Below are 225,355 nucleotides of genomic sequence, written 5' to 3' on the forward strand. Positions count from 1 at the left end.
TCGTCGCGGACCCCCTCCAGGGCCGCCTCCCGGATCATCTCGGCGATCAGCACCTGCTCCGGATCCTCGGTGAGCATGTCGTCCGGGTAGAGCTGCGGCGACTCGGGCAGGTAGCCGGTCATCACGTCGACCAGGGTGTCGACCTGGTGACCGGAGACCGCGCTGACCGGTACCACCTCGGCGAACTCGCCCAGCTTGCTGACCGCGAGGAGCTGCTCGGCCAGTTGCCGCTTGTTCACCAGGTCGGTCTTGGTCACCACGGCCATCACGGTGGCCTTCAGCTCGGCCAGCTCGCCGGTGATGAACCGGTCCCCCCGGCCGACCGGCTCGTTCGCCGGGATGCACAGGCCGATCACGTCGACCTCGCTCCAGGTGGCGCGGACCAGGTCGTTCAGGCGCTCGCCGAGCAGGGTGCGGGGGCGGTGCAGGCCCGGGGTGTCGACCAGGACGAGCTGCGACTCCGGCCGGTGCAGCACGGCCCGGATGATGTGCCGGGTGGTCTGCGGCTTGTTCGAGGTGATCGCGATCTTCGTGCCGATGATGGCGTTGGTCAGCGTCGACTTGCCGGCGTTCGGCCGGCCCACGAAGCAGGCGAACCCGGCCCGGTACGGGCTGGCCCCCGGCTCGCCACCGGCAGGCGCGCGACCGGCGGCGGGACGGCCGGTTGCGGGACGGCCGGTCACTCGACCACCGTGCCGAGGACGGTGCCGTCCGGGGCGGCCACGTGGACCGGCGCGTCGGCGGTCAGGTCGCGGACGGCGGCGTGCCCAGCCCCGTCCAGGGTCGACGCCTCGGTCACCACCACGGCGGCCTCCAGTCGGGTGGCCCCGGCCGCCACGGCGGAGGCCACCGCGAGCTGGAGGGCGGTGAGGGTGAGCGAGGGCAGCGAGACGCTCGCCGCCGCGTACGTGCGGCCGTCCTGGTCGCGTACCGCCGCTCCCTCCACGGCGCCCACCCGGCCCCGCGCGCCGCGCGCCAGGACGACCAGCTTGCCGTCCTCGGCGGTCAGCTCGACCGGCGCGGTCGGGGTGGGCAGGGCTGCGGGTGCGGCGGGTGACTCAGGCATCGGCGGATTGCCTCTCCTCGGATCGGTTCTGGTTGCCCCGGTGCTCGGCGGGCTCGCCGCGCCCCGGGGTGGTGTCGGGATGGTCGGTCGGCTCGACCCGGCTGACCAGCACGGTGTCGATCCGGTTGCGCCGGCCCGTGGTGCCCTCGGCGTGCAGCCGGAGCGTGGCCACGTCGGCCTCCGCGCCGGGGATCGGCACCCGGCCCAGGGCCTGGGCGAGCAGGCCGCCGACCGTCTCGACCTCGTCGGCGGGCAACTCGACGTCGAACAGCTCGCCGAGGGTCTCGACCGGCAGCCGGGCGGTGACCCGCACCGAACCGTCCTCCAGCCGCTCGACCGGCGGGCGCTCGACATCGTACTCGTCGGTGATCTCCCCGACGATCTCCTCGAGGATGTCCTCGATGGTGACCAGGCCGCCGGTGCCGCCGTACTCGTCGACGACGATGACCAGGTGGTTGCGGGCCGCCTGCATCTCCGACAGCAGGTCGTCGACCGGCTTGGACTCCGGGACGAAGGTCGCCGGGCGCATCAGCTCGGCCACCGGCAGCCGGGCCGTGGCGAGATCGCCGCCCCGGGTACGCCGGATCAGGTCCTTCAGGTAGAGCACGCCCAGCACGTCGTCGACGCTCTCCCCGATCACCGGGATTCGGGAGAAGCCGGAACGCAGGAACAGCGTCAGCGCCTGGGAGAGGGTCTTGCTCTCCTCTATCCACAACATCTCGGTGCGCGGCACCATCACCTCGCGGGCGATGGTGTCGCCGAGCGCGAAGACCGAGTGGATCATCTGCCGCTCGCCGTGCTCCACGACGCCGCGCTGCTCGGCCAGGTCGACCAGCTCACGCAGCTCCACCTGGGTGGCGAACGGCCCCTCCCGGAAGCCGCGCCCCGGGGTGACCGCGTTGCCGATCAGGATCAGCAGCGAGGCGAGCGGGTTGAGCGCCCGCCCGAGCCAGCGCACCAGCGGGGCGACCCCCCGGCCGACCGCGTACGCGTGCTGCCGGCCGATGGTGCGCGGGCCGACGCCGACCACCACGAAGCTGATCACGGTCATCGCGCCGGCGGTGATCAGGGCCGCCCGCCAGCCCGCGCCGAACGTGTCGACCGCCACCAGCGCGACCAGCGTGGTGGCGGTCAGCTCGGCCAGCAGCCGGAGCAGCAGCAGCAGGTTGAGGTGGCGGACCACGTCGCCGGCGACCGCCTGGAGGGTGCGGGCGCCCCGGGCGCCGTCGCGGGCCAGCTCGGCCGCGCGGGCCGGGGACACCGCAGCGAGCGCCGCCTCGGTCATCGCGATCAGGCCGGCGAGCACCACCAGCCCGGCCGCGAAGACGAGCAGTTGCAGGTCGGGAAGGCCGGCGGTGGCACCGGCCGCCGATATCAGGGTGGGCATCACCGGGACCGGGTCGACCGCCAGCCGGCCAGCAGTCGGGCCTGGAGCTCGAACATCTCCCGCTCCTCCTCCGGCTCGGCGTGGTCGTACCCGAGCAGATGCAGGACCCCGTGCACGGTGAGCAGGTGCAGCTCGTCCGCCGCCGCGTGGCCGGCGGTCGCGGCCTGCTTGGCCGCCACCTCGGGGCAGAGCACGATGTCGCCGAGCAGGGCCGGCTCTCCGCCGGACGCGCTGGTCTCGCCCGGCCCGTGGTCGACGCTGCCCTCGTCCATGGGGAAGGCGAGCACGTCGGTCGGGCCGTCGCCACCCATCCAGCGGTGGTTCAGCTCGGTCATGTAGTCGATGTCGACCAGCAGCACGGACAGCTCGGCGAGGGGGTTGACCCCCATCTCGTCGAGGGCGTACCGGGCGACGGCGAGCACGGCGTCGGTGTCGACCTCGACACCGGACTCGTTGGCGATCTCGATGGACAACTGGGTTCCCTAGGTCTGGCGGCGCCGGCCGGCCCGACGGCCCTGGGCGGTCTGCCCCGGCACGGCGTGCGCGTCCTGCGCCTGCTGGTTCTCCCGCTCGGCGTCCCAGCGGGCGTACGCGTCGACGATCTTCCCGACCAGTTGGTGACGCACCACGTCGGAGCTGGAGAGCTGCGCGAAGTGCACGTCCTCCACGTTCACCAGGATCTCCCGGACGATCCGCAGGCCGCTGGTCGTCCCGCCGGGAAGGTCCACCTGGGTGACGTCGCCGGTGACCACGATCTTGGAACCGAAGCCGAGTCGGGTGAGGAACATCTTCATCTGCTCGGGCGTGGTGTTCTGGGCCTCGTCGAGGATGATGAACGCGTTGTTCAACGTACGTCCGCGCATGTATGCCAGCGGCGCGACCTCGATCGTCCCCGCCGCCATCAGCTTCGGGATGGTCTCCGGGTCGAGCATGTCGTGCAGCGCGTCGTAGAGCGGGCGCAGGTACGGATCGATCTTCTCGTTGAGCGTGCCGGGCAGGAAGCCGAGCCGCTCCCCCGCCTCGACCGCCGGCCGGGTCAGGATGATCCGGTCGACCTGCTTGGCCTGGAGCGCCTGGACCGCCTTGGCCATCGCCAGGTAGGTCTTGCCGGTGCCCGCCGGGCCGATGCCGAAGACGATGGTGTGCGCGTCGATGGCGTCGACGTAGGTCTTCTGCCCGAGGGTCTTGGGGCGGATGGTGCGACCGCGCCGGGAGAGGATGTTGTGCGTCAGGACCTCGGCGGGCCGCTCGGCGCCGCCCTGTTCGAGCATGCCGACGGTACGCCGGACGGCGTCAGTGGTCAGGGTCTCGCCTTTCTCGATCAGTTCGAGCAGCTCGCTGAAGAGGCGCTCGGCGAGGGCGTTGTCCGCAGGAGCACCGGTGATGGTGATCTCGTTGCCGCGGACGTGCACGTCGCTGGTGACCGAGCGTTCGACGAGTCGCAGGATCTCGTCGCCCGCGCCCAGCAGGTTGACCATGATCTTGGGATCCGGAACGGTGATCCTGGTCTGCACCCGGGGCGGGCCGGGAGGTGGGGTGCCGGTCATAGGTCGGGCCGAGGGGCCCTGCGCCACCTGCTCTCACTCTCGGCGCCGGGCCTGGCGGGCGCGGCGGTCGGACGTTGCCCCCATCCTATCGTTTCCCGCGCGGTGACACCTCTGCCATTACCCGGGCCGCCGACCGGCCCCACCTGCCGCCGAGCCGCCCCGCCCGGGGCCGGGCTCAGCGCCGGAAGTCGTACCCGTCGAAGGTCTCCTGGGCCCGGGTGAACCGGTAGGTGGCCCAGTGCAGCCGGACCACCGTCCCGTCCGCGTCCCGGGTCAGTCGGAGCAGCTCGCCGGCCTCCCGCCCGGACACGGTGCGGAACACGTCCGGCCGGTCCGGCACCGGGGCGAAGACCGCCGGGGGCTTCCCCGCCGGGTCGTCCGCGCCCCGGGCCCGCAGGGCCCCGTCGTGCCAACCGAAGACGTACTCGAAGCCCTCGCCCCACCAGCGGCCCAGCATCCCGCGCAGGTGCGCCGGGGCGGGCTCCCCCGGCAGCCACGGCTCGATGTCGGCCGGGTCGTGCTCGGCGGACGCCGCGAGCAGCTGGTGCGGCAGGTCCATCACCTGCACCCCGGTCCCGGACGAGCCGAGCACCGCCGCGCCCATCGCCCCGGCGGTGCCGTCGCCGCCGCGCCGGCCGTAGACGGCGGCCAGGAAGCCGGGCATCGCCCCGTCGTGCCCGACGTGCACCACCCGCTCGCCCTGCGGCACGAGGATGAGTCCCAGTCCGAAGCCCGCGCCCCAGGACGTCTCGTCGGTGACGGTCAGCGGCCAGCGCATCTCGTCCAGGGTGGCCGGGGCGAGCACCGTGCCGGCCGGGTCCAGCGCCGCCGGGTCGGCCAGGAAGGCCGCCCACCGGGCCATGTCCGAGGCGGTGCTCCAGAGCTGGGCGGCCGGGCCGACCGCGCCGAAGTCGGTCGGCGGCTCCGGGTGCGCCTCGTCGGAGTACGCGTCGACCAGGAACCCGGTGGCCGCCGCCGGGCCCGGCCGGTCGGTGGTGGCGGTCAGGCCGAGCGGGGCGAGCACCCGCTCGCCGAGCACCTCGGCCCAGGTGCCGCCGCGCAGCCGCGCGACGAGCTGCCCGAGCAGCGCCATGCCGAGGTTGGAGTAGTGGTAGCGGCGGGCCGGCGGCAACACCCGCTCGGCCCGGGCCAGGTCGGCCAGCAGCGCGTCCACATCGGGGGCGGCCAGGGTGTCCCAGACGTCGCCGTGCGGCTCCCGTTGCAGGCCCGAGGTGTGCGACAGCAGCCGGCGCACGGTCAGCTCGGCGTGCGCCGGTACGTCGAGGTGCCGGCCCACCGGGTCGTCCAGGTCGAGCAGGCCCGCGTCGCGGCACTGGAGGACCAGCACGGCGGTGAAGGTCTTGGTGACCGAGCCGATCCGGAACAGCGTCTCCGGGCCGAGGACGCCGTCGTTGCCGGTGCCGCCGACCGCGCACGTCCACGGCGGCCGGTCGGCCCGGTGCAGGGCGGCCGACACGGCCGGCACCCGCCCGTCGGCCTGGACCCGCCGCACCATCCGCTCCAGGCGGCCGTCGATCTTGCTCACCACCGCCCGCCTACCGGCAGATCATCGGGCCGAGCGGCGCGCCGCCGAGCACGTGCGCGTGGACGTGGAAGACCTCCTGGCCCCCGTACGCCCCGGTGTTGAACATCAGCCGGTAGCCGTCGCCGAGCAGCCCCTCGTCCTCGGCCACGACGGCCGCCGCGGCCAGCAGCTCCCCGGCCAGCGCCGGGTCGCCCTGTCCCAGGGTGGCCACGTCGGCGTAGTGCTCCTTGGGGATGACCAGCACGTGCACCGGGGCCTTCGGGGAGATGTCCCGGAACGCCAGGGTGGTGTCGGTCTCCCGGACGATGGTGGCCGGGATCTCCCCGGCGACGATTCGGCAGAACAAGCAGTCGGATCCCATCGGGGCATGGTAAGGCGTGCCGGCCTGCTCGGGCATGATGGCGGCGTGACTTCACGGGCGGTACTGGTGACGGGGTCCTCGCGCGGCATCGGGCGCGCGGTGGCGGCGAGGTTCGCGGCGGGCGGGGACCGGGTGGCGATCCACCACCGGGACTCGGCGGAGCTGGCCGAGCGGCTGCGCGCCGAACTGCCGGGCGACGGCCACGTCGTGGTCCGCGCGGACCTGACCGACCCCGACGCGGTACGGGCCATGGTCGACGACGCGGCGGCCCGCCTCGGCGGCCTGGACGTGCTGGTCAACAACGCCGGGGTGTACGGCGAGCGGGACGCCCCGCACCCGGTCTTCGGCACGTCCTACGCCGACTGGCAGCGGCGCTGGCGGCAGGTGCTGGAGACCAACCTGACCGGGGCGGCCAACGTGACCTGGTGCGCCGCCCAGCACATGCGCGAGCGGGGTGGGCGGATCGTCAACGTCTCCTCCCGGGGCGCGTTCCGGGGCGAGCCGGACCAGCCGGCGTACGGGGCGAGCAAGGCGGGGCTGAACGCGCTCGGCCAGTCCCTCGCGGTGGCCCTCGCCCCGTACGGCATCGCGGTGGCCACGGTGGCCCCCGGCTTCGTGGAGACGGACATGACCACGGAGCACCTGGCCGGCGAGCGGGGCGCGGCGATCCGCGCCCAGAGCCCGTTCAACCGGGTGGCCCGCCCCGACGAGATCGCCGCGGCGATCCACTGGCTGACCAGCCCGGAGGCGGAGTGGACCTCCGGCACCATCCTCGACCTCAACGGCGCCAGCCACCTCCGCACCTAACCCACCCCCCGGGCCCCTCTATCCCGCGATCTTGCACATGAGGCCCCAGCATATCGGGCATTTCGCCCATTCTCGGGGCCCCAACTGCAAGATCGACGGGAGGGGTGGGCGGGGGTGGGGTGGGGGTGGGGGTGGGTTGGGTTACCAGCGGGGGAGGCGGGTGGAGAGGACCGCGAGGGCGGCCACGCCGGCCGTGGAGGTGCGCAGGACCGACGGGCCCAGGCGGACCGGGCGGGCGCCGGCGGCGGCGAAGGTGGCCAGCTCGGGCTCGGCGATGCCGCCCTCCGGGCCGACGACCAGCACGATCTCGCCCGCATCGGGCAGCTCCACGGTGGTCAGCCGGTCGTCGGCCTCCTCGTGCAGGACGAACGCGGCGGTGGACCCGGCGATCCGCCGGGCCACGGCGGCGGTGGACTCGTCGGGGGACCCGGCCAACACCGGCAGCCACGCCCGGCGGGCCTGCTTCGCCGCCTCCCGGGCGGTGGCCGCCCACTTCTCCCGCGCCCGTACGCCCCGGTCGCCGCGCCACTGCACCACCGAGCGGGACGCCCCCCAGGGGACGATCTCGTCCACCCCGACCTCGGTCATCGCCTGCACGGCCAGCTCGCCCCGGTCGCCCTTGGCGATGCCCTGCACCACCACGAGCCGGGGCACGGACGCGTCGACGTACCCCCGGGAGGTGATGTCGAGCTCCAGGCTGCCCCGGCCGACGGCGGTGACCACGGCGGACGCGGTGCCGCCCCGGCCGTCGGCGAGCAGCAGTTCCTCGCCCACCCGCAGCCGCTGCACGGTGGCGGCGTGATGCCCCTCGGGGCCGTCCAGGGTGAGCTGGGCAGCGATGGGCAGCGACTCGACCAGGAACAGCGGCGCGGACACGACGATCAGGTTAGCCGCCCCGGCGGGAACCGGGGCGGCGAGGCCGGAGGACCGGGGTCAGGGGTGCCCGTTGAACGCGTCGCGCATCCGGGAGAAGAAGCCGCCCTGCTTGGACAGCTCGGCGACCTCCTCGCCCCGGGTCTTGGCGAAGTCGCGGAGCATCTTCTCCTGGTCGGCGTCGAGCTTGGTCGGGGTCCGCACGTCGAGGTGGACGTAGAGGTCGCCACGGCCGGTGCCGCGCAGGTGCGGCACGCCCCGGGCGCGCAGCCGCAGGGTGCTGCCCGGCTGGGTGCCGGCCTTGACGTCGACCGTCTCCTCGCTGTCCAGCGTCTTGATGGTCAGCCGGGTGCCGAGCGCGGCGGCGGTCATCGGGACGGTCACCCGGCAGTGCAGGTCGTCGCCCTTGCGGGAGTAGACGTCGTGCGTGCGCTCGTGGATCTCCACGTACAGGTCGCCGGCGGTGCCGCCGCCCGGGCCGACCTCGCCCTGCTGGGCCAGCCGGATCCGCATGCCGTCCTCGACCCCGGCCGGGATCTTCACGGTCAGCGAGCGGCGGGTACGCACCCGCCCGTCGCCGGCGCAGGTCGGGCAGGGGTGCGGGATCGTGGTGCCGTACCCCTGGCAGACCGTGCACGGCCGGGCGGAGACCACCTGGCCGAGGAACGTGCGCTGCACCGACTGGACCTCGCCCCGGCCGCCGCACGCCTCGCAGGTGGCCAGGTGGGTGCCGGCGGCGGTGCCCGCGCCGGAGCAGGTGGTGCAGAGCACGGCGGTGTCGACGGTGATCGGCGCCTCGACGCCGAACGCCGTCTCGTGCAGGTCCAGCTCCAGCCGCAGGATCGCGTCGGCCCCCGGCCGGGTACGCGGGCGGGGCCCGCGCGCGCCGCCGGCCGCACCGCCGAAGAAGGCGTCCATGATGTCCTGGAAGCCGACGAACGGGCCGGCCCCGCCGGGCCCGCCCGGGCCGGCGCCCCCGCCGCCCGGGGCCAGCGGGTCACCGCCCAGGTCGACGATCTGCCGTTTCCGGTCGTCCGAGAGGACCTCGTACGCGGCGTTGATGTCCTTGAACTTCTCCTGTGCCTCCGGGTCCGGATTCACGTCCGGGTGGAACTGCCGCGCCAGCTTGCGGTAGGCGCGCTTGATCTCGTCGTCGGAGGCTTCCCGGCTCACGCCGAGGATGCCGTAGTAGTCCCTGGCCACTAGCGTTCCCGTGTCCTCATGTTCGTCTCGCGTTGCGCCGGTCGGCGGCCGGAGCCGGCCGTCGGCCCTGACTGGTCAGTTCTGGGCCAGCAGCTCGCCCACGTAGCGTGCCACGGCTCGCACCGTGGCGATGGTGCCGGGGTAGTCCATCCGGGTGGGGCCGAGCACGCCCAGGCCGCCGAGCGCGGCCGCCCCCGGCCCGTACCCGGTGCTCACCACCGAGGCGGCGCGCAGGTTGTCGATCTCGTTCTCGTCGCCGATCAGCACCCGGGTGGTGGTCGACTCGGCCTCGCCGATGAGTTTGAGCATCACCACCTCCTCCTCCAGGGCCTCCAGGATCGGCCGCAGCGAACCCTGGAAGTCCAGCAGGCCACCCCGGGTGAGGTTGGCGGTGCCGGCCAGCGCGATGCGTTCCTCGTGCCGCTCGACCAGCGTCTCCAGCAGCACCGTGGACAGCGTGGTCATGGCCGGACGCAGGTGCGCCGCCGACTCCTCGACCAGGGCCTGCACCAGTGGCGGGGTCTCCGACAGCCGGCTGCCGACCAGCTTCTCGTTGACCAGCCGGCGCAGGTCGGTGACGACGTCGGCGGGGACCGGCGCGGGCAGCTCGACCAGCCGCTGCTCGACCCGCCCCGTGTCGGCGATCATCACCAGCATCAGCCGGGTGGTGGAGATCGGCACCAGCTCCAGGTGCCGCACCGAGGACCGGGCGAGCGACGGGTACTGCACCACGGCGACCTGCCGGGTGAGCTGGGCCAGCAGCCGGACCGTGCGGTGCACCACGTCGTCGAGGTCGACCGCGCCGACCAGGAAGCGCTCGATGGCCCGGCGCTCGGCCGGGCTGAGCGGCTTGACCCGGGAAAGCCGGTCGACGAACAGCCGGTAGCCCCGGTCGGTGGGAACCCGCCCGGCGCTGGTGTGCGGCTGCCGGATGTACCCCTCCTCCTCCAGCACCGCCATGTCGTTGCGGACGGTCGCCGGGGAGACGCCGAGCTGGTGGCGCTCGACCAGGGCCTTGCTGCCGACCGGCTCCTGAGTGGCGACGTAGTCCTCGACGATGGCGCGGAGCACGGCGAGCTTGCGGTCGTCGAGACCCACTCCCCTTACCTCCTGTCGCACGTCGGTGCCCGTCGTCGCGGCGACGCCCCGGACCTGCCCGCCGGCTGGCGGAGCCTGGCACTCGACTGTAATGAGTGCCAGTCTACGTCGGCTGCCCCACCGTCGGTAAGATCACAGACTGGACCGTCGGCCCGGCCGCGGCACCCGTGCGACAGGGCGGGACGCCGGCCCCGCTGCCGGTCATCCCCTCGTACCTGACCAGTGTCGCTCCGGTGCCCACTTGTCGGCAGCCCCTACCGTGACGTGCATGACTGAACCACCTCGCCCTCCCGGATCAGGCGATCCGGGCGACTACCCGCCGTCGGCACCGTACGGCTCGTCGGCGGACGAGCCGCCCACCGCACCACTTTCCGGGGCTCCCGGGGTGGGCGGCTATCCCCCGCCCGGTGGCTATCCCCCGCCCGGTGGCTATCCCCCGCCCGGTGACTATCCACCACCCACCGGCGACCAGCCACCGCCGGGCGGCTACCCGCCGCCCGGCAGCCAGCCCCCGCCGGGTGGCTTCAGCCCGGGCGGCTACCCCCCGGGTGGCGCATACCCCCCGGGTGGCGGATATCCGACCGGCGGGGCGTACCCGGGCCCGACCGGCGGCTACCCGACCAACGACGACAAGACCTGGGCGCTGATCGCGCACTTCGGCGGTCCGCTCGGCGTGGTGGTCGGCGGCAGCCTGCTCGGCTGGGTCGCCCCGCTGATCGCGCTCATGGCCAAGGGCCCGCAGTCGCCGACCGTGCGCGCGCACGCCGTCGCGGCGCTGAACTTCCAGCTCACCTGGGTGGCCGCCCTCCTGGTCAGCTTCGTGCTCGCCGTGGTCACCTGCGGGGTGCTGTTCTTCATCCCGATGCTGGTCGCCCTGGTGCCGATCATCTTCGGCATCATCGGCGGCATCAAGGCCAACGAGGGCACGCTCTACCGCTACCCGATGACCTACAACTTCGTGAAGTGACCCGCATCGGCCGGCCCCCGTCGGGCCGGCCGATGCCGGGCAGCCGGCCCGGCGGACGGGGGCGCGGGCCAGGGCGTCCGATCAGGGCAGCAGGTCGCGCACGACCGCGTCGGCCAACAGCCGGCCACGCAGGGTGAGCACGGCCCGGCCGGCCGCGTACCCGGCCGGGTCGAGCAGCCCACCGGCCACGGCCCGCTCCGCGCCGGCCCGGCCGGGCGCGTCCAGCACGTCCAGCGGCAGGCCGGAGGCGAGCCGCAGGCGCAGCATCACGTCCTCCATGTGCGCCTCGCCGGGCGTGAGCACCTCCCGGGCCAGGCCGGGGGACTCCCCCGCCGCGAGCCGCTTCGCGTACGCGCTCGGGTGCTTGACGTTCCACCAGCGCACCCCGCCGACGTGGCTGTGCGCCCCCGGGCCCAGGCCCCACCAGTCCGCGCCGGCCCAGTAGAGCAGGTTGTGCCGGCACCGCCCGGCCGGCGTGCGGGCCCAGTTGGACACCTCATACCAGGAGAAGCCGGCCGCGCCGAGGGCGGCCTCCGCGGCCAGGTAGCGGTCCGCCGCCACGTCGTCGGAGGGGTACGGCAGCTCGCCGCGCCGCATCCGCGCGGCCAGCCGGGTGCCGTCCTCCACGATCAGGGCGTACGCGCTGACGTGGTCCACCCCGGCGGCGACCACCTGGTCGAGGGACGCCGCGAAGTCCTCGGCGCTCTCCCCCGGCGTGCCGTAGATCAGATCCAGGTTGACGTGGTCGAACCCGGCGTCGCGGGCCTCGGCCGCGGCGGCGGTGGCTCGGCCGGCGCTGTGCCGACGGTCGAGTACCGCCAGCACCCCCGGGGCAGCGGACTGCATGCCCAGCGAGATGCGGGTGTACCCGGCCGCCCGCAGAGTCTTCAGCGACTCCGGCGTGACCGACTCCGGGTTGGCCTCGGTGGTCACCTCGGCGTCGGCGGCCAGCCCCCAGGTGCGGTCGATGCCGTCGAGGATGCGGGCCAGGTGGTCGGCGGGGAGCAGGGTGGGCGTGCCGCCGCCGACGAACACGGTGTCGACCCTCGGCGGCGGGGTGTCGCCGAGCACCCGGCCCGCGAGGGCCAGCTCGGCCAGCACCGTGTCGGCGTACGACTCACGGCCGACCCCGCCGCCCAACTCGTCGGCCGTGTACGTGTTGAAGTCGCAGTAGCCGCACCGGCTGACGCAGAACGGCACGTGCACGTACACGCCGAAGCCGCGTGCGCCGACGGCGCGGGTGGCGGTGGCGGGCAGCGAGCCGTCGACGGGGACGGCTTCGCCTTCTGGAAGGACGCCGGGCATGGCCACTAGTGTGCCCGCATGACCTCCTCCGACGCGCTCGTGCGGGTCACCACGGCCCGCGGGGTGACCACCCTCACCCTGAACAGCCCGCACAATCGCAACGCGCTCTCGACGCCGCTGATGACCGAGCTGCTGGCCGGGCTGTCCGCCGCGGTGGCCGACGACGCGGTCCGGGTGGTCGTGCTCGACCACACCGGCCCGGTGTTCTGCTCCGGCGCCGACTTGAAGGAGACCGCCGCCGCGTACGCCAGCGGCAGCGTCCCGGCGGGGATGCTCGGCGACGTGCTCGCGGCGGTCTGGGAGTGCCCGAAGCCGGTGGTGGCCCGGGTGGCCGGGCCGGCGCGGGCCGGCGGGCTTGGCCTGATCGCGGCGGCCGACCTGGCGGTCTGCGCCCAGGAGGCGACGTTCGCCTTCACCGAGGTGCGGATCGGGGTGGTCCCGGCGGTGATCTCGGCGACCGTGCTTCCCCGGCTGGCCCCCCGGGCCGCCGCCGAGCTGTACCTGACCGGCGACACCTTCGACGGCCGGCGGGCCGCCGAGATCGGCCTGGTCACCACCGCCGTGCCGGCCGACGGGCTGGACGCGGCGGTTCAGCGGGTGTGCGCGTCGCTGGTGCGGGGCGCGCCGCAGGCGCTGGCCGGGGCGAAGGCGCTGCTGCGCCGGCCGCCGGCCGCCGACCTGGCCGCCGAGATCACCGAGCTGGCCGCCGTGTCGACCGGGTACTTCCTCTCCGAGGAGGGGCGCGAGGGGGTGCTGGCGTTCCGGGAGAAGCGGGACGCGAGCTGGGTGCCGACCGCCTGAGGCGTTTCCCGCCCCGGCCGGCGGGAAAGCCGGCCGGCACCGCGCCCGTCGCGCCCGGGCACCGGGCGGGTGGAACACACCACCCCGGGCGGGAAATGTGGTCGACTCGCTACGGAACGGAGCGAACCGGTCGGACTAGCCGGTCAGCGGCGACGGGGACGTACTCTTGGCGGACGCCGTCGAACAGGGGGTGCGGGTGCGAAGTCGGGCAGTCATCGCGGCCGGTGTCGTCGTCGCCGTCATAGCCGCCATCGGGATCTGGCTCGTGGCCCGCCAGGTGGGTGAGCGCCTACGGCTCCCCCTGGCCAGCCGCACCTGTCTCGTGCAGGCGGACGGCCAGGTGCGGCTCGACGCCGACCAGATGGCCAACGCCGCCACCATCGCGGCGATCGGCACCCAGCGGAAGATGCCGGAGCGTGCCGTGGTGGTGGCCCTCGCCACGGCGTACCAGGAGTCCGGGCTGCGCAACCTCGACGGCGGCGACCGCGACTCCGTGGGGCTGTTCCAGCAGCGGCCGAGCCAGGGCTGGGGCACCGGGGAGCAGATCGGCGACCCACGGTACGCGACCAACAAGTTCTACGCCGCGCTCAAGCGGGTGCGCGGCTGGGAGAAGATGCGGGTCACCGATGCGGCGCAGCGGGTGCAGCGCTCGGCCTACCCGGAGGCGTACGAGAAGTGGGCCGACGAGTCGCAGGTGCTGACCCGGGCGCTGCTCGGTCAGGCGACCGGGGCCGTCGCCTGCACCGTGGGGTCGACGCCGGTGATGCGCGGCGAGGCCGCGGCGGCGGCCCTGACCCAGGGCCTGAGCCTCGACTGGGGGCTGCCGAGGACGGTGTCGCTGGCCGAGCTGACCGGGCTCGCCGTGCCGGCCACCGACCAGCGCGACGGCTGGCGGTACGCGCACTGGCTCGTCTCGCACGCCTCCGACCACGGGGTGAAGCGGGTGCGCTTCGGCGGGTTGGAGTGGACCGCCGAGGCCGGCACCTGGGGTCGGGTGGCCGACGCCCCGACTGCCGACCAGCGGGTCGTCGCGGAGGTCTTCGCCGACTCCTGATCGTCCCCGGATCTCCCCACCGACGGTGACCGCGCAATCCGGCATAGAGGGCAACTCCCCCGGGTTGACACCCAATTGTCACCCTCCGCGCCCGGCCGGCTGCCGATCGTCGGGTGACCGCCCGGCCCCAGCCGGGCGCGACGCCACCCCCGATACCGGCGCAGTACCATCGGCTGCCTGGGCCAGAAATGGTTTCCTCATGGGGAGGGGTACTACGCGGTGTTCGATTACGACGGCCGGACCGGCTACGAACCGATCAGCGACACCGATCGCAAGGAGTTCCACGAGCAGGGCTTCCTCCTGCTGCGGAACGTGCTGACGGAGGACCACCGGGCCGCCCTGGAGGAGGCCGTCGACCGCGTCTACGCGGAGGAGAAGGCCAAGGGCAAGACCACCAAGGACGGCACCCTGCACCTGCTGGGCTTCCTTGATCGGGACGAGCTCTTCGGCAACCTGCTCACCCACCCGATCGCCTTCCCGTACATGTGGGGCCTGGCCGGGTGGAACATCTACACCCACCACAACCACCTGGACGTCACCCCGCCGGCGGCGGAGCCGGAGAAGCCGTACTGGGGTTGGCACCAGGACGGGTACCGGCAGAACTCCGACCCGGAGACGATGGACCCGAACCTGCCCCGGCCGATGTTCTCGCTGAAGGTGGCGTACGTGCTCTCCGACCTGTCGGAGACCGGGCGCGGCGCGACCAAGGTCATCCCGGGCAGCCACCTGTGGAACTCGCTGCCCCGGCCGGACGACCTGACGGTGCACAACCCCGACCCGGAGGGCACGGTGGAGATCACCGCCAAGCCGGGCGACGCGTTCATCTTCGACCGCCGCCAGTGGCACTCCCGGTCGACGAACCTCTCCACGATCACCCGCAAGATGCTCTTCGTCGGCTACACCTACCGGTGGATCCGCCCCCTCGACGAGCTGCACATCGACCCCGAGAGCGAGTGGTGGGCCAACCGCACGCCGGTGCAGCGCCAGCTCTGCGGCGAGGGCACCCACACCGCGAACTACTGGGGCATCAACTGGAACGGGTACGTCGACGACGAGATCCCGCTGCGCAAGGAGCTCAAGGAGCGCGGCCAGCTCGACCGCAGCATCCCCTGGCTCCGCTGACGCGATAGGCGAAGGGCCCTCTGTCGGCGCGCGTCGCGCACGGCAGGGGGCCCTTCCGCACGCCCGGCGCGGTCAGGCCCGCCCCGCGTCGAGCCGGCGGCGGGCCTTCTCCCGGACCGACTCCGGCAGCTCGGGAACGTCGAGCAGCCGGGGCAGCAGCTCCGGCTGCAGGGAGCCGGCCCGGAACACCTCGCCGACGGTGACCCCGTGCGCCGGCCGGTCCACCACCTCGACCGGGTCGCCCGCGCTGACCTCACCCTCCCGCAGCACCCGCAGGTACGCCCCGGGCGCGGCCCGCACGGTGAACCGCTTGATCAGGTCGGGCATGCCCCAGAACCCGGCGAACGTGGTGCACGGCGTGCGCGGCTTCGTCACCTGGAGCAGGGCCGAGCCGATCAGCCACCGCTCCCCGATCACCGCCCCGGTCACGTCCACTGCGTACGTGGTCAGGTTCTCGCCGAAGCCACCCTCCCGGACGGCCCGGCCCAGCTCGGCCGCCCACCAGGCGGCGTCCTCCTCGGCGTACGCGTAGACCGCCTGGTCGGGGCCGCCGTGGTGGGCCCGCTCGGCGATGAAGTCCCCATCGACGCCGTCGGCCCGCAGCAGCACCGGCCCGTCGACCGGCCGCTTGTCGATCCCGCTGCGGCCGCTCGCGTCGCCAGCCCACTCCGCCTCGGTCACCACGCCAACGTTAACCGCCACCAGCCTGCCCGTCATGGCGTCAGCCTACGGCCGGGCACCGGCGACCGCCGTCCCCGGGGCGGTGGAGGCCTCGCCGTCGGGCGACGGGCAGGGTCCCCTCCGGACGTTCACGCGCCCGGCCGGCCCCTGCCCGCACCTCAGCCCTTGACGGCGCCCGCCACCAGGCCGGAGACCATCCGGCGCTGCACCAGCAGGAAGAAGATGATCACCGGAAGGGTGAACAGCGTCGAGGCGGCCATCACCGGCCCCCACGCGGTGTCGTCCCGGCCGAAGAAGAACGTCATCGCCACCGGCAGGGTGTACCGGTCCTGATCGTTGATGAACGTCAGCGCGAAGATCAGCTCGTTCCAGGCGGTGATGAAGGAGAAGATGCTGGTCGCCACCAGGCCGGGCGCGACCAGTGGGAACAGGATGCGGCGGAAGATCTGCACCCGGCTCGCCCCGTCGATCGCCGCGGCCTCCTCGAGTTCCTTGGGCACCGCGGCCACGAAGCCGCGCAGCATCCAGACCGCGAACGGCAGCGAGAAGCCGAGGTAGGTGAGGATCAGGCTGGGCAGGGTGTTGTAGAGGCCCAGCCGCTGGATCATCAGGAACAGCGGGATGACCAGCGCCTCCAGCGGGATCATCTGCACCACCAGCAGCATGATCAGGAAGCTGGTCCGCAGCTTGAACCGGAACCGGGCCACCGCGGTCGCCGCGAGCAGCGCGACCAGGCTGCTGAGCACCACGGTCGAGACCGCCACCAGGACGCTGTTGAGGAAGAAGTCCCCGAACGTCACGCCGGGAATCAGGTTCCCGGTCAGGATCTCCCGGTAGTGCTCCAGCGTCGGGTTGGCCGGCACCGGCCGGGGCGTGGCCGAGAAGATCTCCCGGTTCGGCTTGAGCGACGTCGCGATCATCCAGTAGACGGGGAACGCCGCGAAGAGCGCCACCAGCAGGCCCGCGCCGTTGAGGGCGACCCGCTTCATCACCGCGCCGCGCCTCACGACTCCTCCTCCTGCTTGAGCACCATCCGCACGTACACCCCGGTCACCAGGAGCAAAATCAGCGTGAGGATGACCGCGATCGCCGCGCCCAGGCCGTACTTCGGGGGCGGGGAGAACGCCTCGGCGTACGAGTAGATCGACAACATGAACGTCGGCCGGTCCTGGGTGCCGCCGGCCAGCACGAACTGCTGGGTGAAGACCTTGAAGTCCCAGATGGTGGAGAGCACCACCAAAATTCCGAAGACCGGGCGCAGCAGCGGGAAGGTGATCCTCCAGAACACCTTCCACGGCCCGGCCCCGTCGACCCGGGCCGCCTCGTGCAGCTCGCCCGGCACGCTCTTGAGCCCGGCCAGCACGCTGACCGCGATGAACGGGAAGGAGTGCCAGACCACCACGAGGGTGAGGATCGAGAAGAACATCAGCGGCGAGTTGAACCAGCCGTAGCCGGTCCAGTCGGCACGCCCGAACAACGCGTTCGACAGCCCGTCCGGCAGGGCGTTGAACAGCCAGGTCACCAGGCCGGAGGTGTCGTCGAACATCCACTTCCACACGATGGTGCCGGTCAGCGCCGGGGTGGCCCAGGCCAGCATCACGCAGCTCGCGACGAAGGTGGCCATCCGCTTGCCCAGCCCGTTGAGCAGCAGCCCGACCAGGGTGCCGAGGACCATCGTCAGCGCCACGTTGGCCACGGCGAAGAGGACCGTGTTGCGCAGCACCGTCAGGAAGAACGGGTCCCCGAGGATCTCGGCGTAGTTGCCGAACCCGACCCAGGGCCATTCCCGGTCGCCGCGCAGCTGCCGGACGTTGTTCAGCCGGAAGAAGGACATCGCCACCACCTGGCCGAGCGGCCACAGCAGCAGCACGCCGATGATCACCAGGCAGGGCAGGAGCAGCAGGTAGGGCAGGCGGTCCACCCGGCGACGCCGCCGCGCGGGGTTCTCCCGCGCGGCGGACGCCTCCGGCGCCTGGATCAGCGTGCTCACTTCGCGTTGAGGATGCTTTCCATCTCGGCAGCCGCCTCGGCGGTGGCCTTCTCGACCGTCTTCTGACCCTTGATGACCGAGCTGTTCATGGCCTGAGTCACCGTCTTGGTACGGCTGACCTCGACCCACTTCGGGGTGAGCGGGGTCAGCTTCGTGTTCTGCAGCGTCGTGGCGAACGCCGCCATGATCTTGTCGTTGGCGTACTCGCCGCCGCTGACCAGGTCGGAGTAGACCGGGAAGAAGTTGAGGCTGCTGGCGAACTCCTTGTCCTTCTGCTTGCTCAGCAGCACGGTCAGGTAGTCCCAGGCGAGGTCCTGCCTCTTGCTGTCCTTCCACAGGGCGATGTCCGAGCCGCCCGCGAAGGCCGGGGCCGGCTTGCCGTCCGGGCCGGGGATGGGGAAGGTGCCCCAGACCTTCTCGATCTCGGGGTTGTCCTTCTTGATGGCGCCGGCCTGCCAGCTACCGCCGAAGGCCATCGCCGCCTTGCCGGTGGCGAACTGGGTCCGGGCGTCGACCTCGTTCCAGCCGGCGGCGGCGGGCGGGGCGACCTTGTGCACGGTGACCATGTCGGTCCAGAACTTGACCGCCTTCTGGGCCTCCGGGGTGTTGTAGCCGGACTTCCAGGTGTCGCCCTGCTTGGTGGCGATCTCGCCGCCCGCGCCCCAGAGGAAGGAGTAGAACGGCAGCTCCGAGTTGCCCGGCAGCGCAATGCCGTAGGTGCCCGGCTTCTTCGCCTGGACGGCCTTCGCGGCGGCGACCAGCTCGTCCCAGCTCGTCGGCGGCTTCACGCCGGCCTCGGCGAACCAGTCGGTGCGGTAGTACAGCGCGCGGACACCGGCGTACCACGGCACGCCGTACTGCTTGCCGTCGAGCTGGGCGTTCTTGACCAGGTCGGGGAGGATGTCCTTGCCCTCGGCCCAGCCGCCGAACTTGCCGCTGACGTCGGCCAGCGCCTCCTGGGCGGCCCAGCCCTGGGTCTCGGTGTTGCCGAGCTCGGTGACGTCGGGTCCCTCACCGCCGGCGAGCGCCGCCTGGAACTTCTTGGGCGCCTCGAGCCAGGGGATGTACTGCACGACCACGTCGGTGTCGGGGTGCTTCTTCTTGAACTCGGTCTCGACGCCGTCGAGGAACGTGGTCTGCGCCTCGCTGCCCTCGCCCATCATCCAGACCGTCAGCTTGCTGTTGTCGGCGGCCTTGTCGTCCCCCGAGCCACCGCAACCGGTGAGCACCATCGCGGCCGACGCCACCACGGCGGTGACCGGGGCCAGCCGTTTCCACCTGTTCACGCCACATCTCCCTCGCGCCGTCCTGGCACTAACCTTCTCCGCCGCACCTTAGTAGGAAAATTTCCTTTACGACAGGGGCGACTTGGAAGCGAGGCGACCGTACCGCAGCGGAGGCGCGGGGGCAGTCCGACGTGGACCGAACCGGGCGTGACACAGACGAACGGGCGCCCGACCGGAGAGGTCGGGCGCCCGTTGGCGAGACGGTGGCTGTTACCGGTGGGTGACGCTGCGACGACCACCCACGCCGGCCACGATCGCGACCGCGATGGCGGCGACGACGACCTGGACGAGCAGCTCGGCCCAGTCGACCCCGGAGGTGTTGGTGGAGATGCCGACGGCGTTGGCCAGCACGGTGCCGAGCAGGGCGGCGCCCACGCCGACGAGCATGTGCAGCCAGATCGGCATGTTCTGCCGGCCCGGGACGACCAGGCGGCCCAGGGCGCCCACGATCAGACCGACGATGAGCGCGGTGATGATTCCGGTAACGGTCATGGTCGTTCTCCTCAGAAAGCTTCACAAGTATTGTTCGCTGTGGCGACAACTAAGTTCCCGGCCCACCGGAAATCCAAACCCACCCTCCGGACATTGCGGTGGATGCGCCCCACTCGGGACGCCTGTGCAGCTCAGGCCGCATGCGACAGCCCTTCGGCGCACTCCCGGGTCCGGCCGGGCACACCGGACCACACATTCACGAGCGACGCTCGCGCCCACTTTCCCCACGCCTTCGGCGCGGGCGCGGAAAGGCCGGACGCACGCGAAGGGCGCCCGACCGCTGTGGTCGGGCGCCCTTCGGGAGAAATGGCGTGTCGTTACCGGTGGCTGACGCTCCGGCGACGGCCGACACCGGCGACCAGGGCCACGGCGACGGCGGCCAGCACGACCTGCACCAGCAGTTCGGTCCAGTCGATCCCGGCCGTCTCGGTGGCGATGCCCATGGCGCGGGCGAGCACGGTGCCGAGCAGCGCGGCGCCCACACCGATCAGCATGTGCAGCCAGATCGGCATGTTCTGCCGGCCCGGGACGACCAGGCGGCCCAGAGCGCCGATGATGAGACCAACAATGAGTGCGGTGATGATGCCCCAAACGGTGAGCTCCACGGTCGCCCTCCTCCTAAAGATGTGTCACAACGGTGTTGTTGCTGTCGTGACCGCTAAGTTCCCGAGGGCCCGAAAATCCAAACCGGGTTCGCCGCCGATCTGCTGCCGCACGTCGATGTCACCACCCCTTCCGCCCACCCGCGAGGCGGCAAAAGGCCAGGTGGAAGGGCTCCCACCGCCCCTGCGGCGCGCGCTGCCGGGCCCGGAAAATTCCTTCCGGTACGGCCGGACACCCGGTCCCGGGGCCAGCCTGGGTGGGCGTCCGTCGCGGTAACCCACGGCGGCCTGACTCCCCGGGGGACGGGGGCGGGGCTACTTCTTGCCGGCGGCCTTGCCGTCGCCGTCGTCGGAGGAGAGAGCGGCGATGAAGGCCTCCTGCGGGACCTCGACCCGGCCCACCATCTTCATCCGCTTCTTGCCCTCCTTCTGCTTCTCCAACAGCTTGCGCTTGCGGCTGATGTCACCGCCGTAGCACTTGGCGAGCACGTCCTTGCGGATCGCCCGGATGGTCTCCCGGGCGATCACCCGGCTGCCGATCGCAGCCTGGATGGGCACCTCGAACTGCTGCCGGGGAATCAGTTTGCGCAGCTTCGCGGCGATGGTGACGCCGTAGTTGTACGCCTTGTCCTTGTGCACGATGGCGCTGAACGCGTCCACCGGCTCGCCGTGCAGCAGGATGTCCACCTTGACCAGGTCGGACGCCTGCTCGCCCGAGGGCTCGTAGTCCAGCGAGGCGTAGCCCTTGGTGCGGCTCTTTAGCTGGTCGAAGAAGTCGAAGATGATCTCCGCCAGGGGCAGCGTGTAACGCAGCTCCACCCGGTCGGCCGAGAGGTAGTCCATCCCGAGCAGGTTGCCCCGGCGGCCCTGGCACAGCTCCATCACCGCGCCCACGTAGTCGTTCGGGGTGAGCACGGTGGCCCGCACGACCGGCTCGTACACCTCGGCGATCCTGCCGGCGGGGTACTCGCTCGGGTTGGTCACGACGATCTCCTGGCCGTCCTCCGTGATGGCCCGGTAGACCACGTTCGGCGCGGTGGAGATCAGGTCGAGGTTGTACTCCCGCTCCAGCCGCTCCCGGATGATCTCCAGGTGCAGCAGGCCGAGGAAGCCGCACCGGAAGCCGAAGCCGAGGGCTCCGGAGGTCTCCGGCTCGTAGTCGAGCGCGGCGTCGTTGAGCTTGAGCTTGTCCAGCGCCTCGCGCAGGTTGGGGTAGTCGGACCCGTCGATCGGGTAGAGGCCGGAGTAGACCATCGGCTTCGGGTCCTTGTAACCGCCGAGCGCCTGCGTCGCCGGCCTGGCGTTGATGGTGACCGTGTCGCCGACCCGGGACTGGCGGACGTCCTTCACGCCGGTGATCAGGTAACCCACCTCGCCGACGCCGAGCGCGTCGGCCTTCACCATCTCCGGCGAGATGACGCCGATCTCCAGCAACTCGTGGACGGCGCCCGTGGACATCATCTTGATCCGGTCCCGGGCACCGATCCGGCCGTCGATCACCCGAACGTAGGTGACCACGCCCCGGTAGACGTCGTACACCGAGTCGAAGATCATCGCCCGGGCGGGCGCGTCGGCGTCGCCGACCGGCGGGACGAGCTGCCGGACGATCTCGTCGAGCAGGTACGGCACGCCGACGCCGGTCTTGCCGGAGACCCTGATGCAGTCCGCCGGATCGCAGCCGATCAGGTGGGCCAACTCCTCGGCGTACTTCTCGGGCTGGGCGGCCGGCAGGTCGATCTTGTTGAGCACCGGGATGATCGGCATGTCGTTCTCGAGCGCCAGGTAGAGGTTCGCCAGGGTCTGCGCCTCGATGCCCTGGGCGGCGTCGACCAGCAGGACCGCGCCCTCGCAGGCGGCGAGCGAGCGGGACACCTCATAGGTGAAGTCGACGTGGCCAGGGGTGTCGATCATGTTGAGCACGGCCTGTTCGCCGACCCGGTCGCCCTCGCGGACCGTCCACGGCATCCGGACAGCCTGGCTCTTGATGGTGATGCCGCGCTCGCGCTCGATGTCCATCCGGTCGAGGTACTGCGCGCGCATCTGCCGGGGGTCGACCACGCCGGTGAGCTGCAACATCCGGTCGGCCAGGGTCGACTTCCCGTGGTCGATGTGGGCGATGATGCAGAAGTTCCGGATGCGCGCCGGGTCGGTGGCACCGGGAGCGTTCGCGCCGGAATCGAGCGTCGGTGACACAGCGGTCCGTTCTGGTCGGCTGACGTGAGCGGGCCGACGCGACGCCGGCCCCCTCTATGCTCCCACGTCGCCCCGAGCCCGGTCGGATCACTCCTCCCGCCGCCCGGGGGCGGGGCCGACGGCTCACTCCTCGGGCGGCTCGACGAAGAGCGCGGCGAGCTTCGGCAGTCGGCGGCGGGCCTCCTCCTCGTCGTCGAAGTCCCAGAACTCGCCCAGCTCCGGGTAGGGCGTCTCCGGCACCGCCGGCAGCTCGCTGGCGGTCGCCTTCCGGTACGCCTCCTCGGCGACTGTGAGCATCTGCTCGGCCTCGAACTCCTCGCCGGTCAGCGCCGCCTGACGGATCCGTGGCAGCGCCGCCAGCGAGTCCGGGTCGGCCACCGCGCGGGCGAAGACCTCCCGGCCCTGGGTGATCAGCCAGCCCCGGAAGTACTCGAATCCGTCGTCGGACGCGCCCCCGTTGATCAGGTAGGCCGCGCCCCAGAGGTCGGCCCGGTGGGACGCCGCCATCACTCGGCGCTGGTGCTGCGCGTACCCGACGATGTCGGCGGCGTCGCGCTCGGCCAGCAACGCCACGGCCCGGGCTGCGACCGGACCGGCCGCCCCGCCCCCGCCGGCCCGGGCCCGGTCGATCAACTGCCAGAAGTCGTCGGTCCTCATGGCTTGGCAGTCTGACAGAGCCGGCCGCCGCCACGGCGGTCGCGCGGGTCGCGGCGGTCCCGCGCCGCACTACGGACGCCGCGGGTCACAGGCGGGCGGGCACAGGCGGGAACATCGCCGCCAGGCGCGGGTACCGGCGGGCGAACTCGGCCGGATCGTCCGGCTCCTCCGGATCGTCCGGCTCCTCCGGATCGTCGCCGGGGTCCGGTGAGTCGTCGCCCGGCTCGCCGCTGCGGGCGAGCACCGCGCCCTCAAGGCCCTCGGCGATGCCGGTGATCCGCTCGTGCGCCTCGTCCGCCACGTAGTCGAGGGACTCCCAGTCCGGCCACTCGGCGTCGGACCACTCGCGGGTGGGGCGACCGGCCAGCCGGCGCACCTGGGGAACGTCGGCCAGGGTGTCCGGTGCCGCCACCACCCGCTCGAAGACCGACCGCCCCAGCCCGACCAGCCACCCCTGGAAGTAGCGGAACCCGTCGTCGGAGCAGAGCCCGCCGCAGATCCGCAGCGCGGCGGCCCAGAGCAGCGTGGTGTCGGCCCGGGCGTGGGCCTCGTCCAGCCGGAGCTGGAAGTCGACCACCTCCGTCGCGGGGAGGCCGGCGAGCCGTTCCGTGAGCCAGGTCAGCCGCTCGTCCGGGCCGCCACCGGCCCCGGCGGACGCCTCCACCAGCGCCCAGAATCCCTCGGTGTCCACGGCGGCATCATCGCGCGGCGGTACGACATCCTTGGCCTGCTCACGGCGCCCGGCGAACGGCGCACCGGGCGCGGGTGGGGCAGCATGGTCGGATGGTCCCGATCTCACTTCCCCCGGTGCCGTACGACGCGACCGCGCTGCGCCCCGGCTGGGCGGAACTGCCGGCCGGCCTGCGGGCGGCGGTGACCGCCCGGCTGGGCGGTCCGGTGGCGGTGGCCCGGGTGGCCGGCGCAGGGTTCACCCGGGGCTTCGCCGCCGTGCTGGAGACCGCCGACGGGCGACGGACCTTCGTCAAGGCGGCGTCGCTGACCGAGCAGCGGCACCTCGTCGACTGGTACGCCCGGGAGGCCGCCGTCCTGGACCGGCTCCCCGCCGGCCTGCCGGTCCCCCGCCCGCGCTGGGCGGTGACGGCGGCCGGCTGGTACGGGCTCGGCCTGGACGCGATCGACGGTCGCACGCCCACGCTGCCGTGGACCCCGGCGGACCTCGACGCGACCCTGGCCGGGTACGCCGAGGTGGCCGCCGCGCTGGCCGACCCTCCCCCCGATCTGGTGGGGCTCGGCCTACCCCGGCTCGCCGACCTGGCCCGGGAGGACATCCTCTGGTGGGGCGAGGTGGCCGCCGGCCGGGAGCCGGCCCCGGAGCTGCCGCCCTCGGCCCGGGACCGGCTGCCCGAGCTGGTCGCGCTGGAGTCACGCCTGCCCCGGTACGCCGAACGCGGCGGCCTGGCCCACGGCGACCTGCGGCTGGACAACGTACTCGTCGACCCGACCGGCCGGGCGTGGTTCTGCGACTGGACCTGGACCTGTCACGGGCCGGCCTGGTTCGACCTGGTCAGCCTGCTGATCACCGCCCACGCCAGCGGCCTGGACGCCGACGGGCTCTTCGCCGGGCACCCCGCAGCGGCCGGCGCACCCCCGGACGCCCTGGACGTGACCCTCGCCGCGCTCTCCGGTTACCTGCTCACCTCGGCCGCCGCCGGGCCGACAAGCGCGTCCCCGCACATCCGGGCGCACCAGCGCTGGAGCGGCGGGCAGGCGCTGGGCTGGCTCGCCGTCCGGCAGGGCTGGGCGCCGGCGCCGGAGGGCCGGGAGCCGACCACCCCCGGGCTGCGGAAGTGAGCCGTTTTGGCTCGTCCGGGCGGACCTGGTAACCTGGCTATTCGCGCAGCGATGACGCATGCTCGTCGCAGCGGAATGCAGACCATACCGAGCTATCAAGACGAGGCTGTCGCGTGGCGAACATCAAGTCCCAGATCAAGCGCAACCGGCAGAACGAGAAGCGCCGGCTGCGTAACAAGTCGGTCAAGTCCTCGCTGAAGACCGCCATCCGCAAGTTCCACGAGGCTGCGGCGGCCGGTGACTCCGAGAAGGCCACCGTGCTCATGCAGGATGCCTCGCGCAAGCTGGACAAGGCTGTCAGCAAGGGCGTCATCCACTCGAACCAGGCGGCGAACCGCAAGTCGGCGATCGCCAAGCGCGTGACCTCGCTCGCTGCCTGACCGGCGTCCACAGACCTGACCGGAAGCCCCGGGTCAACCGGGGCTTCCGGCTTTCTGTGTGTCCGCACCGGCCTCCCGCTCGCCGGCTCCGGTTCCCGCGTACGGGGAACACGGATGGCTGTCACCTCACGGTTACGCCTGCTTCGGCAGGGTGAGGACTTCGGCTCCATCGTTGGTGATGGCGATCGTGTGCTCACTGTGCGCTGTCCGGCAGCCTGTCGCGCTTCGGAGCGTCCAGCCATCGGCATCGGTGACGAGCTCGGCGGTGTCCGCCATGACCCACGGCTCCAATGCCAACAGCAGCCCAGGGCGCAGCCGGTATCCGCGACCGGGCCGCCCCGTGTTCGAGACGTGCGGGTCCTGGTGCATCGTCGATCCGACGCCATGACCGCCGAACTCGGTGTTGATCGAATATCCCGCCTCGCTGAGGACCGAGCCGATGGCATGGGAGAGGTCACCGATGCGAGCTCCGGGGCCGGCTGCGGCTATCCCTGCGCTCAATGCGCGCTCGGTCGCGTTGATCAACGCAATGCTCTCCGGGGGCTTGACGTCGCCCACGATGAAGCTGATGGCGGAGTCAGCGACAACTCCGCCTTGGCAGACAGCGAGGTCGAGCGTCAGCAGATCCCCGTTGGCAAGCGGGTAGTCGTGCGGCAGTCCGTGGAGCACAGCGTCGTTGACTGACGTGCAGATGTAGTGGCCGAACGGCCCACGTCCGAAGGACGGCTCATAGTCGACATAGCAGGACTGCGCCCCGGCCTCGGTGATCATGCTGCGGGCCCACAGGTCGATGTCCAAGAGGTTTGTGCCGACCGTGCTGCGGCTCCTCAGTGTCTGCAGGATGCCGCCGACCAGGGCGCCGGCGTCCTTCGCTCGCAGCAGGTCGGTGGGACTCAGGATCTCGATCATGCAGCGCCTTCCTCGCGCGACCAATAAGTATCCCGGCCATATTATCCCGGTACTAGAATCGGAGCATGGTCAGGTTGCCGCTCACCCCCGCAGAGGTCGAGCGCGGACAGCGCCTCGGCGCCCTCCTGCGTCGAGCCAGGGGGGAACGTTCGATGCTCGTTACCGCCCTGGAAGCAGGTGTCTCGCCGGAGACTCTTCGGAAGATCGAGTCCGGTCGCGTAGCCACCCCCGCCTTCCCGACCATCGCCGCGATCGCCGACGTCCTCGGCCTCTCCCTCGATGCGGTGTGGTCAGAGATCAACCAGTCGGGCAGCGGGGCCGAACTCGCAATATCAGGCCGCTACGCAGGTGAACGGCTGGCCTCGTAAGTCTCGACCCCGCAGCTCCGGTGCAGTTGCCGACGACAGAGAACACCTGTGCGCAGTTCTCCCTCAACGTCCCCGGCCAGTACAGCTAGGACAGCGCGGCACGGGCTCGGTGCGAACAGCCGCCCCGCGCGGCGGACCGCGCCCGGATCAGGGGCGAGGGCCGGGGGCGTGGTCCGGGCGGGTGTGATCCGGGAGGCCGGGCTCCGCACGGCGGAGGCCGTGGCGGGGCCGTTCTGCGCGCCCCGCCGGCTCGGGATGGACGAGAACGCCCGGGATGGCCCGCGAGGCCGAACCCGGAGCTTCGCGCAGGCCGGCGCCGGGCGAGCCGGCGACACCGATCGCGCCCCGGCCACCAGCACCCCCGCCCGCGTGACCCGCGCCCGCCTGACCAGCCGCACCCCGGTCAGCGTGACCGGCCGCCCCGGGACGGCCACCGACGCCCTGGACCGTGGCACGCCCGACCACGGGCTCCATCTGCCGGCGGAACCGGTCCCGCTCCTGCTCCGGCACGAGCGCGGCCGTCCGGACCACCGCCTCCGCCACCATGTCGTTCAGCTTGACCATCGCCGCCACGGCGGCGGGCAGCACGAGCACCGCCCACCAGGTCACCAGCTCGGCCAGGGCGAGCAGGACGGCCAGCGCGACGGCCCCTTCGAAGAAGAGGAAGCAGAGCACCCCACCGGGGTTGACGAAGCGCAGGCCGAGGGCCCGGGCGTAGAGGGGGCGGTACCGCTCCTGGGCGGAGGGGACCGTCGCCCACGACACCCGGACCGGCCGGTTCACCGGGTGCCGCCCTGCCGGGCCGCTGCGACCGAGAACACCGCCCGCTCCAGCGCGTACGCGCGGTCGTCCGAGCCACCCTTGACCGCCGCGTTGCACTCGGCGGCGGCCCGCATCGCCTGTACGAGGCCCTCCGGCGTCCAGCCCCGGGCCCGCTGCTGAGCGCTCTTGACCTTCCAGGCCGGCATGCCGAGGGTGCCCGCCAGCTGGTACGGGTCGCCCCGCCCCGCTGCGGCGACCCGGGCGACGGTGCGGACGCCGTCGGCGAGGGCGTCGGCGATCGGAACCGGGTCGACGCCGACGTGCAGCGCCCAGCGAAGCGCCTCCAGCGCCGCCGGCACGTCGCCGATCAGGGTGGCGTCGGCGACGGTGAAGCCGCTCACCTCGACCCGTCCCTTGTAGTAGCGGGCCACGGTGTCGGCCCCGATCCGCCCGTCGGTGTCGGCGATCAGCTGGGAGCACGCGGCGGCCAGCTCGCGCATGTCGTTGCCGACCGCCGCGATGAGCGCCTCGGCCGCGTCGTCGGTGCACTTGCCGCCGGCCCGACGGATCTCCTCGCGGACGAAGGCCACCCGCTCGCGGTGCCCCTTGAGCTTCGCGGCCGGCACTACCGTCGCGCCCGCCGCCCGCAGCCCGTCCGCGAACGCCTTGCCCTTGGCTGCCCCGAGGTGCAGCACGACGAGCTGGACGTCCGGGTCCGGGTTCTTCGCGTACGCCAGCAGCGCCGCGGCCAGGTCCTTGCGGGCGTCCTGGCCGGAGTGCAGCACCAGCACCCGCCGACCGCCGAACAGCGACGGGCTGAGCATCTCGGCGATCTCACCGACGGCCAGCGCCCCGGCCTGGTACTCCCGAACGTCGACGTCGGGATCGACGCTGCGGGCCCTGGCCACGGTCTCGGCCACCGCGCGCGTGGCGAGCAGTTCCTCGTCGCCGAGGACGAGCAGAATGGGAGCGAGGTCGGCGGCGGTCACGCCGCCCATATTCGCACGCCGCCCCCGGGATCGTGCCTGCTCGTCGAGGCCGCAGAAGGCGGAGCCCGCACTCAGTGCAAATCCAGACATTTACGTTAATCCCCCCGCCAATGCCGCCAATGCCCCTCGGTCCTCAGCGCTGCTGTCGTCCCGGGGCGAGGCCCCGACTCACCACGGCCATCCCGTCCCGCCCCAGCACCACCGCCACGTCACCGTCGGTGTCCGTACGCAGCACCCGCGCCCCGCCCCGGGCGATCCGGGCGAGCACGGCGGCGTTCGGGTGCCCGTAGGAGTTGCCGACGCCCACCGGGACCAGCGCGACCCTCGGCCGGACCGCGTCCAGGAACGCCGGCTCCTGGTACGCCGACCCGTGGTGGGCGACCTTCAGCACGTCGGCGCGTACGCCGCCGGGCGGCGGCCGGTCGAGCAGCGCCCGCTGCTCCTCGGTCTCGGCGTCCCCGGCGAGCAGGATCCGCACCCCGGCCACCGTGGCGCGCAGCACGAGCGAGTTGTTGTTCGGGTCGGACCGGGTCCCCCGCAGCGGGTACGGCGGGCCGAGCACGACGAGTTCCAGCCCGCCGACCCGGTACGTCCACCCCGCCGTAACCGCCGCCGTCCCCGCCCCGCCCGTCGCGGCGGCGGTGCGCACCAGCTCCCGCCCGGCGGCGGGCTCGGGCCACTGCGGCGTGCGCACCGCCGCCACCCGCCGGCCCCGGAAGATCCCGGCCACCCCGCCGGTGTGGTCGACGTGGAGGTGACTGAACAGCAGCAGCGGGACCTCCCGTACGCCGAGCCGGCGCAGGCAGCCGTCCACGGCCGCCGGGTCCGGCCCGGCGTCCACCACCACCGCCCGGCCGGCGCCCGCCGGCAGCACCAGCGCGTCGCCCTGCCCCACCGCGCACGCCACCGCCACCCAGCCGGCTGGCGGCCAGCCGCCGGCCACCAACCGGACCGGCAGGGTGCCGGCGATCACGGCGACCGCGACCACCGCCACCAACCGGCGCACCAGCGGCCGGCGCGTGGCGACCAGCAGCGCCACGGTCAGCCCGGCCAGCAGCAGCGCCCCCGGGACCCCGCCCGGCCAGGGCAACGCGCCCGCCGGCAGCCGCGCCCCGTACCGGGCCACCGTGACCAGCCACCACGCCGGCCAGCTCGCCAGCCAGGCCGCGAACTCCGCGCCCGCCGGCCAGGCCGGGGAGAGCACCGCCGCCGCCACGCCGAGCACCGTGGCAGGCGCTATCGCCGGCACCACCAACAGGTTCGCCGGCACCGCGACCAGGCTCACCGTCCCGGAGATCCCGGCCACCACCGGCCCGCAGGCCACCTGCGCCGCAGCCGGCACGGCCAGCGCCTCGGCGAGCCCCGGTGGCACGCCCCGCCGCCGCAGCCCGTCCCGCCACCCGGGGGCGAGCAGCAGCAGGCCGGCGGTGGCCAGCACGGACAGCGCGAACCCGGGGTCGCCGGCCAGGTCCGGGTCGAGCAGCACCAGCCCGGCCACCGCCGCGGCGAGCGCCGGCAGGGCCGCCCGGGGCCGGCCGACGGCCAGCGCCGCGAGGCCGATCGCGCCCATGGTGGCGGCGCGCACCACGCTGGGCGAGGGGCGGACCAGGATGACGAAACCGACCAGGGCCAGCGCGCACAGCCCGGCGGCCACCCGGGGACCGGCCCGGGACCAGCGGGCCAGCAGCAGCACCGCGCCCACGACGATCGCGACGTTGGAACCGGACACCGCGTTCAGGTGCGTCATGCCGGTGTCCCGGAAGTCCTCCTCGACCGCCGACGGCAGCCGGCTGGTGTCGCCGACCACCAGGCCGGGCAGCAGCCCGCCCTGCTCGTCGGGCAGCGGCGCGCAGGCCCGTTGCAGGCCGGCGCGCAGCACGCCGGCGGCGCGCTGGGACCAGGGCGGCGGACCGTGCGGCACCGGCGGACCGGGCACGGTGAGCACGGCGGCGGTCAGGTCACCGCCGCGCGGTGCGCCCAACCGCCCCTCGGCCGTGAGCCGCTGCCCTGGTAACAGGCCCCGCCATGCCTGGTCGGTGGCGAGCACCAGCACCCGCACCGGGGCGGCGACCCGCGACCCGTCGGGGCCGGTCAGGGCCACGAGGTCGGCCCGCACCAGCAGGGTGGCGGGCCGACCGGGGACGCCCCGGACCGGGTGCGGATCCTCCCGGACGACCAGCTCGGCGTCGACCGTGGCCCGGTCGTCGACGAGGGACCGGACGGCGGGTGCGTCCCGGACGACGAGCCGGGCGGCGGTCGCCGCCGCGCCGCAGACCACACCGAGCAGCACGGCCACCGCGATCCACCCGTACCGGCGAACGAGGGGTGCCGGGCGGCCCAGCGCGCCGAGCAGGTGCGCCGAGGCGAGCGCCGCCAACCCGGCGGCACCGGCCGCGAGCAGCACCGTCGCACGGTGCCCCAGGTGCAGACCGGCCAGCGCGGCCAGCCAGGCGGCCACCGCCAGCCCGGCCAGCCGCAAGTCGGGGATGCCCCCGCCGTCGGCAGTGGGACCGGCGTCCGGCCCCGGCGGGCCGCTCACACCGTCACCAGTTCCTTGAGCTGCTCGTACCGGGCGTCGCCGATGCCCTCCACCTGACGCAGGTCGCCCACCGAGCGGAAGCCACCGTGCTGGTCACGGTGGGTCAGGATGCGCTGGGCGAGCACCGGCCCCACCCCAGGCAAGGCGTCCAGCTGCGCCAGGGTCGCCGTGTTCAGGTTGATCCGGCCTCCGGCGACCGCCGGGCCCCCGCCGGGCGCGACGGGCGCGGCACCGGGCTGGCCCGCCGGGGCAGGCACGCCGACCAGGATCAGCTCTCCGTCGGTCACCTTGCGGGCCGGATTCAGCAGCGCCACGTCCACCCCGGGGAGCGCACCGCCGGCCGCCTGCACCGCGTCGGCCACCCGGGAGCCCGCCGGCAGCCGGACGAGGCCCGGCCGACGCACCTTGCCGGCGACCGCCACCACCAGCTCACCGCCCGGCGTCGGCCCGCCGACCACCGGCTGGGCCTCTTCCGGCCCACCGGAACCCGGGGCGACGGACGGGGCGGCCCCGACCGGTTCGGCCTGCGGCCGGGACTGCCACGCCCAGAAGCCCGCGCCGAGCACCACCAGCACGGCGACCACCGCCAGCGCCCGCACTCCCCGCCGCCCGGGGTCGAACGCGCCGGGACCGGGCAGCCGGGACGGTCGCGGCGAGCGCGTCGGCTCGTCCTCGGGGCCGGGGTCGGCGCTGGGGGCGGGCTCGCCGGGATGCGCCGGAGCGTCGCCCCGGAACGGTCCGCCGACGGGGAATGACTCGGCGGCCCTTGCAGCACGCCGCCCCGAGCCGAGCCGCCCCTCGCCCGGCCAGGGAACTGGCCGCTCGTCCACCGGATCGCCGGCCGGGAGCCACCGGTCCTCCGGCGGCGCAACCGCAGGCCGCCCAGCCGCCGGCCCTTCCACCGAACCCCGCCCCAGCAGTGGCGCGGCCACCCCGGGCCGTTCGACCGCCGCCTCCGGTGGCGCGGCCGGCCCGACCGGCACGATCGGCGGCTCCGGGGCCTCGGCCGGCGCCGGGCCGGTCACCAACCACCGCAACCGCCGCACGACCGTCTCCTCGTCGTCTGACACGGCGCGAGATTAGGCTTGGACGCGGACGACCTGCCGCCCTCCGGCCGGTGCCTGTGGACGACAGAAGCCACTGTGGACAGGCACCCGATCATGTCCGCCGTGTGCTATGTCGACGGGGTCGGATGGAGGAGGCGACGATGGAGACGCTGATCGCGTATCCGCTGGTGGTGGGTGGCATCGGATGTACATCGCTGACCTGGGCACGGGACCGCCTCAGGGCCTACCGGGCAACTCCCCCGGCACACCCTGGGTGAACGACATCAGGCGAGGATCAGGCCGAGCCGGGGCGTCGGTGCACGACGACGCAGGCCAGCCCAGGGCCCGCGTGCGCGGCCACCACCGCGCCCGCCTCCGTCACGTACGACGAGCGCAGCCGGTCGCCGAGCCGCTCGGTGAGCGCGGCGAGGAGCTGCTCGGCGCGCTGCGGGGCGGCGAGGTGGTGCACGGCGAGGTCCACGTCGGCGTCGCCGGCCGCCCCGACCGCCAGGTCGACCAGGCGGGCCACCCCCCGGCTCGCGGTGCGTACCTTGTCCATCAGCACGATCGCCCCGTCCGGCATGTGCATGATCGGCTTCACCGACAGCGCGGTGCCGAACAGCGCCTCGGCGGCGCCGATCCGGCCGCCCCGGCGCAGGAACTCCAGCGTGTCGACGTAGAAGAAGATGCTGGTGCGGTCGATGGCGTCGACCGCCGCCCGGCGTACCCCGGCCAGGTCGGCACCCCCAGCGGCGGCCTCGGCCGCTGCGAGCGCCGGGAAGCCGAGGCCCATGCCGGTGGAGCGGCTGTCGACGACCACGATCCGGTCGCCGACCTCGGCGGCGGCCAGCCGGGCCGCCTCCACCGTCCCGGACAGCTCGGCCGACAGGTGCACCGACACCACGCCGTCCGCGCCCGCGTCGAGCAGCTCCCGGTACGTCCCGACGAACTGCTCCGGGGACGGCCGGGAGGTGCTGACGGAAACCCGGCGACCACCCAGCGCCCGGGTGGCGTCCTCGGGGAAGGTCTCGATGCCCTCCAGCCCCTCCGCGCCGTTGAGCACCACGGTCAGCGGGACGACGGTGAGCCGGTGTGACTGCGCCAGCTCGGGCGGAAGGTAGGCGGTGGAGTCGGTGACGACCGCGACGGGCATGCCGGCACGGTAGCCGATGTCGGCCCCGACCGCCCGGGACCGTGTGGTCAGACCGCCTCGGCGGGAGCCGGCAGGGTGACCGGGCCGACGTTGTGGGCCAGCAGCTGCCAACCCCGCGATTCGCTGTGCCGCAGCTCGGTCCAGTGACAGTTCTGCAGCGGGCCAATTGCCCGCAGCACCGTGTGGTCCCAGCCGAGCAGGTACCCGGAGCCCTGCCGGGCCCCAGCGCCATGGGTGGCGACCACGATCGTGCCGCCGGGCGCCACGTCGGCCGCGTCCTGCAGGGCGGTGCCGATCCGTTTGCCGAGGTCGTCGAGGCTCTCGATGCCCGCCCCCGGGTCCGGGTCGCCGGCCCGCCAACGGGAGTACTCGTCCGGGTACCGCTCGGCCGCCTCGGTGCGCGCGAGCCCCTGCCACTGGCCGAAGTGCCGCTCGCGCAGCCGGGCGTCGGCGCGAACCGCCAGCCCGGTGAGCGCGGCCAGGGCGGCGGCGGTGTCCGCGGCGCGGCTCAGGTCGCTGGCCACGATCGCGTCGGGACGCAGCGCCGCGAGCAGCTGTGCGGCGACGACGGCCTGCTCCCGGCCGAGGTCGTTGAGCGGTACGTCGGTCTGTCCCTGCACCCGGTCGGTGGCGTTCCAGTCGGTGTTGCCGTGCCGCCAGACGATCAGTCGGGTCATTCGCCGGCGGTGGGTCCAGCGGAGGCCTCGGCCTCGACCAGGTCCCGGTCGACGAACGGGATCTGCGGGCAGTCCTTCCACAGCCGGTCGAGGGCGTAGAACTCGCGCTCCTCGGTGTGCTGGACGTGCACCACGACGTCGACGTAGTCGAGCAGGACCCACCGGCCGCCCCGCTCGCCCTCGCGCCGGAGCGGCTTGGCCTTCTCCGGCAGCTCGAGCAGCCGCTCCTCGATGGCGTCGACGATGGCCATCACCTGACGCTCGTTGGGGGCGGCGGCGAGCAGGAACGCGTCGGTGATGGCGAGCTGCTCACCCACGTCGATGATGACGATGTCCTGCGCCTTCTTGTCGGCCGCAGCCTGGGCGGCGGCCATCGCCAGCTCGTGTGCGCGTTCGGAAACTGTCACCGTTCTCCTTCGATCAACCGTGCGACGCTCCAAGCGTCTCACACCCGCCGACGCGACGACCTGTCAGTTCTGGTCGATTTCCCGGACAATAACGCACGTATCCGGCGCGATCACCCGAGATAGAGCCGTCGTTTCGCGATGTACTGCACCACACCGTCGGGCACCAGGTACCACACCGGCTCCCCCCGGGCCACCCGGTCCCGGCAGTCGGTCGACGAGATCGCCATCGCGGGCACCTGCACCAGACTGACCGCGTCGGCGGGGAGGTGCTTGGCGGACAGCTCGAACCCGGGGCGGGTGACCCCGATGAAGTGGGCCAGTTCGAAGATCTCGCCCAGGTCCTTCCAGGACAGGATGCGATCCAGCGCGTCCGCCCCGGTGATGAAGTAGAGCTGCACCTTCGGGCCGTACTGGGCGTGCAGGTCGCGCAGCGTGTCGACGGTGTACGTCGGCCCACCCCGGTCGATGTCCACCCGGCTGACCTGGAACCGGGGGTTGGAGGCGGTGGCGATCACCGTCATCAGGTAGCGGTCCTCGGCCGGGGTGACCGACTGGTCCGCCTTCTGCCACGGCTGCCCGGTCGGCACGAAGACGACCTCGTCCAGCCCGAACCGGTCCGCCACCTCGCTGGCGGCCACCAGGTGACCGTGGTGGATCGGGTCGAAGGTGCCGCCCATGATCCCGACCCGGCGGGTGTCTTCCTCCATCCGGAGATCGTATGCCGGCCCCGCCCGGCCCGAACCGGGCCCTCGAACCGGGACGGGCGGAAGGGGTTCGGGTCAGGCAGCGGCGGCGGCCACGGCCGTGCGGGCCACCAGGGCCCGGCGCAGGTCGTCGTCCAGGTCGGTGACCACCCGCCGCAGGCCGGCGGGAAGGTCGTCGCGGGCCAGCAACGCCGCGGCCAGGTCCCGGGTGGGCAGCGCCACGGCGTACCGGGGGAAGGCCAGGTGCGCGACGGACTCGGCGGCCGAGGGGGTGCGCCGGGGCCACGCCGCCGGCATGTCGGCGAAGTACCGCGACACGTACGGCGCGGTCAGCTCGGCCTGCTCGGGCTGCCAGAAGCCCTCCGCGGCGGCCTCGACCAGCCGGACCGACAGCTCGGTGTTGCGCACCACGGCCTCCCACGCCGCCGCCTTGGCGGCCGGGTCGGGCAGCGCGGCCCGGCAGCCGGCGGCCCGCTCAGCGCCGGCGGCGCTCAGGTCGGCCGCCGCCTCGGCGGAGATCTCCGCCTCCCCGGCCGCGCCGAGCACCACCAGCCGGCCGAGCACCGACCAGCGCAGCTCGGTGTCCACGGCCAGCCCGTCGGGCACGCCCCGGCCGGCCAGCCAGCCGGTCAGCAGGTCGATGTCGGTGGTCGCGCCGATCAGGGCCCGCGCGGCGGCCAACTGCCGCGACCCGCCCGGGCCGGCGGCGGCGAGCATCCGCTCGCAGGCCCCGGCGAGCCGGAGCAGCGCCGCCTCCCGGGCCAGCGGGTCGAGGTAGCGGTCGACCAGCGGCCGGACCGCCAGCAGCACGTCCTCCACGACCCCCAGCTCGGTCTCGCCGGGCAGCGCGGCGTCGACCAGTCCCACCAGCCCGGCGACCGGCCGCTCGCCGTCGGTGGCGGCGTCCAGCGCCTCACCCCAGAGCAGGGCCCGGGCCAGCGGGTCGGTCAGGGTCGGCAGCACCAGCGGTACGGCGTCCGCCGAGGCGGGGTCGAGGCGGATCTTGGCGAAGGTGAGGTCCCCGGCGTTGGGCAGCAGCAGCCGGGCGGCCGGCTGCCCGACCAGCCCGGTGAGGACCGTCCGGCCCCCGTCGGCGTCCGGGTCGAGGTCGACCTCGTCCCGGGTGACCGTGCCGTCGGCGGCGTACCGGGCGACGCCGATCCGGTGCGGGCGCAGCACCGGATGGGTGGCCGGGGCCGTCTGCACGATCGCCGCCTGCGCGTACCGGCCGTCGGCGTCGACGGTGACCTCGGCCCGCAGGGTGTTCACCTGGGCCCGGCGCAGCCAGCGCGCGGCCCAGCCGGACAGGTCCCGGCCGCTGGCGGCGGAGAGGGCGCCGAGCAGGTCGGCGAGGGTGGCGTTGCCGAACCGGTGCGCCGCGAAGTGCGCGTTCAGCCCGGCCAGGAACGCCTCGTCGCCCACCCACGCCACGAGCTGACGCAGCACGCTCGCGCCCTTGGCGTACGAGATGCCGTCGAAGTTGAGCAGCGCCAGGGCCGAGTCGGCGACCTCCTCGGGAGCGACGGGATGGGTGGACGGGCGCTGGTCGGCCGCGTACCCCCAGCCCTTGCGGCGCAGCGCGAAGGTGGTCCACGCCTGGTCGAACCGGGTCGCCTCGGCGGTGACCCGGGTGCCCAGGTACTCGGCGAACGACTCGTTCAGCCACAGGTCGTCCCACCAGCGCATGGTGACCAGGTCACCGAACCACATGTGCGCCATCTCGTGGGCGATCGTGGTGGCCCGCTGCTCGCGCTGGCTGTCGGTGACCGCCGAGCGGAAGACGAGGTCGTCGCGGAAGGTCACCAGGCCGGGGTTCTCCATCGCGCCGACGTTGAACTCCGGCACGAACGCCTGGTCGTACTTGCCGAACGGGTAGCGCTCGGCGAACAACTCGTGGAACCGGTCCAGGCACTGCCTGGTGATGGTGAGGATCTCCTCGGCGTCGGCGTCCAGGTGCTCCGCCAGCGACCGCCGGCACCAGATGCCCAGCGGGACGCCATCGTGCTCGGTCCGGCGCACGTGCCACGGCCCGGCGATCAGCGTGACCAGGTACGGCGCCAGCGGGGCCGTCGGGGCGAACTCCCAACGCCCCGGCCGGGGGGTGGCGACCGGCTCGCCGTTGGCCGCGACCGTCCACTCCGCAGGGGCGGTGACGGCCAGGGTGACCGGGGCCTTCAGGTCGGGCTGGTCGAAGGCGGCGAAGATGCGCTGGGCGTTGTCCAGGAAGGACATGGCGTACAGGTACGTCTCGCCGTCGGCGGGGTCGACGAACCGGTGCAGCCCTTCGCCGGTGTTCGAGTACGCCATCTCGGCCTCGACGACGAGCGTGTTGGCCTCGGTCAGCCCGGCCAGCGGAAGCCGGTTGCCCGTGAGGACCCCGGGGTCGAGGTCCCGATCATTCAGGCGCACGGCCAGCAGCCTCGCGGGGTTGACCTCGACGAACGTGTCCGCCCCGGGGGTCGCCCGAAAGCGGATCGTGGTGTGCGAGCGGAACTGCCCGCCGCCACCGGTCAGGTCGAGGTCCACCTGGTAGGACTCGACGGTAATCAACGCGCCACGCGCGGTCGCCTCTACATGGCTCAGGCTCGGCATCCGCTTATCCTGCCCGATGGGAAACCACACTCGTTTCCCATCACGTTCTGCGATGGAGGAACCAACAATGGGTCAGCACCCCAAGGGCGACTTCGACCTGTCCCGGGCGATCTGGCAACGGGCCGAGGGCGACACCTCGGACAGCGCGGTCGAGGTGGCCTTCGTCGACGACCTGATCGGCATGCGCAACTCCGCCGAGCCGGAGGGCCCGGTGCTCGTCTTCACCCAGGCCGAGTGGGACGCCTTCGTCGCCGGCGCCCAGGACGGCGAGTTCGACCTGGACTGAGCCGGTCGACGCGACATCGGCCCTCGTCGGCGGCGGGGTGGCACACCCGATCGGGGTGCCGCACCTCCGCCGACGAGGGGCCCGCCCGCTCAGTCGCCGTCTCCCCAGCCAAGGCCGCCCGGGCCCGGCCCGTGGTGGAAGCCGGGATGGCCGGCCACGTCGACACACCGCTCGCTGTCCGGGCCGACCGCACCACAGAACAGCCGCTCGGCCCGGTGCCAGGCGTCGGCCGGGGACAACGCGGCGGCCCCGAGGGCCAGCTCGGGGCGGAGCAGGCTCAGCGCTTCGGCGTACGTGACGGCCAGCTCGCGGGCCAGGTCGGCGCCGTCGGCCGCGAACCCGAGGTGCACCGTGAAGTAGCGCGGCGGCGCCTGCCGCCGGGGCGGGGCGAGCAGCGGGCGATCGGGTCCACCGATCCTGCCACCCGCCGGGCCGGCACCCAGCCCTCTGACCGCCCGACGCTCCCGCCAGCGCCGCGACCCGTTCTCCCGCATGCGGTCCTCCCCGTCCTCGCCGACCGGCGGGCCGCCGGTCGGCCCGTGCGATCCAGCGAACCAGGTTTCCGCCGCCCGGGGAGGGGCCAGCCGGGCGCGGATCCGCCCGCCGACCCGGGCGAGCGTTTGACCAGGCGAAATGCGGGCATCCGCTGCGGCCCGGCCGATCGACACCACGGGAGGCACCGGTGCCCTTCGACGTCAATGCGGGTGCCCGGCCGGCCGCCGCCGTCCCCGACGCGGCGGGCCGGCCGGGGACGCTCGCGGACGCCGCCCCGGTCCGCCGCCGGCTCCCCGTCGAGTACGTCCTGCCGCTGCGCTGGTCCTGCGACGCCGGGCTGGCCGAGCTGACCGGCTACCTACGCGAACTGGGCCGCCTCGTCGACGTGACCGTGGTCGACGGCTCCGCCCCCGAGGTCTTCGCCCGGCACGCCGCCGCGTGGCGGGGCGTGGTACGCCACCTCGCCCCCGATCCGGCGGTGCGCGGCGGCAACGGCAAGGTCGTCGGGGTGCTGACCGGGGTGGCGGCGGCCCGACACGAGCACGTGGTGATCGCCGACGACGACGTCCGCTACGACGAGGCGGGGCTGCGCGCCACGCACCGGCTGCTCGGCGGCGTCGACCTGGTCCGCCCGCAGAACCACTTCGACCCGGTGCCCTGGCACGCCTGGTGGGACACCGGCCGGACCCTGCTCAACCGCGCCCTCGGCGCGGACTGGCCGGGCACCCTGGCCGTGCGCCGGAGCACCTTCGTCGCCATGGGCGGATACGACCCGGACGTGCTCTTCGAGAACCTGGAGCTGGTCCGCACCGTGCGGGCGTACGGGGGTACCGAGGCGACCCCGCCCGGGCTGTACGTCCGCCGGCTCCCACCGGACGGCGCGCACTTCCGCGGGCAGCGGGTCCGCCAGGCGTACGACGAGCTGGCCCAGCCGGCGCGGTTGGCGACCTCGCTGGCGGTGCTGCCCGCCGTGCTGGCCGCGTTGGCGGCCCGCCGCCCCGGCCTGGTGATCGGCGCGGCGGCGGCCGTGGTGGCGCTCGCGGAGGTGGGTCGCCGCCGGGCCGGTGGGGCACGGGTCTTCCCCCGCACGGCGGCGCTGGCCACCCCGCTGTGGCTGCTCGAGCGCGGCGTCTGCTCGTGGCTCGCCGTCGCCCATTGGGCGCTGGGCGGCGTGCCCTACGCCGGTGCCCGCATCGCCCGCGCCGCCAACTCACCCGGCGCCCTGCGGGCGAGGCGGAACGTCCGGTCGACACCCGAGGCGTAGCGGGCCCCCGACCGACGCAGCTCGCGGCCACCGCCCGGCCTGCGCCGGGAGTGACCGCGAGCTGCGAAGTACGGTGCCCTGATCAGTACCGGACCTGTTCGCGAGACTGCTGGGCCTGGTCCCGCACGTCGTGCGCGGCCGACTTGGTGTCGTCCCTGACCGCGTGCACGGCGTCCTGGGCGGTGGACCGCACGGACTCGGTGGCCTGCCGGGCCGGCTCGCGCAGCTCCTCCTTCAGCTCGTTGGCGACCTCGCCGAGCTTTTCCTTCACCGCACCGGCGTGCTCGCCGGCCCGGTCCTTGACCTGGGTCGCCACCTGCTGCTCGCGGCGGGTGGCCGGGATCAGGGAGGAGACCAGCATGCCGACGCCGAAGGCGATCAGGCCGGCGGCCAGCGGGTTGCCCTCCGACTTCTCCCGCAGCACCTGCGGTGCCCGCTGCGCGGCGTCGCCAACGGTCGAGGCCGCCGAGTGCGCCTTGTCGGAGACGGTGGAGGCCGCCGACGAGGCCCGGTCGGCCACCGAGTGCGCGGCGTTGCTGGAGCTGTGGCCGTAGTCGGAAGCGGTGCCCATGACCTTGTCCCTCACATTCTGCAGCGCGTTGCGCGCCCGCTGCTTACGGTCGTCGACGATGCGCCCCGGGCTGACCTTGTACGCCAGCGCGTCCACATCGGTGCTGAGGCTGTTGCGGGTGGCCTCGATCTCCCGGCGGATCTGGTCGGGATCGGTGCTCATCGGGTGACTCCCTCCGGGTTGGGCTTGAGCGCGTCGGGGATCCGCTGCACGCTGTCGCTGGTCTGCTTGAAGCCACGTACACGCTGGGCGTTCTTCTTGGCCATGGAGTAGAGGACGGCGGCGATCGCGCCCCAGATCACGGCGACGATCAGCGCCGCCCAGCCGGCGTCCATGACGTTGGACAGCCCGGCCCAGAGGGCGATCGACAGGAACAGCGCCACCATGTAGCCGCCGAAGCCGGCGCCGCCGAACAGGCCGGCGGCCTTGCCAGCTTTCTTGCCCTCCTGGCGGATCTCGGCCTTGGCCAGCTCGACCTCCTGGCGCATGAGCGTGGAGAGGTCGCTGGTCACCTGGCGCATCAGCTCGCCGATGGAGCTGCCCCTGACCTCGTCCGCGGTGTGCGGCGCACCTGCGGGGCGGTACCCGGAGTCCACTCCGGGGTCCTGCGTCGGCACGGTCATCCCGTCGTCTCCCTTCGGATGGCTCGCGCGGTCACGGACGGATGGTGCCGCTGGACGGCACACCCGGCAGCGGGTCGGTCTGGGTCACCGGGGGCAGCGGCTGGCCGGTGCTGCCGGCCGGGTCGGCGTACCCGGTGGTCGTGCCCGGGTCGGGGTAGGCCGCGCCCTGGCCGGAGTAGCCGGCGCCGGACCCGGCGTAGGTGCCCGGGGTCGGGTCGAGGTAGCCGCCCGGCGGGATCTGGTCCGGCACGGCGCGGGGGGCCGGCGGGGTCGGGATGACGGCGGTCCGCTCCGGGTCGTAGCCGTCGGTCGGGCCGTACGCCCCGCGGGTGCCACCGGTGCCGTCGGACGCGGCGGACAGGTTCCGGGTCAGCCGGCCGGCGAGCACGCCGAGCACCGCGGCGCCGACCAGGAAGGTGCCCGGGTTGCGGCGGGCGTAGCCCTTGACCTCGTTGACGATGTCGCCGGGCTGCCGCTCCTCCAGCCAGCCGGCCACGCCGTTGACCCGGTCGGCGGCCTGGTGGGCCAGCTCGGTCACCGGGCCGGCCTGGCCGCCCTGCTGCGCCATCGAGCGCATCTCGTCGGCCAGCGAGCGCAGCCCACCGGCGGCCCGGCGCTGCTGCTCACCGGTCTGGCCGGCGAGCTGGTCGCGTGCCTCGCCGTAGAGGTTGCGGGCCTGGCGCTTCGTCTCGCCGATTACCTCCCGGCCCTGCTCCTTGGCGGTCTGGGCGACCGCGTCGCCGGCGTGCGCGGCCTCGGAGCCCACCTGGCGGGCCTGCTCCCGGACGCCGTTGCTCGGCTCCGTCCCGTACGTGGAGGTCGTGGGTGACAGATCGTAGGTCATGATGCCCCTTCCGCTCGAAAAGTCGTCGCGGTATCACTTCGTTGGGATTCGCTGGCCTTCATACCGCCGGCGTCTTTTGACCTACCCTCGGTCCAGCCCGCCATACCTGATTCCTGATTTCTCTGCGGAATCTGTGAGCGCACACACAGAATGGAGGATCGTCGGGAGCTGCTGATCCACGGAGGTGACAGCGATGGCGCACGGAACCCCCAAGCCCCGGGTGCGGCAGGCCGCCGCCGTGGTGGCCGCGCTGTTCCTCCTGCTCGGCGTGCTCGGCTTCGTTCCCGGCATCACCACCGGGTACCACGACATGGCCTTCGCCGGGCACACCTCCGGCGCGAAGCTGTTCGGCCTGTTCCAGGTGTCGGTCCTGCACAACGCCCTGCACCTGCTCTTCGGCCTGGCGGGGCTGGTCCTCGCCCGCAGCGTCGGCGGCGCGCGGATCTTCCTGGCCGGCGGCGGCGCGATCTACCTCGGGCTCTGGCTCTACGGGTTCGCCATCGAGTTCTCCGCCGAGCACAGCGCGGTCAACTTCATCCCGCTCAACGGCGCGGACAACTGGCTGCACCTGGCGCTCGGCTTCGGCATGCTCGCCCTGGGTCTGCTGCTGTCCGAGCGGGCCGGCACGGGTGGCCGGCTCGACGACCCGATCGACCGCCCCTGACCCGTCGCCCCCGTCGTCACGCCCACCGGTGGCGCGGCGCCCCAGGCCCGGTGGCGGGCCGAACCAGCGGTGGGGGGCCGGGACCGCCGCAGCGTCGCCCCCGCACCGAGGGTGGCGGTGTCAGGCCGCGACCGGGAGGCGCTTGGCGAAGCAGCGGCTGTACGGGTTGGCGACGTACTCGCCGAACACCGGGATCGGGGCGTATCCGCAGGAGGTGTAGAGGCCGATGGCCGCCGGCAGGTAACTGCCCGTCTCCAGCCGGATCTCGGCGTACCCCTGTTGGAAGGCCAACTCCTCCAGCGCGGCCAACAGTTGCCGGGCGATCCCCCGCCCCCGGTACGCGGGCCGGACGTACATCCGCTTCAGCTCGCCGGTGCGCGGGTCGAGCTCCTGGATGCCGCCGCAGGCGACGGCCCGGCCGGTGGCCACGAAGGCGAGGTAGCGGATGTCGTCGTGGGTGACGGTCGCCTGCCCGTCCAGGCCGCCGTCGGCCTCCCGCAGCTCCCGCTGCTGTGCCGCGACCAGGGTGGCGATCTCCGGGTCGGTGGTGGGCCGCGATTCGATCAGCATCCCGAGAACGTAGGCCGCCCGGGTTTCCCCCAGGTTTCCGGCGGACGACCCGGCGGCGGCGCCCGGCGAGCGGTTCGTCGTAGGGCCGCCCGCCGGGCCGCCGGAGCTATTCGTCGAGGTCGGCGGCCGACTCGGCGTCCGTCCCGTCGGCACCCAGTTCGTCGTCCGAACGCACCCGGCGGGACTTGCGCGCGGCGAGCCGCTCGGCGGCCGAGGCCCGGGACGACTTCTCCTCCAACCGCACGTCGGTGCCCCGGTTGCCCGGGACGAAGTCGACGCCCGCGTAGAGGGTGGGCTGCCAGTCGAACTCACGCTCGCCGATCCGCACCAGGTCGCCGGGGTTCGCACCGGCCTTGGCCAGCTTGTCCTCGACGCCGAGGCGGGCCAGGCGGTCGGCCAGGTAGCCCACCGCCTCGTCGTTGTCGAAGGTCGTCTGCCGAACCCAGCGCTCCGGACGCACGCCCCGGACGGTGAACGACCCGTCCGACTCCGCCTCGACGGTGAAGCCGGTGTCGTCGACCGCCTTCGGGCGGATGATGATCCGGGTCTCCCCGGCCGGCGTGGCGGCGGTGCGGCCCTGCTCGACCAGCTCCGCCATGGCGAACATCAGCTCTTTGAGGCCCTCGCGGGTGGCCGCGGACACCTCGAAGACCCGCAGGCCACGGGCCTCCAGGTCGGGGCGGACGATCTCGGCGAGGTCCCGACCGTCCGGCACGTCGACCTTGTTCAGGGCGACGAGGCGGGGCCGGTCCACGAGCCCGCCGTACTCGGCGAGCTCGGCCTCGAGGGCGTCGATGTCGGCCAGCGGGTCCCGGTTGGGCTCCAGGGTGGTGGTGTCGATCACGTGCACCAGCACCGCGCAGCGCTCGATGTGCCGGAGGAACTGCAGCCCGAGGCCCTTGCCGGCGGCCGCACCCGGGATCAGGCCGGGCACGTCGGCGACCGTGAAGATGTGGTTGTCGGCCTGGACCACGCCCAGGTTGGGCACCAGCGTGGTGAACGGGTAGTCGGCGATCTTCGGCTTGGCCGCCGAGATGACCGAGATCAGCGACGACTTGCCGGCCGACGGGAAGCCGACCAGGCCGACGTCGGCGACGCTCTTGAGCTCCAGGACCACGTCGAGCTGGTCGCCGGGCTCACCCAACTCGGCGAAGCCGGGGGCCTTGCGCCGGGAGTTGGCCAAGGAGGCGTTGCCCCGGCCGCCCCGGCCGCCCCGGGCCACCTCGAACGTGGCGCCGGCACCGACCAGGTCGGCCAGCACCTCGCCGTCCGGGGTCTGCACGACGGTGCCGTTGGGCACCTTGAGCACCAGTTGGCGCCCGTTCGCGCCGTCCCGGTTCGAGCCCGCGCCGCCCTTGCCGTTCTCGGCCTTGACGTGCGGATGGTAGTGAAAGTCGAGCAGGGTGTGCACCTGCGGGTCGACGACCATGGTCACGCTGCCGCCGTGCCCGCCGTTGCCGCCGTCCGGGCCGCCGAAGGGCTTGAACTTCTCCCGGTGGATCGAGACACAGCCGTGCCCGCCGTCACCGGCCTGCAGGTGCAGGACGACCCGGTCCACGAACATCGTCACGTCGTCAATCCTTCCAGCGGGATGCGCCCCGCGCGTACGAGAAAAGGCGAAGCGGGCCGGGACCTACCGGTCCGCGGCCCGCAACGCCTTCGAACTACTGCTACGCCGGTACGATGCTGACGGTCTTGCGACCGCGCTTGGTACCGAACAGGACCGAGCCGGCGGCCAGCGCGAAGAGCGTGTCGTCGCCGCCACGGCCGACCAGGTCACCGGGGTGGAACTTGGTGCCACGCTGCCGGATGAGGATCTCACCCGCGCTGACGACCTGACCACCGAAGCGCTTCACGCCGAGCCGCTGGGCCGCAGAATCACGGCCGTTACGCGAGCTGGACGCACCCTTTTTGTGAGCCATTTGAGGACGACCTACTTCCCGCTGGAGATGCCGGTCACCTTGACCTGGGTCAGCGGCTGGCGGTGACCCTGGCGCTTGTGGTAGCCGGTCTTGTTCTTGAACTTGTGGATCTTGATCTTCGGGCCCTTGGTGTGTGCGGCGATCTCGCCGGACACTGCGACCTCGGCAAGCTTCGTCGCGTCGGTCACCAGGTCGTCACCGTCGACGAGGAGCACCGCGGTGAGCTTCACCGCGTCGCCGGGGGCACCGGCGAGCTTCTCGACCTCGATCACGTCGCCCTCGGCGACCTTGTACTGCTTGCCGCCGGTCTTGACGATCGCGTACATCGGAGGCGGACTCCCTGTCGTTGAGGCTGCTGGCGGTCGTTCCCTCGGCGGCTCACCGGGTAGCAGAGGCACGGCGGCGTGGGCACGCGGGAACACGGCACACCAAAGTGCGCCGCAAGATAGCCTACGCCATCGGTGGGCTGACGCCCAAACCGGGCTCCCCGCACCCGGCGTGGCCGCCGGGGCCGAGACGGGCTCGGCGGGTGCGGCCGGGGCCTCGCCCGTCAGCGGGCGCAGAGCTGGTCGAGGCGCTGCTGGAGCTCGTCCAGCTCCTCCTCGTCGATCGCGTCCACGTCGGTGCCCAGGGTGCCCACCTCGCTGGCCAGGTCGGCCAGCAGCGTCTTGAGCTGTGGGTCGGTGGCCCGGGCGGACTGCTGTCGCAGTTCGGTGCGCCAGCCGGCCAACGCGGCCTCGGCCCGCTTGCGGGCGACCTCCGCCGTCGTGCTGTCGTTGGCCCCGACCGCGCCGATCATGCGGCCCAGCTCCGCCACGTACGTGCGGACCGCCGCACCGCTGGCCTTCTGGGCTGCGGCGCAGACCTCCGGGCCGTTCCCCCCGGCCGGCGGCCCGAGCGACCCGCCGGCCGCGCCAGGGCCGGCTCCCCCCGCCCCCGAGGTGGCCCCGGCCGCCGCAGGCGGCGAACCGCTCGGTCCGGGCTCGGAACCGGAGCGCTCGGCGGAGCAGGCCGCCCCGGCGGACAGCACCGCCATGGCGGCGGCGAGGGCGAGCAGACGACGCATTCTTCTTCTCCTGACCGGGGTGGCCGATCCTAACCGGGGCCGGGATGGCCGACAGGGCCCCGCCCACCGGTGCTGTTGCCGGGGAAGGGGCCCTGCGGGAAGCGCGGAAGGTCAGCCGGTCACGGGCGGGTGCGCCGCCGGGTACCGCCCCGACGGGACCGGCGTCGGCCGGTGCCGCCCTCGGCGTCGCCGTCGGCCTCGTCGCCCAGGGCGTCCGGGTCGTCGGCCCCGGCAAGCCGGGCGGACTCGCCCTGCTGGCTGTCCGTCACGGCCGGTGCGGCAGCCGTGTCCGCCTCGTACCGGGACAGGTCGTAGCCCATGGTGTCGTGGTACTCGACGACCGCGCTCCCGGCCGGCGCCTCGGGTGCCTCGGCCACCTCGACCACCGCGCGCTCCGGCGCGGCGCTCTTGCGGGCCCGCCGCCGCGGCGATGCCCCACCGACCTGCTCGGCCGGGGCGGGGGCGGTGACGGCCGAGGCGACCGCCTTGACCTTCTCCCCCGCACCCGCGGCGCGCGGCTTCTCCGGCACCGGATCGGTGTGGATGACCACGCCGCGACCCTTGCAGCAGTCGCAGGTCTCGCTGAACGCCTCCAGCAGCCCCGCGCCGATCCGCTTGCGGGTCATCTGCACCAGGCCCAGCGAGGTGATCTCGGTGACCTGGTGCTTGGTGCGGTCCCGGCCCAGGCACTCGGTGAGCCGGCGCAGCACCAGCTCACGGTTCGACTCCAACACCATGTCGATGAAGTCGATCACCACGATGCCACCGATGTCACGCAGCCGGAGCTGGCGGACGATCTCCTCCGCCGCCTCCAGGTTGTTGCGGGTGACCGTCTCCTCCAGGTTGCCGCCCGCACCGGTGTACTTGCCGGTGTTGACGTCGACCACGGTCATCGCCTCGGTCCGGTCGATCACCAGATGACCGCCGGAGGGCAGGAAGACCTTCCGGTCGAGACCCTTGAGGATCTGCTCGTCGATCCGGTACTCGGCGAACACGTCGCTGGTGCCGACGTACCGGCGCACCCGGTCGACCAGGTCCGGCGAGACATGCGAGAGGTACGACTCGACCATCCCGTACGACTCGTCGCCCTCGATCACCAGTTCGCGGAAGTCCTCGTTGAACAGGTCCCGCACGACCCGGATGACCAGGTCCGGCTCCCCGTAGAGCAGCACCGGGGCACCGCCGGAGGCCACCTTGGCCTGAATGTCCTCCCACTGGGCCTGGAGCCGCTCGACGTCGCGGGCCAGGTCGTCCTCGCTCGCCCCCTCGGCGGCGGTCCGGACGATCACGCCCGCCCCGTCGGGGACCAGCTTCTTGAGCGCGTCACGCAGCCGCTTGCGCTCGGTGTCGGACAGCTTGCGGCTGATCCCGGAGGCGTTGCCGTTCGGCACGTACACCAGGTGCCGGCCGGACAGGGCGATGTGGCTGGTCAGCCGAGCGCCCTTGTGCCCGATCGGGTCCTTGGTGACCTGCACCAGCACCGAGTCGCCGGACTTGAGGGCGTGCTCGATCGAGCGGGCCCGGCCCTCCAGACCCGTGGTGTCCCAGTTCACCTCGCCGGCGTACAGCACGGCATTGCGACCCCGGCCCACGTCGACGAAGGCCGCCTCCATGCTCGGCAGGACGTTCTGCACCTTGCCGAGGTAGACGTTGCCGGCCATGGTGCCGGAGGAGTTGCGGGTCACGTAGTGCTCGACCAGCACACCGTCCTCCAGGACGGCGATCTGGGTGCGGTCGCCGCGCTGGCGTACCGCCATCACCCGGTCGACCGCCTCCCGGCGGGCCAGGAACTCCGACTCGCTGAGGATCGGCGGACGGGTCCGCCGCTGCTCCCGGCCGTCGCGGCGGCGCTGCCGCTTCGCCTCCAGTCGGGTCGACCCGGAGACGCCCTGCACCTCGTCGACGGCCTTGCGCGGCTCGCGGATCTTCACGACGGTGGGCACGCCGTCGTCGGCACCGCCGTCACTGTCCCCGGCGCCCCGACGACGACGACGACGGCGGCGGCGGGTCAGCCCGTCCCCGCTCTCCTCGCCCTCGTCCTCGTCACCCTCGGCCTCGGCAGTCTCCTCCTCGGCCTGGGCGGTCTCCTCGGCGTCCTCGTCGGCGTCGTCGTCCGCGCCGCCCTTGCCGCGCCCCCGACCCCGGCGGCCACGCCGACGCCGCCGGCGAGCCGCCGCGGTCTCGTCCTCGTCCTCGTCCTCATCCTCGTCGTCCTCGGCGGCCTCCTCGGCCTCCTCGATGACGGGCTCCTCGACGGGCTCCACCGCCTCGACGAGCTCGGCCTCGCGGCGACCGCGGCGACGTCGCCGGGTCGGCTCGGGCTGCTCCTCGGCCGGCTCCTCCTCGATCACGACGGGCACCACGACCCGGGCGACCGGCGCCTCCTCCGGCTGGGGTGCCATGAAGAGCACGGTGGGCGCGGAGAGCGCAGCCCGCCGCCGCCGGGTCTTCGGCTCGGCGGGCTCGGCCGCCTCGACGGGCACAGCCGGCGGCACGGCGGGCACGGCCGCGCCGGGCGGGACCTCCCCGGCGCGGTTCTCCGCGCCGCTGGGCCGGGTGCCGGCGGCAGCCTGCGCCTCGGCGGCCCGGGTGGCCTCCGCGGCCTGGTCGGTCTCCTCGTCCTCGGCCGCCGCGCCGTCGACCGGCTGGGCGGCGGCGGGCCCGGACGTGGTCTGGGTGGCGGCCGGCGCGGACGACGCCTCCGCCTGGGTGATGGTCGGTTCGGCGCCGGCCTCGGCCGGGGCCTCCACCGCGGGTGCGGTGGCCTTGCGGCGGCGGGTCCGGGTCACCTTCACCGGGGGTACGACCTCGGCGGACGCCTCCTCCACGCTGGCCGCGACGACCGGCTCCTCCGCCGCCTTCGCGGTGGTCGCCTTGCGGCGGCGGCGCGGCGTCTTCGGGGCTTCCTCCAGCTCACCGGCGATCGGGGCGAAGACCTCGGCCTGGGGGGACTCGCTGCTGGTCGAGCCGGCGGAGGTGGACGCCTCCGTCGGCGCGTCGGTCTGCTCCGGCTGGTTCAGCGGGGCAGCCCGCCGCCGGGTGGCCCGCTTGCGGGGCGGGGCGGGCGGCGCCTCGGCGGCCGGTTCCCCACCGGGCGCCTGCTGGGCGGCGGTGGACCCGCCGACCGGGGCGGTACCCCCGGCTGCTCCGGTGACGGTGCCGCCGGCGTCGGTGGTGCGGTCAGCGGTCTCGCCGGCCGGCTGTGAACCGGTCCGTTCGCCGCCCTCGGGCTCGTTCTCGAGCATGGAGGTTCTCCAGTTCTGGCTGCCCCGGGCGCGGTTGAGCGCTGCCACGCAGGGTTGCCGCAAAAGTGTTTCCGCCGGGCGCGCGAGGTGCGCGACCGCCGAAGTCTGCCTGCCAGAGCGTTGACCGACGGTCAACGCTCATACGATGGCTGCCCCGATGCGGTCCGCGTCCAACGGATCCACGATCGCGCCCTGCGCGGTCAACGTGCCCTGCGCCAGCCGGATCACCCTCGGGGCGACCGGCGGCTCCAGGTCGGCCACCGCGCGGAGGCCGGAAAGGACGTCATCGGGTCGTACGGACGGGGTGACCTGCCGGACGACCAGTTCGAGTATCGCACACGGTACGGCTGCGGCCCCGGAAGGCGTCTGCGGAGACGCAACCACATCGATGCTGATGACTGCCGCGCGAGCGTCGAAGGTGCGGCGACCCTGCTTGGTCATCCGCTCGACCTGAACCTCCTCGGCGGCGGTGAAGGCGGCCACCGCGCGATCCAGCACAGCCGGCTCGACCTCCGGCAACTCGATCCGCCAGTGTGACGCCTCGATCCGGTCGGCAAGACCACCACCGGAGGCGACGACAGCCTCCAGGATGTCGAGGCCGGGCGAGAGGGCGGCGTCCAGCGCGGCCCGCAACTGCTCCGGGTCGACCGGCTCGCGGAGCCCGATCTCGAGGTACTCCGCCTCGCTGGCCACCCCGGTCGGGGCGGCGCTGGCGTAGGAGATCTTGGGATGCGGGGTGAAGCCCTGCGAGAAGGCGATCGGCACACCCGCCCGACGCAACGCCCGCTCGAAGGCACGGGCGAAGTCTCGGTGCGAGGTGAACCGCAGCGGTCCCCGCTTGGCGTACCGGATCCGGACACGCTGGACGATCGGGGCCTGCCCGCCCTCCGGCTGTGGTTTCCTGCTGATCGTCGTGCTCCTCGGACTCAGAACCGGTTGGTCGTGCAGGTGCCGTCGCCGACATGCCGTGACCGTGACGACACCTACCTGATCAACGCAGCGGGCGGTGGTGGCCGGCCGTGGGTCAGGGGTGGGTGTGGGTGTGGGTGGGCACCTTCAGGCCGGCGCCGTTGAGCGGGGTGAGCGGGAGCAGCTTCTGGCCCGTCGGGCCGATCTGGATCTCGGTGTCCATGGACGGGCAGACCCCACAGTCGAAGCACGGGGTCCACCGGCAGTCGTCCTGCTCGTACTCGGACGTCGAGTCCTGCCAGTCCTTCCAGAGCCAGTCCTTGTCCAGGCCCGAGTCCAGGTGGTCCCAGGGCAGGACCTCCAGCTCGTCGCGCTCCCGGGTGGTGTACCAGTCCAGGTCCACGCCGAAGGCCGGCAGCGTCGCGGCGGCGGCGTCCACCCAGCGCTGGTACGAGAAGTGCTCGCTCCAGCCGTCGAACCGGCCGCCGTCCTCCCAGACCCGGCGGATCACCGCGCCGACCCGGCGGTCGCCGCGACTGAGCAGGCCCTCGATCAGCGACGGCTCGCCGTCGTGGTAGCGGAAGCCGATCGCGCGACCGAGCGACCGGTTCGAGTTGATCTCCTGCTTGAGCAGCCTGAGCCGGCCGTCGATGACCTCCGGCCGCTCCATCTTCGCCCACTGGAACGGGGTGTGCGGCTTCGGCACGAACCCGCCGATGGAGACCGTGCAGCGGATGTCCTTCGAGCCGGTGGCGGCCCGGCCCGCCTTGATGACCTCGTGGGCCATCCGGGCGATCTGGAGCACGTCGTCGTCGGTCTCGGTGGGCAGGCCGCACATGAAGTACAGCTTCACCTGCCGCCAGCCGTTGGTGTACGCGGTGACGACGGTGCGGATCAGGTCCTCCTCCGACACCATCTTGTTGATCACCTTGCGGATCCGCTCCGACCCGCCCTCGGGGGCGAAGGTCAGACCGGTGCGCCGGCCGTTGCGGGACAGCTCCTGGGCCAGGTCGATGTTGAACGCGTCCACCCGGGTCGACGGCAGCGACAGCGACACGTTGGTGCCCGCGTACTGCTCGGCCAGGCCGGAGCACATGTCGCCGATCTCGGAGTGGTCGGCCGACGACAGCGACAACAGGCCCACCTCGTGGAAGCCGGAGAACTCCAGCCCCTGCTGCACCATCTGTCCCACCGTGGTGATCGACCGCTCCCGGACCGGCCGGGTGATCATGCCGGCCTGGCAGAACCGGCAGCCCCGCGTGCAGCCCCGGAAGATCTCCACCGCGTACCGCTCGTGCACGGTCTCGGCGAGCGGGACCAGGGGCTTCTTCGGGTACGGCCAGGCGTCCAGGTCCATCGTCGTGCGCTTGTGCACCCGGAACGGCACGTCCGCCCGGTTCGGCACGACCCGCTGGATCCGCCCGTCGGGCAGGTAGTCCACGTCGTAGAAGCGCGGCACGTAGACGCTCTCGGTGCGGGCCAACCGCAGCAACAGCTCGTCCCGGCCGCCCGGGGAGCCCTCGGACTTCCACTCCCGGACGATCGTGGTGATCTCCAGGACCGCCTCTTCGCCGTCGCCGAGCACGGCGGCGTCGACGAAGTCGGCGATGGGCTCCGGGTTGAACGCGGCGTGCCCGCCGGCCACGATCACCGGGTCGGCGTCGGTGCGGTCCGCCGCGAGCATCGGGATGCCGGCCAGGTCGATCGCGGTGAGCAGGTTGGTGTAGCCCAGCTCGGTGGAGAACGAGATGCCGAACACGTCGAAGTCGCGCACCGCGCGGTGGGCGTCGACGGTGAACTGCGGCACGCCGTGCGTGCGCATGAGGCTCTCCAGGTCGGGCCAGACCGCGTACGTCCGCTCGGCGAGCACGTCAGGCAGCTCGTTGAGGACCTCGTACAGGATCTGCACGCCCTGGTTGGGCAGCCCGACCTCGTAGGCGTCCGGGTACATCAGCGCCCAGCGGACGGTCGCCGTGTCCCAGTCCTTGACCACCGCGCCCAGCTCGCCACCGACGTACTGGATGGGCTTGGTCACCTGGGGCAGCAGCGGCTCCAGCCGAGGCCAGACGGAGTTGGCCGCGGCGGGGCGCGGGGTGGTGGACGGGACGCTCATGATGCCCAAGGGTACGCGTCCGCCCGCCGGCCGCCGCGTCGCATCCGCCGCGCGTCCGGCCCCACCCCGGGGAGGACCGGTCGCGCCCACACTGATCAGCGCGGCGGTGCAACTGCGGGGTGGTGGCCATGTACCCGATGAACACGCCGCCGGGCAGGAGTTGCGCCGCTACGGTGATCCGGCGGCACTGCCGGGGAGGGCCGGCGGGAGGAGCGGGCCCGGTGGCCCGCGCCGGGGTCAGGTCTGCCCGACAACGAGAGGCACGGCCTCGCCGCCGTGTTCGACGCGGATCGGCAGGCCCGGGTAGCGGGCGGTGATCGTTGCCCAGTGGCGGGCCGGGTCGTCGATGGCGACGACGACGCAGAGGCCCGGTTCGGTGCTGATCCCGTTCAGGACGATGCCGCGGCGCTGCCAGTAGGGGCGGTCGGCGAAGATGCTGGCCTGCCAGGCGTAGAGCTGCCGCTCGGAGTGGACGGCGTCGACGAACCTGACGGTCACTGTCGGCACGAGGGCGCACATGGCCTGGTCGACGGCGGGACCAGAGGGGATGCGGCGCACCTGGAGCAGGTTCTGTTCGAGGTCGAGTTCGACCCCGGCGTACAGCTGCGGCCAGCGCTGCTCACCGGCTTCCTGCACGGTGGTGGCGGCGTCCATCAGGCTGTCCTGATGCGGCCAGTATGAGCGCCCCGGCGACGGTGCCACCGGCGACGGGACGGCGGTGCCGGCCTGGGCGCAGGAGGACCCGGCCGGTGGGGAAGCGGGCTGGTGCGGTGCGGCGGCGGAGCCTGGCTGGCCGCAGGCGGCGAGCCCGGCCAGGAGCGTGAGCAGGATGGGTACGCGCATGGTCGAACCTCCTCGGCGGCGAGCCGCCAAATTAGGACACTACCGATTTAACGGTCTGGTCAGGGATGAGGAACAAAAATTCCCGACCGGTTCCGCAGATCGACCCGGCCTCAGCCGATCCGGCTGCTGGCGCCGTCCACGCGCCACCCGGGACGTGGGCGAATCGCCGTCGGTGGCACGCCGGTACTAATCTCGGACCGGCGTGAGAGGAGATTGCCGCGATGCCGCACCCGCAGCCGGGAGCAGACCGACCGGCCGACGGAGGCACCCCGGCCAACGACCGGGACCAGGGTCCAGCCGTCGCCGGCGAGTCGACCCCCTCCCCCGAATCACCGCCCGCCGCACCCGGTTCGCGTGGCACCTCCGCGCCGCCCGCCGCCGCGGACGTGCCGGTCGCCGACCCGGAGGGCACGCCCGCCACCCCGGCGGATGACGCCCCCGACCCGGCCGGCTCCGCCGGCACCCCGGGTAGCGACGCTCCCGACGCGACCACCCCGGTCCGTGATCCCCGACCGGCGGCCGAGGCGTCGACTCCGCCGGAACCGACCCGGGTCGACCCCACGGCGTGGCCCGAGCCGGTCACCCCGGCCCCGGCGGCCGACACCGCACCGCAGCCGACCGCCCCGGACCCGACCGGCACGGACCCGACCGGCACGGACCCGACTGCGGCCGAGGCGACTCTCGAACAGAACGGCCCGGACCCCACCCGGGTCGAGGCCACCCCGGGACGAACCGGCCCGGACCCGGCTCGCGGCGGCGGTGGGCCGGTCCCGGTGGTTCCCGCCCCCGACCCGACGAAGGTCGACGCGCGGCCGGACCGGACCACCCTCGACCCCGCCGCTTCCGCGCCGCCGGCGCCCCGGTGGACCGGCTCCGCGCCGGTCCCACCGCCGCCGCAACGCAGGAGGAACTGGGGCGAGTCGGCGGAGCCCACCCCGCCGCCACCCGCCCCGATCGGGCACGGCCCGCTGCCGCCCCCCGAGAGCCAGGTGCCGGTGGACCCGTGGGCCGGCGTGGACACCGGCAGTTGGGACCTGCACTCCGCCGAGTTGCCCCCGCTGCCGCCGACGCTGTCGTACCCGACGCCGCCGGCAGCCCGGCGGCACCCGGGGCCGGGCGCCGGCTCGGCACCCGTCGTCGGGCCCCCGACCCCGCCGCCGCCGGTGGCCCATCCGGCCACCCCACCGCAGGGGGCCCGGCCGGTGTCGCCCGCGGCCCGGCCCGTCAGTTCGCCGCCGCCCACGGCCCGGCCACCGGCGCCGACCCGTCAGATGCCACCGCAGGCCCTGCCTCGTCAGGTGTCACCGCCCGCCCCGCCGCGCCACGTGCCGCCGCCGGCCCTGCCGGTCGCGCCGTCCCGGCCACCGCAGCAGCACCGGCCCGCCCCGCCGCCGGCGGCACCGACGCCGCCGCCCGCGCCGAGGGCCCCCCGCCGGCGCCGTCGGCGCTGGCCGTGGGTGCTGCTGCTCAGCATCGCCTGCTGCTGCGGCTGCCCGGCCTACTGGGTGAAGCCGATGTGGGAGCAGTACCCGGCGAGCGCCGCGCTGCCGCAGCAGATCTCCGACCTGTCGCTGCGCGAGGACGCCCGGAGCCAGGCCACCGCGAAGGAACTGGAGAAGGAGGTGCGCAAGGCGCACCTGCTGACCGAGGGCACCTTCGCCGGCGTGTACGCCTCGTCGGCGGGCAAGCCGGTGGCGGTGTTCGGCGGCACCGGTTTCCGGCTGACCCCGGAGAGCGACGCGGACGACGAGATGACCCGGCTGACGGAGTCGTACCGGCTCGGGGACAAGCAGGTGGTGGAGACCGGCGTCCGGGGCCGGTTCGAGCGCTGCGCCATCGGCGCCCTCGACGGCACCGACGTGGTGGTGTGCACCTCGGTCGACCATGGCAGCCTCACCACCGGCGTGTTCACCCAACTCTCCGTCGACGACAGCGCCCGGCTGCTGGAGACCATGCGCGAGCAGATCGTCACGCCCGACCAGGACCCGGGCACGACGGGCTGAGGCCCGGAGCGACGGGGGTGGGGTCGGCCGAGGCCGGCAGCCAGGGACCGGAGTGGGGAACCGGGGCGGGACGGCGGGCCGGTCAGGCCGGGGTCGGCGGCTCGCCCTCGGCCGCCGGACGCGCGCGGGGCGGGGCGTAACGCGGCACGTACTCCTGGCCGGTGAGCTTCTGGATCTCGCTCATCACCTCGTCGGTCATCTCCCGCAGCGAGGTCCGGTCGTCCGGGCGGCCGGTGAAGTCGAGCGGCTTGCCGAACCGTACGACGATGTCCGCCCGCCCGGGCCGGGGCACCCTGGTGCCGATCGGCTGCGCCTTGTCGGTGCCCGTCATACCGACCGGGATGATCGGGACGCCGGCCGCGACCGCCAGCCGGGCGGCCCCGGTGCGGCCCCGGTAGAGCCGCCCGTCGGGCGAGCGGGTCCCCTCCGGGTACACGGCAACGAAGTCACCGCCTCGCAGCGCCGGGATCGCCGCGTCGAACGCGGACAGCGCGGCCCGGCCGCCGGCCCGCTCGACCGGGATGGCCCCCAGCCCGGTGAGCACGAACTTCGACAACGCGCCCTTCGGGCCGGTCCCCTTGAAGTACTCCGACTTCGCCCAGAACGCCAGGTGCCGGGGCACGACCGTGCCGAGGAACAATTCGTCGGCGACGGAGAGGTGGTTGCCGGCGAAGATGGCGCCACCGGTCGCCGGGATGTGCTCCAAACCCTCCACGGTCGGTCGGAAGGCCAACCGGAGCGCGGGCGCCACGGTGAGCTTGCCGATGGTGTAGAGCAGCGGCACTGGTCCTCCGGCGGTCGTGCTGAACGGGGCGATGTCACGTTAGCCGACGCGGTCACGCCGGGCCGAACGGGTGGCCGGGCCGCCCGCTGCGTGGCGGAGGGCGGCCGGGTGGGGGCTCCTCCCGGAAGGGGCCCGTCGCTGGAGGCGGCCCGGGCTGCCTCCAGCGAGGCCTCGAAGGTCTGCCGGCGACGGCATGACCGGCGTCACACCCGCCGCCGTCACATCGACGCCCCCGCCACCCGTCGTCCTGTTGTACCGACGAGGACGGGAGAACACGATGAGTCGGATCGATCTGGAGGCGGTGGCGCCGGAGGCGTACCGGGCGGTGGCCGGGCTGGAGCGGTACACCCGCGCGAACCTCGACCACACGGTGCTGGAACTGGTGAAGCTGCGCGCGTCGATGCTGAACGGCTGCGCGTTCTGCGTGGACATGCACAGCCGGGACGCCCTCGCGGCGGGCGAGTCCAGCCGGCGGCTGTTCGCCGTGGCGGCCTGGCGGGAGGCGCCCTTCTTCGACGAACGGGAACGGGCCGCGCTCGCGCTCACCGACGCGCTCACCCGCCTCGGGGAGCACGGGGTGCCCGACGAGGTCTGGGACGCCGCCGCGAAGGTCTGGTCGGAGAAGGAGCTGGCGGACCTGACGGTCGCGATTGCCACAATCAACGTGTGGAATCGGATCGTGGCAGCCACCCGGCGCCGGCCGCCGACGGACGGGTGACGACGGCCGGGACGACGCAGGCGGCCGGTGCGCTCGACGTGCACCGGCCGATGCTGCTCGGCCTGGCGTACCGGATGCTCGGCAGCCTGCACGACGCCGAGGACGTGCTCCAGGACGCGTACCTGCGGTGGCTGGGCGTCGACCGGGCAGCGGTGGCCGAGCCGCGTCGCTACCTGTCCCGGGTGGTCACCCGGCTCGCCATCGACCGGCTCCGGGCCCGGCAGGCCACCCGGGAGACGTACGTCGGGCCCTGGCTGCCGGAGCCGGTGCCCACCGCGCCCTCGCCGTTCGGGCCGCCGGAACACGCGGAGCTGCGCGACTCGCTCTCCCTGGCGCTGCTGCACCTACTGGAGCGCCTGACTCCGCCGGAGCGCGCGGTCTACGTGCTGCGCACCGCCTTCGACCTGCCGTACGCGCAGGTCGGCGAGATCCTGGACCGGTCCGCAGCGGACTGCCGGCAGTTGCACCACCGGGCGGCAGCCCGGGTCGCCGACGAACGCCAACGCTTCGCGGCCGACCCGGGCGAGCAGCGGCGGCTGCTGGACGCGTTCCTCGCCGCGGCCCGCGACGGCGACCTGGCCCGGCTGACGGACCTGGTGGCGACCGACGTCACCTTGTGGGCCGACGGGGGCGGCCGGGCCAGGGCGGCCCGTAACCCGGTACGCGGGGCGGACCGGGTGGCCCGTTTCTTCGCCGGGGTCCTCGGGACCCGGCAGCCGACCCCGCGCACGGTCCAGGTGGAGTTCAACGGCCGGCCCGGGTACGTCGTGCACTGGCCCGGCGGCCGGCGGTACGCGCTGACCGTGGCCGCCGCCGGCGGCCGGATCACCGGCCTGTACGTGGTCGCCAACCCGGAGAAGCTCACCCGGCTTTCGGGGTGAGCCGGCGGCCGGGCCGGGGTGCCCGGCGTCGGAAAGCCGTCAGCCCAGCTCGGGGAACCAGAGCGCGATCTCGCGCTTGGCGCTGTCGGTCGAGTCGGAGGCGTGCACCAGGTTCTCCCGGTTGGACAGGGAGTAGTCGCCCCGGATGGTGCCGGCGGCTGCCCGGCGGCCGTCGGTGCTGCCGATCATGCCGCGCACCACCTCGATGACCTGGTCGCCGGAGAGCACCAGGGCCACCAGCGGGCCGCTGGTCATGAACCCCTTCAGCGGCGGGTAGAACGCCTTGTCGACGTGCTCGGCGTAGTGCTGGTCGGCGAAGTCGCCGTCCATCGTCCGGAGAGCCATGGCGTCGATCCGCAGACCCTTGCGCTCGAAGCGGGAGAGGATCTCACCGACCAGGCCACGGCCGACCGCGTCGGGCTTGATCAGAACGAGAGAACGCTCGTCCGGGCTGCTGCTGGACACGCTGGGTTCCTCCTGTGCGCGGAAGACGGCTCGGCTGGGTACGGTCAGCCTAGCGACCCGGTGCCGGCACCGGCGCGGCGGCTGCGCTATTCCCTGGGTCGCCGATCCGGCCTAGCCTGGCCCTTGACCCATGGGAGGTCCACAGTGGCGAATGGCGGGAACCGACCCATCGCGCCGGTACGCAAGCTCATCGCGGCGGTGCTGGGCACCGTGGCGACCTTCGTGGTCCTGTTCGGGCTGGGCATGACCAGCTGGGCGATCGTGGCGCTCGGGGTGGCCCTGCTGGTGCTGGCGATCGCGCTGGCCACCGTGCGCGGCGGCGGCCGCACCTGGGTGGTCGGCGTCGGCCACGTGCACAGCGCCTCCGAGCCGCCCAGCGCGTACGCGTTCGGCCGCTGCGAGTTGCAGCTCGTCATCGACGCGCCCGGCCTGCCGCCCCGGTCGAAGAAGATCATCGAGCCGCGGGTCCCGGTGGCGAAGTGGCCCTCGATCGGGCAGGCCCTGCCGATCCGGGTGGCCCTGGACGACCAGCGGCACGTCCGCGTCCTCTGGGACGAGGTGCCCACCCACGCGGAGACCGCCGCGGCGGCGATGGCTGACCTCCCGCCCGAGTACGCGGGTGCCGACCCCGTCGACGAGGTGCTGATCCAGCAGGAGGCGCCGCCGTGGGCCGACCGCATCCCGGACGACGACTTCCGCGACGACCTGCGCGACCTGCCCGGTTTCCGCGACGACCTGCGTGGCTCGTCCGGTTTCCACGACGACCTGCGCGACCCGCCCGGGCCCGACCCGCTGCGCGACGACGACCTCGGCCCGCTGTCGGAGGGCCGGGAGCCGGTCGTGATGCACCAGCGGCCGGGCGGCCCGGTCGTGCTGGAGGGGACGCTGGTGGACCCGGCCTCTGGCCCGCTGCCCCGGCGGGCCACCCCGGCCCCCCGCCCACCGGCCGAGGAACGCTTCGACCCGACCGTCCCCGTCGAGACCATCGACGCGGGTGCCCCGGCCGACCCCATCGACGTGCCGCTGGACGACCCGGCCCCGGGCACCGGGCCGGCCCCCGACCAGCACGAGCTGGACGAGGCGATCTTCGGTTACGACCCGGAGACCGAGCCCGCCGACGCGGCGGCCCCGATCAGCGGGGTCGGCATCACCCTGCTGGTCACCGGCCTGGACCGGTCGTTGGAGTTCTACCGGGACACCCTCGGCTTCGAGGAGGTCGACCGGGGCGCCGGCAACGCCGTGCTCGCCTCCGGGACGACCCGGCTGGTGCTGCGCGAGGTCACTGGCGCGGCCCCGATGAGCCGCCGCCTGGTCCACGTGAACCTGGAGGTCGACGACATCCAGGGCGCGTACGAGCGGCTGCGCGACTCCGGCGTCCGCTTCACGTACGCCCCGAGGGTGGTGAACCGGGGCACCAAGCTGGAGGTCTGGGCGGCGGCCTTCCGCGACCCGGACGGCCACGGCATCGCCCTCACCCAGTGGCGCACCCGCGCCGACGCCTGAACGTGTGGGGACGGCCCTCCGGCACCGGGCCCGCACCGCGGAGGGCCTTCCCGCGGAGGGCCCCGTCCCGCAGGCGGCGGCTCAGCGGCCGAGGATCACCCGACGCACGTGCAGGGCGTACCCCCAGACCAGGGCGAAGATGATCCCCACCACCAGCAGCGACCAGTGCAGCAGCCCGGCGAGCATCAGCGCCCCCTGGAGCACCGTGCCGGCGTACCAGGCCCACCGCCGGCGCATCATCCCGGCGAGCACCACCGCCGCCACGGCCAACGCCACGATCACCGCGACGGCCGCGCCGCTGAGCTCCCCACCGACCACCCGGATCGGCTGGATCGCGAGCAGCAGCACCAGGGCCTCCAGGCCGAGCGTCCCGGCACCCAGGCCACGCACCGCCCCCTCGGGGTTGCGCAGCCCGGAGCGCCGTTGACCCGACCCGTCGCCGACGCCCTCCGCCGGGCGGTCGGGGTCCGGGGCGGTCATCGCTTGAACAGCCTGCGGGCGTCGGCCACGGTCACCACCGACCCGGTGATCAGCACGCCGACCCCGGACAGCTCGCCGGGGACGTCGGCCTCGGCCTCGGCCACCGCCGCCTCGATCGCCTCGGGCATCTCCTCGGCCACCTCCACCCGGTCCGCCCCGAAGACGTCCCGGGCCAACTCGGCCAGCTCGTCGACCGGCATCGCCCGCGGCGAGCTGTTGCGGGTGACCACCAGCGAGTCGAGCACCGGCTCCAGCAGCTCCAGCAGGCTCACCGCGTCCTTGTCGCCGAGCACGCCGAGCACGCCGACCAGCTTGCTGAACGCGAACTCCTCCTGCAGGGCGGTCACCGTGGCCGCCATCCCGTGCGGGTTGTGCGCCCCGTCGAGCAGGACCGTCGGCGCGCTACGCACCTTCTCCAGCCGGCCGGGCGAGCTGACGTCGGCGAAGCCCTCCCGGACTGCCTCCACGTCGAGCTGCCGATTCGCCCCCGCCCCGAGGAACGCCTCCACGGCGGCGAGCGCCACCGCCGCGTTCTGCGCCTGGTGTGCGCCGTGCAGCGGAACGAACATCTCCTCGTACACCCCGCCGAGGCCCTGGATGCTGAGCACCTGGCCGCCGACCGCCACCGAACGGCGCAGCACGCCGAACTCCGACCCCTCGCGGGCGACCGTCGCGCCGACCTCGGCGCACCGCTCCAGGATCGGCCGGGCGGCCTCCTCCTCCTGAGCCGCGCAGACGACCGTGGCCCCCTTGTGGATGATCCCGGCCTTGTGCAGGGCGATGTCCTGGAGGGTGTCGCCCAGCCACTCGGTGTGGTCCAGCCCGATCGGGGTGAGCACCGCGACGCCGGCCTGGATCACGTTGGTGGAGTCCTCCGCCCCGCCGAGCCCCACCTCGACCACCGCGACGTCGACCGGAGCGTCCGCGAAGGTGGCGAACGCCAGCGCGGTGGTCAGGTCGAAGTAGGTCAACGGCTCGGCGGAGCGCTGGTCGACCAGCTCGGCCAGCGGCACCACCTCGCGGTACGTGGCCACGAAGCGTTCCTCGCTGACCGGCTCCCCGTCCAGGCTGATCCGCTCCCGGACGGTCTCCAGGTGCGGGCTGGTGTACCGGCCGGTGTGCAGCCCGAACGCCCGCAGCAGCGAGTCGATCATCCGGGCGGTCGAGGTCTTGCCGTTGGTCCCGGTCAGGTGGATCGACGGGTACGCCCGCTGCGGGCTGCCGAGCAGGTCGAGCAGCGTCTCGATCCGGTCCAGCTCGAAGTGCATGCGGGTGAACCCGCGCGCGGCCAGCTCGGCGTCGACGGCGGCGAATTCGCCGTCGACGCCGCGAGCGGTGCGGTGGGTGCGATCGTTACGGTCGGTCACGAGGACAGCGCCTCCAGAGCGGCATCGATGCGGATCAGGTCGGCCTCGGCGGTGGCGAGCCGGTCGCGGATCTTGGCGACCACCGGCTCCGGGGCCTTCCCCACGAACGCCGGGTTGTCCAGCTTCGCGCGGGCCTGCGCGACCTCCTTCCCGGCGGCGGCGCGGTCCTTGGTCAGCCGGGCCCGCTCGGCGGCCACGTCGATCGAGCCCCGGGTGTCCAGCGCGACGCTCACCTCGCCGGGCATGGCCAGGGTCGCGCTGGCCTGGAAGTCGTCGCCGGCCGGGTCGAGCCGGACCAGCGAGCGGATCAGCCGCTCGTGGGAGGCGATGCCCGCGCCGGCCAGGCCGTCGAGCCGGGCGACCACCCGCTGGGTGGGCCGCAGGCCCTGGTCCGAGCGGAACCGCCGGATCTCGGTCACCACCCGCTGGACGGTGCCGACCTCGCCCTCCGCGGCGTCATCGATCCCGGTACGGTCGGCTGCCGGCCACGCGGCCGTCACCACCGTCTCCCCGCCGGTCAGCGCGATCCACAGCTCCTCCGTGACGAACGGGATCACCGGGTGCAGCAGCCGCAGGAGCTGGTCCAGCACGTGCCCGAGCACCCGCCGGGTGGCGTCGGCCGCCGCCCCGCCCTCGGCGAGCACCGGCTTGCTCAGCTCCACGTACCAGTCGCAGACGTCGTCCCAGGCGAAGTGGTAGAGCAGGTCACAGACCTTGGCGAACTCGTACGCCTCGAACTGCTCGTCGACCTCGGCGGTGACGTGCGCCAGCCGGGACAGGATCCACCGGTCGACGGTGGAGAGTTGCTCGGCCGGCGGCAGCGGGCCGCCGGTGTGGGCGCCGTTCATCAGCGCGAACCGGGTGGCGTTCCACAGCTTGTTGCAGAAGTTGCGGGAACCCTGGCACCAGTCCTCGCTGACCGGGACGTCCTGGCCGGGGTTGGCGCCCCGGGCGAGGGTGAACCGGGTGGCGTCCGCGCCGAACCGGTCGATCCAGTCCAGCGGGTCGACCACGTTGCCGAACGACTTCGACATCTTCTTGCCGTGCTCGTCGCGCACCATGCCGTGCAGGGCCACCACGTCGAACGGCGGCCGGCCGTCCATGGCGTAGAGGCCGAACATCATCATCCGGGCGACCCAGAAGAACAGGATGTCGTAACCGGTGACCAGGACGCTGGTCGGGTAGAACTTCGCCAGGTCCGGGGTCTGCTCCGGCCAGCCGAGGGTGGAGAACGGCCACAGCCCGCTGGAGAACCAGGTGTCCAGCACGTCCTCGTCCCGGTGCCAGCCATCGCCGGTCGGCGGCTCCTCGTCCGGGCCGACGCAGACGATCTCCCCGTCCGGGCCGTACCAGACCGGGATGCGGTGGCCCCACCAGAGCTGGCGGGAGATGCACCAGTCGTGCATGTTGTCGACCCAGGCGAAGTAGCGCTTGGCCAGCTCGGCCGGCTCGACCTTCACCCGGCCGTCGCGCACCGCGTCCCCGGCCGCCTTGGCCAACGGGGCGGTGTTGACGAACCACTGCAACGACAGCCGCGGCTCGACCGTGGTCTTGCACCGCGAGCAGTGGCCCACCGCGTGCACGTACGGCCGCTTCTCGGCCACGATCAGGCCCTGCTCGCGCAGCGCGGCGACGATCGCCGGCCGGGCCTCGTACCGGTCCAGGCCCTCGAACGGGCCCGGCGCCGTGATGATGCCGCGCTCGTCCATGATCGTCCGGGCGGGCAGGTCGTGCCGCTGGCCGATCTCGAAGTCGTTCGGGTCGTGCGCCGGGGTCACCTTCACCATGCCGGTGCCGAAGCTCGGGTCGACGTGCTCGTCGGCGACGATCGGGATGCGCCGGTCGGTCAGCGGCAGGGCGACCTCGGTGCCGATCAGGTGCCGGTACCGCTCGTCGTCGGGGTGCACCGCCACCGCGGTGTCGCCGAGCATCGTCTCGGCGCGGGTGGTGGCCACCACGACTTCGTCGCCGTACCGGATCGAGATCAGCTCGCCGTCGTCGTCGGTGTGCTCCACCTCGATGTCGGACAGCGCGGTCAGGCAGCGCGGGCACCAGTTGATGATCCGGTTGGCCCGGTAGATCAGCCCGTCGTCGAAGAGCTTCTTGAACATGGTCTGCACGGCCCGGGACAGCCCTGCGTCCATGGTGAAGCGCTCGCGTTCCCAGTCGACCGCGTCGCCGAGGCGGCGCATCTGGCCCAGGATCGCGCCGCCGGACTCGGCCTTCCACTGCCACACCCGCTCGACGAACTTCTCCCGGCCCAGGTCGTGCCGCGACAGGCCCTCGCCGGCGAGCTGCCGCTCGACCAGGTTCTGGGTGGCGATGCCGGCGTGGTCCATGCCCGGCAGCCAGAGCGCCTCGAAGCCCTGCATCCGCTTGCGCCGGGTCAGAGCGTCCATCAGCGTGTGCTCGAACGCGTGGCCCATGTGCAGCGAGCCGGTCACGTTGGGCGGCGGGATGACGATGGCGAAGGGCGGCTTGTCGCTCTGGGCCGACGCCCGGAAGTGCCCGGCGGCTACCCACTGCTCGTACCGTCGCTGCTCAACCTCGCCCGGCTGGTACTGGGCGGGCAGGGTCGGGGCGTCGGGGCGTCGGGCATCCAGTCTGTCGGTCACCCTGAAAGTCTACGGAGCGCTTCCGCGGACCCGACGTGCGCCACCTGCCCTTCGCGTACGGTGTCGGCTATGTCCGACGCACATCTCACCGAGCGTCCGCTCGCCGACGAGCCCGAGCCGATCGACCTCACCGAGGAACCGATCCGGCTCAGCAACCGGGACCCGCAGGACGGGGCCCGACGGCGCGGTCCCCGATCCCGGCGCGGGCGGATCGCCCTCGCCGTGCTCCTGGCGGCCGGCCTCGCCGGCGTCGGGGCGCTGGGCGTCGCCGGCTGGCGGGTGGCGCAGCAGAAGGACGCCCGGCTGGCCGCTCCGGCCACCGCCGCCGGCCTGCAACGCGACGACAGCGAGCGGGCCCGCAGCACCGCCGACTACCTGCGCGACGGGCTGTCCGCCGACATCGACCTGGATCGCAGCCTCGGCGTCGTGTACCGCGATCCGGCGGACGACAAGCGCTCGGTGTTGCTCTTCGGGGGCACCACCCTGCTGTGGCAGCCCGAACGCGACCTGGACACCCTCTTCGGCCTGATGGCCGACGAGACCGGGAAGGTCACCGGGCTGCGCAAGGTGCCGGCCGGCCGGTTCGGCGGGGTGATGAAGTGTGGCACCACCAGCGGCGACGGCGGTGACTTCGCCGTCTGCGGCTGGGCGGACCACGGCAGCGTCGCGCTGGCGATGATGCCGGGGCGCCCATCGGCCGCCGCCGGTGACCTCATGCGGCAGATCCGCGAGGATGTCCAGACCCGTTCCTGAGCCACGGCGCCCCCGAAGACCGCGTTCGGGCGGTCCATGCCCGGAGCGATCACGCCGAAGCGGCCCGATCCGGGTTCGGTAAATGGTCACGGAAACGCGTCAGGGCCACCCCCGAAGGGGTGGCCCTGACCGAAAGATGTCCGGCGGTGTCCTACTCTCCCACACCCTCACGAGTGCAGTACCATCGGCGCTGGAGGGCTTAGCTTCCGGGTTCGGAATGTAACCGGGCGTTTCCCCTCCGCCATGACCGCCGTAACTCTATCGACATATCAAACAACACCACAACAACTGGTCTGTTGTTCATTTGTCGAGAGTTGCACAGTGGACGCGTAGCAGCTTAGTAGTCAAGTCCTCGGCCTATTAGTACCGGTCAACTCAACCCGTTACCGAGCTTACATTTCCGGCCTATCAACCCAGTAGTCTAGCTGGGGGCCTTACCCCACCAAGGTGGGTGGGATACCTCATCTTGAAGCAGGCTTCCCGCTTAGATGCTTTCAGCGGTTATCCCTTCCGAACGTAGCTAACCAGCCGTGCCCCTGGCGGGACAACTGGCACACCAGAGGTTCGTCCGTCCCGGTCCTCTCGTACTAGGGACAGCCCTTCTCAAGTATCCTACGCGCACGGCGGATAGGGACCGAACTGTCTCACGACGTTCTAAACCCAGCTCGCGTGCCGCTTTAATGGGCGAACAGCCCAACCCTTGGGACCTGCTACAGCCCCAGGATGCGACGAGCCGACATCGAGGTGCCAAACCATCCCGTCGATATGGACTCTTGGGGAAGATCAGCCTGTTATCCCCGGGGTACCTTTTATCCGTTGAGCGACACCGCTTCCACTCGCAAGTGCCGGATCACTAGTCCCGACTTTCGTCCCTGCTCGACCTGTCAGTCTCACAGTCAAGCTCCCTTGTGTACTTGCACTCAACACCTGATTGCCAACCAGGCTGAGGGAACCTTTGGGCGCCTCCGTTACCTTTTAGGAGGCAACCGCCCCAGTTAAACTACCCACCAGACACTGTCCCTGAACCGGATAACGGCCCGAAGTTAGAAACCCAAATCAACCAGAGTGGTATTTCAAGATTGCCTCCACCCATACTGGCGTATGGACTTCACCGGCTCCCACCTATCCTACACAAGCTAATTCGGATACCAATGTCAAGCTATAGTAAAGGTCCCGGGGTCTTTCCGTCCTGCCGCGCGTAACGAGCATCTTTACTCGTAATGCAATTTCGCCGGGCCTGTGGTTGAGACAGTGGGGAAGTCGTTACGCCATTCGTGCAGGTCGGAACTTACCCGACAAGGAATTTCGCTACCTTAGGATGGTTATAGTTACCACCGCCGTTTACTGGCGCTTAAGTTCTCCGCCTCGCCCCGAAGAGCTAACAGGTCCCCTTAACGTTCCAGCACCGGGCAGGCGTCAGTCCATATACATCGAATTACTTCTTCGCATGGACCTGTGTTTTTAGTAAACAGTCGCTTCCCCCTGCTCTCTGCGGCCATACAACGCTCCACCCGCAAGGGGCTTCACGTCTCCGGCCCCCCTTCTCCCTAAGTTACGGGGGCAATTTGCCGAGTTCCTTAACCACAGTTCGCCCGATCGCCTCGGTATTCTCTACCTGACCACCTGTGTCGGTTTGGGGTACGGGCCGCTAAGAACTCGCTAGAGGCTTTTCTCGGCAGCATAGGATCACTGACTTCACCTGAATCGGCTCGGCATCACGTCTCAGCCTTAATGTGTTGCGGATTTGCCTACAACACGGCCTACACGCTTACCCCGGCACAACCACCGGCCGGGCTCAGCTACCTTCCTGCGTCACCCCATCGCTTGACTACTACCCGCCAGGTTCCCACACTCCCCAACATCCATCCGAAGACATCAGCCAGTTCACGCGGTTAGCACAACAAGGTTCATCATGGGCGCTCTTTCGCGGGTACGGGAATATCAACCCGTTGTCCATCGACTACGCCTCTCGGCCTCGCCTTAGGTCCCGACTCACCCAGGGCGGATTAGCCTGGCCCTGGAACCCTTGGTCATCCGGCGGAAGGGTTTCTCACCCTTCTTTCGCTACTCATGCCTGCATTCTCACTCGTGCCGCGTCCACAACTGGGTCACCCCGCTGCTTCACCCCCGGCACGACGCTCCCCTACCCATCCACACACCTGCACAAGGAATCAAGTCCAAGCGAGGATAAAATGTGAATGCCACAGCTTCGGCGGTGTGCTTGAGCCCCGCTACATTGTCGGCGCGGAACCACTTGACCAGTGAGCTATTACGCACTCTTTAAAGGGTGGCTGCTTCTAAGCCAACCTCCTGGTTGTCTATGCGACCCCACATCCTTTTCCACTTAGCACACGCTTAGGGGCCTTAGCTGGTGATCTGGGCTGTTTCCCTCTCGACTACGAAGCTTATCCCCCGCAGTCTCACTGCCGCGCTCTCACTTACCGGCATTCGGAGTTTGGCTGATTTCGGTAAGCTTGTGGGCCCCCTAGATCATCCAGTGCTCTACCTCCGGCAAGAAACACGCGACGCTGCACCTAAATGCATTTCGGGGAGAACCAGCTATCACGGAGTTTGATTGGCCTTTCACCCCTAACCACAGGTCATCCCCCAACTTTTCAACGTTGGTGGGTTCGGCCCTCCACGCGGTCTTACCCGCGCTTCAGCCTGCCCATGGCTAGATCACTCCGCTTCGGGTCTAGGACACGCGACTGAATCGCCCTATTCAGACTCGCTTTCGCTACGGCTCCCCCACACGGGTTAACCTCGCCACATGCCACTAACTCGCAGGCTCATTCTTCAAAAGGCACGCCGTCACCCCGCAAGGCTCCGACGGATTGTAGGCGAACGGTTTCAGGTACTATTTCACTCCCCTCCCGGGGTACTTTTCACCATTCCCTCACGGTACTTGTCCGCTATCGGTCACCAGGAAGTATTTAGGCTTACCAGGTGGTCCTGGCAGATTCACGGCAGATTACAGGGGTCCGCCGCTACTCGGGAACACCCACAGAAGACCAGCCACTTTCACCTACCGGACTTTCACCGCCTACGGTCAGCCATTCCAGACTGTTCGGCTAGCAACTGGTTTTATAACTTCTCGAACAAGTGTCAGCTCATTCAGCAGAGTCCCACAACCCCAACCACGCAACCCCTGACAGGTATCACACGCAGCCGGTTTAGCCTAGATCCGCTTTCGCTCGCCACTACTCACGGAATCACTCTTGTTTTCTCTTCCTACGGGTACTGAGATGTTTCACTTCCCCGCGTTCCCTCCACACACCCTATGTATTCAGGTGCGGGTGACATCACATGACTGATGCCAGGTTTCCCCATTCGGACACCCTGGGATCACAGCTTGGTTGACAGCTCCCCCAGGCCTATCGCGGCCTCCCACGTCCTTCATCGGCTCCTGGTGCCAAGGCATCCACCGTTCGCCCTTGACAACTTGACCACAAAGATGCTCGCGTCCACTGTGCAATTCTCAACAAACGACCAACCCACAACCCCAACAGCGCAACACCAGACCCGACAACCGCCGGCGGTATGCCACACCAGGCCATGCCTGGACAACCAACCCCACCCCAAAAGGGCAAGGAATCGGCTCCGAAGAAAACAACCAATGGTTGTTCCTTCAGGACCCAACAGGGTGCTCTCCGCCCTCCCCCAGCCGCACCAGAATTAACCATTCCCACCACCAAAAGTGGCTGTACTAGGCAATCCCGGCCGTTGCCAGGGCAAAACTCACCAGTGTCTCCGCCATCTGAGCACCCCGACCCGACATCCGCAGGCCGCGGGCTCCATACCGCCTTTCGGCGAATGGTGCTCCTTAGAAAGGAGGTGATCCAGCCGCACCTTCCGGTACGGCTACCTTGTTACGACTTCGTCCCAATCGCCAGCCCCACCTTCGACGGCTCCCTCCCACAAGGGGTTGGGCCACCGGCTTCGGGTGTTGCCGACTTTCGTGACGTGACGGGCGGTGTGTACAAGGCCCGGGAACGTATTCACCGCAGCGTTGCTGATCTGCGATTACTAGCGACTCCGACTTCACGGGGTCGAGTTGCAGACCCCGATCCGAACTGAGACCGGCTTTTTGGGATTCGCTCCACCTCACGGTATCGCAGCCCATTGTACCGGCCATTGTAGCATGCGTGAAGCCCTGGACATAAGGGGCATGATGACTTGACGTCATCCCCACCTTCCTCCGAGTTGACCCCGGCAGTCTTCGATGAGTCCCCGCCATAACGCGCTGGCAACATCGAACGAGGGTTGCGCTCGTTGCGGGACTTAACCCAACATCTCACGACACGAGCTGACGACAGCCATGCACCACCTGTGACCGCCCCCGAAGGACCTCACATCTCTGCGAGTTTTGCGGCCATGTCAAACCCAGGTAAGGTTCTTCGCGTTGCATCGAATTAATCCGCATGCTCCGCCGCTTGTGCGGGCCCCCGTCAATTCCTTTGAGTTTTAGCCTTGCGGCCGTACTCCCCAGGCGGGGCGCTTAATGCGTTAGCTGCGGCACAGGAAACCGGAGAGGTCCCCCACACCTAGCGCCCAACGTTTACAGCGTGGACTACCAGGGTATCTAATCCTGTTCGCTCCCCACGCTTTCGCTCCTCAGCGTCAGTATCGGCCCAGAGACCTGCCTTCGCCATCGGTGTTCCTCCTGATATCTGCGCATTTCACCGCTACACCAGGAATTCCAGTCTCCCCTACCGAACTCTAGCCTGCCCGTATCGACTGCAGGCCCGCAGTTGAGCTGCGGGTTTTCACAGTCGACGCGACAAGCCGCCTACGAGCTCTTTACGCCCAATAAATCCGGACAACGCTCGCACCCTACGTCTTACCGCGGCTGCTGGCACGTAGTTGGCCGGTGCTTCTTCTGCAGGTACCGTCACTCTCGCTTCGTCCCTGCTGAAAGAGGTTTACAACCCGAAGGCCGTCATCCCTCACGCGGCGTCGCTGCATCAGGCTTCCGCCCATTGTGCAATATTCCCCACTGCTGCCTCCCGTAGGAGTCTGGGCCGTGTCTCAGTCCCAGTGTGGCCGGTCGCCCTCTCAGGCCGGCTACCCGTCGTCGCCTTGGTAGGCCATTACCCCACCAACAAGCTGATAGGCCGCGAGCCCATCCCAGGCCGAAAAACTTTACACCACCAGCCATGCGGCCAGCAGTCATATTCGGTATTAGCCCCCGTTTCCGAGGGTTATCCCAAAGCCTAGGGCAGGTTGCTCACGTGTTACTCACCCGTTCGCCGCTCGAGTACCCCGAAGGGCCTTTCCGCTCGACTTGCATGTGTTAAGCACGCCGCCAGCGTTCGTCCTGAGCCAGGATCAAACTCTCCAACAAAAACTTGTTGAAAAACTGTCCCGGCAACAAAAGTGTTGCCAAAGGAATCCAAACCAGCCGAAGCCCTAAAGCCCCAACCAGCCCGGGTATAAATCATAATTGGCACTGGCTTATCAAGCACCCTGTTGAGTTCTCAAAGAACAACCACACACCATCCGGCGAATCCTACTCAGTAGGACCCCCATCCGGGGCAACCTCTCTAACTTACCCGATCGACTCTTCGCGGTCAACCTCGTTTCCGAGGTTTTCTTTGCCGATTCGATCGAAACCACGTTGACGCACGCCATGACTGGCGGTCGCTGCTGTCGTGGGAAGCCGCAGACCGGCCGATCGCCGCTTCGCGGCCACCCGCCCGGCTCCTGCCGGCTTCAGCACTCTACCCGGCCGGCTCCGCGATCGCAACTCCGTTTCACCGGCGTTGCTCGCACCACCCAGTTTTCCAGCCTCGCTCGGCGTGTCCGCCACGAGCCTGGTGCCCGCTCTCGGCCGGTTTGTCCGGCCTCCCGCTTGCAGAGAGAAAGTTACGCGTACGGCCAACAGAAGGCAAATCAGCCTCCGTCAATGCCGTCGCCGGCTCGCGCCCCGGGGACCGTCCGCATGGCTCACCCGCACACCATGCGCCGGCGTGCCAGAGTGTCTGGCATGGATGACGCTCCCGCCCTACCGGCGGCCACACTCGCCGAGGAAGCTCTGCTCGGCCTGCTGATGCCCTTCTGGCAGCTGGTCATCGGCGCCGTCGTACTGGTCGTCATCCTGGTGTCGGTCGGCCGGCTGGCCCGTCGAGGAAGGTCCCGGATGACCACCGCCCTTTTGGTCACCGCCGGCGCCATCGCCGGCCTCACCGTGATCGGCGTCCTGCTCCAGGGTTGACGACCGGCCACACGCGACGCCCTACGGGCTCGCCCTGGGCACCGGCCGCAGGTTCCCGAACAGCCTCCCGGTAGCGGCGCTCAGAGGCGGCGGTTCGCCAGGCTCGGCAGTTCGGCGCGGATCACCCGGAGCCGCTCCAGGTCGAGGTCGACGACAGTCAGGCCGGGGCCGTCCGGCACCTGGCCGAGGACCGTCCCCCACGGGTCGACCACCATGCTGCGGCCGAAACAGGTACGCCCCGGCTCGTGGTCGCCGGTCTGACCGGCCGCCGCCACGAAGCACTGGTTCTCGATGGCGCGGGCCCGCAGCAGGACCTCCCAGTGATCCCGCCCGGTGTGCAGCATGAACGCCGCCGGCAGCACCAGCAGTTGCGCGTCCCCGTCCGTGACCAGCTGCCGGTAGAGCTCGGGGAACCGCAGGTCGTAGCAGATCGACAGGCCGACCCGGACGCCCTCGACGTCGACCACCACGGGCTTCTCCCCTGGTGCGACCGTCGCCGACTCCAGGTAGGACACCCGCCCCGGGATCTCCACGTCGTACAGGTGGATCTTGCGGTAGCTGGTGACCAGCGTGCCGGACCGGTCGAAGACCAGCGACGTGTTGAAGGTGTGTTCCGGATCCGGACCGACCTCGTGGAAGGATCCCGCGACCAGCCAGATGCCGAGCCGGCGGGCCACGTCGGCGAAGAACCGGCCCACCGTGCCGTCGACGGACTCCGGCGCGGGCAGTCCGGCTGCGGGGCCCAGGTAGTCGACGTACTCCGGGAGGACGGCCAGGTCCGCTCCGGCCGCCGCGGCGCGGGACAGCAGGGCCTCCGCGGCCGCGAGGTTGGCCGCCCGGTCATCGCGGGCGTTGAGCTGGCAGACGGCGACGCGCATGGCCCTCAGCGTACGGCCGGAGAAACGCCCGCGACAGCCTCGGACTTCTCCGGGGCCGCCGCGGGAACACCGCTCCCCCGATCCGGGGGAGAACGGGTCAGGCGGACTTCTCCTCGCGGTCCCCACGGTCGCGACGGGCCCGGCGGCCGGTGAACTCCCGTGGCACGATCGTCGGGTTGACGTTCTCCAGGACCACCTCGCGGGTGATCAGCACCCGGGCGGCGTCGGGGTTGCTCGGCACCTCGTACATCGCGGAGAGCAGAACCTCCTCGATGATGGCACGCAGGCCACGGGCCCCGGTGCCGCGCAGCATCGCCTGGTCGGCGATCGCCTCCAGGGCCGGCTCGTCGAACTCCAGCTCGACGCCGTCCAGCTCGAAGAGGCGTTGGTACTGCTTGACCAGGGCGTTGCGCGGCTCGGTGAGGATCCGCACGAGGGCCGTCCGGTCGAGGCTGCGGACGTTGGTGATCACCGGAAGCCGGCCGACGAACTCGGGGATCAGCCCGAACTTCAGCATGTCCTCCGGCATCACCTGGCTGAAGACGTCGTCGGACGAACGGTCGGAGATCGACCGGAGCCGGGAGCCGAAGCCGGTGCCGCCGTGGCCGGTGCGAGCCTCGATGATCTGGTCGAGACCGGCGAAGGCACCACCGCAGATGAACAGCACGTTGGTGGTGTCGATCTGGATGAACTCCTGGTGCGGGTGCTTCCGGCCGCCCTGTGGCGGCACGTTGGACACCGTGCCCTCCAGCATCTTGAGCAGGGCCTGCTGGACGCCCTCGCCGGACACGTCCCGGGTGATCGACGGGTTCTCCGACTTGCGGGCGATCTTGTCGACCTCGTCGATGTAGATGATGCCGGTCTCGGCGCGCTTGATGTCGTAGTCCGCGGCCTGGATCAGCTTGAGGAGGATGTTCTCCACGTCCTCACCGACATAGCCGGCCTCGGTCAGCGCGGTGGCGTCGGCGATGGCGAAGGGGACGTTCAGCATCCGTGCGAGGGTCTGCGCCAGGTGCGTCTTGCCACAGCCGGTCGGCCCGAGCAGCAGGATGTTCGACTTGGCCAGCTCGACGGCGTCGCCACCGGAGCCCGGCGCGCCGGCCGCCTCGGCCTGGATCCGCTTGTAGTGGTTGTAGACCGCGACCGCTAGCGCCTTCTTGGCCTGATCCTGGCCGACCACGTAGTTGTCGAGGAACTGGCAGATCTCCATCGGCTTGGGAAGCTCTTCCCACTTCACCTCGCCGGACTCGGCCAACTCCTCCTCGATGATCTCGTTGCAGAGATCGATGCACTCGTCGCAGATGTAGACCCCTGGGCCCGCGATGAGCTTCTTGACCTGCTTCTGCGACTTGCCGCAGAAGGAGCATTTCAGTAGGTCGCCGCCGTCACCGATCCGTGCCACCTACGTTCTCCCTGCACTCATCGGCCGTGCACCGGCCATGACTTGCGGACGCTGCGCTCCGTCCGGCTCTGCTCGCTCGCCGGACCGTCCCGACGCAGCGGTACGAACCCGACGTTACCCGCTGGCGGGGGTTTCTCCGACCCCCAATTCGGGCGTGTCAGAGGCCGACCGGGAACCCGCCCGGCCGGCCTCTGATTCGATGCTCGCCTCAGCCGGCCGCGTTGGCGGCCAGCAGGCCCTTCTTGCGGCTGCTGAGGATCGTGTCGACCAGCCCGTACTCGCGGGACTCCTCGGCCGTCATGATCTTGTCACGGTCGATGTCCTTGCGGACCAGGTCGACCGCCCGGTTGCAGTGCCGGGAGAGCATGTCCTCCAGCTGCGTCCGCATCCGCAGGATCTCCCGGGCCTGGATCTCGATGTCCGAGCCCTGCCCGTAGCCGCCTTCGGTAGCCGGCTGGTGGATGATGATCCGCGAGTTCGGCAGCGCCATCCGCTTGCCCGGCGTGCCGGCGGCCAGCAGCACGGCGGCCGCGCTGGCGGCCTGGCCGAGGCAGACCGTCTGGATGTCCGGCCGGACGTACTGCATGGTGTCGTAGATCGCCGTCATGGCGGTGAACGAGCCGCCGGGCGAGTTGATGTACATGATGATGTCGCGGTCCGGGTCGGTGCCCTCGAGCGTCAGCAGCTGCGCCATCACGTCGTTGGCGGACGCGTCGTCCACCTGGACACCGAGGAAGATGATCCGGTCCTCGAAGAGCTTGTTGTACGGGTTGGACTCCTTCACCCCGTACGACGTGCGCTCGACGAACGACGGCAGGACGTAGCGGTTGTGCACGGCCGCGAACTGGGGCGGCAGGCTCAGGTCGGTCATCGTCAGCTCCTCGCTCAGCTCAGGGTCCCGGCGCCTTCCGGAACCTGGGTGGCTCCGGTGATCACCTTGTCGATGAAGCCGTAATCCCTGGCCTCCTGGGCGGTGAACCAGCGGTCGCGGTCCGAGTCCGCCTCGATCTGCGCCTGGGTCTGGCCGGTGTGGTGCGCGACCCGCTCCTGGAACATCCGCTTCGTGTAGAGCATCTGCTCCGCCTGGATGGCGATGTCGGAGGCGGTGCCGCCCATGCCGCCGGACGGCTGGTGCATCATGATCCGCGCGTGGGGCAGGGCGTACCGCTTGCCCTTGGTGCCCGCGCAGAGCAGCAGCTGGCCCATCGAGGCCGCCATGCCCATCGCCACGGTCGACACGTCGTTGTCGATGAACTGCATGGTGTCGTAGATCGCCATGCCGGAGTAGACCGAGCCACCCGGCGAGTTGATCCAGAGGTTGATGTCGCGGTCCGGGTCCTCCGCGGCGAGCAGCAGCAGCTGCGCGCAGATGCGGTTGGCGACCTGGTCGGTCACCTCGCTGCCCAGGAAGATGATGCGCTCCTTGAGCAACCGGTTGTAGACCGAGTCGTCGAGGTTGCCAATGTTGTCGCCACCGCGGGCCTCGATCGCCCGGAGCGGCTTCGCTGGGATGTGCATGTCGGTCATGGCAGCCCTTCGCTCTCCGTACCGTCTTCCACGACACTAACCGCTCGCCCGGGTGGCACAGTCCCGGTCGGGGCGCTTTTCGCTCTCAGCGCAGCCCCTCGCAGACGTACCCGGAAAAGGGTTTCGGCCGCCGTCCACCGGTCCCGGTGGACGGCGGCCTCAGCCGACGATCAGTGCTCGTGGTCGTGGTCGTGGGTCTCGCCGCTCTCCGCGCGGATCGCGTCGAGGCTGACCTCGTTGCCCGCCGAATCCTTGATCTTGATGCGCTCCATCACCGAGGCGAGCGCCTTGCCCCGCCGCACGTCGCCGAAGACGGCGGCCGCCGCGCCGGAGCGGACGAGCTGGTCGTAGTACTGCTGCGGGGCCATCCCGGCGCGCTGGGCGCGGTGGACGATCTCGTGGCCGAACTCGTCGTCGGAGACCTGGACGTCCTCGGCGTCGGCCAGGATGTCCAGCAGCAGCTGGATCTTGACCCCGTCGGTCGCCGCCTCGTTCAGCTCGGCGTCGATCTGCTCCTCGGTCTTGTCCTCGGCGGCGAGGTACTCCTCCAGCGAGGCGCCGATCCGCTCCAGCTGGTCGACCATGGCCTGCTTGCGGCTCTCGACCTCCTCGCGGACCACGCCCTCCGGCGCCGGCACCTCGGCGGCCTCGACGAGCTGCTCGAGGGCCTTGTCCCGGGCGGCGTAGATCTGCTCGACGCGCTTGCCCTGGGTGACCTTCTCGCGCAGGTCGCCGCGCAGCTCCTCGATCGTGTCGAACTCGCTCGCCAGCTGCGCGAAGTCGTCGTCGAGCTCGGGCAGCTCCTTCTCCTTGACCGTACGCACGGTCACCGCCACCTCGGCGTCCCGGCCGGCGAAGTCGCCGCCGACGAGCTGGGTGGTGAAGGTGGTGCTCTCGCCGGCGGCGAGGCCGACGACCGCCTCGTCCAGCCCCGGCAGGAGCTGCTTGCTGCCGACCTCGTGGGAGATGTTGGTCGCCTGCCCGCCGGGGACGTCCTCGCCGTCGACCGTGGCGTTCAGGTCGATCTGGACGAAGTCGCCCTCGGCTGCGGCCCGCTCGACGGTCTTCAGCGTGGCGAACCGGTCGCGCAGGCTCTTCACCTGCTCGTCGATCTCGCTGTCGTCGATCTGGAGCTCGTCGACGGTGACCTCGATGCTGTCCAGGTCCGGCAGGGTGATTTCGGGCCGGACGTCGACCTCGGCGGTGAAGTTCAGCGAGTCACCGTCGTTGAACTCGGTGATCTCGACCTCGGGGCGGCCGAGAGTCTTCAGGTCGTGCTCGCGGACCGCGGCGAGGATGTTCTGCGGGATGGCCTCCTGCACCGCCTCGTTGAGGACGGTGCCCCGACCCACCCGCTGGTCGATCACGGCGGTTGGCACCTTGCCCCGGCGGAAGCCGGGCACCTGTACCTGCGAACCGATCTCCCGGTACGCCTTCTTGAGGCTCGGCTCGAGCTCGACGAACGGCACCTCGATGGCGAGCCGCACGCGCGTCGGGCTCAGAGTCTCGACGGTGCTCTTCACAGGCGTACTCCTTGACGGATCTCAGTTGAGTCTGGGCGTAATTCGGCCCATCGAGTGTAGGTGAGCCGGCGCGGCCCTCCGGCAGCGCCCGGGGACCGAGCGGAAACGGCGGCTCCCGGGACGCCCCGGCCGCGGACGACAGTCGGGGTGGCGGGATTTGAACCCACGGCCCCTCGCTCCCAAAGCGAGTGCGCTACCAAGCTGCGCCACACCCCGTGGCGACGAGAAGTGTATGCCTTGGCCGCCCGCCGGGAGTGCCGGGGCGTCACCCGACACCCCGGAACCACCCCGACGGGACACGGACCCCAATCGGCGCACGCCCCGCACCCGCCCAGCGGCGGCACCCCGACGGGCCGGCGGCAGTCCATTCGGCGTCCCGCGGGCCGCCCGTGGGCTGCGCCCAAGCCCGGCGCCGGCCGCGACGCCGCCAGGCGCTCGAGCCCGGACCCGCCCGCGCTCTGGCCCGACCTCGGCGTGGCCAACTGCAGGGAAAGTGTGGCCATGCGGCGGGCTGGGAGGCCACACATTCCACGAGACTGCGCGGATCTTGGTACGGGAGGGGCCGGCCGGGCGGGGGGGTGGGGAGATACGGATGCGCGGTCGGGCCCGGGCACCGGGTAAGCTGTCGGCGCGCCCCGTGCTGCGGGGCGCACGCGGGCGTAGCTCAATGGTAGAGCTTCAGTCTTCCAAACTGACGGTGCGGGTTCGATTCCCGTCGCCCGCTCCATCAATACATGCAGGTCAGCATCATGATCAGCGATCTACGCCATCACGCTTGATCTATCCTCGACGGCCAATTTGTCACAGGTGTGTCACACGAGGGTTGTTGATCATGCCGGACGGCGGTCCTGCGTGTCCCCCTGATCGCCGGTGAGAGCCACCCTCGGAGTAGCGGGTGCAACGCCTGTGAGGGCCTGCATCAACGTCGCCCCGGCACTGTGCAACGCCTCGTCCTGGGAATGCACGTAGGTCTTCATCGTGAAGGCCGCGCTGGCGTGGCCCAGCCAAGCGGAGATGACCGCCGTGGGCACTCCCCTCAAGTGCATCAAGGTTCCGCAGGTGTGCCGGGCGTCATGCAGGCGGATGACGGGTAGCCCAGCCTTCGCGGTCAACCACTGGAACCTGTCGCCGTACCACTCCGGGCGCGGTGGTTGACCCAGCTCGTTGACGACGACCAGACCCGACCTCTCGTACGCGGCGCCGGCTTCAAGACGCTCGGCTGCCTGTCGGGCCTTGAGCGCCTTCAGCGCAGCCCCGAGAGTCGCGTCCAGCGGCAGCGTCCGCCGACCGCGCTCGCTCTTGGGGTCTTCCTCGATCACCTCGCCGGCGACCGACACCCGTGCCTTATAAACGGTGATGGTCGGCGTCCCCTTGCTTGCGCCCAACTCCTCGGCACGCTCGCCGGTGACGTCGACCCAGTCCCAGCGGAGCCCAACAACCTCGCCTCGCCGCAGCCCGTACAGGCTCAGGCACCACGCCGCATACAGACGGTCCTCGGCCACGTAGGACAGGAAGGCCATCGCCTGCTCGGCGGTCCAGGTCTTCATCTCCCGTCTGCGGTGAGTCGGACGCTCGACCAGCCTCACTACGTTGCGGACGATCAGTCCCTGCTTCTCGGCACTGTCCAGGGCTCCGGACAGGACCGTGAGCATCACGCAGACGGATCGCGGCGACAGGTTCTGCTTCTTGACGTTGCCGACCCTGCGCCCACTGGACAGCATCCAGTCAACGAGGCCGTCCAGGTCGGCCTTGCTGAGCTTCTGTACCTCGACGGCCCCGAGCCGCTCGATCACAGGCTTGAGTGCATCGGTGTACGCCCTGAGCGCCCCCGCCCGAAGGTTGCGCTTACCGGCCAGCCAGGTGGGGAGGTACTCCCCCAGGGTCAGCGTCGAGGGCGCGACGTAGGTCCCCGTCGACCTGCCCGCGATGATCTTCGCCCGCTCGGCCTTGGCCTCCCTGAGCGTGTCGTACGTGTAGGTCCGCTGGTCACGTCTGCCGTCCGACCGCCTGCCGACATCGATGACGAACCTGTAGCGGGTCCGACCGTCCTTCAGGATGACTTTCTTGATCGGGTCTTGCTTGCGTGGCATGGAAACGCCCCTCAGATGGACGTACGAGCCCCAACGCGGGCCGGGGGTGGTCTCGTACTGGGTGCGGATAAAGATAATCAGTGTGAATGGAAGTCCCAGGCGACCAACTCGCTTAGTCGACGGCGCGTCCGTATATCACCGAATGCTTGCGTTACGAGACTCCGACTGCTTACGCTACTCACAGCAATACACTCATCACGCCTCACGGAAGGGTGGCTAACCCTGTGCATCAACTCGCTATAGGGAGGGTTCTGTCGGCTGGTTAAGCTGACCAAGACCCGCTATAGCGCCGTTCCATCGGGGAATGGTGGAACGGCACGCCCCAATACTATTCAATACCCGGCATGACCGAAACCAACGGGCCAACACCAAACCCGGACTACGCCACCCTTCTTTCTCGCCCGACCATGTCCGTAACCGAAGCAGGGTTGATACTCGGCATCAACCGAGGAGGGGCATACGAGGCAGCAAAGAGGGGTGATATTCCGACCATCCGCATCGGCGTCCGACTGATCGTTCCGACTGCAAAGCTCCGAGCGATGCTGGGACTCGACGAGCAAGCAGCGTAGAGCTTTCCATTCGCGCCCAAGAGGCGGCCTACACGAATGCCCCCGGCGCATGATTGCGCGTGGCCCCCAACCATTCATACGGTAACTCGGCCAATGACCGGGTAGGTCCTTTGCGCCTAATAACCAGGGGAAGCTGTGACTACTCAAAGACTGATGAACGCACGTGACCTAGCCGCATACCTCGGACTCAGAGTTCAGACCGTATACAACTGGAAGGTTCGGGGAATCGGCCCCGCGCGGACGATGGTTGGCAGGTCCGTGCGATTCAAGGAATCCGACGTCCAGCACTGGCTGGCTGGACAAAAGCGAAAGGACAAGAAGTGAGTCTGATGAGCAAGAACTTCAAGCTACTTCCCGCAACCGCTGGGCTAGTGGTGGAAGCGCCTTGGCATGGCAGCGGCAGCGATAAGCCATCCACTCGCACTGTCAATCTTCCCGTCGTTGCTTGGCAGTGCTGCTGGGCGGAAGACGGCTTGGAGCTTACGCCGGTTGTGATCGATGACCACAGGGCAGATGCGGTTACGTTGCCGAACTACGCCTGGCGCCATCAGGAAGTGGACCTCAACGAGTGTCGGGTCAGGTCTGTCACCGCTGTTGCAGCGGAGCGCTCCTGACCGTCAAGCCGAAGGGCCGGTTGAGCTGTCACCTCAACCGGCCCTGGGACTCAGCAATTGCCAAGTAGCGACCCCTTCGCAAGGTCAAGGAACGGTAGCGCATGACACATGCAAGCGTCAACGAAGCCCGCAACGACAGTGAACCAGCAGCTGAATCCGAGGAGATCGAAACGCAGACTCTCCTTTGGCAGACCGCCCTGGAACTAGAGCGCGTCTTGGCGCGCGTTCAACTACTCCTCGGACGATAAACAAATGCGGGGCCAGGTCTGACCACCTGGCCCCGCACATCAACAACAAAGTAGAAAGAACATACAACAATGAACACCGACGCGTCAAATGGCGATCGGCATAACCCTGATATTTGGGCAGCCTCGACTCTCGGCAAGCACCCGGAGGAGCTGAGGCTACCGCATGAGTACATCCAGCAAGGCGTACCAGTATTCGTTGCAGCCCCATCAAGGCACTCTGATCGAGAGTTCGACTATCCCCGGAAGTGGCCGGAAATCTCGGCCGACCTGTGCCGTCTCGACAGGTGGCGTCCCGGCCTTGGCTTGGCGGTCTGCGCAGTAACTGGTGTCCGGTTCGATGTGATCGATATCGACCCCCGGAACGGGGGTGACGAGTCCTTTGCCGGCCTTCGGAATGCTGGGCTAATTCCGCCTGTCTATGGTGAGGTTCAGACGCCGAGCGGCGGTGTGCATCTTTACGTTGCTCGATCAAACCTTGGAAATTGTAAGCCAGTCCCTGGAATCGAGGTGCAAGCTGGGGACAACAATGGAAGGGGGCGCGGGATGGTCTTCATTCCTCCAACCATCCGCGCCAGTAAGAGCGACAACACGAAGAAGCCTTACACCGCAAGCCGCAATATTGACTGGATTGGCCTTCAGGAAGGAAGTGAGCACCCCGACTTTCAACCTTGGCTGGAATTCCTGCAGAGGATAAAGCCAGTGAGACGCCCGGTCAATAGAGCCACCGGGATCATCAAGAAGGCCGACGAGCCGATAACCGGTTTAGAAGACTTGACGAACTGCAGCCTCACGGAGGAGGAACGCAAGCAACGATACTTCGAGGTGGTCGCAATCGCGCTGGTCAAGGAAATGCTCGAAGCTCGCGAGGGTAGCCGCAACAACACACTCAACGCGCTGGCCTTCCGCCTTGGCTCTGTGGCGGGGCTAGGGATGCCTGTGGAGCAGGTTGCCGCAGCGCTAGCCGCGGCTGCGCTGAAGACGGGCCTACCTGCAGTCGAGGTTGCCGGGACAACCGAAAGCGGCCTCAAGGCTGGATTGAAGCATCCGATGGTCTGGAACCACTCGTGACGATCGACGCTGCATCTCTCCTGGCCGAAGCGACAAAGGCTATCGAAGCTGAAGCCACACTCAGCTCCGCAGAGGAGAGGAGCGTTGCCGGCTGGACACCGGTCGACATCGCGAGCCTGCTGGCCGAAGGGCTAGAAGATCTAGAAACAACTGTCCTGGCCCGGACGGATGGCTTCAAGCTGTTTTATCCCGGCAAGCTCAACGGCGTCTTCGGCGAATCTGGCTCGATGAAGAGCTGGTTGGCGCTGCTCGCAGCGGTGCAGGAGATCCAAGGAGGACGTCGAGTTATCTATATCGACTACGAGGATAGCCCTAGAGCGATACTCAGGCGCCTGGCGTTGTTCGGCCTCACCCATGCACAACTGAAAAGGCACTTCGTTTATCTAGGGCCTGATGCGCCAATCACCGATGCTGCCAAGGCATCGCTTAAGAAATTGATCGAGGATACACCAAAGGAGGAGCCCTTCTCTCTGGTCGTCATCGACGCGGTAACCGAGATCATGGCTGCCCATGGGTGGAGGGTCAACGACGCCGAAGACGGAGCGAAATTTTACGACCAGATCGGGAAGTGGTTCGCTCGCCTCGGCCCTGCCGTAGTGACGATCGACCACGTATCAAAGTCGAAGGAAGAAGGTGGGAACAGCCCATTGGGCAACCAACACAAGAAGTCTGGCATCGACGGTGCGATGTACCGGATTGAACCGAAGGAGTGGGGCGGTAAGGGCAGGCACGGCAAGTCGAACATCGTGAATTATAAGGACCGGCAAGGAACAGTAGACGGCGACACTGCACGCCACAAGGTCATTGGGAGTTTCAACGTGAAGAGCGATCCGACCACCTTTGCGGTTGAAGCTTGGATCGATAAGCCGGGCGGAACGGTGATGGCAGACGAGCCGGCCACGGGGGGCACTAAGGACAAGACCAGTGTCTCCGAGAGCCTTGTGAAGGCGATGTTCAATCACGCCAAAAACTTGCAGATGAAACTTCCGAACGGCTTCAGCAAGACGATGCTGGTTAACAGTTCCAACGAAGAGGTTGTCCCGAAGCGAAAGGCCGTGACGGGCGGCAACTCGGCCAAGCACGCTGCAGTAGACATCCTGATTGCGGGCGGCTATCTGGCCTCCCAAGGGGGGAAGCTCAAGATAGCCAAGGAATACAAAACAAGTACAGATAGGTGGGCGTCTGAGAACGGCTTAGGCTAGCAATCGCAGCCCGGGGGGGGCATCGAAGCATCCCAATTGCCGTACTAGTACGCGCCCCGAACTAGTTCCGTACTACCATTTTCGCAGGTCAGAGGTAGTACGGAACTAGTTCAGAACTACCTCCCGTACTACTACGCCCCCCTTTAAGGGGGCGTAGTACGGGAACTACCGGGGGCGAGCCAATCGGGGGGACCTTAAGTACCCCCACTGGCCAGTGAAATGGCATGACGCCCGCCGAGTAAGGATGACAGGGAGGAGGAAATGAACGCGCAGGAACCCCCTCCTGGAGGGCACTGATTGCTGGGTCCGCTGCTAACACCAGCTCGGGCTGCTAGCTGGACACGCCGTCGTGGCTAAGATTGAGCCAGTCCCTCGGTGGGCAGACCTCGATACCCTGTTCGAGATGAACAGCAATAACACTGGCAAGTCGCACCTCGTCTACCTGCAGGAGCGGCAATCTGGAAACTCACACCATCGCCGCCGAGTCGTGCAAGCACTAGGCCCCGGCTGGCCGTTCGAGCACTACCCCACGCATCGTCCGGGCACGGGCACGACATCACCGGAACCCCCCACTGGCACGCCCCATCTACGCCCACGGCGAAGAGGAACCGTCGCCCGCCTATCCGGACGGGTGGCGATAAAGGGAACCATCCGTTGCCCTACGTCCTGACCTTGGAGCGACAAGGCCTACGGCCCGAAACCACGATTACCAGTCAGACGATGCCCAAGTTTCCCAAAATTTGATGTGTGCGAAACGGGCTCAGAGGCGTTTCCAGGGACGGGGGGCCGGGATTTTTTCACTCCCATCTGCCCAAAGTCCAACTCAGTGCCACGACCAGACGAGCCGGCCCAGTCGCCCTGAGCTGCATAGTCGGCAACTCCTGGGAGAACGGTGAATTCAACCCGCCTGGCGCTGTCAGTGTGTGTGCCGCTTGGCCTCACCACCGACATCACCAACCCCGCAGCATCTCGCCGATACCCACAAGTGCGCTGGGCATCCAACATTCGGTCCGTCAAGAAGAGCACTTCCGAAGATTGATGTTGTATATCTAGGGCAGAGAAGCGTGCCCCCCGTTTGCCGCAAGCCGCCGGCACCATAGGCACCTGCACGCCCGGCACCTCGAAGTCGTGGCTGTCTGGCCCGGTCGTCATGTCCGGAAGGCAGAGAGCGTCGGTCACCGGCGTCCCCTCCCAAGGAAACTCGGTGCCAGGACCTCGCCGAGCCCACGTTGCTCCGCCTCCAGCCGCATGCAGCCGCGCCAACACCACGAGCGCCTCTCGCCCCTCCGCCCAAACCACTCCGCTGATCCCGTCCGCCTCGGCGGCGACCAACTGAACGTGACTCCATCGACGAGGCAACTGCGCCTCCAAGGGGTGTCGCGCAGCCGGCGCGGCCAAGGGGCGGCCTAGCGCGCGAGGCTGTGACCTTCATCTCGCAAGCTCTGTCCTCACTCGCGTTACCTATTTCTCCGTCGCGTCGCACAAACGCGTCAGTCGCGTCGCACAAGCGCGTCAGTCGCGTCGCACAAGCGCGTCAGTCGAGTCAGCTTCTGCCGAAATTCAGGGGGGCAAATCGTCAAAGAGCAGGGCATAACTGCTGCGATATGCAACTTGCATCCAGCAAAGACGACGGACATCTTGTCCGTCTGGTTCACCTAAAACGTGGCAAAAGGGGCGCGAATAGTCGCACTGAGAAGCCTCAAATCGGATCAACGAGACGTGTTTCCTTCGGACCGCCTGGGTCGTTTGTGAGGGTGCGGGCAACCGCGCGCATGGGAAGGGGCGGCACCGATGGCTTCGCGGGCCCGGGGTGCCGCCCCCAACCTGCACTGACACCTATGTAGGAGCGCAGGTTCAATGAGGGTAACGAGGGTTATGGCTAAGAGGCTTCGGTCAAATCGGCGCAAGGACGAACGTAAGAGCAGTTCGCGCGCGGGATCGCTTGCCATGTGGGCTGCTCTGATGAGCACCCTCGCCGCTTGTCTGGCCTCAACAACAGACGCCGCGATCGAGGTCTTGCGCTTCGTCGCCGGCTGAAGCAGCCCGTGTGGTGGAGGGCGACCGGCCGGTTGCCCTCCACCACAGTATTTGGATTCGCCTTCACACTGACGCGCTCGTCGCGCCCGACATGCTCGCAGCGGTGGTCAGCGTCGGCGATCAGTCTCTGCGCCCTTCGTCCTCAGCGGCGGGCAGAGCACCATAGACCGTCAGGGCTGCCGTCGATCGACGTACCACTGGCGTCATGTTCCGTCTCCGTTGGTCGTTGACCGTGGCCGCCTGCTGGGCTGGACGCTTCTGCAAGGTGACCAGACCCGCCGGCTGAACGAAGATCTCGCGGTTGGCGACTGCGTGTCCCTTGTCGTCCAACTGGTAGCCCCGGAGCCAGACCCAGCCGTCGTAGGTGATGAACTCGGTCAGAACCTTGATCACCCTGAAGGTCATGGGCTTCACGAACTGGACCGATGCTTTGCTGGTCACCAGGATGACGTCCCCCGGGGAAGGGACCTGGCTCACGGCGACGTGAAGCCAGCTTGCGGCGTCCTTGGGGCGCAGGCATCCCGGTAGGTGGCGTACAGCTTCTCTGCCGACTGGCAGACCTCTTCGAGGCTGGCCGGGGACTTGATGAAGACCTTGAGGTCGGGAGTCTCGATCCGAACTTCAGTGGGCTGCTCTACCGAGAAAGAGACCGTACTGCTCTGGGCGACTGGCTCACTGGTCAGAACAGGGGGCGCTGCATCAACGGTCAGTATCCGCTCGGGCATCAGGCCGTAGTCCTGGGTATTCCTCATCTCCCTGCCTCCTGGTTGGCGCTCGTGCCGCCGTCGTCGACGGGCTTGATGTCCTGAACCACCCACATCTCCAGCGGCCTGCTGCACCACCCGACGAAGCGCTCGGTGATCTCAGCAGTGCTCATGCCCTCGATCTCCTGGTGGGCGTCCCGCAGGTACTCGCTCATGTAGTGCAGGAGCGTCCGGACGTTGCACTGACACAGTTCCTTGAGCTGGCGCTTGCGGGTCAGACACGGCCAGGGCTCGCCGCAGACGAGGCAGTCCCAGTCCGGCCTCGACGGGCCGTGGATCGCCGGATAGTCAGTCATCGCCGGAACTGCCTCCCTGCAACTGGTGGCCGCCCTCCTGGCGGCCTGAGTACGGCGGCCACATGGGCGAACGCCTGTACTCGCCGCGGCGCCGGGGTGCCCACTGCTCGCGTGGACGCCAGCACTCCGCTTGTAGCACCATCAAGGCGTCCCGGTAGTGGCAAGCCTCATCCCGAGCCGCGACGATCTCTCGATAGAGCGCGTCCAGGTCGGTCTCGACGCGATGGAGGAAGCTAGCGACTGCGTCCGGGGCAAGCCCTCGCCGGCCGAACCGAGTCATCGGGAAGCGCTGCCAGCGGACCTCGACTGGCGTCAGCAGGTGCTGCCTGGACCGATGAACCCCACCCCCCTCGGTGGTGCGGCTGTCGCTACCACCGAACCCCATAGAGAGGCCGTCACCGACCGGTTCGGCGGGCGTGTCCATGCTCCGCTCCATGTGCCTCCGTCCTGCGCTGTCGACAGCGATGCGCGGCCCGGCCGTCGGAACGGCCCGACTTGGCGTGACTGGTTGGCTGATCGGTCCGGTGCCTGCCGCAACTCGGCACGGGGGAACAAGTGAGCAGGCACCGGACTTGTGCCCCTCCTGGTGCGACCCGAGGACGAACACGACTCGGAGCTTAACGGACATAGTACGATAGGTATACACGACACGACATAGTTGATAGGGATATCTGGAAGTGATCTACTCGGGGATGCGACCCGAGGAGTACAGATGATCCCGAAGTACGAGCGAGTGGCAGAGTCCATCCGCGAACAGATCCGCAGCGGCAAGTTCGCCGTAGGCGACAAGTTGCCGTCGACGACCGAACTCAAGGCCGAACATGAGGTTTCTTACGCTTCTGTTCGCAGCGCCATGTTGATCCTTCGAACCGAAGGCCTCGTAGAGGGCCGCCAAGGCGAGGGCGTCTACGTCAAGGCCAAGCCGGCGGGCTGACTCTGCCCTGGATGCTGAACGTGAGGATCATGAACGCGCTCGGTGGCAGACGAGAGTACGGCGCGCATCCGCGTTATCTCGCTACCCCCGGCGAAGCTGTGCAGTCAAACTGACAGGATGACTGAAGAGGTGGCGACCACCCCCGAGCCTTGGTCGCCAGCGCATCACCCGGAGGCCATCGCCGTCTCCGAAGCTCAGTGGTGGGTCTGGACCCTCCGACTCTGCGCGCGCCGCCTCGACGAGCGGGAGCTTGGCATGTGGCTGCCAGACCCCCAGCAGATCGACGCCCGCCAGTTCGCGGTCGCCCTGCGGCAGGTTGAGTACGCCGCCAAAATGATGCTGGCAGGCACGCTGCTCGACTGCTGCCCAGCCGCTCGGGCGGACCTAAAGGCCGCCCGGCAGCGATTCCTGGACAAGGTCCCCGGAGCAATCGCAGCCCGCGACATCTTGATCCACTTCGATGACTACGCAGTTGGTGAAGGCGTCCGTCAGCGTAAACAGAAACGGCAGGAAGGTGCGGCAGCCGCAGCGCGCGACCACTGGGGAGGCGGGTACGACCCTGCCACCGGCGAGTTCACGCTCGGGCCGAACCGGATCAACATCAAGCTGGCGCTGGAGGAAGCCGAGGTTCTCTTTGACGCGATCTACAGCGCAGCCAAGGCCTTCGACGGTTACCAAGCCGCCCAGCAAGGATCGAGCGTTCAAGGGCCGAAAGTTCAGGGCAGGTCGGGTGACCATGGGAGCCGGAAGCCCTGACCTCGCACCTCGATGAACCAGCGCCGTCCTAGCCCGGAGCCAGCGACCAGTCTGCGTCACCGTCGGTCACCGTCGCGTCGTTGTAGATCGAGGAGTTGGCCGCCGGCCACTTCCCGCCCGGGAACGAGGTCGAGTCCACGGCCTCGCCGTGCAGGTTGACCATCGTCGTGGCCTGCGTCCCCAGGAAGACAGTCAGAGTGACAACGGCGGTGCCGATGGTCAGGGTGCTGATGCCGGCTTCGCCGAGAATGAGGGCCGCGCCCGCCGGCGAGAGGACCGCAGTGCTGAAAGCGTCTATGGCGAGCTTCGCTGCCGCGATCAGCCTGACCAGCACGACTGCCAGGGTTGCGTAGAAGGCGGCACCGGCCGCAGCGCAAGCCAGCAGGTGACCGGACGTACTCGAAGCGATAGAGGTGATCTGAGACGCCGCCTTCGCCTGGCCGTCCACATGGGCGACGTAGGCGTCACGGGCCTTGCCGGACCAGTCCGAGTCATCAACCACCAGGTGCTGGGTGGTCAACGCGCTGGCCACCCCTGAGGCCTCGCCGCGGATGTTCATCCACTCCCAGGCGTCCAGGAACATGAAGATTGGCGCTGTGGCGCCCTTCAGGAGGTCAAGGAACAGGTCGATCAGTTGCTTGCCGACCTTGACGCTCTCCCTGCCCAGCCGGACGACGGCCGCCGAGGCGCTATCCGTCATGTACCAGCGACTGGAGGCAGCCACCGAGGCCACCATGACCGCGTCCAGGTGCTTGGCGAAGTCATCCAGACCGGACCTGATGTCGGCGATCAACGACTCGTACTGCGCCTTACTGAAGGTCACTACCCTGCCCCCGGCTTAGTACAGCTTGTGGATCTTATGAGCGTTGTTCCGGTCTTCCTCGTCGTACGTGTCCGCGACCTTGCGCAAGGTCTGTGCCACCTCGGTCATAGCTTTCTTGCCTTCGTCGCATCGCTGGCTGACCTGCTGCACTACGTCGTTGTACGGAGACACGATGAGCTGGAACAGGCCAGCTTCGACGCGGCCCAGCTCCATCCCGGCGACCTTCGAGCCGAGCCCCCCGACGGTTGCGCTCTGGCCGTCCCACTCGGTTGCCTCGGAGCGCAGCGTGTTCGTGGCGACGGTGACCTGATTCCGGCTTGGGGGCTGCATCAGCGTTCCTCTCGCTGGTGGTTCGCAGTGGTCAGGCTCGCGAGTGTGGCCAGGGCCTCGCGGGCCAGGACGTCAAGGTTGACGGCCTCGCCCTCTCGCTGGGCTGCTTGATCGCGCAGTGCTGCGTGCGCCTGGGCGAGTGCCTCGCTCAAGCCGGAGTTGATACCGCCAACGCTCTCCCCTGCCGCCCAACGCGGCTCAATCTCGCACCCCTGCAGCCCGGTAGGGGCCAACGTGATAGAGAGGGACCGCTCTCGGTTCCGTCCTACGGCAGGCACCGACGGCTCGACCGCCCGCCCGCGTACGTTCTGCAGGGACTTGAGCACCTCCTCGGTCATCGCTAGGAGGTCGCGGGGCTGGCCGTACACGGGGACCTGAGGCATCGGGCTCGCAGAGTCGGCCTCGTTCTGCTGCTCGCCTCGCGTCTCGATGCGCTCAGCCTCGGCAAGCCACGAGTCACTGTCGAACCCCTCCGACCATGCACGCTGCCCGTCGGCTACGGCGTTCTCATGCGCCGCCAAGACGGCTTGCCCCAGTGCGTACGGCTGCAGCCGGCGCTGCCAGCCGAGCCCGACTCGGATGCGGGTGGGAAGTCCGTCTGCCCCGAGCGTGACCGTGATGGCACCGCTCGGGTCAGTTCCCGCCGCCTCCTCCGGGGGCGCCTGGGCCTGGACCGAGGCCGTCAGGGCAGTCAGGTCCGCCGTGCGTTGGTGCAGCCGGCGCAGCTTGTCGGTGATCTCGTCGCTCATGCTCACCGCCGCCCTGGGTGGCCGAGGGGCACGTTGCTGGCCGATCGGACGGCCAGCCAACCGAGGACACCAAGAGATGCGGCGGAGTGAGCGAGCAACACGCCAAAGACAACCCACTCCCCGCCAACGAGGAAGCCGAGCATGACCGCAGCCACGAGACCAGCCGCCGCCCAGGAGACAACCCCAGCCCCACACTGGACGGTCTTGGAAACCTGCTTCTCGGCCCACGACACACCGGCTGCCAGCAGAGCCATCACGAACGCAGCTGCGAGTACCACCTGTGTACCCGGAGAGCCGAACGCGGCATCAGCGGCGACCTCGGGGAAGGAAGATACAGCCATGACCGTTACAGGCAGCTCGAAGATCGGGCCGACTACCCAGAGGACGAGAAGTGTCGACAACGAACGTCTGCGACCAGCAGTTGAAGTTGGTTCCACCCGTGCTCCCCCGTCCGCACGACCACCAAGGCGAGCCGCCGTCCCTGCGCAACCGACCAGTAGCTGTCAGTGGCTAGCCAGCTTGCCGGAACACCTGGCTGCGACGCAACCCGGTCAGTCGCAACCCATCGCCCGATGGTGGATCTACCCCCGCCTCGTCGCGCTTCTCCGCCTCATCTGGTGTTGCCTCGTGACATACGGACGCCGCTGGCTCAACGGCCAGCCCTGCACAGGATGCCTCGAAGGACGGCACCCTCATCTCGGCGAACAGCGCCGCATCCGCTTCTGCCGAGTTGAGTGACCTAGGGTGGCTCTCGACGGGCAGCTGCGCTACCCGGTCGGTCGGTTGAGAGAGGCGGTTGGCGTTGGTGAGGGAGTCTGTGCAGTCCGAGGTGCAGGTCCTCGTGAGCCGCATCGCGGATCGGGATCGACTGCGTAGTGAGGCCACGCTTCAGGCGGATGTGCGGCAGTTGCTCCTTACAGGGGGACTGAACCTGTCCGAGCACGATATGACCGTCGATCTGGAGACGCAGGTTGGTGACGGCCGACGCATCGACGTCGAGGTCGGTTTTACCGTCATCGAGATCAAGAAGGACCTGAGCAGTACTGCGGCCTTACGGGACGCGATCCGCCAACTGACCGGGTACGTCAAGACTCGCACACAACAGACCGCGCAGCGCTATGTGGGTGTACTTACCGACGGCGCGGACTGGCGGGCCTACCACCTCAACGGCGACGTTCTGAAGGAAGTCAACTACTTCCGACTGACCAAGCGGACCCAGATAGCAGATCTACTGTTGTGGCTGGAGGAAGTTCTGGCCACAACCACCGACGTGAAGCCCACCCCAATGGAGATCCGACGACGGCTCGGCGCGGACAGCGTCTCGTACAGCATCGATATTGCGACGCTCACCGCTCTCTACGACGCCCACAAAGATCTGCCGACAGTGCAGATGAAGAGGCAGCTGTGGTCGGAACTGCTGCGAAGCGCGCTCGGGACGCAGTTCACCGACGACGACTCCTTGTTCGTCGAGCACACCCTGCTGGTGAACACCGCCGAGATCATCGCGCACCTGGTCCTCGGGCTGCCGGTACGCAACATGGAGCCTGCCAGTTTGCTAATCGGCGAGACTTTCAACCAGGCCCAACTTTACGGGGTAATCGAGGCCGACTTCTTCGATTGGGTCATTGAAGTTCCCGAGGGTGACGGCTTCGTCCGTGCTGTTGCGCGGCGTCTGGCTCGATTCGATTGGGCTGATGTCGATCATGACGTGCTCAAAGTGCTGTACGAGTCGATCATCAGTACCGCGACCCGCAAGGCTCAGGGCGAGTACTACACACCTGACTGGCTGGCCGAGAGTGTCGTCTCCGAAAGCGTCACTGACCCTCTCCAGCAGCGAGTGTTGGACCCTTCCTGCGGGTCGGGGACGTTCCTGTTTCACGCCGCTCGACGCTATCTGGCAGCTGCCGAGGCAGCTGGAACATCCCTCAAGGAGGCCCTCCATGGGCTTACTAACCACGTCGCTGGTATCGACCTGCACCCTGTCGCGGTAGCTCTCGCCCGCGTCACCTATCTTCTGGCAATCGGCCGCGACCGACTGAACGGCGAACGTGGCCCCATTCGGGTTCCGGTTTTCCTCGGCGATAGCGTCCAATGGGATCAACGCCTCGACCTAATCGATCACGGCCACCTTGTGGTCCGAACCGACTATGACGGCCGATTTTACAAGAGTGACTTGCGGTTCCCCGAGGACCTCCTTGCCGACGTTTACCGCTTCGACGACCTCGTCAACACGCTCGCCGACCTCGCCGCAGACCAGCGCCGTGTCAGGGGCACGGTGCCCTCGTTGGTCCACGTGTTCCGGCGTTTGGCGATCGAACCCGAACACCACGCCGCGATCACGCAGAACCTACAGCTGTTGTGTGAGTTGGTCGACCACGACCGCAACCACATCTGGTCCTACTATGTTCGCAACCTCGCACGCCCCATGTGGCTTTCCCGTCCAGAGAACCGCGTCGACGTTTTGGTTGGCAACCCACCCTGGCTGTCCTACCGGCATATGCCTGCGAAGATGCAGGAACGGTTCAAGGAAATGAGCCAAGAACGCGGGCTGTGGAAGGGCTTCGAGGTCGCCACCCACCAGGACCTGTCTGGGCTCTTCATCGCCCGCTCCGTGCAGCAGTACCTCACCGACAACGGTACATTCGGCTTCGTCGTCCCCAATCCCGTCCTCGACCGGCCTTACTGGACCGGGTTTCGCAGCGGCGCCTTCCACGACCCAAGCGAGATAATCGACGTCGCCTTCACCCACTCATGGGATCTTCGCCGGCTGCGCCCGCACTTCTTTCCCCGAGGCAGCGCCGTTATCTTCGGACACCGCACTACACACGGGAACAGCAAACCGCTCCCCAGAACCACCCAGCGGTGGACCGGGACCTTGCCCCGCGGAGCGGCCAGATGGGAGCACGTCGAGAGTGCGATCTCCCGCGCTGGCGCCGAGCTCGTCTACGCCAGCGAAGGGTTGAACGACTCCCCCTATCGTCCACGATTCGCTAACGGTGCCACGATCTATCCACGGCTGCTGTTCTTCGTCGAGCGCCAGGAGGCAGGCCCCCTCGGTCTCGGGGCAGGCCGGGTCAAGGTCCGGTCCGACCGGTCCACTAGCGAAAACCCACCGTGGAAAGCCCTGCCCGACCTTGACGGCGTGGTGGAGAGCGAGTTCGTCCGGCCCATCTACCTCAGCGAGTGCGTGCTGCCGTACCGGACCCTTCCGCCTCGCTACGCGATCCTTCCCCTTCAAGGAACCGAAATTCTGGACGGCCGGCACCGCGATCTCGATCGGTACCCTGACCTGGCCCGCTGGTGGCGGCATGCGGAGGAACTGTGGTTGCAGCACCGCAGCAGCGATCGTCTGACACTCACGGGACGCCTCAACTACCAGAACGACCTCATCGGACAGCTACCCGGCACCGCGCTCCGCGTCGTCTATGGCAAGTCCGGCATGCACGTGTCGGCCGCGCTTATCGACGCACCGAATGGGATCATCGAACACTCCCTGTATTGGGCCACCGTCACCAGCCGCAGCGAGGGCCTCTACCTCCTGGCCATCCTTAATGCTCCTGCGATCACGGAGCTCGTCCGCCCCCTGCTGCCTTACGCGAAAGACGAGCGCCACATCGACAGATACGTGTGGGAGCTTCCCATCCCCACCTACGACAACACCAACCCGCGGCACCTGCGCCTGGCAGAAATCGGCCAGTCCGAGATGAACCGGATCGCAGCACTCGACCTGGACACCAGCAAGCACTTCGTCGCCCTTCGCAAACTGGTCCGGCAACACCTACTCGACTCACCAGACGCCGACGAGCTTGATCTCCTTGTGCGGGAGCTCCTGGATTGACCGGTCTCCCCGGACCACCACGGGCCGCCGAGCCTCGCTGGGTGCCAGCACCCTCACACCCCTCGGTCTTGCACCATGACTTGCGGCGAGGCGCTACCTTTCGTACACGTGAACCTTGGGGACTGGGGCAACGTCGGCGACGTACGTTCACCGGATTGGTGACACGCCGAGTGTCGTTCCGTTCTGACGAGGCGGTAGGGGCTCACTGGCCACGGCGGTGATGGTGCTGCCGAGAGCGGTTCCGTGGGTACCTGGCTCGCTGCCAACCCGGCGTCGCTAGAAGGCGTCGCCACTCAGCCAGTTGCCTGGCAGGCCGAAGAGTTCGTTGATCGGCTGCGCTCGCGAAATGGTTGGCTCGGGCGTGTCAACTGAGACGGGTGCTAGCCATAGCGGCTGTAGGGGGATGTTGACTCCGGGCTCAAGGGTGGTCCACAAACTGGGTTGGACATTGGCGACGAGCCATGGCTTGAGGTTGCTTGTGGTGACCACTTGGGGGGCGTGTCCGCGTCTCCAACCTTTGCGGGTCAGCCAGTGCCCATCCTGGTGAAGATCGCTTGGGTCTTTGGACGCTTGTCGAGGGACTGCAGCAGATAGTCCGTATAGAGTTTCCTGAATTTGGTAGTCCCTCGTCGGGTACTCGGTGTTTGCCATGACTGCGATAACGAGGGGGGCGTCGAGTTTTCCGTATCGCTTGGCCTTTTCATCGACAGCCCGGGTGAGCCGGGTGACGTTGTCCACTCCCCCTGCTCGCCTGGGGCCGAACGTGACAACGAGCGGACCGCCCTTGCCGGATGCCTCGGACCGCAGCGGCAGAGCTGCGAATTCCAGGGACCAGCCTTCCTCCTCGAATTGGTACCGGGGGAGGGTACAGCGGCTTAGGTTCGCGGCATATGCGGCAGAGACTGCGCGGGGATTAAGGGACGCGAGCCATTCCGTCAGCTGACTACGCAGCATGGTGGTGGCCAGTGGCTGCGAGCCGATCGAGCTATAGAAAAAGCTGATCTTGAACGTGTCCGCAGGCAGTTTCTCCAGCACGGCATGCACCTCGTTTAACCGCCGTTTCTCTGCAAGCGTGCCCGCTGCGATATTCGCCTTTACTGCTTCCAGATAAAAACGGCTCTCACCGTTGTCCATAAAGAAGTCTGGGCGCTTTGAGGAGCCCGGCACTTCTGGGTGCACAGTGATAGAATAGCCGGAACGGCGGTACGCCTCGTGTAGGTAGAGTTCCCAGAACCCCGACTCAAACCCTTGATCGCCCCCAGCCTGCATGCTCTTGATCAGCGAGTTACGCTCCGAGGAGGGGTACTGGCCCACCCATTCGGTAAGCAGCCGGCGGACTTCGGCAAAAAACGGCCTGGCCGAACGGTTCAGGAAGTTATACTCGACCTCATTCGGCTTCCTCGGCATATGGTCTACACGAATAGAGTCATCAAATATCGGCATGAGGACCCCTATCAGCAACACACTCAATTGTCGAACACCTAAGTCCGTAAAACGAGCCAGTTACCGTCCCGGGGACACGCCTTCGTGCACCGGCGCGCTGGCCTGCTGCGAGCCTACGGCCCGAACGGAATCAACTCCGCTCTGCACGGGTGGCCGTACGTGCTACGAGTCGCCTGCACTTTCATGATCGACCTGCCCTCTGAGACGAAGCTGACCTGCGCACAGGCCGTCCGCACTAGCCTGCATTAGGTTTCTTCCGTCAAGCAGGCAACGGCCGTCAACAGTCGTCCGCGCACTCGTCGGGCATGTGACAGATCAGCGCCAGCCAGTCGGGCAAGCTCGCGGTGGTCAATGTCGCGCCCCTCCATGACGGCCTCAGCGAAGGCTGATTCCATGATCTGGACCTTCGTCAGGCGAGGCTCGCCCTCGGAGTCCGGGACCGCCGGACCCGACGCAACCGTCACTACCTGCGAGTCCTCTACGGGGTCCAGGACCCCAGGACCGTCGCTCTCTACGGGTCCTGGGTAGTCCGGGACCACGGGGGCCGGTTCGGTCACCACAGGACCGGAGGCCGGGACTACGGGCACGGTGTCCGGGATCGCCACCGTCCCGGAGTCCGGGACCACGGCGGCGGAGTCCAGGACCGGCGGGACGGGGTCCGGGACTACGGGGGTGGAGTCCAGGACTGCCTGACCGGAGTCCAGGACCGATATCAGCAAGTCCGGGACTCCGTCTGACTGGCCGGCAACCGCGGTGGCGAACAAAGCAGCCTCGGAGGCCGACTGGACGGCCAACGTGGCTGCTGGGCTCTCACTCATCCGGGCAAGGGCGATCTTCGCCATCATCAGGAACCCCGCAGCCGGCAGCGCAGCTGCCAGCCAACCGACCACTGACGGCTCTGCCTCGATCACCTGAGCACCGAGCGACAAGAACACCGCGACGACCAGGACGGTCACTGGGAACGCTTTCGACTTGCCGGTGCGCGTCCGGCGGCGCACCTCCAGACCGGCGGCGATCGACATCAGCTCCAGGGTCACTGCGTTGGCCCAGGCGAGCCACCCGCCCTGGCCGTGCGCTGCCGAGACGTCGTGAACGTGTCGGAAGCTGGCAGCGCCGGCTGCTCCTCCGATCGTGAGCATGATGACTACCTGGATGACCCCTTCGATCCGCTCGGATCGGCTCTGGGAACTCGCCTTGTGCTTCATTGGCCTCTTCTTCGTTGAGGCCCTCGAAGACAGATCAGCCGGGACGTGGTGGCCCCTCACGGGCTTCTCTACGCCGGGCGTTTCGTGTCACACGTCGTGTCACACACCGCCCGCTACCGACCCACACGAAGCGGCACGCTAGGCCGTTGATCATGCCATCTACCTGCATAAACCGATGCCCGACGATAGCCGGCGGCACCCGCTCCGGGTGTCTTCCAAACTGACGGTGCGGGTTCGATTCCCGTCGCCCGCTCCACACCCTCCGGCCCAGGTCAGCGGCACGATCACCGCACCTGCGCCGTTCTCGTCTCTGCCCGCTGCGCTCGGCCTGCTGGCGGCCGCCGACCGGCATCGGCCGGCGCAGCGGGCCACGTCCTGGCTCAGGTCGTCGCGCCCGAGGTTCGCTGATCGCGGCCTCGATGCGCAGCCCTGTCCCGGTCGCGACGAGGATGCCCGCCAAGATGTGCGGCTCGGTCGTCCCGGTGTCCGTCGACAGAGTGATGACCGAGACCAGGAAGCCGGCGACCAGGGCCACGTTTCGAGTGTGCGAAGGCTTGACGCGTGCCGCGACAGAGGGCTCACCTCGCGACGGTATCGGAGAGCTGGTGTCAGCGGTGTCGGGACCAAGACCCGATCAGGCCACGGTAGAGCCGTCCCCTTGTTTCTTAGGATCCGCAGTCACCCGCCCGCGAGACGCTTTGAAGCTGATGTCGTAAACGGATCAGCGGCCCGGCTGACGCCACCGCGGCCGACACGCCACCTGATGTCACAAACGACTCAGCTCCAAAGCATCGTCGTACGACCCCGCTCCCGCCTACTCGGCAGGCAGGTTGACAGCCGAGCGGACAGCCAGCAAGCCGAGAGCACCAAGGGCCGCGGCGCAGTGCGCGAGCAGTACGCCGAAGACGACCCACCCAGCACCGACGAAGAAGCCGAGCATGAGCGCCGCCAGGAGGCCCGCCGCCACCCAGCAGGTCACTGCGACCGCGCGACGGAGCGCCCTGGAAGTCTGCCGCGCGGGCCACGACACAACGGCTGCCAGCAGCGCCGTCACGAACGCGACCGCGAGCACCGCCTGCGTACCCGAAGAACCGAACGTTGCATCAGCGGCAACCTCCGGAAAAGTGGTGACGGCCATAGCCGTCACGGGCAGCTCGAAGACTGGCCCGAGCGCCCATAGCGTGATCAATGTCGATGTCTTGCTTCTGTGGCCAGCAGTCGGAGTCGAACCCACCCGTCTCCCCCGTATGCCCGACTGCAAGGGCACCCCCGCCACCCCTGTGCAATCGATCAGTAGCTGTCGGTTGCCAGCCACCTTGCCGCAACACCTGACCGCGATGCAACCCCGTCGGTCGGAGCCGAATGCCCGCACTATGCGGCCTATTCTTGCCCCGATTCAGGACCTCTTCGCCGACCGTCGGTTCGAAGTTGTCCACAATGCGTGTTTCGGCTAGCGTGCGCGTCTGTGAAGCGTTTTCGGGTTACTTCCACTCTGTTGATCTGTGCCTCCCTGATGGCTCTCACCGCGTGCGGTGGTGGGGAGGACACCACGACCACGGCCGGGTCCACGCCGTCCGCCTCCACGGCTCCCTCCTCGGCGGCCGCCTCTCCCTCCTCGGCCCCGCCGTCGACGGCTGCGACGGGCGCCACGGGTGGCACGAGCGACAAGAAGCTCTGCGAGTCGGCGAAGAAGGCCGGGGACGACATGAAGGCGCAGCTGGTCGCCGCCCTGCAGTCCGGCGAACCGTCGCCGGCCACGTTCAAGAAGATCCTCACCGATCTGGAGGGGAAGATGACCACGCTGGCGTCCACCGGGGGCGACAGCAAGGTGGCCACCGCTCTGAAGCAGTTCGGTGTGGAGGCAGCCAAGGCGGCAGCGGCCGCGGACCCGGCAAACTCCGCCGACAACCCCGCCTTCGAGAAGGCCGGCGCGGACATCACGGCGGCATGCAAGGCTGCCGGGGTCAGCGTCAACTTCTGACGACACCGCCCCTCAGCGGCCGATTCGCCACCATCGCGGCTGTGTCGCGGGCCATACAACTGGCCCGCGACACAGCCGCGGTCGGTTCTCACGGTCTCCAGCCCGAAACGGGCGGTCGGGGTACGACTCCTGTCTTCCGTTCCATACTCGACTCACCCGGTTGTCGGTCAGAGCGGGCACCGACGTGACGAGAGTCGTAGATCAGTCACTCGGCCCGGATCTCCCACGGCCTTCGGAACTGCCCCCGATGGTCGGCCTCGGCTAGCCTGGATCACACGCGGTCGAAGCCGGGAGGCGCAATGGAACTGTCGCTCAGAATCGACAACGATCCGGCGGGGACCGAGGCGACGACGCTCTACCGTTGGCTCGCCCGCGACCGGCAACTCACCCGGCACGCGCGGCTCTCGCCGGCCGCCGGAGGGCCGGTCGACGGGGAAATGAGCGGCGGCTCGCTGGAAACGATCAACGTCGTTCTCTCCAACAGCATCGCCCTGGCCAGCCTGATCACCTCGATCGTGGCGTTCCGGAAGGCGCAGAAGCAGCAGCGGGCCGGCTCCGGTGATCCGATCATCGTGCTGCTGGAACGGCCGGGCAGGTCCATCGCCATCGACGACGACTCCACGGCCGAGGGCGTGGTCGAACTGCTCGACGCGGCGGATCCCGCCCCCGCGGCTGGGGTGACCTCCGATGGCAACGCTCGCTGACCCGACCGCCTCCCGAGCGGTACTGGTGGGAGTGCCGGAGTACGACTCGCTGCCGCCCCTGCCGGCGGTGCGCGAGAACGTCGGCGCGCTGCGCCGGCTGCTCACCGACCCAGCGGTGTGGGGGTTGCCCACCGAGAACATCCTCGTGCCGGACCTGTCCGGCCCGGACCCGCTCGGCGCCGTGATGGGGGCGCTGCGCTCGGCCGCCCGGGAGGCCACCGACACCCTGCTCGTCTACTACGCCGGTCACGGTCTGACGAACATCCTGACCGGGGAGCTGACCCTCGCCCTGCCCGGCGTCGAGGATCTCGACCAGTGGTGGCGGGCGCTGTCCTTCGACCACATCCGTCGCGCACTCACGGACCCCACCCTGGCCGCCACCCGCCGGGTGGTCGTCCTGGACTGCTGCTACTCGGCACTGGCGCTGGCCGGTGACATGGGCCCGGCACCGGCCAGCATCGACGTGGCCGCGCTCACCGAGGTCAACGGGGCCTTCGTGCTGACCGCCTGCGCCGAGTCGGAGACGGCGAAGGCGCCGCCCGGCGCGCGGTACACCGCCTTCACCGGTGAGCTGATCACCGCGCTGGAGGAAGGTGTCGCCGACGGTCCGGAACTGCTCGACCTGCACACGCTCTACCGCCACCTGGCCGCGGTCCTGGCCGAGAAGCGCTGGCCGGTCCCTCAGCAGCGCAGCCGCAACTCGATCGGGGACCTGGCCCTGGCCCGCAACCGGGCCTGGTCGGCACCCGTCGCCGCCGCAGGCGGCGGCAACGACGCGGGGCGGGGCGGACCCGTCCTCCGGCGTGTCGCCGTGCCGGCGACCGAGCGCGCCCGACTGCTGCAGCGCGTGGGCAACTTCCCGGGTGCGACGGCGGCGCTTCGCGAGGCAGCGGTCGACCAGGAGCCCGAGGCGCTACGCCAACGCATCAGGCAACTGCGGCGCGCGAATCGGCACTCGGAGGCCGCCGCGCTGTGGCGGCTCACCGAAGGCGTGTAGGACGCCGAACGCACACAGGACGCCGAGGGCGACAGGACGCTGAGGGCACGCAGGGCACCGAGGATCCGACGTTCTCGCCGGCCGAAAGACCGGCCCGGTCAGGCCGGCGGTAGCCCGTCGAGGCTGTGTTCGGCCCGGCGGCGCAGGTCCGCGTCCAGCGGGCTGCCGCGATCGGCGGCCTGCCGGGCCTGCGTCACCGCTTCCGCACGTTCCTTCCAGGCGGCCGGGTCACCGCCGAGGTGGGGCTCGAACAGTTTCCAGTTCAGCAGCACGAGGTCGATGACTTCGGCGGTGTCCAGGCGGTCGAGCGGGTCGAGCCGCTCAGCCGGGACGAGCGGGACGCCCTCCGGCCCGCCGTACCAGCGCCCGGGGGCGGCCGCCGCGTCACCGACCCGCCGGCTCAGCTCCGCACCCCAGCCCTCACCCCACGAGCGGGTCAGCCGCTCGCGGACGCGGGCGCGCAGCGCCAGGTCCCGGTCGATCCACCAGCCGTGCAGCGCGTTGGTCAGCACCATGCGGCGTACCTGCTGGGCGAACTCCGGGGACAGCAGCGCCACCGTGGCCCCGTCGGGGCGGATGAGTCCCAGTCGGCGCAGCAGCGCGATGTCCTGCGAGTCGATCGTCAGGTAGGTCCGGGTGAGCACCTGGTACAGCAGGTCTCCCCCGCGCTCGCCGGTGTCCGCGTTGAGGTTCGCGATCGAACGGGTGAACTGGTCGCGGAACTGCGATTCCACCTGCTCCCAGGCCAGCTCCGCGTCGAGCCGGTCGGTCAGGTGCGTCTCCACGAGTTCGTGGCAGAACAACTCGATCAGGTACGGGTGGTTCCCGGCCCGCCGGACGATCTCGGGCCGCAGGTCGGTGAGGTCGACGTCGACGTCGACGGCCCGGGCCAGCATGGCGGCGACCTCGTCGTCCCGGAAGGGGCCCACCGGCCGTCTCATCCCCATGACCCCGTCGAGCGTCGAGTGGGCCACGGCGGCCAGCTCGATCGACTTGATCGACCGACGGGACAGGGTCACCAGCCCGGCGGAGTAGTTCTTCTCGCTGACCAGGTCCCGTAGGAGCTGGAACTCGACGCGCCGGAAGACCTCCGCCTGGTCGAACTCGTCGAGGATCACGCCGACGCCGACGCCGACGCGGTGCAGGGCGGTGAAGAACGCCTCGAAGCACTCCTTCAGGTCCAGCCACTCGATGCTGCTGTGCACCGACAGCTCGATGTCGTTGAGGCTGGCGAGCCAGTCGGGCGGCGCGCCGTCCCCCGGCTGGTTGAGCCGCTCGGCCTCCTGGCGCACCCGGGCGACGACGGCCCGGAACACGTCGGCGCCGCTCTCGTACCCGGCGACGCTGAGGTAGACCACGAGCAGGTCGGGACGGTCGACCGCGAACAGTTCCTGAGCCCGGCGTACGACGCTGGTCTTGCCCATCCGGTGGTTGCCCTGGAGACTCAGGTTGGCCGGGCGCGGGCCCCGCCAGGAGTTCCTCAGCAGGCGCAGCAGGCCCTGCCGGCCCACGAATCGTTCGGCGGTGGCCACCTGCCCGACGCCAAGGTACGGATTGACCGTCATGGCAGCCGACCCTAGCGCCCCAGTTCGATGGACGCCCCGACGTGGTGCATCAGCAGCCAGTCCTGGTAGAGGCGGACGACGATCCGGTACGCGCCCCCCTCCTTGCGGACGACGTCCCGGATCACCAGGTCGTTTAGCAGCTCGGTGAGGTCATCCCTGCCACGGTAGACGGCCTGCACCCGCTCGATGGTGGCCAGGCCCTGCCGGGAGGCGACCGCCACGGCCAGCAGGACGGGGCGGAAGTGCTCGGCGGTGGGGGCGTCCGGTTCGGTGTAGCCGGCGGTCTCCAGGTTGTCGAAGTCCTCCTCGCCGAGCGAGTCCAGCAGTTGTTCCCGGACGAGCTCCACGTCGGCCTCGGTGACCAGCGGGGCCCGGTTGAGGTTCATCTGCTCGACCAGGGAGAAGCAGAACTTCTGGATGTAGAAGGCGCTGCCGCCGGTCAGCTCGACGATCCGGTCCACCGCGTGCTGCCGGTACCGGCTGTGCCCGTCCCGGCCCCCGATGAGGATGGGTAGCTCGATCAGCTTCCGGGCGTTGATGTCGTCGAGGTAGGTGACCCGCTCCCGGGCGAACACCACGAAGACGTTGGCGTGCTCGCGGATCACCCGTTCCAGCGCGTCCTGGCCCACCACCACGAGGTGGAAGACGCGCCGCTCGATGATCGCCTTCAGCGCCTGCATGAACGACTGCGGCAGCAGGCGGTTGCGGATCCACTCGTCGAAGTACTGGAACTCGTCGATCAGGACGACGACGTGTGGTGGCCGGTCCAGCGTGGCGAAGTAGTCCTCGATGATGGAGATGAAGTCCACCACCGGCTGCGGGCTGGCGGCGAACTGTTCCCGGGTGACGTGCGCGGCCAGGCGGGGCCGGCCGGCGCCGGCCGGGTCCTCGAGCAGTTTGCGGCCCGTCCGGTTGAGGATCTCCCAGAGCAGCTCGCCGAGCAGGGCGTGCGGGCCGCGGCCGACGAGGCCGCCCTCGGGGCTGAAGCTGCCGATGTTGCCGAGGTCGACCACGATCAGGTTGTTGGACGCCCGCCGCTCGCTGAGCCGGTCGATCAGCCGGAACCGGATGGAGGACTTGCCGGCCCGCTTCTGGCCGAAGATCGCCACACCGGTGCCCGGCACCGGGGCGAGCCGGAGCCGGCGTTCGATGTTGTCGAGCAGTTCCTCCCGGCCGAAGAACATCTCCGGGTCCTGCACCGGGGCGCCCGTGGAGCCCTGGAAGAACGGGTTGTCGATCTCCTCGAACTTCGACGGGTCGGCGAGCTGGACGGCCAGGCTCGCCTCCACCTGGTCGTACTCGTCGTCGGAGCGGGACCGGTACAGCAGGGTCACCGGCAGCGAGAAGGCGCCGGCCCGGACCCCGCTGTCGCTGACCCGCAGCTTCACCACCAGCACCCGGTGCTGCCCGCCGCTCACCGCGCTGGTCAGCCGCAGCACCTCGTCCTGGGGGATGAACAGGTCCGGCTCGCTGCGGATCCGCAGTTCCCCGGACTCCAGCGGGGCCATGCCCTCCTTGTTGCGGATCTCGATCTGCACCGTCACCAGCCCGTGCTGGTCACGGTTGCTCTCGGCCAGCGCGAGCGCCAGGTCCGGCTTGGGGCGGCGCTCGGCCAGCAGGTGGTCCTGCGCCTGCTCCACCAGCGAGGCGATGCGGACGGCGATCGGATCGACGCCCTCGACCGCGAAGCTGGTGGGCGCCTTCGCCACCTCGCTGCGGACCCCCTTCATGGTGTCCGTCACCCGGCGCAGGGAGGCGTCGCGCTCCTCGAAGGACTCGGCGTAGATGAACTGGAGCAACTCGCGCAGGGCGTCATCGATCCGGCTGAGGCTCTCGCTGTCCGAGTCGACCTCCGGGCGCACCTCGGAGAGCCGGACCAGCGCGGTCTTGATGACGTCCTCGGTGATCGTCAGCTCGTGCAGGGGCGCCAGGGCGGCGACCTTTCGCCGCTGCTCCCGCCCCCAGGCCGCGCCGTACCGCTGCCACGCCTCGCGCATCACCTCGAAGGGCGGCCGACCCGACGGGTGCTCGTCGGGCCATTCGTCGAGCAGGTCGCCGTCGAGGTAGCCGCGGTCGGCGAGGTACCTGGCCGCGGCGGTACGCAGCTCCGGGTCCTCGTGGATGACCGCGGTGACCCGCTCGGCCGCCACGTCCGTCTGGGCGACGAGCTGCGCCACCAGCGGGAAGACGGCGAAGCCGTGCTGGTCGAGCTGTTTGCGCAGGATCGGCGCGACGACCTCGTCGATGGGCGCGCCGTCGGGGGTGGAGTCGCGCCGCCAGCTCAGTGCCGGCCGCCCGTCGAGGGAGAGGAAGAACCGGCCGATGGCCAGCCGGGCGTCGCCGCCCCGGGCCGGGTTGCGCAGCCGCTCGGAGGCGGCCAGCGCCTCACAGTACAGGTCCCGGGCGGCCTCGCTGGCCTGCCGGTCCAGCACCAGGTCGGCCAGCGCCGTCAGGCCGCTGCACAGCCAGCCGTGCAGCTGGTCCTCGTCGTCGTCGCGCCCGTTGGCGCCGTACTCCCGCAGGATGGCCGCGGCGGAGATGTAGCCGTCGGCGCTGTTCTCCCGCTGGTACCCCCGCGAGTGCCCGGCGTTGTCGGCGAGCCGCAACGCGTCGCGGAAGATGGGCTGCTTGTTCTCCCGCTTGCGCTGGTCCTTGATCCCGGCCGCCTGCTCGGAGTACCGGTCCATCACGTAGGCCACCAGGGCCGAGGTGAACAGGCGGTCGATGAACTTGGGCGTGCTGAGGGACAGCTCGTTGCCCTGACGGATCGCGACGACCTGGCGGCGGATGTCGTCCGCCCGGTCGGTGCTGTCGTCGCGGATCAGGTTCTCGGCCTCGTCCAGGCTCGCCGACGTCCGCTGCTGCACGTACGCCATGGCCAGGCCACGCCGGACGGCGGGGTTCGCCGGGGTGGCGTCGAGCAACGTCTTCCACTCGGGGATCGAGTCCTGCCCGGCGGAGAACTTCACGAACGCGATCTGGTGGAGCAGGTGCCGTCCCTTGGAGCTGGACGGGTCCCGGGAGGCGAGCTGGCGGTGCAACGCCTCCAGCGCGTCGCGGTACCTTCCGGCGGCGATGTAGAAGTCGATCAGGATGTTGTCCAGGGAGTCGCCGGGCGGCACCACCCCGGGGAACTCGACCTCCAGGACCCGCAGCGCGGCCTCCGCGCCGTCGAACCGTTTGATCAGCCAGGCGAGGTCCTTCACCGCGCTCTCGCGCTTCGGCCCGCCCGAACGGATCTCCTCCCGGTACGCGGCCTTCGCCCCCTCGTAGTCGCGCTTCTTCTTGTTCAGGTGGTCGGCGCGGGCGAAGTGGTCGCTGGCCGCCCGCGCGGGTGCGGCGGGCGGCCGGGGCGCGGGATCGGGCGGCTTCTCCACGGTGCGACGCGGGGTGGGCAGGAGCCGGCCGGGTGTGCCGGGGCGGCCCGGCGTGCCCGGCCGGACGGCCGGCGGGAAGCCCGCGGCCCGGAACCGGATCGGACGCGGCTGCGCCCCCTCGGGGCGGGCGCGGGGCTCCAGCGTCACGCCGCCGGGGCAGGCCTCCTCCACCGCCCGCCGGGTGATGGACGGCAGGTTGGGGGCGAGGATCAGGTCGCCCAGGGGCGCCCGGGAACCGGCCGCGTCCAGCACGCCCAGCAACGCGTGCCAGGCCGCCGAGTCGATCATGGGGGTGATGTTGCGGAAGTACCGGAGCAGGGCGTACACCACGGCGTCGCTGTCCGCGTTCTTCGCCGCGGCGACGGCCAGCATCCGCCAACTCTCCGGGTCGGCGGTGAGGTCCGCCGCGGTGGCGAAGTACTGCTGGGCGCTCGCCGGGGCGGCGTTGAGCAGCTCGATGACCCCGATCAGGTGGTAGAGGTCGCCGTTGACCGGGTCCGCGGTGAGGATCCGGCGCAGGCCCGTCGCGATCTGACCCAGCCGGCCGAACTTGGGTGCCAGCTCGTTGATGTTCGCGGCGTTGCGGTACCGCTGGTACTCGGAGTGCAGGCCGCTGTACTGGTCCTGCGGGACGTCGATGTCGAAGGACACCTCCACCGGCATCGAGGCCACGGCGCGCAGGGCCAGGTCCGAGGTGACCGCGGTGGAGGCGGCGGCCACCTCGACCGGCGCGAACGGCGGGCGGCCCTCGGCCACGGGCGTCGCCTGCCGCAGGGGTTGCTCGACGGCGGCCGGCGGAACGGGGTCGTCCGCCGCCGGTGCCGGTCGCGGGGCGGGCGCCGACGGGTCGGGCGTCGGCACCGCTGTCGGGGTGGGCTCGGCCGTCGGGGCGGGCACCGCCACCGGCACCGCCGCCGACGCGGGCTCGGCCGTCGGGGCGGGCTCGGCCGTCGGCACCGCCGCCGGGACGGACCCAGCCGGCTGAGTCGGCGGGACGGGACCGGCCGGCGGTGCCACCGGGGACGGCTCGGCCGGGGGCATCCCCACCAGGGTCCGCAGCCCGAGGATGCCCGCGAGGGCCAGGACGCTCCGCCCGCCGTCCGGCTGCTGGAGCACGAGCCGGTTGAGCGTCAGCTCCACGAGCTGGCCGACGAACAGGTCGCCGGTGATGAGACGGACCTCGACGTGGTCGCCGACCCGCGCGACCGACTGGACAAAGTCAGCGTCCATCACACTCCACAGTCGAACGTTGGTCGGACAGATGATCCGCCTACCAGCTAGCCCGGCGCACGGCAGCAGTGTCAAGCACAAAGCCGACAGTAACCGCCGCCGCCCGGGTCCTCGGCCGACGCGGGAGGCCGCCTCCCCGGGCTCGTCGAGCCGGCCCCGGCTCCCGTCGTGCCTGGTCGTCCCGCAGGCCCTGGCCGGGCGGGTGTTCCGCCTGCGTACGATGCGGGGCCGGACATCCCCTCGTCCCCGGCGGAGGTAGCGGCACATGGCAGGCCAGCACGAGGGCTTCGCCCTCGGCGTCGACCTCGGCACGTCCAACACCGTGGCCGTGCTCCGCTGGCCGGACGGGCGGACCCGGCCGCTGCTCGTCGACGGGCAGCCGGTCGTCCCCTCCGGGGTGTACGCCGACGCCGACGGACGCCTGCACGTCGGCCGGGACGCGCAGCGGCTGGCGCAGGCCGACCCGGGCCGCTACGAGCCGAACCCGAAGCGCCTGATCGACTCCCCCACCGTGCCGCTCGGCGACCGCGAGTACGCCCCAGCCGACCTGCTGGCCGCGATCCTGCACGCGGTGGGCCAGACCGCGGTCGCCACGGTCGGTTTCCTCCCCCCGGCGGTGCTGACCTGCCCCGCGTCCTGGAACGACGCCCGGCGTCAGGTCCTCGCCGACGCGCTGCTGCGGGCGGGCTGGCCGCAGGCTGCCGAACACACCCTCTCCGGCCCCACCCCGCTCGGCACCCGGCTGCTGCGTGAGCCCGTGGCCGCCGCCCGCTACTACGCCCAGGTGCTGCGCCGGCCGGTGCCGGTCGGCGGCTCCATCGCAGTGTTCGACCTGGGCGGTGGCACCCTGGACGTGGCGGTGCTGCGCAACGAGGGCGCCGACCCGTGGGGCGACTCCGGCTTCGCCGTGACCGCCACCGGGGGCGTGCCCGACCTCGGCGGGCTCGACCTGGACGCCGCCCTGACGAGCCGGCTCGGCGAGCTGGTGTCCGCGACCGACCCGGCGCGGTGGGCCCGGCTGACCCAGCCGGCTGACGCCGGGCAGTGGCGGGATCGGCACCGGCTCCGGGAGAGCGTCCGCGAGGCGCGGGAGATGCTGTCCCGGGCCCCGGTCGCGCCGGTGGTCGTGCCGGGATCGCAGGAGATCGTCCAGCTCACCCGGGAGGACCTGGAGCGGGTGGCCACCCCGCTGCTGGCCCGGGCGGTGGCCGAGACCGGGCGGGTGATCGCCGCCGCCGGCCTCACCCCCGACCGGCTCGTCGGCCTGTTCCTGGTGGGCGGTCCGACCCGGATGCCGCTGGTGGCCCGGATGCTGCACGCCGAGTTGGGCGTCGCGCCGACCGTGCTGGAGCAGCCGGAACTGCCGGTGGCCGAGGGAGCGCTGACGGACCTGCCGGCCCCCCGCCCGCCGCGACAGGCGGCACCGGCCGCGCCGGCGGGTGGCGCCGGGGGCGTACCGGCGGCCGCGCCTGCGGTGGCCGGGGCCGGCGGCCTGCCGCCCACCTGGGTCGACGCCGGGCCGGGGCTACCCCCGACCGCAGCCGCCGGACCGGGGCTGCCGCCGACCGCCGCCGGGCCGCCCGGGATGGGTGGAACGCCGGAAGCCCTGTGGGGCGTGCCCGTCTCCGGTACGCCGACGCCGCCGCCCGCCCTCCGGCGGCGGGCGCTGTGGATCACGGTCGCGGCCGTGCTCGCCCTCGCCGGGGTGGCCGGCGGCGTCGCGCTGTGGTACACCCGGGACCGCTACCCGGGCCTGGAGTTCCAGAAGACCCTGACCGAGGTCAAGCGCGTCCCCGCCGGCGCGGACCGGCCGACGGCAACCTTCACCGCGCTGCTCGGGAACGCCGGCTACGCCGCCTACCCGCTGCCGGACGACCGGCTGGAGATCGTGGCGGTCGACGCGGAGACCGGCAGGGAGCGGTGGCGCAAGCAGACGACGCAGGTGGCGCAGCGGTGGGACGAGATCCGTGCCGTGCCCGGCGCGGTGGCGGCCCTCTCCGACGCGACCGGCGCCGAGGCGCCCCGCGAGCTGGTGGTGCGCGACGCCGCGTCCGGCGAACAGCGGTGGGCCCGGACGATCCGGAACGACGACCGGTTGATCTTCGGCACGGACGTGGTGGTGCTGGTCGACCGGGCCGGGCACCGGCTCGTCGGCCTGCGGATGAGCGACGGCACGGAGGCCTGGGTCAAGGACAACGCACGCGATGAGTCGGGCAACAGCCGCAGCACCGTGCTGCCGGTGGGCACGGACGAGGGCGCCGGGGGCCCGGCGTACGCCGGCGGCACCCCCCGCGACCCGTGGCGCGGGAAGGTCGACCGGCTCGTGCAGATCGGCGCGGACCGTTCGGTCCGGCTGATCGACCTGGACAGCGGGTCTTTGCAGCGGAGCTGGACGGGCGTCGCCGACTGGGACGACCTCGTGGTCGCCCACGAGGACCGGCTGTACGTGGTCGACGACAGCGGCGCCGGCCGGTACCGGCTGCTCGGGTACGACCTGACCCAGGTCACCGAGCCGACGATCCTGCACAGCTCGGACGAGGGGCGGCGGGCGGAGGCGCTGGTGGCCTGCGGCGAGCACCGGGCGTGCCTGCTGGAGACGCCGTCCGGCGACGCGGACCGCTCCGAGGTGGTGGCGGCCACCGAGGGCGCCGCGACGCGACACTGGGTGGCGCCGAGGGCGGAGGAACTGGTGCCCGTGGGCGAGCACCTGATCGTCCGGCGGCAGTACCCCGAGTCGACGTCGACCATCTTCGACCCGAAGGGCAAGGCGGTGCTGCGGGACCGGGACGGGGTGGCGGTCCGGCTGGACGCCGGCAACATCCTGGTCTTCGCCGACAGGCTGAGCAGCAGCGAGTCGGACCCCAGCGTCGCCGGGATGGCGGTCGGTTCCCCCGACCCGGCCGAGCTGGGCCGGGCCAAGGACGTGCGCGGCGAGTCCTGCTCGTGGAACACCAGCGTGCTGCTCTGCGGCGCGGCGAAGGACTTCGTGCTGTACCGCTTCGCCCCCACCCCCTGACCAGTCACTCTCTGACCGGCCCGGACACCTGACCCAGCCCGCCGGCCGGCGAAGCACCGCCCAGCCCCGACCGTCGGTGCGGTGCGGTGCGGTCGGGGCCGGGCGGGCGTCAGTCGGCGGCGGCCAGGTTCCGGAAGAAGCCGAGCGTGGCCGGGTCGTCGATGGTGGCCGGGACCGGCTCGTCGCGCCCCTCCACCAGGCCCCGCATCGTCCGACGCAGGATCTTGCCGGAGCGGGTCTTCGGCAGGGCCGGCACGACGGTGACCCGACGGAACGCGGCGACCGGGCCGATCCGCTCCCGCATCCGGGCGACCAGCTCGGCGGCGAGGACGCCCGGGTCCACCTCGACGCCGGCCTTGAGCACCACGTACCCGCTGGGCACCTGGCCCTTGAGCTGGTCCGCCACGCCGATGACGGCGCACTCGGCCACCGCCGGGTGGCCGGCCAGCACCTCCTCCATCGCCCCGGTGGAGAGCCGGTGCCCGGCCACGTTGATCACGTCGTCGGTGCGGCCCATCACGTACAGGTAGCCGTCGTCGTCGAACCGGCCGCCGTCGCCGGTCAGGTAGTAGCCGGGGAAGGTGCTCAGGTACGACCGGACGTAGCGCTCGTCGTCGCCCCAGAGGGTGGGCAGGCAGCCCGGGGGCAGCGGCAGCCTGATCACGATCGAGCCGTCGACGCCCGCCGGCACCAGCGCGCCCCGCGGGTCCACCACCCGCACGTCGTACCCGGGGACGGGCACCGACGGCGAGCCGGCCTTGATCGGCAGCGGCTCCAGCCCGCGCGGGTTCGCCGCCACCGGCCAGCCGGTCTCGGTCTGCCACCAGTTGTCCACCACGGGCACCCCGAGCCGCGCGCCGGCCCAGGCGAAGGTGTCCGGGTCGAGGCGCTCGCCGGCCAGGAACAGCGTCCGGAGGCTGGACAGGTCGTACCGGCCGATCCGTGTGCCGTCCGGGTCCTGCCGGCGGATCGCCCGGATCGCGGTGGGGGCGGTGAACAGGGCGGCGACCCGGTGCTGCGACACGACCCGCCAGAACGCGCCCGCGTCCGGGGTGCCGACCGGCTTGCCCTCGTAGAGCACCGTCGTCGCCCCGGCGAGCAGCGGGCCGTACACGATGTAGGAGTGGCCGACCACCCAGCCGACGTCGGAGGCGGCCCAGAACACGTCGCCGGGCCCGATGCCGAAGACGTTGGCCATCGACCAGCGCAGCGCCACCGCGTGGCCGCCGTTGTCCCGGACCACGCCCTTCGGCCGACCCGTCGTGCCGGACGTGTAGAGGACGTAGAGCGGGTCGGTGGCGGCGACCGGGACGCAGTCGGCCGGCTCGGCACCGTCGAGGGCCTCGTCCCAGGTCAGGTCCCGGCCGGGGGTGAGCGGCGCGGGATGCTGGGGGCGCTGCACGATGACGCAGCGCTCCGGGGCGTGCTCGGCCTCCGCCAGCGCCGCCTCGAGAATCGGGTGGTAGGGCACGATCCGGTCCACCTCGATCCCGCACGAGGTGGCGACCACCACCTTCGGCCGGGCGTCGTCGACGCGGACCGCCAGCTCGTGGGCGGCGAAGCCGCCGAACACCACGGAGTGCACCGCGCCGATCCGGGCGCAGGCCAGCATGGCGACCACCGCCTCGGGGACCATCGCCAGGTAGAGCAGCACCCGGTCGCCCCGGCCGACCCCGAGCCGGCGCAGGGCCCCGGCGAACCGGGCGGTCGCGTCGCACAGCTCGGCGTACGTGTACGTGCGGGTGGTGCCGGTGACCGGGCTGTCGTGGATCAGCGCAGGCTGGTCGCCGCGTCCCGCCGCCACGTGCCGGTCCAGTGCGTTGTGGCAGGTGTTCAGCTCCCCGTCGGGGAACCAGCGGTACAGCGGGGCCCGGCCGTCGTCGAGGATCCGCTCCGGCGGCCGGTGCCAGTCGATGTCCGCCGCCGCGTCCCGCCAGAAGGCGGTCGGGTCGGCGATGCTCCGCTCGTACGCTGCTCGATACGCACCCATCCCGCCATGGTGGTGCGTGCCACCCGGCCGGCACGACGGCCGGCCCGCTCCGGTGCGCCGGACGCACCTGCCGGGTCGCCGAACGGCGGACCGGACGGCCGACCCGGCGTTGTCAGCCGTCGGCGCCCGCCGCGGATTAAGGCGCTTGTGGCGGGTAAGCAGCGCCGCCTGGTGAGGAACGGCCGGCGTCGCGGCGGACCGCGACTCCGGCGCCCGGGCGGGCGGCTCCGCGCCGGCCCGCCCGGGCGCAGGACCACCGCACCGGTGCCGCCCCAGCCCGGCCGGGGTCAGTTGCCGGTGACCCAGTTCCAGGCGGAGACCACCCACTCGGTCTGCTGGAGGTAGGCGACCCCCAGGCCCACCAGGAAGACCGCCGTCACGATGTGGGCGCCCCGCGCGCTGCGCCGGACCCGCCCGAGCTGCCGCTCCCAGATCACCCGGCCGAGCAGCCGGGACAGCCCGAAGAGGCCGGCCGCGACCAGCAGGCTCAGCAGGAAGGTGAGCAGCGGCGCGCCGAGGTCGCCCCGCCCGGAGATGGCCCAGATGCCCCAGCAGACGAAGGCGAAGAGGCCCCCTGCGGCGCTCCACTCGCCGCCGACCCGCAACCGGGCCAGGTGCCAGCTCAACGGGCGGCGCGGCGCCGGCACGTCGCCGGACCAGAGCCCGTCGTGCCCGTCGTGCCCGCCCTGGTCGATCGTGGGGAAGGGTTCGGTACGTGGAGGGCGCGGCTGCCCCACGGAGGCCACCCCCCGGCGGAAGGCGTCGCGCTGTGGCGGCACCCCGACACCCGGTTGCGGCGACACCTCCACGGTCCGCTCCGCCCACGGCTGTGTCTGGTCTGCCATCTCGTGTCCTCCCCTGACGTCGGTGCCGGCACCGGCCGGCCCCACCTCCGAGGGTAACGAGCCGGCAAATCGGTCGCCTGCCCCGTGTGGCGTCCGATAGACACGGACGATGACGAACCCTCCACCGCCGATCCGGGTCGGCCGGCCCGACGACTTCGACGACCTGGCCCGCATGATCGAGATCACGTTCCACACCACCCTCGGCGAGGAGACCCGCGAGGCCGAACGGGGCATCTGGGAGCCACACCGGAGCCTGCTGATCCGGGACGGCGCGGAACTCGTGGCGCACGTCTCGGCGTTCACCCGGGAGCTGACCGTCCCGGGCGCCACGCTGCCGGCGGCCCACGTGACCATGGTCGGGGTGCTGCCGACCCACCGCCGCCGCGGCCTGCTCACCCGGCTCGTGCGCCAACAGTTGCGCGACATCCGGGACGCCGGCCGGGAGCCGGTGGCCGTGCTCTGGGCCAGCGAGGGCCGGATCTACCCCCGGTTCGGTTACGGCCTCGCCGCCCAGGAACTCTCCGTCGAGTGCTCCACCACCGAACTGCGGCTGCCCGCCCCGGCCGCCGCCGAGGGCCGGCTGCGCCTGGGCCGGCCGGTGGCACAGCAGGCCGACCTGGCCCGGCTGTACGACCGGCTGCGCGCCGACCGCCCTGGCTGGTCCGACCGGGACGACCAGTGGTGGCGGTACGTGCTGACGGACCCGGCCGACGAGCGTGCGGGCGCGACCGAGCGCCGGGTGATGCTGCACGAGGGCCCGGGCGGTGAGGTCGACGGGTACGCGCTGTGGCGCTCGCGCCGGGACTCCGACGCCGCCGGCCCGCGCGGCGTGACGATCGTCGAGGAGATGGTGGCCGCGAACCCGGCGGCCCGGCTGGCGCTGTGGCGGCTGCTGCTCTCGCTCGACCTGACCCGCCGGCTCTCCTACCGGGGGCCGGTGGACGACCCGTTGCTGCGCCTGGTCGACGAGCCGCGCCGGTTGGTGGCCCGGCTCTCCGACGCGCTCTGGGTGCGGGTGGTGGATGTGCCGGCCGCGCTGGCCGCCCGCCGGTACGCCGCCGACGTGGACGTCGTCGTCGAGGTCACCGACGAGTTGCTGCCGGAGAACTCGGGGCGCTGGCGGCTGACCGGCGGGCCGGACGACGCCCGGTGCGGGCCCACCGAACGGCCGGCCGACCTCGCCTGCGACGTGCGGGCGCTCGGCGAGCTGTACCTGGGCGGGACGGGGCTGGCGGCGCTGGCCGACGCCGGGCGGGTCCACGAGCGGCGTCCCGGCGCGCTGGCCGCCGCCGGGCCCGCCTTCGCCTGGCACCGGGCCCCGGCGGGAATGGGCATCTTCTGACCGCCCCCGCCACCGCCCCGCCGGCCGGGCCTTGACGTGGGGCGGGCGCGGCGGCGGCGCGGGCGGTACGGTCGGCTGATGGTTGACGGGGATCGACGGCGACGCCGGCTGAGGCACCACTCCGACGCCGAGGTTCCCACGGCGCCCACTGCCGGGGTGCAGGACGTGGTCGAGCCGCCCCGCCGCCGGGGCGGCCCGGCCGGCGAGGAACGCGACGGCGAGCGGGGCCTGCGCAGCCTGGTCGGGCCCGGTGCCTCCCAGGTGGGGCCCCTGGCGGCGCTACGGGCCCGGGACGCGGCCCGACCGACCGAGGAGGACCTGGCCGAGGCGGAGGCCCGGATGGTCGTCGTCCGGCGCAACTGGATGCCCCGCGAGGACCTGCCCCGCCCCGGGCCGCTGACCCGGCCGGGCCGCTGACGGGTCAGGGCAGGTCGGGCAGCTCCCGGCTCTGCTCGTACGCGGCGACCTGGTCGATCCGGCGGGCGTGGCGGGGGTTGCCGGAGAACGAGGTGGTGAGGAACGCCTCGACGATGGCGGTGGCCTCGTCCAGGGTGTGCTGACGGGCGCCGACGGCCACCACGTTGGCGTCGTTGTGCTCCCGGCCGAGCTGGGCGGTGTCGATGTTCCAGGCCAACGCCGCCCGGACGCCCGCGACCTTGTTGGCGGCGATCTGCTCGCCGTTGCCCGAGCCGCCGATGACCACGCCGAGGCTGCCGGGGTCGGCGACCACCCGGGCACCGGTGTGCAGGCAGAACGCCGGGTAGTCGTCGTCCGGATCGAAGGCGTGCGGGCCGACGTCGACCAGCTCGTACCCCTGCTTGGCGAGGTGGCCGGCCAGGTGCACCTTCAGCTCGAAACCGGCGTGGTCGGATCCCAGATAGACGCGCATACCGCGCAGTCTGTCAGGCCGTCGTCCGCGCCGCCGAGCGGGCGGCGGCGCGGAGCCGGCTTCGTCACAGAAGGGCTGGTCAACCGGGTCGTCGACCGGCGTGTCGCGCGCTCAGCGGGACAGTTCGGCCACCACCAGGCCGCCGCGGGCCTTCGGGGTGAACCAGGTGCTCTTGCGCGGCATCTTCTCCCGGGCCAGGTTGACCGCGACGAAGTCGTCCACGGTCACCGGGGCGATCAGCACCGCCAGCTCGGCCCGGCCCGCCTCGACCTCGCCGGTCAGCCAGCTCGCCGGGTAGTCCCCGCCGACGTAGGTGATCCGCTTGTCGCCCGGGTCGAGGCCGAGCGCGTCGCGCATCAGCACCCGCTCCACCAGCGCGTGGTCGAGGTTCTCCAGCCGGCCGCCGTCGACGTGCGGCAGTCGCACCGCGTACCCCTGGTCGGCCAGCCGGAGCGCGACGGTGCCGCCGGCCGTCGGAACCTCGACCGGACCGTCGATTCCGGTGACCTCGGCGCCCGCCGCGCGGAGCCGGTCGACCAGCTCCGCCGGGGTGACGGTCAGCTCGCTGACCAGCCGGTTGTACGGCTGGATCGCGACCGACGCGGGGGTGGTCACCACGGCCAGGAAGCGGGGCAGGCCGCCGGTCTGGGCGGCGAGGCTGCGGTGGTTGCCGTCGGCGACCACCAGCTCGCCGCCGCCGGCCAGGGCGGCCAGCGCGTCCTGCTCGGGGCCGGGGCCGAGCAGCCACACGGCGTGCGTGCGCCCGGACTGGTCGGTGTCGGTCGCGGCGGGCGCCCCGGCCGAATCGGTCGCCGCCGCGAGCGCGGCGTGCAGCTCGTCGCCCCGGCCGGTCTGGAGCAGCAGTACGGGCGAGAGCAGGTGCCCGAGCGCCTCGGCGAGGGCGACCCGCTCGCGGACCTTGGCGATGAAGACGTCCTCGTTGCGGATGACCAGGCCCGGCTCGTCGGCGCTCGTGGAGATCTGGTCGGTGTCGACCATGGCGAACAGCCCGTAGGCGGTCTCCTCCCCCGGCGCGCTGATCCGGTAGAGGACCACCACCTGCTCGGCCGGGGTGTAGCTGCCGTCGGCCTTGGCCTCGGCGAGGCGGGCCGCCGCGTCGGGAAGCGCGTCGAGGAAGGACTTCCCCAGGGTTTCCGGTGCCCGGTGCGGCATCTCGATGCCGAGGGCACTGTGCGGGTTCGCCTCGATGATCGCGGTGATCTCCGCGTCGTCGGCGAACTCGTCGTAGTTCTGCGCGCCGGTGCCGCCAGTGGTGATCCAGGCCCGGGCGATCGGATGTACGACCGTCATGTCCGCTGACGCTACCGCCGGCCGGTCACGCCCCGCAGCGGGCCCCGCACCTCGTCCACCAGTTGAAAGGAGGTGGCCGGTGCGACGGACCGGCCCGGCGTGCCGGGGGGCGGGGTCAGCCGGGAGGTGGCCGCCACCCGGGCGACGCCGACCACGATCGGCGGGGCCAGCAGGTCGACCATCTCGGCCGGCAGCGTCGGCCGGACCGCCGGCCAGCCGGCGTCCGCCACGGACCAGTACGCCGCACCGGGATCCCCGGTCGCGTCGTCGGACGTACAGCGGTGCTTACCCATCGGATGCCTCCACGAGCTGCCGGGCGCGGCCCTGCGGGCCGTTGGCGGGACATCCGGTGGAACGACCCCCGCACCACCCGGTGACGCCCCCACGGCGCGCCGCCCACCGGCCCCGTCCATCGCAGGCCCTCGCCCACCGCCCGGCCCGTCTCGCCCATCGCCCGGCCACCGCAGGCCCCGCCCGCCGCCGGCCCTGTCGGAGCCCGGGCCGACGGCGGGCGGAGCGGCGTAAGAAGGGAACCTTCGCTAACCCTGAGCCGTTGAGCAGGTGCCCCTTTTCACTCGAAGGTCGGGGCGGCGTCGCGGAAGCGCTTCAGCTCATAGAAGCCGGGCGTCCCGGCGACCAGCAGGACGCCGTCCCAGAGCCGGCCGGCGGCCTCGCCCTTGGGCCGTGGGGTGACCACCGGGCCGAAGAAGGCCACCGGGTCGCCGTCCGGGCCGGGGGCGTGGATGACCGGGGTGCCCACGTCGGCGCCGACCGGCCGCATCCCAGCCTCGTGGCTGGCCCGCAGGGCCTCGTCGTACGCGGTGCTCTCGGCCGCCGCGGCCAGCTCCGGGTCCAGCCCGGCATCGGTCAGCGCCGCCGCGAACAGCTCCCGGCCCAGCTCCTCCTTGCCGAGGTGGATCCGGGTGCCCATGGCGGTGTACAGAGCACTGACGGCGTCCGGGCCGTGCTGCTGCTCGACCGCGATGCAGACCCGCACCGGGCCCCAGCCGCTCTGCAACATCTGCTGGTACCGCTCGGGCACGTCGCGCCCCTCGTTGAGCACCGACAGGCTCATCACGTGGAAGCGGACGTCCACGTCACGGACCTGCTCCACCTCCAGCAGCCAACGGGAGGTGATCCACGCCCACGGACACATCGGGTCGAACCACATGCCGACAGTGACTCGATCGGTCACGGTGAGGTTCCCTTCGCAACGGCAGGGCCGGGGGGCCGACCCTTTGTCCCTTGATCCTCCACCCTGGCCGGCGTTGACCGGTACCGGAATGAGAGCGTGACGTCGCCCACCGCGATGCGCCCGCCCATGGAAGACTCGGTTCCGACCGACTGTCACGAACGGGCGGTGGGCTGGCGCCGCAGCGGCGCACGCGAGAGCGGGATGGAGACGAACAGTGCCGGGAGTGCGCAACCTGACCCAGGTCGAGGCCACCGAGCGGGCCCGCCTGCTCGAGGTCACCGGGTACGACATCAGTCTGGACCTGTCGACCGCCGTCCAGGCCGCCGACGCCCGGACCTTCCGGTCGGTGACCGAGGTCCGGTTCCGCTGCGCCGAACCGGGCACATCCACCTTCATCGAGGCGGCCGCCGAGGCGGTGCGCTCGGCGACGCTCAACGGCGTCCCGGTCGACGTCTCCGGCTGGTCGGCGGACAGCGGGCTGGCGCTGACCGGGCTGGCCGAGGAGAACACCCTCGTGGTGGAGGCCGACTTCGCGTACTCGAACAGCGGGCAGGGGCTGCACCGCACGGTCGACCCGGTCGACGGGGAGACCTACCTCTACAGCCAGTTCGAGACGGCGGACGCCCAGAAGGTCTTCGCCTGCTTCGACCAGCCCGATCTGAAGAGCGTCTACACCTGGCACGCCACCGTCCCGGAGCACTGGCGGGTGGTGTCCAACATGCCGGTCGAGCGCGAGGTGCCGGCCGGCGAGGGGCTCAAGACCGTCCACTTCGTTCCGTCGGCCCGGATGAGCACCTACATCACCGCGCTCTGCGCCGGCCCGTACCACGAGGTGCGGGACAGCCACGACGGCATCGACCTGGGGGTCTACTGCCGGGCCTCGATGGCGCAGTACCTCGACTCGGACGATCTGTTCCTCGTCACCAAGCAGGGCTTCGACTTCTTCCACCAGCAGTTCGGCGTGCGCTACCCGCTGCCGAAGTACGACCAGCTCTGGGTGCCGGACTTCAACGCCGGCGCGATGGAGAACTTCGGCTGCGTCACCCACGCCGAGGGGCACTACCTCTTCCGCTCCCAGGTCACCGACTTCGAGTACGAGCAGCGGGCCAACACGATCCTGCACGAGCTGGCCCACATGTGGTTCGGCGACCTGGTCACCATGCGCTGGTGGAACGACCTGTGGCTGAACGAGTCGTTCGCCGAGTGGGCCAGCCACTGGTGCAACGCCAACGCCACCCGCTTCTCCGACGCCTGGACGACCTTCCTGTCCATCCGGAAGAACTGGGGTTACCGGCAGGACCAGCTCTCCTCCACCCACCCGGTGTACTGCGAGATGCCGGACCTGGAGGCGGTCGAGGTCAACTTCGACGGCATCACGTACGCCAAGGGCGCGAGCGTGCTCAAGCAGCTCGTCGCGTACGTCGGCGAGGAGCCGTTCCTGGCCGGGCTGCGGGCGTACTTCGGCAAGCACGCCTGGGGCAACGCCACCTTCGACGACCTGCTGTCGGAGCTTGAGGCGGCCTCCGGCCGGGAGCTGCGCAAGTTCGCCGCGCAGTGGCTGGAGACCGCACAGGTCAACACCCTGCGTCCCGAGGTGACGATCGACGCCGACGGCAGCTATCAGCGGGTGGTGGTGCGGCAGGAGGCGCCGGCCGGGTACCCGACGCTGCGCACCCACCGCATCGGCGTGGGCCTGTACGACCTGACCGACGGCCGGCTCGTCCGCCGGGAGCGGATCGAGATCGACGTGACCGGCGAGCTGACCGAGCTGACCGACCTGCACGGCGTGCCGGCGGCGGACGTGCTGCTGCTCAACGACGACGACCTGACGTACGCGAAGCTGCGGCTGGACGAGCGGTCGATGGCCACGGTGGTGCAGCACATCGCCGGCTTCGAGTCGTCGCTGTCGCGCGCCCTGTGCTGGATGGCCGCGTGGGACATGGTCCGCGACGCCGAGCTGTCGGCCCGCGACTACGTGGCGCTGGTGCTGGCCGGGCTGCCCGCGGAGACCGACATCAACCTGGTCACCGCCACCCTCCGCCAGGCGACCTCCGCGCTGGTCTACTACGCCGACCCGGCTTGGGCGCCGACCGGCTGGGCCGAGCTGCACCGGACGGCGAAGGCCACGCTGGCCGCCGCCGAGCCGGGCAGCGGGTTCCAGCTCGCCTGGGCCCGCGCCGTCGCCTCGGCGACCCGCTCCGACGAGGGCCTGGCGACGCTGCGGGGCTGGCTGGCCGGCAACGACGTGCCGGCCGGGCTGGCCGTCGACACCGAGCTGCGCTGGACGATCCTCCAGCAGCTGGTGGCCAACGGGGCCGCCGGCGCCGAGGAGATCGAAACCGAGCTGGCCGGCGACCGGACCGCCAGCGGCGAGCGGGAGGCCGCGCAGGCGCACGCGCTGGTGCCGACGGAGAAGAACAAGGCCGCCGTCTGGGCCCAGCTCACCGGCCCCGACGCGCTGCCGAACTGGCGCAACCGGGCGCTGTTGCAGGGCTTCGCCCCGTCCGTGCAGGCGGAGCTGGTCGCCCCGTACCGGGACAAGTACTTCGCCGTGGTGGACCAGGTCTGGGCGCAGCGGGACAGCGAGCCGGCGCAGGAGTTCGTCCAGCTGGCGTACCCGGACCAGCCGGTCTCGGAGGATACCGTCGCGGCCACCGACGCGTGGCTGGCCGCCGCCGACGGGCAGCCGGCGTCGCTGCGCCGGTTGGTCGCCGAGGGCCGCGACGCCGTCGTCCGCGCGCTGAGGGCCCGCGACCGGGACGCCCGCAGCGCCTGAGGCGAGTGGCACCCGGCCCGGGGCCGGCGCGGGCGAACGGCCCCGCCGGCCCCGGGCCGTTATGGTTTCGCGGAAAGGTGGGGTCGCCCGGCAGCCGACGGCACGACCGGTTCACGAGGGTCGGCTCACCCCTCGAACGCACTGACACCCGGCCCGCAGTCGCGGACCGGGTGTCGTCGTCGTGCGGGCGGGTCGCTCCGGCGCAGGCGTCGTCCCTGCCGCTCGGGCCCTTGCGGCCCCTGGGGGCTGGTCTCAGCCCTTGCCGGCGTGGCTGGCGAGCTGGTCGAGGCCGTTGATGATGCCGCCGGCCAGGTCGCCGCCGCCGAAGGCCGCCACCATGGAGAGGGCGGCCAGCTTGGCGTACGTGTCGGGGATGCGCTTGCGGGCGTGCCGGCCGGTGACGACCTCCAGCTTGCGCTGGTTGGGCGACACCGCGATCAGGACCGACCGGTCGGGGTCGGCGAGCTGCCGGTGCAGCCGCTGGGCGTGCTCGCGGATCGGCTCGTCGAGGCCGCCGACGTAGACCGAGAAGACCAGCCCGGTCCCCTGGTCGGCCAGGCGGAGCGCCTCGTCGATGCGCAGCAGCTGACGGGTCGAGAACGGCCCGTCGAGCACCTCGGGCGGTGTTTCCGTGCCGGCCTGGATCTCACCAACGGTCACTTGCGCCTCCGGTTCCCCCGGCCGGCGCCTCGATGCCGGCCTTCTCAAGCTTGTGGCTGGTCAGCGCCGGTGCCTGCGCACCTGCGGCCAGCACGGTGCCGGCCGAGTCGGCCAGCTGCTCCGGGCGGCCCAGGAACCAGACCGGAGTGAAGTCGAAGGGCCGGCCCGGCCGGTAGCGCTTGACGGCGGCGCCCTTGCCCGGGCCGCCGGCGAATGCCAGCGCGGCGATCACCAGCACCACGGCCGCCGGGATGCCGACGAAGATCAGCAACGTCTCGGTAACAGACAATCCCAACGCCCCCAGGCGGAAAGAGAGACCAGGACTTCCGGGTCGGTTGGACGATCATGACATCGGCCGCCCGACTCCGCTCGTATTCACGTTAGCGGAGTCGACGGCCCGCCAGATTGCGGGGTGGCGATCCCACCCGCAACTGGCGTGCTCAAGCTGCCCGGCAGTCCCAATCAGGGTGCCGTCGGCACCGTACCGGCCGGGGAGCGGGACACCCACCGGCAGGCCCTCGGCGGTGCGGCCGGGCGGCAGGAAGACCGACGGTTCGCCCGTGACGTTCGACACGGCGCAGTACGGCAGCTCAGCCACTCCGCCATCCTGCCCTGTCCGGTGCCCGGCCGCCCGTCGCCGCCCCGACACGGCAGGCGGCGGGTCACCTCAGGGTGGCCTTATATACCCGACATGCCGAGGAAGCGCAGGGCGTTGGCGGAGAGCAGTTTGTCGCGCTGGGCCGCGGTGAGGAACTCCGCCGCGCGGACCACCTGCCCGGCCGGGCGCTCCCCCAGCGGGTACGGGTAGTCGCTGCCGACCAGCACCCGGTCCTCGCCCATGGTGTCCACCAGCAGCCGCAGCGCCGCCGGTTCGAACACCACCGAGTCCACGCAGAACCGGTCGACGTACGCGCTGGGCGGTGCGGCGGACGCGCCCCGGACCAGGTCGCCCCGGCGGTGCCAGGCGTTGTCGGCGCGGCCCAGCCAGAACGGGAAGCTCCCGCCGCCGTGCGCGAAGCAGAGCCGCAGCGACTCCGGCACCCGGTCGAACACGCCGCCGAGGATCAGCGCCAGCACCGACAGGTGCGTCTCGGCGGGCATCCCGGTCAGCCAGCGGGCCATCCACCGGTCCAGCCGGGGCCCGCCCGGCATGTCCCACGGGTGCACGAACACCGGCGCGCCGACCTCCGCGCAGTGCTGGAGGAAGGTGACCACTCCCTCGTCGTCGAGGTCCCGGTCGCCGACGTGGTTGCCGATCTCCACCCCGACGTGCCCGGCCGCGAGGCAGCGGTCCAGCTCGGCGCAGGCCGCGTCCGGGTCCTGCAACGGCACCTGGCAGAACGGCACCAGCCGGTCGCCGCCAGCGGCGGTGACCTCCAGGGTGAGGTCGTTGAAGATCCGGGCCACCTTCACCGCCTGGTCGGCGGGGCGGTCGTAGCTGAAGAAGACCGGGGTCGGGGACACCACCTGAACGTCGACCCCGTCGGCGGCCATGTCGGCCAGCCGGGTCGGCGCGTCCCAGCACTGCGCGCCGACCGGCCGGAACTCCGTCTCCCCCACCATGATCATGGCGGCCCGCTCGGAGTCGATCCGCAGCCAGGGCCAGCCGGACCCGCCGCACGCCGCGCCGAGGTCCGGCCACCCCTTCGGTACGACGTGTGTGTGCACGTCGACCACCGGGAGCCGCCCGGCGGGCACCCCCATCAGCCCTTGCCCGGGTGCAGCGCGCCGCACTCGCCGCAGGTGCGGGCGGCCTCGTCGGCGTAGAACGCGCCGAACACCGGGGGCAGGTCGGCGGCGATGTCGCGGACCTGCAACTCCACCTCGTGCACCTTGTGCCCGCACTCCGGGCAGTACCACTGGAACTTCTCCAGCGTGCCCTTCTCGCGGACCCGCTCCACCACCACGCCGATCGAGCCGACCTCGGGGCGCTGCGGCGAGTGCGGGGTGTCACGCGGCAGCATCCACATCTGGCCCTCGCGCACGTGCACCGTACGCGGCCCCTGCGGGGTCATGAGGTTGACGTGCATGTTGCCCTTGACCTGGTAGAAGAACTCCTCGTACGGGTCGACGTGGAAATCGGTGCGTTGGTTCGGCCCGCCCACCACCATCACGATGAAGTCGTCGGAGCCGGGGAACATCTCCCGGTTGCCCACCGGCGGCTTCAGCAGGTGCTGGTTCTCGGCGACCCACCCGGGGAAGCTGAACGGCTCAGCGATCTCACTCACGACTGACCTCCCGACGGAAGAAGCGCCACGGCTTGCATCTCGATGAGCAGGTGCGGGTGCGGAAGCTGGTGCACGGCCACGGTCGTCCGGGTCGGCCCCGTGGCGTCGAAGAACTCCGCCCACACCTCGTTGTAGCCACCGAAGTCGTTCATGTTGACCAGGTACGACGTCACCTGCACGAGATCGGGCAGGTCCGCGCCGACCGACCGCAGCAGGTCCCGGACGTTCCCGATCACGGCCCGGGTCTGCGCCCGGACGTCGAGGTCGGTCGTGCCGAACTCGTCCACCGACACGCCCGCGAAGGTGTTGTCCGGCCGCCGGGACGACGTACCGGACACGAAGACGAATCCGCCGGCGACCTTGACGTGCGGAAACGCCCCGCGCGGCACGGCCTTGCCGGCGACCACGCGCGCCTCGCCGCTCACGACGACGCCCGCAGCGACGCGGCGCCGAGCTTCTCCACGACGGCGCGGACGTGCGCGCCGGGGCGCAGGGGCACGGCGGCGGTGGCGGCCCCGGCGAGGAAGACCCAGCCCGACCGCAGTCGCACCCCGTGCCGCCCGGCGAGGCGGAGTCCCTCGTCCAGGGTCCGGCGGGGGTCGCCGAGGATCGCGGCGGTCGAGCCGACCTGGACGACGCGTCCGTCGATCTCGAGGAGCACGCCGAGGTTGTCCAGCCCGTCCGGCACCGGTGACCAGGCTCCGATGGCGAACGCGGCGGCGGAGGCGTTGTCGGCGATGACGTCGGGCAGGGAGAAGGTGAAGTTGGCGTACCGGGAGTCGATCAGTTCGATCGCCGGGGCGACCGCCCGCACCGCGTCGGCGAACGCCCCGACCGGCTCGCCCGGCTCGGGCAGCCGGTCCAGCAGGAACGCCACCTCCGGCTCGACCCGGGGGTGGATGAACGTGGCCGGGTCGACCGTGCCGCCGTCGGGGACCCGCATCGCATCGGTGAGCCGGCCCCAGATCACCTCGTCCACGCCGACCTGGGCCATCTTCGCCCGGCTGGTCAGCCCCATCTTCAGCCCGACGAGGCGCTCGCCCCGGTCCAGCCGGCGCTGCACCAGCGCGGTCTGCACCGCGTACGCGCCGTCGGAGTCCAGGCCGGTCTCGGCGGCGAGCTGCGCGATCGCGGTGGCCGTGTCGGCCGCCGCCCCCAGCCTGCCGGCGACGCCCGCGGTGTCCACCCCGATCACGCGATCTCCTCCTGTCCACGCCGACCCGCGAGGTCCAACGCCACATCCACGATCATGTCCTCCTGACCACCGACCATCCGCCGCCGCCCCAGCTCCACCAGGATCGAGCGCACGTCCACCCCGTACTTCGCCGAGGCGCGCTCGGCGTGCCGCAGGAAGCTCGAGTACACCCCGGCGTAGCCGAGGGACAGCGTCTCCCGGTCCACCCGCACCGGCCGGTCCTGCATCGGCCGGACCAGGTCGTCGGCGGCGTCCATCAGGGCGAACACGTCACAGCCGTGCTTCCAACCGTGCAGCTCGGCGACCGCGACGAACACCTCCAACGGGGCGTTGCCGGCCCCCGCGCCCATCCCCGCCAGCGACGCGTCCACCCGCACCGTGCGCCCGTGCGGGGCGTCCGGCCCGGCCGGAGCGCCGCCGGCGACCCGGCCGTGTTCCACGGCGACCACGCTGTTGGCCACCCCGAGCGACAGGTTGTGATGCGCGTGGATACCGATCTGCGTCTGCGCCGACAGCACCTGCCGGTATGCGTCGACCCGCTGCGCCACGTCCGACATCAACAACCGGCCACCCGAGTCGGTGACGTAGACGCAGTGCGCCCCGTACGACTCCATCAGCGCGGCCTGCGCGGCCAACCCGGCCGGGTCGGTCATGTGCGACATCATCAGGAAGCCGGACACGTCCATGTCGTTCTCCCGTGCCCAGGAGATGTGCTGGGCGGAGATGTCCGCCTCGGTGCAGTGGGTGGCGATCCGGACGCTGGTCACCCCGAGCGCCTTCGCCGCCCTCAGGTCGGCGATGGTGCCGATCCCCGGCAGCAGCAGGGTGGTCAGCCGCGCGGTGGTCAGCACCTCGGCCGCGGCGGAGATCCAGTCGGCGTCGCTGGCCGCGCCGTGGCCGTAGTTGACGCTGGACCCGGCCAGCCCGTCGCCGTGCGCCACCTCGATCGCCGCCACCCCGGCCGCGTCCAACGCCGCCGCGATCGCGCGCACCTGGTCGACGGTGTACCGGTGGGCGACGGCGTGCATCCCGTCGCGCAACGTCACGTCCTGCACGTACAGGTCGGTCATGCGGTCACCGCCTTCCGGAGGGCGATCAGCCGCTCGGCGGTGCGCAGCGCGGCCGAGGTCATGATGTCCAGGTTCCCGGCGTACGCGGGCAGGTGGTGCCCGGCACCGGACACCTCCAGGAACACCGACACCTGCAATCCGGTGAGGTGCCGCCCGAGAGCCGGCACGTACGTGTCGACCGGGTCGAACTGCACGTCCTGCTTGAGCCGGTAGCCGGGGACGTACTCCTGCACGGTCGCCACCATTTCCGCCACCGATCCGGCGATCGCGGCCCGGTCGGCGTCGGCGTCCGGGCACAGGCAGTAGACGGTGTCCCGCATCATCAGCGGCGGATCGGCCGGGTTCAGCACGATGATCGCCTTACCGCGCCCCGCGCCACCGACCACCTCGATCGCCCGCGCGGTCGTCTCGGTGAACTCGTCGATGTTCGCCCGGGTCCCCGGCCCCGCCGACTTCGAGGCGATCGAGGCGACGATCTCCCCGTACGCCACCGGCGTGACCCGGCCGACGGCGGCCACGATCGGCACGGTCGCCTGCCCACCGCAGGTCACCATGTTCACGTTCGGTTCGTGCAGGTGCTCGTCCAGGTTGACCGGCGGCACCACGTACGGGCCGATCGCCGCCGGGGTCAGGTCGACCACGGTCCGGCCGAGAGCGCGGAGCACCTCGTCGTGCCGCTGGTGCGCGCCGGCCGACGTCGCGTCGAAGACCAACTCCACGTCCGCGAACTCGGGCAGCGCGACGAGCCCGTCGACGCCCTCGGCCGTGGTGGCCACGCCGAGTCGGCGGGCCCGGGCCAGCCCGTCGGAGTCCGGGTCGATGCCGGCCATCGCCACCATCCGCAGGCTCCCCGGGGAGGCCGAGGAACGCGACCCGTCGGGACCGCCGCCGCGCCGCAGCACCTTGATCATCAGGTCGGTGCCGATGTTGCCCGACCCGAGCACCGCCACGCCGGTACTCATGAGGGTTCCCTTCCGAAACTGGTACGAACCGAGCCGAGCCCGGAGATCCGCGCCTCGTAGGCCGCGCCGGGCGTCACCGGCACCACCGGGCCGAGCGACCCGGAGAGCACCAGGTCCCCCGCCCGCAGCGGGTCACCGGCGCGCACGAGCGTGCCGACGAGCCACTCGAGGGCGTTCAGCGGGTTGCCCATGCAGGCCGCCCCGGCGCCGACCGAGACCGGCTCCCCGGCGTGTTCGAGGACCATCCCGCACAGCCGCAGGTCCACGTCGGCCAGCCGGCGGGGCGTGGTGCCGAGCACGAACAGGCCGCTGGAGGCGTTGTCGGCGACGGTGTCCACGATGGAGATGTCCCAGCCGGCGATCCGGGAGTCGACGATCTCGATCGCCGGCAGCACGTGGTCGACCGCGCGGATCAGGTCGACGGCGGTGATCCGCTCGTCGGTCAGGTCCCGGCCGAGCACGAAGGCGACCTCGGCCTCCACCTTCGGCTGGAGCAGCCGGCCGAACGGCACCTCGACGCCGTCCCCGACCGCCATCGTGTCGGTCAGCAGCCCGAAGTCCGGCTGGTGCACGCCGAGGCTCTCCCGGGCCGCCCGGGAGGTCAGCCCGATCTTCGCGCCCACCCGGCGCTCGCCGCGGCCCTGCCAGGCCCGCGTCTGGAGCTGCTGCACCCGGTACGCGGACTCGACGTCCCCCTCCGGCAGCAGCCGGCCCCGCAGTGGTGGGCAGGGCTTCCCGCTGCTGCGGGCCTCGGCCAGCTCACGGTTGGCCGCCTCGATGTCGACACTCATGCCCGCTCCTCGGTGCGCTCGCTCACGACGCCGTGCATTCTGCCCGCCGCGCCGCTCAAGAGAGGTCCACGCAGACGTTGGTCAGTTCGGAGTAGAAGCCCAGGGAGTGCACGCCGCCCTCCCGGCCGATGCCGGACGCCTTCACCCCGCCGAACGGGGTGCGCAGGTCCCGCAGGAACCACGTGTTGACCCAGACGATCCCGGCGTCCAGCCGTGCCCCCGACCGGTGCGCCCGGCCCACGTCGCGGGTCCACACCGTCGCGGCGAGCCCGTACTCGGTGCCGTTGGCCAGCGCGTACGCCTCCTCCTCGACGTCGAACGGGGCGACGTGCACCACCGGGCCGAAGATCTCCTCCCGGTTGGTCCGGGCGTCCGGGCCGAGCCCGGTGAGCACGGTGGGCCGCACGTACGCGCCACCGTCGCGGGCGTCACCGAACGTGGGCCGGCCGCCCCCGGCACGTACCTGCGCGCCCTCGGCGCGGGCCAGGTCGTGGTAGCCGAGCACCTTCCTGCGGTGCTGCTGCGAGATCAACGGCATGTTCACCGTCGCCTCGTCCGCCGGCCACCCGTACGGCAGCGCGTCGGCCGCCTTCGCCAACCGCTCGACGAACTCGTCGAAGACCGGCCGCTGCACATAGATCCGCTCCGTGCACAGGCACACCTGGCCGCCGTTGGTGAAACTCGACCGCACCGAGCCCGCGACCGCCGCGTCCAGATCGGCGTCTGCGAAGACCAGGCCCGCGTTCTTCCCACCCAGCTCGAACGAGACCGCCTTCACCCCGTCCGCCGCCGCCCGCATGATCGCCCCACCGGTCGACGACTCGCCGGTGAACGTGATCGCGTCCACCCCCGGATGCCGGGTCAGGAACTCCCCCGCCGAGTCCGGGCCGAACCCGTGCACCAGGTTGAACACCCCGTCGGGCACCCCGGCGGCGGCCATCACCTCGGCCAGCACCGTCGCCGACGCCGGCGTCTCCTCACTCGGCTTCACCACCACCGCGTTGCCGCACGCCAGCGCCGGCGCGACCTTCCACGTCAGCAACAGCAACGGCAGGTTCCACGGCACCACCACCGCGACCACACCCACCGGCTTGCGGACGGCGTAGTTCAACGCCCGCCCGCCGGACGGGGTGACCGTGGTGAACGACTCCGTCGGCGCGGTCGCCACGATCTCCGCGAACGCCCGGAAGTTCGCCGCCCCGCGCGGGATGTCCAGGGTTCGGGCCTGCGAGACGGACTTGCCGGTGTCGGCCACCTCGGCGGTGACCAGGTCGTCGAAGCGGCGCTCCAACTCGTCGGCGACCCGGCGCAGCACCTCGGCGCGCTCCCGCTCACCCATCCGGCCCCACGGCCCGCGCAGCGCCGCCCGAGCGGCGGCCACCGCGTCGTCCACCGTCGAACGGCCCGCCTCCACCACCTCGAACACCGGCTCCCCGGTCACCGGGCTGCGCTTGGTGAACCGCCGCCCGGCGTCGACGAACTCGCCGCCGACGAAGTGGCGCAGCAGCCCCGGCTCCCGGTTCGCCCGCCCAGCCATCAGGCCGGGATCCCAGTTCACGCTCATCGCCGCCGCCCCCGGGCCAGTGCCGCGCCGACCGCGCCGACCAGCAGCGTCGCCGCCGTGGCGGCCACCGCCCCGAGCACCGCCTGCTGGCGGCGGACCCGCCGTCGCACCTGCCCGTACGGGGTGGTGGAGAAGGAGACCAGCTCGTACTGCGAGACGTACCGGCCGGGCAGGGCGCGCTCCAGCGCGTGGTCCAGCTCGCGCCGGGCCTGGAACACCGGGGAGGCCACCTTGTCGCGCATCTCCACGAAGTTGGTCAGCGCCATCCGGGCGATCGCCTCCGCGTCGTCCTGCCGCCGCGCCTGGAACAGCGGCAGCGCCGCCGCCCAGTCGTCGTCGCACTCGTCGAGGCAGCGGTCGAGCACGACCACGTCCTCGAAGGCGCAGTTCGCGCCCTGGCCGTAGAACGGCACGATGGCGTGCGCGGCGTCGCCGATCAGCCCGACCCTCCCGTTCGCCTGCCACGGGGCGCAGCGGACCGTGCCGAGCACCCCGACCGGGTTGTGCTGGTAGTCGTCGACCAGGTTGGGCGCGAGCGGGACCAGGTCCGGGTAGTGGGTGGCGAAGTGCCGTTCGATCGCCGCCGGGCTGCTCAGCGAGGCGAAGCTCGCGGTGCCGTGGGTGGGCCAGAACAGCGTGCAGGTGAAGGAGCGGTCCGGGTTGGGCAGGGCGATCATCATCGAGGTGCCGCGCGGCCAGATGTGCAGCGCCGCCGGGTCGAGGGCGAACTCGCCGCCGACCGCCGGGATGGTCAGCTCCTTGTAGCCGTAGTCGAGGAAGTCGAGGCTCTCGCCCAGCACCCCGTACGCGAGGAGCTGCCCGCGCACCGCGGAGCCGGCCCCGTCGGCGCCGAGGACGACCGGCGCGGCTGCCGTGACCTTGCCCTGGGACGTCTCGAAGGTCATCTCCCCCGTGATCGGGTCGAGCCCGACGAGCCGGTGATCGAACGCGACCCGCACCCCGGGCAGCGCGGTGGCGGCGGTGAGCAGGGCGTTGTTCAGCGCGCCCCGGCTGATCGAGTTGATCGCCAGGTCCCCGGCGGCGCTGTACGACTGGAACTGCGGCTCGCCCGCGACCGGGTGGATCATCCGGCCGCGCATCGGCAGCGCGTCCGCCATGACCTGACCGTCCAGGCCGATCCGGCGCAGCGCATCGAGCCCGCGCTCGGACAGCGCCAGGTTGATCGAGCGGCCCCGCTCGGCCGTCCCGGTGCGCGGGTCGGGCCGCCGCTCGTAGAGCGCCACCCGGTACCCGCGCCGGGCCAGGAAGCAGGCCAGCAGGCAGCCGGCGAGGCCGGCCCCGACGACGGCGATCTCGTCCCGTTCCACGTTCATGAGTGCATCTCCACCGTCGCGGCCAGCGCGTCGGCGACCCGCCAGCAGTCGTGGTACGTCGAGTACAGCGGCACCGGGGCGAACCGGACGACGTCCGGCTCCCGGGCGTCGGCGATCACGCCGTGCTCGTGCCGCAGCCGCTTGGTCAGCTCGCCCGCGCTGCCCCCGCCGATGCGCACCGAGAGCTGGCAGCCCCGGCGCTCCGGCTCGCGCGGGGTGACCACCCGCAGCGGCCGGCCGGCCGTGACCTCGTCGAGCAGCCGCTCCAGGTATCCGGTGAGCCGCACACTGCGCTCCCGCAGCGCCGGCATGCCGACCGAGTCGAACAGCTCCAGCGAGGTCCGGACCGGGCCCATCGCGAAGATCGGCGGGTTGGAGACCTGCCACGCCTCCGCGGTGGCCGGCGGCCGGGACACCGGGGTCATCTCGAACCGGGTGGCCGCCTCGGTGCTCCACCAGCCCTCGAAGCGGATCAGGTCGGCCCGGCCGAGGTGGCGCTCGTGGACGAAGACGCCGGCCAGCGCGCCCGGGCCCGAGTTGAGGTACTTGTAGGAGCACCAGGCGGCGAAGTCGACGTCCCAGTCGTGCAGCGCCAGCGGCACGTTCCCGGCCGCATGCGCCAGGTCCCAGCCGACCACCGCCCCGGCGGCCCGGCCGGCGGCGGTGATCGCGGGGATGTCCATCAGCTCGCCGGTGAGGTAGTTGACCCCGCCGAGCAGCACCAGCGCGACCGAGTCGCCCTCGGCGGCCAGGAAATCCAGCACGTCGGCGGTGCGCAGGGTGTCCTCGCCGTCGCGCGGGCGCAGCCGGACCACGGTGGCGTCGGGGTCGAGGCCGTGCAGGCGGGCCTGGCTGCGCACCGCGTAGCTGTCCGAGGGGAAGGCGCTGTCCTCGATGACGATCCGGGTGCGCCTCCCCGCCGGCCGGTAGAAGCCGACCATCAGCAGGTGCAGGTTGACCGTGAGGGAGTTCATCACCACGGCCTCCGCGGGCCGGGCGCCGACCAGTCGCGCGACCGGCCCGGTCAACAGCTCGTGGTACGGCAGCCAGGGCCGGTCCGCCTCCAGGTGCCCCTCGACGCCGAGCCGGCCCCACGCGTCCAGGTCGGCGAGCAGCTCGTCCCGGGTGGCCCGGGGTTGCAGGCCGAGGGAGTTGCCGGCCAGGTACGCGGCCTGCGGGTAGCGCCCGCCGTCGGCCGGCGGCACGTGGAACAGGTGCCGGTGCCCGGGGTCTGCCTGGTCGAGGCGGTGCGCCTCCTGCTCCGAGGGGCGCGTCGCGTCCCGCTCCGGGGTGTCCATGTCGTGTTCCTCGCTCACATTGCCGTCCGGGCCGACCACAGCTCGGGGAAGACCACCCGGGCCATGCTGCGCTGCAACCAGGCGAGGCCGGCCGAGCCGCCGCTGCCGACCTTGGCGCCCATGGTCCGCTGCACCGCCTTGACATGGTTCCACCGCCAGTCGCCGAACTGCTCGGCCACCTCGGCCAGCGCCTCGCCGAGCAGCCGCAGGTGGTTGTCCGGGCCGCTGTCGGCGTACACGGCCACCCAGGCGGCCTCCAGGGCCGGGTGCGGCTGGTGCTCCTCGGCGACGTCCCGCTCCAGCACCTCGGCGGGCACGTCGAAGCCGCGCCGGGCCAGCAGGGCCACCACGTCGTCCCAGAGGCTCGGGGCGGCCAGCGTGGCGCACAGTTCGTCGTACACCTCGGTCTGCCGGCGGAACGGCCGGATCAGGGCCGGGTCGCGCAGGCCGAGCACGAACTCCAGGTGCCGGTACATCGCCGACTGGAAGCCGGAGCCCTCGCCGAGCAGGTTGCGGAACCGGTTGAAGTCCGCCGGGGTCATCCAGCGCAGCCCCTTCCAGGCCGCGTTGAGCCCCTCCAGGTGCAGGGCCGCGCGGCGCAGCGGGGCCAGCGCATCCCCGACCCGGTCGGCGCGCAGGCAGCGCTGCGCCTCGCGCAGCTCGTGGCAGGTCAGCCCGAAGTACAGCTCCATGATCTGGCTGACCATCAGGAAGGACATCTCGCCCGGGTCGTCGCTGAGCGGCTGCTGCAACCGGTGCAGGGTGCTGGCGTGCACGTACGCGTCGTAGGGCACCCGCTCGGCGAACTCCAGCGTGGGTTCGCCGCCGTTGCGGGCAGCCCGGGCCGCCCGCTGCTGCGGGGTCGCCGGACGGACCGCCGCGGCCAGCGCGGGGGCCCGCAGGTCCGTCTGCTTCACCTGTCGTCTCCATCCACTCGGCCGGGTAGCGTCATGGTGCCCTGGTGGAAGGCCCGAATGGAATGCCGATTCGACGGCACTATCAGCCTCTGGCCTGCCACGACAAAGGCGAACGCCCCTTCGGGGTTTCGGGAAGGAAGGTCAGGCGTGGACCACATGGACTGGGCGCTGCTGCGCGAGCTCCAGGCCGACGCCCGGTTGTCGTTCAGCGAGCTGTCCCGCCGGGTGCACCTGTCACCGCCGGCGGTGGCTGAACGGGTCCGCCGGTTGGAGGAGTCGGGGGTGATCACCGGCTACCGCGCCCACGTCGACCTGGCCCGGGCCGGCCGCGCCGTGGTCGCCCTGATCCGGATGTCCTGCTACGGGTCCCGGTGCATCCTGCACGACCCGGAGGTGCCGCACTGGCCGGAGATCCTGGAGATCCACCGGATCACCGGCGACGCGTGCAGCATGCTCAAGGTCGCGACCGGGTCGATCGGCGAGTTCGAGCGGGTGATCGACCGGCTCGCCCCGTACGGCCAGCCGTCGAGCACCATGGTCCTGTCCACTCCCCTCGACTGGCACCCCGTCACCCCGCTGGACGGCGGGCCGCCCGCCTAGCGCCCCACGCACCGGAGAGCCCCTGTCGGTGCCCCCGGCCCGCCGCGCCGCCGACCGACGGGTTTGCCCCGACGCCAGGGGGAATGCAGGGCGGACTACCCGGGGGAGGATTCCGGTGCCCGGCACCGGGAGGGGGGAATCATGCGGGGGCTCACCGCGTCACATCGCGTCCTGTCGGCCGTGCTGACCGTGTTCGGCCTGGTCGGGGCGTTCGTCCTGGCCACGGTCGCGCCGGCCCGGGCCGGGGAGAACACCTTCGTCGAGGTCACGCCGAACAGCGCGCAGGCCGGTACCCGGGTCAACATCCGGGCCAGCTGCGACAACGACAACAAGCAGCAGGCGGACGTGCGGTCCGACGCGTTCGGGCGGGTCGTGCTCCGGCCCGACAACGGCTTCCTGACCGGGGCGGTCACCATCCCGGAGAACAAGCAGCCCGGCGAGTACTCCGTCGAACTGCACTGCAAGAACGGCGGCACCGCGACCACCACGCTTACCGTGCTGAACATGGCCCAGCCGAGCAAGGGGCCCAACACCGGGGGCGGCGGCACGGCCGGCGACGACCGGGGCACCGGCCCGCTGCTGCTCGTGGGCGGCCTCGCGGCGGCGGCCGTGGCGGCCGGGTTCGGGGCGTTCGGCGCGCGCCGGCGTACCGGGACGCGTTCCTGACGAGGTCGCCGTGGCCCGCCGACGTACGCGACGAGTCGACCCGGCCCGGGACCCGCGCTGCGGCGCCGGCCGGTTCCGGGCGGCGGCCCGGCTGGTGGCCCGAGGGTGCGGTCGGGTCGTCCGGGTCACCGGGCAGGTCTTCTCGGCCAGCGTCGCCACGGTCGACCCGGCCGCCCGCCCGGTGGCCGTCGCCCCGGGCCGGGGCGGGCCGGGCGCGGGCCGGTGGCGGCTGGCCCGCCGGGGCCCCGGCGCCCCGGCGCTGGTCATCGCCGCCCTGATGGTGCTGATCGTGGCCATGCTCGGCGTCGAGCGGGTGACCGGGCACAGCGTGCTGCCGGACCGGTTCATCGCCGGCCTGCGGCCCCCGCCGAAGAAGTTCCCGGTGCTGCCGGCCAGCCGGCCGGTCGCCATCAGCAGCGACCCGATCGACCTGGACGCCCCGGTGCACGACGTCGGCATCGCGGCGGACGGCAGCATCGGGGTGCCCGACGCCGCCCGCGCACAGGAGGCAGCCTGGTACGACCAGGGGCCGACCCCCGGCCAGTACGGGCCGGCGGTGATCGTCGGCCACGTCGACACCCGGACCGGGCCGGCGGTCTTCCACGGGCTGAAGGAGCTGCGCTCCGGCGACCGGGTCGAGATCCGCCGGGAGGACCGCTCGGTGGCGGTGTTCGAGGTCGACTCGGTGCACCGCTACGACAAGGACCAACTGCCGGTGAGCGAGGTCTACGGCGACTTCACCCGGCCGAGGCTGCGCCTGATCACCTGCGGCGGCCGGTGGGTCGGCGGGGAGACCGGGTACGCCGACAACGTGGTGGTCTACGCGTCCCTGGTGAAGGCCCGCCACGAGTGAGGCCCCCACCCCGTACCGGTCCCGGCGCCGCTCAGGCCGCCGCCTCGGTCTCGGGCTCGCGCAGGTCGAGCCAGTTGGCCCAGCGCGGGTCGGGGGTGCGGTGGCCGAGCACCCGCCAGGCCGTCCCCATCGGGACGACGGGCGGCGCGTGCAGCCGCCAGCCGAGCTCCGCCGGTGTCTTGTCGCCCTTGGTGTGGTTGCACCGGGCGCACGCGGCCACCACGTTCTCCCAGGCGTGCCGGCCGCCCCGGCTGCGCGGGAACACGTGGTCGATGGTCTCCGCCGGGCCCCGGCAGTACCCGCACCGCCAGCCGTCCCGGGCGAATATCGCCCGCCGGGAGAGCCCGACGTGGGTGCGGTAGGGAACCCGGACGAACCGGGTGAGCCGGACCACCGAGGGCACCGGGAGCGCGTTGCGGGCGCTGTGCAGCACGCCCTCACCGTCGGCCACGCAGATGGCCTTGGCGGAGAGGACGAGGATCGCGGCGCGACGCACCGACACGACACACAGCGGCTCGTAGGTGGCGTTGAGAACCAGCGCGCCGGAGCCCACCGCGGGTCGTATGTCAGGCATCGAAACTCACCTTCCCGGTCCAGCCGCTCCCACCGCTGGCCGCGCCGGGCACGCCCGCGCACGGCGGAACCACGCCCGACGCCGGCAGGATCACCGACGTCCGTTGCGCCAATCGTCCCTGATAAGACCCAGGATTGCACGTACTAATCCGGGGTCCCTCGTGAAGCTCTTTCGGGCCGTGGAAGGATGACCGGTTCGCCACAGCCCGCCGCCGACGGCGGACCGGATGGGGTCCGCCGGCCGGTGCCCGACGGCCGTGGGGTACGAAGACAGGGTGAGTGCCGCCAGCCTGATGATGATCGCCGCCCTGTCCGTGGCTGCCCCGAGTCCCGCCCCGGACGTCACCCCGAGCGCCGACTGCAAGAGCAGCACCTCCTGCGAGTGGTTGTACGAGACGACCGGGTCGTCGTGGTTCGCCGAGGGCAGCTACTGGATCCTGCTGAAGCCGCTGCGGGTGCTCGTGATCCTCGTGCTGGCGTTCATCGCCCGCTGGGCGCTGCACCGGATGATCAAACGGCTGGTCCGCACCACCGCCGACGGGGTGCCGACCATGTTGCGCCCGCTGCGGGAGCGGGTGCCGACCGCCACGCACCAGCCCGGCGAGTTCGTCCCCGAGCGCCGCCGGCAGCGGGCGGAGGCCATCGGCTCGGTGCTGCGCAGCATGGTCACCGCGTTCGTCTTCGGCATAGCGCTGCTGATGATCCTGCGCGAGTTCAGCTTCGACCTGGCACCGCTGCTGGCCAGCGCGGGCATCGCCGGCGTGGCGCTCGGCTTCGGCGCGCAGAGCCTGGTCAAGGACCTGATCGCCGGCCTGTTCATGCTGGTGGAGGACCAGTACGGCGTCGGCGACACGGTCGACCTCGGCGAGGCCACCGGCGTGGTGGAGTCGGTGGGGCTGCGGGTCACCACGGTCCGGGACGGCCGGGGCGTGCTCTGGTACATCCGCAATGGCGAGATCATCCGGGTGGGCAACAAGAGCCAGGGCTGGGCGTTGGTCGTGGTCGACCTGCCGATCGGGTTCGCCGGCACCGAGGAGGCGACGGCGGTGCTGCGGACCGCTGCGGCCTCGGTGGCGATGGACCCCGATCTGGCCCCGGAGATCGTGGAGGCCCCCGAGGTGCTGGGCGTCGAGCAGATGACGATGGACGGCGCGGTGATCCGTACCGTCGTCAAGACCACCGCCGACGGGCAGTTCGCGGTCGGCCGGGAGCTGCGCCGGCGGCTCGCCGAAGCGCTGGAGAACTCCGGCATCACGGCGAAGATCGCCGCCGCCCGTCTCTACCCGGGTTTCCCGCTGCGCACCGTCGAGGGCGGGGCAACCGGCCAGGGCGGGCCCACCTGAACCGCGAAGAACGTCGATGACCTGCGACTTTGCCTGACCATGGATCTGAGGGGTCGCGGACCGCGCGGCCCCTCGGGTATCGTCCGTTCGTTCAGTCGGAGATGCGACGATCAAACCGTTCGCCCTAGTCAGCTCTCAGACGATCGGGCAGAATCCGGTACGCACGCCATCTGCCGGAGCGTGATCACGTCTCGCTGATCCGTAGATCTGACGACGGTTTCCCGGGCAGGCCATCACGAGTGGCCGCCGTGGGGACGATGGAGGCCACGGTGTCCGACGAGCGACCCTCCCAGGAAGGGCCAGCCACCTTCCGCGAGGTGTTCGCCCAGCGGGAGTACAGGGCGGTCTTCGCCGCGAGCGGGCTCTCCTGGATCGGCGATTTCATCGCGAAGGCCGCAGTCACCGTGCTGGTCTACCGCGAGACAGAGTCCGTGGCCTACTCGGCCGCCGCGTTCGCGGTCAGCTTCCTGCCCTGGCTGATCGGCGGCCCGCTGCTGGCCACGCTGGCGGAACGGCACCGCTACCGGTCGGTGATGGTGGCCTGCGACCTGATCCGGATGGCCCTGATGGTGCTGGTCGCCATCCCGTGGAATCCGCCGTGGCTGATCCTCTGCCTGCTCTTCGCGACCACCCTGGCCAACCCGCCGAGCCAGGCCGCCCGGTCCGCGCTGATGCCACTCATCCTGACCGGCGACCGGTTGGTGGTCGGGCTCTCGCTGAACAGCAGCACCGGCCAGGCCGCCCAGGTGATCGGCTATCTGATCGGCGCGGCGATCGCCGCGGTCAACCCGACCGCCGCCCTGCTGATCAACGCGGGCACCTTCGCCCTCTCGGCGACCCTGGTCCGCTTCGGCGTCCGGGACCGGCCACCGGCGATGAGCGCGGCGCACCGGAGCCACCTGCTGCGGGAAACCGCCGAGGGCTTCCGGATCGTCTTCGGCACCCCGGTGCTGCGGGCGGTCGCCCTGCTGGTGTTCAGCTCCATGCTCTTCTCGATCGTGCCCGAAGGGCTGGCCGCCGCATGGGCCCGGGAGGGCGCCGGCGGCGGCTTGGACACCGGCGCGTCCCAGGCCGCCATCATGGCCGCGAACCCGATCGGCTTCATCGTCGGCGGGCTGCTGGTCGGGCGGGCGGTCGCCCCGGCCCGCCGGCTGCTCCTGATCCGGCCGCTGGCGGTGCTCGCGCCGCTGGCCCTGGTGCCGGCGCTGCTCGACCCGCCGCCGCTGGTGGTGGCCCTGCTCGCCGCCCTCTGCGGCTTCGCGGTCGCCGGCCTGCTCCCGGTCGCCAACGGGCTCTTCGTCCGGGCGCTGCCGAACGGCTTCCGGGCCCGCGCGTTCGGGGTGATGGCCACCGGGGTTCAGGTGATCCAGGGCGCCGCCGTGCTGATCACCGGCCTGCTCGCCGAGCGGTTCTCGATCCCACTGGTGGTGGGCGTGTGGAGCGCCGCCGGGGTCCTGCTGATGCTGCTCACCGCCGCGCGCTGGCCCAGCCGGGCCGCGATCGACGCGGCGGTCGAGGCCGCTGGGAACGACGCCGGCCCCGGCCGGCCCTCACCGGCGGGCAAGGGTGACGGCAAGGGCGAGGGGCAGCTCGACAACCTGCCGGGCGAGCACAGCCGACCCAGCCACGCGGTGGGCTGACCCTCCGGTGTGACGAGGACGGCAGCGGCCCCGGCCGGTACGCCCCCGCCGGCCGCGGACGCACCTGGCAGGATGGAACGGTGAATCCCGCAGGTGAGTCCGAGCGTGCCGTGACCCTCTTCGAGGCGGTCGGCGGCGAACCCACCTTCCGCAAGCTGGTGGACGAGTTCTACGTCGGCGTCGCCACCGATCCGCTGCTACGGCCGATGTACCCGGAGGAGGACCTCGGCCCCGCGGCGGACCGGCTGACGCTGTTCCTGATCCAGTACTGGGGCGGCCCCAACACCTACTCCGCCCAGCGGGGGCATCCCCGGCTGCGGATGCGGCACGCCCCGTTCCGGATCGGCGCGGCCGAGCGGGACGCCTGGCTGCACCACATGCGCCGGGCCGTCGACCGACTGGACCTGCCGCCGGAGATCGCCACCGCGCTGTGGGACTACCTGGAACGGGCCGCCTACTTCATGGTGAACGCGATGGACGACCCGGCGGCCGGCCCGGCCTGACCGGCGGGTCAGAGCAGCGCGCCCTCGTCGTGCAGCCAGTCCACGAAGGTGGTGGCCACCGCCGCGCCACAGTCGAGCATCTCGACCAGGAGCGCGTCGTGCGCCCCCGCACCGAGGGGCACCTGGAGCTCCGCGTAGATCGGCAGTTGACCCCGCTCGGTGGGGTCGCCGATGTATGCCTTGCAGAACCGACGGGTGTGGTTCCACTCGTTGACCACCCGGTAGGCCCGGTCGAGCCAGTCGGGCGGGACCGTCGCGTGTGGACGGGCCCGCATCACCAGGATCTCGTCCTCCGGGCCCTCCAGAGTGACCAGCACCGCGTGCCGCTCCCACATGGCCAGCAGGTTGCCGTCGCCGTCGGCCAGGTAGCGCACGTCCAGCAGGTCGAGCGCGTCGCAGACCCGGCGGAGGGTGACCGGCCCGATGGTTGCCGACATGTCCGTGATCACGGCACGGTCGGCGGCCGGGCAGTCGTCGCCCGGTTGACGTGGGGCCGGTGGTCCGACCCGGACGGTGCTGTCCACTGTGATCCCGCTTCGAGTTTCCGGTTCGCCGTCACCGGCGGGACCGGGGCGCCATGACCACCACGGCATCGCTCGCGCACCTCACTCCCCAGCGGATCCACTCGCCTACGGTGCGTTGGATCCGAGGATGGACGGTACCCGGACAGCCGGGTTGAAGCATCCCCCCAACGGCAGCACCGATCCAGAAGAATGAACAGGGGTCATACTTTCGGCTGAGCCCCGAGCGGCGTGACGGCAAGATCAGCAACCTTCTGCGACCATACGGCTCCGCATGGTCCCACCAGGCTGACCCATCGCCCAGCCACGCGCACCTGAACGTCGCCACGGGCGGCCCCGACAGCGAAAGGTAGGGGGGTCCCCACCGGGGTACCGGCACCGTCGCCGGGGCGGCCCAGGAAGCCCATCCGGAGCAGTCCCTGGACCAGCCGCTGGGCGATCTCGACCGGCGGGCCGGGCGGGCCGTCCGGGGTGACCACCACGGCGACGTGGTCGAGCAGGGCGTCCCGCAGCACCCGCTGCCCCACCGCCCGGCCGTTCAAGCCATGGGCCGTGGCCTCGCGCAGCGTCTCCGCCGCCGCATCGGCGATCCGCCACAGCTCCCCGGCCGGCAGCACCTCCACGGGGTGGCTCGTCGAGGGCGGCAGCGGCCAGCGCCACTGCGCGTCCCGCCGGGGCGGCAGGGCGTCCTCGCCGGCCGCCAGCGCGGCCAGCAGTTCCCGGGCGGCGACCGTGGCGTCGCCGCAACCGGCCCCGGCCACCGTCCGGACGGCCAGCACACCCCACGGCAGCCGGGCCCAGAGGACCGTCCGGCCGACCGGCGCCGTCCCGGCCGCCGACACGGAGGGCGCCGCCGGCACGCCGGGCAGGGTCGACGGGACGCCGGGCGGGGTCGACGGGATGCCGGGCGGGGTCGACAGGGCGGAGGACGTCGCCGCCGGCACGCCGGGCGGGGCCGACGGGACGGCTTCCGGCGGGTCCGCCGGGCCGGCCGGACGCAGCCGGACCAGCGCCGCCGGGTCGAGCCGGACCAGCCGGGCCAGGAACGCGCCCGCGTCGGCCACCCCGACCAGCCCGTGCCCGCCCCCGGCCAGGTCGGACCCGGGCCGGCGGGCCGGGGCGCCGCTCACGCCCGGGCCCCGGCCACGCCGACGCCCGGGGCGTACGCGAGCAGGAAGGCCCGCTCCTCCTCGGTGATCCGCCGGGGCCGCTTGGCGACCAGGTCGAACGGGACCAGCACCGAGCGGGCGGTGCTGGCCAGCACGTCACCGTCGTACAGCTCGTAGCCGACGGTGAACCGGGAGACCCTGATCTCCTCGATCCACAGCTCGATCCGCACGGTGGGGGCGGCCTCCGCGGTGGCCCGGCCCAGCGCGTAGTCGACCGGGCGCAGGTAGTCGACCTCGTGCCGGCGGATGACCACCCCGTCGGCGAACGAGCCCACCCCCCACGCCCGGCCTCCGGCGAACATCAACGCCACCCGCGCCTCCTCGTACAGGGTGAGGAAGCGCGAGTTGTTGACGTGCCCGTACGCGTCCAGGTCGGACCAGCGCAGCGTGCAGTGGTAGACGAACCGGTCAGTCACGGGTGAGCTTGCGGTAGGTCACCCGGTGCGGGCGGGCCGCGTCGGCGCCGAGCCGATCGATCTTGTTCTTCTCGTACGCCTCGAAGTTGCCCTCGAACCAGAACCACTTCGCCGGGTTCTGGTCGTCGCCCTCCCAGGCCAGGATGTGCGTGGCGACCCGGTCGAGGAACATCCGGTCGTGGGAGATGACCACGGCGCAGCCGGGGAACTCCAGCAGCGCGTTCTCCAGGCTGGAGAGGGTCTCCACGTCCAGGTCGTTGGTCGGCTCGTCGAGCAGGATGACGTTGCCGCCGATCTTCAGCGTCAGCGCCAGGTTGAGCCGGTTGCGCTCGCCGCCGGAGAGCACCTTGGTCGGCTTCTGCTGGTCCGGCCCCTTGAACCCGAACGCGGCGATGTACGCCCGCGACGGCATCTCGACCTTGCCCACCATGAGGTAGTCCAGGCCGTCGGAGACGACCTCCCAGACGCTCTTGTCGCCGTCGAGGCCCTCCCGGTTCTGGTCGACGTACGACAGCAAGACGGTGGGGCCGACCCGGACCGCGCCGTCGGTCGGCTGCTCCAGCCCGACGATGGTCTTGAACAGCGTGGTCTTGCCGACACCGTTCGGGCCGATGATGCCGACGATGCCGTTGCGCGGCAGCGAGAACGACAGGTCGTCGATCAGCAGCCGGTCGCCGAAGCCCTTGCTCAGGCTCTGCGCCTCGATCACCGTGCTGCCCAGGCGCGGGCCCGGCGGGATCTGGATCTCCTCGAAGTCGAGTTTGCGGGTCTTCTCCGCCTCGGTGGCCATCTCGTCGTACCGGTCCAGCCGGGCCTTGGACTTGGTCTGCCGCGCCTTGGCGTTGGAGCGGACCCACTCCAGCTCCTCGGTGAGCCGCTTCTTCATCTTGGCGTCGCGGCGCCCCTCGACGGCGAGCCGGGCGGCCTTCTTCTCCAGGTAGGTGGAGTAGTTGCCCTCGTAGCCGATGGCCCGGCCGCGGTCCAGCTCCAGGATCCAGCCGGCCACCTTGTCCAGGAAGTACCGGTCGTGGGTGATCGCCATGACGGTGCCGGCGTACTTGGCCAGGTGCTGCTCCAGCCAGGAGACGCTCTCCGCGTCCAGGTGGTTGGTGGGCTCGTCGAGCAGCAGCAGGTCCGGCGCCTCCAGCAGCAGCTTGCAGAGCGCGACCCGGCGGCGCTCGCCACCGGAGAGCTCGGTGACGTCGGCGTCCGGCGGCGGGCAGCGCAGCGCGTCCATGGCCAGTTCGAGCTTGGAGTCGATGTCCCACGCGTCGAGGTGGTCCAGCTCCTCCTGGAGCTTGCCCATCTCCTCCATCAGCTCGTCGGAGTAGTCCGTCGCCATCTGCTCGGCGATGGAGTTGAACCGCTCCAGCTTGGCCTTGGTCTCCGCGACCGCCTCCTCGACGTTGCCGAGGACGGTCTTGGCTTCGTTGAGCGGGGGCTCCTGGGCGAGCATGCCGACGGTGTAGCCGGGCATCAGCCGGGCCTCGCCGTTGCTCGGCTTGTCCAGCCCTGCCATGATCTTGAGGAGGCTGGACTTACCGGCGCCGTTCGGGCCGAGCACACCGATCTTGGCCCCCGGCAGGAAGCTCAACGTCACGTTGTCGAGCACGACCTTGTCGCCGTGCGCCTTGCGCGCCTTCTCCAGGACGTAGATGTACTGGGCCACGGTGCGGGCTACCTCCATAGGTTGCGATCTGGAAGCTTGCGGGGTGCGGGCGCGGCGCGGCTCCGGGTGCCGCTCGCCGCCGCCGGCCGGGGGCCGGCCACCACGCAGGCCATCCTCAATCCTGACAGGTACGACCCGCTCCGCCCACATCACCCCGCCCCAGCAGTACGCCGGCGAGCCGCATTGCCTGCAACGGTGGTCGCCACGTCGGTCGAGCACGACCTCTGACCGGCCCTGACCTGCGTGATCACCTTCACGGTTCGGCGGTCGTGGGACGGGTAGGTAACTCCGGCACGAGGCGCCAGACGCCGCAGCTACGCTCAGTACGCTCATCGCGGTGGACCCGCCAGCACCCGGAGGTGGCCGAACGTGACCGTCCGTAGTTCCTTTGTCGTAGTAGCGAACCGACTACCGGTCGACGAGGTGAACACCCCGGAGGGGCGGCAGTGGCGCCGCAGCCCCGGCGGTCTGGTCACCGCGTTGCACCCCGTCCTCGCGGAGCACCAGGGCACGTGGGTGGGCTGGGCCGGCGGCACGGGCGCCGCCCCGGAGCCGTTCGACCTGGAGGGGATCCGGCTGCACCCGGTGCCACTGAGCGCCGACGAGCTCGAACGCTACTACGAGGGCCAGTCGAACGCGACGATCTGGCCGCTCTACCACGACGCCGTGGAGACCCCGGCGTACAAGCGCCGCTGGCGCGAGGCGTACCGGCTGGTCAACGCGCGGTTCGCGGAGGCCGCGGCGGAGGTCGCGGCCGAGGGCGCGACGGTCTGGGTGCAGGACTACCAGCTCCAGCTGGTGCCGGCGATGCTCCGCGAGCTGCGCCCCGACCTGCGGATCGGCTTCTTCCTGCACATCCCGTTCCCGCCGATCGAGCTGTTCATGCAGATGCCGTTCCGCGCCGAGATCCTGCGCGGGCTGCTCGGGGCGGACCTGGTCGGCTTCCAGCAGCGGCTGGCCGCGCAGAACTTCGTCCGGCTGGCCCGGCACCTGCTCGGGCTGCGCTACGAGGGGCAGATGATCCAGGTCGACGGTCGGCAGGTGAAGGCGGGTGCCTTCCCCATCTCCATCGAGACGAAGGAGATGGAGCGGCTGGCCGAGGACCCGGCGATCCAGGCCCGGGCCAAGCAGATCCGCGAGGAGTTGGGCAACCCGAAGACGATCATCCTGGGAGTCGACCGTCTGGACTACACGAAGGGCATCGAGCTTCGACTCAAGGCCTTCCGCGAACTTCTTGCTGACGGAAAGTTGACAGTTCCGGAGGCGGTTATGGTGCAGGTCGCCACCCCGAGCCGCGAGCGGGTGGAGCACTACCAGGCGCTACGGGTCAAGGTCGAACGTGAAGTTGGCCGAATTAATGGCGAATTTGGCAGGGTCGGCGTGCCTGCGGTGCATTACCTGCACCAGTCGTACAGTCGCAGTGAACTGGCAGCCATGTATGTGGCCGCCGACGTGATGATGGTGACCCCCCTTCGAGACGGAATGAATCTGGTGGCTAAGGAGTACGTCGCATCGCGCGCCGACCAGGGCGGCGCGCTCGTGCTCAGTGAGTTCGCCGGCGCCGCCACCGAGCTGCGCCAGGCGTTTTTGTGTAACCCGCACGACCCCGACGCGGTCAAGGACGCGTTGCTCAAGGCCGTGCACGTGGAGAAGCCCGAGGCCCGCCGCCGCATGCGTGTCATGCAGCGTCACCTGCGTACCCACGACGTGGGGCACTGGGCGAAGTCGTTCCTCACCGAGCTCGGTGTGCCTGATTCGGAGGCTGCGTGAACACGTCCGTCCACGACGGAGCGGCCGCGGCCGCGGAAGTGCTGGATCCGGAGCTTAGGGCCGCAATCGGCCGGATAGCCCGGGTCCCCCAGCTCCTGGTCGCCTGCGACTACGACGGCACCCTCGCGCCGATCGTGGAGGACCCGAGCAAGGCCGTGCCACTGCCCGAGTCCGTCGCCGCCGTCCGGGCGCTCGCCGCCCTGCCGCAGACCACCGTCGCGGTGGTCTCCGGCCGGGCGCTGCGCGACCTGGCCGCGCTGTCCCGGCTGCCCAGCGAGGTGCACCTCGTCGGCAGCCACGGCTCCGAGTTCGACATCGGCTTCGTCGAGCGGCTCTCCCCCGAGCTGGTCGCCGTGCGCACCCGGTTGCGCGACACGCTGCGTGAGATCGCCAACGCCCACCCCGGGATCCGGCTGGAGCGCAAGCCGGCCAGCGTCGCGGTGCACACCCGAGGGCTCGACCCGCAGGTGGCCGCCGCCGCCGTCGAGGCCGTCCGCAAGGGCCCCGCCACCTGGGACGGCGTCACCGTCACCCAGGGCAAGGAGGTCATCGAGCTGTCCGTGGTGGCGACCCACAAGGGCACCGCCGTCGACCAGCTCCGCACCCAGCTCTCGGCCAGCGCGGTGCTGTTCATCGGCGACGACGTCACCGATGAGAACGCCTTCGGCAACCTGCACGGGCCTGACATGGGCATCAAGATCGGTATCGGGGATACGAAGGCCGACTACCGGGTCGCCGAGCCGATCGAGGCCGCCCGCGCGCTCGGCCTGCTGCTGGAGACCCGGCGGCACTGGCTCTTCGGCGAGCGGGCCGTGCCGATCGAGCGGCACTCGATGCTCGCCAACGGGCGGACCGTCGCCCTGCTCACCCCCGAGGCCAAGGTCACCTGGCTCTGCCACCCCAAGCCGGACTCGGCGGCGATCTTCGCCGACCTGGTCGGCGGCGGCCCCGCCGGGCACTTCAGCGTCGCCCCCGAGCGCGGCGGCATCCCCCTCGGCCAGCGCTACCGCTCCGGCACGATGACCGTGGAGACCCGCTGGTCGGGCCTCACGGTCACCGACTGGCTGGACAAGCCGGCCAGGGAGACCACCCCGGACGGCCCGGCGGTCGTCACCGGCGACTCGACCCTGGTCCGGGTGCTCACCGGCTCCGGGCGGGTCCGGGTGGAGTTCGCCCCCCGACCCGAGTTCGGCCAGGTGGCCACCCAGCTCCAGCCGGTCGGCGACGGCCTGCTGGTGCTCGGCTCCAACGAGCCGGTCGCGCTCTACTCCCCCGGGGTGCAGTGGCAGGTCAGCAACGACGGCGGGTACGAGACGGCCAAGGCCGTCGTGGATCTCTCCGCCGCCGGCGGGCAGGTCGTGCTGGAGCTGCGCTTCGCCACGCACAGCCTGGAGCACCACCGGCTGCCGGTCCACGAGCGGCAGGCCATGGCCGAGCAGCCGTGGAAGGACTGGGTGGCCTCGCTGCGGCTGCCCACCACGGCCCGGGACCTGGTCGCCCGTAGCGCGCTGACCCTGCGCGGGCTCTGCCACGAGGCCACCGGCTCCATCCTCGCCGCGGCGACCACCTCGCTGCCGGAGGAGCTGGGCGGCGTCCGGAACTGGGACTACCGGTACTGCTGGCTGCGCGACGCCTCGATGACCGCGCGGGCGCTGGTCGACCTCGGCTCCATCGAGGAGGCCGAGGCGCTGCTGCGCTGGGTGGACGGCTGCATCGAGCGCACCGGCGGCCACCCCGAGCGGCTGCACCCGCTCTACACGGTCGACGGGTACGAGCTGGGCGCCGAGGCGGTCATCGACACCCTGCCCGGGTACGCCGGCTCCCGGCCGGTGCGGGTCGGCAACCTGGCCAACCACCAGCTCCAGCTCGACGTGTTCGGCCCGATCGCCGACCTGATCGCCGCCGTCGCCGACACCCGGGGCTCGGTCCGCGAGGACGAGTGGCGGGTGCTGGAGAACATGGTCGAGGCGGTCCGCCGCCGCTGGCACGAGCCCGACCACGGCATCTGGGAGGCCCGCCTCCCCCCGCGGCACCACATCTTCTCCAAGGTGATGTGCTGGATGACCGTCGACCGGGCGCTGCACGTGGTGCGCCAGCACGGCGGCGAGGACCGGGCGGAGTGGGTGGACCTGCGCGACCGGATCGGCGCCAACGTGCTGGAGCACGGCTGGCACGCCGACGTGGAGGCGTACAGCGTCGCGTACGGCGACGAGGACATGGACGCCTCGTCCCTGTGGATCGGCCTGTCCGGGCTACTCCCGGGCGACGACCCGCGCTTCCTGTCCACCGTGCTCAAGATCGAGGCGGACCTGCGCAGCGGCCCGGTCGTCTACCGGTACCACTGGGACGACGGCCTGCCGGGGCGCGAGGGCGGCTTCCACATCTGCACGGCGTGGCTGATCGAGGCGTACCTGCGCACCGGCCGGCGCACCGACGCGGAGGAGCTGTTCACCCAGATGGTCGACACGGCGGGCCCGACGGGGCTGCTCCCCGAGCAGTACGACCCGCTGGCCGAGCGCGGGCTGGGCAACCACCCGCAGGCGTACAGCCACCTCGGCCTGATCCGCTGCGCCCTGCTGCTGGACAACATGCTCAAGCAGTGACCTGACCGCGACGGCGGCCGGAGACCACCCGTCTCCGGCCGCCGTCGCGTGTACGGGGACAGCGCCGCCCGGCCACCGCCCGGTCCTGACGACGCGGGGACAGCGCCGCCCGGCTCAGCCGTCGAGCGTGCCCACCACGTCGCCGACGACCACCACGGCCGGCGGCCGGAGACCCGCCGCGACCACGTCGGCGGCCACCGCGCCGAGCGTCGACCGGAGCACCCGCTGCCCGCCGGTCGTCCCCTCCTGCACCACGGCGGCCGGGGTCTGCGCGGGCCGGCCGTGGGCGATCAGGGTCTCGGTGATCGCGGCCAGGTTCTTCAGGCCCATCAGGATCACCAGCGTGCCGCGCAGCCCGGCGAGGGCGTCCCAGCGCACCAGGGAGGCCGGCGAGTCGGGCGGGACGTGCCCGGAGACCACCGTGAACTCGTGCGCCACCGCGCGGTGGGTGACCGGGATGCCGGCCGCCGCGGGGGCGGCGATCGAGCTGGTCACCCCGGGGACCACGGTCACCGGCACCCCGGCCGCCGCGCAGGCCAGCAACTCCTCGCCGCCCCGGCCGAAGACGTACGGGTCGCCGCCCTTGAGCCGGACCACGAAGGCACCGGCCAGGGCCCGGTCGACGAGGATGCGGTTGATCTCCTCCTGGGCCCGGGACGGCCCGTACGGGATCTTCGAGGCGTCCACCAGCTCGACGCCCGCGCGCAGCTCGTCCAGGAGCAGCCCGGGCACCAGCCGGTCGGCGACCACCACGTCGGCCTCGGTGAGCAGCCGCCAGCCCTTCACGGTGATCAGCTCCGGGTCGCCCGGCCCGGCCCCGACCAGCGCCACCCGCCCGACGGCCGGCTCCCGCCCCCCGGGGGTGTCAACGGGGGACCGCTGCCCCACCGACTCCACACCCTTCCCCGCGCTCAGCAGGGCGCGGACGGCGTCGCGGACCGACATGGCCCGACGGGGGTCGCCGCCCCCGAGGACGGCGACGGTGACCGGGCCGTGCCGGGTGACGGCGGGGGTCCAGGCGGTGGCAGCGGCCCGGTCGTCGGCGCGGACGCAGAAGATCCGGCGCTCGGCGGCGGCGTCGCTGACCACCGCCGCGGCGGCCGGGTCGTCGATTGCGGCCTGGACCAGCCAGGCGCCGTCCAGGTCGTCGGGGGCGAAGCGGCGCGGCTCCCAGCGCAGCCGGCCGGCGTCGACATGGGCGCGCAGGGCCGGGGTCAGCTCCGGCGAGACCAGCAGGACGTCCGCGCCCGCGTCGAGTAGCGCCGGCACCCGCCGGGTGGCCACCGCTCCCCCGCCCACCACGACCACCCGCAGGCCGGCCAGCCGCAGCCCGAGCGGGTACGGGCTGCTCACTTCTCGGCCACCCCGGCAGAGTCGAAGGTGGCCACCTCGTGCAGCACCCGGACCGCGCCGGTGACCACCGGCAGGGCGAGCAGGGCGCCGGTGCCCTCGCCGAGGCGCAGCCCGAGGTCGATCAGCGGATCGAGCCCGAGGTGGCGCAGCGCGGCCGTGGCGCCCGGCTCGGCCGAGCGGTGCCCGGCGACCATCGCGCCCACCGCGTCCGGGGCGAACGCGGCGGCGACGAGCGCGGCGCTGACCGCGATCACCCCGTCGAGCAGCACCGGCACCCGGCGGGCGGCGGCACCGAGGATCAGCCCGGCCAGGGCTGCGTGCTCCAGGCCTCCGACGGCGGCGAGCACGCCGAGCGGGTCGGCCGGGTCGGGGGCGTGCCGGGCCAGCGCCGCCCGGACCACGTCGATCTTCCGGGCGTACGTCGGGTCGTCCACCCCGGTGCCCCGGCCGGTCGCCTCGGCCGGGTCGACGCCGGTGAACGCGGCGACCAACGCGGCGGCCGGGGTGGTGTTGCCGATGCCCATGTCCCCGGTGATCAGGATGCCCGCCCCGGCATCGATCAGCTCACGGGCGATCCGGATGCCGGTCTCCACGGCGGCGCGGGCCTCGTCGCGGGTGAGGGCGGCGGTGACGGTGAGATCCCGGGTTCCGGGGCGCACGTTCGCCGCCACGAACCGGGGCGCGGCGGAGTTCGCCCCGCCGAGGGGGGGCGCGGCACCGGCCGACGGGGCGGGCGGCAGCGGGGTGGCGACGCCGACGTCGATCACGGTGACCGAGGCGCCGGCCTGCCGGGCGAACGCGTTGACCACCGCCCCGCCGGCCAGGAAGTTGGCGATCATCTGCGCGGTGACCTCCTGCGGCCAGGGGGTCACCCCCTGGGCGTGCACACCGTGGTCGCCCGCGAAGATCGCCACGGCAGCCGGCTCAGGCAGCGGCGGGGGGCAGGCGGCGGCCAGGCCGGCTAGCCGGACGGAAAGTTCCTCCAGGGCACCGAGCGAGCCGGCCGGCTTGGTCAGCCGGCCGTGCAGCTCTCCGGCGGCGACCATCGCCGGCTCGTCGAGCGGCCGGATCGCCGCGATCGTGGACTCGAGCATCATGCCTCCAGGGTCTCCGCCAGTACCTCGGTGAACGCGTCGATGGTGGCCCGGTCGCGCACGGCCACCCGCAGCCAGTCGGGGCCGAGGCCGGGGAAGGTGTCGCCCCGGCGTACCGCCCAGCCGCGCTCGCGCAGGCGCTGCCGCACCTCGGCCGCGCCGGGCAGGTGGACCAGCACGAACGCGCTGGCCGGGCGGCCCGCGACGCGTACCCCGGGCAGGGCCGACAGGCGGGCGGCCAGGTGCTCGCGGTCGGCGGCCAGCCCGGCGGCGATCGCGCGCTCGGCCGCGACGGCGGCCGGGGACGCGCAGGCGGTGGCGGCGGCGAGCGCCGGGGTGGAGACCGCCCAGAGCGGCTGCGCCGCGGCCAGCCGGGCCAGCAGGGCGGCGTCGCCGAGCAGGTAGCCGATCCGCAGCCCGGCGAGCCCCCAGGTCTTGGTGAGGCTGCGCACCACGATCAGGCCGGGCAGGTCCCGGCGGGCGGCCAGGGACTCCGGCTCCCCCGGCACGCCGGGGGCGGCGGTGGTGTCGGCGAACGCCTCGTCGACGACGAGGACGCGGCCGGGACGGGCCAGCGCGGCGAGCTCGGCGGCCGGGTGCAGCACGGAGGTCGGGTTGGTCGGGTTGCCGATCATGACGAGGTCGGCGTCGTCCGGCACCCGGGCGGGGTCGAGCCGGAAGTCCTCGGCCGGATCGAGCAGCACCCGTTCGACGTCGTGCCCGGCGGCCCGCAGCGCGGCCTCCGGCTCGGTGAACTGGGGGTGCACGACCACCGGCCGGCGCACCCCGGTCAGGGCCCTGGCGAGCAGCACGAACCCCTCGGCCGCCCCGGCGGTGAGCAGTACCTCCTCCGGGGGACGCCCGTGCCGGCCGGCGACGGCCGCGCGGGCCACCCGGTTGTCCGGGTACGCGGCCAGGTCGCCCAGCGCGGCGATGATCGGCTCGGCCAGCCAGTCCGGCATCGGGGCCCGCCGCACGTTGACGGCGAGGTCGACCAGGCCGTCGCCGACCTCGGCGTCCCCGTGGTGGCCGAGGTCCGGCTCATCCCGGGTGGGGGTCGTCGAAGCCGGCTGAGCACGCATGTCCGCGATCCTGCCGGGAAGCCGCCGTGCGGGACAGCGCATCCCGGGGTGGGCCGCGTCACCACCCGCCGACCCGCCTTCCTGTTTATGAGTTTTTCTCATTTCTGAATCGGAAATGTCATAGCTTGACCCTGTGAGCAACCGACCCCTTGCTGGCGCTGGTCGTCTCGTCCCTCTCCTCCGTGCCGGGCTGATCGCGGGCATCGTGATCGCCGGGGCCCTCTACCCGCTGGCCGCCGTCACCGGGCTCGGCGCCAAGGCCACCGCGCACGCCGTGGAACAGAAGACGGACGTCCTGCGCACCGCGCTGCCCGCCGAGACCTCCTACCTGTACGCGCCCGACGGCAGGACCGTGCTGACGATGTTCTACGAGGAGTACCGGCGCTACACCAAGCTGTCGGACATGTCCCCGAACATCCAGCAGGCCATCGTGGCCGCCGAGGACAGCCGCTTCTACCAGCACCACGGCGTCGACCCGAAGGGCGTGGCCCGGGCCTTCGTGGCCAACTCCCGCTCCGGCGGGGTGTCCCAGGGCGCGTCGACCCTGACCATGCAGTTCGTCCGGATGGCCCTGCGCGACAGCGCCCGAACCCCGAAGGAGGTCCAGGAGGCCACCCAGCAGACGAGCCTGCGCAAGGTCAAGGAGATGCGGATGGCCCTGGACGTGGAGAAGGAGCTGAGCAAGGAGGAGATCCTGGAGCGCTACCTGAACTCCGCGTACTTCGGCCACCGGGCGTACGGCATCTACGCCGCCGCGCAGATCTTCTTCTCCAAGACGCCGGCCACCCTCACCCAGGCCGAGGCGGCCACCCTCGCCGGACTGGTCAAGTCCCCGTCGGAGTACGACCCCGTCACCTCCGACCAGAAGGACGCCACCGGGCGGCGCAACTACGTGCTCGACCGGATGACCCAGCTCGGCTACCTCTCGTCGGACGCCGCGACGGCGGCGAAGGCCGAGCCGATCCGGCTACAGCTGACCGACCCGCCGAACGACTGCGCCTCGCTGCCCGAGAAGTACAACAGCTGGGGCTTCGCCTGCGACTACCTCAAGAACTGGTGGAGCGCGCAGCCGGCGTTCGGCGAGAACCGGCTGGAACGGATGGACAAGCTGCGCCGGGGCGGCTACCGGATCGTGCTCAGCATCGACCCGAAGATCCAGGAGGCGGCCGAGAACAACGTCGGGGCCAAGGACAGCACCGGCAGCCCGTTCGCCAACGGCATCGTGGTTGCCGAGCCGGGCACCGGGCGGGTGAAGGCGATGGCGGTGAACCGGAACTACTCGCTGGACGTCAGCGAGAACGGGCTCAGCTCGAACCCGGAGGCCGGCCCGAAGGTGAAGGCGAACTACCCGAACACGGTGGCCCCGCTGCTCGGCGGCGGCGACCTGCCCGGGTACCAGGCCGGGTCGACGTTCAAGATGTTCCCGATGCTGGCCGCGCTCAACGCCGGGATGCCGCTGTCCACCGCGTACGACTCGCCGCACAGGTACCAGTCGGCGATCTACGACGGCTGGGCGCCGTCCAACGCCAGCGGCGCGATGACCGGTCGGCAGACCATGTGGTCCGGCTTCGGCAAGTCGGTGAACACGTACTTCGTCCAACTTGAGGAGAAGGTCGGGGCGGACGCGGCGGTCCGGCTCGCCGAGCAGCTCGGGCTGCGCTGGCGCACCGACGTCGACCGGGAGCAGGCGTCACCCGGCAAGGCGAAGAAGTGGGGCGCGTTCACCCTGGGCGTCTCCGACGCCACGCCGCTGGAGATGTCGAACGCCTACGCCGCGATCGCCGCCGACGGCCGGTACTGCGAGTCGATGCCGGTGCAGTCGATCAGCAACCGGGACGGCAACCCGACGACGTACACCACGGTCGGCGGGATCACTCGGGAGGTCGCCAAGCCGCGCTGCCGGCAGGTGGTCAACGCGGACGCCGCCCGGGCCGCCACCGACGCCGCCCGCTGCCCGACCGGGGACACCCCGGCGAAGGGCAGCTGCGGGGGCTGGTCGACGGCGGACAGCGTGCGGGGCACCGTGGGGCGGCCGGTGGCCGGCAAGACGGGCACCACGGACAGCACCAGGTCGGCCTGGTTCGTCGGATACACCCCGGAACTGGCGGCGGCGAGCTTCATCGCCGACCCGGACAACCCGTTCAACGCGGTGGGCGACGGCCAGTCCCAGATCCCGGTCAACGCGGTCGCCCAGACCCTCCGCGACGCCCTCAAGGGCCAACCCACCCGCCAGTTCACCCCACCCTCCGACGCAATAGTCGGCTGACCCGGCGGGCCGGCGGGCCGCGCCCGGGTGGGCAGCCGGCGGCCGTGGTGGGCTGCCGCGGGCCAGTGGTGGCCGTCATACGGGTAGCCTCGACCCGTGTACCGGTTCCTCCTGACGCCACGCTGGCTGGGCATCCTCGCACTGACCATGGTCGCTGCGGCCGTGATGGTGCTGCTCGGCAACTGGCAGCTGGACCGGTACGAGGGCCGGACGGCGATCAACGAGCGGATCGACGCCGGCGAGCGGATGGCCCCGGCGCCGCTGCGGGACGCCGTGCCCGCGCCGAGCGGGGGCGCCGGCACCGCCGGCCCGGCCCCCGCCGACGAGGCCACCTGGACCCGGGTCACTGCGACCGGCCGGTACGACACTGCGAACATCGTGCTGGTGCGCGGCCGGACGGTCGACAACCGGGTCGGCTTCGAGGTGGTCACCCCGCTGGTCCTCGCCGACGGCACGGCCGTGCTCGTCGACCAGGGCTGGGTGCCGCCGGCGCCCGGCGGTGCCATGGCCCAGCCGCAGCTTCCGCCGGTGCCCCAGGGCGAGGTGACCGTGGTGGGTCGGGTGCACCCGACCGAGAGCGGCGGCGGGGCCGTCGACCGGCGCGCGGGCCGGCTGGAGACCCGCCGGATCGCCGTCTCCCGGCTGGCCGGCAAGCTGCCGTACCCGGTGCACGGCGCGTACGTCCTGCTGGACGAGCAGACGCCGGCCGCCGACCCGCTGTTCCGGGCGGTGCCGATCGGGCACACCAACAACTGGCAGAACCTCGGGTACGTGGTGCAGTGGTGGCTGTTCGCCGCCATGACGCTCTTCGGCTACGGCTGGGTGGCCCGGCGGGAGGCCCGCCGGATGGCCGGGCTGGACGAGCCGCGCAAGCCGCTCGACCGAGCCGCCGAGCCCACGCCCACGACGCCCACCACCCCGGCCTGACACCTGCGGGAGCCGGCCGCCGTGATCGACCCGGTGTCGTCGACATCGCCGGTCCACGAGCGCGGGACGACGCGATGTCGACGATTCGGAGCGATGTCCGACCAGCTACCGGACGGTCGGCGGACCCGCGACCCGGCGGAACGTTGTAGTGTCCGCGGGTGATCAACTCCCGTGGGGGGTCACGGTGACCCCTGATCCCACGCCACCGCCGCACCCGGAGCCGTCGCCCCCGGGACACCCGCCGGAGCCGATGACGGCACACCCGTCGGAGCCGATGACGGCGACACACCCGTCGACCGATCCCTGGGCGGTCACGCCCCGGGCGACGACGTACTCGACCCCGCCGGCAGGGTTCCCGGCCGCAGCCGACCCGTTCGCCGCTGCCCCGCCCGCCGCGCTGCCCGCCACGCGACCGTTCCCCGCCGCGTCGGGCGACCCGGTCCCGGCAGCCCCGCACTCGCCGCCGCCCGCCCAGCACTCCGCACCGCCGAGCCCGTACTCCGCGCCGCCGGCTCAGTACTCCACACCGCCGGCTCAGTACTCGGCACCGCCGAGCCCGTACTCAGCACCGCCTAGCCCGTACTCGGCACCGCCGGACCCGTACTCCGCACCACCGAACCCGTACTCGACATCACCGGACCCGTACTCGGCACCGCCAGACCCCTACTCCGCGCCGCTGGCCGCCGGTCGGCCCGGGCCGCATCCGCCCGTGATGGCGCTGCCGACCTCGGCCCCGGGCGGTCCGCAGTACGGGACGCCGTCCGCCGTGGCGGTGCAGATCGGCGAGATCATGGTCACGCCGCCGGAGATCCGTACGCCCGCGGGCGTGCTGCCCCTGGCCGGGGCGCAGTGGCACGTCGCCGACTACTGGCAGAAGGAGGAGAAGATCGCCCCCTGGGCGATCGTCTGCGCCGTCCTCGGGTTCTTCTGCCTCACCATCTTCAGCCTGCTCTTCCTGCTGATCAAGGAGACCCGGCACCACGGCACCGTGCAGGTCACGGTCACCAGCGGCCCCCGGCAGTACGTGGCCCGCATCCCCGTCACCGACCAGGGTCAGGTCATGCACGTCAACAACCAGGTCAACTACGCCCGGTCCCTGTCGATGCGCTGAACCCCGACGCGTTGCCGCCCCGACGCGTTGCCGCCCCGACGCCGCCGCCCCGGGGGCCTCCGTCGCCCGACAGCGCCCCGTCGCCGGGGTGGCCCCGGGGCCGGTCAGGGGCGGCGGCCGGCGTGGATGGCCCGGACCGAGTCGATCGTGTCCGCCTCGGCGGCAGTCTTGTCGCTGCGGTAGCGGACCACGCGGGCGAAGCGCAGCGCCATCCCGCCCGGGTAGCGGGAGCTGGCCTGCACGCCGTCGAAGGCGATCTCCACGACCTGCTCGGGGCGGACCCGGACCACCCAGTCGCCCCGCTCCACGGCGAGGGCGAGGAACCGCTCGGTCTGCCAGCGCAGCACCTCGTCGGTGAGCCCTTTGAACGTCTTGCCGAGCATGACGAACTCGCCGCTGCCCGGGTCCCGCGCGCCGAGGTGCAGGTTCGACAGCCACCCGCTGCGCCGGCCGCTGCCCCACTCCACCGCGAGCACCACCAGGTCGAGGGTGTGCCGGGGTTTCACCTTCACCCAGGCCGCGCCGCGCCGCCCGGCGTCGTAGGGGGCGTCGAGGGACTTGACCACCACCCCCTCCTGGCCGGCGTCCAAAGCGGCGGCGAAGGCCTCCCCGGCCGGCTCCGGGCCGTCGACCTCCACCCGCCCGACCAGCAACGTCGGGTCGACGGCCCCGGCCAGCGCCGCCCACCGCTCCCGGCCGGGCCGGTCGACCAGGTCCTCCCCGTCGAGGTGCAGCAGGTCGAAGAAGTACGGCGTCAGCACCGCCTCGCCGGTGGTCCCCTCGGCGGCGAGGACCGCCGGTGCGACCGGGGCGGGGCCGGTGTTGCTCGGCGTGGTGCGGCGGGCGGCCCGGCTGGACGTCTGCTGGAACGGCAGCGGCCGGCCGGTGGCGTCCAGCCCGATCGCCTCGCCGTCGAGCACCAACTGCCGGGCGGGCAACGCCCGGACGGCGGCGACCACCTCGGGCACCCGGGCGGTGATCTCGTCCAGGCTCCGGGTGAAGACGGCGATGTCGGAGCCGGCGCGGTGCACCTGGATGCGGATGCCGTCGAGCTTCACGTCGACCACGGCGGGGACGCCGGTCGCGGCCAGCGCCTCGTCGACCGAGGGGGCGCTCTGCGCCAGCATCGGGGCGAGCGGGCGGCCGACCTGGAGCCCGAAGTCGGCCAGCGCGACGGCACCGCCGCTCAGGGCGGCCACCGCGACCGCGCGCAGGTCACCAGCGAGCAGCAGGGCCCGGCGGACAGTGCCGATCGGCACGTCGGCGGACCGGGCGACCGCGTCGGCGAGCAGCCCGGCCTGTGCGCCCTGGCGCAGCTCGCCGCTGAACAACCCGCGCAGCATGCGCTGCTCGTCGGCGGTGGCCGCGGCGAAGAGTGCGTCGAGCAGCGCCCGGCGCCGGGCCTGGGAGCCGGGGCCGCGCACCGCCGCGATCTCGTCGACTGCGGCGTCGACCGCGGCGACGGTCAGGGTCGGCTCGGCGGCCGGTGGAGGCAGGTCGCGCAGGCCGGCCCAGCCGACACCGGTCTGACGTTGTCGCAGTTCGCCGGCGAGCCAGCCCGCCCCCGCCGGAACCTCGGCCGGGTCGAGCGCCTTCAGGGCGGCGACGAGCAACTCCACCTTGGCCCGCCGGCCGCTGGTGGCACCCACGGCGGCGGAGGTGGCCGCCAGGTCGAGGAACCGCACGCTCCCATCCTGCCAGCCACCCCCGACACCGCTGGGGATACGCGGCGGCGGCCGGAAGTTGCCGCTTCCGGCCGCCCAGCCGCCCCCCGACGCCGGGCCACTCCCCCCAGACCAGCCCGGCGACGACCTTGATCAGGCCGGAACGGGCTCCTCGATGCGCAGGCCGCGGGCGCGCACCTCGTCGGCGACCCGGGAGAGCACCGCGTCGAGCGCGACCAGGGCGGTGGAGAGATCACCGATCCGTTCCTTGAGCGTGTCCTCGGGCCACGCGGAGACGTCGATGTCCCCCAGAGCGCTGACGGCGGCCTCAAGCCGGGCCATCACCTCGTTCGTACTCATGTTCGAAACGCTATAACAGGCCAGCTCCCGACACGCCGAAAACGCCCGCCCGAACCGGGGCGTTACCGTTTCGTCACCTAACTCCGGTTCGTGCCGGCGGCGGCCACCTTGGCCAGCAGCAACGCCTCGGCCCCGCAGACCCGGGCGAACTCGCCGAGGTGCAGGCTCTCGTTCGGCCCGTGCGCCCGGGAGTGCGGGTCCTCGACGCCGGTCACCAGGATCGTGGCCTGCGGGAACATCTCCTGGAAGGTGGCGATGAACGGGATCGAGCCACCGATGCCGACGTCCACCGGCTCGGTGCCGTCCCAGGCGGTACGGAAGGCGTCCCGCGCCGCGTCGAACATCGGCCCGGACGCGTCGATGACGCACGGATCGCCATCGTGCTCGAACGTCACCGTCACCTGGGCGCCCCACGGCGCGTGCTCGGCGAGGTGCTCCTGGAGCGCCGCGTACGCCCGCTTCGGTTCGTCGCCCGGCGCCAGCCGCAGGCTCAGCTTGGCCTTGGCAGCCGGTACCAGCGCGTTCGGGGCCTCACCGGTGGCCGGGGCGTCGATGCCCAGCACCGCGAGCGCCGGCTTGGTCCAGATGCGGTCGGTGATCCGGCCCGTGCCGATGAACGACACCCCCTCGGCCAGCCCGGCCTCGACCCGGAACCGGTCCTCCGGGTAGTCGACGGAGGCGCCCTCCCGGGCGGCCAGCCCGGCCACGGCCACGTCCCCGGCGTCGTCGTGCAGGGTGGCCAGCAGCCGCACCAGCGCGGTCAGCGCGTCCGGCACCGCGCCGCCGTACATGCCGCTGTGCACGGCGTGGTCCAGGGTGCGGACCTCGACGAAGCAGTTCACGATGCCGCGCAGCGAGGTGGTCAGCGCCGGCACGCCGACGTCCCAGTTCATCGAGTCGGCGATCACGATGACGTCGGAGGCGAGCTCGTTGCGGTGCTCGGCGAGCAGCCGTTCCAGCGAGTCCGAGCCGTACTCCTCCTCGCCCTCGATGAAGAGGACCACGCCGACCGGGAGCCGGTCGCCGAACGCGCGCAGCGCCGCGACGTGCGCCATGATCCCGGCCTTGTCGTCGGCGGCACCCCGGCCGTAGAGGCGGCCGTCTCGCTCGACCGGCTCGAACGGGTCGGACTCCCACAGCGACAGGTCGCCGACCGGCTGCACGTCGTGATGGGCGTAGAGCAGCACGGTCGGCGCGCCGGGCGGGGCGGCCCTCGTCCCGATCACCGCGGGCTGCCCGCCCGAGCGCACGATCCGCACGTCGAGGCCGCAGCCGCGCAGCAGCTCCGCCACGGCCTCGGCCGAGCGTTCCACGTGCGAGTGGTCGAAGCCCTCGAAGGCGATGCCGGGAATACGGACGAGTCGTTCCAGGTCGGCGCGGACGCCGGGCAGTTCCCGCTCGACGGCGGCCCGCACCTCGGCGTCGGACATGATCGGTGATGTCATGACCGGCATCGTATGCCGGCCTTACCTCCACCGGCCGCCCCCGGCCGGGAGGCGGACGTACTCCCGGGCGGGATCGTGCGGCACCGCCGGGGCGCCGTCGACGATCAGGTCCACCGCGTCGGCCGTGGCGTCGGCGGCGAAGTGCGCCCGCTCGCCGGCGTGCCAGCGGCGCAGCTCCGGCAGGATCCCCGGCCCGTCCCGGGCCACCGCCCGGGTCAGCCGCAGCTCGTCGGGCGCGGCGACCAGGACCGACAGCGTCAGCTCGGGCCGGACCGCGGCCCGCGCCGAGCTGACCCCCTCGACGAGCACCACGGGGGCGGGCGGCACCGGCACCTCGCGGGGCAGGAAGGACCTGCGTACCCAGCTGTACCGCTGGTACCCGCCCGGCCGGCCGGCGCGCAGCGGCGCGAGCACCCGCGCCTCCAGCCGGGGCCAGAAGGTGAGCTGGTCGTCCCAGCCGTCGAGCAGGTCGTCGGTGTGCACCACCGGCGGTCGCCCGCCGCCGGGCAGCGCGGCGAGGGCGTCCGCGAGGCGCGCGGCGAAGAGGCTCTTCCCCGCGCCGCTGCGCCCGTCGACCGCCACCAGTCGGGTACGCCCCAACCGCGCCGGCCCGGCCAGCACCCGCCGGCCCAGTTCGGCGTACGTCTCGACGACCGGAACCACCACGGGCCCGACGCTAGCGGTCCGGGGCCCTCCGCCCACGGCGGGTACGTCGTCCGGTCGAACCGAGGCCGTTTCACCGCACGGACCACCCGGGCGGCGGGCATGCTCGTGCCGTGCGCCACAACGTGATGAGCCCGGGCGTCGACGCCCTGCTGGAACAGGCCCGCTCAGGGGTCCGCCGGCTGACCCCGCACGAGACCGTCGAGGCGGTACGCCTCGGCGCGCTGCTCGTCGACACCCGAACCGAGGCGCAGCGCCGGGAACAGGGTGAGCTGCCCAGCGCGGTCGTCATCGACCGGACGGTGCTGGAGTGGCGGCTGGACCCGGCCAGCGACTGGCACGTCCCCGAGGCCACCGGGTACGACCGGGAGATCGTGCTGGTGTGCCGGCAGGGCTACAGCTCCAGCCTGGCCGTGGCCAGCCTGCGGACGCTCGGCCTGCACCGCGCCACCGACATGGTCGGCGGGGTGCAGGCGTGGCGGGAGGCGGGACTGCCGATGTCCGACCGCCCCGCCGACGTCCGTTACTGATCCGGCCCTCGAAAGCCGATGGTCAGGCGGGCTCGGCCACCCGGGTCAGCCAGTCGGCCGCCTCGGTCGGAGCGAGCGTCTCCTCCACGGTCAGCGCCGCGGACATCAGCGGGAACCGCCGGATGTTGTTCCAGCTCCGCTGGTACGGCGGCGGGTCCAGGACTACGACGCGGGCGTCGTCGAAGAGCGGGATGTCCGCCGGCGCGCCCTCGTTCCAGATCCACTTGCCGTGCCCGTCGACCAGGTTGAAGCTGCCGACGACCGTGCCGCCGAACCGGTCCTCGGGGGCGTCGGTGGCCACCTCGACCCAGGACGGGTCGACGGTCAACCCTTCGATCAGCCCCCGCTCGGCCGGCCCGGCGAGCGCTCCCGCCAGCAGGGTGTGCAGCTGGAAGTTGTCGGCGACGCCGTCGATGGTGACCCGCCATCCCCGGCCCGTCGCCCGGTGCAGCACGAGCAGCCGCTCGCCGTCGAGCACCCGCAGCAGCCCGAGGACGCACTCCAGGTCGGGCCGCTCGCCGGCCAGCTCCGCCCCGACCGCGCGCAGCCGCTCCCGGTGCGGGAACGTGGCCCGCACGGCGGCGGACTGCTGCAACAGGGTGATCGCGGGCATGGCCCAGGTGCCGGCCGCGTACCAGCCCTGGACCGCGTCGGAGGCGGCCTGCTCGTCGCCGTACGCCTCGGTCAGCACGCCGATCGCCGTGTCCGTGGTGCCGGGGTCCTCGGGGTCGGGCAGCGCGTCGTCGCCGCGTACCCGCTGCCAGCCGGACCGGAACCGGTGCGCGGCGGCGAGGGCGGCGGCGAACCCGTCGGCCACCGGGGTGACCAGCGGGTCGGGGCGGGCGCCCAGCTCGACCAGCGCACCGCAGAGGACGGAGAACTGACCCCCGGCCCTCGGGCCGAGCTGCGGCAGCAGCGCCACGCAGCGGGGCAGGACCGCGTCCAGTTCCGCGACGGACGCCTGCTGCGCCACCTCCCAGACCCTCGGCACGGCCCTGGTCATGGCGGTGCCGTCGCGCCCCCGTACGGCCGCCTCGACGGCGGCGATCCGGTCCGCCAGCTTCCCCCTGCGATTGAAGATCATCGGCGCAGCCTAGCGAGCGCGCCCGCCCGTCACGGCGCTCCGCCGAGCCCGTGATCGACGCGGGGTGGCCGGCCTGCAACTGTCCGGAAATGTGCGACACGTCACTGTCGACGGGCGGGGTCGGTCAGCCGGGCGCGCCGGGCGGGATGAACGGCAGCCCGGCGGGCGGGCCGGACTCGATCAGCCGCCACAGGGCGTCGGTGTCCAGGTGCTCCTCGACCAGGTCGCCGAGCAGGTCCAGGGACCGCTCGCGGGCGGCGGCGAACGCGTTGTCCGGGGCGACCCGGAAGCCGGTACGGCCGGCGAGCCGGGCCGCCTCGGTGAGGAACCGTCGGCGGAACGCGTCGGACTCGAAGGCCCCGTGCCAGTGGGTGCCGCACACCGCGCCGAGCACCGCCCCCTCGCCGGCACCGTCCGCGTACGTCAGCAGGGGCGGCAGCGCCGGGTCGGCCGACGAGACGTACCCGTGGTGGATCTCGTACCCCCGGACCGGGACGCCCGGGTCGGCGGCGGCGGTGCCGGCCGAAGCCCGGACGGTCTTGCGCTTCTCGAAGGTGACCTCGACGGGCAGCAGACCCAGCCCCGGGACGCTGCCAGCGCGGCTCTCCACCGCGTCGTGCACGGCCCGGCCGAGCATCTGGAAGCCGCCGCAGATGCCCAGCAGCGGCTTGCCGGCCGCCGCGTGGGCGAGCACGGCGTCGGCCAGCCCGGTCTCACGCAGCCAGGCCAGGTCGGCCACGGTGGACTTGGAGCCGGGCAGCACGACCAGGTCGGCGGCGGCCAGCTCGGCGGGCTCCACGGTCAGCCGGACCCGGACGCCGGGCTCGGTGGCCAGCGCCTCGACGTCGGTGGCGTTGCTGATCCGGGGCAGCCGGACCACGGCCACGTCCAGCCAGTCGGTGCCGCGCGGGGCCGCCGGCCGGCCGAGCACCCGGCCGTACGCGAGGGAGTCCTCGGCGTCGAGCCACAGGTCGAGGTGCCAGGGCAGCACCCCGTACGCGGGGCGGCCGGTGACCCGGTGCAGCATGTCCAGCCCCGGCTGGAGCAGGCCGAGGTCGCCCCGGAACTTGTTGATCACGAAGCCGGCGATCAGCGCCTGGTCGGCCGGGTCGAGCAGGGCGACCGTGCCGAACATGGAGGCGAACACCCCACCCCGGTCGATGTCCCCGACCACGATCGTGGGCAGGTCGGCGTGCCGGGCCAGCCCCATGTTCACGTAGTCGCCGGCCCGCAGGTTGATCTCCGCCGGGCTGCCGGCCCCCTCGCAGACCACCACCTCGTACGCCTCGCGCAGCTCGGCGAGCGCGGCGAACGCCGCCTCGGCGAGCCGGGGCCGCAGGGCGTGGTAATTGCCGGCGGTGACCGTGTCGACGGCCTCGCCGAGCAGCACCACCTGGCTGGACCGGTCGCTGCCCGGCTTGAGCAGCACCGGATTGAACCGCAGGTCGGGGGCGATCCCGCTGGCTGCCGCCTGCATCGCCTGGGCCCGGCCGATCTCGCCACCCCGGCCGTCCGGGCCGACCACCACCGCCGAGTTGTTCGACATGTTCTGCGCCTTGAACGGCGCGACCCGGACCCCGCGCCGGTGCAGCCAGCGGCAGATGCCGGCGGTGAGCACGCTCTTGCCCGCGTCGGAGGTGGTCCCCGCGACCAGCAGCCCCCCGCTCACCGGCCCGCCCCCGTCCCGCGCGCCCGGGCGGCCACGGCCCGCCGGGCCGCCCGCGCCAACACGCCGGCCAGCCGGCCGGCGGTGACCGGGTACGCGGCGGCCACGCCGAGCGCGACCAGCCCTACCGCGCCCGAGATCCGCGCCGCCCGCTTCAGGTGCCGCGCCTCCGGGCGGGGCCCGTCGCCCAGGTACGGGCGCACCTCCGACCGCCCGAAGTAGATGTTGCGCCCGCCGAGCCGCACGCCGAGCGCCCCGGCCATCGCCGCCTCGCACTGCCCGGCGTTCGGGCTGGGATGGCCGTTGCGGTCCCGCAGCCAGACCCGCCACGCCCGGCCCCGGTCGCCGTGCGCGGTCGGGGCGACCGCGATCGTGAGCAGCCCGGTCAGCCTGGCCGGGGCGAGATTGAGCACGTCGTCGAGGCGGGCCGCCGGGGTGCCGAACCGGGCGTACCGGGGCGACCGGTGGCCGACCATCGCGTCGAGCGTGTTGGCCGCGCGGTAGCCGAGCAGGCCGGGCAGGCCGGCGACCGCCCCCCACAGCAGCGGCGCCACCACCGCGTCGGAGGTGTTCTCGGCGACCGACTCGACGGTGGCGCGGGCCAGCTCCGGCTCGTCGAGCGTCGACGGGTCCCGCCCGCACAGGTGCCCCAGGCGGCGGCGGGCCTTCGGCAGATCCCCGCCGCGCAATGCCCGGCCCATCACCTTCGCCTCGTGGCGCAGCGTGCGCCCGCCGAGCACGGTCCAGGTCGCGGCGGCCATCAGCACGGCCCGGCCGACCGGCCGGTGCCGGGTGGCCACCGTCGCCGCCGCGCCGACCAGCACCGGCACCCCGACGGCGAGCGCGGTGAACACCACCCCGGCGGTACGGTCCGGCCGGTACACGCGCTGTTCCAGCGCCCCGGCGGCCCGGCCGAAGCCGGCCACGGGATGCCACCGCCGGGGATCGCCGAGGAGGGAGTCCAGGGCGTACCCCGCCACCAGACCTGCCGCGTTAGCCACGGCGACCGACTGCCGCACCTGCCACCACCTCCGGCCGGCCAGCCTAGCCGCGGTGCTTGACGGGAACCCGGCACTGGTCGGATTTCCCACGCGCAGCGCCTCCCCCGGGGCGGGGCCACGTCCGCTTTGCCGACCTCACGTTTGTCGACCTCACGCCCGCGTCCAGGTCGGGTCACCTGATCGACCGCCACGGCCGGCCGTCACGGGTAACTGATCAGCTCCAGCAACGATCCGTCGGGATCGCGGAAGTAGACGCTCCTGCCGTGGCCGCGCCCGCCGTCGCGGTCGACCGGCCCAGCCGTCACGTCGACGCCGTGCCGCCGGAGATGGTCGAGAATCTCGTCCACCGTCCCGGGCCAGGAGAAACAGAGGTCGCTGCCGCCGGGCGCGACAGGAAGACGGGCGACCAGCGCCCCGACGTCCAGGCCGGGGCCGTGGACATTGAGCTGCTGGTCGCCGAACCGGTACGCGACCCGGCCGCCGGGATGCCCGACGACCTCGGCACCGAGCACGTCCCGGTAGAAGGCCGCCGACCTGTCCCAGTCACTCACCGCGAGCACACAATGATCGAGCCTGATTTCCCCACGCACAGCCCGAACGCTAACAACGCGGCAGGTCCCGTGCGCTCGGTCGCCGGTACGGCGGGGGTCGAGTTTCCGCCGGTCAGGCCCGCTCGGCGACCCGGGCGACGAAGGCTCCCCAGGATTCGCGGGAGAACGCCAGGACCGGCCCGCCTCCGTTGTCCTTCGTGTCGCGGACGTAGACCGCCGCCACGAGGTTGTCGGCGACCTCCACGCAAGCCCCCTGGTTGGTGCCACTTCGAGTGCTCTTGCGCCAACGTGCACCGGTCAGGTCCATGACTTCGCCACTTCCAGTATCAGTTCGGTGGACTGTTGAAGGGTAAGCGCTTCGGCGAGCGTGGCTTCCCACTGTTCGCGGACAACCGCGATCTCGGAACTCCGCTCGATCACCTGGCCCTGAAGCCGGTTGTCCAAGTAACAGACGTCGACCAGGCCAGGAAGGGTCGCGATGACGAACGGCCCGTCCAAGCCAGCGTACGCGCCGACCCCGGACGGTACGACGTGGATTCTGACGCGCCGACTGTCCTGGTTGAGGTGCGCCAAGTGGAAGAGTTGCTCCCGCATGACCGCCGCACCGCCGACAGGGCGGCGAAGGACGGCATCGTCCACGATCGCTATGAGCTGCGGCGGGTCTTCACCTGCGAGGATCCCCTGCCTCGCGAGTCGCTTGGCCACTCGGTTTTCCACCTCTTGGGCGCTCAGCCTGCCGTCGCTGGTGAAGACCCCGCGGGCGTACCCCTCGGTCTGGAGGAGTCCCGGAACCCATGCCACCTCGTACCAACGCAGGGCCCGTGCCTGCTGCTCGAAAGTGATCCACTCGCGCAGCCAGAGGGGTGCGGCATCAAGCTCCGACAACCGCTCAAGCAGCCGGGCGAACATGCCACCGGTCTTCAGAGCCTTGTCCACTGCCGCGACATAGTCGTCTGTCGGTGGGCGGGTGCCGGTCTCCACCGCGCTGATGTGAGTGCCTGAGTAGCTGATTGTTTTGCCAAATTCGTCCTGGTTCATGCCGCGCGATGTTCTGGCGTGGCGCAGCTCGTCCAGCAGGATCTCCGCAGCGGTCATGCCCACGTCCCCACGCCTCCCCCAACCTTCCGGCTTCATCCCTCACACGCCCCCACCAGTCGAAACGACCTCCGTCGAAGCCTCTCCAAGGCGGCCGATCACCTTCCGAGATTAGGCGGTCACAGCGCAGAGTTCCATCAGCGGGCCGCTGGCGGAGCGATGGCTATGGCGGCCCTTGACCAGGGCTGCCCCGTCTCCTTCCAGGAACGGGCAACGCTTCCAAACTCGACGGACAGGGAGAGTCATGTCGCACCGAGGAGGACGTCATCGGAACCGGCGGGGCCGGCACTGCGCGTGCCGGGCGTTCCGGGCGCATCGCGCGGCGAAGCCCGAGCGGAAGCCTGGCCAACAGCCGAAGCCGGACCAGCAGCCGAAGCCGGAGCAGCAGCCGAAGCCGGCGCGGTACGACCCTCCCCTTGTGGGGCCGATGATCCCGCCGCTGCGGGTGCCGCGTAACGGCGTGGCGACCCGGGTCCTCCGGGAGCGGGTCGGCGAGTTCCGGACGCTGGGCGAGGGGCTGCGTGGGAACGACGGGTGGCGGTGATGGACGTACGCGAACCGGACCTGGCCGACCACTGCGCTGCCGGGCCCGGCTGGCGGTGCGAGGCGTGCGGCGAGGAGTTCCCGTGTTCGACCTGGCGGGGACTGCCGCTGGACCGGCACCTGCGCGGCGCGCTGCTGTCGTGCTTCACGTTGCTACTCGGCCAGGCGGTCCGGGACCTGCGCGGCCATCCGCACGGCCCGACGCCGCCGCAGATCGTACGACGCTTCCTCTGGTTCATGCCCCTCTCCGACGACGAGGCGCGAGCCGTCGCCCTGCGGGTGCGCTGATGACTCGCGCCACCCGCCCACACCTGCCCGTCCGCCCGGTCTGGCTGTGCCGCCGCTGCGGCCACCCCTGGCCCTGCGGCGACGCCCGGCTCTCTCTGCTGGTCGAGTACCGGGGCAACCGCCTCGGCCTGCTGATCTACCTCGCCGCGCTGAAGCTGGAGGCGGCCGAACACCTGACCCGGCTCAACCCCGACTCACCCCCGGGCAACCTCACCGACCGCTTCCTGTCCTGGGCGCGGGCACGCGGGTAGCCCACCGTCGGCCGCCCGCCCCGGTACCGTCTCCTTCCCCCGTGGGAGAACCGGAACCGGGGCGGGCCTCTCCTCGGCGGCGAATCGGGACGGACGACGCTCGACGGGCTGCCCCGTGCCAGCCCGTCGCGCGGGTCGGCCGATCGTCAGGCGGACGCCGGGACCCGTCCACGGCCCCGCCGGCCCCGGCGGTCGGGTGTCACCCCGTCCGGCTCGCCGCCGGGCGGTTCCGGGTCGTCGTGACCGCCCTGGGCCGACAGGCCGACCTCACCGGCCCCGACGGGTGCCTCGCCGTCAGGCAGCGGGGACAGGTCGTCCCCGCCGTCTACGCCCAGCTCCGTCAACTCGTCGGCGGCGGCGGGGTCGGCCCGGTCGTCGAAGGGATCTCCCGCCAGGTCCTCGAAGCCGGGGCCGCCGGCCAGGTCCCGCCCCATGTGTGGGGCGTCGAACGAGCCCCGGGCCTGGTCGAAGCCGCCCGGCTCGAAGTCCTCGTCGAAGGGACGGTCGGCCGGCGAGGCGGGCGCCTGCCCCCGCGGGACCCGCTCGGTCGGCTCCCCGTGCACCCGGGTCTCCGCCTCGGCGTCCTCGACGGTGCTGGTGGCCATGGTCGGCCGGTTGCGCAGGAACCGCCCCCGCCCCCGGGCCAGGTCGTGCCCGACCGCGACCGCCTCCAGCTCGTAGAGGGTGCGGTGGTTGCCGGCCTCGTCGGTCCAGTCCCGGGTGTAGAGGCGGCCGGCGACCACGACCGGGTCGCCGACCATCACCGAGGAGGCGACCCCCTCGGCCAGCTTGCGCCAGCAGTTGACGCGGACCCGAAGGCTGTTGCCGTCGACCCACCGGCCGCTGTCCCGGTCGAGCCGGCGGGCGGTGGAGGCGACCTTGAAGTTGGCCACCAACGTGTTGCTCTGGGCGGTGCGCCGCCATTCCGGCGCGGTCAGAACATTACCGACAATTGTGACGTACGTGTCGAACATCGCCCCTCCAGGGAGATCCGGGCTTGCGGTGGTGAGTCGACTCGCCGCCGAGCCTGGCCGCCCCGACACTCCCCCCGCCACCAACAGGGCCCCGACCTGTGGACAACGGAGGGTCCTGTGGACAACAACCTGATCAAGGCCCCGGTGTGCTAGGCCCCGGGGTCAGGCGGTCACCCTGGCGACGAAGGCGGCGATGTTCGCCACGGTCCGCTGGATCTTCTCCTCCACCGTGAGCGACTCCTGGAGCCGCCCACCGACGCCCGCGTCCTTCTTGCCCCGCACGTACAGCGAGCAGGCGAGGTCGCCACAGATGTAGGTGCCCACGGTGTTGCCCTGCTGCCCGGCCTTGCCCGCCTTCGGCGCAACCATCAGCGGGACGCCGCCGCCGTGGGTGGTCAGGCACATGGAGCACATGCCGCGCCGCAACCGCCCGGGGCCGGGGCTGGAGCAGCGCAGCGCGAGGGCCCTCGGGTGGCCGTCCAGCTCGGCGACGAGGTAGCCACGGTCGGGGGCCTGCGGGTCCCGCCAGCCGAGGTAGTCCAGGTCGCCCCAGGGGCGGTCGGCCAGGTCACGCGGGACGTACAGGCTCTTGGTCTGGCCCTTGGTGCAGTTCACGAACGCGCTACGGATCTCTCGCTCGGTCAGGGGCTTCATATAAGACACGCTAATTTGCCTAAATGTATTAGGCAAATGCATGATGGGTGACGGCTACCTGGAGGAGGAGGGGTATGGCACGCGCAGGACTGACCACGGAACGCCTGACCCGGGCGGGGGCGGAGCTGGCAGACGAGGTCGGCTTCGACCACGTGACCGTCTCGGCGCTCGCCCGACGCTTCGAGGTCCGGGTCGCGAGCCTCTACTCGCACCTGAGGAACTCCCAGGACCTGAAGACCCGGATCGCCCTGCTCGCCCTTGAGGAACTCGCCACCCGGGCCGCCGACGCCCTGGCCGGACGGGCCGGCAAGGACGCCCTGACCGCGCTGGCGAACGTCTACCGCGACTACGCCCGGGAGCATCCCGGCCGCTACGCCGCAGCCCAGCTCCGGCTCGACGCGGAAACGGCGGCGGCCAGCGCCGGCGGCCGGCACGCCCAGATGACCCGGGCGATCCTGCGCGGCTACCACCTGACGGAGCCGGACCAGACGCACGCGGTCCGGCTGCTGGGCAGCGTCTTCCACGGGTACGTCAGCCTGGAGATGGGGGGAGGGTTCAGCCACAGCGCCCCCGACACCCAGGAGACCTGGTCACGGGTCTTGGACGCGCTCGACGCCCTGCTGCGCAACTGGCCCGCACCCGCACCGGCCCCGCACTCGAAGGAGACCATAACGGGGGCGTTTCCGGACGGACCGTGACTGGGTACAGCAGTGATCAAGCGAGCACCACCGACGGCACACCCGCCCACAACAGGCGGCATGTCGTCCGATCAGAAGGGCTAGGAAGATGACTTTCTGCCGACTCCGTCCGACCGGTTCCGTCCGCACCGAGGGCGAGGCCCGCCGATGAGCGCCGTGGCGAACCCCGCGACCGTGGATGAGTGTCTGCGGGTCGGTGCCGGGTTCTCCCAGGGCGACCGGAACTGGATCGCCACGCAGTTCGCCACCCTGGACGCCCGGCTGGCCGGCTTCCACGCCGACGCCACCGAGCTGGAGGTGTCGGTGAAGGATCGGGAGGCCCGGGGGCAGAAGGTCACCCTGGAGTGCTGGATCGCCGGTCGACAGAAGATCGTCACCACCTCGTCGGAGGAGGACCTGCACGCCGCGCTCAACGACGTGCGGGACGACCTGCGTCGCCGGCTGAACGATTCCAAGACCAAGCAGGAGCCCCGGCACAACAAGCACCTGCGCGACACCGGTCAGGTTGGGGCGAGCTCGGACGAGTTGGACCTCGACGCCGACGCGCTCCGGGTGAACGCCGAAACGGCCTGATCAGGACCTGAGCAGGACCGGCGGGAGGGTGGGCTTCGCCCCACCTTCCCGCTTCGGGGCTACCGCCGGGTAGGTTCCCGGCGTACCGTCGCGGTCGTGGAACCGGACGTGCTGGGGCCGCCGTACGAGCGGCAGACGATCGACCTGGGCACCGACGACGAGGGACCGGTCGTCGCGACCCTGGTCCGCCGACGGGCCGACCGCCCCACCGGCCGGGCCGTGCTGTACGTGCACGGCTACGTCGACTACTTCTTCCAGACCCACGTGGCCGACTTCTACGCCGAGCGGGGCTGGGACTTCTACGCCCTCGACCTGCGCAAATATGGTCGCAGCCTGCTGCCGCACCAGACGCCGAACTTCTGCCGCGACCTCGGCGACTACTTCCCCGAGCTGGACGCCGCCGCGAAGATCATCCGTGACGACGACGGCCACGACACCCTGCTCACCATGGGCCATTCCACCGGCGGCCTGATCATCTCGCTCTGGGCGCACGCCCGCCGCGACGCCGGCATCATCGACGGGCTCGTCCTCAACAGCCCCTTCTTCGACATCAACGCCCCCTGGTTGGTGCGCAGACCCCTCGCGGCCGCCGTCTCCCGCCTGGCCCGCCGGGCGCCGCACCGCGTCGTCCCCGCCGGCGTCGGCAACGTGTACGGCGAGAGCCTGCACACCGAGCGACGCGGCGAGTGGACGTACGACCTGGCGTGGAAGCCGCTCGCCGGGTTCCCGGTCCGGGCTGGCTGGCTGGCTGCCGTCCGCGCTGGCCAACGGCAGCTCCGCGCCGGCCTCGACATCCAGGTGCCGGTGCTGCTGGCCTGCTCCACCCGCAGCTTCCGGGGCACGAAGTGGCACGACTCGGCGGCGCTCGCCGACGCCGTCCTGGACGTGGAGCACATGGTCCGCTGGGCACCCCGCCTCGGCCGGCACGTGACCCTGGCCCGTTTCGACGGCGGCATGCACGATTTGACCCTCTCCGGCCCCGCCGTACGCGAGAAGGTCTTCGCCGAGGTGGGCCGGTGGGCGGGGGCGTTCCTCGGCGCCGGCCCGACCCCCTCGGTGCCCGCCAGCCGTGAGCCGGCCGAGCAGGGGGCGGGCACGGCGGCCGAGCAACGATCGGGCAGGGCCGGGCAGGGTACGGAGACGACCGCGCCGAGCTGAACTCGTTGGCCGGCGGGTCGCTGGCCGGGAACGACTCGGCGCTGACCGGGGCCAAACTGGGGTGCCCCCCGCAGGCGGATCATGCGACGCTGGGCGGGCGCCGACGGCCCGCCCCGTCGCACCAGCCCCGGCAGGTGCGGCGGTACCCTCTTGGCGCGACACCCACGACGCGCGCCCGTAGCTCAGCGGATAGAGCAGGGGACTTCTAATCCCAAGGCCGCAGGTTCGAATCCTGCCGGGCGCACAGCACTTTCTCTCAGCCGATCAAGCCGCGTGGGGCTACGCGTGGTGCGAACGAGCTAGGTTTGCCGCGTGGTGACGTCGAACAGCCGCAGGAAGCGGCAACGCGGAGAGATCGAAGCCCTACCCAGTGGGTCACTCCGCGTGAAGGTGTACGCGGGCGAAGATCCGATCAGCGGCAAGCGGCACTACCTCACCGAGACCATCCCGGCGGGCCGCACCGCAGCGAAGGACGCCGAGAAGGCGCGTACCCGCCTGCTGGCCCAGGTGGACGAGCGGCGCAACCCTCGTACTCGCGCCACGCTGAACCAACTCCTTGACCGGTGGCTTGAGATGGCGGACATCGAGCCGACCACCCGCATGGGTTACGTGAACAAACTCAACAAGCACGTCCGGCCGGTGCTCGGCAAGCTGCCGGTTGGTCGGCTTGATGCCGAGACGTTGGAGTCGTTCTACGCGAGCCTGCGCCGCTGCCGCGACTGGTGCGGCGGCAAGGCGTACGTGAAGCACCGCGTGGAGGGTGAGCACACCTGCACGGCGAAGTGCCAGCCTCACGTCTGCAAGCCGCTCAGCGCCTCGTCGGTGCGGCAGATCCACTGGATCCTGAGTGGCGCACTGAGCCGCGCCGTCCGGTGGCGCTGGATCGCCGTCAACCCCGCCGGGCAGGCCGAGCCACCCGCGCCGCCGCACCCCGACCCGCATCCGCCAAACCCGACCGACGCCGCGCGCATCATCAACGAGGCGTGGCGCGACCCGGACTGGGGCGCGCTGGTCTGGCTCGCCATGACCACCGGCGCCCGGCGCGGCGAGCTGTGCGCGCTGCGCTGGCAGCATCTCGACCTGGCCGCTGGCGTGCTGACGCTGCGGCACAGCTCCTACCTGGATGAACACGGCGCACTGCGCGAGAAGGACACCAAGACGCACCAGCAGCGGCGGGTAGCGCTCGACGCGGAGACGATCGAAGTGCTGCGCGAGCTGCACGGCCGGTACCTCGACCGCCTGGCGCAGCTCGACGTTGAGGCCGACCCCACCGATTACGTCTTCTCCCCCGAGCCGGACAACAGCCGTGGCTACCGACCCGACACCATCACCCAGCGGTACGGCCGACTTGCCACCCGACTCAGCATCGGCAGTCACATCCACGCACTGCGCCACTACTCGGCCACTGAGCTGATCAACGCGGGTGTTGACGTGCGGACCGTAGCTGGCCGGCTCGGTCACGGCGGTGGAGGGACAACCACGCTCCGCGTCTACGCCGCCTGGCTGTCAGAGTCGGATCAGCGGGCCGCCGGGACGCTGGCCGCTCGAATGCCGCCGCGCCCGGTCGCGCCGACGCAGCACAGGGTGGCGAGTAGTCCGTACCAGAGGATCGCCGCCGAGCTGCGCGAGCAGATCGTGGCCGGTCGGCTGCGGCCTGGCGACCAGCTCCCCACGGTTGCTGAGCTGGCTGCGGCGCATGGCGTCTCGGTCGGTACCGCTCACCGCGCCCTGGCTGTACTGACCGCGGAGGGGATGGTGAACGTCGTCCGAGGTCGCCGGGCGACCGTCGCAGACGCTTGCGACGAAAACTCGCCGGATGACCTCAGCGGCAATCCGGCTTAGCATGCCGCACAGGCTTTGACTGCAGCCGGACACTGTCGGCAATATCGACTATCTCTCGACGCCTCCTCGCCGCCCTACGGAATTCCCCAATGACCCTTAATCATCTCGGGTATCTTGCGCTATTTCTGAGCAGGCTGGCCAGATCTTTACCGGTAGCCTTAGCGACGCATGCGAGCAGGATCTTATAATTAGCTCGATCAGTTTCATCGACAGAGAGGTCATTTCGGTATCTCCTGACGCTCTGAACGAAGCGATCAGTCACCGCAAGAATTTTTGAATGCTCGGGAATTTCTGGATTAAGATGGTCAGTTGCGGCTCGCAGGGCGCAAACCAAGAAAATTCGTCGCGGGACACTGTCGTCGGGCGTGTCCTCAAATGCGAAGTGGCGCATCTCTGGAATGAATGCGGCATCTGCGTCGAACTCATTCACATCCATTTCTTCTGCAAGGTCATCGACTTCAGTATCCACCGACCAGGCCATACCGAAGGGTTCGAAAATATCCCCTACCCGATCTTCTATCTTCAGTACCGCCTGGAGGCACTCGTTGAAAATAAAGCTAGCATCAGCCTCTGAGATGTGCGACTTCGCATCATGAAAAAGTGGCGGCCCATCCGTCGGAATGGTCCGCATTTCACCTACCGTGGCCCGAATGCGGACGTGAGTCCCTAAGTCTAGGCCCATCGCGACCACCTCAAGGGTCTCCTGCATGCGCACAAGAGACTCCCCCAACATCTTCGCTGCTACCCCATCTGGGTCTTCGGATTTGAGAGTGACAGGAGAGAGTGAGAAGGAGTGCGAAAGACTCCCAACGAGCGGCTCGGTAGCCTCGTTCAGGGCCTCGAAATATGCCGAAGCGGCCCATACTGCCGCTAAATGCCAATGACCGAGGTTTAGTTCCATCTCGGCCCTAGCAAGGCTCCGCTGCAGCCTGTCGCCTTGGATCAGCGACACCAAGCTATAGGAAGAGAAATCGACCCTCCATCCGCGATCGAAGAGTTCAGCCAACGCTTCGTAAGCATTCCTTTTGGCCTCGGCAAGCTCTGAGCGGTTCGGATACCTTGCTCCATGCTGAGCCGCGTTTCGGATATCCCGAAGCTGAAGGATTTGCAGGCGGGCTTGGAGTGACGGCTGATTCGAGTCGGCTAATACTTGATCCAACTGGGATAGCAATCCAGGAAAATCTTTCGCCAACCTTGTTCCACCGAGTGTAGAAATAGTCGCCTTCATTGTCGCCTCAATTGCGAAGTCGTACATTACAACTCCGGCTATTCGTGCAGCCCTATTGTTCAGGTCGGCAGCGTGCCGTTCGGCCGTCAATAAGGCGCGCTTAGCCATTGAGAGCCGCTGAGCGTCGATTGCATTCGGCATAGCCATGGCGGTAATACTCGCAGACGAATAAGCGGTTTGCTAACTCCTGTCATCCGTCTGCCGTCAGCCCACACCCCGGTGGAGCGGGCCAGGGCCAGGGCGGCAAGGTGGAGTTGCCCACCGAAGTACGACCTTGTCACCCTGACCCTGGTCCGCCCGGCTGTGCTGGATCGGTGGCGAACGGGATGGCATCCCACCTCCGCCGGCCGACTACCACCTCTGCTAGGCATGATGGACCTATGCGTTTGCTAGTGCTCGGCGGAACCTGGTTCGTAGGCCACGCGATCGTCACGACCGCCATCGACGCTGGCTGGGAGGTCACCACGTTCAACCGGGGCACCTCCGACCCCTTCCTAGAGGCTGTACGGCCCATCCGGGGTGACCGGACCCGGCCGGAGGACGTCACTGCCCTCGCCGCCGCCGGCCCTTGGGATGCCGTAGTCGACACCTCGGGATACGTGCCGACGAACACCCTCGACGTGGCCCGCACGCTCGCTCCCGTCGCCGGTCGCTACGTCTTCATGTCCACGGTCAGCGTCTACCGAGACTGGCCGTTGAAGCCGCTCAGCGAACGCTCCGAGGTGCTCTACTGCCCGCCGGACGCCGGCCCCGACTACGGCACCGACACCGAGGACGGGCCAACGCAGTACGGCTACCAGAAATCCGGCTGCGAGGCAGCGGCAGTCGCCGCATTCGGAGCTGACCGGACAACGATCCTGCGCCCCGGTGTCGTGCTCGGCCCGCGTGAGTACGTCGGCCGCCTGCCGTGGTGGCTGCGTCGCGTAGCTGCGGGTGGAGAAGTCCTGACCCCCGGCTCCCCTGACCGCACCATCCAGCCAATCGACGTACGCGACCTGGCCGCGTTTGCACTCCACACCATCACCCAGGGCACCTCCGGCGCGTTCAACGTCTGCGCCCCGATGGACAGCGCCACCTTCGGCGAACTACTGGCGGACTGCGCTCACGCAACCCGGGGTGATGCCTCCTTCGAGTGGGTGCCCGATGAGGTGTTGCTAAGCCAGGGCGTCCGGCAGTGGTCCGAGCTGCCTCTCTGGCGCACCTTCGACGGCGTGTGGCGCGTCGACACGGCCAGGGCGCAGGCTGCCGGCCTTCGCTGCCGGCCGCTCTCCCTGACCGTCCGCGACACCTGGCGGTGGATGGTGGAGAGCGGCGAGGTCAGCAACCACGACCGGGCCGCCGAGATCGGCATTAGCCCAGAGAGAGAACAGCAGGTGTTGACCGCCTGGCGGCAGTCAGACGAGCGGGCGAGCTGAGGTTTCCGACAGCCAGACCGAGATGCGTTCGGCGAGCTGGCGCGCGTCCGCGTCGCGGTTCCACGGCGACTCGCTCAGCAGGCGCTCGATCCGCGACAGCCGGCCAGTCAACGAGACGTTGCGCTTCTGCGGCGGCAACTCCAAGACGGTACGCAGCGCTTCGGCCGCACCGTCCTTGTCTCGCATGTGGAGGTGAGCAGCGGCCACGTCGATCTGTGTGCCGTTGATCTGCGAGTACGGCCGCCTGGGCGACGGCAACGCCTCGTACACCTGCAACGCCTCCCGGGCGTACCTCGCGGCCTGCTCACCGTTGCGCAGGTCAAGCCATGCCGCCGCAGCGCACGCCGCTGCCCGTGCTTCGCCGAATGCGAACTCCCCACCGGTAGAGCTGGCGAGTTCATCGGGTCGGTCCGCGGCCGATTCTCTGTCTCGCTGGGCTGCTTCCAAGACAGCAGCGACCGAGGCAGGATCGGCGAGCAGAGCATGAGAGCGGGAAGCGATATAGCGAAGCCTCAGTTTCGGCTCTCCGTCCGGTGCCGCTCGCATAGCACGAGCGAAGTAGCTCAGGGCCGCATCAGGCTCGTTGCGCCAGTTGGCGAGCGTCATTTGAAGGCCGTACGTCCACGCCTTCAACGATGCGTCCCCTGCCAGGTCGGCGTACTGCGTTGACGCCCTGGCCAGTACCGCCGACTCGTTCCAGTGCCCGAGATCGAAGGCAGTGGAGGCCATCAGCGAAGCACTTTGGCCGATGACCACATAAAGATCAGCCAGTTCACCCGGCCGGCGGGTGCGCTCGACCAGTGCTCTCGCCTCGTCCCGCAGCCGGCGGGCGCCGCTGAACATGTCGAAGGCCGCCATGCCTCCCGACCGAGCAAGCAACGTCACGTCTTCCTGCAAGGACTCGATGGAGTCGTGCGGCAGGGCAAGGCTCATCAGCAAGGGATCATTAGCGATCGAGTCGGCAGCAGCGCTCACAGCATCAACAACAGTTCCACCGCTGCCAGCATTTCCCTCCGGCTGCACTTCTCTGAGCATCCCGAAGAACCGGGAGCGAGCCGAATCCGATACCCGGTCCAACGCGGCATTCAGCACGTCTTGATTGGCATTTCCGGGAACACTGTCGGGCCGACTGTGCCAATACGCGACAGTCCTTGTCGCGATCCCGAGCCACCCCGCGAATCCCTCGTTCGTCATCCCGGCGGCAGCTTGCAGCGAGCAGGCAAGGTTTCCTGTCCACCGCTCTACCGTCGCCACCGTGGTCTCCCGAGCTTGCAAATTGCATCGCATTGCCGCGCGTTGCACTGGGTTTGCATGGGCGCTCCGCTCGTTTTCGACTTCACTGAGTCTCAGCAAGCCGAACGGAACGCCAACCACAGACTACTGAGGAGACTCCCGTGGCTAAACCCCTCGCCGCCAAGAACGATCGCCCTCGGTTCCGGTCGGTCGCCGACACCGCAGCGATCCTCGGTATGTCGGAGGTGACCCTCTACCGGGCGATCCACGCCGGCCAGTTCCCCGCCATCAAGGTCCGTGGTCGCTTCGTGATCCCGGCGCGCGCCATCGACGACATGGAGGCGTCCGCACTGACGTACGGCCTGGTGGACGCCAGCAACTACACGCTGCGGCCCGCTGGATGACCGCTAGGAAGCGACCCGCTTCGGCCCCGGCGGAGCAGGCGGGACGCTGTGCTCCCGAGCGAGCTTCCGGACGTAGGCACCGCTGAACGGCGACAGCCGCTCGACCTCAGTCGGGCCGACGCCACCTCGGAGCGCCGCAACCACCGCCGCAACCACCGCTTCGCGTGCGGCCTCATGAGCGGCTTCGGTACGCCGGTACCGCTTCGTAGCTGCTGACAGCTCATCTCGCGCATCACTCATCGGACCAACATACCGCTACCCCCTTGCGCAACAGACCCGCGTATCGCTACCTTGTTGCGCAACAGAGGCGCACATTTAAGAGCGCCGGAACAGTCAGAAGGGACACGAAGTGACTGAGTCGAACCACTCCCCCGAGATCGAGCCAAACGGGGCTGACCTCGCCCAGATCGAGCAGGAGTTGCCGCTGATCGAGGCCGAGGTTCTGTTGCTCGACGCGCAGATCATCGTGCTGACCGGCGACGCCGGCCCGACCGAGTTGGACTGGCAGCGGCTTCGTCGGGCGCAGCGTCGGGTGCTGCGGGAAGCGCGTGCCCTGCTCGCCGTTCGCTCGGCCGCCGGCCGGGCCGCGTAGGCGGTGGCCACCGTGAGCCGTCGATTCCCGATCCCCCGCCCCGTCGCGGACTCCCGCTTCACGTTCGGCCTGGCGCTGGACGTGGCTGAGGTCCTCGCCGCGCACGGCTACCCGTCGATGACCGAGCCGTACGACGGATGCGGCCCGGACCTACTTGCCCTGCAACAAGCCCTGTTCTCGCTCATCTACGGCACCGACGAATCGGAGGGACACCTTTCATGACCGCCCCCACGCTGTCGGCCTTCCCCCGGCCGGTCGAAGACCTGATCCCCGCCGCCCGCGACCTGGCCGACCGGATCGGCGAGATCCCATCGCGCAACCGCCTCAAGAAGGAGCTTCGGGTGGGCGGTCCGAAGGCAGACGCGATTCTCGCCGCCCTCACCCACACCGACACCCCGCCGCCCGCTACCGAGCCCGCCACCGACCCGGCCGACACCACCCCAGACCCGGACCCGCTGCCGGACCTGCCGTCGGCCACCGACGACACCCCGCCGGTCGTGTCGGAGCAGGCAGCACCCTTCGTAGACCTGGGCACCAACATCACCACCGAGGCGATCCCGACCGACTCGAGGGACAACGGGCGGGCGGTGGCGTGGCCGGTGGTGCTGCTGGCACTGCCCGCGTTCGTGGCGATCTGGTCCGGGTGGGTCGGCCTCGGCGGACTCACCGGGTTCGGCCAGGTCCACCCGCTGCCAGGAATTTGGGACAGCTTCTCCATCAACTCGGCCATCACCCTGCCGATCGGCGTCGAGACCTACGGCGCGTACGCCCTCTACATCTGGCTGTCCGGCCCCGTGCCGGACCTGGCCCGCCGATTCGCCAAGTGGTCAGCCATCGCCTCGCTGCTGGTCGGCGCGCTCGGCCAGGTCGCCTACCACCTGCTCGTCGCCGCCGGCATCACGTCGGCCCCGTGGTGGATCACCACCGCCGTCGCCTGCCTCCCGGTCGCCGTGCTCGGCATGGGCGCCGCTCTGGCGCACCTGGTGCGCACCCACGACTAGCTATGCCCGGCGGCGCGGCCTCACGGCCTGGAAACCTGCGCCGCGCCGCCGGCCCTCACCCCTCGACCCTCACGGAATCTCAGGAGAGACACCCATGTTCGCAGATCCGACCGGCACCCGCGCCGCCGCGTTCGCTGCCGTGTTCGTCGCCCTCTACGTCGCCCACCAGGTCGCCGACCACTGGGTGCAGACCCAGCACCAGGCCGACTGCAAGGGCCAGCCCGGATGGGCCGGCCGTATCGCCTGCGCCGCCCACGTCACCACCTACACCGCCACCGCCGGCCTGGCCCTGCTGTTCCTGATCGCCGGCACCGGCCTACGCCTCGACCCGTCCGGCGTCACGGTCGGGCTGGCTGTCTCGGCGGTCACGCACTACATCGCCGACCGGCGCACCCCGCTCAAGCGCATCGCCGCCGCCCTCGGCTCGGCCCGCTTCTACGCCCTCGGCGCGCCCCGGCCCGGCCACGACGACAACCCGAGCTTGGGTACCGGGGCCTACGCCCTCGATCAGTCCTGGCACTACGCCTGGTTGTTCGTCGCCGCCCTGTTCTGCGCGGTCTGACCGCCCCCGTGGGGCATCCGCCCATCACCGGATGCCCACGCGGAGGCCGCCAGACCGACTGGACGGCACAACCCGAGAGGACCGACGACATGGCGAGCTGCGCACACCCCGCCTTCCACTACACCTACGCGAACGGCAAGAAGTACATGGTCTGCACCCAGTGCGGGGCCATGTGGGAGGTCTGACCGCCCCCGTCCACCGAGGTAAGACGTGCCGCTGCTGCGGCGCAACCGACACGTAGCCCTGCCCGGCGGCGCGGCCCATGGCCTAGGAACCGTGCCGCGCCGCCGGCCCCCCACCGATCCCGTGAGACCTGTTGGAGGAACCCCCATCATGACCTCCCCCCGAGATGAGTTCGACTGGCAAGCCGCCGAAGCCGACGAAGCCGACGTGACCGGCGGCCCGGCCGCCGAGGTGGTCGACCTGGACGACGCCCGCGCCCGCCGACACGCTTCGATCACCCCGCCCGGTGACAGAAGCGACCTGAACGACGACACCGACGCCGAGAGCGTCGACGACGGACCGGGCCGGCTCGGCGGGCCGGTCGACATGGCCGAGGACATCCCCGCCGAGGTGGTGGCCCGGCAGCGGGAACGGCGGCCGATCCTGGCCGAATGGGCGCGCTCCGGCCGTGCGCTCCGGGCCGCCGTCAAGCATCAGAGCAAGGACGTCGGCTACGTGACCGCCTACCACGGCGTTCGGTTGCCGAAGTACGCGGTGAAGGCCCTCGCGTGGGCACCGATCGGCATGGTGCGCGGGATCGGGCAGGCGTTGCGGTGGGCGTCCGCGGAGGAAGGGAACTGGCACCTGCGGCAGGCCGCCGCGTCCCGTGGTGACGCCGACACCTGGCTCAAGCTCGACGCCCGCCGGCAGCGCCAGTCCGTGTGGCGGTGGTGGGTGCTCGCCGCCGGCACGGCCGGCACCGGAACCGGCGTCATCGTCCTCGCCGCCGGGCCGTCCTGGTGGCGGTGGGCGGCGGCAGCCGTGGTCGTGCCGTTCCTGGCCACCCGGGGACGGCCGGCAGACAAGCCGCTCACCGACCGGGTCAGTGAGGGCACCCGGTACCGCAAGCTCACCGCCGACCTGGTGCGGCGGGCGCTCACCTCCCTGCAACTGGCCGCCATCAACTCAGCGGTTGCCAAGGACCCGAAGGCGATCAGCTTCCCGATGGACATCCACCGCGACGGCCCCGGCCACCTCGCGGTAGTCGACCTGCCGTACGGGGTGGAAGCCGCCGAGGTGGTCGCCCGGCGGGGCAAACTCGCATCGGCGATGCGGCTGCCGCTGGATCAGGTGTGGCCCGAACCCGCCCCGGGACACACCGGCCGCCTGGCCCTGTGGGTCGGCTACGAACCGGCGTCGCAGATGAAGCAACCCGCCTGGCCGCTGCTGTCCCCCTCGGCCAAGGTGGACGTGTTCAAGGCGTTCCCGTTCGCCACCACCCCCCGCCTGGACACCGTGACCGTTGACCTGATGTTCCGCAACTTCCTGTTCGGCGGTCAACCCGGCAGCGGGAAGACGTTCGCGCTACGCGATCTGATCCTGGCTGCCGCCCTCGACGCGCGTACCGAGATCCGGGGCTACGAACTCAAGGGCGTCGGGGACTTCGCCGTGTTGGAGCCGGTCATGGCCGAGTACGGCAACGGCTTCGACGACGACACCTTGGCCCGGTGCTTCGGGTTCGTGGAGTGGCTGTACGAGGAATGCCGCCGCCGCTCTAAGCGCATCGAGCACTACGCCCGGATGGGCAAGGCACCCGAGAACAAGGTCACCCCGGAACTGGCCAGCCTCAAAGGGTCCGGCCTTCACCCGCTGGTGGCGTGGTTCGATGAGTTGCAAGAGCTGATGACCAGCAAGTACGGCAAGGACGCCGGGGAGATCCTGGAGAAGGTCATCAAGCTCGGCCGCGCCCTGGGCGTGATCATCATGATCGGCACTCAGATCCCCGACAAGGACAGCCTGCCGACCGGCATCACCCGCAACGTCAACTCCCGGTTCTGCCTCAGCGTCGCCGACCAGACGGCCAACGACATGATCCTTGGCACCTCGGCCTACAAGAACGGCCACCGGGCCACCGTGTTTCAGCCGGTCGACGAAGCCGGGTGGGGCATCCTGCGCGGCTTCGGCCCGAAAGCGTCGGCGGTCCGCTCGTTCTACGTCGACACCACCGCCGCCGCCCGCATCGTCGCCCGCGCCGTCACCCTACGCACCACCGCCGGGACGCTACCCAAGCCCGACGAGCAGACCCGCGACATCGCCCCAATGGCGGACGTGCTCGGCGACCTGGCCCGCGTGTGGCCCGGCGACGACAAGGCCGCCTGGAACGAGACGCTGTGCGCGCTGCTGACCGAGCTACGACCCGAGGTCTACGACAGGTGGGAAGCCGCGCAGCTCACCACCGCACTCAAGCCCCACCCCCTGATCAAGGTCGGCGACGTGGGCCGGCGCATCGACGGCAAGCCGACCACCCGGCGCGGCATCAAACACACCGACCTTCTCAAGGCGATCGCGGAGCGTGACCGGAAGCGGTCCGCCGGCTAACCGCCCGGAGGGTGCTAGCGCTAGCGGCCCCACCTGCTAGCGCTAGCACCCCCGCTAGCACCCCAACCGAATCATGAGCTGCCCTCTAGCGGATAGCAGCTCACGGCCGCTCACGCCCAAAAACCGGCCCCGGAGGCACTTGTGGACCCCCTGCTCACCCTCGCTATCGCCATCATCACCGCCGCCGCACTGGTCACGCTCGGTTACGCCGGGCTGTGCTGGGTCAGCCCCTTCCTTCGGTGCCGGCGGTGCTCCGGAACCGGCCACACCACTACCCGTATCCTCCACCGCCCGCGTAGCTGCCGCCGCTGCGACCGAGGCCACCGGCTCCGCACCGGACGACGCATCTACAACTACTTCCACCGCTTGCGTACCGAGGCGACCCGATGAACCGGCGGACCACCGGCCACACCGCGTGGTGCGGCCGGGACCACCGCTGCAACCTCGGCGAACACCGCTCCGAAGGAATCTTGGTCGACCTGCCCGGCCACGCACGGGCCGTCCTCGTCCGCGTTCGGGCAAGCGACGGCCGCGAACACGCGGAGATCCGCGTACGGGTCGCCCTGGCCGACGTCGACCCGGCCGCCCGCCGCCAGCTCGGCACCCTGCTCGCCGGCCTGCGCGACCTGGTGACCCGCGCCGCAGCGATCCGCCGGCCGCGCCCCGGCCGCGCCGCCGCCTGACTTGCCTTTCCCGACTCACGACAGGAGCACGTCATCGTGACCCGACCGCCCGCACACGACCACGCCGCCGAGCAGGCCGTGATCGGCGCTGCGCTGCTCAACCCGTCCGTCGTCGCCGACCTCGCCTCGATGCTCGCCCCGGCCGACTTCCACCGGCCCGCTCACTCCCGGCTGTGGGAAACGCTCTGCGCGATGCACGCCGCCGGCGAACCGGTCGACCCGATCGCCCTGGCCGCCCGCCTCGCTGCAACCGGGGACCTGGCCAAGGTCGGCGGTGCCCCGTACCTGCACACCCTGATCGCCGCCGTGCCCACCACCGCAAACGCAGGCCACTACGCCCGGATCGTCGCCGACCACGCCCGCCGCCGCCAGGTCGCCGACCTCGGCGTCTACTTCGCCGAGAAAGCCGACCAAGGCACGGATGTCGCCGACATCCTCGCCACCGGCCGCGCGATGCTCGACCACGCCGCCACCGGCACCCAGTGGACGCCGCTGATCCCGCTCGGCGACCGCCGACACCTCCCCGAATTCCCCGCCTACGTGCTGCCCGAGTGGGTCGCCGAGCACGTCTACGCCGTCGCCGAGTTCACCCAAACCCCCGTAGACCTCGCCGGTTGCATCGCCCTGGCCGCCCTGTCGACCGCTGCCGGGGGCCGCGCCGAAGTGGAGGTACGCGGTTCCTGGCGCGAACCGACAAACCTGTTCACCGTCGTCGTGTTGCCGCCCGGCTCCCGCAAGTCAGCCGTCTTCGCCGCCATGACCGGACCACTGCTCGCCGCGGAGAAGGCCCTTGTCGAGCGGACCAAACCGGCGATCGTGGAAGCCGAGCTTGCCGCGCGCGTCGCCGGAAAAACGGCGGAGAAAGCCGCCATTGCCGCCGCGAACGCCGACACCTCCGGCCGGGACACCCTGCTCGCCGAAGCGACCGCCGCCGCGATGAACGCCGACGCCGTCACCGTCCCCGTCCTGCCGCAACTGGTCGCCGACGATGTCACCAGCGAGGAAGCCGCATCCCTGCTCGCCGAGCAGGGCGGACGCCTCGCCGTCCTGTCCCCGGAAGGCGGCGTCTTCGCCACCATCGCCGGCCGCTACTCCGGCACCCCCAACCTGGAGGTCTTCCTCAAGGGTCACGCTGGGGACATGCTGCGCGTCAACCGACGCTCCCGTGCCCCCGAGCACGTGGAACACCCCGCGCTCACCCTCGGCCTGGCCGTACAACCCGACGTGCTGCGCGACATCGCCGACATGCCCGGCTTCCGAGGCAAAGGACTGCTGGCCCGGATCCTGTTCAGCCTGCCCGAAAACACCGTCGGCCGCCGGAAGATCGGTGCCGACCCGGTACCCGAACCCATCGCCACGGCCTACGCCGCCAACCTCGGCACCCTGGTCGCCACTCTCGCCGAATGGACCGACCCCGCCGTACTCCCGCTCACCCCCGACGCCAACGAACGGGTACTGGACATCGAACGCGTTGTTGAGCCACGCCTCGCCCCGGGTGGCGCGTGGGGGCATGTCGTGGACTGGGGCAGCAAGTACACCGGGGCCGTAGTGCGCCTCGCCGGGCTGATCCACCTCGCCGAACACCTGCGCGACGGCTGGGGCAAACCCGTCACGGCTGAGACCATCGAGCGGGCCGCCCTGCTCGGCGAGTACTTCGCCGCTCACGCCCTGGCCGCCTTCGATGACATGGGCACCGACAAGAGCACCCGGTTTGCCCGCCTCGTACTCGCCTGGATCGAACGCACCGGATCGGCGACCTTCGCCAAGAAGGAGCTGTACCGGGCCGTCCGCAGCCAGATCCCCACCGCCGCCGACCTCGACCCCGTCCTGTCCCTACTGGAAATCCACGGGTACGTGCGCCGACTCGACCCACCAGCCCGCACCGGAGCCGGACGGCCACCGTCGCCCGCGTTCCTCGTCCACCCCGACGTACACCAGACCACCGGCACCGTCCATGCCCTACCCGCAACAGCAGGCCGCAGACCCGCGTAACCCGCTGGTCCAAATGGCCGCAATGGCAGAAACCTCGCCTGGTCGGGGTTTCTGCCATTCTCACCATTTAGACCAGCACCCGGCCGTCGGCTGGCTGTGGCTACCTGCTCGCCGGCTACGACTCTTTGACCCCAGAGATCGGCAACGCGGTCTCGTTCGGCTGCCGCTGATCGCCGGGCTGGTGGTGGTCACTGTGGTTCGGCATAGTGTCGTGGGTTGCTGTACTTCGCTGCTGCACTGCTCGGCACCGTCGGCAGCGCCGGGCTACTTAAAGACACCGATGACACCGGTGACGGTACCGATGACGAAGCTCAGGGTTGCTAGCTTCGCCTGGGCTCCAGTCCAGATTCCCCTGGTCTTCTCGCTCTACCCCAGAGACCACCAGTCGCGTCCGAACTTCTGCCACTTGTGCTGGCGGAGATGGCAGCCCAGCACCAGACCAGCCGAGTTGTTGCGGCAGAACTCAACTACGCCGCCACGCTTCCGGTTGATCGCACCGTAGTAAACCGGCGCCTGGAACAGGACGAAGAAGAGTAAGAGTCCGACGAGAACGGCGTAGATGCCGGGTCCGAATGAGCTGCTACCGAGAGACAGGAGGAGCACAGCCGGGACGCCGTAGCCCCAGTACCGCCACAGCTTTGACTTGCCGCGAGATGCCATGAGCGCGAAGAGTGCCGACGCAAACACAGAACGTGAAGATCTCCTGCCTGTCGGATGACTGCCACTTCCAGCGGTATTGATCTAGCCCGGGGGCGTAGTCGACCAAACCGGACGAGACCGCCGCCGACCTGGCGGCACGTCTGCCATAGGTGGTCGACGATGGCCACCATTAGCTCCCCTTCGACGGCCTGGATACGGCCTGATCTTGGGCCAGGGGTAGGGCTTCGGTGTTCCCGGTCCCGGTTGGGGGTGCCGTATGGACCAGAGCTTTATCCTTCGTCGCCCATTAGACACAGTTCCGGCAGTGGCAAAGCTGCCCAAACCGCCCTGAAGGGCAATCTATCGATCACATTGACAGCTGCGCCGTGCGCCATACCTCCGCATTGCCGTACTATCATCTGCAGCCTTCAGGGCTGCTAAGAGATACGAGAGGCGCAAGCGTGGCAAACGAAAGAAAGACTTCACGCTCAAGATCTTGGCGCTGCTGGTCGGGGGATATGAACTCCCTCCAAGCGCTTGGGAAGGTCGTCCTACAAGTCGTGGACGAGCGCCGAAAGGAATTGCTTGAAAGCGCTCGAGAAGCACGGGATGCGGCGGAGGCGGCAGTTCCACCAGAAGTCTTTCAGTCGGCACGAGAGGCCGATCGGCTTACGCAGGAAGTCCAGTCGGGCAAGCTTCCGGAGGGACCGGAGGCGCAACTCGAGGCTCTCCGCTTGCTACAACGCAATACTCTCGTACGCGGCGTTCTGAATGACTCTAGATTTTACGACTTTCAGCGCGCCGCCCAGGAGGTCGAGCGTTTGACCAACCTTAACGTCAAGGATTGCGTTGAGGTGACCGTATTTGACCGTTACGAAGAGGTGTTCGGAAATGTTGACGAGGTGTTAGCCGAGCTGGACCGGCGCAGCACGCTGGGCATCGTCTTTCGTAGCGACGGCATGCGGGGCCCTGACTCCTTGTATCGCTCTCTATCCGATGAGGTCCGCGACGGCGTTTACATTCGGTTGGGCAAAGGACGTTACCACCGGTCAACCGGGGCCGAAGTCTCGGTCACATCAACGTCCACCGGCTGGGCTCGATCCTCGTTCGCTCGCATCTGCGACGAAATGGAGAAGGGTGTCCCCACATGGGCTCTTGCCTCCAGGCTGGCACCAGCTATATTCGTTCTGCTTGTCGCAGCGCCTTTCGCTGCGATTGCGATCGCGTTGGGAGGTGGTAATTACGCCTGGTGGAGCGTCGTTGCGTGTTGTGGCGTTCTCTTCGCGGCGACAGTTTCCAGACTCTCGGAGAGATTCATGGGTTGGCTTCTTCCTCCCTTCGAGATCTCCGCCGAAGGCTCTGAATCATCAGGTACAAGAAGGCTCGTAACCATCTTGGCGACCGTCTCGACCATTCCGATCGGCGTATTCGTTAACCTGATCTCTTGATGCTCTCACCGTCCCGTCTGCCGTCGACCCACACCCCGTGGAGCGGGCCAGGGCCAGGGTGCCAAGGTGGAGCGCCCTACGTGACGAACGACCTTGGCACCCTGGCCCTGGCCCGCTCGGCTCCGCCTGAGTCGTCGGTAGGCGGGACCCCTCCCGAAGCCGGAGCGCCTGCTCTTTGCACTTGTCCCGATGCGGAGGAACCGCGGTCGCCACACATTCGGTCCCCTGCTAGCGCTACCAGATGCCAAAGCCCCGGAACCTGCCGTCATCAGCGGACCGGGGCTTCGTCAGGTTCGGCGTCGCCGGCAGGCTGCAACCGACACGCTGGCGGCCGAAGGCCAGAGGCGCGGCGGCGGGCCATCGGCCCGGCCCGCGTTCGGCGGCGCGAGCGTTCGGCGGCGCGGGCCGCCTTGAAGACGTACAGAAAGTTTGACGGCATCGACACCCGACATCGCGTGTCCCGACATCGCGGACACCCAGCCGACACCAAGCAGCCCGAACCAGCACCAACCAACGGCCAGTTCACAGAGCGTTACTGCGCCTCGAACCCGTCAACCAGGCCAGCCGTGGAGCTATTTGTGGTGCGAAATGCCGGCCACCATGGAAAGTCAGGCGCGCCAGGGAAGCAGTCTGCGCAGCTAGAGCAACCACTGAAACTAGAGACCGATACGTGAATACCACTTCTAATCCCAAGGCCGCAGGTTCGAATCCTGCCAGGCGCACAGCACTTTCTCTCAGCCGGGCGGCTCCCGTGGAGCTATTCGTGGAGCCATCGAGCTACTGTCGGCCCCCTGGCACGCGTCAAGCGGCAACTTGGCGAGATCATGAAGCTCCCCAGCGGATCACTCCGCGTAAAGGTCTACGCGGGCGTCGACCCACTCACCGGCAAGCGGCACTACCTCACCGAATACGGTCCCGGCCGGTCGGACTGCCGAGCGAGAAGCGGAGAAGGTACGGAACCTGCTTCCTCAACCAGGTCGATGAGAAGCGCAGCCCGCGCACCCGCGCCACCCTGAACCAGCTACTCCACCGGTGGCTTGAAGTCGCCGGGATCGAGCCGACCACCCGCATGGGCTACGAAGAACAAGCTGAACAGGCCGTACGGCCGGTGCTCGGCAGGCTGCCGGTCGGCAGGCTCGACGCCGAAACCTTCGAGTCGTTCTACGCGAGCCTGCACCGCTGCCGCGAAAGCGCTCCGACCATTGCTCCTCGTCCTCTCGGCCACGCTGGACCGCGCCCACGGACGCCACCCCGTCGGCACCTTGGGACACGACTCCCGCATCTCCGTATTTATTTGCCCAGCTCACGGCCATGCTCGCGGAGATACGGGGGATGGTTCAGCCCTCTACCTAATGATCGACTCCATCGCTAAGCTTAGGTCAAATCCGAAGGGTGTTGCTCCGCAACGCTGGGCCGCCTATTATTACTCAGCGATATTTGTCAGAGTACGCGAATGGATTCCTGAGGATGCAATGGAAGTTTTTATCAGCTGGTCGGGATCGAGGAGCAACCAGTTAGCCCGAGCTCTTCGTGATTGGCTGCCGGAAGTTATCCAGCAGGTGAACCCGTGGATGTCCACGGAAGACATAGCCAAAGGTCAGCGCTGGCTCGCCGAAATCGGAACCAGGCTACAGAAAGGCAGCCAAGGAATAATTTGCGTTACCGCCGAGAACATGGCCTCTCCGTGGCTCAACTTCGAGGCGGGCGCATTGGCTAAATCCCTCACCGAGGCCCGGGTCCGTCCGATACTCCTCAACATCGAACCGGCCGACGTAACCGGACCCATAGCCCAATTTCAGGCCACAATTTCCACAGATAGTGAAGACATGCTCAGACTTATATCGTCCATAAACGAGACATGCGCCACACCGCTTAGTGCCGGTCGACTACAGAAGGCGTTCCATCGAAGTTGGGTCGAGTTTTCGGCTGCCGTAGACGCAATATCCAAGAGTCCAGAATCAAGTATCGCCCCGGAGATACGCGACACCGATGATGTGCTACGAGAAGTTCTTGAAGGAGTACGGGAACTACTAAGAGTTCGCCCTCAGGACGCGTACTCTGTTGTCCTAGAGAGCTATGCAAAGAATAAGATCCAGGCAATCAGAATAGCCCGCCAGGTGACTGGAATTGGCCTTAAAGAAGCTAAAGATCTGGTTGAATCAGCCCCGGCAGCTGTCCTAGACAACGTCAGCCGCGAAGAAGCGGAACGCATAGCAGCGGCCTTTGAAGCCGAAGGTTGCATAGCTGGAATTCGGTTGACGTAGTGCCATATCTCCCAAAAACCCCGTAATGGCTATTGCGCTACCAGACATGAAGAGGTTATGCCGTCCGACGCAGGAGACGCGCCTGTTCGTCTTTGAGGGCGAGGAACGTGAGGCGAACATAGGAGACGTAGGCATCGCCGGGGTGGCCGACGAGGGACCGCTCCCGAGTACCTTCGCCTTCCGCAGCGCGTACAATCTCCTGAGCTGCCACATGCGCGCAGAAGTCCCGCAGGGGCTGCGGGACTTCGACCTCCACCACCAGGTCGGCATGAGCGAAGATGAGGTCGCGCATGCGCCGATTGGCCGGCTGCAGCACTTCGTCCCGCCACCGACGCCAGCCTGCGGTGCCGGCGTAAGGGCCTCGGTCGGCCGCCCCCGGCAGCTCAGTCTCGCGCAACGCCTCCCAGATTCGCTCGTTCGCATCCACCATGGCGTTCAACGGTCCGTAAAGCTCCCGGAGCTGACTGTTGACTCGCGCCAGGCGAGCCTGGCGCCGCTCCTGCCGAGCCTGCCCATACTGATTGAGGACGAAGGCAAGCACTGCGACGACAATGCTCGCGCTCGCAGCGATGATTGCGACGGCCATCGGAACAGTTTGCCCGATCCACGTCCCGAGATCACGACCGGGGGGCGGCGTAGGCAGGGACTACCGCGACGATGGCTCGCACGACGGCGATGGTGCCGCCGCGTCCCGGCCAGCCAGCCACCGGCCATTGCTCCCGACCAACAATGCCACTATGCGGTGATCATGATGACCGTCGTCAGGATTGTGTGTTGCATGCCCAGTGAACGGCCTCGGTCGGTCACGACCGGGGGCGCTCCACATCTCGCCCAGCCACCTGCCCATGGCCCGCAGACCCGCTTGCGACGACCCGGCACCCAAACGCCACGCCTTCCCCAAAGGCCATAGACCGTTCTAAATAGACTCAATCCCGGGAAAACCACTGCCATTCAGTCGTCAAGCGACAACGTGGCGAGACCATGAGACTCCCCAGCGGATCACTCCGCGTACCGACAGCGAGGGGCTAGGGGCCGCACCCTTGCCCCGGCCCCGGCCTGCTGGCGACCCTTCGGCCGGCATCGGCCGGGGCCGGCCGACCACGCCGACGGAGCACAAGACCGCGAAGACCGCGGGGCTCCGCCCCGAAGAACCCCGGCCATCCTCAGAGATCAGCCGGGCGGATCACCTCGCCAGGCACCACAAGGGCTACCAGCTCCCTCGGACGAGGAGATCCTCTGATACGTCCTCACTTGGTGCGAAGCTCGCCTTCCAGTAGCCCCATCATGACCATGTCGTGCCACCTGCCATCGCGGCGGAACGATTCACGAGCCCTACCTCTTCGACGAAGCCGACCTTCTTGTATAAGTGGATGGCCCGAGCGTTCTCGTCCGCGACCCATAGCGTGATGCGGTGCAGGCGCATCTTGTCGAATCCGTATCGACAGATCAAACGAGTAGCTTCGGTGCCGTAACCGCGTCCCCAGCAGTCCTTCTCGCCGATGTAGATGTCCAACTCGGCCTCGCCCGTCTCGGGCGTCGCATCGCCGAGCTTCACAAGGCCAATCAGCCGCTTCTCCGTCAGCGTCTCGATTCCGAAGAGCACCTGATCGTACGAGTTCCGCTCACGCTGCTCGCACCGTGCAGTCACCTGAGCCAGGGACTCGGGGTATCCATCGTCCAGCCAGCGCATGACCTCTGGGTCGTTGTTCCAGCGCCACAAGGCTTCTGCGTCGTCCGGCTCCATCGGCCGCAACCACACAAGATTTCCAGGGAGCATGTGTTGCTCCATTCGATGTTGGAAGCGTGCCAGCACTCCAGCAGAGCTGCGGTCAAGAGCACAACGAGTTTTCCCGAGCCTGCGGCGCTCCCGCCGGATCGCCCATCCATGGGCAAGTAGCCGTGGCTCGCGGTCCAGGCCACGCGGTGGCGAGCACGCGCCGAGCACCGCGTTCGACATCGCCGCGCTCCCGCTCGGCATGCTCAACGGGTCGAACTGGACGGGCCTCGCGCAGGTGATCAGGGGTCTGAATGACCTGCTCAACGCACTGCATCCACGCACCGGACACGAGTGGGCAACGAATGTCTCACAACAGCTTGGGAAGCACGGCCGGCTACTCACCTACGAGGGTTGGGGACACGGTTCGTACCAGCGAACCCCGTGCACCATCAGCGCGGTCGACAGGTATCTGATCGATCTCGTCGCGCCCGCTGCCCCACCGCATAAGAGGGCTCTCCGCGCCTGCCCCGGGCATCAGATGTGACGGCCGCAGCGCCAGGTGGGCTCAGTCGCCGTGCGGGCCGAACGGTTCGCCCCCGGCGATCGCCGCGAGCGCCTCTCGGCACGCCCCGGCCACCGCCTGGGAGACGGCGGCGCAGTCCCGGGGCGCGCACCGCTCGGCGATGCGGCGGGCCAGCACGTCGAGGTACGGGGCGAGCGCCCCGGCCGTCGAGTCACGCTCGATCTCCGAGGCCGGTACGACGACGTTGACGGTGAGCCGCCGCCGGACGGCCGAGTACCGGAGATTGTGCACCCCGCCGTCGCCCTCGGCGCTCGTGATCGATCCGCCCAGGGTGAGGAAGATGTCGACCTCGTCGAGGCCGTCGATCACGATCCGCCCGAACGACTCCTTCAGCGCCCGGCGCAGCACGACCGCCTCCGCCAGTCCCCGTTCGGGACCGCCGTGACGGAATCTGATCGCGACTCTCACGGCACCATCATCCTGTACAGGGCGGCCACACCGTCGTCCGGCCGGCGGGACAACGGGATGAGAAGCCCTGCCCGATCCACGCCGGGCCGGAGCCGCCCGACCATCAGGTGACGGCGAGGAACGCGGCCAGGTCCAGTTCGCCGACGGTCTGTCCGCCGCTGTGCTCTCCGTTCGCCCGGAACCCGAGCCGCAGGTAGAACTCCTCCGGCCCGTCGTCGCCCGGTTCCCACGTCGTGTAAACCCGGGTTTCCCCGCGCCGCCGTGCCTCCTCGGCCACGGACCGGACGGCGAAGCGCCCGTACCCGCGCCCCTGCTTCTCGGCGGCGATGTTCAGCCGCCACAGCCCGGACCGCAGGTCGGTCGGGGTGTCCTCCCGCCACGGGATGCGGAAGAAGCCCATCAGGAAGCCGACCAGCTCGTCGCCGTCGTAGACGAGCCGGGGCCAGGCGACATCCGGCCAGGCGTACGCCTCGGCCAACGACCGGGCGACCGGCTCGACCAGGTGTTCCTGGTCCGGCCGTACCCTCAGGTCGCACGCGGCATCGACGTTGCCCGGCGTGATCTTCTCCAGGTGCAGGGACGACATGCCGGCACCCTACCGACCGCGTTCTTAGGCGGCGGGGGTACGCCGGGCGGGCCGGTCCAGCGCGGCGGCCTCCTCCAGGCTCGGCGCGGTGCCGCCGAGGTGCGCCGGCTGCCACCAGGTGTCGTCGGGGCCGGCCGGCGAGTCCGGGTACTCCCGCTGGGCCCGGTCGACCAGGGCGGTCAGCCGGGTCTTCAGCTCGGCGCTCATCGCATTCGCGTCGGGGTACGCGGCCGGGTCGATCGGCTCGCCGACGAGGATGGTGATGGGGGTGTGCCGGCGGGTGAGGGTGCGCGGCCGGCCCTTCGTCCAGAGCCGCTGGGTGCCCCAGAGCGCGACCGGCAGCAGCGGCACGCCGGCCTCCTGCGCCATCCGGGCCGCCCCGTTCTTGAGGTCCTTCACCGTGAACGACCGGCTGATCGTGGCCTCCGGGAAGACGCCCACGATCTCGCCGCGGCGCAGCGCGTCCACCGCCGCGCTGTACGAGCCGGCGCCGGCCCGCCGGTTCACCGGGATGTGCTTCATGCCGCGCATCAGCGGGCCGGAGATCTTGTGCGCGAACACCTCGTGCTTGGCCATGAACCGGACCAGGCGGCGGGACTCGTGCGCCCCGTACCCGCAGAAGATGAAGTCCAGGTAACTCACGTGGTTGCTGGCCATGACCGCGCCGCCGGTGCGCGGCACGTGCTGCTTGCCCTCGACGGTCAGGCGCAGGTCGAGAACCCGGAACATCGTCTTGGCGGCGGTGATCACGGGCGGGTACACGAGTTCCGGCATCCGGCGACTTTACCCTGCTGGGGGCCGGAGTATGTCAGGGCCGCGCGCCGCCTCCCACGGCGGACGGCTGGCCAGTTCTGCCCTCGGCCGAGCGCTCTGGCGCCCCGGGGCGCGGCGACCGCACCATAGCGGCATGACGGAACGCGGGGTGCTTCTTTGGATCCACGGCGGTGGTTGGCGAGCCCGGTCGAGCGAGGACGGCGCGGCGCTGACCGGGCACGGGCTGCGGGTGCTCCCGGCCACCTACCGGTTCGTCGCCGAGGCGCGCTGGCCGGCCCAACTCGACGACGTACGGGCGGCAGCGCGGGCGGCCCAGGACCGGGCGGGCGGCCTACCGCTGCTGGTCGGGGGCGACTCGGCCGGCGCGATGCTGGCCCTGCACCTCGCCCTTCGCGGAGTGGATCGGCCCGACGACGTGGCCGGCGCGCTGGCGTACTGGCCGCCGGTGGACCCGCTCGCCACGGACTGGCGGCGACTGCGCGGCGGCGACGACCCGTGGGCGGGGCTGCTCGGGCGCCGGCCCGCCCCGGATGACCCGGCCACCCTGGACGTCACCGTCGCCACCCACGTCGGCAATGGGGTCCCGGTGCTGTTGGTGCAGGGGACGGCCGACGCGGCCGTGCCGGCGAGCCAGTCGGTCGGCCTGGCCGCCGCACTGCTGGCCGCCGGGCACCCGGTACACGGCTGGCTGACCCACGGCGGCCACTCCCTGGACCTGGACCGCCCCGACATCCACGCCACGACGGCGACCTTCCTCGACACCGTCCTGCCGCCGCCCGCCACCGCAGAAACACGGAATTAGTGCCCTCGGTCATCGTCCAAGGGCACTAATTCCGTGTTTCTGCGCGGCGGAAGCGGTTTGTGGGCGGGCGCTGGGAGGGCGGGTCAGCCGGAGAGTTGGTGCAGGTCCAGGCGGCCGCGGGCGAAGGCGTCGACCCGGCCCCAGCGGCCCGGGATGTCCAGCACCTCGATCCGCCCCATGCCGATCGGGAGGCGCGGCTCGACCGACAGGTGTCCCCCGTGCGGCTCGATGCCCAGCATGGTGCGCAGCAGCAGCATCGGGGTGCCGGTCGACCAGGCCTGCGGGCTGCACGCCGTCGGATACTCGACGGGGAACTTGGTCAGCTCCCGGTGGTACCCGCCGAATGCCTCGGGCAGCCGCCCGTCGAAGTAGCTGGCGGCGGCGAGGATACCGTCGGCGATGGTCGCGGCCTCCTCCGCGAAGCCGTACCGGCGCAGCCCCCAAGCGATAAACGAGTTGTCGAACGGCCAGATCGTGCCGTTGTGGTAGCCGATCGGGTTGTACCGGGCCTCCCCCTCGGCCAGCGTCCGCACGCCCCAGCCGGAGAACAGCCGCGGCCCGACCAGGTGCTCGGCGAGCTTCTCGGCCCGGTCATGGTCGACGATGCCGCTCCACAGCAGGTGGCCGATGTTCGAGCTGAGCACATCCGCCGGTCGGCCGTCGGGGTCCAGGGCGAGGGCGAAGTACTCCCCGTCCTCCACCCACCAGTCGCGGTTGAAGCGCTCCTTGAGCTGCGCCGCCTCCCGCTCCAACTGCTCGGCGAACGCCGGGTCGTCCCAGAACTCGCGCGCCATCCGGGCTGCCCGGACCTTCGCGTCGTACGCGTACCCCTGCACCTCGCAGGTGGCCCGGGGGAACGGCGGCAGCGTGCCGTCACGGTACGAGATGGAGTCCCAGGAGTCCTTCCAGCACTGGTTCTCCAGGCCGGTGTCGGTGTTGCGCCGCTCGTACCAGATGTAGCCGTTGCCGACCAGGTCGGCGTAGTTGTCGATCCACCTCAGCGCCGCCCGGCACTCCTGCTCCAACTCCTTGACCAGCGCGACGTCGCCGCTCCACCGCTCGTACTCGTCGAGCAGCACCACGAACAGCGGCGTCGCGTCCACCGAGCCGTAGTACGGCGAGTGTGGCTGCTCCTCGAAGGCGGCCGTCTCGCCGTAGCGCAGCTCGTGCAGGATCCGCCCCGGGTCCTCGTCCCGGAAGTCGTCGAACCGGGTGCCCTGCAACGATCCGAGAAGGCGCAGCGTGGTCCGGGACAGCTCCGGGGCGAACGGCATGGCCTGTAGGCAGGTCAGGATGCTGTCCCGACCGAACATCGTCATGAACCAGGGCAGCCCGGCCGCGGGCAGCGTCTGCCCGCCGAGCGACAGCGGCGAGAAGCGCAGCGCCGCCAGATCGATCAGGCTCCGCCGGTACGTGCGGGCCAGGTGCTCGCATTCGGAGTTCACCTTCGGCGCGGCGGCGATCCACTCCTCCAGGTCGCGCTGGGGGGTCAGCCGCTCGCGGCTGGGCACCCGCAGCTCCGTCCGCAGGTTCTGGCCGGCCGACCCGAGCACGGCCGCCTGCACGTCGATGTCCGTGCTCCACTGCGCGTTCGGCTCCAGGTGGACGCTGTACGCGAAGCCGTTGCGGTCGTACCGGGCGGTCTGCGACGAGGAGATCACCGTCTCCCGCCGGAAGTTGCCCCGTCGGTATCCCAGCCGCAGCCGGTCCGCCTCGGCCTCCGCGTAGGTCTCGCCCTTCTTGTTGAGGATCTCGTCCTTGACCTGGAACAGGTCGGCGAAGTCGGCGCCGGCGTCCATCCTGATCTCCAGGTCGACGGCCTTCTCGTCGTGGTTGAGGATGGTCAACTGCTCGTGAAAGCTGCCGCCGACCGTCCGCTCGCGGATGATCGACAACTTGGCGTCGACGTAGTGCGTCGGCATCCCCGGCACCAGGAAGAACCGCGCCTCGTAGTACTGGAGGTCGTCGTAGGAGAGCGCGTTGAGCCGCTCGCCGTTGATTGTCAGCACCCAGCGGGACAGGAACCGGGTGTCGAGGGAGAACAGCCCGGTCGGCTCGGAGGGCGTCGCCTCGATGTCGCCGGTGTCCTCCGACACCACGAAGGTGCTGCCGTCGAGGATCCGGACCGTGTTGGCCTGCGCCATCAGTACACCTCCCGGTGGAAGACCCGATGCGGCTCCCGACTTCCCGGGGGGTCGGGGAAGAGCCGCTCCACCTGCACCACCAGCCGGACGTCACCGGTCACCGTCATGTCACCGCGGATCAGCGCCGCGAGGCCGTTCTCCCGGCCGGTGGCGAGATCCTCGAACAGCTCCGGGGTGGTCCCGACGACCGCGTCGGCCTCCCGGGCCTCCTGGCTCACCCGGAGCCGCCCCCGGTCGATCACCAGCAGCCAGTGCCTGGTCTGCGGCCCCTCGTTCAGGTCGAAACGCAGGGTTCCGGAAGTCTTGGTCAGCAGGGGCTCGTAACCCCGCCGGTCCAGGTTCTCGAAGAACCTGGTGGTCGCGTCCAGCATCGGGCCCTCTCCTCCCGTCGATCCGCGTTCGACGTCGCAGGAGGGTCCCCGGCCGGTGCGGGGCCAACCTCGCCCGGATCGGGTGAGGTGGGTGGGCGCGGGCGCACGACGCGACGCCGGCCCCCGGGCGGGGGCCGGCGTCGCCACGGCGGACGGTCAGTTGTTGGGCTCGTCGGCGCTGATGTCCGCCAGCACCGACTGCGGCTCGCGCTCGACCGCGAGGTCGCCCATCGAGATCAGGCCGACCAGCCGCCCGTCGTCGATCACCGGCAGCCGGCGTACGGCGTAGGTGCGCATCAGGTCGGCGGCGGCCACCGTGTCGTCGTACTGGCTCACCGTGATCACGTCCCGGCTGGTGATCTGGTTGAGCCGGGTCGAGTTCGGGTCCAACTGCTCGGCGACGCCCCGGACCGTGATGTCCCGGTCCGTGACGATGCCGGCCACGTCGGCGCCGTTGGTCACCACCACGTCGCCGATGGCGCTGTCGCGCATCTCCCGCGCCGCGGCCGTGAGTGTCTCGTTGCCGTCCATCGTCACCAACCGGGTCGTCATGAACTCTCCGACCGTTGTCATGGTGCTCCCCTCTCGGTGTCGGCACCTGCGGTCTACCCGCCGGCCCGGCCGGGTAACGCGGTCCGACCGGCGGCCACGCGGGGCCGCGCTCAGCGGGGGCGGATCACCAGGGCACCACCCCGGCGTCCTCGAAGAAGCCGCCGGTGGGGCCGTCGTCGGGCAGGGTCGCGAGCCGGATCGCGGTCGCCGCGCCCTGTTCCGGGGTACGGACGCCACGGAATCCGTTGAGGTCGGTGGCGACGAAGCCGGGGCAGGCAAGATTGATCTTGATGTTGGTGCCCCGCAACTCCTTGGCGTACTGGATCGTGACGGCGTTGAGGAACGTCTTCGACGGCGTGTACGCCACGGAGAGCGGGCCCGTCATCGCCGGGTCGTCGGAGGCGACCTGCCGGGCGAGGGAGCCGACGCCGCTGGACATGTTCACGATCCGCGGGGACGCCGAGCGGCGCAGCAGCGGCAGCATCGCGTTCGTGACCCGGATGACGCCGATCACGTTGGTCTCCACGGCCGTGCGCACGGTCTCGACCACGCCGTCCACGGTGGGGTTCTGCGGCATGTCGCCGGTCACGCCCGCGTTGTTGACCAGGGCGTCGAGGCGGCCGGCGCGTTCGTCGACCAGCCGGGCGGCGGCGGCCACGCTCGCCTCGTCGGTCACGTCCAGCGGCACGCCGAACGCGTCGACCCCGGCCGCGCGCAGCTTCTCCACGGAGGCCTCCCGCCGCCGGGCGTCCCTCGCGCCCACGCCCACGCTCCAGCCGAGAGCGCCCAGCCCCGCCGCGATCTCGTAGCCGATCCCCTTGTTCGCGCCGGTGACCAGCGCAATCTTCTTTTCGCTCATGAAGTGATGCTGTCCGGCCCCGGGCCGGCCGCCAACACCGTCCGGGTGGGCGTCGATGCCCGCCGGGTATCGATGCGGCTCGGGCCTGCCCGACGGTATCGTCGGGGTGTGGAGACGCGGGAGCTGCGGTACTTCGTCGCCGTCGCCGAGGAGCTGCACTTCGGGCGGGCGGCCCAGCGGCTCGGGATGACGCAGCCGCCGCTGTCCCGGGCCATCCAGCAGCTCGAACGGCGGCTCGACGTGGCGCTGCTGGAACGCACGAGCCGCGCCGTGACGCTGACCGAGGCGGGGTCGGTGCTGCTGCGCGAGGGCCGGGCGGCCCTCGACGCAGTCGACGCCGCCGACCGCCGCACCCGCCGCGCCGCCCGCGCCGCGACCGGCGACCCCGGTCTGGTCCTCGTCACGAAGGCCGGAGCAACCACCGAACTGCTGTCCAAGCTCCTCGACGCGTACGCCGCCGAGCCCGGCGCGGTCGCCGTCGACGTGCTCCTGTGCGGCCCCGGCGAGCAGGAACGGCTGCTCCGCGACGGGCGCGCCGACGTGGCGCTGCTGCACCGGCCGTTCGACTCGACGGCCGGGTTCGACACCGAGGAGCTGCGCACCGAGGGCCAGGTCGTGATCCTGCCGGCCGGGCACCCCCTCACCGCCCGGACCCACCTGCGCCTGGCCGACATCATCGAGCTGCCCGGCCTGCCGATGCCGTACCGGCTCCACCCCGACGGCACGTACGTGGACGGCTCGGGCCCGCCGTTCCGGTCCCACGAGCAGCTCTACCAGCTCATCGCGCTCCACCGGGCCTCGGCGGTCCTCCCCGACTCGTGCCGGGCCCACCTGCCGCGCGACGTCGCCGCCGTGCCCGTGCTGGACGCGCCGACGGTGACCACGGTGATCGCCTGGCCACCCCACAGCCGGTCCCGCGCCCTCGCCGGGCTGATCTGGGCGGCGACCCGCCTGTAGGGCTCCACCGCGCCGGCCGGGCCGGCGGTCAGGGCCGGGCGTCCGCGGTCCCCGGGCGGTCCCGGTCGCTGTCCAGCGGCTCGCCGTCCCCGTGCCGGCCCGCTGGCCGGAACGTGTGGCAGGAGCCGGAGATACCCGCTGGCGCGGGGCTCAGCCGCGCGGTGGCATGCCGTAGACCCGCTCGACGTGCAGGCGCAGCACCAGCCGCCCCTCGGTGACCATCGCGGCGCGGAAGTCGTCCCAGTCGGGGTGCTCGCCCTGCACGGCCCGGTAGAGCCCGACCAGTTCCTCCACCGTCGCGTCGTCCGGCCGCCGCGCCACCGGGGTCAGCTCGGCCCGTGCCTCGGCCACCGCGTACGCCCAGCCGTCGTCGCTGCCGACGTGGAAGCTGGCCCGGGGGTCCCGGCGCAGGTTGGCGGTCTTGGCCCGCCCGTCGGTGACCGAGACCCGGATCAGCCCGGCCGCCCGGTCGAAGGAGTAGACCACGTTCGACAGCTGCGGGCGCCCGTCCCGCTTGATGGTCGCCAGCACGCCCATCCACCGGCCCGCGATGAGCTCGGTGAGGGCGCTCCGGGTCTTCTCGTCCGCCACGGCAGCCTCCAGGTCGGGTCGTCGTACCTGGGTCCATCCAACCCGACGCGCGGCCCGCCGGCCGGCCGATGCGACAGCCCGGCCGGCGGGAGCGGGGTCAGCGACCCTCGGCGGCGACCATCTCGGCGAGCTGCACCGCGTTCAGCGCGGCGCCCTTGCGCAGGTTGTCGTTGGAGCAAAACAGGGCGAGGCCGTGCTCCGCCGTCTCGTCGGCGCGGATCCGACCCACGAACGTCGGGTCCTGACCGGCGGCCAGCAGCGGGGTCGGCACGTCGGACAGGGCCACCCCGGGCGCGCCGTCGAGCAGCTCGCGGGCCCGCTGCGGGGTGATCGGCCGGGCGAACCGGGCGTTGATCTGGAGCGAGTGGCCGGTGAAGACCGGGACCCGGACGCAGGTGCCGGAGACCCTCAGCCCGGGGATCTCCAGGATCTTGCGGCTCTCGTCGCGCAGCTTCTGCTCCTCGTCGGTCTCCCCGGAGCCGTCGTCGACGATCGAGCCGGCGAGCGGGAGCACGTTGAACGCGATGGGCCGGGCGAAGACCTGGGGGGCCGGGAACTCCACGGCCGTGCCGTCGAAGGCCAGCCCGGCGGCCTGCTCGGCCACCTTTCGGACCTGCTCGTCCAGCTCGGCCACGCCGGCCAGGCCGGCACCGGAGACCGCCTGGTACGTCGAGACGACCAGGCTGACCAGCTCCGCCTCGGCGTGCAGCGGGCGCAGCACCGGCATCGCGGCCATCGTGGTGCAGTTCGGGTTGGCGATGATGCCCTTCGGGCGGTTCGCGGCGGCGTGCGGGTTGACCTCGGCGACCACCAGCGGCACGTCCGGGTCGGTCCGGAACGCCGACGAGTTGTCGATCACGACCGCGCCGGACTCGGCGACCCGGGGGGCCAACTCCTTCGCCGTGCCCTTTCCGGCGGAGAAGAGCACGATGTCCAGCCCGGAGTAGTCGGCCGTCGCCGCGTCCTCGACGGTCACCTCGCCGTCCCGCCACGACAGGGCACGCCCCGCCGAGCGGGCGGAGGCGAACAACCGCACCTGCTCCGCCGGGAACTCGCGCTCCGCCAACACCTGCCGCATCACGCCACCGACCTGGCCGGTGGCCCCCACAATGCCGATCCTCATGCCCGCGAGGCTACCCAGGTCGACGCCCCGGCCGGGCACGCTTTCCCACCGCCCGGACCCGTCCCGGCAGTGACCCGGCCCACCTCGACCAGCCCCGGAACCGCAACGACGACCCCGGCGCGGAGCGTCGCCCGGAAGATCGCAGGCGACCCGGCCGCCGGGCCGCAACATCCGCGCCCGGCAGCCGCACGCCCGGCGCCGCGGGCCCGGCAGCCGCCACGGCCCGAGCGACGGAGATCACATCCCCTTCGCCGCGCGGGCCGGTCGGCGGGCCGCCGTCGGGCGGGTCAGCGGGGGGCGTCGACGATTTCGCCGAGGTTGGTGGCGACGAGGTCGTCGCGGATCAGCGCGGCGTCGCCCTCCACCACCAGGGTGAGCGACTCCGGGTGCAGGTGGCCCGCGGCGGCGGCCGATACCTCGTCGACGTCGGCGGCGAGCAGCGACTCACGCAGCCGGGCGTGGTAGTCGTCCGGCAGGTCGTGCACGACCAGGGTGGTCAGCGCCGACGCGATCGCCCGGGGGCTCTGCAGCTCGACCGAGAGCTGCCCGGCCCGCCAGGACCGGGCCACCGCAAGCTCGTCCTCGGTGACCCCGCCGACCTGGGTACGGCTGATCTCGCCGACCGCCTCCACCAGCGCAGGCGCGGTCACCGCCGTCTGCACGCCCGAGCCGACCGCGAACCGGCCGAACCTGCGGGACGAGGCGAACTCGCCCCGGATCCCGTACGTGTAGCCGCGCACTTCGCGGATCAGGTGGTTGAGCCGGGAGGTGAACGCCCCGCCGAGCACCGTGCCGGCCAGCAGCGCCGGCACGTGGTCGGGGTGCGCCCGGTGCGGCGACGGGTGGCCCAGCCGCAGCGTGGACTGCACCGACCCGGGCCGGTCGACCAGGATGATCCGCCGCCCGGCGCGCAGCGACACGTCGATCGGACCGCCCTGGGAGACCGGGCCGCCGCCGGTGCCGGCGAACGCCGCCGCGCCGAGCGCGTCCAGGTCGAGGCGATCCAGGTCGCCGACGACGATCAGGGTGCCGGGACGGAGGAACCACTCGGAGTGGAAGACGGTGATGTCCTCGGGGTCCAGGCCGGCCACCGAGTCCGGGTCGCCGTACATCGGGCGGCCCCACCGGTTCTCCGCGCCGAACAGGTCGGCGCGCAGCGCCGCCTCGGCCCGGGGGCCCGGGTTCGCCCAGTCCATCCGCAGGGCGGTGGCCTCGTCGTCGCGGACCCGCCGCACGTCGTCCGGGTCCAGCCGGGGCGTCCGGACGGCCTCGGCGAGCAGCTCCACGGCGGCGGGCAGCCGGTCCACCGGCACCTGGACGCTGACCTGGAACGAATCCCAGTCCAGCCCGGTCACCAGCTCGGTGCCGAGCCCCTCCACGGCCAGCGCGTACGTGGTGGCGTCCCGCTGCGCGGTGCCCTCCTCCAGGGCCTTGGCCAGCACCGCACCGAGCCCTTCCCGGCCGGCCGGCTCCCGACCGGCACCGGCGTCGAGCAGCAGCAGCGCCACGGCCAGGTTCTGCCCGGGCAGGTGCGCGGCGACGACCTGGCCGCCGGCCACTGAGCGGCGCACCACCTGCGGGAACCGGTACGGCCGGGCCAGCCCCGGCCCGGGACGGTCGGCGATCAGGCTCATCGGGGTTTCCTTCCGTTCACGACTGCGGGGCCGGCGGACAGCGGGTCGCGGCGGCCCACCGGGCGGCGCCGCTCGGTCGTCGCCCTCACGCGCTCTCCTCAGGCAGGTAGGTCAGGGTCAACCGGTCCTCGGGGCGCAGCATCTCGGCGGCGAGCTCGGCGATCTGGTCGGCGGTCACCGCGAGCCAGGCGGGCAGCCGCTCGGCGGCGACGGCCGGATCGCCGAACTGGGTGGCGTACCGGCCGAGAGCGTCGGCGCGTCCGTCCACCGTGGACATCTGCCGCCACCACCCGGTGCTCAGCAGCGCCTTGGCCCGGTCCAGCTCGGCGGCGGTGACCGGCACGGTGGCCAACTCGTCGACCACCTCGGCCACCCCGGCGGCCAGCCGCTCGCCGCTCACCCCGGGACGGGCGGTGGCGGTGGCGATCAGCGGGGCGGGGGCGTGCGCGAGGTCCACCCCGTAGGAGCCGACCAGGTCGGGCTGGGCGATCCGCTCGCCGTCGGCGAGGCGCTGGTAGAGCCGGCTGCCCCGGCCGCTGCCCAGCACGGTGGCGAGGACGGTGAGCACGTCGTACCCGGGGGTGCCGAAGGCGTGGGTGCGGTGCGCGACGTAGACGCGGGGCGCGGGCACCGCGGCCGTGACGGTCTCCGCCACCGGCCCGCCGCCGCCCGGCACGTGCCGGCCGTCCGGCGCGGCCGGGATCGACTCCCGGGCCGGGAGGGCGCCGAAGTACTTGTCGGCCAGCGCGAACACCTCGGCCGCAGTGGCGTCGCCGACCACGGTCAGCACCGCGTTGTTCGGCGCGTAGTAGGTGCGGTGGAAGTCCTGGAAGGTGGCCAGGTCGGCGGCGTTCAGGTCGGCCATCGACCCGATCGTCGCGTGGTGGTACGGGTGCCCCGGCGGGTAGAGCAGCGGCAGCAGCCGCAGCCACGCGTCGCCGTACGGCACGTTCTCGTAGCGCTGGCGGCGCTCGTTCTTGACCACGTCCCGCTGGTTGTCCAGCGTCTCCTGGGTCAGCGCCGGCACCAGGCCGCCCATCCGGTCGGCCTCCAGCCAGAGCGCCAGCTCCAGATGCTCGGCCGGGACGGTCTCGAAGTAGTTCGTCCGGTCCGGGTTGGTGGTGGCGTTCAGGGAGCCGCCGGCGCCCTGGACGAGCTTCATGTGCTCGGTCTTCGCCACGTTGACCGAGCCCTCGAACATCAGGTGCTCGAAGAGGTGGGCGAACCCGGTCTGCCCGTCCGGCTCGTGCCGGGAGCCCACGTCGTACCAGAGGTTCACGGCGACCGCAGGGGCGGCGCGGTCCTCGCTCACCACCACGCGTAGACCGTTGTCCAGTCGGGTCGTTTCGATCGGCCAGGGGTAACCGCTGTCGGGCATGGCCCGACGCTATCCGATCGGGGGGACTGAAAGGTGACGCGCGCGTGGTCGGCGCGGCGGCGGACCCGCCTGCCGCAGCCCGTCGGGTGCGCCGGGCGCGATGACGATCCGGGGTACGCCCGGACCGCCGGCCAGGGTCCCGCCGGGAGCGCGGCGCGCCGGCCGCGCGCCCGGCGCGCGCCCGCTCAGTCCGGGGGCTCGATCGGGGGCACCGTCTCCTCCGAGGTGCGCTGCTCCAGCACCGTGTCGGGGGCGGCGTTCTGGTCCTCCTCCCGCAGGTCCGACTCGGTGAGGATGGCGGCGGCCTGGGCCCGCGGGTCGTCGCTGCCGGCGGCGGCCTCCTCGGGCAGCAGGTGGGCCCGGGACTCGATCCGGTCCTGATCGCTGTGAGCATTCGTCATGCCGGCCTCTGTACCCCGTGCGCGGCTCGGCGGAACGGGCCGTACACCTCGTAGGTGATCCCGCCGCATCGGGTATCCTGGTCTCCGTGACGTGGTGCTATCGATGGTTTAGGCAGCCGGCTGGAGGAGCCGGTGACTTCACCATGATCTGACGTCACTCCTCTTCGAGCCGGCTGGGCAGGGACATTGGTTCCTGCCCTTTTTGCGTACGAGCAGCCGGCTCGACCCTGGGCGCCGGCCCCGGGGCACGGTCGGCGGAAGGAACACCACCGTGACCACCCCGGACAACCATCGCGTCATCGATCAACGGATCGATCGCATCGTGCCGTTGACCACCCCTGCCCTGCTGCACCACCACCTGCCCCTGGACGCGCCGCTCACCGAGGCCGTGCTCGACGGCCGGCGCGCGGTCAGCCGGGTGCTCGACCGCGCCGACGACCGACTGCTGGTGGTGGTCGGCCCGTGCTCGGTGCACGACCCGGCCGCCGCGCTGGACTACGCGGCCAGGCTGCGGACCGTCGCGGACCGGCTCGCCGACGACCTGCTGATCGTGATGCGGGTGTACTTCGAGAAGCCGCGCTCGACGGTCGGCTGGAAGGGCCTGATCAACGACCCCGGGCTGGACGGCTCGGGCGACGTGAACACCGGCCTGCGCACCGCCCGCGCGCTGCTGCTGGACGTGCTGCGGCTGGGCCTGCCGGTGGGCTGCGAGTTCCTCGACCCGATCACCCCGCAGTACATCGCCGACACGGTGGCCTGGGGTGCGATCGGCGCCCGCACCGTGGAGAGCCAGGTGCACCGGCAGCTCGCCTCCGGCCTGTCCATGCCGATCGGCATGAAGAACCGCCCCGACGGCAGCGTCGGCACCGCCGTGGACGCCATCCGGGCGGCCGGCGTTCCGCACGTCTTCCCCGGGATCGACGTCTCCGGCACCCCGGCGATCATGCACACCCGGGGCAACATCGACGGCCACCTGGTGCTGCGCGGCGGCAACGACGGCCCGAACTACGACGCCGCCTCGGTGGCCGGGGCGCTGGACCTGCTCCGGGCGGCCGGCCTGCCGGAGCGGGTGGTGATCGACGCGAGTCACGCCAACAGCGGCAAGGACCACCGCCGCCAGCCGCTGGTCGCCGCCGACGTCGCGGACCAGCTCGCCGCCGGCCAGCGCGGCATCGTCGGCATCATGCTGGAGAGCTTCCTGCTCCCCGGCCGGCAGGACCTCGACCCCACCCGCGAGCTGGAGTACGGCCGCTCCGTCACCGACGCCTGCCTCGGCTGGGACACCACGCAGGAGGTCCTCGACACCCTGGCCGCCGCCGTCCACACCCGCCGCACCACGACGGCCCCCGTCACCCCTCCGGCCTGACCCCACCCACCGCCGCCCCCGCCCCGGCCGCCTCCGCCCTGGTGATCAAGAGCTTCGCGTCAGAAATCGCCCCGCCGGACCTGACGCAGAGCTCTTGATCGACGCGGGGTGGGGGTGGGGGTCGGTCGCGGGGTTGGATGGGGTGGAGTGGGGTTTGACCGTTTCCGGCTCGGGTAGCCGACCGTCGTGACCGACGACGCACCCGTGACGGACGCAGCTGTGGACGACGCCGAGCTGGCCGCCGACACCGACCTGCCCGCCGACACCGACCCGACCGGGGACGCCGGGGCGGCGGAGGAGCCGGACACCGGGCTGCTCGACGAGCTGCTCGACGAGATCTACCACGGCCAGGAGCGGATCAGCCAGGCGGACATCTACCGCCGGGCGGTCGCCGCCGAGCTTCCCGCGGTGCTGCTCACCCGGATCGCCGCGCTGCCCCAGGGCGAGTACGCGGTGGACGAGGCCGCCGATCTGCTGGGCGGGTCGGCTGCCTGACGCCTCGGGTTCGGCCGGCACGAGCAGGCCCACGGCGGCCGGCGCCGGCACCCGGGCCGACCGCGGCACCGACCCCGCCCCGACCACGGAGAGGACAGCGAGATGACCGATCGCGAGGAACAGCGGGAGGAGCACGTCCCGGCGCTCGGCCAGCCGCCGGAGGGCCTGGACACCACGCCCGAGCCGGACTTCGCCGACGAGCACGACATCACCGCCGTCGACCCCGACATCATCACCGGCGACGAGGACGACGAGGAACGCGAGACGGAGTCGCCGCACGGCTGGTCCGGCATGCAACGCTGACGCCCGACGAGACGGCATGCAGCGCTGAGGCAACGCCGGACGGGTACGGGGAGGCGGCCGGCGGCCCCTCCCCGTACCCGGGTCAGTCCTTGTCGTGACCGCCGTCGGCGGCCCGCTGGGCGACGGCGTAGCCCATCTGGAGGAAGTCGGAGGCCGCCACCGCGGTCAGCGCGGTGGCCACCAGCCGGGTCAGCCGGGGGGCCAGCACCAGTCCGCCGGTGAGCCCGGTGGCCACCCAGACCGCCAGGCAGAACGGGCAGCTCAGCAGCTCGCCGATGGCGTGCCGGGTGGGGCTGCCCGAGTCCCGGACCTGCTCCATCACCTCGCCGGAGCCGCTCGGGCGGTCGTAGCGGGTGAACGGGGCGCGCAGCGGGCTGGTGACCGCGTCCTTGGACAGCAGTCGGCTGAGCTTGTGGGTGGCGATGGAGAGCAGCACCACGTCCGACGGGCTGGGCCGCTCCGGCACCGGCCGGCCGGTCGCCCTGACCAGTCCGGCGAGCGTCGCGGTCACCCCGGCGTAGGTGCCCATCGCCACCAGGTAGCCACCGAGCGGCCGGTGCTCGTGCGGCGCGTACGCCTGGCGCAGCCGCGCCACCTTCTGCTTCAGGCTGCTGTCGCTCAACCGCGTCTCCTCGTTCTCTGCGCGTGCTGGCGCGCGGCGCGCCAGCAGCGGGTCCGGCTGCCGGCTCAACCGGCGGTCAGGTTGTCGGCCACCTCGCGGGCGAGGCTGGCCAGGGTCTCCTCGGCCAGTCCCGGATCCGCCTGGCCGTCCAGGTCGAGCTGGACCCGGGCGCCCCCGGCGTCCGCGGGCTCCACCCGGATCTCGGCCGACCAGCCGGGGGCGGAGGCACTGGCCCACCGGGCCCGCATCTGCCCGGGGCTGACGTCGGGGCGGCTGCGGCCGTCGGACCGCAGCGGCTGGGGCAGCCACGCGGCGGCCCGGTCCGGGTCGGTCGCCGTGTTGAACACCACCTCTGGTGGCGCGGACATCCCGCGCTCCGCGTGCTCCGCCATCACTCGTCCCGCAGCCGGGCCGGGTCGACCTCGCGTCCCGGGTGCCGGGCCAGGTACTCGGTCTCCAGCTCCGCCGTGCGACGCAGGTGGTTCGCGAGCGCCGAGTCCGCCGCGTGCCGCAGCGTGTCGAGCCGGGTGCGGTGCAGGCTGTGTATCTCGCGGATCAGGTCGTCGTCGGCGAGCTCGGTGGGGTCGATCCCCAGTTCGCCGTCCACAACCCCGTCGTCGGTGGACATGTCGTGGACGTGGTCGCCGTCCCACTCGGGCATCCGCTGCTCCGGGCTGGCTTCCGTCGGGCCGCCGGTCTGCCGCACTGATTCGGTCATCGTCGCCCCCTCGTCTTGTCTGGCTGGCGTCTAGACGGATGCCCACACCGGCCACCACCAAACCCCCGAGCTACGACGCCACGTCGGAGAGCGTCCCGACTCCCGGTACCCTCGATCCCATGAAACGGCTCTGGACACCGGCGTGGATCGCCCGCCACGTGGCCATGGTCGTGCTGGTCGTCAGCTTCCTCGGGCTGGGCTGGTGGCAGATCACCCGGGCCGCCGACGGCAACTCCATCAGCTGGGGTTACGCCATCGAGTGGCCGGTCTTCGCCGCGTTCGTCGTCTTCGTCTGGTGGCGTGAGCTGCGGCACACCCTGCGCTCCGACACGGACGGGCCGTCGGCGGGCCGCGAGCAGGCGGGCGGCGACATCATGGCCGGCGCGGCCCTGTCGTCGTCCGGCACTCCGACGGGGGTACGCCGACCCGTGCGGGTCGCCCGGGTGCCGGCGGTGCCGGCCGGCGGCCCCGAGGACGCCGACCTGGCCGCGTACAACCGCTACCTGGCGTGGTTGAACGCCAATCCGGGCGCCCGGCCCGGTGACTACCCCGGCTGACGCCGGTTCGCGACTACCCGGCCGAGGCCGGTTCGGAAGGACGGACGAAGGTGGGCGGAGCCCTTACCCGGTACCGCGTGATCGCCTGGATCGTGGGCGTGGCGCTGGCCGTGCTGGTCCTGATCGGCATGCCGCTGAAGTACGGGTTCGACGAGCCGACGGTGGTCGCCATCGTCGGGACGGCGCACGGCTGGCTGTACATGCTCTACCTGGCGGCGACGTTCGACCTGTCCCGCCGGGCGGACTGGCCGCTGAAGCGGATGCTGCTGGTGATGCTCGCCGGCACGGTGCCATTCGTGTCCTTCTACGCCGAGCGGCGGGTGAGCCGCTGGCTGGCTCCCGAGCGCGCCCGCACCCCGGAGCCGGTCGCCGGCTGACGCTGACCCGGCCGGGTCAGCGGTCCGGGCGCCAGAACTCCTCCGCGGTGGCCGGCGCGGCGCCCCAGCCGCCGTACCGCACGCCCTCGCGGGCCCGGTGCACGGCGCGGCTGACCTGCCCGAACTGCCGCTGGTCGTCGCTGCTGAACAGCAGCACCCGGACGCCCCGGTGCCAGCCCCACAGCTCGTACGGCGGCGGGCGCCAGCGGGCGCCGACCGCCGCGAGCAGCACGGGTAGCAGGGCCATTGCCCCGAGAGTCAGGTACGCCCCGGCGGTCAGCCGTTGCAGGCCACCGGTGAAGCCGAGCAGCAGCCCCACCCCGGCGATCATGACGGCGGTCACCGCCACCGCCCGGACGGCGAGCCGGTCGTGTGGGCCCCGGGCGGTGTGCAGGTGGGTCAGGTCGGTGATCGCGAAGCTGCGGTGGCCGACGGTGAACCGGTCCGTCGTGACGACGATCCCGGGCTGGGCGTAGAGCAGGGTAGGGGGCGCGGGGGTCACCCTCGGTGACCGGCGCGGGCGGGTAGCGGAGCCATCTCGGATCACGGCTGTCTCCCACGGCTGAGGGGCCGGGAGCGGTCCCTGCGGCGTCGGTCGACGCCTGACGGGATTCCCGGCTCCGCCCCATTGTCTGGCCGTCTGTCCAGCCCAGACCCCGGTTTTCCGGGCCCGGGCCCGGGCCAGCGCTTCCCTCCGCGCCGGCAAGAGGCCACCAATTCCGGCTTGTCCGGCTATTGATCGTCCCGTCCGGCGGCATCCGCCCAGAACGACGAAAGCCATGGAACGCCCGTTCGGCACATCCGGCCCCGCCGGTCGCGCCGGAGCGCCTCCCCGACGACTACCGAACGTGACTGTATCTCGCGACACATCTGGCCGTTTCGCCACTTTCGCCCCTGCTTCACCTGCGGGTAACTTCCGTCCCGGGTTAGGTTGGGCGGGTCGGACCGGTCGACGGCCGTCCACCCGGACAGCCCCGGGCCGACATCGCCGCGGCGTCCCGCGACGCCCGGCGACTGGTGGGAGAGGAGCCCTCCGCTCTTGTCGTACCTCAGGAATTCGCTGCGCGCACTGGTGGCGGCCGGCCTCGCGGCCGCGCTGATCGCCCCGGCGTCGGCGGCCCAGGCCGAGCCGTCGCCCGCCGAACTGACCCAGCGAATCGAGAAGTCCTCGACCGAGTTGGAACGGGTCGTCGAGTCCTACAACGAGCTCACCGAGGACATGAAGGCGAACGAGGCCGCCGCGGCGAAGCTGACGGCCCGGATCGGGCCACTGGAGGCGCAGACCGCGCAGAGCCGGGCGGACGTCGGCGAGATCGCCGTCACCGCGTACAAGACGGGCCGGATGGACACCGCCAACGCGCTGCTGAGCGCGGGCGGCCCGAGCAACCTGCTGGACCGGCTGGACACCCTCGACCAGCTCACCCGGCAGCGCCAGCAGCGGATCTCCGGCTTCACCGAGAGCCAGCGCCGGCTGCTCGACCAGAAGGCCCGGCTCGACGCGACGCTGGCGAAGCAGGCCGCGCAGGCCAAGCAGCTCGCCGCCGGCAAGAAGAAGATCGAGAGAGACCTGGCCGAGCTCTACGAGATGCGCCGCCAGGCGTACGGGCGGGCCACCGAGCCGCCGGCACCGAGGACGAAGTCGAAGTCGAAGTCGGGCGGGAGTTCCGCCGAGCAGGCACCCGCCGTCTCCGGCCGGGCGGGCACTGCGGTCCGGTACGCGTACGGCGCCCTCGGCAAGCCCTACGTCTGGGCCGCCGACGGCCCGAACGGGTACGACTGCTCCGGCCTCACCTCCGCCGCCTGGCGGGCGGCCGGCAAGTCGCTGCCACACAACACGAAGATGCAGTGGCGCGTGGTCAGCCACATCAGTCGCAGCGAGCTCCGCCCGGGCGACCTGGTCTTCTACAACAACCTCGGGCACGTGTCCCTCTACGTCGGCGGGGGCCAGGTGATCCACGCGCCGACCTTCGGCCGCAACGTGGAGAAGCGGGGCGTCGACCTGATGAAGCCCTACGGGTACGGCCGGGTCCGCTGACGGCACCGACCCGAACGGCGAACGGCCGGCGTCCCACTGTCGGACGCCGGCCGTTCGCCGTTCTTGCTAACAGGTCAGGCGGCCTGCAGCCCCTCCGCCCGGGCGAGTTCGCGCAGCCGGCCCAGGGCCTGGATCTCCAACTGCCGGATCCGCTCCCGGGAGAGGGAGAACCGCGAGGCGACCTCGGTAAGCGAGTGCTCCCGCCCGTCCTCCAGGCCGTAGCGGGCCCGCATGATGCCGGCCGACCGGTCGTCGAGGTGGTTGAGCAGACCCTCGATGCGCTGCCGCTCCAGCCCGGTCAGGACGATGTCCTCCGGCGACGGGGCGTCGCTGTCGGCGACCAGGTCGCCGAGTTTGGTGTCGCCGTCGTCGCCGATCGGGGTGTCCAACGACACCGTGTCCTGCGACCAGCGGACCAGCTCGTTGACCCGCGCGACGGTGACGCCGAGGGACGCCGCGATCTGCTCCGGCTCCGGGTCGCCGCCCAACTCGCGGGTGAGCTGCCGGACCACGTTCCGCATCCGGTTGACGTCCTCGACCAGGTGCACCGGCAGCCGCACGGTGCGCTCCTGCTGGGCGATGGCCCGGCTGATCGCCTGGCGGATCCACCAGGTCGCGTAGGTGGAGAACTTGTAGCCCCGCTCGTAGTCGAACTTCTCGACCGCCCGGACCAGTCCGGTGTTGCCCTCCTGGATCAGGTCGAGCATGGGCATGCCCGAGCGCACGTAGCGGCGGGCGATGGAGACGACCAGCCGCAGGTTGGCGCGGATGAAGAGGTCCTTCGCCCGTTCCCCCTCGGCGACCACGCGCTCCAGGTCGTCCCGGTCGACACCGGCGGGAACGCGGTCCTCGTTGAGCAGGTGCTCGGCGTAGAGGCCGGCCTCGATCGCCTTGGAGAGATCGACCTCTGCGGCGGCGTCCAGCAGTGGCGTCCGGGAGATCTCGTGAAGGTAGACTCCGACGAGGTCGCGCTCCTCGGCCACCTCGTCGGTTCGCTTGCCGATGTTCTTGTCCACGTTGTCCACGGTCCCCTCGCTCGCGCCGGTTGCCCGGTTCCTTGCCATCCCCACGTCCATCAGCCCTCCCCCGTAACTTCCGCTGTGCCCACCGCTGCTGACCTGACACCTGCACAACAGTTGAGACGGGTCCGGGATTCCGTGTCGTGAGTCGAAAGTGTCACGAATGCCTGAGTGGTAGCTGAGAGCCGGATCCATGTTTGCTGTCAGCACCCCGTCGGGCGGCTCGCCGCTGACGCCACGGCCGGCCCGGCGGATCGGCGCACGCTGCCACCCCTGGGCATGGCACCATTGCCGACCCCGGGCGCACAGCGATCCGCATCACCGCCGCGCTGCGATCCCGGTCACCACCTGACACGCGCCGACGGACCGCTCGGTCATTCACGGATACGGAATACCCTCGCCCCGGTTGAACAATCCGGGGCGTGCGCGGAGTCCCACTCCGGGCAGGGTCGTGACCAACGTCACCGGCGCGGCGCGACGCAGCACCCAGGGACGGAACCGCAGCTCAGGTGGCGAGCAGGGCGAGGGCGCCGCGGACCTGGTGGGCGGAGCGGGCCAGGGCGGCCCGGGCGGCGGACACCTCGGCCCCGGAGACCAGCGACACCAGGGCGGTCTTCAGGTCGCCGTCGGCCTCGTGCAGGGCCCGCCGGCAGACCTCCTCGGCGCAGCCGGTGGCCTCCATCAGGATCGAGATCATCCGGCCCCGCAGCTTGGCGTTGGTGGCCACCATGTCGATCATCAGATTCGAGTAGACCCGACCCAGCCGCACCATCACGGCGGTGGAGAAGGTGTTGAGCACCAACTTCTGCGCGGTGCCCGCCTTCATCCGGGTCGACCCGGTCACCACCTCGGGGCCGGTGTCCACGCCGATGAAGACGTCGACCGCCGAGGCGGCCTTCGCCTCCGGGTTGGCGCAGAGCAGCACGGTCGAGGCCCCCTGCGCCCTGGACGCGGCGAGCGCCCCGAGAACGTACGGGGTGCGCCCGCTGGCGGCCAGGCCGACGACCAGGTCGCCGGCGCCGACGCAGTCCGCCGCCGCGGCCGCTCCGCCGCCGTGGTCGTCCTCGGCGTCCTCGACGGCCCGCCACATCGCGTCGGAGCCGCCGGCGATGTGGGAGCAGAACCAGTGCCGGGGCGAATTGAAGGTGGGAGCCAACTCGGCGGCGTCGAGCACCCCGAGCCGGCCGGAGGTGCCGGCGCCGAAGTAGTGCACCCGGTGCCCACCGCGCAGCGCGGCGACCCCGAGGTCGACGGTGGCGGCGATCTCGTCGAGGACCGCCGCGACGGCGGCCGGCACCCGGCGGTCCGCCTCATTGATCACGGTGAGCACGTCCCGGGTGGACATCAGGTCGAGGTCGAGGCTGAGCGGGTTGCGTCGCTCGGTCGGCGCCCCCACCCGGACCACCGGGCGGGCCGGGGCCTTGGCCACCTCGTCGGGCTGGATCCGGCGGGCGGTCATCCCCGCCTCCGGTTGGAGCCGACCCGGTGGGTCTGCACCGCCTCGGCGGTGACCTCCAGCGCCTTGCGGGCCCGCGTCCGGTTGCGGGCGGCCACGCCGACGAAGAGGCAGTCGACCACGGTGAGCTGGGCCAGCCGGCTGGCCATCGCGCCGGAGCGGTAGGTGGTCTCCCGGGCCGCCGTGGTGAGCACGAAGTCGGCGACGTCCGTGATCGGCGAGCGGGGAAAGTTGGTCAGCGCGGCCGTGGCCGCACCCCGGGACCGGGCCTGCTCCAGCACCTCGATCACGTCGGCGGTGGTGCCGGTGTGCGAGATGCCCAACGCGATGTCGCCCTTGCCGAGCAGGGCCGCCGAGGTGAGCGCTGTGTGCACGTCGGGGAAGTAGAACGCTGTTCGGCCGATGCGGTGCAGCTTCTGCTGGAAATCGGAGGCGACGAAGCCGCTGGCGCCCGCGCCGTACACCTCGATCCGGCTGGCGCCCACGATCGCCTCGACGACCTGCTCGCAGACGGCCGGGTCGAGCTGCTCGGCCGTCTCCTCGACGGCCCGCGCGTCGTTGAACGCGATGGTGGCGATGATCTGGGCCAGGTCGGCACCGGGCGGGATGTCGCCGCCGACCACCCGGGCATCCGGGGGCTCGATCCGGCGGGCCGCCTCGGCGGCGAGTCGGATGCGCAGCTGCGGGTAGCCGTTCATGCCGACCGAGCGGCAGAACCGGATCACGGTCGCCTCGGAGGTCTCGGCGGTGGTGGCGAGGTCGGTGATGGTGCGCCGGGCTGCGTCCGCCGGGTCGGCGACCACCAGCCGCGCCACCCGCTGCTCGGCGGGCGACAGCGAGGGCAGCAAACCGCTGATGTGGACGATCAGTCCACCCGGCTCGTGACTCGCAGAAATCTTCGTACTCTTCACCACGGATGAAACTTACTTTCATGAAGCGTAAGCGTCAACCATCTCCCCGCGTATCGGGAAAAAGTACTCCGGACGTTCATCAGTGTTGCGCCGAACACTGCCATTTCCGCAGCTTCCGGCGCTTCCCCCGGCAGGGTCCTGCCCCATGCCGGTCGGCGGCCGACGTCCCGCCGTTCCGACGGCCCGGCCTGCCGGGCCCGGGACAGCCGGCAACCCGGGCGGGGCGGCGCGAGCGGTCGAGGCCCCGGCCCGGCGCGAGCGGTCCGGCCTACGGGCGGCCCTGAGCCGCCAGTCGCCGGCCCGCGCCCCGGTCTGCCGCGTCGACCCGACCCGGGCCGGACGGTGCCGGCTCCCCGACCGGCACGGGTTGCCCGACCTGCGAAGGCTCCCCGACCTGCACGGACTCCCCGGCCGGGGGAGGCTCCTCGACCTGCGTGGACTGCCCGGTTGGCGCGGACTCCCCGGCCGGCGCGGACTGCCCGGCCGGCGCGGGCGGTTCGGTCGGCAGCCAGGCGGCCAGGTGGGCCCGGATCTGCCGGGAGACCTCCTCCTGCGGACGACCGGCATCGACCACCACGAAGGTCGGGAACTCGGGCAGCGTCCGGTAGGCGGTGTCGGCGGCGGTCAGCCAGCCGATGGTCTCGTGGTCGGTGCCGCGCCGCTCGATCCGCCGGTACGCCTCGGCCGGCTCGACGGTGAGCAGGAAGGTGACCTGCGGCGGCGGGAACATCCGGTAGCCGGCGCGGGCCAGCCGCTCCCAGCGCTGCCCGCCATGTGCCCGGATGCTGGCGTACTGGCAGGCGGAGTAGCGGTCCATCACGGCCGTACGGCCGGTGACCAGGCAGCTCAGCAGGGCCGCCGCGATGGCGAGCCAGCGCAGCAGGGACTCGACGGCGAGCAGGCCGCGCCGGCCGACCAGCCGCTCGGCGTCCGGGCGGCCGAGCCGTTGGGCGAGGCGCCCGAGCCAGCGGCGCCCGCCGGCGTTGCGGTGGTATGTCGCCGGACGCCCGGCGGCGGTCAGCGCCTCGGCGAGGTGGTGGGCCTGAGTGGTCTTGCCCGAGCCGTCGATGCCGATCAGGGCCACGGCGCGCAGTCGGGCCTTGCCGCGCCGCTCCCGCAGTGATCTGGCCACTCTCCCCAGCCTATCGGACCCGTGCCCACTACGGCGATTTGTCCGCCCGCATCCCATTGCCGCCCCGTCGGGCCAGGCTCAGGTGTGGGCGACCTCTGTGCCGGGTACGCAATTCGAATCCGCCTGTCCACCTCACGACCGACGGGAGAGCCAGATGGCCGAGCGCGGGGACGAGACCCTGGTGCACACGCTGAAGAAGGTCGCCGCCGTGCTCAAACAGTCCGAGATCCCGTTCGCCCTCGGCGGCAGCTTCGCGGTGTACGCCCACGGCGGGCACTCCAGCGACCACGACGTCGACTTCCTGATCCGGGGGCAGGACGTCGACCGGGCGATGGAGGCCCTGGTCGAGGCGGGCTTCACCGCCGAGCGCCCGCCCGAGGACTGGCTGGTGAAGGTCTACGACGACGGCCGGATGGTGGACCTGATCCACCGGCCGATCGAGACCCCGGTGACCGAGGAGACCTTCGCCGACACGATCGTCCGGCCGGTGGACGCGATCCACATGCCGGTGCTCTCGGCGAGTCAGCTCATGGTGCACAAGCTGCTCAGCTTCTCCCAGCACTACTGCGACTTCGCCCGGGCGCTGCCGCTGGCCCGGTCGCTGCGGGAGCAGATCGACTGGGAACGGGTACGGAAGGAGACGCAGCACTCGCCGTACGCCGAGGCGTTCCTGGTGCTGCTCGACCGGCTGGACGTGGTGCCGCACTCCGGCGCCACCGAGGAGAAGGAGATCGTGTGAGCGCGTACCGCGACCATGCCGCCGGGACGCCCGCCGTCGCCACCGGCCCGCCCGACGAGTACGTGGAGGCCGAGATCCAGCGGCTGCTCGCCGAGGACCCGGCCGTCGCCGAGCAGGGAATCACCGTGGTCCGCCGGGAGCGGGGCCTGGTGCTCTACGGCGAGGTGGAGAGCCCGCACCGGCGGGAGGAGATCCTGCGCCGGGTGGCCGAGCGTTTTCCCGACGTGCCGGTCACCAGCGACATCGGGGTGATCCGCGCGCAGGCACCCACGGAAGTCGAGCAGTTGCCGTGAGGGAGGTCGAAAGGTGATCCGGATCGCCGCCGTGGGCGATGTGCACGTGGACCAGGACGTGGTGGGCCGGTTCCGGCCCGCCCTCGACGAGCTGGCCGACTGCGCCGACGTGCTGCTGCTCGCCGGCGACCTGACCCGGCACGGCACCGAGGCCGAGGCCCGCTGCGTGGCCGAGGAGTTCGGCGGGCTGGGGGTGCCGGTGGTGACCGTGCTCGGCAACCACGATCACCAGTGTGACCAGGTGCCACAGGTGGTCAAGGTGCTTGAGGACGTGGGCATCCGGGTGCTGGAGGGCGAGGGGATCGTGCTGGAGTTCGCCGGCGGGCGACTCGGCGTGGCCGGGGTGAAGGGCTTCGGCGGTGGCTTCGCCGGCCGGTGCGCCAGTGACTTCGGCGAGCCGGAGATGAAGTCGTTCGTCCGGACCACGAACGAGAGCGCGGAGGCGCTGGGCACGGCGCTGCGAGGGCTGGACTGCGACCTGCTGGTCGCGCTCACCCACTACTCCCCCGTGCCGGACACCCTGGCGGGCGAGCCGCTGGAGATCTACCCGTTCCTCGGCTCGTACCAGCTCGGGCAGGCCATCGACTCGGCGCCGACCGCGCTGGCCCTGCACGGGCACGCGCACGCCGGCAGCGAGCGGGGCACCACCCCGGGCGGGGTCCGGGTCCGCAACGTCGCCCACCCGGTGATCAAGCAGGCGTACAGCATTTTCCACCTGGGAGATCATCTGGATGCCGGGGAGGTTTCCCGGATCGGTCACTCGGGTATTCAGCAGCCATGGAGCTGATTCTCTGGATTCTCGCAGTCATTCTCGTGGTCGCCGGCATCCTGGCGCTGTTCCGCCGGCAGATCCTGTGGGGCGTCGTCCTCATCGTGGTCGGGCTGTTGGTCGGCCCGGGTGGCGTCAGCATCTTCAGTAATTGACGCCTGGTTTCGCGTATCCACCACCGACCCGCCGGGGTCGTCGTGACCGGAGCTCCGTCCTCCCAGACAGGAGCAACGGTCAGGGCGGCCCCGGCGTTCTGCCGTCCGTAGGCCGGGTGGGCGCGGGCGGAGTTTGGGTGCCCGGATCGCCGGGCACCACTTCGAGATGACAGTTTCGGACGGCGTCCGGCGGTCGACCGGGGCGCGGAAGTGGTGGGCGCTGCTCGGCTTCGGCGCGGCGGTGACGGTGGCCGCCGCCGTGGGCGGGCTCGGCGTGCGGGGCACCTCCGAGGAGTACGCGAGCCTGAACCAGCCGGACTGGGCACCCCCGTCCTGGCTGTTCGGCCCGGTCTGGACCCTCCTGTACGCGCTGATCGCCATCGCGGGGTGGCTGGTCTGGCGGCGGGTCGGCTTCGGCCCGGCGCTGTGGGCCTGGACCGCCCAGCTGGTGCTGAACGCGATCTGGACCCCGCTGTTCTTCGGCACCGGCCGGTACGGCCTCGCCTTCGCCGAGATCGTGCTGATGTGGCTGGCCATCGGGGTGACCGTGGCGCTCTTCGCGAAGCTCTCCCGCCCGGCAGCGGCGCTGCTGCTGCCGTACTGGGCCTGGGTCACCTTCGCCGCCGCCCTGAACTGGTCCGTCTGGCAGCTGAACTGAGAGCAGGACCCCCTGTCGACGCGGGGCGTCGACAGGGGGAACCCCTATCCGCGCCTCAGCAGCGCGGGACGTTGGGGATGTAGCCGTCGTAGCCCGTGTAGACGTAGGCGTCGGCGATGTACCGGCCGCTGCCGATCCGGTCCCAGATCGAGCTGGTGCCGTACGTGCCGGTGACCGTGGTGCCGCTGGTCTGGCACTGGATCGTCACCTTTGTTCCGTCGGCGACGGTTCCGACCGAGCCGTATCCGGTGCCCGGGCCGGAGCGGACCGTCAGCGGGGTGCCCGCGGTGTCCACCGTGCCGGAGCCGGCACCCGAGGAGCAGTTGTTGTTGCTGGTGTAGGTCTTCGTGCCCCAGTACAGCGCCACCGTGCCGTTGAACCGGACCTGGACGTCGTTGCCGTTGAGCCGCTGCTCGTAGTGCAGGTGCGGCCCGGTGGAGCCCCCGGTGCTGCCCACCCAGCCGATCACCTTGCCGTAGCCGACGCTCTGCCCGACCGACACGTTGAAGCCGTTGAGGTGGGCGTAGTAGGTGGCGTACCCGCCGCCGTGGTCGATCCGGACGTACTTGCCGTAGCTGGTGCCGCCGAGGTCGGTCACCCGGTCGACGGTGCCGGGGGCGCTGGCCACCACCGGGTCGCCCAGGTCGTCCGTGCGGTTGAAGTCGACCGCGTAGGCCGGGCTGTGGCCGGTCCGGGTCTGGCCGGACCAGGACTGGCCGCAGGGGAACGGCACCTTGAAGCTCGGGGCGGCCATGGCCGGGGCCGCCGGCACCAGGGTCGCCGCCACCAGCAGGCCGACCGCCGTGAGGCTGAACCACCGCTTACGCATCCAGCACCTCCGATGTAGACAATCTTCGATTGAAGCTCTCATCGTGACAGAAACTTCCACCCCCCGGAAGGCCCTCGAACGGCCCTTCAGGTGGCCCCCGGGCGGCCACGACCCCTATGCGTGGGAGCGCGCCCACTAGGGGTGAGCGGGTTTCGGGATTGTTACTCGTCCGTGTCCGGCTGGGGCTGGACTCGCCCCAATGCAAGCGCTTGCATGTGTTGACGCCCATCGGACCGGCGCTGCGTCGAGCACGACCGCGCCGGCAAGGAAGGAGAACGGCATGGCGGTATCTGCCAGACCACGCCAGGCTCTCGCGGTCGCCGGCGCACTGGGGCTGGCGCTCAGCGTCACTGCCTGCGGCACCGGCGACGACAAGAAGAGCGAGAACGCGGGCTCCGCGGAGTGCGCGGCATATGAGAAGTACAAGGGTCAGGACGGCAAGAAGGTCACGATCTACTCGTCGATCCGGGACATCGAGGCCGACCGCCTCGACCAGTCCTGGAAGCAGTTCGAGGACTGCACCGGCATCGAGATCGACCACGAGGGCAGCGGCGAGTTCGAGGCCCAGCTCGGTATCCGGGTCGACGGCGGCAACGCGCCCGACCTGGCCTTCATCCCGCAGCCCGGCCTGATCAAGCGGTTCGTCGACTCCGGCAAGCTCAAGCCGGCCGGCGCCGAGACCAAGGCGATGGCCGAGCAGAACTACTCGGCCGACTGGCTGAAGTACAGCACCGTGAACAGCCAGTTCTACGGCGCTCCGCTCGGCTCGAACGTCAAGTCCTTCGTGTGGTACTCGCCGAAGACGTTCAAGGAGAAGGGCTGGACCGTCCCCACCACGTGGGACGAGCTGACGGCCCTCAGCGACAAGATCGCGACGAGCGGCACCAAGCCGTGGTGCGCTGGCATCGAGTCCGGTGACGCCACCGGCTGGCCGGCCACCGACTGGATCGAAGACATGATGCTGCGGACGCAGACCCCCGAGGTCTACGACCAGTGGACCACCCACGGCATCCCGTTCAACGACCCGAAGGTCGCCGAGGCCCTCGACAAGGCCGGCACCATCCTCAAGAACGAGAAGTACGTCAACGGCGGCTTCGGCGGCGTGAAGAGCATCGCCACCACCTCCTTCCAGGAGGCGGGCACGCCGATCACCGCCGGCAAGTGCGCCCTGCACCGGCAGGCGTCCTTCTACGCCAACCAGTGGCCGAAGGGCACCAAGGTGGCCGAGGACGGCGACGTCTTCGCGTTCTACTTCCCGGCGATCGACCCCGCCAAGGGCAAGCCGGTCCTCGGCGGCGGCGAGTTCGTCGCGGCCTTCGCCGACCGTCCCGAGGTCCAGGCGGTGCAGACCTACCTGGCCTCCGGCGAGTACGCCAACAGCCGCGCCAAGATCGGTGACTGGGTGTCGGCGAACAACAAGCTCGACCTGGCCAACGTGCCGAACCCGGTCGACAAGCTCTCCGTCCAGATCCTCCAGGACCAGAAGACCGTGTTCCGCTTCGACGGCTCGGACCTGATGCCGGCCGCCGTCGGCGCCGGGACCTTCTGGAAGGGCATGGTCGACTGGATCAACGGCAAGGACACTGCCACGGTGCTCAAGGGCATCGAAAGCAGCTGGCCGAAGTGATCCCGGCGGTGGGCCGGCCCGTTGAAGAGGGCCGGCCCACCGGCCGCGTCGAAACCCCGAAGGAGGGTTGATGGAGTTCGACTTCGCCGAAGAGCAGCCGAAGCTCCTCATGCTGATGTACGGGCTGATCGCGTTCGTCGCGGTCGTCGGGAGTCTGCTGCTGCTTCTCGACGCCGTGCCGTCCTGGTTCGCCCGACGCCGCGAGGCGCAACTGGTAGCCGCCTCGGCGAGCGGGGCGCCGCTACCCCGGCGCCCGAAGCAGCGCGAGGGCATGTTCGCGTTCTTCTTCCTGCTGCCCGCGGTGCTGCTGCTCCTCATCGGCCTGGTCGTCCCGGCCATCCGCACCACGCTGCTCTCCTTCATGGACGGCAGCAGCGACAACTGGGTCGGTCTGCGCAACTACACCTGGATGTTCTCCGAGGACTCGATCGTCCGGGTGCTGATCAACACGCTCGTCTGGGTGCTGCTGGTGCCGTTGGTGGCCACCGCGTTCGGGCTGCTCTACGCCGTCATGGTGGACAAGGCCCGGTTCGAGTCGGTGGCCAAGTCACTGATCTTCATGCCGATGGCGATCTCGTTCGTCGGCGCCGCGATCATCTGGAAGTTCGTCTACGCTTTCCGCGGCGACGGGCAGGAGCAGATCGGTCTGCTCAACCAGATCGTGGTGAGCCTCGGCGGCGAGCCGAAGCAGTGGCTGCTGGACTCTCCGCTGAACACCCTGCTGCTGATCGTGATCATGGTCTGGATCCAGGCCGGCTTCGCCATGGTGGTGCTCTCCGCCGCGATCAAGGCCATCCCGGGCGACATCGTCGAGGCCGCCCGGCTGGACGGGGTCAGCCCGTGGCAGATGTTCTGGCAGATCACCATGCCGAGCATCCGGCCGGCGCTGATCGTCGTGGTGGTGACGCTGTCGATCGCCACGCTCAAGGTCTTCGACATCGTCCGGACCGCGACCAACGGCAACTACGACACCAGCGTCATCGCGAACGAGATGTACAACCAGGCGTTCCGGTACGGCCAGAACGGGCAGGGCTCGGCGCTGGCGGTGTTCCTCTTCGTCCTGGTGATCCCGCTCGTGATCTACCAGATCCGCAACCTGCGTCAACAGCGGGAGGGCTGAGATGACCACCACAACGCCCACGCTTCCCGCCGGGACCCAGGCCACCGGAAAGACCGCCACGACCGCCGGACGGGTCCGCAAGCGGCTGAACAGCCGCACCGCGACGCTGGTCTCGATCGTCATCGCGTTGCTCTGGACGATCCCGACCTTCGGCCTGCTCGTCTCCTCCGTCCGGCCCGAGGACCAGATCAAGTCCAACGGCTGGTGGACGTTCTTCACCGACCCGCAGTTCACCCTGGACAACTACCAGGACGTGCTGTTCGGCAGCTCGTCCTCGTCGGGGCAGCTCGCCAGCTACTTCATCAACTCGCTGGCGATCACCATCCCGTCGGTGTTGTTCCCGCTCGCGTTCGCGTCCCTGGCCGCGTACGCACTGGCGTGGATCAACTTCAAGGGCCGGGACTGGATGTACATCGCGATCTTCGCGTTGCAGATCGTCCCGCTGCAGATGGCCCTCGTGCCGCTGCTGAAGTTCTTCTCCACCGGTGTCAGCCTGGGCGGGGTCACCATCATGCCCGCCTGGGACCTGGTCGACGAGCAGAAGTTCGCACAGGTGTGGTTCGCGCACACCTGCTTCGCACTTCCGTTCGCCGTCTTCCTGCTGCACAACTTCATCTCGCAGCTGCCCAAGGACCTGATGGAGGCGGCCCGGGTCGACGGGGCCACCCACCCGAAGATCTTCCGCACCATCGTCCTGCCGCTGATCACCCCGGCCATCGCGGCCTTCGGGATCTTCCAGTTCCTCTGGGTCTGGAACGACCTGCTGGTCGCGCTGATCTTCGCCGGAGGCGGCAACGAGACCGCGCCGCTCACCGTCCGGCTGGCCGAGATGGCCGGCACCCGGGGCAACGAGTGGCAACGGCTGACCGCCGGCGCGTTCGTCTCGATGGTCGTACCGCTGGTCGTGTTCCTGTCGCTCCAGCGGTACTTCGTGCGCGGCCTGCTCGCCGGCAGCGTCAAGGGCTGAACCGGACGACCGCCGCCGCCCGGTTCTTCTGGGCGGCGGCGGTCGGGTCACCGGGGCGGGATAACCATGACGAAGATCGATGATGTCGCCCGCCTGGCCGGGGTTTCCACGGCCACCGTCTCCCGCGCGCTTCGCGGCCTCCCGACCGTCTCCGCGGCCACCCGTCGCCGGGTGCTCGCCGCCGCCGAGCAGCTCCAGTACGCGGTCTCGCCGAGCGCGTCGCGGCTGGCCAGCGGCCGGACCGCCACCGTGGCGGTGGTGGTCCCCCGGATCACCCGCTGGTTCTTCGGCACCGTGGTCGAGGCCGTCGAGGAGACCCTGAACGAGTCCGGCTACGACCTCCTGCTCTACAACCTCGGCGGCCGGGAACGTACCCGGCAGCGGGTGCTGCGCGCCGCGAACCTGAACAAGCGGGTGGACGCGGTCATGCTGGTCGCCACCCCGCTGCGCCCGGCCGAACTGGCCGAGCTGACCACGTTGGACCTGCCCGGGGTGACCATCAGCTCCGGCAGCGGCGTGCCCGGCTGGCCCTGCGTACGCATCGACGACGTGGCGGCGGCGCGGACCGCCACCCGCCACCTGCTCGACCTGGGTCACCGCCGGATCGCCCACATTTCCGGCGACCCCGACGACGAGCTGGCCTTCACCGCCCACCTGGACCGCCGCCGGGGCTACCAGGACGCGCTGCGCGCCGCCGGCGTGCCCCTGGACCCGAGCCTCGACATCGAGTCGAAGTTGACCGTCGACGGCGGCAACCTGGCCGCCACCGAACTGCTCGCCCGGGGCGAACCGCCGACGGCGATCTTCGCCGCCTGCGACGAGATGGCGATGGGCGCGATACGCGCGCTGCGCGACGCGGGCCTACGGGTGCCGCAGGACGTCAGCGTCATCGGCATCGACGACCACGAGCTGTCCGGGGTGCTCGGGCTGAGCACGATCGCCCAGCCGGCGGCGGAACAGGGCCGGCTCGCAGCGCGCATCCTGCTCGACCCGCTCGGCGGCCGGGCCATCTCCGAACCGGTCCGGCGGATCGTCCCCGCCCCCGGCGACACGACACCGGCCGGCCCGGCGTCCGGACCGGTGATCCTGCCCACTCGGCTCGTCGTGCGGGACTCGACCGCGCCGCCCCGGCCAGACTGAACGGATTCACCCGCCCGCCGAGCGGGAACATGACGGGCGGGAACATGACCGGCGACGGCGTCGACACACGGGAGAAGGCCCTGAACACCAACGCGACCCAGCAGGAACCGTCCGCCGGCCCGGCCACCCGTTGGTGGACCGAGGCCGTCATCTACCAGATCTACCCGCGCTCGTTCGCCGACTCCGACGGCGACGGGATCGGCGACCTGCCGGGCATCACCGCCCGCCTCGACCACCTGGTCGAGCTGGGGGCGGACGCGATCTGGCTCTCGCCGTTCTATCCCTCGCCACAGGCGGACGCCGGCTACGACGTGGCCGACTACCGGGACGTGGACCCGCTGTTCGGCCGGCTCGCCGACGCCGACCGGCTGATCGCCGAGGCCCGCGCCCGCAGCCTGCGGGTGATCGTCGACCTGGTGCCCAACCACACCTCGTCGGCACACCGCTGGTTCTCCGCGGCCCTCCCCGCCGCGCCCGGCAGCCCGGAGCGCGCCCGGTACGTCTTCCGCGACGGCCTCGGCCCCGACGGCGACCGCCCGCCGAACGACTGGCGCAGCGTGTTCGGCGGTCCGGCGTGGAGCCGGGTCACCGAGCCGGACGGCCGCCCCGGCCAGTGGTACCTGCACCTGTTCGACCCCGGCCAGCCCGACCTCGACTGGGACAACCCGGAGGTCCGCGCCGAGTTCCTGGACGTGCTGCGGTTCTGGCTGGACCGCGGGGTGGACGGCTTCCGGGTCGACGTGGCGCACGGGCTGGTCAAGCAGGCCGACCTGGCGGACTGGCAGGAGCCGCAGGAGATCCTCTCCGGCAACGAGGTCGACAAGCCGCGCCCGCCCATGTGGGACCAGGACGGCGTACACGAGATCTACCGGGACTGGCGACGCCTGCTCGACGAGTACCCCGGGGAGCGGATCCTGGTCGCCGAGGCGTGGGTGGAGCCGGCCGAGCGGCTGGCCCGGTACGTCCGGCCCGACGAGATGCACCAGGCGTTCAACTTCGAGTACCTGCTCGCCGCCTGGACCGCCCCCGCCCAGTACGCCGTGGTCACCCGCTCGCTGGAGGCCACCGACACGGTGGGCGCTCCCACCACCTGGGTGCTGTCCAACCATGACGTCGTCCGGCACGCCTCCCGGCTCGGCCTGCCCGTCGGCACCCCCAAGCCGAACGGCATCGGCATCGGCGACCCGCAGCCGGACGCCGCGCTCGGCCTGCGCCGGGCCCGGGCGGCCAGCCTGCTGATGCTGGCCCTGCCCGGCTCCGCGTACCTGTTCCAGGGCGAGGAGTTGGGTCTGCCGGAGCACATGACGCTGCCCGACGAGGCCCGGCAGGACCCGACCTGGGAGCGCAGCGGGCACACCGAGCGGGGCCGGGACGGCTGCCGGGTGCCGATCCCGTGGGAGGCCGACGCCCCGTCGTACGGCTTCGGGCCGACCGATGCGAGCTGGCTGCCGCAGCCGCCGGTGTGGGCCGAGTACGCCCTGGACCGGCAGCGCGGGGTGCCCGGCTCGACGTACGAGCTGTACCGGACCGCGCTGCGGCTGCGCCGCGAGCACGGGCTGGGCCGGGGCACCCTGTTCTGGCTCTCCTCCGGCGACGAGGTGCTGGCCTTCCGCAACGGCGAGGTGACCGTGCTGACCAACTTCGGCGAGGCGGCGGTGCCGCTGCCGGCCGGGGCCGAGGTGCTGCACTCCAGCGCCCCGCTGACCGACGACGGCGCGGTCCCGACCGACGTGACGGTCTGGTTCCGCGCCGCCTGACAGGCATGGGCAGGGGTCCTTCCCGACGCCGGGCGCGCGGGGAGGGCCCCTGTCTCACAGGCGGTCGGCGCGGGCGTGCAGCAGGTCGTGCACGGCGTCGATGTCCCGGGGCGAGGTGCGGGAGGCGAGCCAGTACATGACCCCGGTGGGGATGAAGAAGAGCTGGAACGCGGCCAGCCCGACGGCGTAGTTCAGCGGCGGCGGGAAGGCCGCCCGCAGGGCGTGGAAGGCCACCCCGACCAGACCGTTGCCGGCCGCCCGGCCGACCCCGTTGACCAGGTTGCCGAGGCTGTAGACGGTGCCCCGGTGCTCCGGCGGATTGACGTCGGCGATCAGGGCGAACCAGTTGGGCGAGTTCGCCGAGGTGAGCGCCAGCGCCAGCACGGCGGTGAGCAGGCTCAGCCCGACCGTCGGCTCGGTGACGACGCTGGCCAGCACCGCGCCGACGATCGCGCCGGTGCTGCCGCCGTCGGGCACGTCGATGCGGATCGGCACGAAGAACAGGACCAGGTAGAACGGCAGGGCCGCGAGAATGCCCACCGCCGCGACCAGCGCCCTGCCCCGGGGGGTACGCCGCTGGAGCGCGTCGCCCACCAGGCCACCGACGATGGAGAACACCCCGCCGAGCTGGAACAGCGTGGCGAAGACGCTGCCCACCACGACGGCCGTGACCGCCGAGTAGCCCTGGTCCTCGGCCCGTTCGGCGAAGAGCACCGGCAGCCAGACCAGCGAGCCGAAGGCGGCCTGGGCGGTCAGGCCCTGGAGCACCAGCCACCGGTTGGTCCGGCGGTCCAGGATCCGGGGCAGGTCGGCCCGGGTGATCCGGTAGTCGTACTCGGCGCCGGTGGCGAGCGCCTCGGCCAGCTCCGGCTCGCTCTGCCCCCGCCGGATGTCGTACGTGAACAGGTACGCGCAGGTCGCGGCCAGCCCGACGATGGTGAGCAGCCAGAACGGCCGCCGCCACTCGGTGGCGCCGAGCAGCCCGCCGGCGAGCGTCCCGGCCAGGGTGCCGACGCCCTGGGACAGCCCCCAGAAGCTCATCACCAGCCCACGTCGGCGCGGCGAGATCAGGTCGGTGACCACCGAGAAGCCGACCGAGCCGACCGCGCCGAGGCCCACCGCCGCGACGAGCTGGGCGGCCAGGAACGTCGGGTAGCTCTGGGCCAGCGCGCTGCCGCCGGTGCCGGCCGCCCAGACCAGGGTGCCGACCATCAGCAGCGGCTTGCGGTCGGTCCGGTCGCCGACGTACGCCCAGCCGACCGCCGCGACGGCGCTGACCAGGAAACTGACCGCGGTGACCAGGCCGAGCAGCCGCTGGGACACGCCGAGCGCCCCGGAGATCGGCCCGTACAGCGGCGGGACGAGGCCGATCGCCACGTTGTCCAGCGAGGCGAGCAGCACGAAGACCACGACGCTGTAGAGCCGGTGCACCGGGCCGCCGCCCCGGGCCGCCCGGGGCCCGCTCCTGGTCGAGCTCATGTCGGGCAGCCAACCAGGCGCGGACTAGGGCCCGGTGACCGACCCCCCACCGGGGGCCCACCGGGGGCAGCCCGTCCGGTCAATCGACGCGGTCGAGCACCCGGTCGCGGGCGGCGGCGTAGCGCTCGCGGACGGCGGGGACGGGGTCGGCGGCGTGCTCCTCGGCGCCCACCGGGGACCAGTGGGGCGGGGCGTCGCCGCCCAGGGCGAGCCAGGCGGCCTGGCGGGCCGCTCCGTCGGCGACGTACTCCCCGGGCGGCGGGACGACGACCGGGCGGCCGAAGACCTGTGGCGCGATGCGGCGCACCGCCGCCGAGCGGGCACCGCCGCCGACCAGGATCACCCGCTCGACCCGGGCCCCCTGGGTTACCAGCGCGTCGAGGCCGTCGGCGAGCGCGCAGAGCAGCCCCTCGACGGCCGCCCGAGCCAGGTGGGCGGGCGTCGAGGTGGCCAGGGTCAGCCCGTGCACCGCGCCGGTGGCGAACGGCCGGTCCGGGGTCCGCTCGCCCTCCAGGTAGGGGACCACGACCAGCCCGTCCGCGCCGGGCGGCGCGGACAGCGCCAGGTCGGACAGCTCGTCCAGGCCCACCCGGAGCAGTCCGGCGGCGGCGTCGAGCACCCGGGCCGCGTTGAGCGTGCAGACCAGCGGCAGGTACCGGCCGGTGGCGTCGGCGAACCCGGCCACCGCACCGCTCGGGTCGGCGGCCGGGGCGTCCGCGACGCTGAACACCGTGCCGGAGGTGCCGATGGAGACGACCACGTCCCCGGGCCGGGCGCCGACGCCGAGCGCCGCGGCGGCGTTGTCCCCGGCCCCCGGTCCGAGCGGCACCCCGCCGGTCGCCGGGCCGGCCCCGGACCACGGGCCGGCCGACGACGACGGGCCGGCCAGGGCGGTCGGGTCCAGGGTCCCGGCCGCCTCGGCCGGGCCGAGCACGACGGGGACCGCCGGCCGGCGGCCGAAGGCGCGCTCCAGCAGGTCGAGGCGGTACTCCCCGGTGGCCGGGGACCAGTAGCCGGTGCCGCTGGCGTCGCTGCGGTCGGTGCGCAGGGCAGCCAGGCCGGGCGCGCCGGCCAGCCGCCAGGTCAGCCAGTCGTGCGGCAGGCAGACGGTGGCCACCCGGGCGGCGTTGGCCGGCTCGTGCCGGGCCAGCCAGCGCAGCTTGGCGACGGTGAAGCTGGCCACCGGGACGGACCCCACGGCGTCGGCCCAGAACCGCCGGCCGGCCTCGCCGCCGCCGGCCTCCTCGATCAGCTCGGCGGCGGCCCCGGCCGACCGGGTGTCGTTCCACAGCAGCGCCGGCCGGACGACCCGGCCCGCCTCGTCGAGACACACCATGCCGTGCTGCTGCCCGGCGACGGAGACCGCGGCGACGTCGCCCAGCCCGCCGGCCGCCTCGACCGCCGCCTCCAGGGCAGCCCACCAGGCCTGCGGGTCGACCTCGGTGCCGTCGGGGTGCCGGGCGCGGCCGGAGCGGACCGGCGCGCCGGTCTCCGCGTCGCGGATCACCAGCTTGCAGGACTGGGTGGACGAGTCGAACCCGGCGACCAGGGGCATGGCGGCGACCTCAGCGGGCGCCGAGCAGGTGCTCGACGGCGAGCTGGTTGAGCCGGACGAAGCCGAAACCCCGCGCGGCGGCGGCGTCCACGTCGTACTCCTCGAACGCGGTGCGGTCGGCGAGCAGGTCGGCGTAGCCCTCGCCGGGGGCGAGGGTCGGGGCGGCCAGGTCGGTGACCCGGCTGGCGGCCAGCGCCTCGGCCACCTCCGGATCGGCCCGGAACGCCGCGGCCCGCTCCTTGAGCAGCAGGTAGGTGCGCATGTTGGCCTCGGCCGAGGCCCATACCCCGGTGAAGTCCTCGGTGCGGGAGGGCTTGTAGTCGAAGTGCCGGGGGCCGTCGTAGGCCGGGCCGCCGTCGGGGCCGCCGTGCTCCAGCAGGTCGACCAGGGCGAACGCGTTGAGCAGGTCGCCGTGGCCGAAGACCAGGTCCTGGTCGTACTTGATGCCGCGCTGGCCGTTGAGGTCGAGGTGGAACAGCTTGCCCTGCCAGAGCGCCTGGGCGATGCCGTGGACGTAGTTCAGCCCGGCCATCTGCTCGTGGCCCACCTCGGGGTTGAGTCCGACCAGGTCCGGGCGGGCCAGGGTGGAGATGAACGCCAGCGCGTGCCCGATGGTCGGCAGCAGGATGTCGCCGCGCGGCTCGTTCGGCTTCGGCTCGATGGCGAAGCGCAGGTCGTATCCCTGGTCGACGACGTACTGGCAGAGCAGGTCGACGGCCTCGCGGTAGCGGTCCAGCGCGGAACGGACGTCCTTGGCCAGGTCGTACTCGGCGCCCTCCCGGCCGCCCCACATGACGAAGGTGCGCGCGCCCAGCTCGGCGGCGAGGTCGACGTTGCGCAGCACCTTGCGCAGCGCGTACCGCCGCACGTCGCGGTCGTTGCTGGTGAATCCGCCGTCCTTGAACACCGGATGGGTGAAGAGGTTGGTGGTGACCATCGGGACGACCAGCCCGGTCGCGTCGAGCGCCTTGCGGAACCGGGTGATGCGGCCGTCGCGGGTGGCCGGGTCCGCGCCGAAGGGGATCAGGTCGTCGTCGTGGAAGGTGATCCCGTACGCGCCCAGCTCGGCGAGCTTGTGTACGGCCTCG

213 protein-coding genes, 3 tRNA genes, 3 rRNA genes and 4 pseudogenes (2 of these 223 cut by a window edge) are annotated in these 225,355 nt (G+C 71.3%); 84 read left to right on the top strand and 139 right to left on the bottom strand.

The window, feature by feature from the left end:
* The 7 genes from era to ACQPZO_RS23845 all read right to left on the bottom strand — a co-directional run.
* Window positions 1-584, bottom strand: the 5' portion of a protein-coding gene (gene era, locus ACQPZO_RS23815; RefSeq protein ID WP_433351195.1) for a GTPase Era. The gene continues 265 nt to the left of window position 1, outside the view; only the first 584 of its 849 coding nucleotides appear in the window; its start codon is at window positions 582-584; its stop codon lies off the left edge, out of view.
* A 95-nt stretch (window positions 585-679) separates the two neighbouring features.
* Complete coding sequence (locus ACQPZO_RS23820) at window positions 680-1,066, bottom strand: cytidine deaminase (protein WP_350887233.1); 387 nt, start codon at window positions 1,064-1,066, stop codon at window positions 680-682.
* On the bottom strand, window positions 1,059-2,477 hold the full coding sequence (locus ACQPZO_RS23825) for a hemolysin family protein (RefSeq protein WP_433351197.1): 1,419 nt from the start codon (window positions 2,475-2,477) through the stop codon (window positions 1,059-1,061). The genes ACQPZO_RS23820 and ACQPZO_RS23825 overlap by 8 nt, the downstream gene beginning before the upstream one ends.
* Window positions 2,453-2,926, bottom strand: coding sequence for an rRNA maturation RNase YbeY (gene ybeY / locus ACQPZO_RS23830; protein ID WP_350887230.1), 474 nt, complete (start codon window positions 2,924-2,926; stop codon window positions 2,453-2,455). Before ybeY ends, ACQPZO_RS23825 begins: the two co-directional genes overlap by 25 nt.
* Before the next feature lie 9 nt (window positions 2,927-2,935).
* The gene (locus ACQPZO_RS23835; RefSeq protein WP_433351199.1) at window positions 2,936-4,000 is read right to left on the bottom strand and encodes a PhoH family protein; all 1,065 of its coding nucleotides are present in this window, start codon (window positions 3,998-4,000) and stop codon (window positions 2,936-2,938) included.
* 175 nt (window positions 4,001-4,175) lie between these two features.
* Window positions 4,176-5,516, bottom strand: coding sequence for a serine hydrolase domain-containing protein (locus ACQPZO_RS23840; protein ID WP_433351200.1), 1,341 nt, complete (start codon window positions 5,514-5,516; stop codon window positions 4,176-4,178).
* 40 nt (window positions 5,517-5,556) lie between these two features.
* Window positions 5,557-5,907, bottom strand: a complete 351-nt coding sequence (locus tag ACQPZO_RS23845) for a histidine triad nucleotide-binding protein (RefSeq protein ID WP_350887224.1) — start codon at window positions 5,905-5,907, stop codon at window positions 5,557-5,559.
* A gap of 45 nt (window positions 5,908-5,952) precedes the next feature.
* On the opposite strand from ACQPZO_RS23845, the gene ACQPZO_RS23850 reads away from it, so the two are divergent.
* The gene (locus tag ACQPZO_RS23850; RefSeq protein ID WP_433344101.1) at window positions 5,953-6,714 is read left to right on the top strand and encodes an SDR family NAD(P)-dependent oxidoreductase; all 762 of its coding nucleotides are present in this window, start codon (window positions 5,953-5,955) and stop codon (window positions 6,712-6,714) included.
* Window positions 6,715-6,855: 141 nt separating this feature from the next.
* On the opposite strand, the gene ACQPZO_RS23855 is transcribed toward ACQPZO_RS23850, so the two are convergent.
* From ACQPZO_RS23855 to hrcA, 3 genes are all read right to left on the bottom strand, one after another.
* Complete coding sequence (locus ACQPZO_RS23855) at window positions 6,856-7,590, bottom strand: 16S rRNA (uracil(1498)-N(3))-methyltransferase (RefSeq protein ID WP_433344103.1); 735 nt, start codon at window positions 7,588-7,590, stop codon at window positions 6,856-6,858.
* A gap of 57 nt (window positions 7,591-7,647) precedes the next feature.
* Entirely contained in the window at window positions 7,648-8,790 is a 1,143-nt protein-coding gene (dnaJ, locus tag ACQPZO_RS23860) for a molecular chaperone DnaJ (protein WP_433344105.1), read from the bottom strand.
* 75 nt (window positions 8,791-8,865) lie between these two features.
* A complete protein-coding gene (gene hrcA, locus ACQPZO_RS23865) occupies window positions 8,866-9,888 on the bottom strand; it encodes a heat-inducible transcriptional repressor HrcA (RefSeq protein WP_387025034.1) in 1,023 nt (340 codons plus the stop codon).
* A 268-nt stretch (window positions 9,889-10,156) separates the two neighbouring features.
* On the opposite strand from hrcA, the gene ACQPZO_RS23870 reads away from it, so the two are divergent.
* A complete protein-coding gene (locus tag ACQPZO_RS23870) occupies window positions 10,157-10,855 on the top strand; it encodes a DUF4870 domain-containing protein (protein WP_433344107.1) in 699 nt (232 codons plus the stop codon).
* A gap of 81 nt (window positions 10,856-10,936) precedes the next feature.
* Here ACQPZO_RS23870 and hemW read toward each other — a convergent pair whose 3' ends face one another.
* Entirely contained in the window at window positions 10,937-12,160 is a 1,224-nt protein-coding gene (gene hemW, locus ACQPZO_RS23875; RefSeq protein WP_433344109.1) for a radical SAM family heme chaperone HemW, read from the bottom strand.
* Between the two features lie 18 nt (window positions 12,161-12,178).
* Here hemW and ACQPZO_RS23880 point away from each other — a divergent pair, with 18 nt between their 5' ends.
* The 3 genes from ACQPZO_RS23880 (at window position 12,179) to ACQPZO_RS23890 (ending at window position 15,137) form a co-directional block, all read left to right on the top strand.
* Entirely contained in the window at window positions 12,179-12,961 is a 783-nt protein-coding gene (locus tag ACQPZO_RS23880; RefSeq protein ID WP_433344110.1) for an enoyl-CoA hydratase family protein, read from the top strand.
* A gap of 190 nt (window positions 12,962-13,151) precedes the next feature.
* Window positions 13,152-14,015, top strand: a complete 864-nt coding sequence (locus ACQPZO_RS23885) for a hypothetical protein (protein ID WP_433351201.1) — start codon at window positions 13,152-13,154, stop codon at window positions 14,013-14,015.
* Between the two features lie 219 nt (window positions 14,016-14,234).
* Entirely contained in the window at window positions 14,235-15,137 is a 903-nt protein-coding gene (locus ACQPZO_RS23890; RefSeq protein ID WP_433344112.1) for a phytanoyl-CoA dioxygenase family protein, read from the top strand.
* 72 nt (window positions 15,138-15,209) lie between these two features.
* Here the strand turns inward: ACQPZO_RS23890 and ACQPZO_RS23895 are convergent, their stop codons facing one another.
* From ACQPZO_RS23895 to ACQPZO_RS23935, 9 genes are all read right to left on the bottom strand, one after another.
* On the bottom strand, window positions 15,210-15,854 hold the full coding sequence (locus ACQPZO_RS23895; RefSeq protein ID WP_433344114.1) for an MOSC domain-containing protein: 645 nt from the start codon (window positions 15,852-15,854) through the stop codon (window positions 15,210-15,212).
* A 122-nt stretch (window positions 15,855-15,976) separates the two neighbouring features.
* Window positions 15,977-16,810 (bottom strand): carbohydrate ABC transporter permease, encoded by an 834-nt coding sequence (locus tag ACQPZO_RS23900; RefSeq protein ID WP_433351203.1) that lies wholly within the window; start codon window positions 16,808-16,810, stop codon window positions 15,977-15,979.
* Window positions 16,811-16,821: 11 nt separating this feature from the next.
* Entirely contained in the window at window positions 16,822-17,808 is a 987-nt protein-coding gene (locus tag ACQPZO_RS23905; protein WP_433344115.1) for a carbohydrate ABC transporter permease, read from the bottom strand.
* Window positions 17,805-19,094, bottom strand: a complete 1,290-nt coding sequence (locus ACQPZO_RS23910; protein ID WP_433344116.1) for a sugar ABC transporter substrate-binding protein — start codon at window positions 19,092-19,094, stop codon at window positions 17,805-17,807. The genes ACQPZO_RS23905 and ACQPZO_RS23910 overlap by 4 nt, the downstream gene beginning before the upstream one ends.
* A 210-nt stretch (window positions 19,095-19,304) precedes the next feature.
* Window positions 19,305-19,586, bottom strand: coding sequence for a GlsB/YeaQ/YmgE family stress response membrane protein (locus ACQPZO_RS23915; RefSeq protein WP_433344117.1), 282 nt, complete (start codon window positions 19,584-19,586; stop codon window positions 19,305-19,307).
* A gap of 317 nt (window positions 19,587-19,903) precedes the next feature.
* Complete coding sequence (locus ACQPZO_RS23920; protein ID WP_350887192.1) at window positions 19,904-20,191, bottom strand: GlsB/YeaQ/YmgE family stress response membrane protein; 288 nt, start codon at window positions 20,189-20,191, stop codon at window positions 19,904-19,906.
* 312 nt (window positions 20,192-20,503) lie between these two features.
* The gene (gene lepA, locus ACQPZO_RS23925) at window positions 20,504-22,381 is read right to left on the bottom strand and encodes a translation elongation factor 4 (protein WP_433344120.1); all 1,878 of its coding nucleotides are present in this window, start codon (window positions 22,379-22,381) and stop codon (window positions 20,504-20,506) included.
* Between the two features lie 123 nt (window positions 22,382-22,504).
* Complete coding sequence (locus tag ACQPZO_RS23930) at window positions 22,505-23,038, bottom strand: DUF4240 domain-containing protein (protein WP_433344122.1); 534 nt, start codon at window positions 23,036-23,038, stop codon at window positions 22,505-22,507.
* Between the two features lie 85 nt (window positions 23,039-23,123).
* Window positions 23,124-23,729 (bottom strand): DUF4240 domain-containing protein, encoded by a 606-nt coding sequence (locus ACQPZO_RS23935; RefSeq protein WP_433344123.1) that lies wholly within the window; start codon window positions 23,727-23,729, stop codon window positions 23,124-23,126.
* Between the two features lie 92 nt (window positions 23,730-23,821).
* On the opposite strand from ACQPZO_RS23935, the gene ACQPZO_RS23940 reads away from it, so the two are divergent.
* Window positions 23,822-24,850 (top strand): phosphotransferase family protein, encoded by a 1,029-nt coding sequence (locus ACQPZO_RS23940; RefSeq protein ID WP_433344125.1) that lies wholly within the window; start codon window positions 23,822-23,824, stop codon window positions 24,848-24,850.
* A 113-nt stretch (window positions 24,851-24,963) separates the two neighbouring features.
* Window positions 24,964-25,230 carry a 30S ribosomal protein S20 gene (gene rpsT, locus ACQPZO_RS23945; protein WP_387025060.1) on the top strand — a complete coding sequence of 89 codons (267 nt, stop codon included), beginning with the start codon at window positions 24,964-24,966 and terminating at the stop codon, window positions 25,228-25,230.
* 132 nt (window positions 25,231-25,362) lie between these two features.
* Here rpsT and map read toward each other — a convergent pair whose 3' ends face one another.
* A complete protein-coding gene (gene map / locus ACQPZO_RS23950) occupies window positions 25,363-26,139 on the bottom strand; it encodes a type I methionyl aminopeptidase (protein WP_433344127.1) in 777 nt (258 codons plus the stop codon).
* 65 nt (window positions 26,140-26,204) lie between these two features.
* Here map and ACQPZO_RS23955 point away from each other — a divergent pair, with 65 nt between their 5' ends.
* Window positions 26,205-26,507 (top strand): helix-turn-helix transcriptional regulator, encoded by a 303-nt coding sequence (locus ACQPZO_RS23955; RefSeq protein ID WP_433344129.1) that lies wholly within the window; start codon window positions 26,205-26,207, stop codon window positions 26,505-26,507.
* Between the two features lie 147 nt (window positions 26,508-26,654).
* On the opposite strand, the gene ACQPZO_RS23960 is transcribed toward ACQPZO_RS23955, so the two are convergent.
* The 9 genes from ACQPZO_RS23960 to pepN (ACQPZO_RS24000) all read right to left on the bottom strand — a co-directional run bounded on the left by ACQPZO_RS23960 (window position 26,655) and on the right by pepN (ACQPZO_RS24000) (window position 37,376).
* Window positions 26,655-27,272: a hypothetical protein gene (locus ACQPZO_RS23960; protein WP_433351204.1), complete on the bottom strand. Its 618-nt coding sequence runs from the start codon at window positions 27,270-27,272 to the stop codon at window positions 26,655-26,657.
* A 14-nt stretch (window positions 27,273-27,286) separates the two neighbouring features.
* Window positions 27,287-28,267, bottom strand: a complete 981-nt coding sequence (gene holA / locus ACQPZO_RS23965; protein ID WP_433344131.1) for a DNA polymerase III subunit delta — start codon at window positions 28,265-28,267, stop codon at window positions 27,287-27,289.
* Between the two features lie 124 nt (window positions 28,268-28,391).
* Window positions 28,392-30,797: a ComEC/Rec2 family competence protein gene (locus tag ACQPZO_RS23970; protein ID WP_433344132.1), complete on the bottom strand. Its 2,406-nt coding sequence runs from the start codon at window positions 30,795-30,797 to the stop codon at window positions 28,392-28,394.
* Window positions 30,794-31,627 (bottom strand): helix-hairpin-helix domain-containing protein, encoded by an 834-nt coding sequence (locus tag ACQPZO_RS23975; protein ID WP_433351206.1) that lies wholly within the window; start codon window positions 31,625-31,627, stop codon window positions 30,794-30,796. The genes ACQPZO_RS23970 and ACQPZO_RS23975 overlap by 4 nt, the downstream gene beginning before the upstream one ends.
* A gap of 511 nt (window positions 31,628-32,138) precedes the next feature.
* Entirely contained in the window at window positions 32,139-32,996 is an 858-nt protein-coding gene (locus ACQPZO_RS23980) for a DegV family protein (RefSeq protein WP_433344134.1), read from the bottom strand.
* 47 nt (window positions 32,997-33,043) lie between these two features.
* Window positions 33,044-33,673 (bottom strand): histidine phosphatase family protein, encoded by a 630-nt coding sequence (locus tag ACQPZO_RS23985; RefSeq protein ID WP_433344135.1) that lies wholly within the window; start codon window positions 33,671-33,673, stop codon window positions 33,044-33,046.
* Window positions 33,670-34,080, bottom strand: coding sequence for a ribosome silencing factor (gene rsfS / locus ACQPZO_RS23990; RefSeq protein WP_433344137.1), 411 nt, complete (start codon window positions 34,078-34,080; stop codon window positions 33,670-33,672). The genes ACQPZO_RS23985 and rsfS overlap by 4 nt, the downstream gene beginning before the upstream one ends.
* A 110-nt stretch (window positions 34,081-34,190) precedes the next feature.
* Window positions 34,191-34,787 carry a nicotinate-nucleotide adenylyltransferase gene (gene nadD, locus ACQPZO_RS23995; protein ID WP_433344139.1) on the bottom strand — a complete coding sequence of 199 codons (597 nt, stop codon included), beginning with the start codon at window positions 34,785-34,787 and terminating at the stop codon, window positions 34,191-34,193.
* Between the two features lie 72 nt (window positions 34,788-34,859).
* A complete protein-coding gene (gene pepN / locus ACQPZO_RS24000; RefSeq protein WP_433344140.1) occupies window positions 34,860-37,376 on the bottom strand; it encodes an aminopeptidase N in 2,517 nt (838 codons plus the stop codon).
* Window positions 37,377-37,443: 67 nt separating this feature from the next.
* Between pepN (ACQPZO_RS24000) and ACQPZO_RS24005 the strand changes: the two genes are divergently transcribed.
* Window positions 37,444-37,662 carry a DUF397 domain-containing protein gene (locus ACQPZO_RS24005; protein ID WP_350887135.1) on the top strand — a complete coding sequence of 73 codons (219 nt, stop codon included), beginning with the start codon at window positions 37,444-37,446 and terminating at the stop codon, window positions 37,660-37,662.
* An 89-nt stretch (window positions 37,663-37,751) separates the two neighbouring features.
* On the opposite strand, the gene ACQPZO_RS24010 is transcribed toward ACQPZO_RS24005, so the two are convergent.
* Window positions 37,752-38,156, bottom strand: a complete 405-nt coding sequence (locus ACQPZO_RS24010; RefSeq protein ID WP_433344141.1) for a hypothetical protein — start codon at window positions 38,154-38,156, stop codon at window positions 37,752-37,754.
* Window positions 38,157-38,344: 188 nt separating this feature from the next.
* On the opposite strand from ACQPZO_RS24010, the gene ACQPZO_RS24015 reads away from it, so the two are divergent.
* Window positions 38,345-39,421 (top strand): glycosyltransferase, encoded by a 1,077-nt coding sequence (locus ACQPZO_RS24015; RefSeq protein ID WP_433344142.1) that lies wholly within the window; start codon window positions 38,345-38,347, stop codon window positions 39,419-39,421.
* An 82-nt stretch (window positions 39,422-39,503) separates the two neighbouring features.
* Here the strand turns inward: ACQPZO_RS24015 and ACQPZO_RS24020 are convergent, their stop codons facing one another.
* From ACQPZO_RS24020 to ACQPZO_RS24030, 3 genes are read right to left on the bottom strand one after another with little or no spacing between them, the layout of a single operon-like run.
* On the bottom strand, window positions 39,504-40,154 hold the full coding sequence (locus ACQPZO_RS24020; RefSeq protein WP_433344144.1) for a DUF3618 domain-containing protein: 651 nt from the start codon (window positions 40,152-40,154) through the stop codon (window positions 39,504-39,506).
* Window positions 40,151-40,615 carry a phage holin family protein gene (locus ACQPZO_RS24025; RefSeq protein WP_433344146.1) on the bottom strand — a complete coding sequence of 155 codons (465 nt, stop codon included), beginning with the start codon at window positions 40,613-40,615 and terminating at the stop codon, window positions 40,151-40,153. The genes ACQPZO_RS24020 and ACQPZO_RS24025 overlap by 4 nt, the downstream gene beginning before the upstream one ends.
* A 31-nt stretch (window positions 40,616-40,646) precedes the next feature.
* The gene (locus tag ACQPZO_RS24030; protein WP_433344148.1) at window positions 40,647-41,459 is read right to left on the bottom strand and encodes a hypothetical protein; all 813 of its coding nucleotides are present in this window, start codon (window positions 41,457-41,459) and stop codon (window positions 40,647-40,649) included.
* A gap of 193 nt (window positions 41,460-41,652) precedes the next feature.
* On the opposite strand from ACQPZO_RS24030, the gene ACQPZO_RS24035 reads away from it, so the two are divergent.
* The gene (locus ACQPZO_RS24035) at window positions 41,653-42,123 is read left to right on the top strand and encodes a DUF4383 domain-containing protein (protein WP_433344149.1); all 471 of its coding nucleotides are present in this window, start codon (window positions 41,653-41,655) and stop codon (window positions 42,121-42,123) included.
* Between the two features lie 120 nt (window positions 42,124-42,243).
* Here the strand turns inward: ACQPZO_RS24035 and ACQPZO_RS24040 are convergent, their stop codons facing one another.
* The 9 genes from ACQPZO_RS24040 to ACQPZO_RS24080 form a co-directional block, all read right to left on the bottom strand.
* Window positions 42,244-42,693 (bottom strand): GNAT family N-acetyltransferase, encoded by a 450-nt coding sequence (locus tag ACQPZO_RS24040; RefSeq protein ID WP_433344151.1) that lies wholly within the window; start codon window positions 42,691-42,693, stop codon window positions 42,244-42,246.
* Window positions 42,694-42,799: 106 nt separating this feature from the next.
* On the bottom strand, window positions 42,800-44,263 hold the full coding sequence (obgE, locus tag ACQPZO_RS24045) for a GTPase ObgE (RefSeq protein WP_433344152.1): 1,464 nt from the start codon (window positions 44,261-44,263) through the stop codon (window positions 42,800-42,802).
* Window positions 44,264-44,363: 100 nt separating this feature from the next.
* Complete coding sequence (gene rpmA, locus ACQPZO_RS24050; protein WP_405105339.1) at window positions 44,364-44,615, bottom strand: 50S ribosomal protein L27; 252 nt, start codon at window positions 44,613-44,615, stop codon at window positions 44,364-44,366.
* An 11-nt stretch (window positions 44,616-44,626) separates the two neighbouring features.
* Window positions 44,627-44,941, bottom strand: coding sequence for a 50S ribosomal protein L21 (gene rplU / locus ACQPZO_RS24055; protein WP_161691814.1), 315 nt, complete (start codon window positions 44,939-44,941; stop codon window positions 44,627-44,629).
* Between the two features lie 224 nt (window positions 44,942-45,165).
* A complete protein-coding gene (locus tag ACQPZO_RS24060; RefSeq protein ID WP_433344154.1) occupies window positions 45,166-45,681 on the bottom strand; it encodes a hypothetical protein in 516 nt (171 codons plus the stop codon).
* Between the two features lie 119 nt (window positions 45,682-45,800).
* A complete protein-coding gene (locus ACQPZO_RS24065) occupies window positions 45,801-48,926 on the bottom strand; it encodes an Rne/Rng family ribonuclease (protein WP_433344156.1) in 3,126 nt (1,041 codons plus the stop codon).
* A 138-nt stretch (window positions 48,927-49,064) separates the two neighbouring features.
* Entirely contained in the window at window positions 49,065-49,754 is a 690-nt protein-coding gene (locus tag ACQPZO_RS24070; protein ID WP_433351208.1) for a TIGR03936 family radical SAM-associated protein, read from the bottom strand.
* A 196-nt stretch (window positions 49,755-49,950) separates the two neighbouring features.
* On the bottom strand, window positions 49,951-51,948 hold the full coding sequence (locus ACQPZO_RS24075; protein WP_433344158.1) for a TIGR03960 family B12-binding radical SAM protein: 1,998 nt from the start codon (window positions 51,946-51,948) through the stop codon (window positions 49,951-49,953).
* Between the two features lie 237 nt (window positions 51,949-52,185).
* Entirely contained in the window at window positions 52,186-52,791 is a 606-nt protein-coding gene (locus ACQPZO_RS24080; protein ID WP_433344160.1) for a hypothetical protein, read from the bottom strand.
* Between the two features lie 221 nt (window positions 52,792-53,012).
* Here ACQPZO_RS24080 and ACQPZO_RS24085 point away from each other — a divergent pair, with 221 nt between their 5' ends.
* Window positions 53,013-54,794, top strand: coding sequence for a hypothetical protein (locus ACQPZO_RS24085; RefSeq protein WP_433344162.1), 1,782 nt, complete (start codon window positions 53,013-53,015; stop codon window positions 54,792-54,794).
* Between the two features lie 82 nt (window positions 54,795-54,876).
* On the opposite strand, the gene ACQPZO_RS24090 is transcribed toward ACQPZO_RS24085, so the two are convergent.
* Window positions 54,877-55,578 carry a lysophospholipid acyltransferase family protein gene (locus ACQPZO_RS24090; protein ID WP_433344163.1) on the bottom strand — a complete coding sequence of 234 codons (702 nt, stop codon included), beginning with the start codon at window positions 55,576-55,578 and terminating at the stop codon, window positions 54,877-54,879.
* 277 nt (window positions 55,579-55,855) lie between these two features.
* Between ACQPZO_RS24090 and ACQPZO_RS24095 the strand changes: the two genes are divergently transcribed.
* Together ACQPZO_RS24095 and sigJ are read left to right on the top strand one after the other, a co-directional pair.
* Window positions 55,856-56,296 carry a carboxymuconolactone decarboxylase family protein gene (locus tag ACQPZO_RS24095; protein ID WP_433344165.1) on the top strand — a complete coding sequence of 147 codons (441 nt, stop codon included), beginning with the start codon at window positions 55,856-55,858 and terminating at the stop codon, window positions 56,294-56,296.
* Entirely contained in the window at window positions 56,245-57,177 is a 933-nt protein-coding gene (gene sigJ, locus ACQPZO_RS24100) for an RNA polymerase sigma factor SigJ (RefSeq protein WP_433344167.1), read from the top strand. The genes ACQPZO_RS24095 and sigJ overlap by 52 nt, the downstream gene beginning before the upstream one ends.
* Before the next feature lie 39 nt (window positions 57,178-57,216).
* Here sigJ and ndk read toward each other — a convergent pair whose 3' ends face one another.
* On the bottom strand, window positions 57,217-57,642 hold the full coding sequence (ndk, locus tag ACQPZO_RS24105) for a nucleoside-diphosphate kinase (RefSeq protein WP_433344168.1): 426 nt from the start codon (window positions 57,640-57,642) through the stop codon (window positions 57,217-57,219).
* A gap of 144 nt (window positions 57,643-57,786) precedes the next feature.
* On the opposite strand from ndk, the gene ACQPZO_RS24110 reads away from it, so the two are divergent.
* Window positions 57,787-59,145: a VOC family protein gene (locus ACQPZO_RS24110; RefSeq protein WP_433344170.1), complete on the top strand. Its 1,359-nt coding sequence runs from the start codon at window positions 57,787-57,789 to the stop codon at window positions 59,143-59,145.
* 81 nt (window positions 59,146-59,226) lie between these two features.
* Here ACQPZO_RS24110 and ACQPZO_RS24115 read toward each other — a convergent pair whose 3' ends face one another.
* The 3 genes from ACQPZO_RS24115 to ACQPZO_RS24125 form a co-directional block, all read right to left on the bottom strand.
* A complete protein-coding gene (locus ACQPZO_RS24115; protein WP_396675030.1) occupies window positions 59,227-59,625 on the bottom strand; it encodes a DUF4233 domain-containing protein in 399 nt (132 codons plus the stop codon).
* Window positions 59,622-60,893, bottom strand: a complete 1,272-nt coding sequence (locus ACQPZO_RS24120; RefSeq protein WP_433351210.1) for a bifunctional folylpolyglutamate synthase/dihydrofolate synthase — start codon at window positions 60,891-60,893, stop codon at window positions 59,622-59,624. The genes ACQPZO_RS24115 and ACQPZO_RS24120 overlap by 4 nt, the downstream gene beginning before the upstream one ends.
* A gap of 95 nt (window positions 60,894-60,988) precedes the next feature.
* Window positions 60,989-63,607, bottom strand: a complete 2,619-nt coding sequence (locus tag ACQPZO_RS24125; RefSeq protein WP_433344173.1) for a valine--tRNA ligase — start codon at window positions 63,605-63,607, stop codon at window positions 60,989-60,991.
* A 69-nt stretch (window positions 63,608-63,676) separates the two neighbouring features.
* Here ACQPZO_RS24125 and ACQPZO_RS24130 point away from each other — a divergent pair, with 69 nt between their 5' ends.
* A complete protein-coding gene (locus ACQPZO_RS24130; RefSeq protein WP_433344174.1) occupies window positions 63,677-64,360 on the top strand; it encodes a hypothetical protein in 684 nt (227 codons plus the stop codon).
* A 138-nt stretch (window positions 64,361-64,498) separates the two neighbouring features.
* Here the strand turns inward: ACQPZO_RS24130 and rrf are convergent.
* The 3 genes from rrf to ACQPZO_RS24145 form a co-directional block, all read right to left on the bottom strand.
* A 5S ribosomal RNA gene (gene rrf / locus ACQPZO_RS24135) occupies window positions 64,499-64,615 on the bottom strand.
* A gap of 85 nt (window positions 64,616-64,700) precedes the next feature.
* A 23S ribosomal RNA gene (locus ACQPZO_RS24140) occupies window positions 64,701-67,808 on the bottom strand.
* Between the two features lie 379 nt (window positions 67,809-68,187).
* A 16S ribosomal RNA gene (locus ACQPZO_RS24145) occupies window positions 68,188-69,704 on the bottom strand.
* The 16S, 23S and 5S rRNA genes sit together here, the layout of an rRNA operon.
* A gap of 642 nt (window positions 69,705-70,346) precedes the next feature.
* On the opposite strand from ACQPZO_RS24145, the gene ACQPZO_RS24150 reads away from it, so the two are divergent.
* A complete protein-coding gene (locus tag ACQPZO_RS24150) occupies window positions 70,347-70,574 on the top strand; it encodes a hypothetical protein (protein ID WP_387026197.1) in 228 nt (75 codons plus the stop codon).
* Between the two features lie 80 nt (window positions 70,575-70,654).
* Here ACQPZO_RS24150 and ACQPZO_RS24155 read toward each other — a convergent pair whose 3' ends face one another.
* From ACQPZO_RS24155 to ACQPZO_RS24180, 6 genes are all read right to left on the bottom strand, one after another.
* On the bottom strand, window positions 70,655-71,452 hold the full coding sequence (locus ACQPZO_RS24155) for a carbon-nitrogen hydrolase family protein (protein ID WP_433344176.1): 798 nt from the start codon (window positions 71,450-71,452) through the stop codon (window positions 70,655-70,657).
* Between the two features lie 97 nt (window positions 71,453-71,549).
* Complete coding sequence (gene clpX / locus ACQPZO_RS24160; protein ID WP_387026193.1) at window positions 71,550-72,854, bottom strand: ATP-dependent Clp protease ATP-binding subunit ClpX; 1,305 nt, start codon at window positions 72,852-72,854, stop codon at window positions 71,550-71,552.
* A gap of 208 nt (window positions 72,855-73,062) precedes the next feature.
* A complete protein-coding gene (locus tag ACQPZO_RS24165) occupies window positions 73,063-73,725 on the bottom strand; it encodes an ATP-dependent Clp protease proteolytic subunit (RefSeq protein ID WP_350886248.1) in 663 nt (220 codons plus the stop codon).
* Between the two features lie 14 nt (window positions 73,726-73,739).
* Window positions 73,740-74,381, bottom strand: coding sequence for an ATP-dependent Clp protease proteolytic subunit (locus ACQPZO_RS24170; protein WP_161684732.1), 642 nt, complete (start codon window positions 74,379-74,381; stop codon window positions 73,740-73,742).
* 170 nt (window positions 74,382-74,551) lie between these two features.
* Window positions 74,552-75,904 carry a trigger factor gene (gene tig, locus ACQPZO_RS24175; RefSeq protein ID WP_433344179.1) on the bottom strand — a complete coding sequence of 451 codons (1,353 nt, stop codon included), beginning with the start codon at window positions 75,902-75,904 and terminating at the stop codon, window positions 74,552-74,554.
* 142 nt (window positions 75,905-76,046) lie between these two features.
* Window positions 76,047-76,120, bottom strand: a tRNA-Pro gene (locus ACQPZO_RS24180).
* Between the two features lie 437 nt (window positions 76,121-76,557).
* Between ACQPZO_RS24180 and ACQPZO_RS24185 the strand changes: the two genes are divergently transcribed.
* Window positions 76,558-76,631, top strand: a tRNA-Gly gene (locus ACQPZO_RS24185).
* 103 nt (window positions 76,632-76,734) lie between these two features.
* Here the strand turns inward: ACQPZO_RS24185 and ACQPZO_RS24190 are convergent.
* Window positions 76,735-77,994, bottom strand: coding sequence for a tyrosine-type recombinase/integrase (locus ACQPZO_RS24190; RefSeq protein ID WP_433344181.1), 1,260 nt, complete (start codon window positions 77,992-77,994; stop codon window positions 76,735-76,737).
* A gap of 344 nt (window positions 77,995-78,338) precedes the next feature.
* Here ACQPZO_RS24190 and ACQPZO_RS24195 point away from each other — a divergent pair, with 344 nt between their 5' ends.
* The 5 genes from ACQPZO_RS24195 (at window position 78,339) to ACQPZO_RS24215 (ending at window position 81,695) form a co-directional block, all read left to right on the top strand.
* Window positions 78,339-78,563, top strand: a complete 225-nt coding sequence (locus ACQPZO_RS24195; RefSeq protein WP_433344183.1) for a helix-turn-helix domain-containing protein — start codon at window positions 78,339-78,341, stop codon at window positions 78,561-78,563.
* Between the two features lie 153 nt (window positions 78,564-78,716).
* Window positions 78,717-78,887, top strand: a complete 171-nt coding sequence (locus ACQPZO_RS24200; protein ID WP_433344185.1) for a helix-turn-helix transcriptional regulator — start codon at window positions 78,717-78,719, stop codon at window positions 78,885-78,887.
* A gap of 5 nt (window positions 78,888-78,892) precedes the next feature.
* Window positions 78,893-79,177, top strand: a complete 285-nt coding sequence (locus ACQPZO_RS24205; protein ID WP_433344186.1) for a hypothetical protein — start codon at window positions 78,893-78,895, stop codon at window positions 79,175-79,177.
* Window positions 79,178-79,494: 317 nt separating this feature from the next.
* A complete protein-coding gene (locus ACQPZO_RS24210) occupies window positions 79,495-80,493 on the top strand; it encodes a bifunctional DNA primase/polymerase (protein ID WP_433344188.1) in 999 nt (332 codons plus the stop codon).
* Window positions 80,490-81,695: an AAA family ATPase gene (locus ACQPZO_RS24215; RefSeq protein WP_433344189.1), complete on the top strand. Its 1,206-nt coding sequence runs from the start codon at window positions 80,490-80,492 to the stop codon at window positions 81,693-81,695. The genes ACQPZO_RS24210 and ACQPZO_RS24215 overlap by 4 nt, the downstream gene beginning before the upstream one ends.
* A gap of 2,157 nt (window positions 81,696-83,852) precedes the next feature.
* On the opposite strand, the gene ACQPZO_RS24220 is transcribed toward ACQPZO_RS24215, so the two are convergent.
* Genes ACQPZO_RS24220 through ACQPZO_RS24235 form a run of 4 tightly spaced genes read right to left on the bottom strand, consistent with a single transcriptional unit; the run spans window position 83,853 to window position 85,420 of the window.
* The gene (locus ACQPZO_RS24220) at window positions 83,853-84,173 is read right to left on the bottom strand and encodes a hypothetical protein (RefSeq protein WP_433344191.1); all 321 of its coding nucleotides are present in this window, start codon (window positions 84,171-84,173) and stop codon (window positions 83,853-83,855) included.
* A gap of 32 nt (window positions 84,174-84,205) precedes the next feature.
* Entirely contained in the window at window positions 84,206-84,484 is a 279-nt protein-coding gene (locus ACQPZO_RS24225; protein WP_433344193.1) for a hypothetical protein, read from the bottom strand.
* Window positions 84,481-84,792 (bottom strand): hypothetical protein, encoded by a 312-nt coding sequence (locus ACQPZO_RS24230; protein WP_433344194.1) that lies wholly within the window; start codon window positions 84,790-84,792, stop codon window positions 84,481-84,483. The genes ACQPZO_RS24225 and ACQPZO_RS24230 overlap by 4 nt, the downstream gene beginning before the upstream one ends.
* The gene (locus tag ACQPZO_RS24235) at window positions 84,785-85,420 is read right to left on the bottom strand and encodes a DivIVA domain-containing protein (RefSeq protein ID WP_433344195.1); all 636 of its coding nucleotides are present in this window, start codon (window positions 85,418-85,420) and stop codon (window positions 84,785-84,787) included. The genes ACQPZO_RS24230 and ACQPZO_RS24235 overlap by 8 nt, the downstream gene beginning before the upstream one ends.
* 84 nt (window positions 85,421-85,504) lie before the next feature.
* On the opposite strand from ACQPZO_RS24235, the gene ACQPZO_RS24240 reads away from it, so the two are divergent.
* Entirely contained in the window at window positions 85,505-85,726 is a 222-nt protein-coding gene (locus ACQPZO_RS24240; protein ID WP_433344197.1) for a winged helix-turn-helix domain-containing protein, read from the top strand.
* Between the two features lie 117 nt (window positions 85,727-85,843).
* Window positions 85,844-86,482 (top strand): hypothetical protein, encoded by a 639-nt coding sequence (locus ACQPZO_RS24245; protein ID WP_433344198.1) that lies wholly within the window; start codon window positions 85,844-85,846, stop codon window positions 86,480-86,482.
* Between the two features lie 28 nt (window positions 86,483-86,510).
* Here ACQPZO_RS24245 and ACQPZO_RS24250 read toward each other — a convergent pair whose 3' ends face one another.
* The 4 genes from ACQPZO_RS24250 to ACQPZO_RS24265 are packed head-to-tail and all read right to left on the bottom strand — an operon-like array spanning window position 86,511 to window position 88,785.
* Window positions 86,511-87,305: a hypothetical protein gene (locus ACQPZO_RS24250; protein WP_433344200.1), complete on the bottom strand. Its 795-nt coding sequence runs from the start codon at window positions 87,303-87,305 to the stop codon at window positions 86,511-86,513.
* Window positions 87,306-87,320: 15 nt separating this feature from the next.
* Window positions 87,321-87,635, bottom strand: coding sequence for a type VII secretion target (locus ACQPZO_RS24255; protein WP_433344202.1), 315 nt, complete (start codon window positions 87,633-87,635; stop codon window positions 87,321-87,323).
* The gene (locus ACQPZO_RS24260) at window positions 87,635-88,384 is read right to left on the bottom strand and encodes a hypothetical protein (protein WP_433344203.1); all 750 of its coding nucleotides are present in this window, start codon (window positions 88,382-88,384) and stop codon (window positions 87,635-87,637) included. Before ACQPZO_RS24260 ends, ACQPZO_RS24255 begins: the two co-directional genes overlap by 1 nt.
* Before the next feature lie 2 nt (window positions 88,385-88,386).
* On the bottom strand, window positions 88,387-88,785 hold the full coding sequence (locus ACQPZO_RS24265) for a hypothetical protein (protein WP_433344205.1): 399 nt from the start codon (window positions 88,783-88,785) through the stop codon (window positions 88,387-88,389).
* Window positions 88,786-89,225: 440 nt separating this feature from the next.
* Here ACQPZO_RS24265 and ACQPZO_RS24270 point away from each other — a divergent pair, with 440 nt between their 5' ends.
* Window positions 89,226-92,222 carry an N-6 DNA methylase gene (locus ACQPZO_RS24270; RefSeq protein WP_433344206.1) on the top strand — a complete coding sequence of 999 codons (2,997 nt, stop codon included), beginning with the start codon at window positions 89,226-89,228 and terminating at the stop codon, window positions 92,220-92,222.
* A gap of 276 nt (window positions 92,223-92,498) precedes the next feature.
* Here the strand turns inward: ACQPZO_RS24270 and ACQPZO_RS24275 are convergent, their stop codons facing one another.
* The 3 genes from ACQPZO_RS24275 to ACQPZO_RS24285 form a co-directional block, all read right to left on the bottom strand.
* Window positions 92,499-93,692: a hypothetical protein gene (locus tag ACQPZO_RS24275; protein WP_433344208.1), complete on the bottom strand. Its 1,194-nt coding sequence runs from the start codon at window positions 93,690-93,692 to the stop codon at window positions 92,499-92,501.
* 218 nt (window positions 93,693-93,910) lie between these two features.
* Entirely contained in the window at window positions 93,911-94,804 is an 894-nt protein-coding gene (locus tag ACQPZO_RS24280; protein ID WP_433351212.1) for a DUF2637 domain-containing protein, read from the bottom strand.
* 880 nt (window positions 94,805-95,684) lie between these two features.
* Window positions 95,685-96,059 carry a hypothetical protein gene (locus tag ACQPZO_RS24285; RefSeq protein ID WP_433344210.1) on the bottom strand — a complete coding sequence of 125 codons (375 nt, stop codon included), beginning with the start codon at window positions 96,057-96,059 and terminating at the stop codon, window positions 95,685-95,687.
* 324 nt (window positions 96,060-96,383) lie between these two features.
* Here ACQPZO_RS24285 and ACQPZO_RS24290 point away from each other — a divergent pair, with 324 nt between their 5' ends.
* The 3 genes from ACQPZO_RS24290 (at window position 96,384) to ACQPZO_RS24300 (ending at window position 98,552) form a co-directional block, all read left to right on the top strand.
* The gene (locus ACQPZO_RS24290) at window positions 96,384-96,851 is read left to right on the top strand and encodes a hypothetical protein (protein WP_433344212.1); all 468 of its coding nucleotides are present in this window, start codon (window positions 96,384-96,386) and stop codon (window positions 96,849-96,851) included.
* A gap of 299 nt (window positions 96,852-97,150) precedes the next feature.
* Window positions 97,151-97,555: an effector-associated constant component EACC1 gene (locus tag ACQPZO_RS24295; RefSeq protein WP_433344214.1), complete on the top strand. Its 405-nt coding sequence runs from the start codon at window positions 97,151-97,153 to the stop codon at window positions 97,553-97,555.
* Entirely contained in the window at window positions 97,539-98,552 is a 1,014-nt protein-coding gene (locus tag ACQPZO_RS24300) for a caspase family protein (RefSeq protein ID WP_433344216.1), read from the top strand. Before ACQPZO_RS24295 ends, ACQPZO_RS24300 begins: the two co-directional genes overlap by 17 nt.
* Window positions 98,553-98,650: 98 nt before the next feature.
* Here ACQPZO_RS24300 and ACQPZO_RS24305 read toward each other — a convergent pair whose 3' ends face one another.
* Entirely contained in the window at window positions 98,651-100,117 is a 1,467-nt protein-coding gene (locus ACQPZO_RS24305; protein WP_433344218.1) for an ATP-binding protein, read from the bottom strand.
* Window positions 100,118-100,128: 11 nt separating this feature from the next.
* Window positions 100,129-104,724 carry a hypothetical protein gene (locus ACQPZO_RS24310; protein ID WP_433344220.1) on the bottom strand — a complete coding sequence of 1,532 codons (4,596 nt, stop codon included), beginning with the start codon at window positions 104,722-104,724 and terminating at the stop codon, window positions 100,129-100,131.
* 265 nt (window positions 104,725-104,989) lie between these two features.
* Between ACQPZO_RS24310 and ACQPZO_RS24315 the strand changes: the two genes are divergently transcribed.
* Window positions 104,990-107,740, top strand: a complete 2,751-nt coding sequence (locus ACQPZO_RS24315; RefSeq protein ID WP_433344222.1) for an Hsp70 family protein — start codon at window positions 104,990-104,992, stop codon at window positions 107,738-107,740.
* A 109-nt stretch (window positions 107,741-107,849) separates the two neighbouring features.
* Here ACQPZO_RS24315 and ACQPZO_RS24320 read toward each other — a convergent pair whose 3' ends face one another.
* Both ACQPZO_RS24320 and ACQPZO_RS24325 read right to left on the bottom strand, forming a co-directional pair.
* Window positions 107,850-109,730: an AMP-binding protein gene (locus tag ACQPZO_RS24320; protein WP_433344224.1), complete on the bottom strand. Its 1,881-nt coding sequence runs from the start codon at window positions 109,728-109,730 to the stop codon at window positions 107,850-107,852.
* A 287-nt stretch (window positions 109,731-110,017) separates the two neighbouring features.
* On the bottom strand, window positions 110,018-110,575 hold the full coding sequence (locus tag ACQPZO_RS24325) for a hypothetical protein (RefSeq protein WP_433344226.1): 558 nt from the start codon (window positions 110,573-110,575) through the stop codon (window positions 110,018-110,020).
* Between the two features lie 109 nt (window positions 110,576-110,684).
* Here ACQPZO_RS24325 and ACQPZO_RS24330 point away from each other — a divergent pair, with 109 nt between their 5' ends.
* Complete coding sequence (locus ACQPZO_RS24330) at window positions 110,685-111,917, top strand: GNAT family N-acetyltransferase (protein ID WP_433344228.1); 1,233 nt, start codon at window positions 110,685-110,687, stop codon at window positions 111,915-111,917.
* A 78-nt stretch (window positions 111,918-111,995) separates the two neighbouring features.
* The gene (locus tag ACQPZO_RS24335; protein ID WP_433344230.1) at window positions 111,996-112,334 is read left to right on the top strand and encodes a hypothetical protein; all 339 of its coding nucleotides are present in this window, start codon (window positions 111,996-111,998) and stop codon (window positions 112,332-112,334) included.
* A gap of 4 nt (window positions 112,335-112,338) precedes the next feature.
* Here ACQPZO_RS24335 and ACQPZO_RS24340 read toward each other — a convergent pair whose 3' ends face one another.
* The 4 genes from ACQPZO_RS24340 to ACQPZO_RS24355 form a co-directional block, all read right to left on the bottom strand.
* Entirely contained in the window at window positions 112,339-112,806 is a 468-nt protein-coding gene (locus ACQPZO_RS24340; protein WP_396669926.1) for a ribose-5-phosphate isomerase, read from the bottom strand.
* Between the two features lie 111 nt (window positions 112,807-112,917).
* Window positions 112,918-114,117: a DUF1015 family protein gene (locus ACQPZO_RS24345; protein ID WP_433344232.1), complete on the bottom strand. Its 1,200-nt coding sequence runs from the start codon at window positions 114,115-114,117 to the stop codon at window positions 112,918-112,920.
* A gap of 11 nt (window positions 114,118-114,128) precedes the next feature.
* Complete coding sequence (locus ACQPZO_RS24350; RefSeq protein ID WP_433344234.1) at window positions 114,129-114,410, bottom strand: hypothetical protein; 282 nt, start codon at window positions 114,408-114,410, stop codon at window positions 114,129-114,131.
* 278 nt (window positions 114,411-114,688) lie between these two features.
* On the bottom strand, window positions 114,689-115,288 hold the full coding sequence (locus ACQPZO_RS24355; RefSeq protein ID WP_433351214.1) for a mycothiol-dependent nitroreductase Rv2466c family protein: 600 nt from the start codon (window positions 115,286-115,288) through the stop codon (window positions 114,689-114,691).
* Window positions 115,289-115,535: 247 nt separating this feature from the next.
* Between ACQPZO_RS24355 and pepN (ACQPZO_RS24360) the strand changes: the two genes are divergently transcribed.
* A complete protein-coding gene (gene pepN, locus ACQPZO_RS24360; protein ID WP_433344236.1) occupies window positions 115,536-118,088 on the top strand; it encodes an aminopeptidase N in 2,553 nt (850 codons plus the stop codon).
* Window positions 118,089-118,340: 252 nt separating this feature from the next.
* On the opposite strand, the gene ACQPZO_RS24365 is transcribed toward pepN (ACQPZO_RS24360), so the two are convergent.
* The 14 genes and pseudogenes from ACQPZO_RS24365 to ACQPZO_RS24430 all read right to left on the bottom strand — a co-directional run bounded on the left by ACQPZO_RS24365 (window position 118,341) and on the right by ACQPZO_RS24430 (window position 130,107).
* Window positions 118,341-118,748, bottom strand: coding sequence for a DUF5130 family protein (locus ACQPZO_RS24365; RefSeq protein ID WP_350886217.1), 408 nt, complete (start codon window positions 118,746-118,748; stop codon window positions 118,341-118,343).
* The gene (gene ctaJ / locus ACQPZO_RS24370) at window positions 118,735-119,037 is read right to left on the bottom strand and encodes an aa3-type cytochrome oxidase subunit CtaJ (RefSeq protein ID WP_433344238.1); all 303 of its coding nucleotides are present in this window, start codon (window positions 119,035-119,037) and stop codon (window positions 118,735-118,737) included. Before ctaJ ends, ACQPZO_RS24365 begins: the two co-directional genes overlap by 14 nt.
* 54 nt (window positions 119,038-119,091) lie before the next feature.
* Window positions 119,092-119,334 (bottom strand): annotated as a pseudogene (locus ACQPZO_RS24375) (amidase); the annotation flags it as partial.
* 92 nt (window positions 119,335-119,426) lie between these two features.
* The gene (locus tag ACQPZO_RS24380; protein WP_433344239.1) at window positions 119,427-120,452 is read right to left on the bottom strand and encodes an amidohydrolase family protein; all 1,026 of its coding nucleotides are present in this window, start codon (window positions 120,450-120,452) and stop codon (window positions 119,427-119,429) included.
* Window positions 120,452-120,976, bottom strand: coding sequence for a 3-hydroxyanthranilate 3,4-dioxygenase (locus ACQPZO_RS24385; RefSeq protein WP_433344241.1), 525 nt, complete (start codon window positions 120,974-120,976; stop codon window positions 120,452-120,454). The genes ACQPZO_RS24380 and ACQPZO_RS24385 overlap by 1 nt, the downstream gene beginning before the upstream one ends.
* On the bottom strand, window positions 120,973-121,401 hold the full coding sequence (locus tag ACQPZO_RS24390) for a RidA family protein (protein ID WP_405105272.1): 429 nt from the start codon (window positions 121,399-121,401) through the stop codon (window positions 120,973-120,975). The genes ACQPZO_RS24385 and ACQPZO_RS24390 overlap by 4 nt, the downstream gene beginning before the upstream one ends.
* Entirely contained in the window at window positions 121,398-122,171 is a 774-nt protein-coding gene (locus tag ACQPZO_RS24395) for a 2-keto-4-pentenoate hydratase (protein WP_433344242.1), read from the bottom strand. Before ACQPZO_RS24395 ends, ACQPZO_RS24390 begins: the two co-directional genes overlap by 4 nt.
* A complete protein-coding gene (gene dmpG / locus ACQPZO_RS24400; protein ID WP_433344243.1) occupies window positions 122,168-123,241 on the bottom strand; it encodes a 4-hydroxy-2-oxovalerate aldolase in 1,074 nt (357 codons plus the stop codon). Before dmpG ends, ACQPZO_RS24395 begins: the two co-directional genes overlap by 4 nt.
* On the bottom strand, window positions 123,238-124,203 hold the full coding sequence (locus tag ACQPZO_RS24405) for an acetaldehyde dehydrogenase (acetylating) (protein WP_433344245.1): 966 nt from the start codon (window positions 124,201-124,203) through the stop codon (window positions 123,238-123,240). The genes dmpG and ACQPZO_RS24405 overlap by 4 nt, the downstream gene beginning before the upstream one ends.
* Window positions 124,200-124,994, bottom strand: a complete 795-nt coding sequence (locus tag ACQPZO_RS24410) for a 2-keto-4-pentenoate hydratase (RefSeq protein ID WP_433344247.1) — start codon at window positions 124,992-124,994, stop codon at window positions 124,200-124,202. Before ACQPZO_RS24410 ends, ACQPZO_RS24405 begins: the two co-directional genes overlap by 4 nt.
* A gap of 55 nt (window positions 124,995-125,049) precedes the next feature.
* On the bottom strand, window positions 125,050-126,531 hold the full coding sequence (locus ACQPZO_RS24415) for a 2-hydroxymuconic semialdehyde dehydrogenase (protein ID WP_433351216.1): 1,482 nt from the start codon (window positions 126,529-126,531) through the stop codon (window positions 125,050-125,052).
* 23 nt (window positions 126,532-126,554) lie between these two features.
* Complete coding sequence (locus tag ACQPZO_RS24420) at window positions 126,555-127,892, bottom strand: FAD-dependent oxidoreductase (protein WP_433344248.1); 1,338 nt, start codon at window positions 127,890-127,892, stop codon at window positions 126,555-126,557.
* A complete protein-coding gene (gene kynU / locus ACQPZO_RS24425) occupies window positions 127,889-129,190 on the bottom strand; it encodes a kynureninase (RefSeq protein WP_433344250.1) in 1,302 nt (433 codons plus the stop codon). The genes ACQPZO_RS24420 and kynU overlap by 4 nt, the downstream gene beginning before the upstream one ends.
* Before the next feature lie 14 nt (window positions 129,191-129,204).
* A complete protein-coding gene (locus tag ACQPZO_RS24430; protein ID WP_433344252.1) occupies window positions 129,205-130,107 on the bottom strand; it encodes a tryptophan 2,3-dioxygenase in 903 nt (300 codons plus the stop codon).
* Between the two features lie 147 nt (window positions 130,108-130,254).
* Here ACQPZO_RS24430 and ACQPZO_RS24435 point away from each other — a divergent pair, with 147 nt between their 5' ends.
* From ACQPZO_RS24435 to ACQPZO_RS24445, 3 genes are all read left to right on the top strand, one after another.
* Complete coding sequence (locus ACQPZO_RS24435) at window positions 130,255-130,707, top strand: Lrp/AsnC family transcriptional regulator (protein WP_396669941.1); 453 nt, start codon at window positions 130,255-130,257, stop codon at window positions 130,705-130,707.
* A gap of 141 nt (window positions 130,708-130,848) precedes the next feature.
* On the top strand, window positions 130,849-131,373 hold the full coding sequence (locus ACQPZO_RS24440) for a hypothetical protein (RefSeq protein ID WP_433344254.1): 525 nt from the start codon (window positions 130,849-130,851) through the stop codon (window positions 131,371-131,373).
* 10 nt (window positions 131,374-131,383) lie between these two features.
* Entirely contained in the window at window positions 131,384-132,226 is an 843-nt protein-coding gene (locus ACQPZO_RS24445; protein WP_433344255.1) for a class F sortase, read from the top strand.
* A 31-nt stretch (window positions 132,227-132,257) separates the two neighbouring features.
* On the opposite strand, the gene ACQPZO_RS24450 is transcribed toward ACQPZO_RS24445, so the two are convergent.
* Window positions 132,258-132,800 (bottom strand): HNH endonuclease, encoded by a 543-nt coding sequence (locus ACQPZO_RS24450; RefSeq protein ID WP_433344257.1) that lies wholly within the window; start codon window positions 132,798-132,800, stop codon window positions 132,258-132,260.
* Between the two features lie 226 nt (window positions 132,801-133,026).
* On the opposite strand from ACQPZO_RS24450, the gene ACQPZO_RS24455 reads away from it, so the two are divergent.
* From ACQPZO_RS24455 to ACQPZO_RS24465, 3 genes are all read left to right on the top strand, one after another.
* Window positions 133,027-134,142, top strand: a complete 1,116-nt coding sequence (locus ACQPZO_RS24455) for a mechanosensitive ion channel family protein (protein ID WP_433344259.1) — start codon at window positions 133,027-133,029, stop codon at window positions 134,140-134,142.
* Window positions 134,143-134,399: 257 nt separating this feature from the next.
* On the top strand, window positions 134,400-135,782 hold the full coding sequence (locus tag ACQPZO_RS24460; RefSeq protein ID WP_433351218.1) for an MFS transporter: 1,383 nt from the start codon (window positions 134,400-134,402) through the stop codon (window positions 135,780-135,782).
* Between the two features lie 80 nt (window positions 135,783-135,862).
* Complete coding sequence (locus tag ACQPZO_RS24465) at window positions 135,863-136,285, top strand: globin (protein WP_387026462.1); 423 nt, start codon at window positions 135,863-135,865, stop codon at window positions 136,283-136,285.
* 8 nt (window positions 136,286-136,293) lie between these two features.
* Here the strand turns inward: ACQPZO_RS24465 and ACQPZO_RS24470 are convergent, their stop codons facing one another.
* The 4 genes from ACQPZO_RS24470 to ettA all read right to left on the bottom strand — a co-directional run bounded on the left by ACQPZO_RS24470 (window position 136,294) and on the right by ettA (window position 140,060).
* Complete coding sequence (locus ACQPZO_RS24470) at window positions 136,294-136,878, bottom strand: YbjN domain-containing protein (protein ID WP_433344260.1); 585 nt, start codon at window positions 136,876-136,878, stop codon at window positions 136,294-136,296.
* 131 nt (window positions 136,879-137,009) lie between these two features.
* Window positions 137,010-137,675, bottom strand: a complete 666-nt coding sequence (locus tag ACQPZO_RS24475; protein ID WP_433351220.1) for a hypothetical protein — start codon at window positions 137,673-137,675, stop codon at window positions 137,010-137,012.
* Window positions 137,676-137,932: 257 nt separating this feature from the next.
* Entirely contained in the window at window positions 137,933-138,391 is a 459-nt protein-coding gene (locus ACQPZO_RS24480; protein WP_433344262.1) for an acyl-CoA thioesterase, read from the bottom strand.
* On the bottom strand, window positions 138,384-140,060 hold the full coding sequence (ettA, locus tag ACQPZO_RS24485) for an energy-dependent translational throttle protein EttA (RefSeq protein WP_433351222.1): 1,677 nt from the start codon (window positions 140,058-140,060) through the stop codon (window positions 138,384-138,386). The genes ACQPZO_RS24480 and ettA overlap by 8 nt, the downstream gene beginning before the upstream one ends.
* Before the next feature lie 369 nt (window positions 140,061-140,429).
* On the opposite strand from ettA, the gene ACQPZO_RS24490 reads away from it, so the two are divergent.
* Together ACQPZO_RS24490 and otsB are read left to right on the top strand one after the other, a co-directional pair.
* Window positions 140,430-141,830 (top strand): alpha,alpha-trehalose-phosphate synthase (UDP-forming), encoded by a 1,401-nt coding sequence (locus tag ACQPZO_RS24490; RefSeq protein WP_350886175.1) that lies wholly within the window; start codon window positions 140,430-140,432, stop codon window positions 141,828-141,830.
* A complete protein-coding gene (gene otsB, locus ACQPZO_RS24495; protein WP_433344264.1) occupies window positions 141,827-144,433 on the top strand; it encodes a trehalose-phosphatase in 2,607 nt (868 codons plus the stop codon). The genes ACQPZO_RS24490 and otsB overlap by 4 nt, the downstream gene beginning before the upstream one ends.
* 114 nt (window positions 144,434-144,547) lie before the next feature.
* Here otsB and cobA read toward each other — a convergent pair whose 3' ends face one another.
* Genes cobA through cobC form a run of 3 tightly spaced genes read right to left on the bottom strand, consistent with a single transcriptional unit; the run spans window position 144,548 to window position 147,962 of the window.
* Complete coding sequence (cobA, locus tag ACQPZO_RS24500; RefSeq protein ID WP_433344266.1) at window positions 144,548-145,786, bottom strand: uroporphyrinogen-III C-methyltransferase; 1,239 nt, start codon at window positions 145,784-145,786, stop codon at window positions 144,548-144,550.
* Window positions 145,783-146,880 carry a nicotinate-nucleotide--dimethylbenzimidazole phosphoribosyltransferase gene (gene cobT, locus ACQPZO_RS24505; RefSeq protein WP_433351224.1) on the bottom strand — a complete coding sequence of 366 codons (1,098 nt, stop codon included), beginning with the start codon at window positions 146,878-146,880 and terminating at the stop codon, window positions 145,783-145,785. Before cobT ends, cobA begins: the two co-directional genes overlap by 4 nt.
* Window positions 146,880-147,962, bottom strand: a complete 1,083-nt coding sequence (gene cobC, locus ACQPZO_RS24510) for an Rv2231c family pyridoxal phosphate-dependent protein CobC (protein WP_433344267.1) — start codon at window positions 147,960-147,962, stop codon at window positions 146,880-146,882. Before cobC ends, cobT begins: the two co-directional genes overlap by 1 nt.
* A gap of 133 nt (window positions 147,963-148,095) precedes the next feature.
* Between cobC and ACQPZO_RS24515 the strand changes: the two genes are divergently transcribed.
* The 3 genes from ACQPZO_RS24515 (at window position 148,096) to ACQPZO_RS24525 (ending at window position 152,266) form a co-directional block, all read left to right on the top strand.
* Complete coding sequence (locus ACQPZO_RS24515) at window positions 148,096-150,228, top strand: transglycosylase domain-containing protein (protein ID WP_433344269.1); 2,133 nt, start codon at window positions 148,096-148,098, stop codon at window positions 150,226-150,228.
* A gap of 147 nt (window positions 150,229-150,375) precedes the next feature.
* Window positions 150,376-151,155: an SURF1 family cytochrome oxidase biogenesis protein gene (locus ACQPZO_RS24520; RefSeq protein ID WP_433351225.1), complete on the top strand. Its 780-nt coding sequence runs from the start codon at window positions 150,376-150,378 to the stop codon at window positions 151,153-151,155.
* Between the two features lie 274 nt (window positions 151,156-151,429).
* The gene (locus ACQPZO_RS24525) at window positions 151,430-152,266 is read left to right on the top strand and encodes a hypothetical protein (protein WP_433344271.1); all 837 of its coding nucleotides are present in this window, start codon (window positions 151,430-151,432) and stop codon (window positions 152,264-152,266) included.
* Window positions 152,267-152,370: 104 nt separating this feature from the next.
* Here ACQPZO_RS24525 and ACQPZO_RS24530 read toward each other — a convergent pair whose 3' ends face one another.
* From ACQPZO_RS24530 to ACQPZO_RS24545, 4 genes and pseudogenes are all read right to left on the bottom strand, one after another.
* The gene (locus ACQPZO_RS24530; RefSeq protein ID WP_433344273.1) at window positions 152,371-153,951 is read right to left on the bottom strand and encodes an ATP-dependent DNA ligase; all 1,581 of its coding nucleotides are present in this window, start codon (window positions 153,949-153,951) and stop codon (window positions 152,371-152,373) included.
* Window positions 153,952-154,083: 132 nt separating this feature from the next.
* Entirely contained in the window at window positions 154,084-154,290 is a 207-nt protein-coding gene (locus tag ACQPZO_RS24535) for a hypothetical protein (RefSeq protein WP_350886162.1), read from the bottom strand.
* A gap of 77 nt (window positions 154,291-154,367) precedes the next feature.
* Window positions 154,368-155,720: a dipeptidase gene (locus tag ACQPZO_RS24540; protein WP_433351227.1), complete on the bottom strand. Its 1,353-nt coding sequence runs from the start codon at window positions 155,718-155,720 to the stop codon at window positions 154,368-154,370.
* Window positions 155,713-156,437: pseudogene (locus ACQPZO_RS24545) on the bottom strand (hypothetical protein); the annotation flags it as partial. The pseudogene ACQPZO_RS24545 and the gene ACQPZO_RS24540, both read right to left, overlap by 8 nt.
* Window positions 156,438-156,526: 89 nt before the next feature.
* Here ACQPZO_RS24545 and ACQPZO_RS24550 point away from each other — a divergent pair.
* Window positions 156,527-156,928, top strand: coding sequence for a rhodanese-like domain-containing protein (locus ACQPZO_RS24550; protein ID WP_433351228.1), 402 nt, complete (start codon window positions 156,527-156,529; stop codon window positions 156,926-156,928).
* A gap of 22 nt (window positions 156,929-156,950) precedes the next feature.
* On the opposite strand, the gene ACQPZO_RS24555 is transcribed toward ACQPZO_RS24550, so the two are convergent.
* The 6 genes from ACQPZO_RS24555 to ACQPZO_RS24580 all read right to left on the bottom strand — a co-directional run bounded on the left by ACQPZO_RS24555 (window position 156,951) and on the right by ACQPZO_RS24580 (window position 162,325).
* Window positions 156,951-158,012 carry a hypothetical protein gene (locus ACQPZO_RS24555; RefSeq protein WP_433344274.1) on the bottom strand — a complete coding sequence of 354 codons (1,062 nt, stop codon included), beginning with the start codon at window positions 158,010-158,012 and terminating at the stop codon, window positions 156,951-156,953.
* A gap of 124 nt (window positions 158,013-158,136) precedes the next feature.
* Entirely contained in the window at window positions 158,137-159,681 is a 1,545-nt protein-coding gene (locus ACQPZO_RS24560; protein ID WP_433344276.1) for a cobyric acid synthase, read from the bottom strand.
* Window positions 159,678-160,697: a cobalamin biosynthesis protein gene (locus ACQPZO_RS24565; protein ID WP_433344278.1), complete on the bottom strand. Its 1,020-nt coding sequence runs from the start codon at window positions 160,695-160,697 to the stop codon at window positions 159,678-159,680. The genes ACQPZO_RS24560 and ACQPZO_RS24565 overlap by 4 nt, the downstream gene beginning before the upstream one ends.
* 182 nt (window positions 160,698-160,879) lie before the next feature.
* Complete coding sequence (locus ACQPZO_RS24570; RefSeq protein WP_433344280.1) at window positions 160,880-161,230, bottom strand: VOC family protein; 351 nt, start codon at window positions 161,228-161,230, stop codon at window positions 160,880-160,882.
* Between the two features lie 112 nt (window positions 161,231-161,342).
* Complete coding sequence (locus ACQPZO_RS24575; protein ID WP_433344282.1) at window positions 161,343-161,537, bottom strand: DUF397 domain-containing protein; 195 nt, start codon at window positions 161,535-161,537, stop codon at window positions 161,343-161,345.
* The gene (locus ACQPZO_RS24580) at window positions 161,528-162,325 is read right to left on the bottom strand and encodes a helix-turn-helix domain-containing protein (protein WP_433344283.1); all 798 of its coding nucleotides are present in this window, start codon (window positions 162,323-162,325) and stop codon (window positions 161,528-161,530) included. Before ACQPZO_RS24580 ends, ACQPZO_RS24575 begins: the two co-directional genes overlap by 10 nt.
* 418 nt (window positions 162,326-162,743) lie before the next feature.
* On the opposite strand from ACQPZO_RS24580, the gene ACQPZO_RS24585 reads away from it, so the two are divergent.
* Genes ACQPZO_RS24585 through ACQPZO_RS24595 form a run of 3 tightly spaced genes read left to right on the top strand, consistent with a single transcriptional unit; the run spans window position 162,744 to window position 163,407 of the window.
* A complete protein-coding gene (locus tag ACQPZO_RS24585; RefSeq protein WP_433344284.1) occupies window positions 162,744-162,869 on the top strand; it encodes a hypothetical protein in 126 nt (41 codons plus the stop codon).
* Entirely contained in the window at window positions 162,869-163,156 is a 288-nt protein-coding gene (locus ACQPZO_RS24590) for a hypothetical protein (protein ID WP_405105213.1), read from the top strand. Before ACQPZO_RS24585 ends, ACQPZO_RS24590 begins: the two co-directional genes overlap by 1 nt.
* Window positions 163,156-163,407, top strand: a complete 252-nt coding sequence (locus tag ACQPZO_RS24595) for a flavin reductase (RefSeq protein WP_396669971.1) — start codon at window positions 163,156-163,158, stop codon at window positions 163,405-163,407. The genes ACQPZO_RS24590 and ACQPZO_RS24595 overlap by 1 nt, the downstream gene beginning before the upstream one ends.
* A 146-nt stretch (window positions 163,408-163,553) precedes the next feature.
* On the opposite strand, the gene ssb is transcribed toward ACQPZO_RS24595, so the two are convergent.
* A complete protein-coding gene (gene ssb / locus ACQPZO_RS24600; protein WP_433344287.1) occupies window positions 163,554-164,381 on the bottom strand; it encodes a single-stranded DNA-binding protein in 828 nt (275 codons plus the stop codon).
* A gap of 162 nt (window positions 164,382-164,543) precedes the next feature.
* Window positions 164,544-165,035, bottom strand: coding sequence for an FBP domain-containing protein (locus ACQPZO_RS24605; RefSeq protein WP_433344288.1), 492 nt, complete (start codon window positions 165,033-165,035; stop codon window positions 164,544-164,546).
* Between the two features lie 74 nt (window positions 165,036-165,109).
* Between ACQPZO_RS24605 and ACQPZO_RS24610 the strand changes: the two genes are divergently transcribed.
* The 5 genes from ACQPZO_RS24610 to ACQPZO_RS24630 all read left to right on the top strand — a co-directional run bounded on the left by ACQPZO_RS24610 (window position 165,110) and on the right by ACQPZO_RS24630 (window position 169,306).
* The gene (locus tag ACQPZO_RS24610) at window positions 165,110-165,733 is read left to right on the top strand and encodes a TetR/AcrR family transcriptional regulator (RefSeq protein ID WP_433344290.1); all 624 of its coding nucleotides are present in this window, start codon (window positions 165,110-165,112) and stop codon (window positions 165,731-165,733) included.
* Window positions 165,734-165,880: 147 nt separating this feature from the next.
* Window positions 165,881-166,306 carry an HPF/RaiA family ribosome-associated protein gene (locus ACQPZO_RS24615; protein ID WP_433344292.1) on the top strand — a complete coding sequence of 142 codons (426 nt, stop codon included), beginning with the start codon at window positions 165,881-165,883 and terminating at the stop codon, window positions 166,304-166,306.
* 96 nt (window positions 166,307-166,402) lie between these two features.
* Window positions 166,403-167,464, top strand: coding sequence for an alpha/beta hydrolase (locus tag ACQPZO_RS24620; RefSeq protein ID WP_433344294.1), 1,062 nt, complete (start codon window positions 166,403-166,405; stop codon window positions 167,462-167,464).
* Window positions 167,465-167,635: 171 nt separating this feature from the next.
* Window positions 167,636-167,708, top strand: a tRNA-Arg gene (locus ACQPZO_RS24625).
* Window positions 167,709-167,848: 140 nt separating this feature from the next.
* Entirely contained in the window at window positions 167,849-169,306 is a 1,458-nt protein-coding gene (locus ACQPZO_RS24630) for a tyrosine-type recombinase/integrase (RefSeq protein ID WP_433351230.1), read from the top strand.
* A 100-nt stretch (window positions 169,307-169,406) separates the two neighbouring features.
* Here ACQPZO_RS24630 and ACQPZO_RS24635 read toward each other — a convergent pair whose 3' ends face one another.
* The gene (locus ACQPZO_RS24635; RefSeq protein ID WP_433344295.1) at window positions 169,407-170,681 is read right to left on the bottom strand and encodes a hypothetical protein; all 1,275 of its coding nucleotides are present in this window, start codon (window positions 170,679-170,681) and stop codon (window positions 169,407-169,409) included.
* 233 nt (window positions 170,682-170,914) lie between these two features.
* Between ACQPZO_RS24635 and ACQPZO_RS24640 the strand changes: the two genes are divergently transcribed.
* Window positions 170,915-171,949 carry an NAD-dependent epimerase/dehydratase family protein gene (locus ACQPZO_RS24640; RefSeq protein ID WP_433344297.1) on the top strand — a complete coding sequence of 345 codons (1,035 nt, stop codon included), beginning with the start codon at window positions 170,915-170,917 and terminating at the stop codon, window positions 171,947-171,949.
* Here ACQPZO_RS24640 and ACQPZO_RS24645 read toward each other — a convergent pair.
* Window positions 171,929-173,203: a hypothetical protein gene (locus ACQPZO_RS24645; protein WP_433344299.1), complete on the bottom strand. Its 1,275-nt coding sequence runs from the start codon at window positions 173,201-173,203 to the stop codon at window positions 171,929-171,931. The genes ACQPZO_RS24640 and ACQPZO_RS24645 overlap by 21 nt on opposite strands.
* Before the next feature lie 140 nt (window positions 173,204-173,343).
* Here ACQPZO_RS24645 and ACQPZO_RS24650 point away from each other — a divergent pair, with 140 nt between their 5' ends.
* The 11 genes and pseudogenes from ACQPZO_RS24650 (at window position 173,344) to ACQPZO_RS24700 (ending at window position 185,308) form a co-directional block, all read left to right on the top strand.
* A complete protein-coding gene (locus ACQPZO_RS24650; RefSeq protein ID WP_433344301.1) occupies window positions 173,344-173,586 on the top strand; it encodes a helix-turn-helix domain-containing protein in 243 nt (80 codons plus the stop codon).
* Window positions 173,587-173,935: 349 nt separating this feature from the next.
* Window positions 173,936-174,178, top strand: a complete 243-nt coding sequence (locus tag ACQPZO_RS24655; RefSeq protein ID WP_433344303.1) for a DUF6284 family protein — start codon at window positions 173,936-173,938, stop codon at window positions 174,176-174,178.
* Window positions 174,179-174,190: 12 nt separating this feature from the next.
* Window positions 174,191-174,400, top strand: a complete 210-nt coding sequence (locus ACQPZO_RS24660; RefSeq protein WP_433344304.1) for a hypothetical protein — start codon at window positions 174,191-174,193, stop codon at window positions 174,398-174,400.
* A complete protein-coding gene (locus ACQPZO_RS24665; RefSeq protein ID WP_433344306.1) occupies window positions 174,397-175,179 on the top strand; it encodes an ABC transporter permease in 783 nt (260 codons plus the stop codon). Before ACQPZO_RS24660 ends, ACQPZO_RS24665 begins: the two co-directional genes overlap by 4 nt.
* Before the next feature lie 94 nt (window positions 175,180-175,273).
* Entirely contained in the window at window positions 175,274-175,741 is a 468-nt protein-coding gene (locus ACQPZO_RS24670; RefSeq protein ID WP_433344307.1) for a DUF3307 domain-containing protein, read from the top strand.
* 333 nt (window positions 175,742-176,074) lie between these two features.
* Entirely contained in the window at window positions 176,075-178,282 is a 2,208-nt protein-coding gene (locus tag ACQPZO_RS24675) for a cell division protein FtsK (RefSeq protein ID WP_433344309.1), read from the top strand.
* A 386-nt stretch (window positions 178,283-178,668) separates the two neighbouring features.
* Entirely contained in the window at window positions 178,669-178,965 is a 297-nt protein-coding gene (locus ACQPZO_RS24680; protein ID WP_433344311.1) for a hypothetical protein, read from the top strand.
* A 36-nt stretch (window positions 178,966-179,001) separates the two neighbouring features.
* Window positions 179,002-180,957: a DUF3987 domain-containing protein gene (locus ACQPZO_RS24685; RefSeq protein WP_433344313.1), complete on the top strand. Its 1,956-nt coding sequence runs from the start codon at window positions 179,002-179,004 to the stop codon at window positions 180,955-180,957.
* A 1,199-nt stretch (window positions 180,958-182,156) separates the two neighbouring features.
* Entirely contained in the window at window positions 182,157-183,044 is an 888-nt protein-coding gene (locus ACQPZO_RS24690) for a hypothetical protein (RefSeq protein ID WP_433344314.1), read from the top strand.
* An 824-nt stretch (window positions 183,045-183,868) separates the two neighbouring features.
* Window positions 183,869-184,233 (top strand): annotated as a pseudogene (locus ACQPZO_RS24695) (site-specific integrase); the annotation flags it as partial.
* Window positions 184,234-184,396: 163 nt separating this feature from the next.
* Window positions 184,397-185,308: a ribosomal protein L7/L12 gene (locus ACQPZO_RS24700; protein ID WP_433344316.1), complete on the top strand. Its 912-nt coding sequence runs from the start codon at window positions 184,397-184,399 to the stop codon at window positions 185,306-185,308.
* Between the two features lie 55 nt (window positions 185,309-185,363).
* Here the strand turns inward: ACQPZO_RS24700 and ACQPZO_RS24705 are convergent, their stop codons facing one another.
* Both ACQPZO_RS24705 and ACQPZO_RS24710 read right to left on the bottom strand, forming a co-directional pair.
* Window positions 185,364-185,894 (bottom strand): hypothetical protein, encoded by a 531-nt coding sequence (locus tag ACQPZO_RS24705; protein WP_433344318.1) that lies wholly within the window; start codon window positions 185,892-185,894, stop codon window positions 185,364-185,366.
* 696 nt (window positions 185,895-186,590) lie between these two features.
* Window positions 186,591-187,052 carry a GNAT family N-acetyltransferase gene (locus ACQPZO_RS24710; RefSeq protein ID WP_433344320.1) on the bottom strand — a complete coding sequence of 154 codons (462 nt, stop codon included), beginning with the start codon at window positions 187,050-187,052 and terminating at the stop codon, window positions 186,591-186,593.
* Window positions 187,053-187,284: 232 nt separating this feature from the next.
* Here ACQPZO_RS24710 and ACQPZO_RS24715 point away from each other — a divergent pair, with 232 nt between their 5' ends.
* Window positions 187,285-187,569, top strand: a complete 285-nt coding sequence (locus tag ACQPZO_RS24715; RefSeq protein ID WP_433344321.1) for an alpha/beta hydrolase — start codon at window positions 187,285-187,287, stop codon at window positions 187,567-187,569.
* Between the two features lie 21 nt (window positions 187,570-187,590).
* On the opposite strand, the gene ACQPZO_RS24720 is transcribed toward ACQPZO_RS24715, so the two are convergent.
* The 3 genes from ACQPZO_RS24720 to ACQPZO_RS24730 form a co-directional block, all read right to left on the bottom strand.
* The gene (locus ACQPZO_RS24720; RefSeq protein WP_433344323.1) at window positions 187,591-188,016 is read right to left on the bottom strand and encodes an Imm12 family immunity protein; all 426 of its coding nucleotides are present in this window, start codon (window positions 188,014-188,016) and stop codon (window positions 187,591-187,593) included.
* A gap of 103 nt (window positions 188,017-188,119) precedes the next feature.
* The gene (locus ACQPZO_RS24725; protein WP_433344325.1) at window positions 188,120-188,602 is read right to left on the bottom strand and encodes a GNAT family N-acetyltransferase; all 483 of its coding nucleotides are present in this window, start codon (window positions 188,600-188,602) and stop codon (window positions 188,120-188,122) included.
* A gap of 24 nt (window positions 188,603-188,626) precedes the next feature.
* Window positions 188,627-189,376 (bottom strand): lysophospholipid acyltransferase family protein, encoded by a 750-nt coding sequence (locus ACQPZO_RS24730; RefSeq protein WP_433344327.1) that lies wholly within the window; start codon window positions 189,374-189,376, stop codon window positions 188,627-188,629.
* A 133-nt stretch (window positions 189,377-189,509) separates the two neighbouring features.
* On the opposite strand from ACQPZO_RS24730, the gene ACQPZO_RS24735 reads away from it, so the two are divergent.
* Entirely contained in the window at window positions 189,510-190,178 is a 669-nt protein-coding gene (locus ACQPZO_RS24735) for an alpha/beta hydrolase (protein WP_433344329.1), read from the top strand.
* A gap of 83 nt (window positions 190,179-190,261) precedes the next feature.
* Here the strand turns inward: ACQPZO_RS24735 and ACQPZO_RS24740 are convergent, their stop codons facing one another.
* The 4 genes from ACQPZO_RS24740 to ACQPZO_RS24755 form a co-directional block, all read right to left on the bottom strand.
* Window positions 190,262-192,322: an amylo-alpha-1,6-glucosidase gene (locus ACQPZO_RS24740; RefSeq protein WP_433344331.1), complete on the bottom strand. Its 2,061-nt coding sequence runs from the start codon at window positions 192,320-192,322 to the stop codon at window positions 190,262-190,264.
* Window positions 192,322-192,693 carry an SCP2 sterol-binding domain-containing protein gene (locus ACQPZO_RS24745; RefSeq protein WP_433344333.1) on the bottom strand — a complete coding sequence of 124 codons (372 nt, stop codon included), beginning with the start codon at window positions 192,691-192,693 and terminating at the stop codon, window positions 192,322-192,324. The genes ACQPZO_RS24740 and ACQPZO_RS24745 overlap by 1 nt, the downstream gene beginning before the upstream one ends.
* 156 nt (window positions 192,694-192,849) lie before the next feature.
* Window positions 192,850-193,266 carry a CBS domain-containing protein gene (locus ACQPZO_RS24750; RefSeq protein ID WP_396669985.1) on the bottom strand — a complete coding sequence of 139 codons (417 nt, stop codon included), beginning with the start codon at window positions 193,264-193,266 and terminating at the stop codon, window positions 192,850-192,852.
* 103 nt (window positions 193,267-193,369) lie between these two features.
* A complete protein-coding gene (locus ACQPZO_RS24755; protein WP_433344334.1) occupies window positions 193,370-194,104 on the bottom strand; it encodes an SDR family oxidoreductase in 735 nt (244 codons plus the stop codon).
* A gap of 108 nt (window positions 194,105-194,212) precedes the next feature.
* Here ACQPZO_RS24755 and ACQPZO_RS24760 point away from each other — a divergent pair, with 108 nt between their 5' ends.
* Window positions 194,213-195,061 (top strand): LysR family transcriptional regulator, encoded by an 849-nt coding sequence (locus tag ACQPZO_RS24760; protein ID WP_433344335.1) that lies wholly within the window; start codon window positions 194,213-194,215, stop codon window positions 195,059-195,061.
* 150 nt (window positions 195,062-195,211) lie between these two features.
* Here the strand turns inward: ACQPZO_RS24760 and ACQPZO_RS24765 are convergent, their stop codons facing one another.
* From ACQPZO_RS24765 to ACQPZO_RS24785, 5 genes are all read right to left on the bottom strand, one after another.
* The gene (locus ACQPZO_RS24765) at window positions 195,212-195,598 is read right to left on the bottom strand and encodes a PPOX class F420-dependent oxidoreductase (protein WP_433351232.1); all 387 of its coding nucleotides are present in this window, start codon (window positions 195,596-195,598) and stop codon (window positions 195,212-195,214) included.
* Window positions 195,599-195,749: 151 nt separating this feature from the next.
* Window positions 195,750-196,775: an aspartate-semialdehyde dehydrogenase gene (locus tag ACQPZO_RS24770; protein ID WP_433344337.1), complete on the bottom strand. Its 1,026-nt coding sequence runs from the start codon at window positions 196,773-196,775 to the stop codon at window positions 195,750-195,752.
* Between the two features lie 287 nt (window positions 196,776-197,062).
* Complete coding sequence (locus tag ACQPZO_RS24775; RefSeq protein WP_433344339.1) at window positions 197,063-198,409, bottom strand: M16 family metallopeptidase; 1,347 nt, start codon at window positions 198,407-198,409, stop codon at window positions 197,063-197,065.
* Window positions 198,410-198,494: 85 nt separating this feature from the next.
* On the bottom strand, window positions 198,495-199,787 hold the full coding sequence (locus ACQPZO_RS24780) for a M16 family metallopeptidase (protein WP_433344341.1): 1,293 nt from the start codon (window positions 199,785-199,787) through the stop codon (window positions 198,495-198,497).
* 185 nt (window positions 199,788-199,972) lie between these two features.
* Complete coding sequence (locus tag ACQPZO_RS24785) at window positions 199,973-200,188, bottom strand: hypothetical protein (RefSeq protein ID WP_433344343.1); 216 nt, start codon at window positions 200,186-200,188, stop codon at window positions 199,973-199,975.
* Window positions 200,189-200,459: 271 nt separating this feature from the next.
* Between ACQPZO_RS24785 and ACQPZO_RS24790 the strand changes: the two genes are divergently transcribed.
* The 3 genes from ACQPZO_RS24790 to ACQPZO_RS24800 all read left to right on the top strand — a co-directional run bounded on the left by ACQPZO_RS24790 (window position 200,460) and on the right by ACQPZO_RS24800 (window position 202,352).
* Window positions 200,460-201,554, top strand: coding sequence for a 3-deoxy-7-phosphoheptulonate synthase (locus tag ACQPZO_RS24790; RefSeq protein ID WP_433344345.1), 1,095 nt, complete (start codon window positions 200,460-200,462; stop codon window positions 201,552-201,554).
* A 252-nt stretch (window positions 201,555-201,806) separates the two neighbouring features.
* Window positions 201,807-202,049 carry a hypothetical protein gene (locus ACQPZO_RS24795; protein ID WP_433351234.1) on the top strand — a complete coding sequence of 81 codons (243 nt, stop codon included), beginning with the start codon at window positions 201,807-201,809 and terminating at the stop codon, window positions 202,047-202,049.
* Window positions 202,050-202,151: 102 nt separating this feature from the next.
* Window positions 202,152-202,352, top strand: a complete 201-nt coding sequence (locus ACQPZO_RS24800; protein ID WP_433344347.1) for a hypothetical protein — start codon at window positions 202,152-202,154, stop codon at window positions 202,350-202,352.
* Window positions 202,353-202,434: 82 nt separating this feature from the next.
* Here ACQPZO_RS24800 and ACQPZO_RS24805 read toward each other — a convergent pair whose 3' ends face one another.
* The 3 genes from ACQPZO_RS24805 to ACQPZO_RS24815 form a co-directional block, all read right to left on the bottom strand.
* Window positions 202,435-202,974, bottom strand: coding sequence for a DUF1360 domain-containing protein (locus ACQPZO_RS24805; protein WP_433344348.1), 540 nt, complete (start codon window positions 202,972-202,974; stop codon window positions 202,435-202,437).
* 65 nt (window positions 202,975-203,039) lie between these two features.
* Window positions 203,040-203,366: a hypothetical protein gene (locus tag ACQPZO_RS24810; RefSeq protein ID WP_433344350.1), complete on the bottom strand. Its 327-nt coding sequence runs from the start codon at window positions 203,364-203,366 to the stop codon at window positions 203,040-203,042.
* Window positions 203,366-203,692, bottom strand: coding sequence for a DUF6158 family protein (locus ACQPZO_RS24815; protein WP_433344352.1), 327 nt, complete (start codon window positions 203,690-203,692; stop codon window positions 203,366-203,368). Before ACQPZO_RS24815 ends, ACQPZO_RS24810 begins: the two co-directional genes overlap by 1 nt.
* 119 nt (window positions 203,693-203,811) lie before the next feature.
* Here ACQPZO_RS24815 and ACQPZO_RS24820 point away from each other — a divergent pair, with 119 nt between their 5' ends.
* Both ACQPZO_RS24820 and ACQPZO_RS24825 read left to right on the top strand, forming a co-directional pair.
* Window positions 203,812-204,249 (top strand): hypothetical protein, encoded by a 438-nt coding sequence (locus tag ACQPZO_RS24820; RefSeq protein ID WP_433344353.1) that lies wholly within the window; start codon window positions 203,812-203,814, stop codon window positions 204,247-204,249.
* A 50-nt stretch (window positions 204,250-204,299) separates the two neighbouring features.
* Window positions 204,300-204,626, top strand: a complete 327-nt coding sequence (locus ACQPZO_RS24825) for a DUF3817 domain-containing protein (protein ID WP_405105168.1) — start codon at window positions 204,300-204,302, stop codon at window positions 204,624-204,626.
* Window positions 204,627-204,642: 16 nt separating this feature from the next.
* Here ACQPZO_RS24825 and ACQPZO_RS24830 read toward each other — a convergent pair whose 3' ends face one another.
* Window positions 204,643-205,128 carry a DUF6232 family protein gene (locus ACQPZO_RS24830; protein WP_433344355.1) on the bottom strand — a complete coding sequence of 162 codons (486 nt, stop codon included), beginning with the start codon at window positions 205,126-205,128 and terminating at the stop codon, window positions 204,643-204,645.
* 537 nt (window positions 205,129-205,665) lie between these two features.
* On the opposite strand from ACQPZO_RS24830, the gene ACQPZO_RS24835 reads away from it, so the two are divergent.
* Window positions 205,666-206,661, top strand: a complete 996-nt coding sequence (locus ACQPZO_RS24835) for an NlpC/P60 family protein (RefSeq protein ID WP_433344357.1) — start codon at window positions 205,666-205,668, stop codon at window positions 206,659-206,661.
* A gap of 74 nt (window positions 206,662-206,735) precedes the next feature.
* Here ACQPZO_RS24835 and ACQPZO_RS24840 read toward each other — a convergent pair whose 3' ends face one another.
* The 4 genes and pseudogenes from ACQPZO_RS24840 to ACQPZO_RS24855 all read right to left on the bottom strand — a co-directional run.
* Window positions 206,736-207,725 (bottom strand): sigma-70 family RNA polymerase sigma factor, encoded by a 990-nt coding sequence (locus ACQPZO_RS24840; RefSeq protein ID WP_433344358.1) that lies wholly within the window; start codon window positions 207,723-207,725, stop codon window positions 206,736-206,738.
* A 460-nt stretch (window positions 207,726-208,185) separates the two neighbouring features.
* Window positions 208,186-209,139 (bottom strand): N-acetylmuramic acid 6-phosphate etherase, encoded by a 954-nt coding sequence (locus ACQPZO_RS24845; protein ID WP_433344360.1) that lies wholly within the window; start codon window positions 209,137-209,139, stop codon window positions 208,186-208,188.
* Window positions 209,136-210,050, bottom strand: a complete 915-nt coding sequence (locus ACQPZO_RS24850) for a MurR/RpiR family transcriptional regulator (protein WP_433344362.1) — start codon at window positions 210,048-210,050, stop codon at window positions 209,136-209,138. Before ACQPZO_RS24850 ends, ACQPZO_RS24845 begins: the two co-directional genes overlap by 4 nt.
* 445 nt (window positions 210,051-210,495) lie before the next feature.
* Window positions 210,496-211,179: pseudogene (locus tag ACQPZO_RS24855) on the bottom strand (dTMP kinase); the annotation flags it as partial.
* Between the two features lie 154 nt (window positions 211,180-211,333).
* Here ACQPZO_RS24855 and ACQPZO_RS24860 point away from each other — a divergent pair.
* From ACQPZO_RS24860 to ACQPZO_RS24880, 5 genes are all read left to right on the top strand, one after another.
* Window positions 211,334-211,918 (top strand): nucleotidyltransferase family protein, encoded by a 585-nt coding sequence (locus ACQPZO_RS24860; protein ID WP_433344364.1) that lies wholly within the window; start codon window positions 211,334-211,336, stop codon window positions 211,916-211,918.
* On the top strand, window positions 211,915-212,211 hold the full coding sequence (locus ACQPZO_RS24865; RefSeq protein ID WP_433344366.1) for a hypothetical protein: 297 nt from the start codon (window positions 211,915-211,917) through the stop codon (window positions 212,209-212,211). Before ACQPZO_RS24860 ends, ACQPZO_RS24865 begins: the two co-directional genes overlap by 4 nt.
* A 13-nt stretch (window positions 212,212-212,224) precedes the next feature.
* Window positions 212,225-212,998, top strand: a complete 774-nt coding sequence (locus ACQPZO_RS24870; RefSeq protein WP_433344367.1) for a metallophosphoesterase family protein — start codon at window positions 212,225-212,227, stop codon at window positions 212,996-212,998.
* Window positions 212,989-213,135: a GPGG-motif small membrane protein gene (locus tag ACQPZO_RS24875; RefSeq protein WP_433344369.1), complete on the top strand. Its 147-nt coding sequence runs from the start codon at window positions 212,989-212,991 to the stop codon at window positions 213,133-213,135. Before ACQPZO_RS24870 ends, ACQPZO_RS24875 begins: the two co-directional genes overlap by 10 nt.
* 166 nt (window positions 213,136-213,301) lie before the next feature.
* Window positions 213,302-213,793, top strand: coding sequence for a TspO/MBR family protein (locus ACQPZO_RS24880; protein ID WP_433344371.1), 492 nt, complete (start codon window positions 213,302-213,304; stop codon window positions 213,791-213,793).
* Between the two features lie 55 nt (window positions 213,794-213,848).
* Here ACQPZO_RS24880 and ACQPZO_RS24885 read toward each other — a convergent pair whose 3' ends face one another.
* Window positions 213,849-214,622 (bottom strand): peptidoglycan DD-metalloendopeptidase family protein, encoded by a 774-nt coding sequence (locus tag ACQPZO_RS24885; protein WP_433344372.1) that lies wholly within the window; start codon window positions 214,620-214,622, stop codon window positions 213,849-213,851.
* Window positions 214,623-214,902: 280 nt separating this feature from the next.
* Between ACQPZO_RS24885 and ACQPZO_RS24890 the strand changes: the two genes are divergently transcribed.
* From ACQPZO_RS24890 to ACQPZO_RS24910, 5 genes are all read left to right on the top strand, one after another.
* Window positions 214,903-216,249, top strand: a complete 1,347-nt coding sequence (locus ACQPZO_RS24890) for an ABC transporter substrate-binding protein (protein ID WP_433344374.1) — start codon at window positions 214,903-214,905, stop codon at window positions 216,247-216,249.
* Between the two features lie 70 nt (window positions 216,250-216,319).
* On the top strand, window positions 216,320-217,369 hold the full coding sequence (locus ACQPZO_RS24895; protein WP_387015882.1) for a carbohydrate ABC transporter permease: 1,050 nt from the start codon (window positions 216,320-216,322) through the stop codon (window positions 217,367-217,369).
* Window position 217,370: 1 nt separating this feature from the next.
* A complete protein-coding gene (locus ACQPZO_RS24900) occupies window positions 217,371-218,336 on the top strand; it encodes a carbohydrate ABC transporter permease (protein ID WP_433344377.1) in 966 nt (321 codons plus the stop codon).
* Between the two features lie 66 nt (window positions 218,337-218,402).
* Entirely contained in the window at window positions 218,403-219,476 is a 1,074-nt protein-coding gene (locus tag ACQPZO_RS24905) for a LacI family DNA-binding transcriptional regulator (protein WP_433344379.1), read from the top strand.
* An 80-nt stretch (window positions 219,477-219,556) separates the two neighbouring features.
* Window positions 219,557-221,233, top strand: coding sequence for a glycoside hydrolase family 13 protein (locus tag ACQPZO_RS24910; protein WP_433351236.1), 1,677 nt, complete (start codon window positions 219,557-219,559; stop codon window positions 221,231-221,233).
* 54 nt (window positions 221,234-221,287) lie between these two features.
* Here ACQPZO_RS24910 and ACQPZO_RS24915 read toward each other — a convergent pair whose 3' ends face one another.
* From ACQPZO_RS24915 to xylA, 3 genes are all read right to left on the bottom strand, one after another.
* The gene (locus ACQPZO_RS24915) at window positions 221,288-222,712 is read right to left on the bottom strand and encodes an MFS transporter (protein ID WP_433344380.1); all 1,425 of its coding nucleotides are present in this window, start codon (window positions 222,710-222,712) and stop codon (window positions 221,288-221,290) included.
* Window positions 222,713-222,791: 79 nt separating this feature from the next.
* Window positions 222,792-224,267, bottom strand: a complete 1,476-nt coding sequence (gene xylB / locus ACQPZO_RS24920; protein WP_433344382.1) for a xylulokinase — start codon at window positions 224,265-224,267, stop codon at window positions 222,792-222,794.
* A 10-nt stretch (window positions 224,268-224,277) separates the two neighbouring features.
* A protein-coding gene (gene xylA, locus ACQPZO_RS24925) for a xylose isomerase (RefSeq protein WP_433344384.1) crosses the window boundary here: on the bottom strand, window positions 224,278-225,355 show its 3' portion. Its footprint extends 110 nt past the window's final position; the window shows 1,078 of its 1,188 coding nt (coding positions 111-1,188); the start codon falls outside the window, past its right edge; it ends in the stop codon at window positions 224,278-224,280.

Origin of the sequence: Micromonospora sp. CA-111912, from assembly GCF_050948415.1 — a bacterium.
Taxonomy (GTDB): domain Bacteria; phylum Actinomycetota; class Actinomycetes; order Mycobacteriales; family Micromonosporaceae; genus Micromonospora.

Bases quoted from the DNA above. Each gene is read 5' to 3' on its own strand.
- ACQPZO_RS24885 (WP_433344372.1), bottom strand. From the start codon at position 214,622: ATGCGTAAGCGGTGGTTCAGCCTCACGGCGGTCGGCCTGCTGGTGGCG.
- xylB (WP_433344382.1), bottom strand. From the start codon at position 224,267: ATGCCCCTGGTCGCCGGGTTCGACTCGTCCACCCAGTCCTGCAAGCTG.
- ACQPZO_RS24245 (WP_433344198.1), top strand. From the start codon at position 85,844: ATGACTGAAGAGGTGGCGACCACCCCCGAGCCTTGGTCGCCAGCGCAT.
- kynU (WP_433344250.1), bottom strand. From the start codon at position 129,190: ATGGACACCCCGGAGCGGGACGCGACGCGCCCCTCGGAGCAGGAGGCG.
- hemW (WP_433344109.1), bottom strand. From the start codon at position 12,160: ATGCCCGGCGTCCTTCCAGAAGGCGAAGCCGTCCCCGTCGACGGCTCG.
- ACQPZO_RS23820 (WP_350887233.1), bottom strand. From the start codon at position 1,066: ATGCCTGAGTCACCCGCCGCACCCGCAGCCCTGCCCACCCCGACCGCG.
- ACQPZO_RS24755 (WP_433344334.1), bottom strand. From the start codon at position 194,104: ATGAGCGAAAAGAAGATTGCGCTGGTCACCGGCGCGAACAAGGGGATC.
- ACQPZO_RS24665 (WP_433344306.1), top strand. From the start codon at position 174,397: ATGACCGCCCCCACGCTGTCGGCCTTCCCCCGGCCGGTCGAAGACCTG.
- ACQPZO_RS24815 (WP_433344352.1), bottom strand. From the start codon at position 203,692: ATGACCGAATCAGTGCGGCAGACCGGCGGCCCGACGGAAGCCAGCCCG.
- ACQPZO_RS24325 (WP_433344226.1), bottom strand. From the start codon at position 110,575: ATGGCAGACCAGACACAGCCGTGGGCGGAGCGGACCGTGGAGGTGTCG.
- pepN (WP_433344140.1), bottom strand. From the start codon at position 37,376: ATGCCGAGCCTGAGCCATGTAGAGGCGACCGCGCGTGGCGCGTTGATT.
- ACQPZO_RS23870 (WP_433344107.1), top strand. From the start codon at position 10,157: ATGACTGAACCACCTCGCCCTCCCGGATCAGGCGATCCGGGCGACTAC.
- ACQPZO_RS24915 (WP_433344380.1), bottom strand. From the start codon at position 222,712: ATGAGCTCGACCAGGAGCGGGCCCCGGGCGGCCCGGGGCGGCGGCCCG.
- ACQPZO_RS24715 (WP_433344321.1), top strand. From the start codon at position 187,285: ATGCTCAACGGGTCGAACTGGACGGGCCTCGCGCAGGTGATCAGGGGT.
- ACQPZO_RS24785 (WP_433344343.1), bottom strand. From the start codon at position 200,188: ATGACGAATGCTCACAGCGATCAGGACCGGATCGAGTCCCGGGCCCAC.
- ACQPZO_RS24315 (WP_433344222.1), top strand. From the start codon at position 104,990: ATGGCAGGCCAGCACGAGGGCTTCGCCCTCGGCGTCGACCTCGGCACG.
- ACQPZO_RS24905 (WP_433344379.1), top strand. From the start codon at position 218,403: ATGACGAAGATCGATGATGTCGCCCGCCTGGCCGGGGTTTCCACGGCC.
- ACQPZO_RS23840 (WP_433351200.1), bottom strand. From the start codon at position 5,516: ATGGTGCGGCGGGTCCAGGCCGACGGGCGGGTGCCGGCCGTGTCGGCC.
- ACQPZO_RS24615 (WP_433344292.1), top strand. From the start codon at position 165,881: ATGAGCGCCGTGGCGAACCCCGCGACCGTGGATGAGTGTCTGCGGGTC.
- ACQPZO_RS24710 (WP_433344320.1), bottom strand. From the start codon at position 187,052: ATGGAGCCGGACGACGCAGAAGCCTTGTGGCGCTGGAACAACGACCCA.
- ACQPZO_RS24380 (WP_433344239.1), bottom strand. From the start codon at position 120,452: ATGGGGGTGCCCGCCGGGCGGCTCCCGGTGGTCGACGTGCACACACAC.
- ACQPZO_RS24780 (WP_433344341.1), bottom strand. From the start codon at position 199,787: ATGCCCGACAGCGGTTACCCCTGGCCGATCGAAACGACCCGACTGGAC.
- ACQPZO_RS24605 (WP_433344288.1), bottom strand. From the start codon at position 165,035: ATGAAGCCCCTGACCGAGCGAGAGATCCGTAGCGCGTTCGTGAACTGC.
- ACQPZO_RS24165 (WP_350886248.1), bottom strand. From the start codon at position 73,725: ATGACCGACCTGAGCCTGCCGCCCCAGTTCGCGGCCGTGCACAACCGC.
- ACQPZO_RS24035 (WP_433344149.1), top strand. From the start codon at position 41,653: ATGGCGCACGGAACCCCCAAGCCCCGGGTGCGGCAGGCCGCCGCCGTG.
- ACQPZO_RS23835 (WP_433351199.1), bottom strand. From the start codon at position 4,000: ATGACCGGCACCCCACCTCCCGGCCCGCCCCGGGTGCAGACCAGGATC.
- ACQPZO_RS24355 (WP_433351214.1), bottom strand. From the start codon at position 115,288: ATGTGGTTCGACCCGATGTGTCCGTGGGCGTGGATCACCTCCCGTTGG.
- ACQPZO_RS24020 (WP_433344144.1), bottom strand. From the start codon at position 40,154: ATGAGCACCGATCCCGACCAGATCCGCCGGGAGATCGAGGCCACCCGC.
- cobT (WP_433351224.1), bottom strand. From the start codon at position 146,880: ATGCTCGAGTCCACGATCGCGGCGATCCGGCCGCTCGACGAGCCGGCG.
- nadD (WP_433344139.1), bottom strand. From the start codon at position 34,787: ATGGAGGAAGACACCCGCCGGGTCGGGATCATGGGCGGCACCTTCGAC.
- ACQPZO_RS24550 (WP_433351228.1), top strand. From the start codon at position 156,527: ATGAGCCCGGGCGTCGACGCCCTGCTGGAACAGGCCCGCTCAGGGGTC.
- ACQPZO_RS24575 (WP_433344282.1), bottom strand. From the start codon at position 161,537: ATGGACCTGACCGGTGCACGTTGGCGCAAGAGCACTCGAAGTGGCACC.
- ACQPZO_RS24535 (WP_350886162.1), bottom strand. From the start codon at position 154,290: ATGAGTACGAACGAGGTGATGGCCCGGCTTGAGGCCGCCGTCAGCGCT.
- ACQPZO_RS23895 (WP_433344114.1), bottom strand. From the start codon at position 15,854: ATGACGGGCAGGCTGGTGGCGGTTAACGTTGGCGTGGTGACCGAGGCG.
- ACQPZO_RS24085 (WP_433344162.1), top strand. From the start codon at position 53,013: ATGCCGCACCCGCAGCCGGGAGCAGACCGACCGGCCGACGGAGGCACC.
- ACQPZO_RS24845 (WP_433344360.1), bottom strand. From the start codon at position 209,139: ATGACCGCCCGCCGGATCCAGCCCGACGAGGTGGCCAAGGCCCCGGCC.
- ACQPZO_RS24895 (WP_387015882.1), top strand. From the start codon at position 216,320: ATGGAGTTCGACTTCGCCGAAGAGCAGCCGAAGCTCCTCATGCTGATG.
- ACQPZO_RS24310 (WP_433344220.1), bottom strand. From the start codon at position 104,724: ATGGACGCTGACTTTGTCCAGTCGGTCGCGCGGGTCGGCGACCACGTC.
- ACQPZO_RS24190 (WP_433344181.1), bottom strand. From the start codon at position 77,994: ATGCCACGCAAGCAAGACCCGATCAAGAAAGTCATCCTGAAGGACGGT.
- ACQPZO_RS24595 (WP_396669971.1), top strand. From the start codon at position 163,156: ATGACTCGCGCCACCCGCCCACACCTGCCCGTCCGCCCGGTCTGGCTG.
- ACQPZO_RS23845 (WP_350887224.1), bottom strand. From the start codon at position 5,907: ATGGGATCCGACTGCTTGTTCTGCCGAATCGTCGCCGGGGAGATCCCG.
- ACQPZO_RS24295 (WP_433344214.1), top strand. From the start codon at position 97,151: ATGGAACTGTCGCTCAGAATCGACAACGATCCGGCGGGGACCGAGGCG.
- ACQPZO_RS24115 (WP_396675030.1), bottom strand. From the start codon at position 59,625: ATGACCGCCCCGGACCCCGACCGCCCGGCGGAGGGCGTCGGCGACGGG.
- ACQPZO_RS24130 (WP_433344174.1), top strand. From the start codon at position 63,677: ATGTCCGACGCACATCTCACCGAGCGTCCGCTCGCCGACGAGCCCGAG.
- rplU (WP_161691814.1), bottom strand. From the start codon at position 44,941: ATGTACGCGATCGTCAAGACCGGCGGCAAGCAGTACAAGGTCGCCGAG.
- ACQPZO_RS24810 (WP_433344350.1), bottom strand. From the start codon at position 203,366: ATGGCGGAGCACGCGGAGCGCGGGATGTCCGCGCCACCAGAGGTGGTG.
- ssb (WP_433344287.1), bottom strand. From the start codon at position 164,381: ATGTTCGACACGTACGTCACAATTGTCGGTAATGTTCTGACCGCGCCG.
- ACQPZO_RS24205 (WP_433344186.1), top strand. From the start codon at position 78,893: ATGAGCAAGAACTTCAAGCTACTTCCCGCAACCGCTGGGCTAGTGGTG.
- ACQPZO_RS24820 (WP_433344353.1), top strand. From the start codon at position 203,812: ATGAAACGGCTCTGGACACCGGCGTGGATCGCCCGCCACGTGGCCATG.
- ACQPZO_RS24340 (WP_396669926.1), bottom strand. From the start codon at position 112,806: ATGCGCGTCTATCTGGGATCCGACCACGCCGGTTTCGAGCTGAAGGTG.
- ACQPZO_RS24890 (WP_433344374.1), top strand. From the start codon at position 214,903: ATGGCGGTATCTGCCAGACCACGCCAGGCTCTCGCGGTCGCCGGCGCA.
- ACQPZO_RS24860 (WP_433344364.1), top strand. From the start codon at position 211,334: ATGGCCGAGCGCGGGGACGAGACCCTGGTGCACACGCTGAAGAAGGTC.
- ACQPZO_RS24680 (WP_433344311.1), top strand. From the start codon at position 178,669: ATGAACCGGCGGACCACCGGCCACACCGCGTGGTGCGGCCGGGACCAC.
- ACQPZO_RS24010 (WP_433344141.1), bottom strand. From the start codon at position 38,156: ATGCGGGAGAACGGGTCGCGGCGCTGGCGGGAGCGTCGGGCGGTCAGA.
- ACQPZO_RS24060 (WP_433344154.1), bottom strand. From the start codon at position 45,681: ATGCGTCGTCTGCTCGCCCTCGCCGCCGCCATGGCGGTGCTGTCCGCC.
- ACQPZO_RS24765 (WP_433351232.1), bottom strand. From the start codon at position 195,598: ATGGGCGTGCTGGCGACCATCAAGCGGGACGGGCGCCCGCAGCTGTCG.
- holA (WP_433344131.1), bottom strand. From the start codon at position 28,267: ATGGGCGGCGTGACCGCCGCCGACCTCGCTCCCATTCTGCTCGTCCTC.
- ACQPZO_RS24875 (WP_433344369.1), top strand. From the start codon at position 212,989: ATGGAGCTGATTCTCTGGATTCTCGCAGTCATTCTCGTGGTCGCCGGC.
- ACQPZO_RS24210 (WP_433344188.1), top strand. From the start codon at position 79,495: ATGAACACCGACGCGTCAAATGGCGATCGGCATAACCCTGATATTTGG.
- ACQPZO_RS24770 (WP_433344337.1), bottom strand. From the start codon at position 196,775: ATGAGGATCGGCATTGTGGGGGCCACCGGCCAGGTCGGTGGCGTGATG.
- ACQPZO_RS24840 (WP_433344358.1), bottom strand. From the start codon at position 207,725: ATGGCAAGGAACCGGGCAACCGGCGCGAGCGAGGGGACCGTGGACAAC.
- ACQPZO_RS24120 (WP_433351210.1), bottom strand. From the start codon at position 60,893: ATGCACTTCGAGCTGGACCGGATCGAGACGCTGCTCGACCTGCTCGGC.
- ACQPZO_RS24750 (WP_396669985.1), bottom strand. From the start codon at position 193,266: ATGACAACGGTCGGAGAGTTCATGACGACCCGGTTGGTGACGATGGAC.
- ACQPZO_RS24420 (WP_433344248.1), bottom strand. From the start codon at position 127,892: ATGAACGTGGAACGGGACGAGATCGCCGTCGTCGGGGCCGGCCTCGCC.
- ACQPZO_RS24170 (WP_161684732.1), bottom strand. From the start codon at position 74,381: ATGACCGACATGCACATCCCAGCGAAGCCGCTCCGGGCGATCGAGGCC.
- ACQPZO_RS24350 (WP_433344234.1), bottom strand. From the start codon at position 114,410: ATGGGTAAGCACCGCTGTACGTCCGACGACGCGACCGGGGATCCCGGT.
- ACQPZO_RS24405 (WP_433344245.1), bottom strand. From the start codon at position 124,203: ATGAGTACCGGCGTGGCGGTGCTCGGGTCGGGCAACATCGGCACCGAC.
- ACQPZO_RS24320 (WP_433344224.1), bottom strand. From the start codon at position 109,730: ATGGGTGCGTATCGAGCAGCGTACGAGCGGAGCATCGCCGACCCGACC.
- ACQPZO_RS24735 (WP_433344329.1), top strand. From the start codon at position 189,510: ATGACGGAACGCGGGGTGCTTCTTTGGATCCACGGCGGTGGTTGGCGA.
- ACQPZO_RS24455 (WP_433344259.1), top strand. From the start codon at position 133,027: ATGGGGTCCGCCGGCCGGTGCCCGACGGCCGTGGGGTACGAAGACAGG.
- ACQPZO_RS24410 (WP_433344247.1), bottom strand. From the start codon at position 124,994: ATGAGTGTCGACATCGAGGCGGCCAACCGTGAGCTGGCCGAGGCCCGC.
- ACQPZO_RS24235 (WP_433344195.1), bottom strand. From the start codon at position 85,420: ATGTCCGTTAAGCTCCGAGTCGTGTTCGTCCTCGGGTCGCACCAGGAG.
- ACQPZO_RS24730 (WP_433344327.1), bottom strand. From the start codon at position 189,376: ATGCCGGAACTCGTGTACCCGCCCGTGATCACCGCCGCCAAGACGATG.
- ACQPZO_RS24725 (WP_433344325.1), bottom strand. From the start codon at position 188,602: ATGTCGTCCCTGCACCTGGAGAAGATCACGCCGGGCAACGTCGATGCC.
- ACQPZO_RS24260 (WP_433344203.1), bottom strand. From the start codon at position 88,384: ATGAGCGACGAGATCACCGACAAGCTGCGCCGGCTGCACCAACGCACG.
- ACQPZO_RS24065 (WP_433344156.1), bottom strand. From the start codon at position 48,926: ATGCTCGAGAACGAGCCCGAGGGCGGCGAACGGACCGGTTCACAGCCG.
- ACQPZO_RS23940 (WP_433344125.1), top strand. From the start codon at position 23,822: ATGGTCCCGATCTCACTTCCCCCGGTGCCGTACGACGCGACCGCGCTG.
- ACQPZO_RS24775 (WP_433344339.1), bottom strand. From the start codon at position 198,409: ATGAGCCTGATCGCCGACCGTCCCGGGCCGGGGCTGGCCCGGCCGTAC.
- ACQPZO_RS23930 (WP_433344122.1), bottom strand. From the start codon at position 23,038: ATGAGGACCGACGACTTCTGGCAGTTGATCGACCGGGCCCGGGCCGGC.
- ACQPZO_RS24675 (WP_433344309.1), top strand. From the start codon at position 176,075: ATGACCTCCCCCCGAGATGAGTTCGACTGGCAAGCCGCCGAAGCCGAC.
- ACQPZO_RS23955 (WP_433344129.1), top strand. From the start codon at position 26,205: ATGGTCAGGTTGCCGCTCACCCCCGCAGAGGTCGAGCGCGGACAGCGC.
- ACQPZO_RS24040 (WP_433344151.1), bottom strand. From the start codon at position 42,693: ATGCTGATCGAATCGCGGCCCACCACCGACCCGGAGATCGCCACCCTG.
- ACQPZO_RS23985 (WP_433344135.1), bottom strand. From the start codon at position 33,673: ATGACCCGACTGATCGTCTGGCGGCACGGCAACACCGACTGGAACGCC.
- ACQPZO_RS24200 (WP_433344185.1), top strand. From the start codon at position 78,717: ATGAACGCACGTGACCTAGCCGCATACCTCGGACTCAGAGTTCAGACC.
- ACQPZO_RS24330 (WP_433344228.1), top strand. From the start codon at position 110,685: ATGACGAACCCTCCACCGCCGATCCGGGTCGGCCGGCCCGACGACTTC.
- ACQPZO_RS24470 (WP_433344260.1), bottom strand. From the start codon at position 136,878: ATGCCGTGGTGGTCATGGCGCCCCGGTCCCGCCGGTGACGGCGAACCG.
- ACQPZO_RS23915 (WP_433344117.1), bottom strand. From the start codon at position 19,586: ATGACCGTTACCGGAATCATCACCGCGCTCATCGTCGGTCTGATCGTG.
- ACQPZO_RS24705 (WP_433344318.1), bottom strand. From the start codon at position 185,894: ATGGCCGTCGCAATCATCGCTGCGAGCGCGAGCATTGTCGTCGCAGTG.
- ACQPZO_RS24555 (WP_433344274.1), bottom strand. From the start codon at position 158,012: ATGATCTTCAATCGCAGGGGGAAGCTGGCGGACCGGATCGCCGCCGTC.
- ACQPZO_RS23980 (WP_433344134.1), bottom strand. From the start codon at position 32,996: ATGCCCGTCGCGGTCGTCACCGACTCCACCGCCTACCTTCCGCCCGAG.
- ACQPZO_RS24700 (WP_433344316.1), top strand. From the start codon at position 184,397: ATGATCGACTCCATCGCTAAGCTTAGGTCAAATCCGAAGGGTGTTGCT.
- ACQPZO_RS24025 (WP_433344146.1), bottom strand. From the start codon at position 40,615: ATGACCGTGCCGACGCAGGACCCCGGAGTGGACTCCGGGTACCGCCCC.
- ACQPZO_RS24080 (WP_433344160.1), bottom strand. From the start codon at position 52,791: ATGCGCGTACCCATCCTGCTCACGCTCCTGGCCGGGCTCGCCGCCTGC.
- ACQPZO_RS24195 (WP_433344183.1), top strand. From the start codon at position 78,339: ATGACCGAAACCAACGGGCCAACACCAAACCCGGACTACGCCACCCTT.
- ACQPZO_RS24540 (WP_433351227.1), bottom strand. From the start codon at position 155,720: ATGTCCGACGCCGAGGTGCGGGCCGCCGTCGAGCGGGAACTGCCCGGC.
- ACQPZO_RS24345 (WP_433344232.1), bottom strand. From the start codon at position 114,117: ATGACGGTCGTACATCCGATCGCCCGGGCCTGGATCACCACTGGCGGC.
- ACQPZO_RS24900 (WP_433344377.1), top strand. From the start codon at position 217,371: ATGACCACCACAACGCCCACGCTTCCCGCCGGGACCCAGGCCACCGGA.
- cobC (WP_433344267.1), bottom strand. From the start codon at position 147,962: ATGCGTGCTCAGCCGGCTTCGACGACCCCCACCCGGGATGAGCCGGAC.
- ACQPZO_RS24635 (WP_433344295.1), bottom strand. From the start codon at position 170,681: ATGGCTATGCCGAATGCAATCGACGCTCAGCGGCTCTCAATGGCTAAG.
- ACQPZO_RS24415 (WP_433351216.1), bottom strand. From the start codon at position 126,531: ATGGCTGGGCGGGCGAACCGGGAGCCGGGGCTGCTGCGCCACTTCGTC.
- map (WP_433344127.1), bottom strand. From the start codon at position 26,139: ATGATCGAGATCCTGAGTCCCACCGACCTGCTGCGAGCGAAGGACGCC.
- ACQPZO_RS24450 (WP_433344257.1), bottom strand. From the start codon at position 132,800: ATGCCTGACATACGACCCGCGGTGGGCTCCGGCGCGCTGGTTCTCAAC.
- ACQPZO_RS23880 (WP_433344110.1), top strand. From the start codon at position 12,179: ATGACCTCCTCCGACGCGCTCGTGCGGGTCACCACGGCCCGCGGGGTG.
- ACQPZO_RS24305 (WP_433344218.1), bottom strand. From the start codon at position 100,117: ATGACGGTCAATCCGTACCTTGGCGTCGGGCAGGTGGCCACCGCCGAA.
- ACQPZO_RS24460 (WP_433351218.1), top strand. From the start codon at position 134,400: ATGGAGGCCACGGTGTCCGACGAGCGACCCTCCCAGGAAGGGCCAGCC.
- ACQPZO_RS24225 (WP_433344193.1), bottom strand. From the start codon at position 84,484: ATGAGGAATACCCAGGACTACGGCCTGATGCCCGAGCGGATACTGACC.
- ACQPZO_RS24150 (WP_387026197.1), top strand. From the start codon at position 70,347: ATGGATGACGCTCCCGCCCTACCGGCGGCCACACTCGCCGAGGAAGCT.
- ACQPZO_RS24525 (WP_433344271.1), top strand. From the start codon at position 151,430: ATGACGGCGACACACCCGTCGACCGATCCCTGGGCGGTCACGCCCCGG.
- ACQPZO_RS24005 (WP_350887135.1), top strand. From the start codon at position 37,444: ATGGGTCAGCACCCCAAGGGCGACTTCGACCTGTCCCGGGCGATCTGG.
- ACQPZO_RS24230 (WP_433344194.1), bottom strand. From the start codon at position 84,792: ATGACTGACTATCCGGCGATCCACGGCCCGTCGAGGCCGGACTGGGAC.
- ACQPZO_RS24800 (WP_433344347.1), top strand. From the start codon at position 202,152: ATGACCGATCGCGAGGAACAGCGGGAGGAGCACGTCCCGGCGCTCGGC.
- ACQPZO_RS24520 (WP_433351225.1), top strand. From the start codon at position 150,376: ATGGTCGCTGCGGCCGTGATGGTGCTGCTCGGCAACTGGCAGCTGGAC.
- ACQPZO_RS24590 (WP_405105213.1), top strand. From the start codon at position 162,869: ATGGACGTACGCGAACCGGACCTGGCCGACCACTGCGCTGCCGGGCCC.
- ACQPZO_RS24880 (WP_433344371.1), top strand. From the start codon at position 213,302: ATGACAGTTTCGGACGGCGTCCGGCGGTCGACCGGGGCGCGGAAGTGG.
- ACQPZO_RS24075 (WP_433344158.1), bottom strand. From the start codon at position 51,948: ATGAGCGTCCCGTCCACCACCCCGCGCCCCGCCGCGGCCAACTCCGTC.
- ACQPZO_RS24155 (WP_433344176.1), bottom strand. From the start codon at position 71,452: ATGCGCGTCGCCGTCTGCCAGCTCAACGCCCGCGATGACCGGGCGGCC.
- ACQPZO_RS24300 (WP_433344216.1), top strand. From the start codon at position 97,539: ATGGCAACGCTCGCTGACCCGACCGCCTCCCGAGCGGTACTGGTGGGA.
- ACQPZO_RS24095 (WP_433344165.1), top strand. From the start codon at position 55,856: ATGAGTCGGATCGATCTGGAGGCGGTGGCGCCGGAGGCGTACCGGGCG.
- ACQPZO_RS24610 (WP_433344290.1), top strand. From the start codon at position 165,110: ATGGCACGCGCAGGACTGACCACGGAACGCCTGACCCGGGCGGGGGCG.
- ACQPZO_RS24670 (WP_433344307.1), top strand. From the start codon at position 175,274: ATGTTCGCAGATCCGACCGGCACCCGCGCCGCCGCGTTCGCTGCCGTG.
- ACQPZO_RS24580 (WP_433344283.1), bottom strand. From the start codon at position 162,325: ATGACCGCTGCGGAGATCCTGCTGGACGAGCTGCGCCACGCCAGAACA.
- rpmA (WP_405105339.1), bottom strand. From the start codon at position 44,615: ATGGCTCACAAAAAGGGTGCGTCCAGCTCGCGTAACGGCCGTGATTCT.
- ACQPZO_RS24280 (WP_433351212.1), bottom strand. From the start codon at position 94,804: ATGCTCACGATCGGAGGAGCAGCCGGCGCTGCCAGCTTCCGACACGTT.
- ACQPZO_RS24290 (WP_433344212.1), top strand. From the start codon at position 96,384: ATGGCTCTCACCGCGTGCGGTGGTGGGGAGGACACCACGACCACGGCC.
- ACQPZO_RS24240 (WP_433344197.1), top strand. From the start codon at position 85,505: ATGATCCCGAAGTACGAGCGAGTGGCAGAGTCCATCCGCGAACAGATC.
- ACQPZO_RS24030 (WP_433344148.1), bottom strand. From the start codon at position 41,459: ATGACCTACGATCTGTCACCCACGACCTCCACGTACGGGACGGAGCCG.
- ACQPZO_RS24255 (WP_433344202.1), bottom strand. From the start codon at position 87,635: ATGCAGCCCCCAAGCCGGAATCAGGTCACCGTCGCCACGAACACGCTG.
- ACQPZO_RS24640 (WP_433344297.1), top strand. From the start codon at position 170,915: ATGCGTTTGCTAGTGCTCGGCGGAACCTGGTTCGTAGGCCACGCGATC.
- ACQPZO_RS24440 (WP_433344254.1), top strand. From the start codon at position 130,849: ATGCGGGGGCTCACCGCGTCACATCGCGTCCTGTCGGCCGTGCTGACC.
- ACQPZO_RS24335 (WP_433344230.1), top strand. From the start codon at position 111,996: ATGGTTGACGGGGATCGACGGCGACGCCGGCTGAGGCACCACTCCGAC.
- ACQPZO_RS24745 (WP_433344333.1), bottom strand. From the start codon at position 192,693: ATGCTGGACGCGACCACCAGGTTCTTCGAGAACCTGGACCGGCGGGGT.
- ACQPZO_RS24740 (WP_433344331.1), bottom strand. From the start codon at position 192,322: ATGGCGCAGGCCAACACGGTCCGGATCCTCGACGGCAGCACCTTCGTG.
- dmpG (WP_433344243.1), bottom strand. From the start codon at position 123,241: ATGACCGACCTGTACGTGCAGGACGTGACGTTGCGCGACGGGATGCAC.